209 protein-coding genes, 3 pseudogenes and 1 other annotated feature (2 of these 213 only partly in view) are annotated in these 230,686 nt (G+C 47.3%); of the genes and pseudogenes, 157 read left to right on the plus strand and 55 right to left on the minus strand.

What is annotated here, in order from left to right; genetic code table 11:
* From H8B09_RS09385 to H8B09_RS09395, 3 genes are all read left to right on the plus strand, one after another.
* Nucleotides 1-390, plus strand: the 3' portion of a protein-coding gene (locus tag H8B09_RS09385; RefSeq protein WP_191203241.1) for an ABC-F family ATP-binding cassette domain-containing protein. It extends 1,164 nt beyond the left edge of the window; the window shows 390 of its 1,554 coding nt (coding positions 1,165-1,554); the start codon falls outside the window, past its left edge; it ends in the stop codon at nucleotides 388-390.
* Nucleotides 391-728: 338 nt separating this feature from the next.
* Nucleotides 729-1,427: a response regulator transcription factor gene (locus tag H8B09_RS09390; RefSeq protein ID WP_191203242.1), complete on the plus strand. Its 699-nt coding sequence runs from the start codon at nucleotides 729-731 to the stop codon at nucleotides 1,425-1,427.
* On the plus strand, nucleotides 1,424-2,782 hold the full coding sequence (locus H8B09_RS09395) for a HAMP domain-containing sensor histidine kinase (protein ID WP_191203243.1): 1,359 nt from the start codon (nucleotides 1,424-1,426) through the stop codon (nucleotides 2,780-2,782). The genes H8B09_RS09390 and H8B09_RS09395 overlap by 4 nt, the downstream gene beginning before the upstream one ends.
* 235 nt (nucleotides 2,783-3,017) lie before the next feature.
* Here the strand turns inward: H8B09_RS09395 and H8B09_RS09400 are convergent, their stop codons facing one another.
* A complete protein-coding gene (locus H8B09_RS09400; RefSeq protein WP_191203244.1) occupies nucleotides 3,018-3,506 on the minus strand; it encodes a C40 family peptidase in 489 nt (162 codons plus the stop codon).
* Between the two features lie 187 nt (nucleotides 3,507-3,693).
* On the opposite strand from H8B09_RS09400, the gene H8B09_RS09405 reads away from it, so the two are divergent.
* The 3 genes from H8B09_RS09405 to H8B09_RS09415 all read left to right on the plus strand — a co-directional run bounded on the left by H8B09_RS09405 (nucleotide 3,694) and on the right by H8B09_RS09415 (nucleotide 5,878).
* Nucleotides 3,694-4,470, plus strand: a complete 777-nt coding sequence (locus H8B09_RS09405; RefSeq protein ID WP_191203245.1) for an MBL fold metallo-hydrolase — start codon at nucleotides 3,694-3,696, stop codon at nucleotides 4,468-4,470.
* Nucleotides 4,471-4,622: 152 nt separating this feature from the next.
* The gene (locus H8B09_RS09410; protein ID WP_191203782.1) at nucleotides 4,623-5,396 is read left to right on the plus strand and encodes a trimeric intracellular cation channel family protein; all 774 of its coding nucleotides are present in this window, start codon (nucleotides 4,623-4,625) and stop codon (nucleotides 5,394-5,396) included.
* Nucleotides 5,393-5,878, plus strand: a complete 486-nt coding sequence (locus H8B09_RS09415) for a low molecular weight protein-tyrosine-phosphatase (RefSeq protein ID WP_191203246.1) — start codon at nucleotides 5,393-5,395, stop codon at nucleotides 5,876-5,878. Before H8B09_RS09410 ends, H8B09_RS09415 begins: the two co-directional genes overlap by 4 nt.
* A 411-nt stretch (nucleotides 5,879-6,289) precedes the next feature.
* Here the strand turns inward: H8B09_RS09415 and H8B09_RS09420 are convergent, their stop codons facing one another.
* Nucleotides 6,290-7,024: an alpha/beta hydrolase gene (locus H8B09_RS09420; RefSeq protein ID WP_191203247.1), complete on the minus strand. Its 735-nt coding sequence runs from the start codon at nucleotides 7,022-7,024 to the stop codon at nucleotides 6,290-6,292.
* 294 nt (nucleotides 7,025-7,318) lie between these two features.
* Between H8B09_RS09420 and pdhA the strand changes: the two genes are divergently transcribed.
* The 11 genes from pdhA to H8B09_RS09475 all read left to right on the plus strand — a co-directional run bounded on the left by pdhA (nucleotide 7,319) and on the right by H8B09_RS09475 (nucleotide 20,488).
* Entirely contained in the window at nucleotides 7,319-8,389 is a 1,071-nt protein-coding gene (gene pdhA, locus H8B09_RS09425) for a pyruvate dehydrogenase (acetyl-transferring) E1 component subunit alpha (RefSeq protein WP_397376063.1), read from the plus strand.
* 37 nt (nucleotides 8,390-8,426) lie between these two features.
* The gene (locus H8B09_RS09430) at nucleotides 8,427-9,404 is read left to right on the plus strand and encodes an alpha-ketoacid dehydrogenase subunit beta (protein WP_191203249.1); all 978 of its coding nucleotides are present in this window, start codon (nucleotides 8,427-8,429) and stop codon (nucleotides 9,402-9,404) included.
* A gap of 70 nt (nucleotides 9,405-9,474) precedes the next feature.
* Complete coding sequence (locus H8B09_RS09435; protein WP_191203250.1) at nucleotides 9,475-10,776, plus strand: dihydrolipoamide acetyltransferase family protein; 1,302 nt, start codon at nucleotides 9,475-9,477, stop codon at nucleotides 10,774-10,776.
* A gap of 6 nt (nucleotides 10,777-10,782) precedes the next feature.
* Complete coding sequence (gene lpdA, locus H8B09_RS09440; protein WP_191203251.1) at nucleotides 10,783-12,198, plus strand: dihydrolipoyl dehydrogenase; 1,416 nt, start codon at nucleotides 10,783-10,785, stop codon at nucleotides 12,196-12,198.
* Nucleotides 12,199-12,351: 153 nt separating this feature from the next.
* Nucleotides 12,352-12,873 (plus strand): acyl-CoA thioesterase, encoded by a 522-nt coding sequence (locus H8B09_RS09445; protein ID WP_191203252.1) that lies wholly within the window; start codon nucleotides 12,352-12,354, stop codon nucleotides 12,871-12,873.
* A 108-nt stretch (nucleotides 12,874-12,981) separates the two neighbouring features.
* Nucleotides 12,982-13,938 carry a thymidylate synthase gene (locus H8B09_RS09450; protein WP_191203253.1) on the plus strand — a complete coding sequence of 319 codons (957 nt, stop codon included), beginning with the start codon at nucleotides 12,982-12,984 and terminating at the stop codon, nucleotides 13,936-13,938.
* Between the two features lie 34 nt (nucleotides 13,939-13,972).
* Nucleotides 13,973-14,464, plus strand: a complete 492-nt coding sequence (locus tag H8B09_RS09455) for a dihydrofolate reductase (protein ID WP_191203254.1) — start codon at nucleotides 13,973-13,975, stop codon at nucleotides 14,462-14,464.
* A gap of 220 nt (nucleotides 14,465-14,684) precedes the next feature.
* On the plus strand, nucleotides 14,685-16,172 hold the full coding sequence (locus H8B09_RS09460; protein ID WP_191203255.1) for a glutamate synthase subunit beta: 1,488 nt from the start codon (nucleotides 14,685-14,687) through the stop codon (nucleotides 16,170-16,172).
* Between the two features lie 213 nt (nucleotides 16,173-16,385).
* On the plus strand, nucleotides 16,386-16,739 hold the full coding sequence (locus H8B09_RS09465; protein WP_224753428.1) for a hypothetical protein: 354 nt from the start codon (nucleotides 16,386-16,388) through the stop codon (nucleotides 16,737-16,739).
* 81 nt (nucleotides 16,740-16,820) lie between these two features.
* Entirely contained in the window at nucleotides 16,821-17,987 is a 1,167-nt protein-coding gene (locus tag H8B09_RS09470) for a glucosaminidase domain-containing protein (RefSeq protein WP_191203256.1), read from the plus strand.
* Between the two features lie 170 nt (nucleotides 17,988-18,157).
* A complete protein-coding gene (locus H8B09_RS09475; RefSeq protein WP_191203257.1) occupies nucleotides 18,158-20,488 on the plus strand; it encodes a DNA topoisomerase 3 in 2,331 nt (776 codons plus the stop codon).
* Nucleotides 20,489-20,623: 135 nt separating this feature from the next.
* On the opposite strand, the gene H8B09_RS09480 is transcribed toward H8B09_RS09475, so the two are convergent.
* A complete protein-coding gene (locus tag H8B09_RS09480) occupies nucleotides 20,624-21,364 on the minus strand; it encodes an HAD family hydrolase (protein ID WP_191203258.1) in 741 nt (246 codons plus the stop codon).
* A 199-nt stretch (nucleotides 21,365-21,563) separates the two neighbouring features.
* Here H8B09_RS09480 and H8B09_RS09485 point away from each other — a divergent pair, with 199 nt between their 5' ends.
* Nucleotides 21,564-21,701 (plus strand): hypothetical protein, encoded by a 138-nt coding sequence (locus H8B09_RS09485; RefSeq protein WP_224753553.1) that lies wholly within the window; start codon nucleotides 21,564-21,566, stop codon nucleotides 21,699-21,701.
* A gap of 176 nt (nucleotides 21,702-21,877) precedes the next feature.
* On the opposite strand, the gene H8B09_RS09490 is transcribed toward H8B09_RS09485, so the two are convergent.
* Entirely contained in the window at nucleotides 21,878-22,099 is a 222-nt protein-coding gene (locus H8B09_RS09490) for a hypothetical protein (protein ID WP_110044945.1), read from the minus strand.
* A gap of 161 nt (nucleotides 22,100-22,260) precedes the next feature.
* Between H8B09_RS09490 and H8B09_RS09495 the strand changes: the two genes are divergently transcribed.
* The 8 genes from H8B09_RS09495 (at nucleotide 22,261) to H8B09_RS09530 (ending at nucleotide 30,050) form a co-directional block, all read left to right on the plus strand.
* Nucleotides 22,261-22,986 (plus strand): phosphonate ABC transporter ATP-binding protein, encoded by a 726-nt coding sequence (locus H8B09_RS09495; protein ID WP_191203259.1) that lies wholly within the window; start codon nucleotides 22,261-22,263, stop codon nucleotides 22,984-22,986.
* 77 nt (nucleotides 22,987-23,063) lie between these two features.
* The gene (locus tag H8B09_RS09500) at nucleotides 23,064-23,675 is read left to right on the plus strand and encodes a DUF3298 and DUF4163 domain-containing protein (RefSeq protein WP_191203260.1); all 612 of its coding nucleotides are present in this window, start codon (nucleotides 23,064-23,066) and stop codon (nucleotides 23,673-23,675) included.
* 34 nt (nucleotides 23,676-23,709) lie between these two features.
* Complete coding sequence (locus H8B09_RS09505; protein WP_191203261.1) at nucleotides 23,710-24,300, plus strand: response regulator; 591 nt, start codon at nucleotides 23,710-23,712, stop codon at nucleotides 24,298-24,300.
* A 139-nt stretch (nucleotides 24,301-24,439) separates the two neighbouring features.
* Entirely contained in the window at nucleotides 24,440-26,104 is a 1,665-nt protein-coding gene (locus tag H8B09_RS09510; protein WP_191203262.1) for an amino acid permease, read from the plus strand.
* A 365-nt stretch (nucleotides 26,105-26,469) separates the two neighbouring features.
* Nucleotides 26,470-27,123, plus strand: coding sequence for an MOSC domain-containing protein (locus tag H8B09_RS09515; RefSeq protein WP_191203263.1), 654 nt, complete (start codon nucleotides 26,470-26,472; stop codon nucleotides 27,121-27,123).
* A 57-nt stretch (nucleotides 27,124-27,180) separates the two neighbouring features.
* Nucleotides 27,181-28,200: a phosphotransferase gene (locus H8B09_RS09520; RefSeq protein WP_318152569.1), complete on the plus strand. Its 1,020-nt coding sequence runs from the start codon at nucleotides 27,181-27,183 to the stop codon at nucleotides 28,198-28,200.
* A gap of 61 nt (nucleotides 28,201-28,261) precedes the next feature.
* The gene (locus H8B09_RS09525) at nucleotides 28,262-29,170 is read left to right on the plus strand and encodes a polysaccharide deacetylase family protein (protein ID WP_191203265.1); all 909 of its coding nucleotides are present in this window, start codon (nucleotides 28,262-28,264) and stop codon (nucleotides 29,168-29,170) included.
* Between the two features lie 178 nt (nucleotides 29,171-29,348).
* Nucleotides 29,349-30,050 carry a class I SAM-dependent methyltransferase gene (locus H8B09_RS09530; protein ID WP_191203266.1) on the plus strand — a complete coding sequence of 234 codons (702 nt, stop codon included), beginning with the start codon at nucleotides 29,349-29,351 and terminating at the stop codon, nucleotides 30,048-30,050.
* A 92-nt stretch (nucleotides 30,051-30,142) separates the two neighbouring features.
* Here the strand turns inward: H8B09_RS09530 and H8B09_RS09535 are convergent, their stop codons facing one another.
* Nucleotides 30,143-31,159: a YpdA family putative bacillithiol disulfide reductase gene (locus H8B09_RS09535; protein ID WP_224753429.1), complete on the minus strand. Its 1,017-nt coding sequence runs from the start codon at nucleotides 31,157-31,159 to the stop codon at nucleotides 30,143-30,145.
* 168 nt (nucleotides 31,160-31,327) lie between these two features.
* On the opposite strand from H8B09_RS09535, the gene H8B09_RS09540 reads away from it, so the two are divergent.
* The 9 genes from H8B09_RS09540 to H8B09_RS09580 all read left to right on the plus strand — a co-directional run bounded on the left by H8B09_RS09540 (nucleotide 31,328) and on the right by H8B09_RS09580 (nucleotide 40,689).
* Nucleotides 31,328-31,861, plus strand: coding sequence for an ADP-heptose synthase (locus H8B09_RS09540; RefSeq protein WP_191203267.1), 534 nt, complete (start codon nucleotides 31,328-31,330; stop codon nucleotides 31,859-31,861).
* Nucleotides 31,862-31,974: 113 nt separating this feature from the next.
* Complete coding sequence (locus H8B09_RS09545; RefSeq protein WP_191203268.1) at nucleotides 31,975-32,130, plus strand: hypothetical protein; 156 nt, start codon at nucleotides 31,975-31,977, stop codon at nucleotides 32,128-32,130.
* Nucleotides 32,131-32,262: 132 nt separating this feature from the next.
* Nucleotides 32,263-34,080: an ABC transporter ATP-binding protein gene (locus tag H8B09_RS09550; protein ID WP_191203269.1), complete on the plus strand. Its 1,818-nt coding sequence runs from the start codon at nucleotides 32,263-32,265 to the stop codon at nucleotides 34,078-34,080.
* Between the two features lie 98 nt (nucleotides 34,081-34,178).
* Nucleotides 34,179-36,008: an ABC transporter ATP-binding protein gene (locus H8B09_RS09555; RefSeq protein ID WP_191203270.1), complete on the plus strand. Its 1,830-nt coding sequence runs from the start codon at nucleotides 34,179-34,181 to the stop codon at nucleotides 36,006-36,008.
* A gap of 146 nt (nucleotides 36,009-36,154) precedes the next feature.
* Nucleotides 36,155-37,543, plus strand: a complete 1,389-nt coding sequence (locus H8B09_RS09560) for a PQQ-binding-like beta-propeller repeat protein (RefSeq protein ID WP_191203271.1) — start codon at nucleotides 36,155-36,157, stop codon at nucleotides 37,541-37,543.
* Between the two features lie 218 nt (nucleotides 37,544-37,761).
* Complete coding sequence (locus tag H8B09_RS09565; RefSeq protein ID WP_191203272.1) at nucleotides 37,762-38,070, plus strand: hypothetical protein; 309 nt, start codon at nucleotides 37,762-37,764, stop codon at nucleotides 38,068-38,070.
* Between the two features lie 25 nt (nucleotides 38,071-38,095).
* Nucleotides 38,096-38,950 (plus strand): SDR family oxidoreductase, encoded by an 855-nt coding sequence (locus H8B09_RS09570; RefSeq protein WP_191203273.1) that lies wholly within the window; start codon nucleotides 38,096-38,098, stop codon nucleotides 38,948-38,950.
* Between the two features lie 355 nt (nucleotides 38,951-39,305).
* Nucleotides 39,306-39,881 (plus strand): RNA polymerase sigma factor, encoded by a 576-nt coding sequence (locus H8B09_RS09575; protein WP_191203274.1) that lies wholly within the window; start codon nucleotides 39,306-39,308, stop codon nucleotides 39,879-39,881.
* A complete protein-coding gene (locus tag H8B09_RS09580) occupies nucleotides 39,868-40,689 on the plus strand; it encodes a DUF4367 domain-containing protein (protein ID WP_191203275.1) in 822 nt (273 codons plus the stop codon). Before H8B09_RS09575 ends, H8B09_RS09580 begins: the two co-directional genes overlap by 14 nt.
* 63 nt (nucleotides 40,690-40,752) lie before the next feature.
* Here the strand turns inward: H8B09_RS09580 and H8B09_RS09585 are convergent, their stop codons facing one another.
* Nucleotides 40,753-41,226 carry a hypothetical protein gene (locus H8B09_RS09585; RefSeq protein WP_191203276.1) on the minus strand — a complete coding sequence of 158 codons (474 nt, stop codon included), beginning with the start codon at nucleotides 41,224-41,226 and terminating at the stop codon, nucleotides 40,753-40,755.
* A gap of 309 nt (nucleotides 41,227-41,535) precedes the next feature.
* Here H8B09_RS09585 and H8B09_RS09590 point away from each other — a divergent pair, with 309 nt between their 5' ends.
* The 13 genes from H8B09_RS09590 to H8B09_RS09650 all read left to right on the plus strand — a co-directional run bounded on the left by H8B09_RS09590 (nucleotide 41,536) and on the right by H8B09_RS09650 (nucleotide 52,258).
* Nucleotides 41,536-41,931 (plus strand): hypothetical protein, encoded by a 396-nt coding sequence (locus H8B09_RS09590; protein ID WP_191203277.1) that lies wholly within the window; start codon nucleotides 41,536-41,538, stop codon nucleotides 41,929-41,931.
* Nucleotides 41,932-42,089: 158 nt separating this feature from the next.
* Entirely contained in the window at nucleotides 42,090-43,148 is a 1,059-nt protein-coding gene (locus H8B09_RS09595; RefSeq protein ID WP_191203278.1) for a beta-glucanase/beta-glucan synthetase, read from the plus strand.
* 14 nt (nucleotides 43,149-43,162) lie between these two features.
* Entirely contained in the window at nucleotides 43,163-44,416 is a 1,254-nt protein-coding gene (locus H8B09_RS09600; RefSeq protein WP_191203279.1) for a transcriptional regulator, read from the plus strand.
* 21 nt (nucleotides 44,417-44,437) lie between these two features.
* Entirely contained in the window at nucleotides 44,438-45,310 is an 873-nt protein-coding gene (locus tag H8B09_RS09605; protein WP_191203280.1) for an ABC transporter ATP-binding protein, read from the plus strand.
* Nucleotides 45,304-46,527 (plus strand): ABC transporter permease, encoded by a 1,224-nt coding sequence (locus H8B09_RS09610; protein WP_191203281.1) that lies wholly within the window; start codon nucleotides 45,304-45,306, stop codon nucleotides 46,525-46,527. Before H8B09_RS09605 ends, H8B09_RS09610 begins: the two co-directional genes overlap by 7 nt.
* A complete protein-coding gene (locus H8B09_RS09615; RefSeq protein WP_318152571.1) occupies nucleotides 46,508-48,550 on the plus strand; it encodes a DUF5050 domain-containing protein in 2,043 nt (680 codons plus the stop codon). The genes H8B09_RS09610 and H8B09_RS09615 overlap by 20 nt, the downstream gene beginning before the upstream one ends.
* A gap of 97 nt (nucleotides 48,551-48,647) precedes the next feature.
* A complete protein-coding gene (locus H8B09_RS31200; protein ID WP_441343347.1) occupies nucleotides 48,648-48,806 on the plus strand; it encodes an N-acetylmuramoyl-L-alanine amidase family protein in 159 nt (52 codons plus the stop codon).
* Between the two features lie 304 nt (nucleotides 48,807-49,110).
* Nucleotides 49,111-49,392, plus strand: a complete 282-nt coding sequence (locus H8B09_RS09625; protein WP_191203283.1) for a hypothetical protein — start codon at nucleotides 49,111-49,113, stop codon at nucleotides 49,390-49,392.
* Between the two features lie 14 nt (nucleotides 49,393-49,406).
* A complete protein-coding gene (locus H8B09_RS09630) occupies nucleotides 49,407-49,970 on the plus strand; it encodes a DUF3221 domain-containing protein (protein ID WP_191203284.1) in 564 nt (187 codons plus the stop codon).
* 75 nt (nucleotides 49,971-50,045) lie between these two features.
* Nucleotides 50,046-50,576, plus strand: a complete 531-nt coding sequence (locus H8B09_RS09635) for an HAD hydrolase family protein (RefSeq protein ID WP_397376064.1) — start codon at nucleotides 50,046-50,048, stop codon at nucleotides 50,574-50,576.
* An 8-nt stretch (nucleotides 50,577-50,584) separates the two neighbouring features.
* Nucleotides 50,585-50,842: a hypothetical protein gene (locus tag H8B09_RS09640; protein ID WP_191203286.1), complete on the plus strand. Its 258-nt coding sequence runs from the start codon at nucleotides 50,585-50,587 to the stop codon at nucleotides 50,840-50,842.
* Nucleotides 50,843-50,955: 113 nt separating this feature from the next.
* Nucleotides 50,956-51,414 (plus strand): NUDIX domain-containing protein, encoded by a 459-nt coding sequence (locus H8B09_RS09645; RefSeq protein ID WP_224753517.1) that lies wholly within the window; start codon nucleotides 50,956-50,958, stop codon nucleotides 51,412-51,414.
* Nucleotides 51,415-51,448: 34 nt separating this feature from the next.
* On the plus strand, nucleotides 51,449-52,258 hold the full coding sequence (locus H8B09_RS09650; protein ID WP_191203288.1) for a phosphotransferase family protein: 810 nt from the start codon (nucleotides 51,449-51,451) through the stop codon (nucleotides 52,256-52,258).
* Between the two features lie 79 nt (nucleotides 52,259-52,337).
* Here H8B09_RS09650 and H8B09_RS09655 read toward each other — a convergent pair whose 3' ends face one another.
* A complete protein-coding gene (locus H8B09_RS09655) occupies nucleotides 52,338-53,222 on the minus strand; it encodes a LysR family transcriptional regulator (RefSeq protein WP_191203289.1) in 885 nt (294 codons plus the stop codon).
* A 135-nt stretch (nucleotides 53,223-53,357) separates the two neighbouring features.
* Here H8B09_RS09655 and H8B09_RS09660 point away from each other — a divergent pair, with 135 nt between their 5' ends.
* The 7 genes from H8B09_RS09660 (at nucleotide 53,358) to H8B09_RS09690 (ending at nucleotide 58,704) form a co-directional block, all read left to right on the plus strand.
* Entirely contained in the window at nucleotides 53,358-54,755 is a 1,398-nt protein-coding gene (locus H8B09_RS09660; protein ID WP_191203290.1) for an MFS transporter, read from the plus strand.
* 116 nt (nucleotides 54,756-54,871) lie between these two features.
* On the plus strand, nucleotides 54,872-55,315 hold the full coding sequence (locus H8B09_RS09665; protein WP_191203291.1) for a cell wall hydrolase: 444 nt from the start codon (nucleotides 54,872-54,874) through the stop codon (nucleotides 55,313-55,315).
* A 352-nt stretch (nucleotides 55,316-55,667) separates the two neighbouring features.
* Nucleotides 55,668-56,348 (plus strand): SGNH/GDSL hydrolase family protein, encoded by a 681-nt coding sequence (locus H8B09_RS09670; protein WP_191203292.1) that lies wholly within the window; start codon nucleotides 55,668-55,670, stop codon nucleotides 56,346-56,348.
* A gap of 93 nt (nucleotides 56,349-56,441) precedes the next feature.
* On the plus strand, nucleotides 56,442-56,795 hold the full coding sequence (locus H8B09_RS09675; protein WP_191203293.1) for a VOC family protein: 354 nt from the start codon (nucleotides 56,442-56,444) through the stop codon (nucleotides 56,793-56,795).
* A 251-nt stretch (nucleotides 56,796-57,046) separates the two neighbouring features.
* Nucleotides 57,047-57,508, plus strand: a complete 462-nt coding sequence (locus H8B09_RS09680) for a hypothetical protein (protein ID WP_191203835.1) — start codon at nucleotides 57,047-57,049, stop codon at nucleotides 57,506-57,508.
* A gap of 137 nt (nucleotides 57,509-57,645) precedes the next feature.
* Nucleotides 57,646-57,957, plus strand: a complete 312-nt coding sequence (locus tag H8B09_RS09685) for a hypothetical protein (RefSeq protein ID WP_191203294.1) — start codon at nucleotides 57,646-57,648, stop codon at nucleotides 57,955-57,957.
* A 222-nt stretch (nucleotides 57,958-58,179) separates the two neighbouring features.
* Nucleotides 58,180-58,704, plus strand: a complete 525-nt coding sequence (locus tag H8B09_RS09690) for a DUF3231 family protein (RefSeq protein WP_191203295.1) — start codon at nucleotides 58,180-58,182, stop codon at nucleotides 58,702-58,704.
* An 82-nt stretch (nucleotides 58,705-58,786) separates the two neighbouring features.
* On the opposite strand, the gene H8B09_RS09695 is transcribed toward H8B09_RS09690, so the two are convergent.
* Nucleotides 58,787-59,296: a DUF3231 family protein gene (locus H8B09_RS09695; protein ID WP_191203296.1), complete on the minus strand. Its 510-nt coding sequence runs from the start codon at nucleotides 59,294-59,296 to the stop codon at nucleotides 58,787-58,789.
* A 214-nt stretch (nucleotides 59,297-59,510) separates the two neighbouring features.
* On the opposite strand from H8B09_RS09695, the gene H8B09_RS09700 reads away from it, so the two are divergent.
* Nucleotides 59,511-59,843 (plus strand): winged helix-turn-helix transcriptional regulator, encoded by a 333-nt coding sequence (locus H8B09_RS09700; protein ID WP_191203297.1) that lies wholly within the window; start codon nucleotides 59,511-59,513, stop codon nucleotides 59,841-59,843.
* 109 nt (nucleotides 59,844-59,952) lie between these two features.
* On the opposite strand, the gene H8B09_RS09705 is transcribed toward H8B09_RS09700, so the two are convergent.
* Nucleotides 59,953-60,216, minus strand: coding sequence for a hypothetical protein (locus H8B09_RS09705; RefSeq protein WP_191203298.1), 264 nt, complete (start codon nucleotides 60,214-60,216; stop codon nucleotides 59,953-59,955).
* Between the two features lie 369 nt (nucleotides 60,217-60,585).
* Between H8B09_RS09705 and H8B09_RS09710 the strand changes: the two genes are divergently transcribed.
* The 8 genes from H8B09_RS09710 (at nucleotide 60,586) to H8B09_RS09745 (ending at nucleotide 69,510) form a co-directional block, all read left to right on the plus strand.
* Nucleotides 60,586-61,317 (plus strand): NAD(P)-dependent oxidoreductase, encoded by a 732-nt coding sequence (locus H8B09_RS09710; protein WP_191203299.1) that lies wholly within the window; start codon nucleotides 60,586-60,588, stop codon nucleotides 61,315-61,317.
* A complete protein-coding gene (locus tag H8B09_RS09715; RefSeq protein WP_191203786.1) occupies nucleotides 61,313-61,771 on the plus strand; it encodes a DUF2269 family protein in 459 nt (152 codons plus the stop codon). Before H8B09_RS09710 ends, H8B09_RS09715 begins: the two co-directional genes overlap by 5 nt.
* A 241-nt stretch (nucleotides 61,772-62,012) precedes the next feature.
* Nucleotides 62,013-62,657: a L,D-transpeptidase family protein gene (locus H8B09_RS09720; RefSeq protein ID WP_224753519.1), complete on the plus strand. Its 645-nt coding sequence runs from the start codon at nucleotides 62,013-62,015 to the stop codon at nucleotides 62,655-62,657.
* A 166-nt stretch (nucleotides 62,658-62,823) separates the two neighbouring features.
* Nucleotides 62,824-65,202, plus strand: a complete 2,379-nt coding sequence (locus H8B09_RS09725) for a GH36-type glycosyl hydrolase domain-containing protein (protein ID WP_191203301.1) — start codon at nucleotides 62,824-62,826, stop codon at nucleotides 65,200-65,202.
* 199 nt (nucleotides 65,203-65,401) lie between these two features.
* Entirely contained in the window at nucleotides 65,402-65,809 is a 408-nt protein-coding gene (locus tag H8B09_RS09730; protein WP_191203302.1) for a VOC family protein, read from the plus strand.
* Nucleotides 65,810-65,992: 183 nt separating this feature from the next.
* A complete protein-coding gene (locus H8B09_RS09735; RefSeq protein WP_191203303.1) occupies nucleotides 65,993-66,343 on the plus strand; it encodes an EthD family reductase in 351 nt (116 codons plus the stop codon).
* A 313-nt stretch (nucleotides 66,344-66,656) separates the two neighbouring features.
* Nucleotides 66,657-68,741: a catalase gene (locus H8B09_RS09740; RefSeq protein WP_191203304.1), complete on the plus strand. Its 2,085-nt coding sequence runs from the start codon at nucleotides 66,657-66,659 to the stop codon at nucleotides 68,739-68,741.
* 58 nt (nucleotides 68,742-68,799) lie between these two features.
* On the plus strand, nucleotides 68,800-69,510 hold the full coding sequence (locus H8B09_RS09745) for a DUF421 domain-containing protein (RefSeq protein ID WP_191203305.1): 711 nt from the start codon (nucleotides 68,800-68,802) through the stop codon (nucleotides 69,508-69,510).
* A 115-nt stretch (nucleotides 69,511-69,625) separates the two neighbouring features.
* Here the strand turns inward: H8B09_RS09745 and H8B09_RS09750 are convergent, their stop codons facing one another.
* Both H8B09_RS09750 and H8B09_RS09755 read right to left on the minus strand, forming a co-directional pair.
* Entirely contained in the window at nucleotides 69,626-70,888 is a 1,263-nt protein-coding gene (locus tag H8B09_RS09750; protein ID WP_191203306.1) for a sensor histidine kinase, read from the minus strand.
* The gene (locus H8B09_RS09755; RefSeq protein WP_191203307.1) at nucleotides 70,875-71,561 is read right to left on the minus strand and encodes a response regulator transcription factor; all 687 of its coding nucleotides are present in this window, start codon (nucleotides 71,559-71,561) and stop codon (nucleotides 70,875-70,877) included. The genes H8B09_RS09750 and H8B09_RS09755 overlap by 14 nt, the downstream gene beginning before the upstream one ends.
* Before the next feature lie 183 nt (nucleotides 71,562-71,744).
* Here H8B09_RS09755 and H8B09_RS09760 point away from each other — a divergent pair, with 183 nt between their 5' ends.
* The 3 genes from H8B09_RS09760 to H8B09_RS09770 all read left to right on the plus strand — a co-directional run bounded on the left by H8B09_RS09760 (nucleotide 71,745) and on the right by H8B09_RS09770 (nucleotide 73,520).
* Nucleotides 71,745-72,212: a DUF2231 domain-containing protein gene (locus H8B09_RS09760; RefSeq protein ID WP_191203308.1), complete on the plus strand. Its 468-nt coding sequence runs from the start codon at nucleotides 71,745-71,747 to the stop codon at nucleotides 72,210-72,212.
* Nucleotides 72,213-72,368: 156 nt separating this feature from the next.
* Complete coding sequence (locus tag H8B09_RS09765) at nucleotides 72,369-73,073, plus strand: VIT1/CCC1 transporter family protein (protein ID WP_224753430.1); 705 nt, start codon at nucleotides 72,369-72,371, stop codon at nucleotides 73,071-73,073.
* A 63-nt stretch (nucleotides 73,074-73,136) separates the two neighbouring features.
* Complete coding sequence (locus H8B09_RS09770; RefSeq protein ID WP_191203309.1) at nucleotides 73,137-73,520, plus strand: DUF302 domain-containing protein; 384 nt, start codon at nucleotides 73,137-73,139, stop codon at nucleotides 73,518-73,520.
* Between the two features lie 72 nt (nucleotides 73,521-73,592).
* On the opposite strand, the gene H8B09_RS09775 is transcribed toward H8B09_RS09770, so the two are convergent.
* The 3 genes from H8B09_RS09775 to H8B09_RS09785 all read right to left on the minus strand — a co-directional run bounded on the left by H8B09_RS09775 (nucleotide 73,593) and on the right by H8B09_RS09785 (nucleotide 76,132).
* The gene (locus H8B09_RS09775) at nucleotides 73,593-74,363 is read right to left on the minus strand and encodes a YheC/YheD family protein (protein WP_191203310.1); all 771 of its coding nucleotides are present in this window, start codon (nucleotides 74,361-74,363) and stop codon (nucleotides 73,593-73,595) included.
* 10 nt (nucleotides 74,364-74,373) lie between these two features.
* The gene (locus H8B09_RS09780; protein WP_191203311.1) at nucleotides 74,374-75,468 is read right to left on the minus strand and encodes a glycosyltransferase family 4 protein; all 1,095 of its coding nucleotides are present in this window, start codon (nucleotides 75,466-75,468) and stop codon (nucleotides 74,374-74,376) included.
* Nucleotides 75,469-75,739: 271 nt separating this feature from the next.
* Nucleotides 75,740-76,132, minus strand: coding sequence for a cupredoxin domain-containing protein (locus H8B09_RS09785; RefSeq protein WP_191203312.1), 393 nt, complete (start codon nucleotides 76,130-76,132; stop codon nucleotides 75,740-75,742).
* A gap of 149 nt (nucleotides 76,133-76,281) precedes the next feature.
* Here H8B09_RS09785 and H8B09_RS09790 point away from each other — a divergent pair, with 149 nt between their 5' ends.
* The 3 genes from H8B09_RS09790 to H8B09_RS09800 all read left to right on the plus strand — a co-directional run bounded on the left by H8B09_RS09790 (nucleotide 76,282) and on the right by H8B09_RS09800 (nucleotide 79,662).
* Nucleotides 76,282-76,530, plus strand: coding sequence for a hypothetical protein (locus H8B09_RS09790; RefSeq protein WP_191203313.1), 249 nt, complete (start codon nucleotides 76,282-76,284; stop codon nucleotides 76,528-76,530).
* A gap of 212 nt (nucleotides 76,531-76,742) precedes the next feature.
* Complete coding sequence (locus tag H8B09_RS09795) at nucleotides 76,743-78,470, plus strand: pyrroloquinoline quinone-dependent dehydrogenase (RefSeq protein ID WP_191203314.1); 1,728 nt, start codon at nucleotides 76,743-76,745, stop codon at nucleotides 78,468-78,470.
* A gap of 79 nt (nucleotides 78,471-78,549) precedes the next feature.
* Nucleotides 78,550-79,662: a carboxypeptidase-like regulatory domain-containing protein gene (locus tag H8B09_RS09800; RefSeq protein ID WP_191203315.1), complete on the plus strand. Its 1,113-nt coding sequence runs from the start codon at nucleotides 78,550-78,552 to the stop codon at nucleotides 79,660-79,662.
* Here H8B09_RS09800 and pqqE read toward each other — a convergent pair.
* From pqqE to H8B09_RS09825, 6 genes are all read right to left on the minus strand, one after another.
* Entirely contained in the window at nucleotides 79,647-80,720 is a 1,074-nt protein-coding gene (pqqE, locus tag H8B09_RS09805) for a pyrroloquinoline quinone biosynthesis protein PqqE (protein WP_191203316.1), read from the minus strand. The genes H8B09_RS09800 and pqqE overlap by 16 nt on opposite strands.
* Nucleotides 80,711-80,989, minus strand: a complete 279-nt coding sequence (gene pqqD / locus H8B09_RS09810; protein WP_191203317.1) for a pyrroloquinoline quinone biosynthesis peptide chaperone PqqD — start codon at nucleotides 80,987-80,989, stop codon at nucleotides 80,711-80,713. Before pqqD ends, pqqE begins: the two co-directional genes overlap by 10 nt.
* Nucleotides 80,986-81,699, minus strand: a complete 714-nt coding sequence (gene pqqC / locus H8B09_RS09815) for a pyrroloquinoline-quinone synthase PqqC (protein WP_191203318.1) — start codon at nucleotides 81,697-81,699, stop codon at nucleotides 80,986-80,988. Before pqqC ends, pqqD begins: the two co-directional genes overlap by 4 nt.
* Nucleotides 81,700-82,620, minus strand: coding sequence for a pyrroloquinoline quinone biosynthesis protein PqqB (gene pqqB, locus H8B09_RS09820; protein ID WP_191203319.1), 921 nt, complete (start codon nucleotides 82,618-82,620; stop codon nucleotides 81,700-81,702).
* A 50-nt stretch (nucleotides 82,621-82,670) separates the two neighbouring features.
* Complete coding sequence (locus tag H8B09_RS31420) at nucleotides 82,671-82,742, minus strand: pyrroloquinoline quinone precursor peptide PqqA (protein WP_502572611.1); 72 nt, start codon at nucleotides 82,740-82,742, stop codon at nucleotides 82,671-82,673.
* A 147-nt stretch (nucleotides 82,743-82,889) separates the two neighbouring features.
* Nucleotides 82,890-83,354 (minus strand): WGxxGxxG family protein, encoded by a 465-nt coding sequence (locus tag H8B09_RS09825; protein ID WP_191203320.1) that lies wholly within the window; start codon nucleotides 83,352-83,354, stop codon nucleotides 82,890-82,892.
* 138 nt (nucleotides 83,355-83,492) lie between these two features.
* Between H8B09_RS09825 and H8B09_RS09830 the strand changes: the two genes are divergently transcribed.
* From H8B09_RS09830 to trhO, 6 genes are all read left to right on the plus strand, one after another.
* Nucleotides 83,493-84,059 (plus strand): manganese efflux pump MntP, encoded by a 567-nt coding sequence (locus tag H8B09_RS09830; protein ID WP_191203321.1) that lies wholly within the window; start codon nucleotides 83,493-83,495, stop codon nucleotides 84,057-84,059.
* A gap of 753 nt (nucleotides 84,060-84,812) precedes the next feature.
* Nucleotides 84,813-84,986, plus strand: a complete 174-nt coding sequence (gene comX / locus H8B09_RS09835; protein WP_191203322.1) for a competence pheromone ComX — start codon at nucleotides 84,813-84,815, stop codon at nucleotides 84,984-84,986.
* A gap of 64 nt (nucleotides 84,987-85,050) precedes the next feature.
* On the plus strand, nucleotides 85,051-87,459 hold the full coding sequence (locus H8B09_RS09840; protein ID WP_191203323.1) for an ATP-binding protein: 2,409 nt from the start codon (nucleotides 85,051-85,053) through the stop codon (nucleotides 87,457-87,459).
* A 175-nt stretch (nucleotides 87,460-87,634) separates the two neighbouring features.
* Nucleotides 87,635-89,068: a PAS domain S-box protein gene (locus H8B09_RS09845; RefSeq protein WP_224753432.1), complete on the plus strand. Its 1,434-nt coding sequence runs from the start codon at nucleotides 87,635-87,637 to the stop codon at nucleotides 89,066-89,068.
* Nucleotides 89,069-89,134: 66 nt separating this feature from the next.
* The gene (locus tag H8B09_RS09850; protein ID WP_191203325.1) at nucleotides 89,135-89,317 is read left to right on the plus strand and encodes a YjfB family protein; all 183 of its coding nucleotides are present in this window, start codon (nucleotides 89,135-89,137) and stop codon (nucleotides 89,315-89,317) included.
* Nucleotides 89,318-89,500: 183 nt separating this feature from the next.
* Nucleotides 89,501-90,385, plus strand: a complete 885-nt coding sequence (trhO, locus tag H8B09_RS09855; RefSeq protein WP_191203326.1) for an oxygen-dependent tRNA uridine(34) hydroxylase TrhO — start codon at nucleotides 89,501-89,503, stop codon at nucleotides 90,383-90,385.
* A 266-nt stretch (nucleotides 90,386-90,651) separates the two neighbouring features.
* On the opposite strand, the gene H8B09_RS09860 is transcribed toward trhO, so the two are convergent.
* Together H8B09_RS09860 and H8B09_RS09865 are read right to left on the minus strand one after the other, a co-directional pair.
* Complete coding sequence (locus tag H8B09_RS09860) at nucleotides 90,652-90,978, minus strand: hypothetical protein (RefSeq protein WP_191203327.1); 327 nt, start codon at nucleotides 90,976-90,978, stop codon at nucleotides 90,652-90,654.
* A gap of 32 nt (nucleotides 90,979-91,010) precedes the next feature.
* The gene (locus tag H8B09_RS09865; protein ID WP_191203328.1) at nucleotides 91,011-91,235 is read right to left on the minus strand and encodes a hypothetical protein; all 225 of its coding nucleotides are present in this window, start codon (nucleotides 91,233-91,235) and stop codon (nucleotides 91,011-91,013) included.
* Between the two features lie 373 nt (nucleotides 91,236-91,608).
* Between H8B09_RS09865 and H8B09_RS09870 the strand changes: the two genes are divergently transcribed.
* The 10 genes from H8B09_RS09870 (at nucleotide 91,609) to H8B09_RS09915 (ending at nucleotide 103,048) form a co-directional block, all read left to right on the plus strand.
* The gene (locus H8B09_RS09870; RefSeq protein WP_191203329.1) at nucleotides 91,609-92,007 is read left to right on the plus strand and encodes an RDD family protein; all 399 of its coding nucleotides are present in this window, start codon (nucleotides 91,609-91,611) and stop codon (nucleotides 92,005-92,007) included.
* Between the two features lie 763 nt (nucleotides 92,008-92,770).
* Nucleotides 92,771-94,723, plus strand: a complete 1,953-nt coding sequence (locus H8B09_RS09875; protein WP_191203330.1) for a PQQ-binding-like beta-propeller repeat protein — start codon at nucleotides 92,771-92,773, stop codon at nucleotides 94,721-94,723.
* Nucleotides 94,656-96,221, plus strand: coding sequence for a peptide ABC transporter substrate-binding protein (locus H8B09_RS09880; protein ID WP_191203331.1), 1,566 nt, complete (start codon nucleotides 94,656-94,658; stop codon nucleotides 96,219-96,221). The genes H8B09_RS09875 and H8B09_RS09880 overlap by 68 nt, the downstream gene beginning before the upstream one ends.
* Nucleotides 96,222-96,237: 16 nt before the next feature.
* A complete protein-coding gene (locus H8B09_RS09885; RefSeq protein ID WP_191203332.1) occupies nucleotides 96,238-96,702 on the plus strand; it encodes a GNAT family N-acetyltransferase in 465 nt (154 codons plus the stop codon).
* 60 nt (nucleotides 96,703-96,762) lie between these two features.
* Entirely contained in the window at nucleotides 96,763-98,022 is a 1,260-nt protein-coding gene (locus H8B09_RS09890) for an MFS transporter (protein WP_191203333.1), read from the plus strand.
* Nucleotides 98,023-98,058: 36 nt separating this feature from the next.
* Nucleotides 98,059-98,649, plus strand: coding sequence for an NADPH-dependent FMN reductase (locus tag H8B09_RS09895; protein ID WP_191203334.1), 591 nt, complete (start codon nucleotides 98,059-98,061; stop codon nucleotides 98,647-98,649).
* 21 nt (nucleotides 98,650-98,670) lie between these two features.
* Nucleotides 98,671-98,997, plus strand: a complete 327-nt coding sequence (locus H8B09_RS09900) for a cupin domain-containing protein (protein ID WP_191203335.1) — start codon at nucleotides 98,671-98,673, stop codon at nucleotides 98,995-98,997.
* A gap of 89 nt (nucleotides 98,998-99,086) precedes the next feature.
* Nucleotides 99,087-100,094: a formylglycine-generating enzyme family protein gene (locus tag H8B09_RS09905; RefSeq protein WP_191203336.1), complete on the plus strand. Its 1,008-nt coding sequence runs from the start codon at nucleotides 99,087-99,089 to the stop codon at nucleotides 100,092-100,094.
* Between the two features lie 88 nt (nucleotides 100,095-100,182).
* Nucleotides 100,183-102,018, plus strand: a complete 1,836-nt coding sequence (locus H8B09_RS09910; protein WP_191203337.1) for a WD40 repeat domain-containing protein — start codon at nucleotides 100,183-100,185, stop codon at nucleotides 102,016-102,018.
* A 55-nt stretch (nucleotides 102,019-102,073) separates the two neighbouring features.
* Nucleotides 102,074-103,048, plus strand: coding sequence for a PLP-dependent cysteine synthase family protein (locus H8B09_RS09915; RefSeq protein ID WP_191203338.1), 975 nt, complete (start codon nucleotides 102,074-102,076; stop codon nucleotides 103,046-103,048).
* On the opposite strand, the gene H8B09_RS31205 is transcribed toward H8B09_RS09915, so the two are convergent.
* Nucleotides 102,981-103,550 (minus strand): amino acid permease, encoded by a 570-nt coding sequence (locus H8B09_RS31205; RefSeq protein WP_397376054.1) that lies wholly within the window; start codon nucleotides 103,548-103,550, stop codon nucleotides 102,981-102,983. The genes H8B09_RS09915 and H8B09_RS31205 overlap by 68 nt on opposite strands.
* Entirely contained in the window at nucleotides 103,486-103,731 is a 246-nt protein-coding gene (locus tag H8B09_RS09925; protein WP_191203340.1) for a hypothetical protein, read from the minus strand. The genes H8B09_RS31205 and H8B09_RS09925 overlap by 65 nt, the downstream gene beginning before the upstream one ends.
* A gap of 69 nt (nucleotides 103,732-103,800) precedes the next feature.
* On the opposite strand from H8B09_RS09925, the gene H8B09_RS09930 reads away from it, so the two are divergent.
* The 6 genes from H8B09_RS09930 (at nucleotide 103,801) to H8B09_RS09955 (ending at nucleotide 110,840) form a co-directional block, all read left to right on the plus strand.
* Nucleotides 103,801-104,046, plus strand: a complete 246-nt coding sequence (locus H8B09_RS09930) for an Lrp/AsnC ligand binding domain-containing protein (RefSeq protein WP_191203788.1) — start codon at nucleotides 103,801-103,803, stop codon at nucleotides 104,044-104,046.
* A gap of 403 nt (nucleotides 104,047-104,449) precedes the next feature.
* Nucleotides 104,450-104,704: a hypothetical protein gene (locus H8B09_RS09935; protein WP_191203341.1), complete on the plus strand. Its 255-nt coding sequence runs from the start codon at nucleotides 104,450-104,452 to the stop codon at nucleotides 104,702-104,704.
* Nucleotides 104,705-104,845: 141 nt separating this feature from the next.
* Nucleotides 104,846-106,591: a M12 family metallopeptidase gene (locus H8B09_RS09940; RefSeq protein WP_224753433.1), complete on the plus strand. Its 1,746-nt coding sequence runs from the start codon at nucleotides 104,846-104,848 to the stop codon at nucleotides 106,589-106,591.
* Nucleotides 106,592-106,945: 354 nt separating this feature from the next.
* On the plus strand, nucleotides 106,946-109,183 hold the full coding sequence (locus tag H8B09_RS09945) for a cellulase family glycosylhydrolase (RefSeq protein ID WP_224753434.1): 2,238 nt from the start codon (nucleotides 106,946-106,948) through the stop codon (nucleotides 109,181-109,183).
* A gap of 106 nt (nucleotides 109,184-109,289) precedes the next feature.
* Nucleotides 109,290-110,285: a Gfo/Idh/MocA family protein gene (locus H8B09_RS09950; RefSeq protein ID WP_191203343.1), complete on the plus strand. Its 996-nt coding sequence runs from the start codon at nucleotides 109,290-109,292 to the stop codon at nucleotides 110,283-110,285.
* A 201-nt stretch (nucleotides 110,286-110,486) separates the two neighbouring features.
* On the plus strand, nucleotides 110,487-110,840 hold the full coding sequence (locus H8B09_RS09955; protein WP_191203344.1) for a PH domain-containing protein: 354 nt from the start codon (nucleotides 110,487-110,489) through the stop codon (nucleotides 110,838-110,840).
* Between the two features lie 56 nt (nucleotides 110,841-110,896).
* On the opposite strand, the gene H8B09_RS09960 is transcribed toward H8B09_RS09955, so the two are convergent.
* On the minus strand, nucleotides 110,897-111,607 hold the full coding sequence (locus H8B09_RS09960; protein ID WP_191203345.1) for a class I SAM-dependent methyltransferase: 711 nt from the start codon (nucleotides 111,605-111,607) through the stop codon (nucleotides 110,897-110,899).
* A gap of 182 nt (nucleotides 111,608-111,789) precedes the next feature.
* On the opposite strand from H8B09_RS09960, the gene H8B09_RS09965 reads away from it, so the two are divergent.
* The 4 genes from H8B09_RS09965 (at nucleotide 111,790) to H8B09_RS09980 (ending at nucleotide 113,873) form a co-directional block, all read left to right on the plus strand.
* Nucleotides 111,790-112,128 (plus strand): LSm family protein, encoded by a 339-nt coding sequence (locus H8B09_RS09965; protein ID WP_191203836.1) that lies wholly within the window; start codon nucleotides 111,790-111,792, stop codon nucleotides 112,126-112,128.
* Nucleotides 112,129-112,170: 42 nt separating this feature from the next.
* Nucleotides 112,171-112,674 (plus strand): hypothetical protein, encoded by a 504-nt coding sequence (locus tag H8B09_RS09970; protein ID WP_191203346.1) that lies wholly within the window; start codon nucleotides 112,171-112,173, stop codon nucleotides 112,672-112,674.
* A gap of 214 nt (nucleotides 112,675-112,888) precedes the next feature.
* Complete coding sequence (locus tag H8B09_RS09975; RefSeq protein ID WP_191203347.1) at nucleotides 112,889-113,380, plus strand: hypothetical protein; 492 nt, start codon at nucleotides 112,889-112,891, stop codon at nucleotides 113,378-113,380.
* A gap of 28 nt (nucleotides 113,381-113,408) precedes the next feature.
* A complete protein-coding gene (locus H8B09_RS09980) occupies nucleotides 113,409-113,873 on the plus strand; it encodes a GNAT family N-acetyltransferase (RefSeq protein WP_191203348.1) in 465 nt (154 codons plus the stop codon).
* 108 nt (nucleotides 113,874-113,981) lie between these two features.
* On the opposite strand, the gene H8B09_RS09985 is transcribed toward H8B09_RS09980, so the two are convergent.
* Nucleotides 113,982-116,165 (minus strand): heavy metal translocating P-type ATPase, encoded by a 2,184-nt coding sequence (locus tag H8B09_RS09985; RefSeq protein ID WP_191203349.1) that lies wholly within the window; start codon nucleotides 116,163-116,165, stop codon nucleotides 113,982-113,984.
* A 314-nt stretch (nucleotides 116,166-116,479) separates the two neighbouring features.
* Here H8B09_RS09985 and H8B09_RS09990 point away from each other — a divergent pair, with 314 nt between their 5' ends.
* The 3 genes from H8B09_RS09990 (at nucleotide 116,480) to H8B09_RS10000 (ending at nucleotide 118,390) form a co-directional block, all read left to right on the plus strand.
* Entirely contained in the window at nucleotides 116,480-116,728 is a 249-nt protein-coding gene (locus tag H8B09_RS09990) for a glycine zipper domain-containing protein (RefSeq protein ID WP_224753435.1), read from the plus strand.
* 258 nt (nucleotides 116,729-116,986) lie between these two features.
* The gene (locus H8B09_RS09995) at nucleotides 116,987-117,685 is read left to right on the plus strand and encodes a zinc metalloprotease (RefSeq protein WP_191203350.1); all 699 of its coding nucleotides are present in this window, start codon (nucleotides 116,987-116,989) and stop codon (nucleotides 117,683-117,685) included.
* Nucleotides 117,686-117,721: 36 nt separating this feature from the next.
* Nucleotides 117,722-118,390 (plus strand): hypothetical protein, encoded by a 669-nt coding sequence (locus H8B09_RS10000; protein ID WP_191203351.1) that lies wholly within the window; start codon nucleotides 117,722-117,724, stop codon nucleotides 118,388-118,390.
* Nucleotides 118,391-118,772: 382 nt separating this feature from the next.
* Here the strand turns inward: H8B09_RS10000 and H8B09_RS10005 are convergent, their stop codons facing one another.
* Nucleotides 118,773-119,036, minus strand: a complete 264-nt coding sequence (locus H8B09_RS10005) for a hypothetical protein (RefSeq protein ID WP_191203352.1) — start codon at nucleotides 119,034-119,036, stop codon at nucleotides 118,773-118,775.
* A 186-nt stretch (nucleotides 119,037-119,222) separates the two neighbouring features.
* Between H8B09_RS10005 and H8B09_RS10010 the strand changes: the two genes are divergently transcribed.
* The 4 genes from H8B09_RS10010 to H8B09_RS10025 all read left to right on the plus strand — a co-directional run bounded on the left by H8B09_RS10010 (nucleotide 119,223) and on the right by H8B09_RS10025 (nucleotide 124,237).
* On the plus strand, nucleotides 119,223-120,635 hold the full coding sequence (locus H8B09_RS10010; protein ID WP_224753436.1) for an MFS transporter: 1,413 nt from the start codon (nucleotides 119,223-119,225) through the stop codon (nucleotides 120,633-120,635).
* Nucleotides 120,636-121,264: 629 nt separating this feature from the next.
* Nucleotides 121,265-121,792, plus strand: a complete 528-nt coding sequence (locus H8B09_RS10015) for a MauE/DoxX family redox-associated membrane protein (RefSeq protein WP_224753437.1) — start codon at nucleotides 121,265-121,267, stop codon at nucleotides 121,790-121,792.
* 5 nt (nucleotides 121,793-121,797) lie between these two features.
* Nucleotides 121,798-122,349, plus strand: a complete 552-nt coding sequence (locus H8B09_RS10020; RefSeq protein ID WP_224753438.1) for a thioredoxin domain-containing protein — start codon at nucleotides 121,798-121,800, stop codon at nucleotides 122,347-122,349.
* 7 nt (nucleotides 122,350-122,356) lie between these two features.
* Nucleotides 122,357-124,237, plus strand: coding sequence for an ABC transporter ATP-binding protein (locus H8B09_RS10025; protein ID WP_191203355.1), 1,881 nt, complete (start codon nucleotides 122,357-122,359; stop codon nucleotides 124,235-124,237).
* 187 nt (nucleotides 124,238-124,424) lie between these two features.
* On the opposite strand, the gene H8B09_RS10030 is transcribed toward H8B09_RS10025, so the two are convergent.
* Nucleotides 124,425-125,345, minus strand: coding sequence for an AraC family transcriptional regulator (locus H8B09_RS10030; RefSeq protein WP_191203356.1), 921 nt, complete (start codon nucleotides 125,343-125,345; stop codon nucleotides 124,425-124,427).
* 163 nt (nucleotides 125,346-125,508) lie between these two features.
* Here H8B09_RS10030 and H8B09_RS10035 point away from each other — a divergent pair, with 163 nt between their 5' ends.
* From H8B09_RS10035 to H8B09_RS10105, 15 genes are all read left to right on the plus strand, one after another.
* The gene (locus tag H8B09_RS10035) at nucleotides 125,509-126,012 is read left to right on the plus strand and encodes a DinB family protein (RefSeq protein WP_224753439.1); all 504 of its coding nucleotides are present in this window, start codon (nucleotides 125,509-125,511) and stop codon (nucleotides 126,010-126,012) included.
* A 27-nt stretch (nucleotides 126,013-126,039) separates the two neighbouring features.
* Entirely contained in the window at nucleotides 126,040-126,315 is a 276-nt protein-coding gene (locus tag H8B09_RS10040) for a VOC family protein (RefSeq protein WP_224753440.1), read from the plus strand.
* 56 nt (nucleotides 126,316-126,371) lie between these two features.
* Nucleotides 126,372-126,764 carry a VOC family protein gene (locus H8B09_RS10045; protein ID WP_191203358.1) on the plus strand — a complete coding sequence of 131 codons (393 nt, stop codon included), beginning with the start codon at nucleotides 126,372-126,374 and terminating at the stop codon, nucleotides 126,762-126,764.
* 363 nt (nucleotides 126,765-127,127) lie between these two features.
* Nucleotides 127,128-127,460, plus strand: a complete 333-nt coding sequence (locus H8B09_RS10050; protein WP_191203359.1) for a hypothetical protein — start codon at nucleotides 127,128-127,130, stop codon at nucleotides 127,458-127,460.
* 315 nt (nucleotides 127,461-127,775) lie between these two features.
* Nucleotides 127,776-128,201 carry a MerR family transcriptional regulator gene (locus H8B09_RS10055; RefSeq protein WP_191203360.1) on the plus strand — a complete coding sequence of 142 codons (426 nt, stop codon included), beginning with the start codon at nucleotides 127,776-127,778 and terminating at the stop codon, nucleotides 128,199-128,201.
* Nucleotides 128,194-128,529, plus strand: coding sequence for a glutaredoxin (locus tag H8B09_RS10060; protein WP_191203361.1), 336 nt, complete (start codon nucleotides 128,194-128,196; stop codon nucleotides 128,527-128,529). Before H8B09_RS10055 ends, H8B09_RS10060 begins: the two co-directional genes overlap by 8 nt.
* Nucleotides 128,530-128,576: 47 nt before the next feature.
* Nucleotides 128,577-128,906 carry a metal-sensitive transcriptional regulator gene (locus H8B09_RS10065; protein WP_191203362.1) on the plus strand — a complete coding sequence of 110 codons (330 nt, stop codon included), beginning with the start codon at nucleotides 128,577-128,579 and terminating at the stop codon, nucleotides 128,904-128,906.
* A gap of 27 nt (nucleotides 128,907-128,933) precedes the next feature.
* Nucleotides 128,934-129,137 (plus strand): copper chaperone CopZ, encoded by a 204-nt coding sequence (gene copZ / locus H8B09_RS10070; RefSeq protein WP_191203363.1) that lies wholly within the window; start codon nucleotides 128,934-128,936, stop codon nucleotides 129,135-129,137.
* Between the two features lie 92 nt (nucleotides 129,138-129,229).
* Nucleotides 129,230-131,656, plus strand: a complete 2,427-nt coding sequence (locus H8B09_RS10075) for a heavy metal translocating P-type ATPase (protein ID WP_191203364.1) — start codon at nucleotides 129,230-129,232, stop codon at nucleotides 131,654-131,656.
* Nucleotides 131,657-131,679: 23 nt separating this feature from the next.
* A complete protein-coding gene (locus H8B09_RS10080) occupies nucleotides 131,680-132,300 on the plus strand; it encodes a nitrite reductase (RefSeq protein WP_191203365.1) in 621 nt (206 codons plus the stop codon).
* Nucleotides 132,301-132,323: 23 nt separating this feature from the next.
* Nucleotides 132,324-133,019, plus strand: a complete 696-nt coding sequence (locus H8B09_RS10085; RefSeq protein ID WP_191203366.1) for a response regulator transcription factor — start codon at nucleotides 132,324-132,326, stop codon at nucleotides 133,017-133,019.
* Complete coding sequence (locus tag H8B09_RS10090) at nucleotides 133,016-134,095, plus strand: HAMP domain-containing sensor histidine kinase (protein ID WP_191203367.1); 1,080 nt, start codon at nucleotides 133,016-133,018, stop codon at nucleotides 134,093-134,095. Before H8B09_RS10085 ends, H8B09_RS10090 begins: the two co-directional genes overlap by 4 nt.
* A gap of 79 nt (nucleotides 134,096-134,174) precedes the next feature.
* Nucleotides 134,175-134,741 (plus strand): DUF1541 domain-containing protein, encoded by a 567-nt coding sequence (locus H8B09_RS10095; RefSeq protein ID WP_191203368.1) that lies wholly within the window; start codon nucleotides 134,175-134,177, stop codon nucleotides 134,739-134,741.
* A gap of 90 nt (nucleotides 134,742-134,831) precedes the next feature.
* Nucleotides 134,832-135,569, plus strand: a complete 738-nt coding sequence (locus H8B09_RS10100; RefSeq protein ID WP_191203369.1) for a glycosyltransferase family 2 protein — start codon at nucleotides 134,832-134,834, stop codon at nucleotides 135,567-135,569.
* A gap of 166 nt (nucleotides 135,570-135,735) precedes the next feature.
* A complete protein-coding gene (locus H8B09_RS10105; protein ID WP_191203370.1) occupies nucleotides 135,736-136,482 on the plus strand; it encodes an AAC(3) family N-acetyltransferase in 747 nt (248 codons plus the stop codon).
* A gap of 87 nt (nucleotides 136,483-136,569) precedes the next feature.
* On the opposite strand, the gene H8B09_RS10110 is transcribed toward H8B09_RS10105, so the two are convergent.
* Nucleotides 136,570-137,112: an NAD(P)H-dependent oxidoreductase gene (locus tag H8B09_RS10110; RefSeq protein ID WP_191203371.1), complete on the minus strand. Its 543-nt coding sequence runs from the start codon at nucleotides 137,110-137,112 to the stop codon at nucleotides 136,570-136,572.
* 245 nt (nucleotides 137,113-137,357) lie between these two features.
* Here H8B09_RS10110 and H8B09_RS10115 point away from each other — a divergent pair, with 245 nt between their 5' ends.
* The 3 genes from H8B09_RS10115 (at nucleotide 137,358) to H8B09_RS10125 (ending at nucleotide 138,706) form a co-directional block, all read left to right on the plus strand.
* Nucleotides 137,358-137,732, plus strand: coding sequence for a winged helix-turn-helix transcriptional regulator (locus H8B09_RS10115; RefSeq protein ID WP_191203372.1), 375 nt, complete (start codon nucleotides 137,358-137,360; stop codon nucleotides 137,730-137,732).
* Nucleotides 137,733-137,815: 83 nt separating this feature from the next.
* Nucleotides 137,816-138,217: a DoxX family protein gene (locus H8B09_RS10120; RefSeq protein ID WP_191203373.1), complete on the plus strand. Its 402-nt coding sequence runs from the start codon at nucleotides 137,816-137,818 to the stop codon at nucleotides 138,215-138,217.
* Between the two features lie 72 nt (nucleotides 138,218-138,289).
* A complete protein-coding gene (locus tag H8B09_RS10125) occupies nucleotides 138,290-138,706 on the plus strand; it encodes a VOC family protein (protein ID WP_191203374.1) in 417 nt (138 codons plus the stop codon).
* 259 nt (nucleotides 138,707-138,965) lie between these two features.
* Here the strand turns inward: H8B09_RS10125 and H8B09_RS10130 are convergent, their stop codons facing one another.
* Nucleotides 138,966-140,507 (minus strand): multicopper oxidase family protein, encoded by a 1,542-nt coding sequence (locus H8B09_RS10130; RefSeq protein WP_191203375.1) that lies wholly within the window; start codon nucleotides 140,505-140,507, stop codon nucleotides 138,966-138,968.
* A gap of 362 nt (nucleotides 140,508-140,869) precedes the next feature.
* Here H8B09_RS10130 and H8B09_RS10135 point away from each other — a divergent pair, with 362 nt between their 5' ends.
* The 3 genes from H8B09_RS10135 to H8B09_RS10145 all read left to right on the plus strand — a co-directional run bounded on the left by H8B09_RS10135 (nucleotide 140,870) and on the right by H8B09_RS10145 (nucleotide 144,240).
* On the plus strand, nucleotides 140,870-141,493 hold the full coding sequence (locus tag H8B09_RS10135) for a TVP38/TMEM64 family protein (protein ID WP_318152572.1): 624 nt from the start codon (nucleotides 140,870-140,872) through the stop codon (nucleotides 141,491-141,493).
* A gap of 507 nt (nucleotides 141,494-142,000) precedes the next feature.
* Nucleotides 142,001-143,599, plus strand: a complete 1,599-nt coding sequence (locus H8B09_RS10140) for a cellulase family glycosylhydrolase (protein WP_224753441.1) — start codon at nucleotides 142,001-142,003, stop codon at nucleotides 143,597-143,599.
* A gap of 176 nt (nucleotides 143,600-143,775) precedes the next feature.
* Nucleotides 143,776-144,240, plus strand: coding sequence for a hypothetical protein (locus H8B09_RS10145; RefSeq protein ID WP_191203378.1), 465 nt, complete (start codon nucleotides 143,776-143,778; stop codon nucleotides 144,238-144,240).
* A gap of 103 nt (nucleotides 144,241-144,343) precedes the next feature.
* Here H8B09_RS10145 and H8B09_RS10150 read toward each other — a convergent pair whose 3' ends face one another.
* Entirely contained in the window at nucleotides 144,344-144,715 is a 372-nt protein-coding gene (locus H8B09_RS10150; protein WP_191203379.1) for a hypothetical protein, read from the minus strand.
* A 216-nt stretch (nucleotides 144,716-144,931) separates the two neighbouring features.
* Nucleotides 144,932-145,175 (plus strand) — a binding site (T-box leader).
* Between the two features lie 241 nt (nucleotides 145,176-145,416).
* Here H8B09_RS10150 and H8B09_RS10155 point away from each other — a divergent pair.
* The 5 genes from H8B09_RS10155 (at nucleotide 145,417) to H8B09_RS10175 (ending at nucleotide 152,752) form a co-directional block, all read left to right on the plus strand.
* Nucleotides 145,417-146,184 (plus strand): nucleotidyltransferase domain-containing protein, encoded by a 768-nt coding sequence (locus H8B09_RS10155; protein ID WP_191203380.1) that lies wholly within the window; start codon nucleotides 145,417-145,419, stop codon nucleotides 146,182-146,184.
* Between the two features lie 309 nt (nucleotides 146,185-146,493).
* A complete protein-coding gene (locus H8B09_RS10160) occupies nucleotides 146,494-146,970 on the plus strand; it encodes a hypothetical protein (RefSeq protein WP_191203381.1) in 477 nt (158 codons plus the stop codon).
* A 325-nt stretch (nucleotides 146,971-147,295) separates the two neighbouring features.
* On the plus strand, nucleotides 147,296-149,779 hold the full coding sequence (locus H8B09_RS10165) for a glycoside hydrolase family 9 protein (RefSeq protein WP_191203382.1): 2,484 nt from the start codon (nucleotides 147,296-147,298) through the stop codon (nucleotides 149,777-149,779).
* A gap of 559 nt (nucleotides 149,780-150,338) precedes the next feature.
* Nucleotides 150,339-151,337 (plus strand): collagen-like domain-containing protein, encoded by a 999-nt coding sequence (locus tag H8B09_RS10170; RefSeq protein ID WP_224753442.1) that lies wholly within the window; start codon nucleotides 150,339-150,341, stop codon nucleotides 151,335-151,337.
* A gap of 467 nt (nucleotides 151,338-151,804) precedes the next feature.
* The gene (locus H8B09_RS10175) at nucleotides 151,805-152,752 is read left to right on the plus strand and encodes a metallophosphoesterase family protein (RefSeq protein ID WP_191203384.1); all 948 of its coding nucleotides are present in this window, start codon (nucleotides 151,805-151,807) and stop codon (nucleotides 152,750-152,752) included.
* A 287-nt stretch (nucleotides 152,753-153,039) separates the two neighbouring features.
* Here the strand turns inward: H8B09_RS10175 and arsC are convergent, their stop codons facing one another.
* The 6 genes from arsC to H8B09_RS10205 form a co-directional block, all read right to left on the minus strand.
* Nucleotides 153,040-153,465, minus strand: a complete 426-nt coding sequence (gene arsC, locus H8B09_RS10180) for an arsenate reductase (thioredoxin) (protein WP_191203385.1) — start codon at nucleotides 153,463-153,465, stop codon at nucleotides 153,040-153,042.
* A 39-nt stretch (nucleotides 153,466-153,504) separates the two neighbouring features.
* A complete protein-coding gene (locus tag H8B09_RS10185; RefSeq protein ID WP_191203386.1) occupies nucleotides 153,505-154,797 on the minus strand; it encodes an arsenic transporter in 1,293 nt (430 codons plus the stop codon).
* A 14-nt stretch (nucleotides 154,798-154,811) separates the two neighbouring features.
* A complete protein-coding gene (locus tag H8B09_RS10190; RefSeq protein WP_191203387.1) occupies nucleotides 154,812-155,126 on the minus strand; it encodes an ArsR/SmtB family transcription factor in 315 nt (104 codons plus the stop codon).
* A 361-nt stretch (nucleotides 155,127-155,487) separates the two neighbouring features.
* Nucleotides 155,488-156,144: a histidine phosphatase family protein gene (locus tag H8B09_RS10195; protein WP_191203388.1), complete on the minus strand. Its 657-nt coding sequence runs from the start codon at nucleotides 156,142-156,144 to the stop codon at nucleotides 155,488-155,490.
* Between the two features lie 234 nt (nucleotides 156,145-156,378).
* On the minus strand, nucleotides 156,379-157,572 hold the full coding sequence (locus H8B09_RS10200; RefSeq protein WP_191203389.1) for a chromate transporter: 1,194 nt from the start codon (nucleotides 157,570-157,572) through the stop codon (nucleotides 156,379-156,381).
* Between the two features lie 557 nt (nucleotides 157,573-158,129).
* A complete protein-coding gene (locus H8B09_RS10205) occupies nucleotides 158,130-158,753 on the minus strand; it encodes a YdeI/OmpD-associated family protein (protein ID WP_191203390.1) in 624 nt (207 codons plus the stop codon).
* Nucleotides 158,754-159,446: 693 nt separating this feature from the next.
* Between H8B09_RS10205 and H8B09_RS10210 the strand changes: the two genes are divergently transcribed.
* From H8B09_RS10210 to arsM, 3 genes and pseudogenes are all read left to right on the plus strand, one after another.
* The gene (locus H8B09_RS10210) at nucleotides 159,447-159,860 is read left to right on the plus strand and encodes a DUF4267 domain-containing protein (protein WP_191203391.1); all 414 of its coding nucleotides are present in this window, start codon (nucleotides 159,447-159,449) and stop codon (nucleotides 159,858-159,860) included.
* Nucleotides 159,861-159,870: 10 nt separating this feature from the next.
* Nucleotides 159,871-160,314 (plus strand): DUF2269 family protein, encoded by a 444-nt coding sequence (locus H8B09_RS10215; RefSeq protein WP_191203392.1) that lies wholly within the window; start codon nucleotides 159,871-159,873, stop codon nucleotides 160,312-160,314.
* Between the two features lie 49 nt (nucleotides 160,315-160,363).
* A pseudogene (gene arsM / locus H8B09_RS31210) lies at nucleotides 160,364-160,459 on the plus strand (arsenite methyltransferase); the annotation flags it as partial.
* Here arsM and H8B09_RS31215 read toward each other — a convergent pair.
* A pseudogene (locus tag H8B09_RS31215) lies at nucleotides 160,445-160,620 on the minus strand (IS110 family transposase); the annotation flags it as partial. The pseudogenes arsM and H8B09_RS31215 sit on opposite strands and share 15 nt — an antisense overlap.
* A 115-nt stretch (nucleotides 160,621-160,735) precedes the next feature.
* Between H8B09_RS31215 and H8B09_RS10220 the strand changes: the two are divergent.
* From H8B09_RS10220 to H8B09_RS10305, 17 genes are all read left to right on the plus strand, one after another.
* A complete protein-coding gene (locus H8B09_RS10220; RefSeq protein WP_191203393.1) occupies nucleotides 160,736-161,734 on the plus strand; it encodes a helix-turn-helix transcriptional regulator in 999 nt (332 codons plus the stop codon).
* Nucleotides 161,731-162,033: a putative quinol monooxygenase gene (locus H8B09_RS10225; RefSeq protein ID WP_191203394.1), complete on the plus strand. Its 303-nt coding sequence runs from the start codon at nucleotides 161,731-161,733 to the stop codon at nucleotides 162,031-162,033. Before H8B09_RS10220 ends, H8B09_RS10225 begins: the two co-directional genes overlap by 4 nt.
* A gap of 44 nt (nucleotides 162,034-162,077) precedes the next feature.
* Nucleotides 162,078-162,503 (plus strand): DUF6157 family protein, encoded by a 426-nt coding sequence (locus H8B09_RS10230; protein ID WP_191203395.1) that lies wholly within the window; start codon nucleotides 162,078-162,080, stop codon nucleotides 162,501-162,503.
* A gap of 32 nt (nucleotides 162,504-162,535) precedes the next feature.
* On the plus strand, nucleotides 162,536-162,907 hold the full coding sequence (locus tag H8B09_RS10235) for an ester cyclase (RefSeq protein ID WP_224753443.1): 372 nt from the start codon (nucleotides 162,536-162,538) through the stop codon (nucleotides 162,905-162,907).
* A gap of 422 nt (nucleotides 162,908-163,329) precedes the next feature.
* Nucleotides 163,330-163,749, plus strand: coding sequence for a hypothetical protein (locus H8B09_RS30425; protein WP_224753444.1), 420 nt, complete (start codon nucleotides 163,330-163,332; stop codon nucleotides 163,747-163,749).
* 895 nt (nucleotides 163,750-164,644) lie between these two features.
* Nucleotides 164,645-164,977 carry a hypothetical protein gene (locus tag H8B09_RS10250; protein WP_191203399.1) on the plus strand — a complete coding sequence of 111 codons (333 nt, stop codon included), beginning with the start codon at nucleotides 164,645-164,647 and terminating at the stop codon, nucleotides 164,975-164,977.
* A gap of 47 nt (nucleotides 164,978-165,024) precedes the next feature.
* Nucleotides 165,025-165,681: an ATP-binding cassette domain-containing protein gene (locus tag H8B09_RS10255; protein ID WP_191203400.1), complete on the plus strand. Its 657-nt coding sequence runs from the start codon at nucleotides 165,025-165,027 to the stop codon at nucleotides 165,679-165,681.
* 68 nt (nucleotides 165,682-165,749) lie between these two features.
* Nucleotides 165,750-174,734 (plus strand): non-ribosomal peptide synthetase, encoded by an 8,985-nt coding sequence (locus H8B09_RS10260; RefSeq protein WP_191203401.1) that lies wholly within the window; start codon nucleotides 165,750-165,752, stop codon nucleotides 174,732-174,734.
* A complete protein-coding gene (locus H8B09_RS10265) occupies nucleotides 174,731-175,936 on the plus strand; it encodes an ACP S-malonyltransferase (RefSeq protein ID WP_191203402.1) in 1,206 nt (401 codons plus the stop codon). Before H8B09_RS10260 ends, H8B09_RS10265 begins: the two co-directional genes overlap by 4 nt.
* A gap of 48 nt (nucleotides 175,937-175,984) precedes the next feature.
* Nucleotides 175,985-177,601, plus strand: coding sequence for a type II CAAX endopeptidase family protein (locus tag H8B09_RS10270; RefSeq protein ID WP_191203403.1), 1,617 nt, complete (start codon nucleotides 175,985-175,987; stop codon nucleotides 177,599-177,601).
* Between the two features lie 40 nt (nucleotides 177,602-177,641).
* Nucleotides 177,642-187,904 carry a non-ribosomal peptide synthetase gene (locus H8B09_RS10275; RefSeq protein WP_191203404.1) on the plus strand — a complete coding sequence of 3,421 codons (10,263 nt, stop codon included), beginning with the start codon at nucleotides 177,642-177,644 and terminating at the stop codon, nucleotides 187,902-187,904.
* Between the two features lie 20 nt (nucleotides 187,905-187,924).
* Nucleotides 187,925-197,500, plus strand: coding sequence for a non-ribosomal peptide synthetase (locus H8B09_RS10280; RefSeq protein WP_224753445.1), 9,576 nt, complete (start codon nucleotides 187,925-187,927; stop codon nucleotides 197,498-197,500).
* Nucleotides 197,493-201,320, plus strand: coding sequence for a type I polyketide synthase (locus H8B09_RS10285; protein ID WP_191203406.1), 3,828 nt, complete (start codon nucleotides 197,493-197,495; stop codon nucleotides 201,318-201,320). The genes H8B09_RS10280 and H8B09_RS10285 overlap by 8 nt, the downstream gene beginning before the upstream one ends.
* Nucleotides 201,321-201,361: 41 nt before the next feature.
* Nucleotides 201,362-202,402, plus strand: coding sequence for a cysteine peptidase family C39 domain-containing protein (locus H8B09_RS10290; RefSeq protein ID WP_191203407.1), 1,041 nt, complete (start codon nucleotides 201,362-201,364; stop codon nucleotides 202,400-202,402).
* 36 nt (nucleotides 202,403-202,438) lie between these two features.
* A complete protein-coding gene (gene fabD / locus H8B09_RS10295) occupies nucleotides 202,439-203,701 on the plus strand; it encodes an ACP S-malonyltransferase (RefSeq protein WP_191203408.1) in 1,263 nt (420 codons plus the stop codon).
* A gap of 70 nt (nucleotides 203,702-203,771) precedes the next feature.
* Nucleotides 203,772-204,533, plus strand: a complete 762-nt coding sequence (locus tag H8B09_RS10300; protein ID WP_191203409.1) for a thioesterase II family protein — start codon at nucleotides 203,772-203,774, stop codon at nucleotides 204,531-204,533.
* Between the two features lie 1,090 nt (nucleotides 204,534-205,623).
* Nucleotides 205,624-206,229, plus strand: coding sequence for a P-loop nucleotide/nucleoside kinase family protein (locus H8B09_RS10305; RefSeq protein WP_191203410.1), 606 nt, complete (start codon nucleotides 205,624-205,626; stop codon nucleotides 206,227-206,229).
* A gap of 61 nt (nucleotides 206,230-206,290) precedes the next feature.
* Here H8B09_RS10305 and H8B09_RS10310 read toward each other — a convergent pair whose 3' ends face one another.
* The gene (locus H8B09_RS10310; RefSeq protein ID WP_191203411.1) at nucleotides 206,291-206,944 is read right to left on the minus strand and encodes a peroxiredoxin-like family protein; all 654 of its coding nucleotides are present in this window, start codon (nucleotides 206,942-206,944) and stop codon (nucleotides 206,291-206,293) included.
* A 129-nt stretch (nucleotides 206,945-207,073) separates the two neighbouring features.
* Here H8B09_RS10310 and H8B09_RS10315 point away from each other — a divergent pair, with 129 nt between their 5' ends.
* The gene (locus H8B09_RS10315) at nucleotides 207,074-207,667 is read left to right on the plus strand and encodes a TetR/AcrR family transcriptional regulator (RefSeq protein WP_318152574.1); all 594 of its coding nucleotides are present in this window, start codon (nucleotides 207,074-207,076) and stop codon (nucleotides 207,665-207,667) included.
* A 73-nt stretch (nucleotides 207,668-207,740) separates the two neighbouring features.
* On the opposite strand, the gene H8B09_RS10320 is transcribed toward H8B09_RS10315, so the two are convergent.
* The 5 genes from H8B09_RS10320 to H8B09_RS10340 form a co-directional block, all read right to left on the minus strand.
* Nucleotides 207,741-209,111, minus strand: a complete 1,371-nt coding sequence (locus H8B09_RS10320; RefSeq protein WP_191203413.1) for a GerAB/ArcD/ProY family transporter — start codon at nucleotides 209,109-209,111, stop codon at nucleotides 207,741-207,743.
* Between the two features lies 1 nt (nucleotide 209,112).
* Entirely contained in the window at nucleotides 209,113-209,373 is a 261-nt protein-coding gene (locus H8B09_RS10325; protein WP_191203414.1) for a hypothetical protein, read from the minus strand.
* 22 nt (nucleotides 209,374-209,395) lie between these two features.
* Entirely contained in the window at nucleotides 209,396-210,595 is a 1,200-nt protein-coding gene (locus tag H8B09_RS10330) for a Ger(x)C family spore germination protein (RefSeq protein WP_224753447.1), read from the minus strand.
* A gap of 19 nt (nucleotides 210,596-210,614) precedes the next feature.
* Nucleotides 210,615-212,195: a spore germination protein gene (locus tag H8B09_RS10335; RefSeq protein WP_224753448.1), complete on the minus strand. Its 1,581-nt coding sequence runs from the start codon at nucleotides 212,193-212,195 to the stop codon at nucleotides 210,615-210,617.
* 166 nt (nucleotides 212,196-212,361) lie between these two features.
* Nucleotides 212,362-212,643, minus strand: a complete 282-nt coding sequence (locus H8B09_RS10340; protein ID WP_191203416.1) for a hypothetical protein — start codon at nucleotides 212,641-212,643, stop codon at nucleotides 212,362-212,364.
* Nucleotides 212,644-212,655: 12 nt separating this feature from the next.
* On the opposite strand from H8B09_RS10340, the gene H8B09_RS10345 reads away from it, so the two are divergent.
* Together H8B09_RS10345 and H8B09_RS10350 are read left to right on the plus strand one after the other, a co-directional pair.
* Nucleotides 212,656-212,940, plus strand: coding sequence for a TetR-like C-terminal domain-containing protein (locus H8B09_RS10345; RefSeq protein WP_263576132.1), 285 nt, complete (start codon nucleotides 212,656-212,658; stop codon nucleotides 212,938-212,940).
* Nucleotides 212,941-213,179: 239 nt separating this feature from the next.
* Nucleotides 213,180-213,470, plus strand: coding sequence for a hypothetical protein (locus tag H8B09_RS10350; RefSeq protein ID WP_191203417.1), 291 nt, complete (start codon nucleotides 213,180-213,182; stop codon nucleotides 213,468-213,470).
* Between the two features lie 145 nt (nucleotides 213,471-213,615).
* Here the strand turns inward: H8B09_RS10350 and H8B09_RS10355 are convergent, their stop codons facing one another.
* The 4 genes from H8B09_RS10355 to H8B09_RS10370 form a co-directional block, all read right to left on the minus strand.
* Nucleotides 213,616-214,944: a DUF4129 domain-containing protein gene (locus H8B09_RS10355; protein WP_191203418.1), complete on the minus strand. Its 1,329-nt coding sequence runs from the start codon at nucleotides 214,942-214,944 to the stop codon at nucleotides 213,616-213,618.
* Nucleotides 214,941-216,044, minus strand: a complete 1,104-nt coding sequence (locus H8B09_RS10360) for a DUF58 domain-containing protein (RefSeq protein ID WP_191203419.1) — start codon at nucleotides 216,042-216,044, stop codon at nucleotides 214,941-214,943. The genes H8B09_RS10355 and H8B09_RS10360 overlap by 4 nt, the downstream gene beginning before the upstream one ends.
* Before the next feature lie 11 nt (nucleotides 216,045-216,055).
* The gene (locus tag H8B09_RS10365) at nucleotides 216,056-217,018 is read right to left on the minus strand and encodes an AAA family ATPase (RefSeq protein WP_191203420.1); all 963 of its coding nucleotides are present in this window, start codon (nucleotides 217,016-217,018) and stop codon (nucleotides 216,056-216,058) included.
* A gap of 64 nt (nucleotides 217,019-217,082) precedes the next feature.
* A complete protein-coding gene (locus H8B09_RS10370) occupies nucleotides 217,083-221,699 on the minus strand; it encodes a DEAD/DEAH box helicase (protein WP_191203421.1) in 4,617 nt (1,538 codons plus the stop codon).
* 184 nt (nucleotides 221,700-221,883) lie between these two features.
* On the opposite strand from H8B09_RS10370, the gene xerS reads away from it, so the two are divergent.
* Together xerS and H8B09_RS10380 are read left to right on the plus strand one after the other, a co-directional pair.
* A complete protein-coding gene (gene xerS, locus H8B09_RS10375; RefSeq protein WP_191203422.1) occupies nucleotides 221,884-222,960 on the plus strand; it encodes a tyrosine recombinase XerS in 1,077 nt (358 codons plus the stop codon).
* 22 nt (nucleotides 222,961-222,982) lie between these two features.
* A complete protein-coding gene (locus H8B09_RS10380; RefSeq protein WP_191203423.1) occupies nucleotides 222,983-223,987 on the plus strand; it encodes an LLM class flavin-dependent oxidoreductase in 1,005 nt (334 codons plus the stop codon).
* Between the two features lie 89 nt (nucleotides 223,988-224,076).
* On the opposite strand, the gene H8B09_RS10385 is transcribed toward H8B09_RS10380, so the two are convergent.
* The 5 genes and pseudogenes from H8B09_RS10385 to H8B09_RS10405 all read right to left on the minus strand — a co-directional run bounded on the left by H8B09_RS10385 (nucleotide 224,077) and on the right by H8B09_RS10405 (nucleotide 226,495).
* The gene (locus H8B09_RS10385; RefSeq protein WP_224753449.1) at nucleotides 224,077-224,436 is read right to left on the minus strand and encodes a hypothetical protein; all 360 of its coding nucleotides are present in this window, start codon (nucleotides 224,434-224,436) and stop codon (nucleotides 224,077-224,079) included.
* Nucleotides 224,437-224,462: 26 nt separating this feature from the next.
* Nucleotides 224,463-224,827, minus strand: a pseudogene (locus H8B09_RS10390) (DUF1572 family protein).
* Between the two features lie 63 nt (nucleotides 224,828-224,890).
* On the minus strand, nucleotides 224,891-225,148 hold the full coding sequence (locus tag H8B09_RS10395) for an HAD family hydrolase (protein ID WP_191203425.1): 258 nt from the start codon (nucleotides 225,146-225,148) through the stop codon (nucleotides 224,891-224,893).
* Between the two features lie 125 nt (nucleotides 225,149-225,273).
* Nucleotides 225,274-225,621, minus strand: a complete 348-nt coding sequence (locus H8B09_RS10400) for a VOC family protein (RefSeq protein WP_191203426.1) — start codon at nucleotides 225,619-225,621, stop codon at nucleotides 225,274-225,276.
* 37 nt (nucleotides 225,622-225,658) lie between these two features.
* Entirely contained in the window at nucleotides 225,659-226,495 is an 837-nt protein-coding gene (locus H8B09_RS10405; protein ID WP_191203427.1) for an alpha/beta hydrolase, read from the minus strand.
* A 176-nt stretch (nucleotides 226,496-226,671) separates the two neighbouring features.
* Between H8B09_RS10405 and H8B09_RS10410 the strand changes: the two genes are divergently transcribed.
* Complete coding sequence (locus H8B09_RS10410) at nucleotides 226,672-226,908, plus strand: H-type small acid-soluble spore protein (RefSeq protein ID WP_191203428.1); 237 nt, start codon at nucleotides 226,672-226,674, stop codon at nucleotides 226,906-226,908.
* 58 nt (nucleotides 226,909-226,966) lie between these two features.
* Here the strand turns inward: H8B09_RS10410 and paiA are convergent, their stop codons facing one another.
* A complete protein-coding gene (gene paiA, locus H8B09_RS10415) occupies nucleotides 226,967-227,485 on the minus strand; it encodes a spermidine/spermine N(1)-acetyltransferase (protein ID WP_191203429.1) in 519 nt (172 codons plus the stop codon).
* A 403-nt stretch (nucleotides 227,486-227,888) separates the two neighbouring features.
* Between paiA and H8B09_RS10420 the strand changes: the two genes are divergently transcribed.
* The gene (locus H8B09_RS10420; protein ID WP_191203430.1) at nucleotides 227,889-228,284 is read left to right on the plus strand and encodes a MerR family transcriptional regulator; all 396 of its coding nucleotides are present in this window, start codon (nucleotides 227,889-227,891) and stop codon (nucleotides 228,282-228,284) included.
* Nucleotides 228,285-228,402: 118 nt separating this feature from the next.
* Here H8B09_RS10420 and H8B09_RS10425 read toward each other — a convergent pair whose 3' ends face one another.
* A complete protein-coding gene (locus H8B09_RS10425) occupies nucleotides 228,403-230,313 on the minus strand; it encodes a transglycosylase domain-containing protein (protein WP_224753451.1) in 1,911 nt (636 codons plus the stop codon).
* Between the two features lie 326 nt (nucleotides 230,314-230,639).
* On the opposite strand from H8B09_RS10425, the gene H8B09_RS10430 reads away from it, so the two are divergent.
* On the plus strand, nucleotides 230,640-230,686 hold the start of the coding sequence (locus tag H8B09_RS10430) for a DUF421 domain-containing protein (RefSeq protein ID WP_191203432.1). 541 nt of this gene lie beyond the right edge of the window; only the first 47 of its 588 coding nucleotides appear in the window; it begins with the start codon at nucleotides 230,640-230,642; the stop codon falls past the right edge of the window.

Below are 230,686 nucleotides of genomic sequence, written 5' to 3' on the forward strand. Positions count from 1 at the left end.
CCGGCTTATTTTGCCCAAGAAGCGAAAGCACCAGGCATTACGCCGCTTGATGATGTCTGGAACGAGTTCTCGAGCTTGAACCAGCACGAAGTACGTGCTGCACTGGCGCGCTGCGGACTGAAGAACGAGCATATTACACGTTCGCTCAATCAGCTTAGCGGTGGCGAGCAGGCGAAGGTTCGCCTGTGCAAGCTGATGATGCGCGAGAGCAACTGGATTCTGTTCGACGAACCTACTAACCACTTGGACGTTGTGGCGAAGGAAGAACTGAAGCGTGCATTGAAGGAATTCAAAGGCACCGTCATCCTCGTTTCCCACGAACCTGACTTCTACGAAGATTGGGTTACGAAAACTTGGGATGTCGAATCGTGGTCGCTTCAGCCACATTAAGTGAGAGTTCAAAAAGTCGGGTTTTCAGCACCGAGAAGATTGCGAGAACCTGAAGGAGGAGAAACGGAGTGTAGGCAATACCTACATGAGTACCGGACTTCGAAGGTGAACGCAAGCTTCGACGCCGAATAGGCTTCCTGATTCACTTCGTGATCAAAAGACGACTTTTTGAACAACCTCATTAAGGCATACTAGCTGTATATTGCGCGATAAACCTCAGAGACAAGGTGAAACGGCTGTCGCCGTTATTTAGACGGCACAGTACGTTTCATTCCAGAGCGTGAGTATATGTTCTAAACTTTATACTCATCTTGGATGAGAGGGCAGGTGAAGCTTACTTGAATGAACGAATTCTAGTGATTGAAGATGAGGAAGGCATATCACGTGTCCTTCAGCTGGAGCTGGAGCATGAGAGCTACACGGTTGGCGTAGCTGCTGATGGCCGTACCGGACTCGAAATGGCGCAAACCGGCAATTGGGATTTGGTGCTGCTCGACGTGATGCTTCCCGGATTGAATGGGATTGAGGTGCTCCGGCGTCTGAGGCAGGGGGGGAACACGGTTCCCGTCATCCTGCTGACGGCAAGGGATACCGTTCCCGATAAGGTAAGCGGCTTCGAGCACGGCGCAAGTGACTATGTCACGAAACCGTTCGCGATGGAGGAGTTGCTTGCACGCGTCCGGAATATCCTTCGCATATTCGCACAACACTCGAAGGAGGTCGAAGGGTCCGATCTTATTAAGGTCGGCGACCTGACCATTGAGCTCCGTACCCGGAAGGTGTTCCGCAAGGAGCTGGCTGTCGACCTGACGCCGCGTGAATTCGAGTTGCTCGTTTACTTGGCGGAGCATAAGAATGAAGAAAAGTCGCGCGAAGATATTTTGTCCGAAGTATGGGGCTATGATTTCATTGGCGAGACTAACCTGGTGGACGTGTACATCCGATACTTGCGGCAGAAGATCGATAAAGGCTTCCGCTATAAGCTCATCCATACCGTTCGCGGTGTAGGCTATATGCTGAAGGAGCCGAATGGATGACGCTTCGCAAACGATATACGTTATTCACGATTTTCTGGATTATCTTCATCCTGCTGCTGTTCAACATCTTCGTGTATTTGTTCGTTATTAACATTACGACGCGGAGCGAGGAGCAGTCGCTGACCGACAAGGTGAAACTACTGCTGGAGAATACCCATCCGCAGCAGTTGGCGACCTATAAGAACCCCGGACTGCTGAACGATTTCTATAACGTGAACGAGCTTATCCGCATCGTTTCTCCAACGGGCGAGATTTGGAGTGAAGAAGGCTCGGACAAGGAATTGCTGAATCAGCCGGCGGTTTACTACCGCTCACATGATTCGGGTCTAATGACGCTTGGCGGCAAAAGAGTGCTGTACATGCGCGTTCCGCTATACGAGGGGCCGATTCAGGTTGCGAGTCTAGAAATCATGCGCAAGATGAATACGCTCGATACGTACTTGCAAATTCTCGTCGTTGCGCTCGCGGTCACAAGTGCTGGCGCTATATTGTTCGCGATATTCGGTACCTATTGGTTCACCTCGCGGCTCACCTCTCCGATCCAGCAGATGGTATCGACGATGCGTGAGATTGACCGAAGCGGTAAGCTTCGCAAAATCGAATCGAAACCCGAAGACGATTCGGCCGAGATGCAGCAGTTGGTGCGCGCCTTCAACCAGATGATTGAGCGGCTCGACAGGACTTTCGCCCGCCAGAAGCAGTTCGTAGCAGACGCTTCGCATGAGCTGAAGACACCGCTCACGGTTATCGGAAGCTATGCAGGAATGCTGAAGCGCTGGGGCAGGGATGATGCTGCAGTCCGTGATGAAGCGATTGAATCGATTGCGCGTGAAGTAGAGCGGCTGCAGAACTTGACGAAGTCGATGCTGACGCTTGCCGATGCAGAGCAGGAAGATTGGCTGAACATGGAGTCATTCGACCTTGTGCCCATTGTGGACGAGCTGTCCGAGATGATGCATGTGACCTTCAGCCGAACGGTAAGGGTGAACGCAGCAAGCGGCAGTGTGTACTTGAAGGGCGATCGGGATAAGATTCGTCAGTTGTTCGTCATTCTGATCGATAATGCGATCAAATATAGTAAAGACACGATTGACGTTACCGTTAGCTCGGTGAAGCAGACGGTCCGTGTATACGTGACGGATAAAGGGATTGGCATTCCAGAGAATGAGATTCCTTATTTATTCGAGCGGTTCTACCGCGTTGATGGTGCACGAAGCCGTGCGACAGGTGGCGTGGGCCTTGGCTTGTCGATTGCGAAACGCATTGTCGATCTGCACGAAGGGCAGATTGATGTGATGAGTAAGCCAGGACACGGGACAACGATCATGCTGCAATTCCCGCAGCGCAAAGGGTAAATCCGTTAATGTGTTGGTGGGATGGAGGCTCTGCTTGCCTATTCGGATGTGACGGAATGGGCGGGCAGAGTCTTTTTGTATGTGAATGTTATACCAAAGGTTAGGGTTATGTTGCGAAGCAGGGATCATTCGATAGGTGCGTTGAATGGGCGGATATACAAAAACAGCAAACCACCGACCTGCATGTTATTGCATGGAGCGTGTTTGCTGTTCCTGCTGTGTGGGGAGCGCGTTATTACTTAATAACGCGGCGCGCTGTGATATAGTTTTTCGACCAATAGGTCGAATCGATGTTTGAGATCGTAACACCGGAGCTTGTAGCGGCGTGCAAAATTTTGTTGTTGCCGGCGTAGATTGCTACGTGTGCCACAGTCGAGCTGCTGTCGGAGCTGAAGAAGACGAGATCGCCCATGCTTAGATAGCTCTTCGCTACCTTCGTACCAAGTGTTGACTGTTCCTTCGACGTACGAGGAAGCTCGATACCGTTCTCCTTGAATATGTACTGTGTAAATGAGGAGCAGTCGAATGCAGATGTGACATTGCTTGGAGCGCCGAAACGGTATGGGATGCCGAGATACGATTTGCCGGTTGTTAATACTTCTTCTGCTTTAGGCGTTGCCGCTGATGCTTGACCTGTGAATCCTAAGCCGAGCGAGGCTAAGCCGATGGTTGCACCCAGCATGACGCTGACGATAGTCTTCATCCATGGTTTCTTGATGTTCATGTTGTCCCTCCATCGTTAGACTAAGCTTTTGCTGGATTTACTATAACACAGCTGTGATCTCCTAACGTTTTCCACGGAGCGTGGGAAGCGGGGCGGTACAACGGTTTTCGTCGTTTTATGAAAGTTCAGTGAGAAAATTCTCATGTTCATATGAGCATAATGAGAGCCAATGAGAGGAGATTCGCGCATGACAAGGTTGACTTTTCGCGGAACAGGTGATTCCATGGGCGTCCCTCGTGTTTACTGCGATTGTAAGGTTTGCGAGGAGGCCCGTATCACCGGCGAGAATCGGAGATTACGCTCAGCTCTTCAGATCGAAGATGATGAACTGGGCCAAATGTGGATCGACTGCGGACCGGATTGGGGACGGCAGATGGAAGCTGCAGGCGTCCGTGCGCCAGAGCGGATGCTAATAACGCATGCGCATTTTGATCACATCGGCGGATTGGTTGAATGGGCGGATGCATGCCGTTGGCTGGAGCGGAGGGGAGAAGCCTATTCACCGGAAGAGGTTATTCTAGAGATCAACAGTCGGTTCCCGTGGCTGAACCGACAGATCCATTTTGCAAAGGCTGATGATGATTTAACGTTTGGGGGTTGGAAGGTTCGTGCGTGGAAGGTATGTCATGGTAAGAATGGTTACTCCTATGCTTATCGATTCGACCACGACGAGACAGGCCGGGCATGGGCCTATTGCTCGGATGCGATTGCTCTGAAGGATGTTGAGCTTCAACCGCTTTATGGTTTGGATCTGTTGATTCTCGGAACAAGCTTCTATGAAGAGCCCTATCCGTTCGATACTCGATCGGTATATGATGTGAAGGAAGCGCTCGAATTGCTCAAGGAGCTAAGGCCGAAGCGTACCGTGTTTACGCATATGTCGCATGATCTGGATCTCCGACGTGATTATGGTTTGCCTGATGATGTACAGTTCGCGCGAACGGGTATGAGTATTGATATTTAATGCCTTAAATTAATAACGTGAAATATTCGTTAGAGTTAACGGAAATTGTCGTCTTGCGCTGTCGCAATGACGCGTTTACAATGAACTTTGGACGACACCGGCTAGTGGACGCCGGTCGAACAGAATCGGAGGCAATGAGAGCGGAAGTGGACATGGACATTTTTGGCGTGTTCAGTATTATTGGTACGATTGCGTTTGCGGTCAGCGGCGCCATCGTCGCGATGGAGGAAGAGTACGATATTCTCGGCGTGTTCGTGCTTGGTCTCGTAACGGCATTTGGCGGTGGTGTTGTACGTAACGTACTGATTGGCATCCCTGTATCAACCTTATGGAGTCAAGGAGAGCTGTTCAAGATCGCATTGATATCGATGACGATCGCATTCATCCTGCCAGTCAATTGGCTAAATCGTTGGCGAAGAAGCGAAGCGTTCTTCGATGCGATTGGTTTATCCGCATTTGCTATTCAAGGCGCATTGTATGCAACGAAGATCGGTCACCCGGTCAGTGCGGTGCTGGTTGCGGCAATGCTGACGGGTATTGGCGGCGGCATTATCCGGGACGTGCTTGCCGGGCGCAAGCCGCTCGTCCTTCGCGACGAGATTTACGCGGTATGGGCAATGCTTGCAGGGCTATGTATTTATTACAAATGGTTTGAATCGACGATTGAGCTATTAACGTTATTCGCTATCGTAATTGTCCTTCGTATGCTTTCCGTGAACTTCCGCTGGCGCCTGCCGCGCCGCTCGCTCAAGCACGCATTCGCGCAATCCGTTTATGACCGTCCGGAGCAGCCCGTAGCACAAGAGACGAAAGAGAAGCAGGCTGTCGCTCAGGGGGCTGTTGAGCTTGAGAGGACTAAGACGATTAAGCATGCTATAGGCAATCCGTTTGGCGCTCTCGTTAGAAAAGGATGGTGGAACCGTTGAAGCACGTATTATTCGTTTGTCTGGGCAATATTTGCCGTTCTCCGATGGCAGAGGCGGTATTCAGACGTAAAGTAGAAGAAGCAGGATTAAGCAGTGAGATTGGCATCGATTCGGCAGGCACAGGTGATTGGCATATCGGTAAGCCGCCGCATGAGGGCACACGTAAGCTGCTCGATTCCAGAGGCATCTCATACGAAGGTATGCGCGCTAGACAAGTGAATGGCCGCGATTTCTCCGACTTCGATTATATAGTGTGCATGGACAACAGCAATGAGCGCAACGTTAATGCGATTCGCCAAGAATTGAGCGCGAGTGAGCATGGCGAAGCGAAGCTGTTCAAGCTGCTCGATCTTGTTCCCGAAGCTGGTACGACGGATGTACCGGATCCTTACTACACGGGAAACTTCGAAGAGGTGTATGAGCTCGTCTCCACCGGCTGCGACCGCCTGTTAGCGCAGATTAAGCAGGACATAGCAGGTTAAACAGTGTGAAACCCCCGACTAAGTGGATGTCGGGGGTTTCTTTGTATAGGTTGTGCGAAGTCTTGATTAGTTGGAAGTGATCGAACGTAACGGTTGTAACAATGGTTAATAACGCGAAATTCGTACGTTCGGTGTGCTAACGGTTGCGAGCGAGGTTAATGGGTGGGCGAGGGCAAATTTTATGTCCAACATGATCAATTAGCCACAATAACCCTCGTATTTTAGGGATTTTCTCACGAATGCTCACTCATTCGCAGGATTTAGTGGTGAAAATGTCGCTGCTTTAACCATATAAGCACGATGCCAACCGTTAAAGCATCAGCCTCTAAATAAATAAACGCTGGACCGTGTTGGTCCAGCGTTTTCAATAACCCTTCGGTGGGACGACCGTAAGGAGATACTTTTCACGATCTATCGATCCAAGAAATGCGCCAATCCCGCCGGCAGATCCTTCTGCCAGAAGCCCCACGTATGCTTGCCGTCACGCTCTAGATACGACACCTTCGCACCACGTTCCTCGAGCAGTACACGCGCATCGCGATTCAGGTCAATGAAATTGTGCACACCGCGATCCAACGTTTCGTACGCATCCTCTTGCAATCCAACGGTCATGTAGATGTCGAGCCACGACAGATCGGATTCCTGCTCAATCAGATCAAGCGAGCAATCGAAGAACGCGCCGGACAGCGACAACACTTGTGTAAACAGGGTGCGATTATTCAGAGCGATATGAAGGGAAGAGGTTCCGCCGAGCGAATCGCCAGCAAGCAGGCGCGAAGCTGAGTCACGGCGTACCGGATATTTGCTTTCAATAAAAGGGATAAGCTCCTCAGCGAAAAAGCGTACATAGTCCGCATGGAGCGATCCGTCAGGCGAATACTCCTCCGTACGCACTTTCTTGTCCACCTCAACGCCAACTACGATGAACGGTTCAATGCCTTCATCTAATATAAGCTGATTGGAGATGGTGGCAACGCGTCCGAAGTTGAAGAAGTCTTCGCCATCCTGGCAGTATACAACGGGGTAACTAAGCACTTCATTATAACCAGGCGGCAGAAACACGCGAAGTTTGCGTTCGCCATCAGGCAAATAGCGACTTGCCACGACTTCTTTATTCACCGTTCGTTTCAAATATTTGTCATCCATATTGACATGCTCCTCTCACCCTGCATGAGAACTTCATCTCGTGGGTAAACAATAGATAGGAAGTCCGCGCATTTCTAGGCTTCAATTGTGACATTGTATTACACTGTAACACTATAGAATTGTTGCTGTTACATATACAATTTCGATGAAAAGTTGTCTAAAACTTAGAAAACCGTGGTTATATCGTGTTTTTACTTTGACCATTTTCTCGAAACAGGTATATAATTATTCTATAACAGAGGTATGTGATATTCAAATTTTATTACGAGGTGAGCGTTTGCGATGAGCAAAGTGGTGACTAAACAACCGTCTTACGAAGTTCAGTCCGAGCCAGTTACACCGTTGTCCATTTTGTCGCCTGAAGGCGAAGTCGTAGCCCCGGACCTGGTTCCGAGCCTGTCCGATGAACAACTAAAAGAAATTATGTACCGTATGGTATTCACGCGTGCTTGGGATGAGCGCGCAGTAAACCTGGGCCGCCAAGGCCGTCTCGGCTTCTATGCTCCGGTATCCGGTCAAGAAGCATCGATGGTTTGCAGTGAGTACGCTTTGAATAAAGAAGATTTCGTAGCTCCTGGCTACCGCGACATGCCGCAGCTCGTATGGCATGGTCTTCCGCTGTACCAAGCATTCCTGTACTCCCGTGGTCATCAACACGGCGGTCAAATTCCTGAAGGCGTCAACGTTCTGATGCCACAGATCATCATCGGCGCACAAGTGCTTCATGCAATGGGCGTAGCGATGGCATTCAAGAAAAAAGGCGAAAAACGCGTTGCGATTACGTACACAGGTGACGGCGGTTCGTCCGAAGGCGACTTCTACGAAGCACTGAACTACGCTGGCGTATTCAAGCTTCCAGTTATTTTCGTCGTTCAAAATAATGGTTATGCAATCACGACGCCATATGCGAAGCAAACGGCTGCGCTGTCCGTAGCGCACAAAGCAGTTGCTGCTGGCATCAAAGGCATTCAAGTTGACGGCATGGATCCGCTTGCTGTCTATAAAGCAGTATCCGAAGCAGCAGAGCGCGGCCGCAACGGCGAAGGCGCTACGCTGATCGAGCTCATCACATATCGTTACCGTCCACACTCGATGGCGGACGACACGACCAAATACCGCACGAAGGACGAAGAGAACGATTGGGCAACACGCGATCCGCTCGTACGTTTCGGCAAGTATCTGGAAGCGAAAGGTCTCTGGACGGAAGAAGACACGAATCGTGTTAAAGAAGAGTCCAAAGCGACTGTGAACGAGCACATCAAGAAAGCAGAACAAACAGAGAAGATGACGGTAGCGGGTCTGATCGACTCGATGTTCGAGAAAACGCCTCAGCATCTGGAAGAGCAAAAGGCAGACTTTCAATAATATTCGACTAAATCGCTGAAGGAGGATTCCATCGATCATGGCTCAAATGAATATGCTTGAAGCACTGCGCGATGCAATGCGCGTGGAATTGAAACAGGATCCTAACGTTCTTATTTTCGGTGAGGACGTAGGTAAAGTCGGCGGCGTATTCCGTGTAACGGAAGGCCTGCAAGAAGAATTCGGCGAGGAGCGCGTATTCGATACGCCTCTCGCCGAGTCCGCAATCGCTGGTATGGCAGTTGGTATGGGTACGCAAGGCTTCCGTCCAGTCGCGGAAATCCAGTTCGTAGGCTTCATCTATGAAGCACTCGACCAAATGTTTGTACAAGCTGCTCGTATGCGTTACCGCTCCGGCGGCCGTTACAACTCGCCAATCGTATTCCGTACGCCTTTCGGCGGCGGCGTTAAAGCGGCTGAGCTGCACACGGACTCGCTCGAAGGCTTGGCTATCCAAACACCGGGTATCAAGGTTATCGTACCTTCGAACCCGTACGATGCTAAAGGTCTTATGATCTCTGCAATCCGTGATAACGACCCTGTCTTCTTCATGGAGCACTTGAATCTGTACCGTGCATTCCGTGACGAAGTGCCCGAAGGCGAGTACACGATCGAGATCGGCAAAGCAAACGTTGTTCGCGAAGGTAAAGACGTTACGATCATCGCTTACGGCATGATGGTTCACACGGCGAAGAAAGCGGCTGAAGAGCTTGCTAAAGAAGGCATCGAAGCTGAAGTTATCGACCTTCGTACGTTGGTTCCGCTTGATATCGATACGCTCGTTAAGTCGATTCAGAAGACGAACCGCGTCATCGTCGTTCAAGAAGCTCAGAAAACGTCCGGTGCAGCAGCTGAAGTTATTGCACAAATCAATGAAAAAGCAATCCTGCACCTTGAAGCGCCAGTGCTCCGCGTAGCGGGTCCTGACACGGTATATCCGTTCGCACAAATCGAAGATGCATGGCTGCCATCGCCTGAGCGTGTAGTTAAAGCGGCGAAGCAAGTACTGAACTTTTAATTCATAATCGATCCTGCAGCGCTGTTAAGGCGAAGGTCGGTCACGTATACAGAACGAGGGAGGCATTCGGATGGCAAAATTCGAATATCGATTCCCGGAGCTGGGCGAAGGTCTGCATGAAGGCGAAATCGTCAAAATGCACATCAAGCCAGGCGACGCGGTTAATGATGAGAGCATCATTATGGAAGTTCAGAACGACAAGGCAATCGTTGAAGTACCTTGTCCAGTAGAAGGCAAAGTTGTTGAAGTGTTCGCGAAAGACGGCCAAGTGATGCATGTTGGCGAAGTGGTAGCTGTTATCGATGTTGAAGGCGAACTGCCTGAAGGCGCAACAGTTGCAGCGGACAGCGCTCCAGCAGCTGAAGCTCCAGCAGCAGCACCGGCGGCACCAGCAGCACAAGCGGCAGCGCCTGCTCCACAAGCAAGCGGCGCACTTGTATTGGCTACGCCTAGCGTACGCAAATACGCTCGCGAGAATGGCATTGACATCACGACTGTAACGGGATCCGGCAAGAACGGCAAAGTTACGCGCGAAGATATCGATGCATTCGTATCCGGCGGCGCTGCACCTGCAGCAGCAGCTCCAGAAGCGGCGGCTCCAGCGGCAGCAGAAGCACCTGCAGCAGCGGCATCGAAGCCGGCAGCACCGGTTGCAGCGGGCGACGCTTACCGTCCAGAAGAGCGCGTACCATTCAAAGGTATCCGCAAAGCGATCGCGAATGCGATGGTTAAATCGGTGTATACAGCTCCACACGTTACGCTGATGGACGAAGTTGACGTTACTGAACTTGTTGCACTCCGTGCAAAATATAAGCCTTTCGCAGAGAAGAAAGGCGTTAAGCTGACGTACCTGCCGTTCATCGTGAAGGCACTCGTAGCAGCATGCCGCGAATTCCCGATCATGAATGCGACGCTGGACGAAGCAGCGCAAGAAATCGTTCTGCGCAAATACTACAATATCGGTATTGCTACGGATACGGAGAACGGCCTGATCGTTCCTGTTATCGAAGATGCAGATCGCAAGAACATTTACTCCGTTGCAAGCAAAATCAGCGATTTGGCTGCTCGCGGCCGCGATGGCAAGCTTGCACCTAACGAGCTCAGAGGCAGCACGATCTCCATCACGAACATCGGTTCCGCAGGCGGCATGTTCTTCACGCCGGTTATCAACTTCCCAGAAGTTGCAATCCTCGGTACGGGTCGTATCTCGGAGAAAGCTGTTGTTAAGAACGGCGAGATCGTAGCAGCACCAGTCATGGCTCTGTCGCTCAGCTTCGACCACCGTCTCATCGATGGCGCAACGGCTCAAAACTTCTTGAATTTCATCAAAAAACTGCTGGCTCAGCCAGAACTGTTCATCATGGAGGTGTAACGAAACATGGTAGTAGGAGACGCTTCACTCGATATTGATACATTAGTCATTGGCGCAGGCCCTGGCGGTTACGTTGCAGCAATCCGTGCAGCGCAACTCGGACATAAAGTACTTTGCGTAGATAAAGCAACGGTAGGCGGCGTTTGCCTTAACGTTGGTTGTATCCCTTCCAAAGCACTCATCTCGGCAGCTCACCAATACGAAGCAGCTTCCCACGGCGAAGCATTCGGCATTACGGTTGGCGACGTGAAAGTGGATTGGAGCAAAGTGCAAGAGTTCAAGAACGGCGTTACAAAGAAGCTGACGGGCGGCGTTGCATCGCTGCTTAAAGCGAACAAAGTTGAATACTTCAACGGCGAAGTCATGTTCATCAACGAGAACGAAGCTCGCGTATTCAACGACCAAGAAGCACCGCGTTATCGCTTCAAGAACTGCATTATCGCGACGGGCTCCCGTCCGATCGAACTCAAAGCATTCCCTTACGGCGGCCGCATTCTGTCCTCGACAGAAGCGCTCTCGCTGCCTGAGATTCCGAAGAGCCTCGTTGTTATCGGCGGCGGCTACATCGGTATCGAGCTTGGCCAAATGTACAGCAAATTCGGTACGAAAGTGACGATTATCGAAGGCTCCGACGCGATTATGCCTGGCTTCGATAAAGACATGTCCAACCTTGTAGCGAAGAAGCTTAAAGCAAAAGACGTTACGATCGTAACGGGCGCACAAGCGAAGTCCGCTACGCAAACAGCCGACAACGTAACGGTAACTTACGCAGTAGGCGACAAAGAAGAGTCGGTTACAGCGGATTACCTGCTCGTAACGGTTGGCCGTCGTCCTAACACGGATGGCGAGCTGGGTCTTGACCTGATCAATGTCGAAATGACAGACCGCGGTCTGATCAAAGTCGACCACCAAGGCCGTACGAATATCCCGCACATCTTCGCAATCGGCGATATCGTACCAGGTGCAGCACTCGCTCACAAAGCAATGTACGAAGGCCGCGTAGCAGCAGAAGCAATCTCGGGTCTGCCAAGCGTAGTTGACTACAAATGCATTCCAGCTGTTGCTTTCTCTGATCCAGAATGCGCAAGCGTTGGTTACTCGGAGAAAGAAGCGAAGGAAAAAGGCCATAACGTTAAAGCTGGCAAATTCCCATTCGCAGCAAACGGCCGCGCACTGTCGCTTAACGGCGCTGAAGGCTTCGTGAAGATCGTTTCCGACGCTGACAACGGTCTCGTACTCGGCGCGCAGATCGTCGGTATCGAAGCTTCCAACATGATCGCAGAGATCGGTCTGGCTATCGAGATGGGCGCAACGCTCGAAGATATCGCCCTGACGATCCATGCTCACCCAACGCTTGGTGAAATCGTGCTCGACGCTGCAGAAGTAGCGCTTGGTCACCCGATCCACACGTTTGTAAAATAATATGATGGTGCAGACTCTAACCTATAGTGGTTTAAGTCTGCGGCTCTAGAGGTCAGCGACTTAAGAACGTCGCTGGCCTCTTTTTGTTGGGCGGCTCATACATTACCTTACAAGACGGTACGGTTCGTCAACAGATCGAAGGAGGCAGTAGGCATGGCAGATCAACATGAACAACAAGCTTCGCAGCAATTGACTGCAAAACCCGCATCAGATTCTCGAACGGTGCTAACGGATATTGTTTTCCCATCGGATACGAACCATCTGCAGACGCTGTTCGGCGGGGTTGTGATGGAATATATGGATAAGGTTGCTGCAATCTCAGCAATGAGGCATTCCCGAACGTCTGTTGTCACTGTGTCCACTGATAGCATCGACTTCGTAGCGCCGATTCGTGTCGGCGAAGTTATTATTGTCGAATCGTTCGTGTCTTGGACACATCGGACGTCGATTGAAGTGTACGTAAAGGCGGATACGGAAAATTTGAAGACAGGCGAACGGATGACGGCGGTTACAGCTTTCTTCGTATTCGTAGCGCTTGGCGAAGGCGGGAAACCTACCGCTGTTCCTGGTGTTGTGCCAGGGACTGACGAGGAGCGATCCCTATTCGCGACGGGCGAGGAGCGATATCGGCAGCGCCGCAAAAGAATGGAAGATCGCAAGAACAAGGGAAGCTAAGGTCGAATTTGGACTGTGACATCACCTTCTCAGTCTGCCTGCGTTGTCGTATTTTATGTTACAATACAGCTAGTAGAATGACAGGCAGATGGATGGGAGAATGATGAGATGAGTCGGAACGAAAATCAATATTTACAGTTGCTGAAGCATGTACTAGAGCATGGAACACGTAAGGAAGACCGTACAGGCACGGGGACGATTTCGGTGTTCGGCTATCAAATGCGGTTCGACCTGCAGGAAGGCTTCCCGCTGCTCACAACGAAACGTGTCGGATTCAAAACGATGGCAAGCGAGCTGTTATGGTTTATGAAAGGCGACACGAACATTCGTTATTTGCTTCAGCATAAGAATAATATTTGGAACGAGTGGGCGTTTAAGCGTTGGGTTGAGAGCGACGCCTACGACGGTCCTGACATGACGAATTTCGGGCTTCGGTCACAGACGGATGAATCGTTTGCCCTTCAATATAAAGAACAAATGGACCGCTTTAAACAGTTAGTATTGACGGATGATGCGTTCGCTGCGCAGTACGGCGAGCTGGGGGACGTCTACGGCAAGCAATGGCGTGCATGGCGAACAACGCAAGGGGAAACAATCGATCAGCTTCAGGATGTCATTGAGACGATTAAACGCAATCCCGATTCCCGTCGATTAATCGTATCGGCATGGAATCCAGAGGACGTACCGACAATGGCGCTGCCACCTTGCCACACACTGTTTCAGTTCTATGTGGCCGACGGCAAGCTAAGCTGTCAATTATATCAGCGGAGCGCGGATATATTCCTTGGCATTCCGTTCAATATTGCAAGTTACGCGCTTCTTACTCATCTAATCGCACATGAGTGCGGACTGGAAGTAGGCGAATTCGTGCATACGCTCGGAGACGCACACATTTATGTGAATCACCTTGAACAGATTGAAGAACAGCTTAGCCGTGAACCGAAGGCGCTTCCGAAGCTGAAACTATCGGGAGATTGGACTTCGGTGTTCGATGCTGATGTGGCGAACATTACGCTCGAAGGTTATGAACCACATCCAGCCATCAAAGCACCAGTAGCTGTATAATGAGGGCGCACCAGCGAACAGGAGAGTGGGTACAATGAGTCAGATCTCGATGATATGGGCAATGGACACCAATCGGGGCATCGGGATCCAGAACCGGATTCCGTGGCGTCTGCCGGCGGACATGGCATTCTTTAAATCTTATACAACGGGTAAAACTGTAGTCATGGGACGCAAAACATTCGAGTCCTTTCCTAAGGCGCTGCCGAACCGGCGCAACGTTGTGCTATCTCGCAATGCTGATCTGGCACTGGAAGGTGCCGAGGTCGTAACGTCCGTTGAGGAAGTACTAGAGCGCTATGGCAGCGAAGAAGAGCTTGTTGTCATCGGCGGAGCTGAAATATATAATCTGTTCATGCCTATCGCCAATAAATTGTTCGTTACCGAAATAGACGAATCGTTCGCAGGTACAGATGCCTTCATGCCTGCGTATGATGAAAGTCAGTGGGTTTTGACGGACAGTAAACTTGGCGAACAGAATGAGAAAAATCCGTACGTTTATCGCTTCTTGACCTATGAACGGTCGTGATTCTGACTAATGTAAGCGAGTGGTAATTGACTCCCAAATGTATAACGGTGCAAATGATTGTACGGATAATCCATTTATCTAGTGCGCGATATGATGCTAATATGAACCCAATTCAACTATTAAACTAGCGTTATCATGCAAAGACTATGATTAAAGTTGCTGATCAATTCCCGAAGTATTCTTCGGGAATCGAGAATATATTGATGGGGGAGTTGCGATCATGTCTACACCAACGGGATTTATGGAGTTTAAGCGCGAACTGCCGGCAGATCGCGATCCGGTAGAGCGGATTAAAGATTGGGAAGAGTTCCATCTCCATATGGATGAGGAACATCTGCGCACGCAAGGCGCACGCTGCATGGATTGCGGAACGCCTTACTGTCACACAGGAATGGAACTGGCCGGCAACGCTTCTGGCTGCCCGGTCAATAACCTTATACCAGAGTGGAACAATCTGATCTACCGTGGACTGTGGCGCGAAGCGCTCGATCGTCTGCACAAAACAAACAATTTCCCTGAATTCACAGGCCGTGTGTGCCCTGCGCCATGCGAAGGCTCCTGTACGGTTGGCCTTATCGGACAGCCTGTTACGATCAAGACGATTGAGCAGGCGATTATCGACCGCGGCTTCGAGGAAGGCTGGGTCGTTCCACAGCCTCCGAAGGAACGGACAGGCAAACGTGTTGCTGTCGTTGGCTCCGGTCCTGCAGGGCTCGCTGCAGCTGCGCAGCTGAACAAGGCGGGTCACCTCGTAACGGTGTACGAGCGTGCGGATCGCATTGGCGGACTTCTCACGTATGGCATTCCTACGATGAAACTGGATAAAGGCGTTGTGCAGCGCCGCGTTGATCTGCTGGAAGCAGAAGGCGTGACGTTCATTACGAACACGGAGATCGGCAAAGACATCTCTGCACAACAGCTTGTTGACGATTTCGACGCAGTCGTATTGTGCGGCGGCGCAACGAAATCCCGCGACGTATCGATGGAAGGCCGTGAATTGAAGGGCATCTATCAAGCGATGGATTACCTGAACGGTACGATCAAGAGCTATCTGGATTCGAATCTGGAAGACGGCAACTATATCTCGGCCAAAGACAAGGACGTTATCGTCATTGGCGGCGGCGACACGGGTACGGACTGCGTGGCAACAGCGCTTCGCCATGGCTGCCGTTCGATTACTCAATTCGGCACGCATGCGAAGGCTCCGCTTGAGCGCGATACCGTGAATAATCCTTGGCCGCAATTCCCTAACGTTTACACGCTGGACTATGCTCACGAAGAGGCGAAAGCACTCTATGGCGAAGATCCACGCGCTTTCTCGGTACTGACGAAGAAATTCGTTGGTGACGAGAATGGCAACCTGAAGGAACTGCACACGGTGCAAATCGAGCGTACTGTCGATGAGACGGGCCGCAAAGTATATACGGAGATTCCAGGCACGGAGAAGGTGTGGAAAGCAGACATCGTCCTCGTCGCAGTTGGCTTCGAAGGTCCAGAGAGCACAATCATTAACGAGCTTGGCCTTGAGCAAGATCGCCGTTCGAACGTGAAAGCGAAGTACGGCCAATACGTAACGAACGTGGATAAAGTGTTCGCTGCAGGCGACATGCGCCGCGGCCAAAGCTTGGTCGTATGGGCAATCAACGAAGGCCGCGAAGCGGCTCGCGAAGTTGATAAGTTCCTGATGGGATCGTCGATGCTGCCATAAAGATAAGACGATTAGTTAAATGTAAGAATGAGAAGCACGATCGCGCTACTTTAGCGGATCGTGCTTTTTTAGATACATAAGAAAGATTATGTTCACTAAAGAGTCTTCTACGAGGGTTTCTCATTTTCGACAGCATCGTCGTTATGATAAGCTATCTATATATGGATATGGGCAGCAGCGATATTCGTTGTGTCTGAATGAGTTTATAAAAAGATGAAGAGCGGGAAAGTGGAGGTTGCATCGTATATGATTCAATACGGATCGGATATTATTACAGAGCTTAAATTCGTCGGCTTCGATCCAACGATTGAGCGCCGTGACAACCAATGGGTTGATATTGAGCTTGTTCCAGAACTGTGGAAGGGAACGCCTGTCCCGGACGGCATTCATGACTTAACGATCTATGTCATTTGTACAACAGGTGGTCAAATCGCGCAAATGGTGCCATATGATGAAGGCTGCGACTGCGAATTTCAGTTTACGGTGTCGGAGAAAGAACAAATTACGGCGTACATTTTGTCGGAAGATATTCAGGCGCGCATCCGCAATCTAACCTCCCCAATCTGAGGAAAGATATGCTAAAATCGGGATATACAAAAAGCTAGATTCATAGTTTCCTAGCATCCGATTGCAGCGGAGGTAGGTCCCATGCCCACCGATAACGCCAACATATTGACGTCGGCAGAATTGCGCAATATAAGAGCGTATGTGCAGTACAAGTTCGCCGATTTGCCGCAGGACAAGCATGCTGATATTGTTGCGGACGCCGTACGTAAGATTGTGTACAGGAGACTGCCTGCCTTCACAGATGAGGTGCGCAGCGACCTAACGACGCGGCTTATTCGGACTGCGCTCCTCGAGCGGTCAGGCCCGGTAAGCGTCGATGATATCGTGGAAGTATGCTTGCCACTGTCAATGGATGATTCAGCATTATTCGAACCATTCCATGCGTGGGTCGAGCAGCAGCTGCAGGCAATGATTCAACCAGAAATCTTAAGAGATGCGTTAGCTAATTTGTCATCTGAAGGCGGCAATCGTGACAAACCTATGTGGCAGACGATGGCGGATTATCTCACACCCTATGCACAGCCGTTAGAGCCCGTACGAGAGGGTTCAGCCGTTATTCTGCCATTCGTAATGAATGCAGGTGCAGCAGCTATTCTGGCGGTTAGTGAAGCAGCGGAGGCGGGGGTATCGGCATCTGATCCTAGACGAGGGATGCAACGCCCGTTGCTGTATGGGGCGATGAGTATCGTGATAGCTGCAAGCATGCTTCTGTACGGCTGGTATTCGCAACGACCTGATTCGAATAAGAACGCCGCGTCGGATATTTCTTCTGTAGCTGAATCCGCGCCGACACCTGTTGCAGCTGCGAAGAATGAGCTGCCAGCTAGCCTGCAATACCGCGAGATTGACTTGGAAAGACTTGCGGAGTATTTGAATTCGAAGAACTCATTGTTAGCTGAGAAGAAGTATATGGAACCGATCATTGCAGCGGCAGATGAATTCGGTATTGATCCGCTGCTGTTGTTCGCCATCACAGGCCAGGAGCAGGCTTTCGTTCCGAGGGATCATGATAGAGCTATGGAGATTGTGAATAACCCGTTTAACGTCTTCCACAGCTGGAAGGAATATAATACGACGATTAAGCAGTCTGCGCGAATTGCAGCACGTACTATCGTCAGCGCGAGCAAGAACAGACCGGAAGAGATCGATCCATTCACTTGGATTAATATCAAATACGCAGAAGATGAGAAATGGGCAAAAGGTGTACGTTCCATCTGGTCATCGATGAGTAAACGGATAGCCGATTAGACCGATGACAGGTTAACGTGATTAATGATAGAATAAGACAGACTCATACAAGCACCCTGAGATGTCGGATCAGGAAGCACCTCTTTCGACCAAGCTTAAATACTCTAATGCGGGCTGCCTCAGCGCAGCCTATTTTGCATGACAGGAATGGCAAAGGAGAGATCTCTTTCTTGAAGACACTCATCATTGCGGAGAAGCCAGATATGGGGCGTAACATCGCAGCCGCAATCGATCCGAAAGCGAAGAATCACCGGACTTACCTAGAAGGGGAGCAGTACATCATCACCTGGGCGATTGGCCATTTGATCGGGCTTGCGGAGCCGGATGCATACGATGACAAGTACAAGAAATGGAACATTAACGACCTTCCGATTATTCCGGACGCGTTCAAGCTCGTTCCAAATCGGAAAACAATTGATCAGCTTAAATTAATTGGCGAGCTCGCCAAGCGTAGTGACATGCTCATTAACTCATGCGACGCCGGGCGCGAGGGCCAGCATATCTTCTCCCTCATTCAACGGCATCTGAAGCTTAAGCAGCCGGTGAAGCGGCTGTGGATATCCGACCTGACGCCAGAGACGATTCGGAAAGGATTCGCCGAGCTCAGAGAAGGTGTCGAATTCGAGAACTTAACCAAGGCTGCTAGGGCGAGAAGCGAAGCCGATTGGCTCGTCGGGATGAACGGTTCTCGTGCGTTTACGACGAAGCATAATGTGCTGTTGTCCGTCGGACGCGTACAGACACCGGTACTTGCGCTTATCTATGACCGGCAGAAGCAGATCGAGGCGTTCGCGTCGCTGAAGTATTTTGAGCTGGAAGGGCACTTCAATCAACAGAATGTCACTTACAAAGGAATGTGGCAAGGCGAGCGGATGACGGACAAGGCGAAGGCGGACGCACTCGCTGCCAAAGTTAAAAGCAAGCCTGCACGGATCGCGTCATACGAGGTAAAGGACACGAAAGAGTATCCGAACAAGCTGTATGACCTGACGCTGCTCCAGCGGGAAGCGAACGGGCGGTACAGCTTCTCTGCGAAGAAGACGCTTGATATCGCGCAATCGTTGTATGAGAAACATAAGGTTATCTCATATCCGCGGACCAACTCGAACTATGTGACGGAGCAGAATATTCCGGAGATGCACAAAGCGCTGTCAGCGCTGCAAGGAACCGATTATGACGCACTCGTTAAAGGGGCCAATCGCAATCTTGTTCATGCAGGCAACAAAGCGATTTGCAACCCGTCCAAGGTTGAGGATCACCACGCCATTCTGCCGACGCATCGCAAGGCAAACGGGTTGAATCCCGATGAGAAGAAGCTGTACGATCTCATCGTTCGCCGCTTCTTGTCGCAGTTCTATCCAGCGGCGGAGTATAAGATGCATACTGTGCTGACTGAGGTTGAAGGCGAGACGTTCAAGACAACGGTGAAGCAGCTTCTCAGCATCGGCTGGAAGATGATCTATGCCGATCAGCAGAAGGAGAAGAAAAGCACAAACCGCAGCAATGCGAAGGAAGAGGAAGAAGACGAGGAGATTGTAGTGGACGAGCCCTTCTCCATCGAACCGAATGTTCCTGTCACTTGCGCTGACGCGATTGTGAAGGAGAAGGATACACAACCTCCGAAGCACTTTACCGAGGGCACTTTGCTCAAGGCGATGGAAAGTGCAGGCAAGCAGATCGAAGACGAAGAACTGCGCGACGCAATGAAGCAGTCTGGACTAGGCACACCGGCTACACGTGCTGCAACGATCGAGCGTCTGAAGCAGGTCGGCTATGTTGAGATGCAAGGCAAGAAAATTGTAATTACGCTCAAAGGCCGTACGGCGATTGAACTCATTCGCGGAGCTGGCGTCGAGCTTCTCACCTCGCCAGAGATGACGGGTCAGTGGGAGCGCCGCCTGAATGAGATTGCACGCGGTACGGCTTCGGACGAGCAATTCATGAACAAGGTGAAGCAGTTCGCTGCGAAGATTGTTGATCAGGTACGCCTGCAGTCACGCGCGGCGAAGACATCGTTCGAGAGTGACGAGCAGCCTCGCAGTGCCGAGGGCAAAGGCCGCAAGGGAGTGTCACGCACGAAAGGAGCTTCCGCTAGTTCTAGCGGAGGTGGCAGAGCCGTGAAGTCATCTGAGACTGGATCAGGGGATGGCGGTTCTGCTGGAACGAAGAAGACAACAACGCGAACACGTACAGCTGTTGCAGAACCAGCATCTCCTAATGACGGCCCTAAGATCATTGCCGCATGTCCGCGATTCGGCTGCGGAGGCAGCTTGTTCATGGGACGCAAAGGGTACGGCTGTTCGAATTATCGGGAAGGCTGCAAGTTCGTCATCTGGAAGATGAGCTTTGGACGTTCACTCACAGACGGACAAGTCAAGGCGCTTGTGGAGAAAGGGAAGACGGCAAAGCTTAAGTTGGCTCTACCGGACGGAACACCCACAGAAGGTCGAATTGTTCTCCGTAATCTCGATACTGGCGAACTGGATGTAGAAGTGGATTAAGACCATGAAGTAAAGAATAAGGCTAGCTGTCACAACGTTCATGGGAACGTAGTCAGCTAGCCTTATTGTCATGTTTGGCCGTCCTAACAGCTTGTACACAGCACATTCTCTCGTTCGAATGGAAGCGCACTGTGCCTAATGGCGATCCTGTACATACCGTTGTATAGCCGGCGGTACGTCAGGCAATTGGTGTAGGGTGAAGAAAGCGCCTTGTGGCTGTACAGCAATCTCAACATTGTTATATACCCACTCGGTATCTACCTTCATATGAATGGCGTTAATGCCTGCTGTTAATGCAGGAACAACATCTGTACGGATCGAGTTGCCGATCATCCAAGTCGATGCGCGATCGAAATCGCCTTCGTGAAGGATCGACTCCAGCGCTTCATTGTTCTTGTGGCGACGAATATAGATGCGCGATCCAAAATAGCGCTCAAGGTTCAATTGATCGATCTTGCGGCGTTGAATAAGCAATTCGCCGCCCGTATAAAGATGCAGCTGATGGCCGTATTCCGCCAGATCGTTCAGCGTAGATTCCATGAATGGATAAGGTTCAACTTGGTGCTCGTACACGCTGCGTCCAAGCTTCCACAGGAAGTCTTCTTCTACTGGGGAGCGTCTGCGTCCCGTCATGTCGGAGAAGTACACATACGTATCGATGAACGATTGTGGGAAGTGATCGCTCTTGAAACCAAGTACATGCACGCCAGCAATATCGATCTCTGTCTGCTTATTCTTGATGATGTCAGCCGTAATCTCGGGGTATCCGGCAAACCAGGTAAGCATAGAGTCGCTGAATTGTTCGATGACCAGGTAGAAGTATTTGTTACAGTAAACGAGCGTATCGTCTAGGTCAAACAGTATGGTTTGTTTCATCTTGGGCACGACTCCTTTATCTAAGAAGATAAACGACGGTATCATCCGTTCGATCATCCATGAAGCCGGTAAGCGCTGTCTCGGCAGTGCATAGGCTTAGCAATATCCCCCTGACATCAATCTACCGTAAGGAGCATCCTTAGTCAAACAGAATAATGGCAACCCGATGCGCGAATGCTATGCGATGGAGGTGAGTGATGTGCCATTCAATAAGAGCGAGAAAATCAACAACCAGCGCAATGAAGCCAGCTTCAAGGAACCAGAGCGCACACCAAAGGCGAAGAAACAAGGCGAAGTGCCGCCAAGCCTTAATGGCATAAACAAGGAAACGGTGTAGCTCAGTCTATAAGAGGTCGTTCACAAAGTATTCGGTGCTGAAAATCGAACTTTGTGAACACACACTATAATGTATGTTTCATGTACCACATATGTAAACGGCATTCTTCCCATACGAACGAGGCATGCGATCGATTGGAGTCGATGCATGCCTCGGATCGTTCACGTCATTAAGCTTTAAGCATATTTCAACCGCTTGGCAGTCAGGTCGTTCTTAATAAAATCAATACGTCTGCGGACATAAAAGTCGAAGCTGTCTCCACGTAATTCCTTCGGCGCGATCGAAGCGCCTGACTCGTTATCGATAATCGTTAATTTGCCGTCGCTATAAAATTTGAACGTTAAATCCCGGAATGGGCGATTCTTCTCTACATAACGATAGTTCTCGCAGCGCTTCATGTTGATCGGCCTCCTTCAAATCCAAGTATTGGATTGGCTAATGGAATATAGAACATTTGTTCTTGTTTTTATTATACCAAACATTTGTTCGGATGGAAACTATTTTTTGTTTCTCGTAAGATAGAATGATAGAGAGGATTACGCTTAAAGGAGACTAGGCAATGATTCGTGTATCGCACCTAACGAGGCAGATCCCAGGAGGCCCTAAAGTACTGGACGATATTAGCTTCGAGATTGAGCCAGGCGAATTCATCGCGTTGAAGGGCGGCAGCGGCAGCGGCAAGACGACACTGCTTCGTTGTCTCGCACTCCGTGAGGCATGGACGAAAGGTACATATGAGTTTGACGGCAAAGACGTATTGTCCAATCCGTTGACAGGCAAATTCAAAGTAAGACGCGAGGCAGCGTATCTCGAGGAATCACCCATTCTGTATAAGACCAAGTCTGCGCTTCGTAATGTTATAATCGGTTCTATAAACCAGACGCCATTCTGGCGCCGCTGGACAGGCGCGGTTCGCAGCGACGATTATATGGGGGCGATGGATACGATCGAGAAGCTTGGGTTGCTCGACAAAGCGCGTCTGAAGGCGGACAAGCTGAGCGGCGGCGAGAAGCAGCGTATCGCAATCGCACGAGCGCTGGTCCACGGTGCGAAAGTGATTTTGGCCGATGAACCGATTACGGGGCTTGATCCACATTCCGCTGACCAAGTATTGAGTGATTTGAAGAAGCTGTGCAAGGAGCAGGGACTCATCGTTATCGCTTCCCTGCATCAAGGCGATTACGCAGAACGTTTTGCCGATCGAACGTTCGGACTTAGCGGCGGCAAGCTGCTGTTCGATGTAAAAGGCAGAAGACTGACGGAGCATGAGAAACGTCAGCTGTAGCTAATTACAATAGGAATGGCTGCAAATATCGGGCGCATATAATGGACCATCTGATCGTATAGAAAGGTGGCTCCTACATGGCTGTCCAACAACCGCTTGTGATTCATTCGCACAAGGTGACACATCCGAAGACTGAACTGCATATTCCCGTCGTTTCTGGCGCTCCGAATCCAGCTGCCGAACAGGCAATTAATACAGAAATTCGCAAAAGTGTGCAGCAGCTTATTTCCGAGCAAGGCTCACTTGAAGATCCACGTTCGGAGATGATCGGCTGGTTCGAGACGAAGACGAACGAGAAAAATGTATTCAGTATTTCGTTGTTCAACTATGCGTATACGGGCGGTGCGCATGGGATGACGCTTCAGAAGTCGCTGACATTCAATACGGAGTCGGGACACTCCTATACCTTAGCGCAGCTGTTCAAACCGGGTGCCGATTATGTGAAACGGTTGTCTGATCTAGTTGCGCAGCAAATTGCCGAGCGAGATATTCAGACGCTGGAGCCTTTCAAATCCATTCGTCCCGATCAAGACTTCTATATCGCAGATCGAGCGCTTGTCGTTTATTTTCAACTATACGAGTTGACCGCCTATGTATACGGGTTCGGATACTTCCCGATTTCCGTCTACGATTTGCAGGATATTATAGACGAGAATGGCCCGCTTGGCCTTATGGCTGCAAATAACTAATTATCCGAACTGATTAATGTTGTAGGAGAGAAGTATGCTGACGACCATAATCGCTATTACTGCAATAGCAGTCATCGCTGGAATTGCCCTGCTTGTCAGAGCGAGACAGCACCGAAGGATTCCGTCTGAGAACGCTTCAGAATCGGACAATCTTATAGCTACGAATGAAGCTCATAAGGAAGAGGAGCCTCATCCGACTGGTGTTACACCGATTGTTCCTGCGCATCTAGATAAACCATCTGTCCTGCTAGTGGATGACCACCCTCTAATGCGTCAGTTGATGACGGAAGTGTTAACGCAGACGGGCATCGGCGTAGTGAGCGCTGGCAGCAGTCAGGAGGCACTAGAGCTGCTCTTGCAGTATCGGGTCGATCTCGTTCTTACCGATGTTCAGATGCCCGGTATGGATGGCATTGAGCTGCTCAGGCGGCTTCGTTCCATGAAGGGCAGTCCTAATGCTTCCATTCCTTGCGTGTTCGTTACTGGCAGCATGGATGATTCGAAACGCCGAGAGGCAGAGCGGTTAGGCGCACTTGCATTCTTCACGAAGCCATTCGACATACAAGCGATTGGTCAATTCATTGCCAAGCATCTGGAGCAGGACCAGCTCTTCGTTTCACCTTGATCGATAGACCGTACGATGCAGACAAGCGTCGTACGGTCTTTTTGTTAGGCATGTTGCAGGCATTAAGCCGTTCGGTGCTGATTGAAATCATATGCTCATACAATGAACCATCGAACAAGAGTGACGGAGGTGATAGGCGTTGATCATTGGATTCGCAGCACTGGCTGTTTTCGCGATCATCTGCTTGCTGGCCATCGGATTGGCATATGCAGCAGGATCGAGCATTCGAGCATCACGGCATCAATCCTATGGCGGTTCGACGTATGCACAATTGGTGCATGACAAGGACGACTTGAACCGGTTAGGTTTTCCGCAGCTGCTGCTTCGCAATTACCGAAGCTCAGCATCGTTCGGTTTATCCTTCCAGCAGCTTGGGCTTATTGCAGGGGCTATTACCGTATACGGACTCGCGATTGAACATGGCGGATGGACCATTATCGGCTGGGGCTGGCTTATAATCGGGTTGTTCGGCATTGCGGCGGGAGCTTCGACGGCGGAACTTAGCTCTGCTATGCCAACGGCGGGCGGACCCTATCATTGGGCGCTGGCTCTGGGGGGCATTAGATGGAGTTGGGCTTCAGGCGGGCTGCATTGGGTGGGCAATATCGCGTTATTGGCGCTGACGAATTACTGCGGGGCACAACTATTGAATACGTTCGCATCATCAAGCTTTGGCTATACAGCGGGAAGCGGGACTACGCTGGCGTGGATGGTCGTGTTCTATGTGCTGCAGTGGCGATTGAACCTAATCGCTGCTCGTCAGATGAGACGTACGATTGGGATCGGCACTTTACTTGCTATCGGTTTATCTGTCGTCACGATTGGCGGGTTGGTATGGCTGATCTACCCAGGATCGGCGCCTGTTGCTTCGTTATTCGATTCCAGTTTCTTATTGGGCAATACTGGCCTTGCAGATCCAGGCATATCTTCCGTATCGGGATGGCTAGTTGGTCTGCTTCTGCTTCAGCGTATGTTTATCGGCAGCGAGGGAGGGGCAGCAGGTGCGGAAGAAACAGCCGATCCGCGCATTCGAACAGCATGGGCAGTCTTCTTGTCTCCCGTGTACATGTTTGTTATTGGATTCGTGCTGCTATCCACCGTTACAATTAGCCTTCCATTCGTTACGAATAATAGCTATCTCGCTTATGGCGAGTGGATCTCCGTGATTATGCAGCCTTGGGTCAAGTGGGATATCGTTGTAATCATCCTATTAGTAATAGCAGTGCTGTTATCCGGCGTGCAAAATATGAACGTCCTGTCACGCACTTTGTTCGCCGCATCACGAGATGGCGTACTGCCTGAACGTTTACGTATCGGGCGAGTGTCTGCACGTACCGGCAAGCCCTCTGCCGCCATTACAGTATCGGCTGTGCTGGCTGGAAGCTTAGGGTTACTCTATGTTGGTCTGATGGGTGGGGGAGAGTCGTCCCTCATGACGCTGATCGGCTTCGCTATCCTTGCTGTTCAGTCAGCATGTGCGATTCCAATAGGACTCCGTCTGTTCGTTAATAAGGAGAAAGTGCGCAGCAAGCTGCAATCCGCACCTTGGAGACTTGGCCGAGTCAGCGTATTGGTTAATTGGTTGGCTTGGATTGGGATGCTGGCAGGTTCAGTAGGCAGTATCATACTGCTATCGCCTACAGCCGGAGCAGCCGCCGCAGTATTCGTTCTGCTCGCATGGCTGGCTTCGCTCATTCGTGGCAATGCGTTTAAGCTGAGGCTGCAGACAGCAGCGCGGCGGTCACGTACGGAACTTCAGCGAATTGAAAGAAAATTCGGACCGTTATTTCTAGATGGGAAATGATCAGAAAATTTGAATAAATATTTCCCAGGGAAGCGCATAAATATACAACTTCGTTAATTTTTCGACAATAATTAGAAATTTGGTTGCGACAATCTGTGTCGAACTTACGGATAAGACGATATGTATTTGCCAACGTTTGGCGTTTGCCGTTATAATGGGCGCAATGATTGAGGGAAATGAAGCAGCTAAAGGCGGAAATGCTGATCTGGAGTGTCGTTCTATTCTTCTAATTGTTGGTAGTTACTAGTATTATACAATATATAGGAGCTACTACGTCAAGATAAACTATCTATAGATTTTGCACCCATTCATCGAATGGGAAATAAGGTTGCCTGTTTTATCGTCAAAAAGGAGGAGTACGGGAAATGAATCGCGGCAATACGATCGTCGTATCGATCAACGTTGGGATGCCGAATGCCCTTAAACATGGCAATAAAGAGGTACAGTCAGGCATTCGCAAGGCACCAGTAGCGGGGAGCATACAACTTACAACGAATGGACTTCCTGGCGATGGTCAGGCCGATCTGAAAAATCATGGCGGCAGCGACAAAGCGATTTGTGTGTACAGCGCGGATCATTTCCCATACTGGGAGCAGCGGCTCGGCGTACAATTGAGTGCAGGTGCATTCGGCGAAAATTTCACCTTGACCGGCTCGTCAGAGTTGGAATGGTGCATCGGCGATCAAGTTCGAGTAGGCACTGCGCTTCTGCAGGTCACGCAGCCGAGACAACCATGCTATAAGCTTGGAGCGCGGCATGAGAAACCGGAATTGTCCGCATGGGTGACAGAAACAGGTTACACAGGTTTCTATCTACGCGTACTTGAAGATGGCGAAGCCGCTGCTGGCGATCCAGTGGTCGTTGTGGAACGAGATCTTGCTGGCATCACCATAGCTGAAGCAAACCGTGTCATGCATCATGACAAAACAGATGCAACCGGCATTCAGCGTCTGCTGGCTGTACCAGCGCTCTCCGACAGCTGGCGAGAGACGCTGACAGAGCGGTTGGGTCGGATTTAATGCATGTAATATTAAGTTATTAATATCGTTAACTGAAGCAAGGGGATTCCATTCATCGTGACAACATCCATCGATCAATTATTAATAGATATAATGAAACAGTATCCTATCGCAGGCGAATGGCAGGCGATTGATCGGGAATCAGGCATGAACAACACGACCCGGCTCATTGAGACGGATACGAGTCGATTCGCTATTCGAATCTATGATAATCATCAGGACCGCAGCATCGTCAAGTTGGAGCACGAGGTGCTTCGCTATCTGTCGGATTCCGATTTTACACTGCAAGTGCCTGTGCCTGTCCTCAACAATGCGAGAGAGACTGTCACAGCCGCTTCAACCGGCAAGCTTGCCTCTTTATTCCGATACATAGATGGAAGTCGCCCTTCCTCGTCGAATGCGGAGCATATTCATTCACTTGGTTATGCTGCGGGATTGCTTAGCCGCGGGCTTGCCAACTTCGAGACGACAAGCGAGCCCCAGTATAAACCGTATTATGAGCTAATGAAGTCGTACGAAGGCTGGACGGATGAGAAGGTATTGGATACTGCTGCCCGATGTTCATATGATTCGATAGTGTTGGATGCGATTGAACGCGTACTCGCTATGAGAAGCCGCTTGGCACCATTGTTAATGGAGTTAAATAAGTTGCCGCACCAATGGATACATGGCGACTTGAATTTCTCGAATGCAGTAGCAGTCGATAATGAAGTCGTTGGTATTTTGGATTTTGAATTTTGCACGATAGATCTAAGAGCGATGGAACCTTCGGTCGTCATGGTAGATTTCATCCATGCTAGCCGTACGAATGAACAGCGTTTGAAGGCGTTCGATACGTTTGCTGCTGGTTTCGGCGAGGCGCTCCGACTGACTCGCAGTGAGGCAGAAGCGATTCCGTCGCTAATGAAGCTGCGAATGCTCGATGTGTTTCTCCATTTTGCAATCCGATGCGCCGACGGGCTTGATGCTCCAGAAGTGTGGAAAGGCCAGATTCAGCATGCAGATGCGGTCTGCCAATGGATTGATGAACGGCATGACGAGCTAGTGATGCTGCTGCGCAACAGGCTAGGCGAATGATTGTACAACCCTCCGCCATATACTGAGTATGAACGGCACAACGAACGGAGGGTGAGCAGCTATGAGCACGGCACGTTCACTAGGCTATAGCGATCAGGATCGTCTCGTGATCTTGAACGCTGATGATTTTGGACTATGTCACTCCACCAATGAAACGATTACGAAGCTGCTGAAGGATGGTGCGGTGTCTTCAGCTACCCTCATGATGCCCTGCGGGTGGGCGCGCGAAGCTGCATTATGGAGTGCTAGAAATGCTGAGCTTGATGTTGGTGTTCACTGGACATTGACGAGCGAATGGGATGCGTACAAGTGGGGACCGGTGTGCCGAACAGGGCTAACGGACTCCTTAGTTACCGATGAGGGGTATTTTCCGAAGGATACCAAGACGTTCGAACGGCAGGCGGATCCGTCTCAGGTGAAGGCAGAGTTGATTGCGCAGGTGGAGATGGCATTAAAGCTTGGCGTAAAGCCAACCCATGCCGATAATCATATGGGAAGTCTGTATGGACTTGCGACCGGTAGGGATTTTCTGACGCCCGTATTCGAAGTATGCGCAGCTTATGGTCTACCGTTTCGACTTCCGCGTCATCTGTTGACGGAGACTGGGCAGATGGCCCCGCCAGAGCTGGCTAGCATCGCGAAGCAGCGCGCGGAAGAAGCGGAGAGTTACGGCGTTATCGTGCTTGATTATTTGCTTGGTCTGCCATTCGCGATGCAGCCTGAGGAGACGTATGAGTCGTATCGGGATCAGTTTGTTCATATGCTCATTAATCTGAAGCCCGGCGTATCCGAAATTGTTCTTCATCCGATGGAACTGACCGAAGAGCTGGATGCCTTCCATACGCAATCGGTTAAGCGCGGCTGGGAACTGCAGCTGCTGCACGATCCGCTGGTGCTGAAGACGATTGAGGAGCAGAAACTTATCCGCATCGGATGGCGGGAGCTGCAGCAGCTGCAGCTAGCGCTGTGACCCCTATGTACTACCTGCATGGCCACTTTCACAAGAAGCTCTGTCGATCCCGATTCGGCAGAGCTTTTGTTCATATGCCTCCCATCCTACGTAGTCATGCAAGGCAAGGTTGTTCCATAAATTAGTAATATTCGTTCATTATACAACAAAGGATGGCTAGGAGGGGGAAGTCAGTCATATGACCTCCGTAGATGTAGATCATCAGTTGGACGCCAGATTTATCGTTGATTCCGACCATCGTGAGGATACCTTCATCGTACCGCTGCCGACGACTTGGTGGAGCCGACCGTACGAGTATGCTTGGTGTTCCCAGTTCGCGGGTGAACAGGATGTTGTACTCGATGCGGCTTGCGGCATCTCTCACCCTTTTAAGTTTTATCTCGCTTCTTGTTCCGTGCGCGAGGTACATGCATGCGACCTAGATGTGCGCATTCTATCCAGAGAAGAGATTTACGCGGATGCTGTACGTGACTTCGGAGAGCATGCGGCTAATCGGTTGAGGCAGCATACCGATTGGTCTCGGCTGCATCTGGCCTACGCAAGTATCACATCGATGCCTTATGCGGATAACTACTTCGATACGATATTCTGTATATCGGTACTTGAGCATCTGAGCGAGCTTGATCAACGTCTTGCGCTTAAGGAGTTCCACCGACTGCTGAAGCCAGGCGGCAAGTTGGTGTTAACCTTTGATTATCCGACCGTTAATCTAGAACAACTAACTGCGCAAGTACAGCAAGCTGGACTGGTATTTCCCGCTTCGTTTAACATGAACCTGCCGCCTGATGCCATTTCTTCGGAGTTGTGGGGGACGTTGTATTGTTTTCGAGCATTGCTGTATAAAATAAGCGTTCCAATGGAGCATATTCTTGGATCATAATGAACAATCAGCGTATGGCTACAAAAAGAAGCCTCCAATACCATCACCTTTCAGGTGCGGTCTAAAGGCTTCTTCCTTGTCAAACGGTTAGATTAGACATGATTGCTGTGCGATGCTGCAATGTGAGCTGCGATTCGATCCCCGTGGAACCGTCCGGATTCGATGAATATTTCGTTCGCTTGTTTGCGCGATGCGACTACGCCGGCAAGATATACGCCTGGAACATTCGTCTCCATCGTATCGTCATTGAAGGTTGGACTGCCGTCCTCCTCGATCGTTACGCCGATTCCCGAGAGGAAGGCGCGATCCGGATGAAATCCGGTGAGGGCGAGGACGAAGTCATTCGGGAGCTGCTCGCGCTGCTCGGGGCCTTCAATGGTGACAGTTCCTTTATCGATCTCAACTACGCGTGATTGGAACCGCATGTTGATGGTTCCTTTGGCAACTAGAGCTTCGAAGATCGGGAGCACCCACGGCTTAATGCCGCGAGCATAGTTCTCGCCTCGATAGACAACCGTCACTTCAGCGCCAACGCGCTCCAGTTCAAGCGCAGCATCGATAGCCGAGTTGCTGCCGCCAATAATGGCAACCTTCATTCGCGTATAAGGATGCGCTTCGCGGAAGAAGTGGCTGACCTTATCCAGCTCTTCGCCTGGAATGCCTAGCTTATTCGGGTGATCGAAGTACCCTGTCGCTATGACAACACGCTCCGTGCGGTACAGCTTCTCTTCGCCGAACCGATTGATGGAACGAACAAGGAATGTCTGCTCCTCTTTCACAACGTCGGTCACCGTCTCGAAAGCATTCACACGAATGTTCTTGCGAAGCGTTACGGTGCGGTAATAAGCAAGCGCCTCTTGGCGCGTTGGCTTCTCGCCGTTGGTCGTGAACGGAATATCGCCAATCTCAAGTCGCTCCGGCGTGCTGAAGAAGCGCATATAGGTTGGGTATTGAGAGATGGAATGTACGATATTCCGGCTCTCGATAATGAGCGGATTTAGACCAAGCTCGTTCAGTGCAATCGCTGCGGCAAGTCCGCACGGTCCTGCACCAATAATAATGACTTGCTCTGTGCTGTCGGTGCTCTGTTCGAACGATCCGAGCATCATTGTAATCAGCCTCCTGTCGGATGGTTCATATCATTAATATTGTAACTGCTAGCGGCTGCCTCGTGCAAACCAGTTGGCTGGACTTGGCATAAATCAGCGTTTGGTGCTGTGTACGAGCTTTCGAATCATGTATAATAGGGTTGACTTGCACGACTGGGAGGAAGCTAGATGCGACGGCGTTTTGTTATTGAAGCGGTGATGGTGGCAACTTATGGGCACTTGCTGGTGCCAAGTCGTCCGGTGGAGTATATCGTTCCTTATTCGACTATTGCGGAGCTATACGATATGAAGGACGGCGCAGACCCCGTCATGGAAGATCCATCTGATGACAAGCATGTAAAGGAGAAGATCGGAGAGTTGATTGCATTCTTCGAGGATCCTTTGAACCGTAAAAAAATCGAAAAGGCTCTGCAAGTGCCATGGCGCCAAAGCTCGCCGCTGCTGCTGAACGAGAACATCCAGTTCACAATCGTTCATGCGCTCGACAACGCGCAGTATGGCGAAATGTTTGATCCTATTGAGACGGAAGTACTGCTCGCAGGCATGAAGCTCGAAGTACCGATTCTATCGGATCAAATCGAGTTCCAGGAACGTCTGATCGAAGCAGAGATTCCAGTCCAGATCTATGACATCGATGACTTCGAATTTGCAGTAGAAGATGGCATCGAGCCAGAGGATCTATTCGAGCAAAGAGACTTGTAAAGCTTTTTATTTTCTAAAAAGGAAATAAAAAGGTTGCGCCCCTTAAGATGGGATGCTAATATTTCCATGAACTCACTTAAATAAAACGACACTTACGAAGGGAGGGACCGAATATGCCAAACGTTAAACAAGTTCTGAACGCTGTTGTTGGTCAATTTCAACAAATGAAAGCTGTTGTTAGTCAACAAATGTTTTTTGCGAGCCAACCGTTTGTTGCTGCCTACAACTGGAAGAACAGCTTTGCTGTATTCGGCCCTGCCTTTTCGTAACCGCGCATATACCGAAGTCTCTGTTGTGTGACTTCGTATATCGTGTCGTCTGCGGGAAGACCCGAGCCTATGCGGCTTGGGTCTTCTTTTGTTGTTGCCGATTAGGGGAAAGTCGAGAGAGGAGAGAGAAGATTGGCAACGTTACTTCGATTACTGAAATACGTAAGACCGAGCGCGATGCTGGCTGTCGTGACGCTGGCGCTCATGTTCATCGCGACGCTGATCGATTTGCTTGCGCCTTGGGTGCTGCGCAAAGTGTTCGATGATGGCATTAGCAAGAATGACATGCACATGGTTTTACTGCTGGTACTTGCACTTCTAGGATTACAAGTAGGCAAAAGTTTAGGCAACTTCGTACAAGGGTACACGCAAGAATTGATTGGACAGAACGTCGTATTTACGCTTCGCAAGCAAATGTACGCACATCTGCAGCGTCTGCCGTTCAAGTATTACGATAAGGCACAGACTGGCCAGCTGATGTCCCGGATGACGGGCGATATTGAAGCGGTGAAGAACTTCGTCGGCTTCGGCGGGATGATGCTTGTGGCAGGTATGGCGACGTTCGTAGGCACGCTGATCTTCATGTGTTCCATGCAGTGGCAGGTGACCCTGCTCAGTCTTAGCCCGATTCCGGTACTGCTGCTCGTCATGTGGATGTTCAGCAATAAGGTAGGTCCGGCTTGGGGGCGAATTCGTGAGCAGATGGGCCGATTGACGACGACGCTGCAAGAGAATATCTCAGGTATTCGCGTCGTTAAAGCTTTCGCAAGCGAAGGCAAGGAGAAGAGCAAGTTCGCTGGCCGCAACGAGCAGAACTTCGAAACGAACATGCATCGCGCGCGGCTGGAAGCAAACGCTTTCCCGCTGATGGGTTTCTTGGGCGGCTTGACGTTCCTCATCATGATCTGGGTCGGTGCGGTCTATGTTGCGAACGACAAAATGTCGCTCGGAACGTTCATGGCGTTCCAATGGTACACGTGGGGAATTATTTGGCCGCTTAATATGTTAGGCTGGCAGATCAACATCTTCCAACAAGCGCTGAAAGCAGCGCCTCGCGTGTTCGAAGTGATCGACACGAAGGTAGATATCGAATCACCAGAAGATGGCGGTATTGATACGGCCAACATTCGCGGAGTTGTGAAATTCCAGAATGTCACCTTCGCCTTCGACAAGAAGGATGATGAGCAGCCTGAAGATGCAAGTAAGAAGGAGGCGGCAGCAGCTTCTGAGCTTGAACTAACGCAACAAGAAACGAGCGCTGTGCTGCATAATATTCAGCTCGATATTAAACAAGGTGAAGTAGTTGCTGTACTAGGAGCGACGGGTTCCGGCAAGAGCAGTCTTATCGCCCTCCTGTCCCGCTTCTACGATGTGTCGGATGGCTCGGTCCAAATCGACGGCATTGACGTTAGAGATTACGAGCTTGAAGGACTGCGCCGCAGCATCGGCATCGTACCGCAGGAAACATTCCTGTTCTCCGCTTCGATTCGCGATAACATCGCGTTCGGTCGTCCAGATGCGACGCAGGAGCAAATCGAGAATGCAGCGAAGAAAGCGCAAATCCATGAGTTCATCGTCAACATGCCATATGGCTACGACACGCTGATCGGCGAACGCGGCGTCGGCCTGTCAGGCGGTCAACGCCAGCGTGTTGCGCTTGCCCGTGCCATTCTGATGGATCCGCCGATTCTTGTACTCGATGAAGCGACTGCGAGCGTTGACACAGCAACGGAATCGGCAATCCATGAAGGACTGCTTGAAGTCATGAAAGGACGTACAACGTTCATTATCGCGCAGCGTCTATCATCGATTCGACGCGCGGATCGCATTATCGTGCTGGACAACGGCAGGATCGTTCAGCAAGGCACGCACCGCGAGTTAAACGAGCAGGACGGCTTCTTCCGCAGGCTGCTGGAGCGTCAAGAAATGGCATCGGCATCGGGTCATTAATATCATTAATAATTGGAGAATGCGCGTAGTTGCAGCAATTATCGTTATTTTACGAGACTAATAATTAATACAATTAACTATACAGAGGGGGAGTGCCAGTGAGTCAAGTCGAATGGGATTCGGAAGACGAACTGGAGGAAAAGCCGTTTCAACTCGCATACGTGCGCAGGCTCTTCCGCTACGTACTGCCGTATCGGCGAACGCTCGGCATTGTCATATTCATCGTACTGCTTAACATGGGGCTTAGCTTAGCTGAGCCGCTTATGCTTGGTTATTTGATTGATGATGGTATCGTGAAGAACAACATGGAGCTCATTACCTGGATCGGGGTATCGCTGCTTGCGTTCCGTTTCCTTGGCTGGTTGTTCGGCTACATCCATACGAAGTTGATTAACTTCACTGGCCAACGCGTCCTGTTCGATCTAAGGCAGCAGTTGTTCAATCACTTGCAGTCGCTGTCCTTCCGTTTCTTCGATGGACGCCCTGCAGGTAAGATCATGTCGCGGATTACGAATGATACGAACGCGATCGGCGAGTTGGTGAACGGCGGTCTGATCACGACGGTTATGGAAGTAACGCATCTGGTTGGTATCGTTGCGATTCTATTCTGGATGGATTGGCAGCTTGCGCTGCTCTCGTTCATTACAATGCCGATGCTGTACTTGATCGTCAGCAAGCTTCGTCCGAAGATTGAAGGCTCTTGGTCGAAGTCGAGACGCACCATGTCTGCGATTAACGGCAACGTGAACGAGACGATTCAAGGGATGCGCGTCGTTCAGGCGTTCTCGCGTCAGAAGGCGAATGACAACAAATTTAATGAGATTAATACGAACAACAAATCAGCTTTCATGCGTGCGATCCGGATGGAATCGATGGTCTGGCCGCTCGTTGAGCTGATTGGTATGATCGGCACGTGTATCGTCGTTTGGTTCGGGGCGAAGCGGGTTATCGACGGCGCGTTGTCCATCGGTTTCGTCATGGCGTTCATCAACTACTTATGGCGATTCTGGGGACCGCTTAGCTCCTTGTCGAAGGTGTACAGCCAGCTGTTGTCGGCGATGGCTTCCGCGGAGCGGCTGTTCGAAATTCTCGATACCGAGCCTGAGGTGAAAAATGCTGCGAGCGCGAAGGAGCTGCCGACGATTCGCGGCGAAGTGGAGTTCAAGAATGTGGCGTTCCAGTATGGTCCGGATAAGCCGGAGGTGCTTCACGGCATTAACTTGAAGGTGAAACCAGGTCAGCGGATCGCCATTGTCGGTCCGACAGGCGCCGGCAAGAGTACGATCGTCAACCTGCTCATGCGCTTCTATGATGCGACCGGCGGTCAAGTCATGATCGATGGTCACGATGTGAAAGATGTGACGCTCGAATCGCTGCGAAGCCAGATGGGAATCGTGCTGCAGGACTCCTTTATTTTCTCCGGGACGATTGAAGAGAACCTCCTTTACGGCAATGAAGATGCTACGGAAGAGAAGGTGATGGAAGCGGCGAAGAGCGTGCGCATCGATCAATTCGTAAGCAAGTTCCCAGATGGCTATGAGACGCAAGTTGAGGAACGAGGCAGTAAGTTGTCCGTTGGTCAACGCCAGCTTCTCGCATTCGGACGGGTGCTGCTGAGCGATCCTCGCATCCTCATTCTCGATGAAGCAACTTCGAGCGTCGATACGGAGACCGAGCAGCATATCCAAGAGGCATTGGCTCGGGTCTTGGAAGGCCGTACAGCGTTCATTATCGCGCACCGTCTGTCGACGATCCGAGACGCGGATCTGATCGTTGTCGTTCGGGACGGCAGCATTACGGAACAGGGCACGCATGACGAGCTTATGAAGACGAGCGGTTTGTATGCGAATCTCGTTCAGTCGCAGCTGCTTATGCAGCAGTCATTCAATGACGTTCTGAATGAGAAGTCGGAACAGCAAGTTGGATAAGTAAGGATGTGAAGCAGATTGCGGACTTTTTCCGTAATCTGCTTTTTTATATTTTGCAACCATTTGAAATCGTAGTACGTCTGTAGGGGTGTGAATGAGACTTAATCAAGATTGTATTCTTTACATACGGGGAGCTGAGATTTCGGATGAAGCAGAAGTTGAACAAGGTGATGCCGCTATGGTCCAAATTGTTAGTTGGTGCAGGTGCAACCGCCCTTCTGTTATTCGGTATAATGCCGGAATCTAAGACGCAGCTCGTATTGGCAGATCAGCCCGCCGTATCCGTGAACTGGGAAACGTACGAGGTGCATGCACCATTCTTAACGCCGCTATGGTCGGTGCCAGTCAGTAACTGGAACGACTCTTATAGCGGTATGGAGACGAAGGCTGCGCTTGCTGAAGATGGCCGAGTCATCGCAATAGACAGCAAAGGTCAGTTATTCGCCCTAGATGCTGCTACAGGCAAACAGCTGTGGATCAAGGGAACGGGTTGGCAGCCGCTGCTTACTTATAATGAAGGAACCGTGTATGGTGCGCATAGTGATGGCCGCATATCCGCGATATCGGCGGACGGGAAGACGAATTGGATATCCGCTGTGAAGGTGGACAAGGCACAATCAATTGAACCAAACGGCGATACGGTCTATGTAACGGCGAATATGAAGCTTTTTGCATTTAACGCATCGACAGGAGCATTACGCTGGAAGATCGAAGAGAAGGGGCCGGAATACTCCGCTGGTTATGGTGAACTGCATATAGTTGATGGCGTGGTTATCCGGTCATATCTCGTACAAGGCGCGTTATCCTCAACTCAGATCAATGCATACGATGCAAAGACAGGCAAGCAACTGTGGACGCGATTCAGGTCGCAGGATCCCATTGCTATACGCGATGGATTGCTCTATTCCATTCAGGATACCTATAACATGGGTAATTACGATATGACAGACGATGGCCAGATTCGTGATTCGATCATTATGAATGCAATTAATGCACATACTGGCGCTGTGAAAGGGACGCGGGTTTACAGCTGGACGAGGAAGTTTAATCCGACACAATCGGCTCAAGATGGCGTTTCCGGCATGCCTATGCTGGATGGAGATAATCTGTATATTTTCCAAGGGGAGAAGCTCGCGCAGTACGACTTTAAGCAGTATAAAGCGAATGCGGCGCCTGTTAAGACTTGGGGACAGTATATGCAGGATGTGTATCCATTCGGTAAGGTTTATGGAGAGCGGATGTTGTATCGCAACTATAAGACAGGTGTTATTAGTGCGATGAAGCTAGCGAATGGTCAGGTGATTGGCTGGCAGACGGACAATCCGGCTGTGCAGACCGATATTTATGACAATGGGCTATTTGTTGGCCAATCGGACGGCATATTCCACGCCTATAATTATTCGACGACGAAGCCAGTGTTCTCGGTCAAGGCGAACTCGCGTTATTTTGGACAGACGCTCCGGACGAATGGGATGATCATTATTCAGAGCAAAGGCATGCTGCAAGCGGTGAAGCTGCCGGCGGCTTTGAAGTAAGTTGGATATAAGCTTGAAGAGAGACAGTGCCTTGGGGCGCTGTCTTTTTGGTTGTTAGCGATGTTAAATTCTAATGATGATATATGTCCCAAAGTAACCCGCCTTGTAAAAAGGCGGGTTACTCGATAATCCCCACTTAAGACAACTGGGAAAACAAGTCATCTTTCTTGTGTTATGGCATAGGTTTAAGTGTACTTGCTGTGTAAGGAGGGCTTGGCGTGAGGCTGCTCATTCTCGTAGTTGGTGTACTCTTGCTTGTACTGATGTGGACAAACCCTAATCGTTCTGATTTCGAGAAGTGGGTGCTTAAGAAAGAAGTCAGCAATTTTCAGAGAACCACTCCATTAGAGCCAGTAAATTATCGAAGTAAAAACTATCTGTTGTTCTCCATACATGATCTTTCCGTTCTAAGGGAGCAGACTGATTCGATGACTAAGTACGACTCCTACGGCGGTGTAGGCATACTCGGCATGATATTTCCAACTGGAGCTCCCGGTGTTAATGGTAAACAGTCTCCGGCCTTCTAAACCGTTGTCAGAGGAGAATGGACGAATGGGACCGTTCGCGAAGGATTTGCTAAAGGATAAAGTAGTTCTCATTACAGGTGGCGCGACTGGACTCGGTCGTGCTATGGGGGAAACGTTCCTCCAACTAGGTGCTCATCTTGCGATCGCGAGCCGACGCGAAGACGTACTGAAGAAGGCAGCTGAGGAGATGGGCGGGGAAGCGCATAATGTGTTCTATCAACGATGTGACGTCCGGGACCCTGCCCAAATACAAGAACTTGCAGATGCAGTGGAGCAGCATTACGGACACATCGATGTGCTCGTCAACAATGCGGCTGGAAACTTCATCAGCCCGACTGAACGCCTCTCTCCGCGTGCTGTTGATGCGGTGCTTAACATCGTGCTGCATGGCACATTTTATTCGACGCTGGAAGTCGGCAAAAGGTGGATCGCCCAAGGGCGCGGCGGCACCATGCTCAACATCGTGACGTCCTATGCGTCCACTGGCTCGGCGTTTGTCGTGCCTTCAGCGGCGGCCAAGGCTGGCGTATTGGCGTTGACCCGCTCGCTTGCGGTGGAATGGGCTCGTCACGGCATCCGTCAGGTCGCTATCGCACCAGGACCATTCCCCACGGAAGGTGCTTGGTCAAGGCTTTCTCCTACCCCCGAGTTAGAGGAGAAGATGATCAACCGCATTCCGCTTCGACGGGTGGGCAATAAGGAAGAACTTGCCCATCTAGCCGCCTATCTGATCTCCGATTACGCCGCGTACATGAACGGGGAAGTCGTCACGATTGACGGAGGAGAGTGGCTGCAGGGAGCGGGTCAGTTCAATGACTTGCTCATGGTGACGGAACAGCAGTGGGATCAGTTGGCCGCGATGACTCGCAAGGGGAAGTGATATGGGGAGATATAGTAGAGAAGGATGACACGGCAGCCGACTAGATGGTCGGCTGTTTTTTTGTTAAGTGACAGGAAGGGAATTATATCCATTGCGCGAAAGTTTAATGTGTTGAATTATTTGAGAAAATCGTAGGAGTAGTAATCACATGACAGTGCGAAGAGAAAGGGAGAGAATAAACTTGAAACTCAGTAATGATTATCAAATTGAAGTTGAAATAAAACATGGCATTAATTAGAGAAATATTATGCGTGAATTAATAGTCGAACAATTTTTATTAGATTAGGTGTCTACTATTTAATCGACTAGAATCCGACTTTCTGAAATAAATAGATCTACTGAGGAGGGAGCCATTATGGATGAACGCATACTAGGTCTATTTCGTAGTAATGTTCGAGAGCTAGATGTGTTGACTCAACGTAATTTGTTTCTAGCATATAGGGAGCTTGTATTTCGATACATTTACCTTATACTCCGTGACCACGCATTAACAGAAGATGTAATACAGGAAGGTTTTATAAAAGCTATGGAGTCCGGCCCCAAAACAAAGGTTGATTCCAATATAAATGCATGGCTTATGCAAGTCACACGCAGAACTGCCATAGACTTTATTAGAAAAAATAAAAAGTACCATCTGGTTTTTGATCTTGAATCCGTTATTACATATGAGGGCAACGGGCAAATTAATTCAACACACGAGTTAGTTGAAAAAACAGTACAGAATGAGCTGCTTCTCGAATCTCTCAACGAGCTTACACTCAATCAACGTATTATTTTAGTTATGCGATACATGGAGAATATGTCCTACAAAGAAATTGCTAAGGAACTAGACATTAATGAACATGCGTTAGGTAAACGTATAGAGAGAGCTAAAAAGACATTAGCTAGTCTGTTCAAAGGAAAGTGGGGTGAGAACCATGAAATTCAATAATCAAAAGGACGATAAAAACAATCAGTTAGCGTCGGCAATTTCTGATTTGTATTCTTCAATTGACATTCCGAATGGAGAAGCTGCTTGGAGACGAATGCAGACTAGACTAATTCAGCAGCAAAAACGATCCCACCGCAAAAGAGCTTTTAAAATTGGAATAGCAATAGCAGGAGTCTCACTTATTCTTGGAACGTTTGCCACCTCTCCGAAAGAAAGCTATGCCTCCATGAGAAGCTTTTTTACAATGGTGAAAGACGCTAAACAGGGAGTAGTAGATATCCTTTTTGGAGAAAAGGAGCGGACGAATACTAACGGGGCTATTACAGCGCCTCCTCCAGATGCTTTAGGTAGCAAGGTCGGACAAGAAAACAGTTCAACTTCATCCACTATGTCAGGAGGAATAGTCGTGGAAGAAGTAACAACCCTTGAAACAGCACGCAACAAATTAGATTACAAAATGCGTTTAGCAGATTATGTACCTAATAATTTCTCTTTGAACCGTGTGAGATTATTTTTAGATACAGACAAAATATATCACTCCATACGAATTGAATACAAAAACGAAGCCGGAGAGTTTTTCTTTATTACTGAAAGGCAGCTTAACACTGATGGAACAGGATGGAAAAGCTCTATAAATGAATCATCTGGGAAAATTGAAGATGTTAGTATAAACGGTCTTAATGGGGTGTTGGTTCTTTATACAGAAGGCGGAATGCGACTCGCGTGGTTATGGGATGATGTTCTTGTAGAAATTCAAGGGAAGCTCAGTGAGGAACAGGTACTTAAAATTGCTCGATCAATGAAATAGAAAGAAGAGAGTTTAAAAGAAACCAAGCGCTACAGCCCGAAACCGGCTTGAAGCGCTTGGTTTTTAGTTTACTAAGAGGCTTGACGTAAAACGTTCCCCTTGCTCGCGTACACTATTTTGAATTGTCCAATGTAAGGAGCGGATTCGATAATAATAGCCTGTTGGCACAGTTAATTGTCTGGACGTAATAATATAGTTATCATTTGATACTGACAAGTCTTGACCAACATTGTAATCCTCCCAAACCGAACCTGTCCATCTTTGCAAAGTGGTTCTTACGCCAATCGTGCTAACATATTGAGTCGCTGTGGATTCTCCTTCCAACATGATTTTACCACTAGAGCTTACAATAGAAAGATTGGCCATTCCGTTTTCAAGATATTTGAATGTCGAATCAAAAGCAGAATATGGAACAATCTCAATGGGAGGAGGTGTTGTAAGGGCTTGTACTGCCGTTTCTGATGCGAATACTTGATAAGGCAAAATACCTACTAATAACAAAGATAATAATGCTGCTAAATGTACTTTGATTTTCATTCCCCATAATCTCCTTGTTGTTTATTATTTTTATTCTATGCCTCTTTATTGTATTTCTTTGAAATAGTATATCCCCCTTCACTTCATTTACCGACATCTATATAACGTAACAACACTTCAAAATCTGACAGCCAATAAACAAATACTGAAATTATTTTTCGATTATTGTCAGATATTATCAGGAAGCCTCGTTTATTAAGTAGCAACCCAATAATGAAAGCACGAACGAGACTAGAGAGGAGCGTAGAGATATACAGGTCAATGCTATTTATTATTGAAATGCTAAATTATATATGAGGAGGATTTATCATGAAATTGGCAAAAAAATATACTGTTGGAGTTATTGCTTCTGTTGCTTGCTTGGCGTTCGCCGTAACTGCGTTTGCCAATACTTCTACCACTTCAACAACAGGTTATGGAACACTAAAAGGTTCATTAACAATCGCAGGTACAGATGCCGTTATTCATACAACTGTTAGTTACAATAATGATAATGCTTATCTTACAGATGCTGGGTCGATACAGGACATTAACGGAGCAACAGTCGCGACAAAAGCTCAAGTTAACAGTTCAAGAGGCGAAACGTCTTGGCCTCTGTATTATGGGCCCTTGCCATCAAACACGTATGTTGTATATGGGACGCATGGTGTGCAAGGTGGTAATACGTATGGAGCTTCTGCAGTATACACCTATACCCATATTTAAAGTAAATAACCTTTGATTCATAGGTAAACGTTTATACTGTGCAGATAGACATAGAGAGGTTTTTGTATTATCTGCACAGTATAAACGGTTTGTTTTTTCTCATATTTACTAGTGTGAACTTAACTTTAGAAAAGAAAATGATAAAGAAGGGGGATAATATGGTGAAAAATCTATTAGGATATAGACTCATAGTTTTCCATATCATGATTGTACTTATAATCTTTACCGGAGGATGCTCCGTCAAGACTATTGAGGAAGCTGAAAATTCTGAAGATTCAAATCAAAATCCATTTGGAAAAAATGAATCGGAATCCGTCGTTCTTGGTAGTATCAGTCATGGTTTCATCAATCCACAGCTCGATAAAAGTGGAAGGGCACTTCCTTTAGAATATAATGGTGGCGAATTAAAAATTGATTACTCAGTACGTGCTTCCGGTAAAGCAAAAAATGTTGGATTTTTTATTTTCGTAGGTGGAGAGCCTCAACCTTACAAATTAAACGAGAGTGACTCTCACTATCAGTATATGCATCTCCTTGAATTGAAAGGGGATGACCAAGATACGCCGTTCACTTTTGAGTTTACTCCGGTTACAGGACAACAAGGGGATAATTTGCATGTCAGTATCGCCAGCATATACAATCCAGGTTTTATGCCCGATATGAAAAAAACAAGTTCCTATGGAGGCTATCAAACGACTTTGGAGGTAGGCAGATCGTTAATTTACAATCAAAATGCTGAATCTGTAGATTTTTTTCCTAATACACGCAAAGAGATTTTAAATCATGTTCAACTGTCAACGGAGCCAGTGACACAAGACCTATTTGATAAGCATAGTATTATGGAAAAAGTAGATATGGCGGCATTAGATAAAAATGTGTATAGCGATTTATATATTGATGGTGAAATACGACAAGATAATCTTAAGGTACAGAAAAGTGGAAATCTCCATGTGACCTTCAACCTGTTTGGTCACTCCGGTATGCGATACCGTAACACGTTTTACCTCAATCATCAAGCGTTGGCGAGCAAGGACGGAGTATCCTTTGAAACTGAGTTGACCAAGGGCAATATAGCCGTTATTGATGCCGATATTGAACTAGAAAATCTAGAGGATTTTAGCACTTTTTATGTTGTTTCTGTTCCTATTAATGCAAACGATTTTCCTGATGATGTAGTTGTATTAATGAAGACCCCTTCCTTACTACTTTATAGGTGAGCGGAGAGGAATTTATGATGCGAATGAAGGTAGTGGTTGTGACCATTTTAATCTCCGGACTTATCGCAGGATGCACACATGCACGATTAAATCATACACCTGCATCTGATACTGCTGAAGCTACTCTCCCGATTAATAATAACTCATCATTAAATCAGGTAGACGATATACGTGATAAACCATCTGCCAATTCTTCTGAACCTTCCACTCCTTTGGAATTACACTTGGAAGGGATACAAGGTCATATAAAAAACATTTATTATGCGGATGAAAACCATGTATTGATATCGGCTAACAAACTATATCTGTATAACTTAGAAACGGGTCGCACTACGGCTGAGACCTCAGATGAAGGATTCGATCAGGAATGGGTACAAAGTGTAGAGGATGGATATGTGGTTGTTGGAGTTGCTGTCGATCCTGGAACCCAAAGCAGTGGGCTGATAACAACGGGTGTCGTAATTAGCTACAGTGCTATCTTCTACGATCCACATCTAGTTAAACAATCAGAATTCCATTTCGATTCTTTATTACAAGAGAAAGAACAGATTTTGTCCTTAAAATCTATAGCATTCACGACAGATGGTAAATTAGTAGCTTATGCGACGACTAACGGACTATATCTGTACGATTTTAAAACTGCTCAACAAACAACAATTACAAATTTAAAGTCCATGGATCTTGAAGATCTTCAGGCGCGTTCGGGACTTGTTACATTTGAACAGATTGGATTTACGAATTGGGATAAGAGTTTGGCTTTTAAGGCACAAAGCCTCGATATTCCCCTTGTCCCTGATAGACCGTCTTTTGATACTTGCGGCACAGTTAATATAGATCGCAACAACTTATTATCAAATCAAAGGTTTGAGAATTATTCGTGTAAAGAGCTGACGGCCTACAATGAGCATGTGCTTTTCGCTGAGGATTTTACTAAACCTTCGAGAAAGCTGTTGGTTATGAATATGACTAACGGAAAAACAAAATTTCTTTCCATGATAGAAGAAGGAGAAAGTCAATTCGTTTCGGGCTCAGATAGGGGGAGTTATTTCGCGACGACTCTCGCAGAACATACCAGTTGGAAGGTACGGATATATGATGTGAGTACTGGCAAACTTGAAGATGAGCAACAAATCCCAAGCGATGGAGATATGCGTTATATGGATCAAGATCCAATCGTTAGAATAATCGATGAGAGACGGGTTTATATCGTGTTAGTAGGCGCAAAAAATATTGAGGTGAAAACAAAAGTTGTGGTCGGTCAGTTTTAAAAAAGGGAGAGTCGGTCGCAAATGAAAGTAGCTTTTAAAGAAATTTCCAAACAATATAAAGGTAAATATGCACTACATAATTTTTCTGCAGAATTGGAAAGGGGGGTTTATGGGCTCCTGGGAACAAACGGAGCTGGTAAAACAACGCTAATTAATATCTTAGTTGGTATTTTGAAAAGTGATAAAGGGCAAGTGCTTATCAATGATATAGATGCAAGAAAATCAGGCGTCCAATTCTTATCCCATATTGGTTACTTACCGCAGTTTCCTCAATTTTATAAAAATTTTGAAGTCATGGACTTTTTGAAATATATGTGCCTATTAAAGGAAATTCCACTCCAACAAGGAGAGAAAAGAGCAAAGGAGCTATTGGAGGTTGTCAATTTAAGCAGCGCTGCGAGAAAAAAAATTGGTGCTTTATCCGGTGGGATGCGCCAGCGAGTCGGAATTGCGCAAGCTATGCTGGGTGATCCTGATATTTTGATATTAGATGAACCGACAGCAGGACTTGATCCTCAGGAACGAATTCGTTTCCGTAATCTAATTACTAAGTTTTCAGAGAATCGGATCGTATTGCTTGCTACCCATATTGTTTCTGATATCGAATTCATCGCAAACCAGGTTATTTTGCTAAAAGATGGACAACTGCTGAAACAAGATACTCCTCAAGCACTTATGGAAAGTTTAAACGGAAAAGTATGGCATGTAATAGCAACAGATAAAACATTGGATGAGAAGCTTAAAAGGCTGAAAATCAGCAATATGCAGCGGGATCAGGACAATATCCTTTTGCGGGTTATTGATGACGAGAAACCAGATGAACATGCAGCGAGCGTACAGGCCAATTTGGAAGATGTATTTCTGTACTATTTTGGAGAGGGCGAACAGTGGTAAGGCTGGTCTGTTTTGAATGGCGCAAACATTTTCTGAAGAGATCCATCATTATAGCAATGCTACTTTTTTCTGTCCTAAATATTGCAAAAGTATATAGCATACACGAGGAAAGCTCATTACTTGCAAATCCTGGGTGGAAGGATTTGTATTGGAAGGAATGGGCCGATTTTGGTGGTGCTATTACGAATAAGAGGATAGAGAAACTCATGAATATTTATTTGCCGCTTGAACAACTGACAGCCGATCACACAGCAAGTACAAAATATCGAACTCCAGATACCTACTTGTCCAATGTCTACGAAGACTGGAACTTCTTTCGATTAAATTATGTCGATCCAATGAAGTACGCATACGATTACAAAGCGTACGCCCAAGGTGTGGTTAGCGCGGCAAAGGAAAATATAGCGTTCTATGAATCGGTCGATAACTCGTATGAGCGCAATAAGAATGCAGTTATAGCGAAATTATTCGAGGGCCGTTCGATCACAAGTTTTGCCTATACGGAAATGTACCAATATTATGTTCAATATGATTTTTCAGGGCTGCTAGTACTGCTGATTTGTTTGTACGGATTAATGAGCGTTTTTCTACATGAGAAGGTAACCGAAATGGATATTCTACTCCTTACTTCCAAAGCAGGAGGAAAGGCGACAATTTGGGCAAAACTTATCGCCTCAGCCTTGTTTGTATCTAGTGTATCATTTTGGTTTTGGGTTGTAGATTTTGTTTCATTTTCTATAATATTCGACTCATGGGACGCAGCTTCTTCCCCTTTGTTCATGCTTGTAGATTTTATCCATGCTGCACTAAATGTGAGTCTATGGCAATACGCAATACTATCAGCACTTATTAAAACGGCGGGGATACTTGTGTTTGCCTTGGCGTTCTTGTTCATGTCGATCTTGTTTCGTAATGCACTCATTCCTTTCATTATTAGTTTATTTATTTCATTTATAAGTATTTACTTTGAAGAAGTCACTATGGGCTCGGGGCGTATTTGGATAAAAGTCATTAACCCATTCGTGTTACTATTTAATCGGGAATTGTTCCGCAAAATAGAGTTTGTATCTCTAGTGGGTTTTCCTCTGCCCAGTTATATAGCTGCCTTACTATTAGCAACAGCATGGGGGGCGCTGCTTCTTGGCGGTATCTTAATTGTCGTCCGGAAGAATACGTTGTGGAAGGGAGGAGGGAACCGTGTCCATCTGGAAGTATGAAATAAAAAAAATGCTTCTCCTTCATAAGGGTTTATTATTTATTTGTTTGTATTTCTTCTTGAGTATTGGGACGATGGTGATTTTGGATGAACCCGCCAACCCTGAAGTTGAGATGAATCGTATGCAGTATCGGTTCTACCTCAATCAGGTACAGGGTCCCTACACAGAGGAAACCGAGCACTTTTTTACCAGCGAGGCGAACAAGATTTCGGATGCGAAAGTTGCTTTGCAAAGAGTAACTGACAATTTTTATGATGGTTATATAGGAGAACAAGAGTTCCTTACAAGTTCCGATTCGTTAGCGATTATTCTGAAAAACGAAGTAGGTTTTCAACTGGTTTATAATCAGTACGTCTATGTGCGAGAAAATCCAGACAATCGTAAATTTCTTAATACTAATGGCTGGGATGGACTACTCTCCAATGATAGTCTTGACTTTCTATTTATTTTGTTAGTTTTGCTTTTAGTTACACCTATCTTTTGTTATGAGTTTGAGAGTAAGATGGATGCGCTCCTTCTCACCGTCAAAAAAGGTGCAAAAACTCACACGTTATGTAAAATCGGTCTAGTGTTTGTGATAGTTAGTCTTCTCTGCCTTGTGACTGCTGGTCTGCGATATGGCTTCTATTCTTTCAAATATGGCTTAGAAAATGGTGATTATCCCCTACAAAGTTTGTCCTACTTCGGCACGTCAATCAAAGATGTAACGCTGCTTCAATCCTTTTTATGGATAACGATAGGTAAACTGCTTGGAAACCTATGTTTTGCTACACTAATTTTGTTTGCATCGGTTTGTTTTAAGAAATATGCCATTACTCTGTTTTCTTGTACGACGGTCGTTTTGCTTCCCTATTATGGGCTGAAACTGGAATCATCCAAATTTTTATGGCCAGGGCCTCTTGGGTTTATGGTGTCGACTGGCTTTTTTCGCGGGAACGAATTCAAGCGAAACCTGGTCAAAGATCAGATGGAACTGATTTTTCGAGAGGTTTCTTTTACTTCATGGATTATAGTTTTTACAATTACGTTTAGTCTTTGCGTAGTCATGCTCATTGTGATCTTACATAAGAGGACGAATGTGTGGATTGTACAACATCGAAAACGAAGACGGAGGTTGCCACTGCTGATACTCGTTCTTGGGATAGCGGTATCAATGCTTGTTGGTTGTAATTCTTTCAATGGTGTGATGATAGAGGGCACTTATAACTATTCATCCAAGGGCTCTTTTGAGAATGATAAGTATCGATTTTACATGGAACAAACGGAATTTGGAAATAATCAAATTGTCTTTGAGGATAAAACAAGCGGAGAAAAACATAATCTCGTTCGTAATCCTATGACATCATTAACTCAAATAGGGGCACCTATATATGGGGATGGTACATATATTTACTACATGAAAATAGATTTTGAAAAAATAGGGTTTCAAGAAAGCGCTACTAGGTTTTCCGTTATCGGTGTCGATATAACGAGGTTTAATGAAAAAATTATATTCGAAAAGAAGCTAAGTACCGATAAGGGTACCGTGCTGGGGCTCGTGAAAGGGAATACATATGTAGCAAGTTTTTACCTTACCGTGAGTGCCTTCTTTCTGGATGAGTCTAGTCTTTACCTCATAGGGCAAAGTAATGGACAAACTGAAATTCGAAAAATTAACCGAACAACAGGAGCTATGAGTGTTCTCTTCCGAATTCCTGTATTAAGAAGCTTCGCATTTGACGGCCGGACGATCTATTTTGTCGATGAGAAATCCCAGATCGTTAAGTATGATACCAAGACGGACATCATGACATCAATCATCGATCTAGTCACGAGAGATTTTATTTTGACGGACACTGAGCTTTTATTTTTAAACCGCAAAGATCAACAAAAAATATACGCTATGAATTTACATGATTCGACTATCCGTAAGTTAACGGAGGTACCAGTATTAAGTTTTCGTTATAATAATCCTTATATTACGTATATAGGTAAAATAGACATGAAAGAGTATCAGTTATTTATTGATTCCAGTTCTAATTAATAATCAAGAATTAAGAATTAGATAAAGCCACTGTCTTTTGAATACAGAAACCACAAAGACGTGCTTTAAAGACAGAGGCATTAAAAAATCAAATTTTTTGGTTACAAGACAGACTACAATGCCTGCAGTATTGCTAGAAATTGGATTCCTATCTAATCCACAGGAAGAAATAACGATGTGGAACGAGAAATTTCAATTGCATGTAGCAAAATCTATTGCTGAGGGAATAGAAGACTTCCTTCAGGTATCCCAATAAGGAAGTGTGTAATGCGTATTTTGAATTCTATCACAACCGTATTCCGCAATGACGAGGGTGTGTATTGGAATAAGGATGATGCGGCAGCCGACTAGATAGTCGGCTGCTGTTTTCGTTAATTGATGATGGATCTATTGAGCCTTGCCATTATTCGTTGGAAGCCTGCATTGCTTAGACCTTCAATGAATTCGGCGACTTGGACGTGCCTGCTGATATAGGGTTACCGGCAGATTAGCGCAACATTAAGAAGAATGTATCGTCTAATTATTACAAACCATTTTCTGGGAGACCAAGGAGGGGCGACATGTCGCAGAAAAAAGTCTATATGCTTGTAATGATGGTATGGCTTACCATTCTAACGGTATGGGCAGTCAATAAAGTAGTGAATAAGAATGACGCGTTTGTAACCGTTAATGGAATCCCCGTTCAGCCATCGCCGCAAACGTTCTCCACCGTTCAAGTTGATAAAGATACGGTGTGGATCATTAATAACACAAGTGACATGATCCAAATTATTAAACATGATGCGAATGGGTACCATTTGACGCAAGAAAAAATGTCTATTCAAGATAATTATTCAAATTAGGAGTTGGACTGAACGTGAACGTGGCTGGTTACGTAGTGAAAAGGTCCATTACAGGATTATCGATCCTATGTATTATCGCGTTAATGATCACAAGTTGCGGTGTGCGAAAGGAATCAAACGGCAGCGTAGAAAGTGAAGTAAATCCTGCACTTGTTGGTTACGTGACGAAAATGGATGATCGAAGGGCCTTAGTCGTTACTCCCATAAGCAGAACAATAAATGCAACAGGAAAAGAGTTCTATGATGCCATATGGGTTTCGAATATGCCATCAAATATTGAGATCGGACAATATGTGCAAGTTTGGTTTCAAGGTGGCATTGAGACTTCTTATCCGGGTGGGGGAGTGGCATCGAAGGTTACAATTTCAGATACGAACAAACCTGCTGCTGCAAAACTTACGCAAGAAGAAGTTATTCGTAAAGCTCTATTGGATAAGGACATTGCGAATGTAAACATTCTCGTGATCAGTGAAGTGACTTACGATGAACAAACAGCGATGTGGACGCTTCGGTACAAAAGCGCAGCTATTACGGATGGTGAACTAGAAGAGTATAAGATTCAAATACCAGATAAATAACTTTGGTGGTATATAATGCGGCCTACATACCGGTGATCCATCCAAAGTGAGCGGCACTTCTGTATTCCAATAGAGATCAGTCAACAGATTACTCAATTCATTGAATTGCATGCACCTCAGTCGGTCCTCTCTTACGAGGTTAATGATTCATGCTATACGTCCAATCCCGTTCCCGACTCCCGCTGTGCACAATTAGGTATCCGTCCGAATGACCCGAAACCTCAGGTTGTTGACCCAGATTATATTCGTTCGCTTTCTCCGACCAAAATATTGGTTCTTGGCTGCAGTACATGGCAAGATATAAACGAACATTTCGGTGATCATGTGAATGTGATCGCGACCGACGAAGGGACTTTGGTCCAGATCATGCATGCAACAGCCTCCAAAGAGCAAGCTGTGGAATGGGTGTTAAGCCAAATCGGAGTGAAAGCCGAACAGGTAATGGTATTCGGGGATGACTTTAACGACCTGGGTTTGTTCCAAATGTCCGGGTTTCCGGTAGCAATGGATAATGCGATTATCGAACTTAAAAATTGTGCTGCTCACGTTACCGCGTCTAATGATAACGATGGCGTTGCTGCTGCAATTGAGCGATTTGTGGTGTGAAATAGAGTTTGACAGAGCGTCTTCGGGAAGCGCTTCGCTTGTCCGTAGACTGGGATCGGATTGTGAAGACGATCTACTTGGGTACAAATGAGCGAGCTTACTCGGTGCTGTCGCCTTCGCTATTCGGATATGATGCCAGTCTGAAAGATAAATGGGAGAAGTCGGATACAGTCAAATGTGAGCTTGTTGAGCATACTCAGCAGGCTTTTTGTTATCGTATCGCAAAGTGCGCAATATATGCTTCTCAAGACGAGCTTGACTGTTAAGCTCCTTCTAATCGACTAATGTTTCTATTGACGATTTCTAAGAAGGGGAGTATTATTTTACCATTTAAATACCTTTTCTAATAACTAGGGGGGATTGAGAAGACGTGGCGATCATGACAGATGAGAAGGGGAATATCTTCTTAGCGTTCACCGAAATGGAAGAGAATCAGCTTGATGTCACTGAGCTAGATGCCCCATTGACGCATGCGCTAATTGTAGTGAAATGCCAGGGTAAGTACCTATTCATGCATAACAAATGGAGAAACAGTTGGGAACTGCCCGGAGGTATTATCGAAGATGGAGAAACCGCTAGGGAATGTGTAGTCAGAGAACTATTAGAGGAAACCAATCAACAATTACAAGCATTAACCTTCAAAGGCTTAATGAAATTCAGACTTCAACCAAGTTTTCATGGTCCAGAGAGGACTGAATATGGCGCTTTGTTCTCTGGCCAACTAGATCAGCTTCATGATTTTGTTGAGAATGATGAAGCTAGTGCCATTATTCTGTGGGACGGATCATCGGATATTGGACACATTGCAGAGATCGATAAGAAATTGATTGAGTTCTGAAACAATGAAACTGATAGTACTAGGAGATGAAGTCTTGAGAAAAATCAGCGAGGGCCGAACAGCTGAAGTATTCGCCCATGATCAAGATAAGATATTAAAGCTTTATAGAGACGGCTTTCCAGCGGATGCGGTGAACTATGAGTTCGAAGTCAATCGGATTGCAGCCATCCTCGGAATTCCTGCCCCAAGAGCTTTCGAATTGGTTGAATTGGAACATAAGAAAGGGATTGTGTTCGAACGAGTGGAAGGCTCTACACTGCTGCATAGGAGTGTTCAGTACCCTAACGAACTCATTCGATTGGCCCGTGAGTTTGCGGATCTGCATTATTGCATTCATAAGCATGAAATAGATGTGGAGCGGGTTGAAGGATCATCCATCCTCAATCAGAAAGAGGTTCTGGCTCGTAACATTCGGAACGCTTCGGAACTATCTAACGAAATGAAGGTAGAAATTATCGATTATTTGAGAAGCCTACCTGACGGAAACCGTCTATGTCATGGTGATTTCCACCCGGACAATGTCATGATTGGAGATCGGAACTGGGTAATCGATTGGATGACGGGGATGATCGGCAATCCGGCCGGAGATGTCGCTCGCACATTGCTGTTATTCCGATATGGCACGCTGCCTGATGAGGCTCCAAGCATCGTTAAAGATGCACTTGAATGGATGAGGGAAAAGATAAATAAAGAATACTTAGAACAATATCTAACTCATTCTGGCCTGCAGCTCCGTGACATTGATGATTGGATGTTACCGATAGCTGCGGCTAGACTTACAGAGTGGATACCTAATGAAGAGAAGACGCTGCTGTTAAACTTAATCGCAGAGCGCTTGAAGTAGGATGGCGGGACTAATTTTATATCGATAAATGCGAAACCGGATCGATACTCCAATGGAGAACGATCCGGTTTGTTCAATTTCATATTAGCTCATGTTGATTATAGGACGCCAAGAATTCCAAGTACTGCCCTGATGCACGGGACATGTAACGTTTGTCGTTCCAGGCAATGGAGAATTCGCGTTTACAGATCGGCGATTGAATGTTCAGCAGCTTAACACTAGGATCTTCATTCGTATTGCGCGGCACAAAAGCAATGCCCAGCCCCGCTTGGACAAGGCTCCATAGCGCCGAAGGTTCATCTACCTCGCATATAATATTTCGGGATATACCTGCCTCTACGCAATAGGCTTCGTTAATTTGACGGAATGGATGCCCCGCATGATATTCGATATAATCCTCATTCTCTGTTTCGACCAAGGTAATCGTATCTCTGCCTGCAAGTGGGTGAGTGATTGGTACGGCAAGACAGACTTCTGTCTTGAATACGATTTTTTCTTTGATCCAAGATTGATTCAGTGGAGCAGCAATGAAGCAAAGGTCTACGTCACCGCGCTCCAGCAGTCCGATCATATCGCCCGACGAAGCGGGAGGAATCTGGGTCACGCGAAATACAATCTCCGGATTGGCCTTGCGGAATTCGCTTATGGTGGAGGAGAGACGATTAAGCGTTGGAGTAGCGAGTCTTATGGTTCCTTGCTCTTTACCTAACATATCTGCCAATTCGCGCCGTCCTTCATCCAACGCTCCTAGCGCAATTTCAACCTGCTGCAGAAATGCTCTTCCGTAGCGATTTAACCGGATTTGCCGGTTATTGCGATCAAATAGGGGGACGCCAACGTCCTCTTCGAGACGTGATATGGTCTTACTTAGCGCAGGCTGTGCAATTCGAAGCACTTCAGCGGCTTTGGTCATATGCTCATATTTCGCAACCGTGCGAAAATAATGAAGCTGCAGCAGTTCCATAAAGCTATCCTCCCAGTCCTAATCTGCCATTTCCATATACTTGAGTGTATCATAACATACATTAATATATATTATCATTTATCGATCATGAGGGGTATATTGGTAAATATAAAGAGAAACAGGAGGGAATCTACAATGTCAGCAGAACAACCTGATGTCACACAACCAGCTATAGGAAACGTGCTCATTAAGCTTCTTGCGTTCACCTTAATTATATCTTCCATGAGCGCAACGATGTTTAATATTGTTCTTCCCGAGCTTCGACAAGACTTTGATCTCTCCGTCGCTCAAGTCAGTTGGGTGTCGACTGCTTATTTACTGATCTATGCTGTTGGTTCCGTTATTTACGGAAAGCTGCTTGATCGATATCAGGCCCGAAATCTAATTACGTTTGGACTGCTCGTATTTGCTTCAGGGTCATTGTTAGGACTGTTAGCAGGATCATTCCCATTCGTACTGATGGCGAGGATTCTGCAAGCGGTTGGCGCATCCGTTATTCCGGCATTAGCGATGTTAATTCCAGTTCGCTATTTCCCGCCGGAACGAAGGGGGCATGCACTAGGAATTTCGGCTACCGGTTTAGCGATCGGTAATGCGATCGGCCCCATTGTTTCATCACTTCTAGTGTCATTGGTCCATTGGAGATGGTTGTTTGCGATTCCTATGCTTATTCTGCTAACCATGCCATTCTACCGTAAGCATTTGAGCGCAGATATTAAAGAAGGCGGGCATATTGATTGGCTTGGAGGAGGACTTCTTACGGGGACAGTAACCCTATTACTGCTTGCCATAACGCAAGGTAATTTGTGGCTTGGCGCCGGAAGTGCATTGCTGGTTATCGGTTTCATATGGCGGATTCGTACAGCGGATGACCCGTTTATCTCCAGGACACTTATGCGTGATCGCATCTATTTAATGGGATTAATGATTGCAGCAGTCGTGATGAGTGTCAGTTATGCACTGCCGTTTCTAACGCCTCAATTGCTATCGGATATCAATCGGCTCACGCCAGGCGTCATTGGTTTTGTCATGGTGCCTGGAGCATGCTTGTCCGCTTATCTGGGTCGTAAAACAGGGAAATTGGCAGACTCCAAAGGCAATTCCTTCGTCTATCACACGGCGTCATTGTTATTATTCAGCTGTTTTCTTCTGCTATCCTTATTTGTTGGAAGTCCGGCCGTTCTGATTGGGTTGATTTTCACCCTCGGCTATGTCGGTCAAATGTTTATGCAAATCGTACTTTCCAATACCATCTCGCGCAGTATTCCTAAGGATCAGATTGGGGTTGGAATGGGAATGTTGACGCTTTGCAATTTCCTTTCCGGTGCAGTCGCAACGGGGATTTACGGCAAAGTGATGGATCATGGTGCAAGATTGAGCTGGATACCGTGGCATTCCAATGAGGCTGCCTTTGCATTCAGCAATCTCTATCTCGTACTGGCTCTTATTCATATTGGCTTGCTTCTTCTATATCGCCGTGTATATGTCAACAGAACAAAGACGAATACGGCTAGGCAAATGTTAAGTAATTAGCGATAGGGAGTAGATGGATTGATCTCTTGTGAGATCGGTCCGTTTTTCATTTTATGGAGTCACACTTCCGCTTCGCCTACAATATGATGAGTCTAGAAATCTAAAGAGGTGAGCCAATGGCAGTTGTAAAAGCCAGGCAGCAGGACATCGACATGTTGGCACGGTTGCTTAGGGCTGAGGCTGAGACCGAAGGCGAAATGGGCATGCTCCTTGTCGGCAATGTTGGCATTAATCGAATTAGAGCGAATTGCTCCGACTTCAAAGGACTTCGGACCATTCCTCAAATGATTAACCAGCCGCATGCGTTCGAAGCGCTGCAACACGGTATGTTCTATCAAAGCGCTAGAGATCGGGAACGCCGTCTCGCGCAACGGGCAGTGAATGGAGAGCGGAATTGGCCAGCCAAATTCTCCTTGTGGTATTTCCGTCCAGGGAGCTTCGAGAATCCCGGACCATGTCCGCCAACTTGGTATAATCAGCCGCTCGTCGGACGTTGGAAGAAACATTGCTTCTATGAGCCTACCGGTGAAGAATGTGAAAATGTATATAACACGCTTTAATGGATCGTTCAAAAAGTTGGTGCGAAAAACCGAACTTTTGAACACGTCCTATCAATCTCAAGAGTCGCGCACATAGCGCGGCTTTTTTTTTTGATAAACACAATGCAAGTTGTCTTTCCTGTGCTATTTCCCACAAGAGACTTCGTTTTAGAGTTAAACGATTATTCTGTATTTGCCAGTATTATTTATGAGATGGCAGGACAATAATTTGTAATTTTTGTGTCGGAAGCGGTTCCACAATTAGACAAAAATAGTAGTATGTCATATAATTGCAATACTAAATTATGTATCCAAAGTTTGTCATTGTGTTGCTGATGCACGTATGGCAGAAGGGTGAGAGGTTGGCGAAATCATGGATTATTTGGCGTTAGGCGATTCAATTACGTTCGGACATGATCTGAAGACTAAGCTTTCACCGTTTCCGTCTCACATTCAAGCTATGCTGGAGGAATTCGACGAGGTAGCGATGCAAATGCATGCGAAACCAGGATGGACATCGGATAAGCTGCTTCAGTCGCTATCAAGAAGTCGGGACCGCTTGAGTGAAGAGAATCGATTAGTGACGCTTGTCATTGGCGGGAACGATGTGATCAGGTACACGTTACCGCTGCTAACCGGCAACACCTCTGGTTTAACCCGGGCAGCAGAGCATTTGTCCAACAACATAAGAAGCATTATCGATCTTGTATCCCATCCGAATACAACTATACTTATTGGAACTTTGTATAACCCTTTTCCCAACTGGTGGGTAATGGAGAAAACAACGCAGATCATTAATCAGCACATTCGTCGGTTGATCGAATGGTATAATGTCCACCTGCTGGATTTGGAACACCTATTCAAAGGCAACGAGCAGTACTGGATCGATGGCTATAGAAAAGGACGGTTTCTCGATCTGCGACCGATCGGCAATCCGATCCACCCGAATGTGGAAGGCCATCAAGCAATAGCAGAAGAAGTCGTACGTGTGTATAGACAATTAAACCAAACAAGGAACGATTATCCCCAGAAAGAGGGTGTACTAGCGTACTAGGCAAGGAAGAGCTCGACTAGAAGAAGATATTGCGATTCTTATTATTTCCAATTAAGGCAGCCGATCTGAAGAAAATTCATCAGGAGGTAAGTAATGAAGGTCAAACGAATTGTCGCCAATATTCATACGAACGATATAACGGCAGCTAAACGTTTCTATCAGGATGTGCTTGGCCTTGATTTAATGATGGATCATGGTTGGATTAGAACTTACGGATTAAACGAAGAGACTAGCATTCAAATTAGTTTCGCTTCACAAGGGGGCTCAGAAACACTTACGCCAGATCTATCGATTGAAGTCGATGATGTCGACGCTGCATTAGAAGGCATGAAGAGAGCTGGATTCCCGATCGTGTATGGGCCTGTTGATGAGCCTTGGGGCGTTCGCCGATTTTATGTTCGCGACCCGTTCGGTAAGCTTATCAATATTCTAGCTCATGAACATTGACATCCATTTCTTGAATGATAACGAACGAATGCCGCATAGTTGCGGCATTTTTTTTGTGTAAATCCGTGTATGAGCAATTATTGCCAGCATCCGGGAGGAATTATAAATAAATGAATGAATATTCTGACTATTAATCGATTTATCAAGAATTACGGCCCTTCAAACGGATATATGTAGGTTGAGCTGATTAACGATCTACTCTAAACTGGTAAATACCAGGCACAGGAAAGAATCCTAAAGGAGGTAATAAGATGAAGATTCAATCTACTACGACGTCTGTAATCAAGTTGCCCTTTTCTGCGATTCAGAATGTGATGATGTTTCAAGGATTCAGCAAGATTAGTTTTAGACAACGAGTGGTCTATCGTGCCAGATTTGACGACACATCTACAAGAAGGTCATACCGTTTAATGATTCCGGTTCAAGTCCACGATAATCTCACTTGCTCCATCAACGTTGACGATGCATTCTTTGAAGATACACAATCGATTCCTCCCGAAATTATTGGAGCAGCAGAATGCAAATTAAATGAGGTCAACGCTTATCTAAACGATGAGTGGGAAAAACAAACGCAAGATCGATTTCAGCCACGTCAAACTGGCGGCATGGCTCCCAATATGGAGGAAATGATTAAGCTAGGTAAACAGATGGCAGCTTCCAAAACAAATCAAGAGCTGCGCGAAGCTAATCAAATTCCCGACCCTATTCAGTAAACACGTATTGTAGATAAGTGCCTGGTAAGCGTCAACGGACAGTTACCCATATATGTTAAACGTACCCCTTTAATAAGACTCAATAAATAGAAACATCGAATCCTGAATGCAAATAATTGCCTAAGGTGGTGTTTTACATGGAATTGATTCTTATTCTGTCGGTCATTGTTCTGGTGGGTATTGGGTTGATAGTGCGAAGCAAGAGGTGGAAAACGCTGCTGACAGCCGCAGGCCCTAACGCTGAGCTGCTACAGGTCAAATATGAGCATCTGAAGACGAACAATGTGAAATGTAAGCTGGTCAATGAATCAAGTGTTGTAGAAGCTGGCATTGTGCAATCCGCCGATGTATTTCCTAACGGGCCGGGAACGGTGATCAAGCTGAAGGTGCATGAGAAGGATATGGAACAAGCCATAGAGCTGTTAGAGGATTTCCCGGAAGCCATATAGTTGATTCAATCTCCGATTATCTTCCGGCATTTACCGAAATGTAGGTGCATAAGAAGCAGACGGCCAACGGTCATACGACCGAGCTGTCGGAGCGCCCAAATGTAATTACAGAAGACATGGCAAGATCCTGTGCAGGATAATCGCGTTCCCCCTGGATATATTAAACGTGTTCTCGGCTGCGATCCGGGCACGACATTATACCTTAGAAGGAGCGATCTCAGCATGGGCGTTTTAAGCGGAAACCCAAAAGATGAACCCTTGCATTATGGCGAGATTTTCGCAATATGGCAGGCATCGACTACGGCAAAGGGCTGCGTCTCCTCTTACAACGCGCTCAAATTCCACACGGGGGATAAGGATCTTCGCGCAATCGTCGAAGATGTTATTCGACAAGCCCAATTGGAGATTAGCGAGTTGGACGAGATACTGATCGCCAACGGCATTGCGCCGGCTCCGAAGCCATCGGAACGCCCAGAAGCGAATCTAGAGGAAATACCGGTAGGAGCAAGATTCGCTGATCAGGAGATTGCGCCAATGGTAGCAGCTGATCTGTCAGCCGGCCTTGTTGCTGCCAGCACGGTTATGGGGATGTCGATCCGCGAGGATGTTGGCGCCTTATTCGGCAAATACCATACGACCAAAGCCGCTCTCGGCGTACAGATTTTGCGTCTAAGCAAAGAGAAAGGCTGGCTCATACCGCCGCCGCTTCAAATCAAGCGTCCGGAAGCTGTAGGAGCAGGCGTATAAGCAACGAAGTACAAACACAGAAAGCAGTCCGTGTAGTTGCGGGCTGCTCTTTCTATTTATCGTTATTCACATTGCAAAGTAGTTAATGCTCCGGTCGGTGTATCTGAAGCGGTGGCGGAACAAGCCATCCCTTCTCTTTGCTCAATGACAGCACGGTAGCATTCGATGCAAGAATTAAGGCATAGTACTTCGAGAACAATAAACCGACGTCAATGCGAATCGAGCTCCCGGTATTTTGACTGCAAATTACTAAGCCGGCAGCTAGAGCCGCGCCAATCGCGACTGCGATTTCAACATCCGAGAAACGGGCCCCGTCGGGAATATCCTCAAGCCTAACAAGTGGGCGCTCCGGCAGGGAAGGCGGGGGCATTATGCCGTTATGGACGAGCAGCTCGTCGCATTCCGCTGCAGCTTGTCGCGCTTGTTTAATAAGATTGTTCAATAACCGCTTTAACTCATTATCGCCTGCGTGCGACAAGTAGAGCTGGTAAGTGGAAATGGACGATTTCTCTTTTGCCGAATAGACCCATATATTATAGATCTCTCCATAATGCAAAGGCTCGTCTTTCGGATTTCCAGTCAGAACTCCCATATAATTGCTCCTTTATTTTGGCTTATGATAGCCCATTATAGCCGTATGCGGCTGTTTCTAGACTACATAAGAATGGACACTGTTATTGCACCTCGTCTTATTAGAGAAACATGCGTAGCATTCACCGATTGACTTGATTGTATGGCTATTGTAAGATTTTGTTATATGCATTAAAGGCGAGTAATTTCGTCCAAAGCAAGGGGAGGACTCATCGATGATTCATCAACGTGAATGTCCAATTGAGACACTCATTCATGTTCTAGGTGGCAAATGGAAGCCCATGATTTTGTGGCATTTGATTGGATCCCCGAAACGATACAACGAACTGGAGAAGCTAATACCTGAGGTATCACAAAAAATGCTTTCACAACATCTCCGAGAATTGGAACAAGAAGGCATAGTTGATCGAACGATCTACCCTACCGTCCCGCCTAAAGTGGAATATTCCCTTAGTGATTACGGAAGAACATTGATTCCTGTAGCAGAAGTCATGTGTGCTTGGGGAGACAATCATAATAAGCGGAAGTATGAAGAGTCAGCTTCATAGTGCTGGTTCAATGAACTTGTACACTAAACAATAAGGCACGCCTCTGCAAGAACTGTTGTCTTGAGAGGCGTGCCTTATTATTTATAACATTCGTATGCTAACTATTCTATTATGGCTTGTACACAGTTCCTGCAAATTTGCAATAATACTGCAGACCGTTGTTATTGCCGACCGGACTCCAGCCACCGCCGTCGTACAGATATACAGTCCCGCTGTAACCCTCCGCATCCGAATAATAAGTGCTGTACCCACATGTAGTTCTCCAAATTCCAATATCCACATATTTCGAATCTTGTGCGAATGCAGATACAGGAAAGCTTAGCGCCATTGCCAATACTCCTGATACAAGCAAGGACTTTCTGAATGTTCTCATAAGTTTCACCCCCTTTCATTACAGGATGATTCTTACATCATATGGTTATGATAACAATTTCGATCAATAAATGTCAATTTAATTAACCGCTAACCATTCTTCCGCTAGGGGCGGCAGCGCTCCACTCAGCGATGCATATCAAGATGAGATACTAATCGTCATCAAAGTTAGAACGATACAGCCAGCGACTGGGAAACCGGAGCTGGCTACTTTGCGGTACATCTTATACAATCCCTCGGGAAACTTAAACATAAATTAGAGCTTACTTTTAAGTAAGCACCCTACTTTAAAGTGGGTTCTTAACAACAATTGGAAGCGATGCTAAGCTTGAGTTAACCAATTAGGGACCTTATAGAGGAGGAAAGAATAATGAAAATTATCGTTTTCGGAGCGACGGGGAACACGGGGAAGAGAGTACTGGCACAAGGGATAACAATGGGGCATGAAATGACTGCTTTTGTACGAAACTCCGAGAAACTTTATGATCAACTAGGTGAGCATTCCGCACAGCATGTGAAGGTGATCATGGACAATATGATGGACCCGATAAGCGTCGGTAACGCGCTTGCACATCAAGACGCTGCTATTATTGCAGCCGGCCACGCGGGCCAGGGAGAAGAATTCGTTCGTATCGTCGATAACATTATAAGCCAATGTGAATCTCAACCTAGTTTCACTGGGCGGGTGTGGATAATGGGAGGAGCCGGCCTGCTGGATATTCCATACACGGATCTTATCGGAAACAATTTACCTGGTTTCCCGCCTGAGTATCGAAATCATAACCGGAATTACGAAAGACTACAGCAAACTAAACTCGATTGGTCCATTATGTGTCCAGGAACAATGATTGAATCGGAAGAGCTTCCGGATTCGGTTTATCTACATGTAACAACAGAATCCTTGCCCATTCCGATTCCAGAGACGATCAAGGAATATTCCGAGGCAGACATCGCCGGTTACTTGTTCAGTCGGTTTCAAGAGCTGAATGTCGCTTATGACGACGTCGCAAATTGTATGCTTAACCATATCAAGCTCGGAGGAGCTTTTTATAGAAAGAGGGTCGGTTTAGCTTATCAAAGCGAGGAGAAAGGGGATCATTAATTTGTTTGGACTACTGCTCGTTATGCATATATTAGCTTCGATCGCAATCATTGGCCCCGCTTTCGTGATGCCCCTCATTCGAAGATTAGCTAGAACTGTCGGCCAGCTTCAGTTTACTTTTGGAATAACGACTAAACTTGCCATCATACCCAAAATTGGTGGATTCGTGCTTATTATAACCGGGGTTTGGCTTATGTTCATAACCAAGATGGGTTTATCCCAGATATGGCTCAATGTATCCATCCTATTATCGCTGCTCATGATCGTCCTGATCGACGGATGGATCGAACCGCGTATGAGAAAAATCATAAAGGGCATATCTGAAAGTCAAGACCAGGGTAAAGAAATACCCGCAGAGTTCGGATTGTTGATCCGAAAGATCGTACCCATCGAGACTGCAGCACAGCTGCTGATGCTTGCCATATTGGTGCTTATGGTCGTTAAGCCATTCTAAAGAGTCAGGGCTCTATTCCGATAAGGATAGAGCCTTATTTTTTACAATAAAACAAATTCATGCGACCGAATAAGAAGAGAAGATTGGAATAGAGTCCCTATACATAAAGTACAGCGGTTTTAAGTATCTTATATCCGTGTTAATCAATCTCGGAGCATCGTTAGATCCAACAAAAAAAGTTTATGGGTGGATGGCAATGAGTCGATACCGATTTCAGGTTTGTGGCACACTGATCATATTCATGATCCTCCAAACAATCATGCCGATACATATCCATGCGAGCCCCGCGCTTCCGATCGTCAAAGATAATGGGCTCATTACAATTGATGTGTTCCCGCAGCGACATCTTCTTATCGTTTATTTGGATCACATTCCTTACAAAAGCTTTCAGGTAGCGGTCGGGAATCCTTCTACGCCAACTCCCGTCGGAGAATATGTTGTCATCTATAAGGGCAAGAATTGGGGTCCATCTTTCGGTTCTCGATGGATCGGATTAAATGTGCCCTGGGGGACATATGGAATCCACGGCACCAACAAGCCTTATTCCATCGGCCAACATGCCAGCCACGGCTGCATCCGAATGAGAAATCGGGATGTCGAGGAGTTATATGAAATTATCCCTGTCGGAACGAAAGTAACGATATTCGGCCATGTGCTTGGGGAAGGCAATCAAGAACCGAGAATGATTAGCCAGGGAGACGTCGGTGCTGATGTACAGCTTGTTCAGAACAGATTGCAAAGCGCAGGATTTTATCACGGTGAATGTGATGGAAAGTTCAGATCTTCAACCACGATAGCGCTCAAAAAGTTCCAACGCGAGAACGGTCTCATTCCGAACGGCGTCGTTTCTCTGAAAGAGTACGAAAAACTCGGTCTATTCGAATGAATGATCGATATGGAGTGTGAGCCTTCCAAGCTTCACATTCCTGACATTCCAGATAAGTCAACTGTACATATGGATAAACCAAAATGCTGTATAGTTCTTACTTGCTAGGTTTGATACAATGAACACTCGTTAATAAACTTCTTAATAAGTCTATGGAGGCAAACAAATGATTGGAGCATCTGAAGACAACGAATATTACGTTCTTACAAGTCCTACGGTTCTGCCGAAGGCTTCAGGTTTTCTATGGAACGAAAAGATGATGATTCAGTTGAGCTGCCGCGGATACGCGACATCCCAGTTCATGCAGCCGGAGCCGGCGAAATATTCGCATGCGCCGAATTTAGAAGCAAAATCGTTCATGCAGCCGGAACAGCCGTACTACGCTCATCATCCGGGTCGGTTCGTATATGTAAAAGACGAAACAAACGGTCAAATTTTCTCGGCGCCTTATGAACCGGTGCGTGCGCAATATGATCGTTATACGTTTGCGGTCGGCAAACATCGGATCGTGTGGAACACGGAAAGCAATGGAGTGGCTGTCGAGATGAGCTTGAGCCTGCCCACGGAAGATGCGATAGAGATGTGGCGGATCAAGGTAAAGAACGTCTCGACGAGCAAGCGGAACATTAGCGTCTATCCGTATTTTACCGTCGGCTATATGTCATGGATGAATCAATCTGCCGAGTATAACGAGGATTTGCAGGCATTGGTTTGCTCTTCCATTACGCCTTACCAGAAGTATAAAGAATACGACAAGATCAAATTGTTGAAAGACAAAACGTATCTCCTCGCAGATCGGAAGCCATATGCATGGGAAGCGAGTCAGGAAGCATTTGAAGGAGAAGGCGGGCTTACTCATCCGAGTGCAATCGAGAATGAAGCGCTTAGCAATGGGGACTCACGGTATGAAATGCCGCTTGCGGTGCTGCAATACCGGATGGAATTAGAACCTGGAAAAGAGAGCGAATATCGTTTCTTATTTGGACCAGCTAAGGACGAAGAAGAGATCGCACAGATCCGCGAGACCTATTTCACGAAAACTTACGCCGATTTCGAAAACGGTTTCGAAAAAGCAGAGCGAGAATATTCCGAATATGTGAGCGAAGGTCAAGGATGCCTCGAGATCCGCACGCCGGATGCCGATTTCGACAATCTCATTAATCACTGGCTGCCGCGACAAATGTATTATCATGGTAAGACGAACCGACTCACGACGGATCCGCAGACGCGAAACTATCTGCAAGACCATATGGGCATGAGCTATATCAAGCCTCGGATCGCTAGGGCGTCTTTCCTTACGGCAATAAGTCAGCAAAATGCGGACGGAGGCATGCCGGATGGCATTCTTCTGCACGAGGAAGCCGAACTAAAGTACATCAATCAAGTGCCGCATTCGGATCATAATGTATGGCTGCCTATTTGCATAAGCGCTTATTTGGATGAGACTAACGATTATTCGCTGCTGGACGAGAAGGTGCCTTTTGCCGACAGCGAGGAGTTAGTGACTGTATCGGAGCATATCGACCGTGCAATGCACTATCTGATGAAAGACCGCGATGAGCGCGGACTTAACTATATTCATCAAGGCGACTGGTGCGACCCTATGAATATGGTAGGTGTCCGAGGAAAAGGCGTATCCGGCTGGCTGACGATCGCGACTGCCTATACGTTCAACGTATGGGCGGATATTTGCGAGGCTGGCGGCCGCATCGAGGCAAGCCAATCGTTCCGACGGGCAGCAGAGGAGACGAACGCGGTTGTCAATCGCTATCTGTGGGATGGCGATTGGTATGTGCGAGGCATTACGGATGACAATGTGGCATTCGGGGTTAAGGAAGACAAGGAAGGCCGCATCTTCATCAATCCGCAAGGTTGGGCGCTGTTAAGCGGCGCTGCGGATGATGATAAGAAAGCGAAGCTTATGCGATCCGTAGAGGAACAATTGGAAACCCCGTACGGCGTGGAGAAGTTAGCTCCTTCTTACACCGCTATGCGCGAGGATGTGGGACGGGTTACACAGAAGCATCCGGGTTCGGCGGAGAACGGGGCGGTATATAACCATGCGGCAGCATTCTATATATTCGGACTTTATGCTGCGGGTGAACAGGACAACGCTTATCGACTGCTCCGCAAGATGATTCCAGGACCGAATCATGAGGATATCATTCGAAGGGGCCAATTGCCTGTATATATCCCGAATTATTATCGCGGGGCTTATCATCAATTCCCACGCACAGCCGGGCGTTCCAGCCATTTGTTCAATACAGGGACTGTGGCTTGGGTATACCGCTGCTTGATCGATGGTCTATTCGGCTTGCAGGGAACCCCATCCGGATTGCAAATCAAACCACAGCTTCCTACGCATTGGGAAGAAGCTACCGTGAAGCGCCAGTTCAGAGGGGCTCATCTCAACATCGAGATGAAACGCGATGCAAGTGTGCAGGCGACGGAAGTATACGTAAATGGTGAGCTTGTCGAATCGGGCGTTCTTGAGCGTCTGCAACAAGGCGCTGAATACGAGGTTCTGATCAAATTGCCTCAGTGATAGCGGGGGATGAATATTTGTATCAGAACTAGCCCATCAATCATATGAAATATGCAAATGCAAGAAGTAGACCGACAGGATTCCTGTCGGTCTTTTCGTTAGGATGCCGCCGGGCTCATGTCCGTAAGCCATTGTTACGATTTAGTTGCATCCAGTTATGGTAAAATGGGGATATACTGATATAAGGGGGTTATATAATATGGCAGAAACGATGTTAAACAGTGTCTCATTTCTACAAGTTCCAGTTAAACATCTTGAGGAATCTATGGATTGGTACATAAATAAACTAGGATTCGAGCTGCACTTTAAACGACCTGACAATAAGATGGCAATAGTTGCTCTCCCTTCGGGCCCATCGATCTTTCTGTGTGAAAAGGAATTGCACCAGGGAACGATGTCGGTAGTTATCGGTTTTGAAGCAACTGATATCGTAAGACTACTCTCCGACCTACAGAGTAATGGGGTGCAGATAGGCGAGGTAAGAAAAGAAAGAGGGGCTATTCGGACTGAATCCGGTAAAACAGAGATCCTAGGAATGGATTTCGATTTTTATGACCCTAGCGGAAATATGTTAGTGGCTCATGGTAAAACTAATTTCGTAGAGTAGACAAGACCAATGATCGGATGAATGCCGCATAGTTGCGGCATTTTTTGTTTTTACGATAAGCCGTTTTCCCGGCCACTAATCGGCATCTAGGTCAAGCACCATTTGCCGCAAGAAGTTCACAGTTGACTATAACACTAATGTCATACTTTATAGTGTCATTATAATCCCATAGGAGTTGATGACATGATCGTATTGACTTTCTGCTATAAACGAGAGATCCCATTTGATGAAACCTATTATTTCAATTCGCATCTTCCTTTACTGTCTAAGAAAACTGTTCTTGAGATGGGCGCCACCAAGTATGAGGTTAAAAAGGTCTTATCTTCGGCACATGGCGCTCCCGCTCCTTATTCATTTATTTTCAACTTGTATTTTGAATCCCAAGCAGCTTTAGATGCTTTTATCCGTGACCCTAGAATCAAGGCTTTGCAGGATGACGTATCTAACTATTACATCGGCGAACAAGATATCTATATCGAAGAAGTCGTTGCATCGTTCACAGCAAGCCATACAAAGAAGCGGCATACGGAATGAACATCTTGCGCCATCGAAGATTTCGACTTTTTGTGAATGCATAAATTAAGGAAATCATAAAGGCATCTATCGCACCGAATATGAGCACAGCACATTGCGCGGTAATCTGGGATTGCAAATACGGCAAACCGTACAATAGAACCATTCATCGATCTTGGAAAGCCAGATGACAACCACGTCATCTGGCTTTCTTATGGTTTATCCTCAACGGCATCTAACAAGATCAACAGAAAAGACCAACATTCATAACTGAATATATTGGAAAGATAAAGAAGATAATACGTCTGATCTTGAAGCAGGAGGAAGTCCTATTATGAACGATAAAGAAAACTTAAAGCACGAGCAGTTGGATGCCTATCGCGTTATGGACAAAGGCGAGGCTCTAACAACGAATCAGGGATTGCGGGTAGAGGACGACGAGCACTCTCTTAAAGTTAGTCCGCGCGGACCGACCATTATGGAGGACTTTCACTTTCGAGAGAAAATGACTCATTTCGATCATGAGCGTATACCTGAACGCGTCGTACACGCTAGAGGCTTCGGCGCCCATGGCGAATTTGAGCTGTATGAATCGCTCGCTGCGTACACGAAAGCGAAGTTTTTAACCGATACATCGATTCGGACCCCGTTGTTTGTTCGATTCTCCACCGTGGCGGGATCAAGAGGCTCAAGCGATACCGTACGAGATGTACGCGGTTTTGCGGTTAAGTTCTATACAGAGGAAGGAAACTACGATCTCGTCGGAAACAATATGCCCGTGTTCTTTATCCAGGATGCGGTTAAGTTTCCCGACTTCATTCATGCTGTTAAGCCTGAACCGCCTAACGAGATCCCGCAAGCATCGTCGGCCCATGATACGTTTTGGGATTTCGTCAGCATGAACACCGAAACCGCTCATATGATCATGTGGGTCATGTCAGGACGGGCGCTTCCTCGCAGCTTCCGTATGATGGAAGGATTCGGCGTTCATACGTTCCGGCTCATAAATGAGGAGGGCAAGTCGCATTTTGTTAAATTCCATTGGAAGCCGAAGTTGGGCGTACACTCGCTAGTATGGGATGAGACGCAGAAGATAGCCGGGAAAGATCCTGACTTCAATCGCCGCGATCTGTGGAATGCGATCGAGCAGGGGAACTACCCTGAATTCGAGCTCGGCGTACAAATCTTGAACGAGGAAGATGAATTCAACTTCGACTTCGACATATTGGATGCGACGAAATTATGGCCGGAAGAGATTGTACCTGTGCGAATTGTCGGTAAAATGACGCTGAATCGGAACACGGATAATTTCTTCGCAGAGACCGAACAGGTCGCCTTCCATGTCGGCCATCTTGTGCCGGGCATCGATTTCACGAACGATCCTTTGCTGCAAGGAAGACTTTTCTCTTATACCGACACGCAATTGCTTCGCCTCGGCGGTCCGAATTTCCCGGAGATTCCGATTAATCGCCCGATCGCGCCCGTACATAACAATCAACGCGACGGCATGCACCGGATGACGATCAACCAGGGGCAGACCAGCTATCATAAAAACAGCCTGGCGAACAATCATCCTACGCCTGTACCAGCGACTGAAGGCGGTTATCGCCATTACGAGGAGAAGGTGGACGGTCGGAAGATCAAGGCTAGAAGCAATAGCTTTGACGATCATTTCAGTCAAGCCTCGATGTTCTGGCATAGCATGTCTCCAATCGAACAAAGTCAGATCGTAGACGCATTCCGGTTCGAGCTAGGAAAAGTAATGTCTAAAGAAATCAGGCAGCGTGTCGTGGATGTGTTCAGCCAAGTGGCAGAGGATCTTGCAGTGCGGATAGCCGAGGGCATCGGGGCAACGCCTGCTAGAGGCGTCGCTGCGGCACCGACCGTCATATCTCCAGCGCTCAGCATGATGACTAGTGCGAAGACAGCTGCTACGCGAAAAGTGGCGGTGATGCTCGGTACAGGCTTTCATACGGCAAAGGTGCAAGAATTGCTTAAAGAATTGACCGCATCGAAAATAACGGCGGAGATTGTGAGTAACACAATTGCTCCGGTCAAAGGTGTCGACGGTACACTTATAGAACCACAGCAATCGCTGCTAACGGCTGCATCCGTATTGTATGACGCTGTCTATGTTATAGGTGGTGCCCAAGGTGTGAACGAGCTGCTTAGCGACGTTGCATCAACGGGATTTGTTCGTGAAGCGTTTCAGCATTATAAAACGATTGCCGCTGTTGGCGACGGCGTTCGTTTACTTATTTCCGCAGGCGTCGTACAGAATGCTCAAGACAAAAATGCTCTGTTGCATGGTGTATTGATCGCAGAAGAACAAAACGCGGACAAAATATTCAACCAGTCTTTCATTCATGCAATTGCCCAGCATCGGCATTGGGATCGAATGCTTCAGCCACAGATTTAATCCAAGAAGCCCACACCTTATACGTATAGGTGTGGGCTTAAACCAGGAGGTTTTTGTCATGATGGACCATCTCGTCATCTTGATCAGAAGTATTTCAGCATTCTTTATCCTTATGGTGATTGCAAGAATATTAGGGAAGCAAACCCTTTCTAATATGAATTTTCACGAATTCGTAACGGCGGTCATACTAGGAGCTATGGCAGCGAACTTTGCATTTAACGAAAAAATAGCAGTTGTCCACCTCATAATAGCATTGTCAGTCTTTACAATTACCTCCTATGTATTATCCAAACTTTTTATGAAATTCAGAAAATTTAAGATGTGGACAGAAGGAACACCTACTGTTCTCATGGAAGGCGGGCGTATTCTTGAAGATAATTTGAGAAAAAACAATATGACACTTGACTCTTTGAATCAACAGCTTCGCCAGAAAGAGATTTTTGACATAGAAGAGGTGGAGTACGCCCTTCTTGAGGTTAACGGAAAACTATCCGTCCAGAAGAAGAAGGAACTGCAAGCCGTGACATTAAAGGACTTACATTTGAATGCAGGCAATATCTTGCAGTTCCCGATTGAGCTCGTAATCGACGGTCAGCTTTTGAATGATAATTTGAAATCCAACCATATTCCAGAATCGTGGATATTGTCTCAATTAGAGGCGCGCAATAAAAAGCTAGAGGACGTCTTCTACGCCGTAAAAAGCAGTAACGGCCAACTTTATCTGGATGATTATAAGGATAATATTCAGCATCCGATCGATATCGAATAGCAATGCTCTATAAAGAACGAATGAGGCTAATAGTGGATAAGGATTTCAATGATAACAATCCATAAATCCGATGAAACCATTGTTATCCACGTTCAACACTGGTCAGTCTTGGATTTTACAAGCTTGCCTTGTTTTTGCGAGGAAGCTGGATTTCGAAGCGCGTGCCCGTGTCAGGCTTGGACTCGACACGAATCGTTCCTCCATGAGCATCGACGATCCATTTGGCAATGGAGAGACCAAGACCGGTTCCGCCGTCGATTCGAGACCGCGACTTATCTCCTCTATAAAAACTATCGAACAAATAGGGGAGTTCATCCTTAGCTATGCCTATACCGGTATCCGACACAGAAACGGATACGTGATGCAAGGAAGCTCTGACGGCTACTTCAATTATTCCGTTAGACGGAGTATATTTCAAAGCGTTATCCAGAAGGATGACGAAGAGTTGCCGGATTCGGCTTTCGTCTCCCAACAGCCACATCGTCTCCTGTATCGTAACATGAATTTCTATTTCTTTGATGACGGCGAGCAGCTGGAATTGCTTCGTCAAATCCAATAGCATGGCATCCAGAGAGAAAAGCGAGCAGTGCAGCTCTAACTGATTGGAATCGGACCGGGCTAGCGTCAACAAGTCTTCTAGCAATTTGCCCATGTGTCTGCTTTCTTTTAATATAACAGCAATATTGTCGCTTTCCCTTTCAATGGAATGATTAGGATGACGGAGCAGGAGCTCGGTTTGTGCGCGAATGATCGAAACCGGCGTTCGGAGTTCATGCGATGCGTCCGCCACGAATTGCTGCTGCTTGTCCCAGGCATTACGAATCGGCAGCCATGCTCGACCCGCAAGGAAAAAACCCGCGATGATCGAGATGAGAAGACCGGAACTAACTCCCGTTATAATGTCAAACAGTAAGGAATGAAGCGTGCTGTCGTCATCCTCGAGACTTGTGAGAACAGTGACCGACTCGATCTCGTCCCACGGCGCTTGAGGAACAGGTGCAAGAAAAGCACGGTAACGGTTTTCTCCAATATGGATTGTTTCGTATGAGGATATACCTTGATGATAGATGATTCGATCGATCTGAGCTTCGGAGAATGCGTTGGCCGGGGACTGCGCTTTGATGCGTCCCTCGGCATCCCGGAAAATGTACGTCAATCGATCATCCTGTTCCAGAGCAGGTTGATCTTGTCTCATGATTGATTGCTCGTCTAAGTGAGATGCAACTAGCTCGGCCGCCGTCCGCAGCACTTCGTCCGTTTCTGTATATAATCGGTACCGCATATGCACAAAGAGGGCGGAACCAAGTACTGCCAGAATGAGGAAGAGCACTGCTGCATTCAGAACAACTAATCGAATCCTAACGTTATTGAACTTCATAATCTTCTTTCAACATGAAACCGACTCCCCGTACCGTTCGTACAGCTTGTTCTGATCCAGCTGCAGCAAGCTTTTTACGCAAATAATGGATGTAGACGTCAACCGCCGATAAGCCTGCTCCCGAATCGAATCCCCATACCCGGTCAAAAATTTGCTCGCGCGTAAGAATTCGGTCTTTATTGCATACCATAAATTCCATCAACTCATATTCGGTCGATGAAAGGTGAAGCTGCGTTTGTCCGATAAAAGCCTCACGCGAAGCAGGAGAGAGACGGAATCGGCCATAAACCAGATCTCCCTCTGCGCCGATCATTCCGCGTCTTCGCAGGAGCGCTCTAGCGCGAGCAAGCAACTCGAGAGCAGCGAAAGGTTTAGTGATATAGTCGTCTGCTCCGGCGTCCAATCCAGCCACGCGATCTTTGATCGCATCTTTGGCCGTAAGCAGGATAATCGGTACCTTATGACCTGCGTTGCGGAGCTTACGAACGATTTCGACGCCGCTCATGCTTGGCAGCATGATGTCGAGCACGATCAGGTCATGAATAGACTGCCGTGCCATGAAATAGCCGTCGTCGCCCGTTTCAGCCGTTTCGGTATGAAACGATTCGCTTTCGAAAATGCCGCGGATCGCCGCGAGCAGGGATGGATCGTCTTCGACTACAAGAACTCGCATGCTATTGTTATCTCCCTTTGTTTTGTTATTCTGCAGTCTAAGCGACGTTTTCTAAAAAATATTTAAGCTTGTATCTTTATAATAAGACCTGCATTGATCAATGTGAAGTTAAGACCTCTTGTTCGAAAAGCAGGCCTTCCTATGGCCATCGCAAGTCCATAAATAAAGGAGGAAGTCCATTAGATGAATGAAATCCTGGATCATATCCACCCGATTCTTGTCCACTTTCCGATTGTGCTGATAACCATCGGTTTGCTGTACGATCTGTTCGTATCTATCCGACGGCGGGAACTGCCCCTCAAACAAGGAATTTGGATTTGGCTTGCTGCGGCTTTATCCGCATGGTTGTCTGTGGCGACGGGGCCCGAAGATGATGCACGCGGCAATACTTTGTTCTTGGAGACCCATAGTACTTTAGCGGATATTACAGCGTGGGTTGTCACCATTCTGGTCGTGGTTAGGCTATTCCTGATTATTCGCGGCAAACAGTCCTTCGTCAAACTCACTCTTGTCGTTTATTTAGTGTTTGCCGTTGCTTCATGCGCGTTAGTTTTAGGTACGGGTTATTATGGCGGCAAAATGGTTTACGAGGAAGGAATCGGCGTGAAGATGAATGGCGCTTCGGTTAACCCTCCGAAAGGACACGATTGATACCAACCGATAATAGAAATTTCAAAACGAAAGGGCGGAATTCTCAATTCCTCCTTTTCGTGCAGTAATGGTAAATCCTCCGAGTGGGAATCATAATAAATGACCATTAACCTTAACATGTCAGGTTCATTGGACATGTGCAAAGGAGGCATTCGATTGAATCAGCCGAAGAACAACAAGCATATCGAGAAACACTTTACAGCAACGGATCTGATAAGAGACATCGTAATTGGCATGTCGGATGGATTGACCGTTCCTTTTGCTCTTGCTGCTGGTCTTTCCGGTTCCGTGACGGGTACGAACATTGTTGTTATAGCCGGACTAGCGGAGATAGCAGCGGGATCGATCGCAATGGGGTTGGGAGGGTATCTAGCAGCGCGAACGGAGCAGGAGCATTATGAGAATGAACTAGCGAGAGAGCGGCGGGAAATCATCGAGCTGCCTGAGTATGAAAAAGAAGAGGTAGCCGATGTGCTCCGAGAATGGGGGCTGCAAGAAGATATCATTGAACCGGCGGTCAAACAAATTAGCAGCGATCCGAACCGTTGGATTTCCTTCATGATGAAGCATGAACTAGGACTTGAAGAGCCTGAACCTAAACGAGCACGCAACAGTTCGATAACGATCGGATTATCCTATATCGTGGGCGGTTTCATTCCTTTATTTCCATATATGATTATTCATCGCGACGTCTCGGCGCTCCTCGTTTCCGTTGCCGCGACGCTTACCGCGTTATTTGTTTTCGGATACGTGAAAGGGAAATTTACGGGATCAAAACCGTTAAAAAGCGCCGTTCAAACCACGCTCGTCGGCGGCATGGCTGCAGCCACTGCGTTTACGGTAGCTAAAATCATTTCCTGACATCTTTCCAATCTGTGTCCAAATCATGTTCGTGCAGAAATGATATTAAGGGAGGTTAATTTAATGTTCCATTATACGGTTGAAACAACCAAAACGCCTGAGCAAGCGGTCGAGGCACTGACAGAAAATCTAAAGGTTGAGAAATTCGGTGTTTTGTGGAAGCTTGATATGGAGGAAAAGTTGCAAGAGAAAGGCGTAGAACTTGATATGACTTATCAGATCCTGGAAGTATGCAATCCGGTCGAAGCCAAGCGAGTGCTGTCTGAGAATGCATTGATCGGTTATTTTCTTCCCTGCAAATTAGCCGTATATGTAGAGAACGAAACGACCAAGATTGGCATGCCCAAACCGACGGCGTTGATTGGGTTGGTCGAGAATGAGGCCTTGATGAACATTGCTTCCGATATCGAGAAGCGATTAATCGCTTGCGTTGATAAGAGTGTCTAACATCAGTTCTAAGAATAACGAACGACAATGGGCCGGAATCCTTGATACAATGGATTCCGGCCCATTTGAATATTATTGAACAAGGGGATCTTGAACTGAACGGCTTGAAGATTTTTTATGATGCGCTCGTTCATAACGCTGGATTTTACGGAATATACTGCGATCCGGATGCTTGAGAAAAATATAAGGGTCCGGACTCGTATTGACTTCAAGAATCCAGGGTTTAAAATCTTTTTCCAGTGCAATATCCAGTCCGATCTTATATACACGCGGGAATGACTTATTCATCGTACGCCCTGTTCGAACGCCTAGCTTAGCAAGAGATTGCAACTTGCTTCTCACAAGCTTCGTATGTGGTGCAAGCAGTCGTTCTGCTGTCACAATCTCTCCGCCGCTGTGATAGTTCGTAACAATCTTCCGCTTATTCGCCAGCCTCCCAATGATGCCTGTCGTCTCCCACTGCTTGCTGGGCGACAACTGGACCATCACCCGAAGGTCAAATCGCCTTCCTTTAAACTTCAGAAGATTAATGCCTCTCTGCACAAGGTAACGTTTTCCCTTCGTATCCTTATGGATCGAGGCATACATTGCGGGGAAGGAAGCAAAGGTATTGATTTTCTTATCTAGTTGGTACCGATAGCCCGACATAAGTCTATCAACCCGCATGACGCCATTGCCATAAGTTCCGTGTTCAGGTTTAATATATACCATTCCATATTTGTGTAACAGGCTGTTTAAACTTGCCTTATTCATACGGGTCGTCTCTGGAATGTACTGGACAACATGCTTATCTTTCTTGAGGGCATTGGTTTTCCTCCACTTACTGCCAACGTGTGCAGACATACGTTATTCTCTACCTCCTTAACTGTTCTTCATAAATCTGTATGAGTTTGTCTGCAGTTTGACCCCAACCAAAGCGATGGACTGCATCTATTCTCGCTTGTTTGGCAAGTCTTCTCGTCAATCCAGGATCTTTGGCAAGTCTAATAATCTGAGATGCGAATGCTCCCGGTTTAGCGTATGCACCGATAAGAAAGCCGTTATGGCCGTGTTGAACTATTTCTGGAATTCCGCCGTTTCTGGAGGCAATGACAGGTAAACCAGAAGCCATCGCTTCTACGTTCACCAGTCCAAATGCTTCGTGTTTCTGAGAAGGACATACAAAGCAGTTGCCGCTGCGGTAGAAAGCCGGCATTCGGCTGCGCGAAAGGTTCCCCTTGAATGATACCGGTATTCCAAGACCTCTTGCTGTTCGTCTTAGGTAGCCTTTATAGGTTGGATTCCCGGTTCCTCCCGCTATGGAGAGTCGAATGGAAGGATCGCTTTTGCGTGCAATCTTGATGGCTTTCATTAGCACTGGGACGCCTTTGCGGGGAATGAGTCTGCCGGCATAGAGGACGTGGAAAGGCTTGTGACCTTTACTATGGGAAGGATGAAATTTGTTCAGGTCGACACCTAGATGCACAAATTTGATTTTATGTTTATGTTCAGGGAATTTGCTGCTGAGCGTACGTTTCAGCGACTGGCTGTTGCCTATAATCAGGCTTGCTCCTTTCAAATCGGAAGCTGCCTTACGCGTTGTAGTCATCGGTCTGGAGACAAACGTCATCGAGTGCATAAACAGAGAAATTGGTGTAGTGGGGAAGGCCTTTTTTACTGTATGAATGAAGCTTGGGCGATTATCGACTTGAATGAGGTCATATCGATTGGCTTTGACACGCTGCATGGCATTGCGTAAATAAGTTGATCTGGATCCTCCGTCCACTCGAATAATCGTCGTGTGTCCTATCTTGGTCGTTCGAGGTAGGCTCTTACGGTGCAGACTTACAATTGTGACCTCGTGATTGCCTTTAATCTGCCTGGCTATTTGATAAATACAATTTTCCACCGACCCTCCATACGGAGGAGGAACAGGAATTTGCTCCGGTGCAACGATTAGTAGTTTCAAGTTCTTCGAATCTCCTTTTCGCATATGACCGCTTGGATATGGTATTCAACGATAAGGAGTTAGTTGTTAGACGGGTATACATAGGGTTCATCTATCCATCTCAATATTGCGCAGCTGATGGAGGGCGAGTTCAACGTGTCCGAATCGGAGTCGGGTTTGGTTTCCGAAACAAAAAACACACGGAAGTATCAGCCGTGTGTTTTTTGTTCTTATAACAGGATAGTCTCACTTCGTTCCAGCGAGAGTCCATTGCCGGACATATTGCCTGCAACTATTCGACTATAATCTGTCCGACCATATTGTCATGGCCTTGACCGCATTGAATGCTGCAGTGAAACTCGTATGTTCCGGCTTTGTCCAATTTGATCGTGGCGGTTTCGCCGTTCTTAAGATTCACGCCAAGATCTTCAATCTGCAGTCCGTGAACCCCCGTTTGGTTGTTCAAGGTGAGTTTAAGCGTATCGCCAACATTAGCTTTGATCTCGGGTTCGCTGAACGACCAGTTTACGGCATTTTCCGTGATTTCTTTTGTTGCCCCGCCCCCCTCCGGCGCTGAAGGAGATGGCGTATTCGATTCATTGTTGTTCGATTTGCCGCATGCGCTAAGTGCGAAGAGGGTGAGCAGCGCGAGAACCATATATAACTTGGTGTAGTTTTGTTTCATGTCGCGTAGATTCCTCCTAAAATTAATCACTGTTATTATACCCGTTGCTTGCTGAACTAATCCTAGGGAAAGCATCCTTTTTCACGGCATAATCGCTCTTGTCCCCAACATACAATCGGTGTAGGGAACTTGCAAACGGAGGTGCGCGAATGGCTAAATTAGTTTTGAAATCGTCGACGAAAGGCGTGTTGATGGGAATCTCGATGACCGGCGGTTGGCTCCTGGCCGATCTGTTGCTTCCGGAGCCTTGGGGAGATGTTATCTTATACGGGGCGATGGCTGTGGTGAATGTCGGAATCGGCTGGAAACTCGGGAGGCTCTACGACATACAGAATGACAAGGAGACGACCAGCGCCATCGATACCATGAATGCAACTAATTACGATATTCGATCTTAACAAGCCTAAATAACAGAAATGCATGAAATGCATGAAATGCATGCTCCAGAGCCCTTCGCTTCCTAATAGGAAGTCCGAGGGCTCTTTTTGACTTTCAACCATTTACATAATTTAAGCCAATTAGGAAATACCTTAATTAACGAAGATTTCGTGAAGCTGGTCTTTCTATGAATCACGAAGCCTCACACTTATCCACCTTGGAGGTTTAAACCGTGAAAAAAACGCATGCAAAATTCGGAGCGGCGGTTGCTGCATTGTTGGTGCTTAGTGCTTGTTCCGGAAACAATAACAAAAACAATGTTACACCTTCTCCAACGCCAGGACAAACGACGGAAACGCCATCCAAAACCGGTGTCACCGGCACCTCCTTTCAAAATTGGGGCTCCTATGGTTATTCTCTGGCCAATAATCGCCACGTCCCCTTCAAAGAGATCACCGCCGATAACGTCAAAGATCTAGGCGTCATCTGGTCCACGGACTTGAAGTCGCTCGACGCAGATGTCAAAAACGGAAATCAGTCGTATCCAGTTGTCATCGACGGGGTCATCTACATAACGACGGCTGGGAATCAGGTGTTCGCGCTTGACGCCGTGACCGGGAATACAATTTGGCATTGGAAGCCGGATGCCGAGCAAGCTGCCAGCTTCTCGAAAGCGGGGATTATCGCGAATCGCGGCGTAGCGGTAGGCGAAGGGAAAGTGTTTATGTTGGCTGTCGACAACTCGCTGATTTCCTTGGATCAGAAGACCGGCAAGCTGGTGAAAATGGTCAAGCTTGGCGACCATATAGACGGGGTTACACTCGAGAACGGGTACTATGAGACGACTGCTCCCCAATACTACAAGGGCAACGTCTATATCGGAAGCAGCGGCAGCGACAACGGCGTCCGAGGCTTCGTAGCGGCGTTCAAGGCAAGCGATTTGACGCCGGCTTGGGATTCGCCGTTCTGGACTGTGCCGCCTAAAGGCCAAGATTGGCTGGCGAACAGCAAGTTCCAAGGGGGAGGAACGGTGTGGAATCCTGTTGCAATCGACGAAGAGACCGACATCATGTACTTCGCGACGGGCAATCCGGCTCCGGATTTCTACGGTGCCAACCGTCCCGGAGACAATCCGAACACCGACTCGGTCGTAGCAGTCAACGCGATGACCGGTAAGATTGTATGGGCTAAGCAGGAAGTAAGCCATGACTTGTGGGATTATGACGCAGCCGCATCACCGATGATTCTCAATGCGACAGTAAAAGGACAGAAGAAAAAGATTGTCGTACAGGGGGGCAAGTCCGGATTATGGTTCGCCTGGGATGCCGCTACGGGGGATGTCGTCTGGGACGGTATTCCTTTCGCCAAGATCGATAAAAAGAAACCGACGCCCGAAGGCACGGTCAGCTATCCGGGCGTGCTCGGCGGGGAGAACTATGCGCCTGAATCGTACGATCCGGCGACGAATTACGTCTTGATTCCCGGCATCGAGTCGCCTACCCTTTACAAATCGGCGAAAACCGAAGCGGAAGCAGCTACCCCGGATTTTCCCGGAGCGGCAGCTTTCGGCACGGCGATGGAAGAGGTCCCCAATGTTAAAGGTTACGGTACGGTTACCGCGATCAACGTGGATACCGGCAAGCAAGCTTACCAGATCAAGACGACGGATGCGCAGCGCGGCGGCTTGACGAGCACGGATTCGGGACTGGCTTTCTTCGGCGAGCTGGACGGCAAAATTAATGCGCTCGATATCAAGGCGGGTAAGGTGATTTGGACGTTCCAGACGTCCGGGGATAACGTACAGGCAGCCCCATCGATCTTTACGGTCGACGATAAGGAGTATATCGTCTTCACCACGGGAGGAACGAAACCGAAGGTGCATGTGTTCGGCCTAGGTGGCAACAAGACGCAAGGTAAGGCAGGCACAGCCGAGACAGGCGGAGCGCATTCCGCGCAATAACTCAGTTTCGACCCCGGCGGCCAAGGCAGGACGCGTATCGTCTTGTCTTGGCTGTAATATTTTAAAGGAGACCTATTACTTGATAACCAAAGCGAGATTATTCGTACTCTTTGCCGCTGCAGCCGTGTTATGGTTATGGACAGCCTCTCATCCGGAGGCGAACGCACATGCGGAAGTCCCTCGAGGCAGAATCGAGCTTGACCAAACGTCATTTGTCGCCAAGTCGTGGCAGAGCGACGGCACTCACCTAACTGTCATCAAGGGTAAACTGACTTACGGCGAACAACCGGTCGCTAATGCGCTTCTGCAAGTTAGACCGCAAGGAAGAAACATCGTGACGCGGGAGGATGGCTCTTTCGAGTTGCTCGTCGACCGTAGTCTCATTGCCTACAAACCCGTGAGCGTAGTGTCGGTCCAAGACGCCATGATCGCCGGCAAACCGATAGAGAGCGAAATGGCCGATTCCATTCTATCGGCGTCCTCAATGATAAGCGTCTACCATCCGATAGAGGTAACCAAGGTAGCGACTTCGGAGACAGACGCGAGCCGAGTCAAAGTATATGCTCGGTTCATAATCGAGAAGAACGACAAGATTTCCTTTTTCCAAGTAGATAAATATCGGATATCGGGCAAAGTGGAGGATGCCAATGGCAGCCCGGTGAAGGACGCAATCGTATGGATTGACCGGGAAATCGGGGAAGGCTTCGCCAAGTCAACCCCGACTGATCGAAATGGGAGATACGAGATGTATTACTGGCCGGAGGAAGAGGAGACGAACCTTACGGTAATCGTCGGCACGCACCGATACACGCTGCCGGACGGCAAAGTCTTTATTCTTCCCCGAGATACGAGCGTAGACATTCAGATCCGCCTGCCCAAAGAAGGCTTAATAATTGACGACAAATCTCCTAATCTAGTATGCACGACCTCGGCGGGAGCGAAGTACAACGGCCTGTTGGCCGGACTCGATGTCCCGCCTGGAACGCCTTATTCTGTGACGATTCCCGACCGTCAAGGCCGGTTCGTTCTGACGGTGCCGAAGGCCACATGGGAGAAACATCCTCTTTTTTTCGAAACCATACTAACGAAGTTCATCGCGCAGGACAAGGTGCTAAGAGCCGGGGACGAGCTGCCTATAGGTTTGGTTAAGCCAGGGGACCAGGATCCAAGACTTGGTCACCTGCCGCGGTAGGTATAGATAGGCGCATGATCATCGATTGAGCCGATCCGATCCGTGATTGCGAATCGATGGGGGGACCACTTGCATACGGGATCCGCCGCTCGTGCGTCGCCGGTCAACAGGAAAGCTTGACAGCGGCATCCTCCATAATCTACCTCGCGGCGCTCACAGCTATGGCAAGGCTCCGGCATCCAATCGTAGCCTCGAAAAGCGTTAAAAGAAGGGGAATGATTCCATATCCATGCTAGATCGCGTTCTTTCACATTCTCGAATGACAAGCTCCGAATTTCAGATGAAGCCGTGCATGGCAATACTCGTCCGTCAGGCGCTACCGTAAGCGAAAGCTTACCCCAGCCGTTCATGCAGGGTTTCGGAAAATCTTCATAATAATCAGGTAAGATCCATAGAAGTTCGATTTGATTGCCGAAGCGCTCAAGCGCCCGAGAGTAGGCGGCTTCGGCTTCTTGAAGCTGCTCCCTTCGTGGCAGCAACTGCTGGACATTGCGCAATGCCCAGCCGTAGTACTGGGCATTGGCCAACTCAAGACGCTGTGCTCCCCATTCCAAACAGAGCTCGATCATTTCTTCGACCTGGTGTAGATTGGCCCGGTGGAGTACGACGTTCATATGCAAAGGGAGTCCACTCGAGCGAATCCGCTGTGCGGCTTGACGTTTCAATTCATGCGCTTGGAAACCTGCGATTGAATCGGCAAGATTCGCGGATGCGGCCTGTACGCTGAGCTGAATGCTGTCGAGCCCAGCATCCGAGAGCTGCCGGATGCGCTCTTCCGTCAGCCCTATGCCGCTAGTGATGAGATTAACGTAGAGTTCCGCTTCCCTGGCGCAGCGTACGAGCAGCTCCAGATCCTGGCGCAGCAGCGGTTCTCCGCCCGTGAAATGAACTTGCGCGACCCCGAGATCGGCAGCTTGCTTCAGCACGCTCAGCCACTCATTCGTCGACAGTTCATTCTCTCTGCGATGAAGCTCGATCGGATTGGAACAGTAGGGGCAGTGAAGCGGACAACGATGCGTAACTTCCGCGGTCAAGGCATACGGCAAAACTAGCTGCATAGCTCCAACCAACCCCTCTCCGCAGCCGAAGCAATGAATTCGACGATATCGTCCCCCAGGCCCGTCTGAACATATTTCGCCTCGAGTTCCTCGATCATTTGCGCGATCGTTCGCTGACCGTCGCACAGCCGGAGAATGACTCCCGCCGCCTCGTTAAGCTCGACGACCCGCTCCGGCAGCAGCAGCAATTCCAACTGCCGGGCTTTGTCGTACTTCATTCGACCCGGACTGCGCAGCCTCGGCCGATCCGACAACGCCATGGCGCTCATCGGTCGTGATCTCCGACGGGGAATGCCAAGCTTAACGCGTCAAGCAGGGCCCAGAGGACATTACACTTGAACTGCAAAGCAGCGATCGCCTGTTCCTGTTCTCTGCGATCCCTGCATTCGCGCAAAACAAGGCTCAATCCATGATCAGCATCGCGCGGAGCTTGGGTCAGCCGGGATTGAAAGTAGGCGAGCCCTTCAGGACGAATCCATGGATACAACTGCTCGAAAACACCGATTCGCTTAGAGACAAGCGTAGGTGCGAATAGCTCGGTCAGGGAGGAGGCGACGGCGATAGGCCAGGGCTCCAACCGGCAAAAGTTGACGTATGCGTCAACGGCAAACCGGACGGCCGGAAGGACGTGGCGTTCATCGAGCATTTCGTCTCTCGGAATGCCTGCTGCTTCGCCCAATCGAATCCATGCTTCGATCCCGCCATCGCTGCCATCCCGGCCGTCGTGGTCGATGATCCGCTGAATCCATTCTCGGCGATCTTCGCGGGAGGGCAGCTTGGACAGGATTAGAGCGTCTTTGACCGGGATATTCTTTTGATAATAGAACCGGTTGGCGATCCAAGCCCGCAGTTGAACAGGGGTAAGCTTGCCTTCGTGCATGGCTATATGATAGGGATGCTTGTCGTGATAACGTTCCTCTCCCACCTGGCGCAAGCGGGATGTGAATTGTTCGTTCGAGAGCAAATACGATTCCAACATCTAAACCTCCATCTCCATACCGTCGAACCCGATTTCGATGCCGAGGTCGGTAAGCGTACGCCGTTCCTGCGAATCTTCAAGCAGCATCGGGTTCGTATTATTGATGTGAACATACACCTTGCGGCGAGCCGGCAAACGCGCGAACAGCTCGGCGCTACCTCCGGGTCCGGCGACGGGAAGGTGGCCCATATCGGAAGCGCGCAGCTCCGATATGCCAAGTTCGCGCAGCTCTTCGCTGAGCCAGAACGTTCCATCCAGGAAAATGCAATCAGCGCTTTCCAGATGTCGCTCCAACGTCTGCGACCACGCCTCGATCCCCGGAGCGTAGACAGCGATTCCGCCGGTTCTCAAGTCCGTTATGCGATAGCCGATGCTCCAAGGCTCCTGCTGCGCAGTAACTTCCCGAAGCGGACCCGCGCTGATATACCGAGGGGGCTTATTTCCCAAATCGAACGGACATACCAACAATTGTCCCCCAAATAGTGGGAAAGATTCCTCAGGCTTCGTCTCGTGCCACAGAAAATTTGCGAACGGTTCAACGATCCGTCTGACCGGAAAGCTATCCGCAAGCGCACCGAGAACAGGCTGCGTCGCATAGACATCGATGGACGAGCCTTGCCGGAGCCCAAGGAGTCCGGTTGTATGGTCTAATTCCGCATCGGTAAGCAGGATGGCTTGGATAGGGGAGCCGCGAAAAGAAGGGCCCGGATGGAGACAGACGTTCTCTTCCGTCTGAAGACAGACATCCGGGCTTGCGTTCAACAGAATCCACCGGCAGCCGTCCGGGCTTATGGCAAGCGAATCATTCCTCCGGGGGCGCGCGGACGGGTCGCCGGATCTCGCGCGTCTGCAATTAGGACAAGCGCAATTCCATTGCGGAAATCCGCCTCCCGCGGCCGATCCTAACAACTTAATAATCATCGATACTCCCCTTTATAGAAGAGAATGCCACATATCTACGGAATGCACGGTCATTTGCGATAAGCATAAGCTGACACTTCTGCGCAAATCTCGACGATCTTGAAAGCAGGCTTAACCCACATGACCACACCTCCTTCCTTGAAACGAGATGCATAACCTGTTTCATTCTATGTCGGCATAAGAATGTCCAAGAAGTAAAAAAAACGATGCAAAGCCCCATCCGATCCCCGGAGAGTGACCTGCATCGTTATTCATAGGCATGTACCTTCTTAGCGATCGCGTTGCGGATTACGTTTAAAAATCCCGAAAAGCCCGATCAATCCGAGCCAACCCCATCCCTTGCCTCTTGAGGAGTTCGTCTCCAGCGCGCGATATCCGTCGTTCGTGTACGATTGCGCATGGTACCCTAGATTGCGCTCCGTCGTGACGGAAGCGCTCGCGTTCGAGTTTACGTTAAAGAACTGACTGCCCGTTCCTGTACCGTATATGCTGACTTCGTGGTTGTGCGTACCTCTCGTGCTTGCCGTTCCATTGTAGGACTGGACGTGCATCCCCGTTCCAAATTGATTCGCGGAGATTCCTTCATGACTGCCATGCGTACTTGTTCCCATTCCGTTGCCAAGCCCGCCGTTTCCTCCGTTTGTCGTCGTTTCTGAATAGGCAAAAGCCGGAACCGATAGCATCATTAGACATACAGCTGCGACCCATAGTCCGCATAAGACTTTGCTTCTCATGAACCTAACCTGCCTTTGAGGATGATTTATTTCCTCCGTTATGGTTTCACGATTGCGGCGATCCTATACTACGCTTGTACTATGGATATATCCTATTGAATATATTGGCAATTAAGGACGGTAGGAAGGGGTATAGCCTTGGAAACATTGTTCGCCTGGATCTTAACCCTGTCACTCGGTTTCGATACGTTAGTCGTCTCTGCTTCGTTGGGATTAAGAAAAGAGACGAAGTACAAGTTAAAAACCGCGCTTGTGTTCGCTTCAGCCGAATCCCTCATGCCGATTGCCGGCATGATCATCGGGGGAGCGCTCGGTCATTATTTCAAAGGCGCGATATCCGTGATAGGCGCTCTGTTGTTGTTGGTAGTGGCGATCTATTTTATTTTTTTCGAACGGGAAGAGGATGATAATACGGCGTTTGAGCAGTCGATGGACGTGTGGCCATTAATAGCGGTAGCGATCGGAATCAGCCTGGACGAGCTCGCGGTAGGTTTTACAGCCGGATTGATGCAAGCACCGATCGTGCTCACTATCATACTAATAGCTACCCAATCGTTCGCATTCACTATGATCGGCGTCACTTTCGGCGCCAAATTCAAGCCTTACCTAGGCGAATGGGCAGAGAAAGCGTCAGGCATCGCGCTTGGACTTATGGGCGTCTGGATGTTACTCGAGAACATTGCCTTACTGTATAACCCAAGCTGAATGTGGAAGGGGACGTTCAGACAGGAGTGGGTTTCATTAAGAAGGTAGATATAAGGCGAAAGTTTATCGTTTCTTCGATCTCGAAAATCGTGCAACATGAAAAAAACGAATTAATTGCGACAAGCGCATTCTGACTCAGCCGATCGGTCCGAGTTCCGATGTATTGATCGATGGCGCGCACGGTGCGCTTAGAGGCATCACTGATATTCCTGGCATTCTGGTCGGGCACTAGTCACCTTCTCGGCAATGATGCTGTAACCGCGGTAGGAACGGTGGCTGCAGTGGTTTTGGAGCAGGCTATTATTCGTGGTGTTAAAGCCGCCCAATAGCACACGCGGGAAATATGGCATCCCTTATTATTCACTAACAATTACCTATAGTTTAGCAAAAGCAGGCTGTCGGAAATTGTCCGGCAGCCTGTTCAATTAATGCTTTATTCATAGTTTTGAATGTGTAATTTTTGTCAATCGAATAGGCAGATGGAAGTAGGATAATAAGAAGCAGGCATTGTACGCAGTCCTAGTGGTGGAAGTGTGCGGGACAATTGCGGATATTCATGTAAACGCTTACCTATAGACATAGACTCAAATACAATCTTATCCTATTATGTTGTGTAGATTAGGTATTTAGCTCCAACCCGCAATAGACATTGCGGAACACCGCAATCCGTATTGCGATGCAGCAGCATGATTCCAGTGTTATACTTGGGACAAGCAAAAGAATATACATTTTATATAAAAGGTGGTAATGACGGTGCTTAAAGAAGCGATTGCTCAATTGAAGCAGAACTCCGGAATGATGACTCAATTTGTACAAGGCGATGTAGCATTGGCGGGTATTAATAGTAAACAACAGCAGGCGATGCTGGACATCTTCAAAGGCCAGGAGACTGCAAAAGAGCAAGTTCGTGCTTTCTACTGGCTCTAATAATAAAGAAAGATTAAACCGGCACACTAAAATTGTAGCCGGTTTTTTAAGGAGTTTAGGACCATTGATTAACACGAAATATAGAAATTGGGTATTTCTATTGATCACGCTTATTATTACAGGCTGGCTGACCATGCTATATTTTAGCATCCCATACATTGCTGTTCAATTAGACGAATCCAATGGCAAGTGGGTTGTATCCGCTTTGGACAGCAAAGCATGGGCCGCTCAGCAAGGAATTCAGCTAGGAGATATTGTAACGAATGTTGATCATCAACCGATTGAAGAAAAGAACCTAAAGGATCATTACGAAATTAATACTGCGACTAACATTACCGTCATGAGATCTGGTAGTCTGTTAGAATTCGATTTCTCAGATATGTCCAAGAGTCCGATTCTGTGGAACCAATCCATTATTCCAATGGCTTTATTCGTATTGATGCTATCTTTCTCTTCGTTTATTGCCTACAAGAAGCCATATGACGACTCAGCTTCATTATTAATATTTTTTCTAATGTCAATATCCCTTGGATATTTGGCAGCATACGGAAATACAGTCGGGGATTTATTCTCGGCTATCGTTTTTGAGCTCACACTGACATTATCTCCCATATTGTTTATTCATTTTGTAAGTAGTTACTTTAGCAATATGGGAATTGTTATCATTAATAAACGAATTGTTACGATTGGATATGGGACGATTGGGATGTGGAATATCTTTTATTTATTCTACATTCTCGTTCACACTGGAAATCGAATTGCACCGTTATTTATTAAATATCAAGGGCTTATTATATTTATCACTGGGACTCTACTCGCAATGCTTATTCAATTCCGGATGTATGTCAGGTATCGTAAGTCATCCCAACAAGCTTTAATGAAGTATATGATGATCGGCAATATCGCTTCATTTTTCCCATTCATTGCTTTAACACTTTTGCCCATATTGTTAATGGGAACGCCTTTTGTGAACGGCGGCATAGCGGTATTGTCTTTTTTATTTTTGCCATTAACTTACTTATATCTTGTTGTCTCTAATCAATTATTCGATATCGAGTTTATCATAAGTAGGCTGCGGTATTATTTGATCCTTGCCATCTTGCCGACCCTACTATTCATGGGTGGGGTGAGTCTTGCCTTCATCGGTACATCGATTAGCCCCGTTGCGTGGGGACGGATGTTTCTAGTCATTTACGTTTCAAGTATTCTTTTCTTGTATGCTATAGAAGCATTAGATCGCAAGTTTCGTAACATAGTCATTAAAGGTGCACACAGATTCGAGCAGAGTTTGGAAAGCTTCTCAGATCGAATATCTGAAGTGAAGAAGGTAAGCGAACTAGAAGAATGTGTACTGAAGGAACTGCTTGAATTGCTGCCGATTGATTCGGTTGGATTTATTGAATGCCGCAATGAAGATCAAGAGATAACGTTAAAACGAGCGTACGGAAACGTCCCATTCAAGGAGTTATATTTGCAGCTGCATCGTAATTGGTCGAGTGCAAGAGTCGGGCAAGAGCTGAAGCTAACGAAAGGGATCTGTTATAAGATCGGGCAGGGCAGCGGAACGCAGCATCTGATATGGATCAGCGACAAAGTCAATCATACGGAATTTAATCATGACGAGAAGATGTGGCTGCGCACGCTTATCACCCATGTCGGATTCGTGTACCAGAACCTTCAGCTCATCGAGGGACTTGTACAAGATCTTGATCTAAAGAGAGAAGAGGCCCCACCGTGGGTCCTTCGCCTGCTGTTCCGATTATCGGAGCAAGAAAGACGTAAGCTTGCCAGCGACCTTCATGACTCTGCTCTTCAGGATCAATTGGTATGGTATCGCAAGCTGGAGATGATCGTGAGCGACGAAGCGGAGCTGCCGGAGAATATCCGTTCGCAATTGAATGAGATAAGTGAAGGATTACTCGATGTCATCCACCAAATCCGAGAAACTTGCAATGAGCTTCGGCCTCCGTTCTTGAAGGAGATGGGGGTAATCCAAGCCATAGAGAATTTATGTACTTATGCGCAGTTGAATGCGAACTTCACGATTACGTTCGACCATCAAGATCTTCGCGTGGAGCTGGGCGACGAATATGTGCTGGCGATCTATCGAATTACGCAAGAACTGCTGCGTAACGGGATGAAGCATTCGAAGGCGACACATGTCCATTTGCAACTCTACTACGAAGGGCAGAACATCCGTTATTGTTACAAAGATAATGGAATCGGTATCGAGATGGATCGATTGCAGTTGTCCTTTGACCATATGGGTTTGGCTGGAATTCGGGAGAGGGTGTCCGGACTAGAAGGTGAGACGGTCCTGCGTACGGCGCCAGGCAAAGGATTAGAAATCGATATTCAATTGCCGCTGCCGCTTGAAGACAAGGATCAGGATATTGAAAAGGACAATGTGAGGAGGATGAATGATAATCGTACACAGCCGGTAATGATATTCCCTCATTCCGCAGATTTATAGTACTATGGGGATTGCAAATCAGTTTCTCAAAACACGCAACGAGCCTTAGAAGCGATTCTAAAGGCTCTTATTTTTTTATATAAACTTATCATTGTAAAAATAGCTATATTAATCCCAAAATGCTGTTATAATTCCTAATTGAGACTAATCAATACTGCTTTTCATGGAGGTTCAAATGTTATCTCAATTCAATGACCATAGTCTTTTTACACGTACATTTGAGAAGTCTCCAATCGGAATGGCTTTGTTATCTAGTAATGGAAGCATCTTAAAGGCTAATCCATCTTTATGCACAATGTTAGGATATACGGAAAGTGAATTAATAGACCTTGGTGTTTCACCTAATCCCCATCCTGAAGATTTAGAAGCAGATCTGAAGTTATGGAACAAATTGGTGCACGGTGAAATGGACGGTTATCAAATAGAACAAAGGTATGTTCATAAATCCGGGGCTATTCTATGGGGTCTTCTGAATGTGACAGCGGTCAGGAATCTTCAGGAGGCGAATGGGGAAGATCTGTTTATTTCCCAAGTTGTAGATATAACCGAACGGAAACATAAGGAAGAAGAGTTCAAGAAGATTGAAGAGCTGCACAACCTTATTGCTGAACATTCACTGGACGCTATTATTCGTTTAACACCTGACGGAATAGTCACCTATGTCTCGCCAGCGATCCGGAATCTAATCGGATATGAGCCGGATGAACTTATCGGGCAATATGTCTATGATTATTGGCATCCAGAGGAATTGAACAGTCGTTGGTTACAGAAAGATAATACGGATCAGTCGGATAGCAGAATAATTATTAATCGTCTGCGGCATAAAAACGGTCATTATATATGGCATGAAGCACACTCCAAAAAAATAAGAAATGCATCAGGGGAAATCCAACACGTTATCAGTATGGGCCGTGATATAACAGAACGAATGCAATCCGAAGAATTAATCCGCAGATCAGAGAAGCTTTCATTAGTTGGTGAACTTGCAGCCGGAATCGCCCATGAAATTAGAAATCCATTAACTAGCTTACGAGGATTCATGCAATTGTACATGAAAGAGGATATAGATGGCTCAAGGAAATTACGTAATGACGTCATGATATCCGAAATCGATCGAATCAATGAAATTGTCAGTGAGCTTCTAGTGCTAGCTAAACCTTCGAATGAGGTTTATGAGTTACGTGACGTCGTACAAATTCTAAATCACGTTACAAGATTACTTGAAGGACAAGCAAACCTTTATAATGTTCAAATAATTAAAGAGTTCGATGTCAATTTACCCTGTATTCATTGTCAAATCAGTATCAATCAGGTATTTATCAATATACTAAAGAATGCCATTGAATCCATGCCTAACGGCGGAGATGTAATCATACAAGCCAGACAAATGAATGATAAACTATACATTCGAATTAAAGACGCAGGGTTCGGAATTCCACATGAGGAAATGATCAAGATCGGAACCCCCTTTTATACGACAAAAGAAACAGGTACAGGATTAGGATTAATGGTTTCAATGAGGGTCATTCAAAATCATAAGGGGACTATGCGAGTTGAAAGTGAGGTTGGAAAGGGGACTATGGTGGAAGTTATTTTGCCAGTCCTGTGAATTTCACTGCCTATCTGTCCGATAATATAGAATGTCTATTAATCGGAAACGAGAGGAGTCTAGAAGATGGATATTGCTTCAATCTCAATGGCAATGAGCCAATTTTCGGTAGCGCAATCGGCAAGCTTACAGGTATTGTCAATGTCGAAGGACATGGCAGAGCAGCAAGGACAGCAATTGGCGGAAATGTTAAGGTCGGTTCCCGCTCCTCATCCCAATCTAGGTGCCAGACTGGATATATCGGTCTAGAAGATTAATAAAGGCATAATAAACTGAATACGTCAAATGGATTTTATTGCTAGAGCTCATCCTAATGGATGAGCTTTATTTTTGCTTTATTCTTTTGCATTTTATATTATTATGTATTAATGATGTTCAATTGAACCTATGCTTTACGTTTCAACATTACCAACCTACAAGGGGTGCTACCACATGGAAGACCAGAAACCGTTCCGAATTTTACTCTATTATAAATATGTCGCAATTGATGATTATGAAGCTTTTGCGGCTGAACACCTTGAGTTCTGCAAGGAACTTGGGGTGAAAGGCAGAATAATAATTGCAGCAGAAGGGATCAACGGGACGATCTCAGGAACCTGGGAGCAAACGGAAGCCTATATGACTTATATGCATAAGCTTCCATTGTTCACAGACCTTCTCTTCAAGATCGACGAGTCAGAAAAACACGCATTCACAAAGCTATTCGTCAGACCTAAGAAGGAACTCGTCACTTTAAGATACGACACACCTTTGGATCCGAATACGATGAGTGGTAAACGTCTGTCGCCTAAGGAGTTCTACGAGCAGCTTCAACGTGAAGACATTATCATTCTTGACGGCAGGAATGGGTATGAGTATGATATGGGGCATTTCCGCAATGCAATACGCCCGGATATTGAGTCGTTCCGGGAATTCCCAGAATGGATTCGTAATAATCTGTCAGATGCTAAGGATAAGAAGGTTATTACCTATTGCACTGGGGGGATTAGATGCGAGACATTAACCGGTGTACTTCTGAATGAAGGATTTACCGATGTCGCCCAGCTTGATGGGGGTATTGTTACGTATGGGAAGGACCCAGATGTTCAAGGTCGATTATTTGATGGCAAATTGTATGTATTCGATGAACGTATTGGCGTACGTGTCAATCAAACGGATGAAGAAGTTACTATTGCCAAGTGTCAGCACTGTGGGAATCCTACAGATAACATGATCAATTGTACAGATGATTTATGTCATTCCAAGCATTTCTGCTGCGAAGATTGTCTGGATGTACATGAGGGATATTGCTCAGATTCTTGTAAACCAAAGGCTTAAAATAAAGGGTATGGAAGAATAAACTGACCCTGCCGGTTTCTGGATTCAATTTGATCCACTGGTTCTTGGTACGATTAAAGTCTGAGTGCCACTGACCATTACTGCGGCGCAAAGTCATCAAACCCATCTCACTGCTTTTCATAAGTGAGAAGGGTTTGGTGTTTGAGAAATGGAGTAGTCTTTTTATGGTATTTCCAGCGGGTGTGCCTTTAAGTATTTTTATTCTCGTGCTCTATCGGGAATAGAAAACAAGGGGGCAGTCTTTATTATTGTTCAGTCTCTGAACCCATTTGTAAGTTCATTGAAGAAATATGTTGTTTCGTTTGGTCAGTACCCAATTGATAAACGGTATTATATATTTGTTTTAACAAATAATCGTACATGTCATTTTCGCTGTCATGGTGATATGGAATTACCGGGATATGCGCACGAAAAAAGGTTTTTTCATCTGCCGCTTCCCATTCGTTGAACAACAGAGTTAATTTATCAACCTCTTCTCTCGTCGCATCAATCTCCAATTCATAAGCAGCATCCCCTTGATTAAGCATGATATTTCTGGATTGTATAGAAACATAATATCTTCTTTTCTCCATGATCTTCACCCTCTTTTCATAAATTTCAACCCTCATGACTGTGTCAGGTAAATCAAGACCATTGCAATAACAATCGCTAGCACGGGAGCGATTACATAGTAAATGAAGATCGGATTCGCTGAGACAGGATGTTTGACTGTCTTTAAGCTCAATTTTTTATCAAGAACGTGAGCTTTCTGTTTACGAACAATGATGGTTGAACTGACCGCTCCATAAACACAAGCTGCTATCCCTAATATTGCTAACAAAGTATACAAGTATTACCCTCCTTTCATAAAAATGAGCTACCCTTATCTTGTTTACGTATTTGTTTTTTATTCATTCCTAGAATCGATTAGACAAATGCTCGATGGATCTGCATGAGTGGAAGATCCCAGAACTGAAATAAAAGGCAATTCCGCAAGAGATTTCATACTTGTGCTAGTCCAGGATATCGTGGCAGGAGCGAGTACGTAAGGAGTGCTATTTGACACTAATACGTTAAGGGTAGGAATCCCTCAGCCATCTGAAGGGCGGCTAGAGAATATAATAGTTCCAGTGATGGCAGTTGCAACTTTTCCAAATTTTGAAACGTATTAGGTTAAGTGGTCTTGTCTATTGTCAGCACACCTTAAGGGGAGGGATGTTGTTGTGAATACGAATGACCCTGCTGGTTTCTGGATTCGATTCGGTGCACTGGTTCTTGACGCGATCATTGTCGGGGTGCCACTGGCCATTATTGCACATGCTCTGGGTGTCAAATATGTTACGGATATCATATCGTTCTTGTATACCTTACTTACTCCGGTTTTGTGGAATGGGTACACGATTGGTAAACGGATATGTGGTATTCGAATCGTAAAGATAAGCGACGGACTACCGCCGAGTCTGGGAACGATGCTGCTTCGACATATAGTTGCCGGCCTAATTTACGGGTTTACGCTTGGCATTGCTCTTATTGTAAGTGCAACCATGGTAGCAGCCCGTGAGGATAAACGGTCAATACATGATTTTATCGCAGGCACCGAAGTCGTCCATGAACGGCTCTAAATAGTGAACGAACAGAGTCGCTTCTTTTACAAGGATCAAGCCCCTCTCACTTATGTGCAAGCAGTGAGAGGGGTTTTGTCGTTGATCTTCGAGCTTATTATCATGAGAAAGTAGAGCATATCGAGTTATTCCCTCCGCAGTAGACAAAAGATGTGATGGATTTGATGCTGTCTTAATCCTCAGGACTTTTTTATCATTTTTTGGCGAAACTGTAAGAAGTATAATAAAAACAGGTCGATCCCCCTCGAATACATCCGTAAGAAAAGTCCCGAAGACGAAACCTCTCCAAACGCCGCCCTCCCTGAATGCATATAAGCGTTCTACTACGCAGTAGGTCTTTTGATAGCGCTTCACACCATGTATATGTTCCTGATTATGATGAATGATGAAGGAATTGAAATTGAGATAAATTCAGCTTGCCAACGAGATCTAGTTAGAAACAGGTAGATTAAAAGTACTGCATATGTCGATTTTTGGTCAATTTATCAAAATATGTACATTGAGGCAAGGTTCGATTATGATTCGATGTGGGAAAGGAATGATGCATTCGTTATCCCGTCGATAACATTCCTGCAGGAGGTGACTACTCATGAAAAAAAGCCAATTCAAAAAACCGGTTCGCGGAATTATTGAACCACTCATCTAGTTGATCGAACAATATCCAGCGCTGCATCCAGCATGCGCTGGATATTGTTCTGCTATTACGGATTGCAAAACCTATTAACAGGCTGCGTAACAACCTATTTCTGAAGGGAGTCACGTTATGAATGTACAAGACCGCATGATGCGGATGATCTATGTACCCTGCAAGAATGCTATTCTCGCATCGGATGTGAAAGGACGGATCCATCTGCTGGATCTCGATCTGAACCTGCTTCGTTCCTCTCCTACTACTTCGTATAATGAGCCCAAGAATGGTCTATTCGCTACCGACCGCTTCGTATTCACCAAAGACCGCAGAGGTTCGATTGCCAAATGGGATCTCGACACACTGCAGCCGCTCGATATTTATGATGATATGTACCTGCGAGACGACGTGGGATTAATGGAAGGCGAGGAGCCTTCGCCAGCGTCTAATCGCGGGTTAGCTGTCGTGAATGGCAAAGTGTATGGCAATAACGGATACAGCCAATTCGCCGTTATAGACGCCAATTCTTTCGAGTTACTAGAAATTCGCAAGCCGTTCAGCGCTAACTCGTTCGTCGATTGCATTAACGTCGAATGCGCAGATACGCACGCTGTCTCCGAGACGTCGGGTTTGCTTCATCTGGGCAATCTCGAGACGGGACATTTCCCCATCACGTTGAAGGTAGACAACAATAACGTCCATTGGGTACGTTACGACCGCCGTCATGATCGATTCTGGGCTACGCAGGATGCGGGGATTAACGAACATGAGAACATTCGTAATGGCGTCATTACGGTGGAAAAGGATGGCACCGGTCTGCAGTTGTACAATTTCACAGACGATGATATCGAGTTCTTGGAGTTCGACCATGAGTCCCGTTACGTCTATACCGGCGGTTTCGATGGGCATATCTATGTGTTCGACAACACGAACAAGGAGCTTCGGCTGAACCGTATAATCGGACCGTTCCCATACAGCATCATTAATATGCTCTATGTAAGCGACGATGAGCTGTACGTCCTCATGCAGAACGGCGAACTCGTTCGTTCGGATCGACATGGCAACATTACGGCCAGATCGAATTATGCAGGCCGATGCGTCTGGCAGATGGAGCCGCATCCAGTGGATGAAAGCTTGCTATATTGCGCGTTGGATGACGGCGTACAGGTCATTCGCTACCGCAATGGCATCTATAACTCCATACAGATCGACCGTATCGCCCAGCATCAACATGCTTTCGGCATTATCCGTCGTGTATATCCATTCCCTGATGGCTCGTATGCTGCCATCGGCAGGAAGAACGTTGTATTCCGCGCCGCTGAAGACGGTACGCTGCTCTGGTACCGCAAAGTGCTAGGCCTGCCGCGCAGCCTGTCGTTAAGTCATGGCTTCGATAAGTTGATGGTGTCGACAGACGACGGTTATGTAACGGAGTTTAATGCGGAGGACGGAACGAAGCTGGATGAATTCTCGACAGAGGGCATTCCAGTGTGGGCTTGTACATACAGCATGGACGGAAGACGGATGTTCTTTACCCGGAATGCGAATCTATATGTGTACGCTGCAGACAGTAAGGATCTGCTGCATCACGACAACTCGCTTAAGCTGTTTCCGAAGCGATTCCTGCCAACGCGAGAAGGTAAAATGTACATCGTTGGCGCTTTCGGTTACGTTGAGTTCGATCTAGATACGTACGAGGTGAAGAAAGAATTTATCGAATTATTAGTCAATACGAAGGAGAACGGCAAAATTCTAGACGGCTATGCGCACGTCATTAGCTATGGCTATCAGCTAGGCTCGTATCAAGAGGAAGATGGCGAGATGGTCGGCTTGATCGAGCAAATTCAAGATTTTCCGAAGGCGATGGCTGGCAGGATTGGCGACGACGGTGTTCCGATACTGCTCGTCGGCGGCAGAGGCAACTTCGTGAACGTATATCGAGTCATCGAAGGGGTGCCGGAGAAAGTTCGCGAGTTTTATTTTGCCTCGACGAGAACGTCTGCGGATGGAGGGAGAAGCGGTGCAGAAGGAGAGAGCGGAAGGACAACGACTCCAATTATTAATGACGAACCGGCTGTCTACGCTTGATTCGACACAAGCTCACGATCTCTATTCCTTCATGATCCTCGGTCAAACGTTCGAAGGCTTAACGCGCATCGATAAGCAGGGGAACGTTGTTCCAGGATCGGCTCGCGCTTGGTCGATCGATTCGGGCCGCATGACGTACACCTTCCATCTTCGCGAGAATGCCAGGTGGTCCGACGGATCACCTGTGCGCGCCGACGATTATTATTTTGCTTGGCGACGTACTGTGGAATTAAGCAATGGCGCCGCATACGCACGGCTGCTCGAGTTAATTGAAGGTGTAAGCAGCTACTATCTCGGTGAAGCCGATTTAGAACAAATGGCCGTCGAGGCGGTGGATTCACTTACGTTACGCGTAAAGCTGGTTCGTCCATCGGTCCATTTCCTGGAGATGCTCGCTATGCCGACCTTCTACCCGCAGCAGCGGGCATTCGTGCAGCAAGCAGGTTCTAATTATGGCACGACGGCGGGGCATACGGTGTTCAACGGTCCGTTCCGACTTGTGAAGTGGGATGCGGAAGGGTTAGAGTTGGAGCGCAACGATCACTATTGGAATCAAGCCAGTATTCAACTGGAGACGGTTCATTATCGCATTCTATTCGATAGTGAAGAAGCACAGCGGTTATACGAGACGGGCGGCTTGGATCGTATCCCGCTTGTCCGTTCGCAGATCCCCAAATATGAGCGCCATCCCGATTTCCGCTCGCGCTTCGAGGTTTCAACGGGTCTCGTGTTGTTCAATACGGATATTCCGCTGCTTAGCCACAAGGAAGTCCGCCGAGCGATGACGCTGGCAATCGACGGGCATGAGTTCGCACATCTCATCTATCAGAACGGATCGAAGGGAGCGACGGGATTTATCCCGCCCGGCATTCAATACGATCAGAACTTATCGTTCCGTGAGCACTTTGGTAACCTCATAGTACGTCATCTCGATGAGGAAGCGACAGCGTTCCGCGAGCTGGTTCGCTCTCTCGGCTTTGATTCAATGCCTAAACTTACGCTTCTATTCGAGGATGGCTATCTAGGCAAGGAACTCGGACCTATCTTGATCGAGCAGTGGAAGCGACGGTTGGGACTTGATGTAGCACTCGAAACAGTGCCCTATTTGGAGAAGAATGAGCGAATGGCGGACCGGAGGTACGAGTTAACGTTGTCTGTATGGGGCGCCGATTATAACGATCCGCTTAATTTCCTCGATATTTGCCAGCAGGATCACCCCTTCAATATGACTGGCTACGCGAACCCGGAGTACGACGCGCTTCTGCGGCAGGCTAGACAGGAAGCGGAGCTTGCGAAGTATATGGATTACTGCTTCAGAGCGGAACGGCTGCTGATGGAAGATATGCCAATCGGCCCGTTGTTCTTCCGTGCCGGCTGCTATTTGATCCACGATTATGTGAGCGGCTGGCATCAACGGTCGTACGGCGTTTCGCATGACTTGAGCTATACTTCGATCGACATGGAAGCGAAGAAGGCCATGTTCATGCCAGCTAACTGACGGGAGGCTTCCGTAGGTGCATATTATTCAATCCGAAAGTATAACGGTGAGAGCGGCGCAAGAGGCAGACCGTGCTTCTACCACCGAACTGATTAAAGCTTACATCGATCAATACGGTATTCCTTATCCTGACGAGGATCAATTACAGGCTATGCTATCGGAACTGTTCGAAGATCCTTCCCGCGGCATTCACCTCATTGTCCGATACGACGGGGTCGATGCGGGATTCGTCTCCTTATACAGCGCATGGAACACGATCCGGGCGCAGCCTTTTTTGTATCTAAGCAATTTGTTCATCGATGAGACTTATCGCCGTAAGGGGCTAGGCAGGGCGCTGCTTCAAGGAAGCAGGCAGTACATGGAGGAGAATGGTTATGCCTTTCTCGAATGGTCGGTCAACGGCGATAACGAAGCAGCGCTCCGATTGTATGAAGACGAGGGTGCGCTTATCGTTCCTCGCATCTTATACCGAATGGTATAGCGGGTCGGTGCCGACAAACAGATCGTAATTAATGGCACGCTGCGAAAGGGTGGCAACAAGGTGTCGGTAACAACGGAACAGACATCGACTTATCGTGCAGTAATGCGAAATAGCAACTTTATGAAACTATTATCCGGCCAGACGGTATCGCAGCTAGGCGATGCGCTAAGCTTCGTCATCATCCCGCTTCTTATCTATCAGATGACGCATTCATCAACGAATCTTGTGCTTGGCTTCATCATTGAGAGCTTGCCGTGGATCGTGCTTGGTCCGCTCGCGGGCGTGTTCATCGATCGGCTTAACAAACGGATGCTGCTTGTCTCCATCGATCTTATACGTTGCTTCCTCATTGCAGGCATTTTCTTCACGGATAAGGTGTGGGCGATCTACTTGCTCATCTTTCTATCCCATTCGCTGGCGGCTGTCTTCGCGCCCGTCCGTTCGCTGGTCATTCCCTTGTTATGCGAACGAACGCAATATGTGAAGAGCATCGGACTGCTGGTCAGCTCGTTCAAAATCGCGAATATTAGCGGCTCTTTCGTCGCCGCGCTCGTCATAAGCGCGGTAGGCAGCCTTCGTACGGCATTATGGATCGATGCGGCAACGTTCTTCGTATCGTTCCTGCTGTCGGCTTCCATTCGAATGCCTGCAGAGCAGCCGAAAGACCATACATCGGCTAAAGCGTCCTTCCGCGAGCAGTTCATTCAGGGGGCGCGTTATCTGTCCTCGCATGCGAAGCTGAAATTCGTCGCCAGCTCGTTCCTGCTGGATACGTTCGTACTTGCAGGCGTAGCGGTCGGGGCGCTGCTGTATACGCAGTCGAGCCTCGGGCTTGCAGAGTCGAACCAGAGCGGAATGTATGCTTCCTTGATCGGCGCAATGGCCGCCGGCACAGCGATTGGCGCTTGGCTGATCGGTCTATTGGAGAAGCGGTTTCGAAGACAGACTTTCATCCTTGTCTCGCTGGTGATGCAGAGCATTATTTTTGCCATTATCGGTTGGAGTACTAGTGCTGTAGCCGCTGTGGCATTGTTCTTCCTCCTGGGGTTGTTCGCGAGCGGAACGAAAAGTCCGGTATCCGGATATATGGCCGAGATGACACCGGTGGACCTGCGGGGCCGCATTTATTCCATTATAAATTCGCTTCAAAGAGTCACCGCTATAACGAGCTACGCGCTTGTTGGTTATATCGGCGGGCTTGGACATGCATCGGTTGCTTTTCTGCTGGTGAGCTTGCTCATCATAGCATGTACAGGACCGATTGTATGGGGGCTTCGAGATCGCAGTACTTCGACAACTGCCGAAGCACAAGCATCGTAGCATTGACTATATGTGTAGGTAACGGAGGATAAGGCATTGTCAGAACACATCTTGCTTGTATGCGGCAGCCTTAAGGAGGAATCATTGACGAGATTCGCTTTACAAACGGTAGAGCGCTTCCTATTGGACAAGGAATATACGACCTCGATCCTGAATGTCGGGGATCTGAACTTGCCGATCTTTGATCCCGATCAAGTGAAGCTGCCAGTGGGCGCGCAGTCGTGGATCGAGCAGATCGAGCTGGCGTCTGGATTGGTCATCGGCACGCCGGAGTATCACGGCGGCTTCAGCGGCGCTATTAAGAATGCGATTGATTACACCAAGACAGAGTTATGGAAGGACAAGCCGATCGCTCTGATCGCAGCTGCGGGCGGTTATAGAACTGGCATTAATTCGCTTAACGGGTTGCGGCTCATCTTCCGCAATGTGTATGCCAGAACGATTAATGAGCAGGCGGTATGTTCGAAGTACGATCTCGAGGAAGATGAAGACGGTGATGTCGACTTCAATGAAGTGATGCTTGGACAGCTCTACCGGGTTGCCGAAGGGCTGCTCCGAGAAATGCAGTTTGCCCGGCAGCTTGGACTAATCAGAAGCGATTTCTCTCTAGCCAACCGGGAAAGGTAAGCAGATCGGAGGCTGAAGCGAATGGCATTGAGCTTGGACCTACTGCTCGATACGATGCGTCACGGCAGCATCGACTATTGCGAATTTCTACGTATTCCTTCCATGAGTGCAGGGGTGTACCGGCTTCCTGCGGGAGCTGTTGATACCCAATCGCCGCATACGGAAGATGAGCTCTATTATATCGTGAGCGGTCGCGCCTCTATAACTGTGGGAGCTAACGAGCATGAAGTCCGGACGGGAAGCATCGTGCTTGTCGAAGCGAATGTTCCACACCGCTTCCATTCGATTACGGAAGAGTTGGTCATCCTTGTGTTGTTTGCGCCTGCAGAATACAGTAATCGCGGGTAATGCAGCTTGCAATGCGGCTATGCAGAACGAATGCGCGAGTCGAACTGGATGAGTACGATACGATTATGTAAAAAAGGGGGTTCGTCGTTATGCGTGTACAGCTGAACTCGCTAGAAGACTGTCGCGGACAACTGAACGAGTTATCCGACCGGCAGGCAATGGGCCTTCCCGACGGTTATGTTGTGCTGCGGCATGAGCAGCTGTTCGACTCGTTCCGATCGATCCTGTCGCTAACGCCTGCGGCGTTGAGCGCGTTGTGCGAGGATGAGAGCAGGCCGTTAGAGGAAAGGCTGGCTGCAGGAACCTTGCTGTCGTTGATAGGCGATCCGCGCATTAACCCGTTCGCGCCAAGTATGATACCCATTCCAGGTGGAGTGGCGACGCTTGGCACAGCTCCAGAGGAAGTCGACGACATCGTCGAGCGCTATAAGGAAACAGGCATTATTGCAGAATGGATCCGCAAAGAGTCTCCGATGTTCGAGGTTCGGCTATCGCCATACGCTATCGGCCAATATCCGGTTACGAACCTGGAATATTGGCATTTTGTGCGCGACAATCCGTCAGCCGAACTGCCGACGTCATGGGTATTCGGCCGCTACCCGGCCGAGAAGGCGAACCATCCCGTTCATACGGTGACGGAAGGAGCGGCGGAAGCCTACTGCAGGTGGTTGGCGGATAAGACTGGCCGAGCGTTCCGTCTGCCGACCGAATTCGAGTGGGAGTTTGCGGCTTCGGGTTCGGAGCGAAGGGAGTTCCCGTGGGGCGATACGTTTCTGGAGGATCACGCCAACACAGTGGAGACAGGGCTGCTTGCGAGCACGCCTGTCGGCATTTTTCCACATGGCCGTTCTCCGTTCGGGGTCTTCGATATGGCAGGCAACGTTGAAGAATATGTTGCTTGCGATTACCGACCATATCCGAACGGCGAGGATATCCAAGATGATCTTGTTCATTCGCTAGGCACCTACCGGATAGCGCGAGGCGGAAGCTTCACACGACTTCGCGACCTTGCGCGCTGCAGGCGCCGCCACGGTCGATACCCCCGCGACATCTATGTCATGGGATTCCGATTGGCGGAGGATGTAATAGATGACTGAAGTGAATGCGCAAACATCCGAGTAAAAGAGACGAAGCTTGAGCATTGCCTTTTACCAAATAAAATATGATCACAAGGAGCGATATTCCATGTCCGTTCAATTACTGTCAGAAATCCAAATCGAGCAGTTCGTTAAGCACCGCGGTCCGGTGACGGCAATTCGGCAGGTCGGCAATACAGCATGGGCAGTAACGTCCGCCTATGACGGCGCGGTGGCCAAGTTCAATCTCGACACCGGAGAGGTCCGACTGCTTGGCTACCATCAGCATCTCGTCAACTCGATTGTCGTAAGCCGGGAAGGAGGCAAAGCAGCCTCCGTTTCCTCGGATTACTCCATCGGCATCTGGAATATGGAAACCGATAAGCAGGAACGCATTCTATATGGCCATTATGACGACGTGGAGAGCTTCGTATTCGCCAGCGAAACAGTCGGCATCTCGGCTTCTCGCGACCATCGTATCCTTATATGGGATCTGACGACAGGCGCCATCACCCGAGTATTGGAAGGCCATGAGAAGGACGTGCTTTCGTTGGCTTACCATCAAGGCTATATCTATTCCTCCGGCGACGACAAAACGCTACGCGTATGGAGCTTGGATACGGGAGCGCTGCTCAATACGTGGGGGCCTTTCGATGTTGAGACGGACACATGCGTCATCGATTTGTTGAACGAACGTGTCATTCTCGGATGCGACGACGGCCATATTCGTGTATTCAGCGTGAACAGCGGCGAGCTTATCCAAGATATCGCTGCCCATGCATCAGGCATTAAAAAGGTCGATGTATCGCCTGCGACCGGCGACATTCTGTCCGCCGCTTACGACCAGCGCATTCTGATCTGGGATGCTCACAGCTTCGAGCTGAAGCGTGAGCTGGAGAACAATCCGATCAAATGGGAACGTTCGCTTACTTTCACGACGGACGGCAGCAAGCTGCTTGCCGGCACTTTCGACGGAACGGTACTTGTCTGGGACACCGAAACAGGCGCTCTCTTGAAAGAAGTCAGCGGCGCTTCAGATATACAGGGCAATGCGTGCTTTAATGATATCGGCGTGCTAGACGGCCATCAGATCACGACGGTCAGCGATGACGGCTATGTAAGGCTGATCGATCTGCAGAACAATCAGGCGTGCAAATTCGAACCGGCCTCCGGCCGTTTTCTGATGAACGGGCTTGCAGCGAGCGGCCAATACGGGTTGGTTGCGGGAGGAGCGCACAATCACCGTCTGCATTTGTTCGGATACAGCGACGGGGTGCTCATCCATGAACGCGAGCTGGCACTTGGCGAAGGCCCGATCAATACGATTCGCATTGCGAACCATCCCGGCTATGAACAAGAGTGCTTCGTCGGCTGCTATAGCGGCACAATCGTTCGAGTCGGTCGCGACGGCGAGCGCAAAGGGACAATTGAAGTGCATGACGGCGCAGTCAAAGCGCTAAGGCTCCATCCGACCCGCGCACTTGGTGCAAGCTGCTCGGCAGCGGGCGAGCTCGTTACTTGGACGTTCGAAGGCGAGCTTTATCGCTCTTACCTCGGACACACGGCGATTATCAATGATGTTGACATTAGCCCGTCCGGTGAGCTGCTTGCGAGCGTGTCGCGCGATTTTACACTGAAGGTATATGATGTGGAACGCGGCGATTTGGTGCATTCCATCTCGCTAGGACGCCGCTCATTGAAATCAGTATGCTTCGTCGATGACAACACGATCGTAGTCGGGGATTATTGGGGCCATATGATGTGCGTTGACTTAGCAAGCGGCGCCGTGAAACGCAGCAAAATAGCAGCGAATGGAATCAGCACAGTAGCGCGTTATGGCCAACACGTGCTGGCTGCGTCCTATGACGGCGCTCTATATGTGGTCGCGCCGATGAAGCTGGAGGTCGTTCATGTATACCGCGAAATGCAGCAACGCGTAGAGTAGTCCCATTACCTACATGATGAGCGGAGATATACTCAAGAAAAGGAGGACGCATCGTATGCACGTTCAATTGAAGGGACCTTGGGATCGTCTTCAGGCATTCGCATCGCAGGTCGGGAACACGCCATTGATCGAGATTGCAACGCCACAAGGTGCCGCCCGCATCTTCGCGAAGTGCGAGTGGGACAACCCGACGGGATCGATCAAAGATAGAGCCGCATATGCCATGTTGGTCGAGCTGCTCCAGCGAACGCCGGCCCAAGATTGGCATAAGCTTCACATTCTCGAATACAGCGGCGGCAACCTTGGCCTGTCGCTTGCGGCGATGTGCCGCGATCTGCAGATCCGACTCACGCTTGTGCTAAGTTCCGGCGTCTCGAAACGTATTGTGAACAAGCTGGAGGAGCTTGGCGCAGAAGTCATTCTGGTTGATAAAGAGCGCGGATTCTGGGGCGTGATGGAGCATGCCATGGAACTAAGCGAGCGCAATTCTGCCTATTCGTTCTTATACCAGCATACGAATGAGGCTAATATCACGGCGCATCGTTTGCATACGGGATCGGAGATCGTGCACCAGCTGCCGGTGGATCGGATCGACGCTTGGGTAGCTTCAGTCGGCACGGGCGGCACGTTGATGGGCGTATACGATACGCTCGTCGAATCGTTCCCGCATGCGCAGCTTCATCTCGTCATCCCAGCTGAGCTGCCATATGGAAGTCCCAACCCGCCTAACGGTCTGCGCAAATATAACGGTTCAGGCGGACTAGGCAATGGCCGTAAGCAGCTATTCGTACAGAGGGAAGAGGAGAAGCTCAGCCGCCAATGGCCGATCAGCTTCCCAGAGACGCTTCGTGAGATGAAGCGTTTATATGAAGAGACAGGTATCCGCATCGGTACGTCTGCCGCTGCCAACCTGCTAGTAGCCCGCCAAGTCGCGGACGAGCTGGGCCCACATGCGACGGTCGTCACCGTTTTCCCTGATGCCGGAACACCGGAGGAATGGGAGGACGTGTATCGCGACAGTCAGCGCTAGCATGATGATAGATATGACAAAACAGCGGGGATTGTCCCAAAGGTCTATTATGACCAATTGGGGCAGCCCCGCTGTCGCGTTCGTAGTCCAATACGTTTGCTGACCCTGATGGAAACACAAGGATTTCGGGGGCTGATCGGCATGCGATCACCGATGTCGCTGCGCCCGCGCCAACCCCGATCGCCTTGCCTATTAATAGCGCCAGCGGAGCCGTAGTCACTTCTTTCCCGTAAGTCTCCGTCCCAACCGTAACAAGCGACAATAGCGCGTAAACAACTCCGATGATCGCGACGCTGACCCACATGCTTCGCATCACGTCGCGTTTCGGATTCTTCAATTCGGGAACCAGATGCGTGATGTTCTCCCATCCGAAGAAGGCCCAAAAGTTCAAAACGCATCCTGACCGATCCCGGAGGTGCCGTGCGGAGCAAATGGAATCAGATGCGCATACTTGATGGAAGGTAACGTAACTGCAATGTTCCCAGCAGCAGCAGGAGAACAATACCGCTTAGGATCAAAGATACAGTCCCGCTGATGCGAAGTCCGAACAGGTTGCTAAGCAGCGCGACGATTAGAAATACATGCGCCAGTGCGTAGGCCGTCCCCTCCTCGACAGATGGAATGCTTCTTGAATGTAAGCGGCTCCCGCGAGTCCCGCCACCGATTGTCCGGTTGCAGCCCATGCAAACGTGAACCACCCGACAAGAGCGCTCCGGGTCTCGCAATACGCAGTCGGCAGGCCCGTTCTAGCTATGATTCAGATGGGTGATATGAAAGTGCAATGCCGCAAAGTTGAAGAGGTCCTGCTCTCTGATCCGGACATTTACGAATTTTACAGAATTACCGGTTCGGCAAGTTACTTCATTAAAGCGGCAGTCGCTTCGGTAGATGAACTAACTGCGCTTGTGGATCGACTTGTGCCTTACGGTTCCGTGAACACATCCATCGTGTTGTCATCTTCCGGATTCTTTAAGCCCATGCTACCGCCACAATCATAATTGTCATGGCAAGATAACGGTGAAGTTGATGTGGGTACTACAAATAATTAGTACTATTCCGATATTTCTTTATTTCCTATTATGTAGAAGAAACAACCACACATGTAGGAGATGATATGGTATGGAGAACGATCCAAATCGCAAGGACTATGAGTATAGCGACGGTGTTCCAATACTCTGGGCTTTTGTTGGGCTGATTATATATATTCTGGTACTATTGTTCATATCAGATATACCGTCTGGGTGGTTTTCTTTGACTTACATGTAATAGCCATACTGGCGAAGATAGTGGAAATCTTGACTATGCATAAATAAATTCTTACATTCCGCAAACATTGTCTGAATATGTCGTTAATATTGGACTTCTATAATGTAAAAAACAGTTAAGGGAGCCGTAATAACGATGATTACACCGAAGCAACAGGAACCAACAAGAATGCCTGCATTCCGAATCAGCGACAGCGAAACGATGCAGAACAAGCTGATGTACCAGATTCGTATGGGGAATGTGAACGAAGGGGCAATGAACCGTATTCAAGAGCAATGCAAGGAAGAGCTTCAGCAATTGCGCTCAGAGCTTGATGTAATGCTGCAAGAGCTGCGCGAAATCGCAGACCGGTTAAACGGCCGTACAATACAGGAAAGCATCGCTGCCTAAGAAAAGGTAGAGATGCTTTTTTTCATAGTTTCCACAGGGTCACAAGAACATATCTATGACATGGTAATTTATGTATATAAAATTTTGTAGATACGATATACTGATCTCAGCTTTATATCCTAATAAGTGGGGGCGTAAGCAATGTGCGATTCATCCGATGATTCATTCATTTGCTACATCAAAGAACTACCTCCCGAATTACAAGCAGAAGCAGCTGCAAGAGCGATCGAGATCAACCCCGAGAACGCCCCAAAATCCCATCATCTATTGAATCTATCCACACAGGAGCAATCCAACAATCTCAAATTGACTCAACTGTACGCAAAACGGTGGTCTAGAAAAGGGGTGAACCTGACCGTCGGATTTTTCGGAAATCCTCCCGCAGAATTGAGAGCGCGCATCATGAGCCATATGAACGCATGGAATGTGTCCGCTAACATCTTGTTTACGGAAACGGAATTAGCCAACAATCCTCAGGTCCGAATCAGCTTCGATAATTCCGGATATTGGTCTGTAATCGGAACGGATATCCTATCGGTACCTCAAGACAAGGCCACGATGAATCTAGGCGGACTCCAAGTGGATACGCCGGATCGTGAGTTCAGGCGTGTTGTGCGTCATGAAACGGGGCATACGCTTGGCTTTATGCATGAGCATCAACGTCCCGAGATCACTGCTCACATTGATTCCGACAAGGCCATCGCTCATTATAAAGCCATTTACAACTGGTCACCAGAAGTGACAAGAGCGACCATACTTTCGCCCATAAATCCAGATTATACGAACCAAACAATACTGGCAGACCCGAACTCCGTTATGAGTTATCCTTTGCCGGCATCCATCATGAAGGATGGCATTGCAATTGAAGCAGGCAGAGACATTAGCGCGTCAGATATGGCGTTCGCTGCCATATTGTACGCTAAGCCTAATACAACTGGGCGACTCATGCATACGGTACGCAACGCAGACGGAAGCTGGCAACCAATGGTGGACCTGAAAGCGGCATTGAACATTATGGGCCCAATCATGTCGATTGCGGGAGCTAGCAACGACAACGGTGATACGCACTTTGTATTCGTCACGCTCTGGGCGGATTCCGGCATACCTGGGGAACTATGGCACCTGATTCGCCACTCCGATGGCAGCTGGTCGCAGCCGGAAAGCCTCTCTCGGGTATTCAATATTACCATTGGCGTATCAGCAGTCGCAGCGGCAGCCGGGGCGAATGGTTCTGTTCATTATGCTTTTACAACCAGCGATGGACTTCTGAAGTACACGGTCCGTGAATCATCCGGGAGATGGCAGCCGATGATTGATCTGCATACCGAGCTTAAGGTGAAAGGGATGGTCGTAGCGCTTGGAGGAACGAACGGCGCCAACGGTGCTGTACAATTCGCATTCACGACATCGGACGGAAAGCTATGGCATGCCATCCGAAATTCCGACGGGAACTGGCGGCCACTACTGAAACTATCAACAGAGCTTTCACCCGTGTGGACAGGGGACGTCGTCACGATTGCAGGTGCTGCAGGTCCATACATCGGAGACACTGTCTTTGTGTTTGCTACACGCCGCGCACGTCTATGGCATTCCGTTCGTCATCGTAACGGTGGGAAGTGGACCGGATTAAACGATTTAGGCAAAGGATTGAACATGGAGAAACGTGTCGTTGCTGTCGGCGGCTGTGCTGGGGCTGAAGGACAAACACATTTCGTCCTTGCTACAGAGGATGGGAAGGTGTGGCATACGATACGTTATTTCGAGGGCGGCTGGCAACCACCGGTTCCACTGGACTGGGTGCTGCCGATTGAAGGCGCTGTGTCGATATTAGCGGCTGTGCATGGCGGCAACGGAGAGACTCTCTATGTCATGTCCACCTACCAATAGTAATGCTTAACAGCCGCGTAACTGCGGCTTTTTTTGTTTTATCGATACATTCATATATCGCTTTCCGATTGGTCACTAGAACTTATATCGATTAGCGTGACTGGCAGCTAGATTCATCTCGTCCTCGTTCTCGGATTTTTGAATTGGATGATTGAATTTTTCCAGATGTTGGCTGTATGATTAATAGGACTGACTGTGGACGTGGTGGTATTAATGCTTCTGATACCCTCTACCTTCCATACTCAATCAGGCGCATTCAATAGTTCGAAGATGAAAGGGGGCGATGAATAGAGTCGGGAGACTCGTTGAATTGGTTTCATTCAAATTACAAAGAAGAAGCGGAGGTTACATGTTATGGCATTTAAAATGAAGTTTCTCAGGACTTATTTGTCAGCCGCGGTTTTAGCGATTGCGACCGCTATTTCCGGCTGGAGCTCGACAGCATCGGCCGCGCTCACGAACGATTTCGATCAATTGAACGCTTCGCAGATCGTAGCTCAAATGGGTGCTGGCTGGAATCTCGGAAACCAACTCGAAGCGAGCAACAACGGTACGCCAAGCGAAACAGCGTGGGGCAATCCGGTTATAACGCAGGCACTCATCCAAAAGGTAAAAGCAGCGGGATTCAAAACGATCCGTATTCCGGTTTCGTATTTGAATCTGATCGGAAGCGCACCGAATTATACGATCAACTCAACTTGGATGAACAGAATAAAGACGGTGGTCGACTATGCCTACAACGAGGGTTTGACTGTCATCATCAACATTCATGGAGACGGTTACAATTCCGTCGTCGGCTCTTGGCTATTAGTTAATTCAGGCGATCAAACGACGATTAAGGCCAAATACCAAAAGGTGTGGCAGCAGATCGCGAATACGTTCGTTAACTATGACGAGCGTTTAATTTTCGAATCGATGAACGAGGAATTCGACGGTACTTACGGTACGCCCAACACCGCTTACTATGCCAACCTAAATGCATATAATCAGATCTTCGTCGATACCGTGAGACAAACCGGAGGCAACAACAGTGCAAGGTGGCTTCTCATTCCAGGCTGGAATACGAATATCGATTATACGGTCGGCAATTACGGATTCGTGATGCCAACGGATCAATATCGTTCTACTGCGATTCCAAGTACAGAGAAGAGAATCATGCTCTCGGTTCATTATTATTCGCCGTGGGACTTCGCCGGAGAGGAGTCAGGAAACATTACGCAGTGGGGTGCTACAGCAGCTAACGCATCGAAGAAGTCAACCTGGGGACAGGAAGATTATTTGGAATCGCAAATGAAGTCCGTTTACGACAAGTTCGTCTCGCAAGGGTATCCTGCCGTCATCGGCGAATTCGGCTCCATCGATAAAACCGCCTATGATTCGACGAATAATACGTACCGCGCTGCATTCGCCAAAGCAATAGCCGCAACAGCTAAGAAATACAGCTCCGTACCCGTTTATTGGGATAACGGATATAACGGACAGCATGGCTTCGGATTGTTCAACCGGTCTACCTATGCGGTCACTCAGCAAGGCATTATCGATGCGATCATGAGCGGGATCGGTAATACGACAGCGAACAACTCGACGATTACGCCTTCGATCGCTTCGTTCGACAAGAAGACGGCTAACCAAGCCGACATCGCTGTTACAATGACACTAAATGGCAACACGCTTAGCGGCATTAAGAATGGCTCTGCCACACTCGTATCCGGAACGGACTACGCGATATCGGGCAACACGGTCACGATTAAGAAAAGCTACCTCGCCGCGCAGGCTGTTGGCACGACGAACCTGACGTTCGACTTCAGCGCAGGCTCCGATCCGATTCTGGCGATATCGATCGTTGACACCTCGGTCACGGTCGCCCTGCCAGGCGCCTTTACGGCTTCCGGCACGTCCGGCAATGCAAGCGCGACACTGACGTGGACGGCTTCTTCGGGAGCAGCTTCGTACAAAGTTGAACGCGCAACAGGAAGTGGCGCCTATACGACGATCGCATCGAATCTGACCAGCTTAACGTACACGGATACGACGGCTGTGAACGGAACGCTATACAACTACCGTGTCGTCGCATCCAATACAGCAGGCTCGACGAACTCCAACGTCGTCACGCTGACTCCGGCGGGAACAACGACTACGGGCAGCTTCAAAATTCAAATGTACAGCGGTAATACGACCGCATCCAGCAACACGATCGCTCCGCGCGTTAAGATCGTAAACACAGGTACGACGTCGCTGAACCTCTCAACGGTCAAGCTGCGCTACTACTACACAATTGATGCGAACATTACACAAGCGTTCTGGTACGACTGGGCGAGCGTCGGCAGCAGCAATGTAACCGGATCATTCGTTACGATGGCGACGCCGAAATCGGGGGCTGATACGTACTTCGAAATTGGCTTCGCAAGCGCCGCAGGCTCACTGGCGCCAGGCGCGGCAGCCGAGATCCAGATCCGCATCTCCCGCACGGATTGGAGCAATTATACCCAGTCAGGCGACTATTCGTTCAGCCCGACCGGCACTAGCTACGTCGATTGGACGAAGATGACTGGTTATGTGAACGGAGCACTGCAATGGGGCATCGAACCGTAAAGCTGGAATTCTATTGAATTGGTCTAATTCGTTTGACCGAAATGCTTTGCAATCTCCTTCGAATCAGTTAAGGTAGAGTTATCTGATAGGTAAAGGAGAGTTATTCATGACGGAACAACGCATCGTGAAATGGGGCATCATGGGACCGGGAGGCATCTCGGACAACTTCGCTACGGAGCTGCCGCACGCGCCGGGTGCAGAGCTCGTCGCCGTCGCGGGACGATCGCTCGACAAGGCGCAAGCATTCGCCGAGAAATTCGGCATCCCGCGCGCATATGGCAGCTGTGAAGAGCTCGCAGCCGATCCGGACGTCGAGATCGTCTATATTGGCACGCTGCACCCGATCCACAAAGAGAACGCGCTGACGCTGCTGCGCGGCGGCAAGTCTGTGCTCTGTGAGAAGCCGTTCACGATCAACGCTGCCGAGGCTAGGGAGATTGCGGACCTTGCTCGTCAGAAGGGCCTATTCCTGATGGAAGCGATGTGGACGCGGTACCTGCCAGCAATCGTTAAGGTGAGGGAGTGGCTGGACAGCGGCGCGATCGGCGACGTGCGCATACTGAAGGCCGAGTTCGGCTTCGACGCGGGCTGGAATCCTGAAGGCCGGTTGCTGAACAAGGAAAAGGGCGGCGGCACGCTGCTCGACGCCGGAATCTACCCGGTATCTTTCGCGTCGATGGTGTATGGCGGTGAGCAGCCGTCTAAGATCGCGAGCTCTGTCCTGATCGGCGAGACAGGCGTGGATGAGCAATTCTCGCTGCTGTTCGAATATGGCGGCGGCCGCACCGCCGCCTTGCACAGCTCGGTACGACTTTCTATGACCAACGATGCCGTCATCTACGGTACGAAGGGGCGGATCGAAATTCCAGGATTCCTGTTCGCCAAGACCGCGACGCTGCATGTGAACGGGGAGGAACCAATCGTCTTCAAGCACGAGCTCGAGCCTTCCGGCCACTTCTACCAGGCGATTGAGGCTATGGAGTGCCTGCGCGAAGGTCGCAAGGAGAGCCAAGTCTTGACCGTCGACGAGACGGTTCGCATCATGGAGACGCTAGATCGGATCCGGGAGCCATGGGGACTTAAGTATCCAAGCGAAGCGTGATCGGTCGAGTCGACAAATGTAGGATGACAAGAACTTATATCGAATGAATGCCGCAGCCTTGCGGCATTTTTTTATTTTAAGGATGCCTGACTGAATCAGACAAGAGGCAGTTACGCGTGGGTTCCGCGAGGCATAAGTGCTGAAACCGGTCATACAGTTTGATTAACAGCAAGGAGAGAAGAGAAATGGTGAGGTGCTAATATGGATGAACAAATTTTATGGTCAGGCAAGCCATTTAATTACGGGCTCCCGTCATTTACCAAGTACACAATTTCTAACACTAGAATTATTATTGAGTCGGGGATCGTGACCAAGCGAAGAAAAGAGATTAGACTGTATAGAATTCGTGATGGTTCTACTAAAAGAAACTTGTGGGAGCGTATATTGGGCATTGGTGACATTACCGTAATTTCTACTGATGCCGATTTGCCAGTGTTTGCGCTCAGAAATATTAGAAAGCCTGTTGCTGTAGCAGACATACTGCTTAATGCAGCAGATATATCAAGAAAAACGAATCGCGCTTATGAAATGACCGAAGTTCACACGGATCAATAAACACGTATTGTTGTCCGATGGACGAAGCGACAGAAATAGGCACACGGCATCTTCATTCAAACTTTCCATGCCGTAATTACAATACTGCCCATTACATTAGAGAAGGTGCTCATCAGGCGTTCATTTTGCTTCATCATCGCAACTACATCTGGTTTCGTGAATAGTTCGTGATCCATTACCCGCAGAGGATCGTTATCGTTGGTCGGTTGTTTAATCTGTACAAAATGAGAGGCGGAGTAATGATGAAAACCTGATTTGCCAATCAGGTTCAGCCACTCCGGCACAGTTCGCATATGATGAAGTCCGTAGAATGACTGGAGTTTTTTCTTTTGCACCGCGGTTAATTTTCTAGCAAAAGCCAACTCACGATCGTAAAGCACGCCTTGTGGTTTCAGCACTCGCAAATATTCCCGCATAGCCGTGCTTCCTTGGGTAAAAGCCGTAACCGACTCCGTAAAAACGACATCAAACGTCTCATCCGGAAAAGGCAAGGAACTGACATCCGCATGGACGATGCGGACGGGAAATCCGCTTATCTTCGCACGGTGGATTGCTTTCAGAAGCATATCCTTGTTCCGATCTATAGCTGTCACGTCGCAGCCCAAACCGGCTAAATAACAGGCAGTCCGACCTGTTCCGCAACCTGCCTCCAGCACTTTTGTACCGCGCGCAAATCCGATTTGTCCGATTAATTCTTTAGTCGCTTGGAAACCGCCTGGATGCGCGCTTCCTTCGCCGAGCCGGGCTAATAATGTAGGGTAATCCATCGCGTAATCACCTCTTCCTCTTCCGATATCCTATGCAAAACTACCGCCATGACTACACCCATTCATCACTAGTAACAGAGCACATCTCGTTTTTTTCCAAATAGAAGACAATCGTACAGTCCTTATAGCAGATTCTCTCATAATCTAGGATAAACAAGCTGCAGGTTAGGAGGAATAAAGATATGCAGGAAGTTTATCCAATTGCCCATAATACGGTCTATCCTTACATCGGACGGAGAGTCAGTGCGGTTACGAATGACGGAAGACATTTTATCGGAACGATAAAAGGAGTAGCCGACGGTAAGTTAATGCTGGAGGATTGTACGCTTGACAGCAAACCTTTATCTATGTCATCCGCTCATTCCAAGAAACAAATGCGCTCCATGCATCAAGCTAGACTGTCCAGTTATTATGATGGTTATGGCGGGGGTTATGGCGGTTGCGGCGGAGGCTGCGGTGACTTCTTTTTTCCGTTTGCAATTCTTGCTTCGCTTTTCATTTTGCCTTTCTTCTGTATTTGATTCCGGTGGACACGACTTCTAATGATGAAGAGAGGTAACACGATGGCAACCAGGAAAGCTCCTAGAAGAAGAGAACCTGTAGGTAGAGCTCTTGCGGTCAAACAAGCTTATCGTTGTGTCGGGCAGCCCGTTTGCGTGTTGTTAAATGACGGTAATTGTTATGTCGGAACGGTTCAAGCCATTCATAACCATCAGCTAATCCTTTCCGAAACGAGAAGTTGTGGGAGAGTGAAACTTTCGGATCGTTCCAAGACGCCGGAGGTGCAAGTATCGGGACTGCTGGATTCCTTGATAGGGGGAATCGGTGCGCTCAATTCTATTAGTTCAATGGCAACAGGCTTATTGAAGCCGAAGCCATCCTTCCCGTCGGGTTCTTCAGGAGTGGGAGTTCAAAAACAAGTAGAATCGGAAGGCCCATCAGTGCCTGCAGGCGGAGGTCAGCAGAGCGGTTTTCTCGGGTCTTTTAAACAAATGATGCCGACTATCCAAGTTGGACTTAATGTGGTGAAGCAGATAATGCCTTTAATGGGTATGTTCAAAATTTAATGCTTAACACAACAAACAAGAGCAAGATTCTCGCGGATCTTGCTCTTTGTTCTACATAAGAGAAGAATCATTGGCTTCGAAGAACCATAACTCCTTTTATAGGCTTATGCATATATTGTGATCTGAGAGATTGGATAATGCCGAAACAATGTGAAGGAGGAAGTCGTCTAAATTAGGGCAATCCGTATTCGTTATGACAAAGGGAGAAGATCGATTGAAAAACATACTGGTAATCAGTTCGCTGATTGTATTAACACTGTTGGCCGCTTGCTCTTCCGTAACAGACAAACAAGCCACAAGCGATGACGGGAAATCTGTAACCACAAGCAGTTCCACAACTACTAATAAGCAACCTACTACGAAAGCACACGCAGAGCTCCTGGATGAAAGGGCATATCAGGGGGATGAGCTTGCGGCCATAAAGGTAATCAATCAACGGGTATCGGCCTTTAATGAACGGAATGTTGACAACTACGCGGCAGCCTACACTTCGGATGCAGCGTCAGGCATCGATCAAAACATCTTTCAAGAAATGAAGACGACCATCACAAAATTGACTACTCCTAAATTCATAGTGGTTACGAAAGATGGGATCTCTGTCTTTGTCCACGAGAGTTATCAAGATTCGTCATTTGGTCCGGAAGGGGATACATTATATACGCTGATGAAGGTGGACGGAAAGTGGAAGATCAGCGGAACCGATTAATTTTATTCACAAGAGAGGAGAATGCTTATTGCTGCAGAGATACAATACATCAGACCAGAATCAATTGGAGAAGTTTATGGAGACGATGTATCTTTCCAGAGGATATGTCTTTGATCCTGAAGGGTCGCATTCAGATATTAGAAGTATTGAGTTGCTATATTTCCACACAGGAGGAGGGTTCTGGTTATTGAAGGAAGGACAGAGCGTTATTGGGACTATTTGTTTAAAGGGTATTGATTCTAAGAACAGAATTGGTGAAATAAAGAGATTCTTTGTCTTACCTGAATATCAAAATAAGGGTTACGGCAAAAGCATGATGTGCCAAATAATAGAGTTTGCAAAACAAGCTGGGTTTAAAATGCTGCGGTTGGACACGGAGAAACAATCTTATAAAGCGATCTCAGTGTTTCGAAGTTTTGGCTTCTATGAGATACCGAAATACAATGATAATGATTTTGCCGAAATATTTATGGAATTATCCATTGTGTCATAACGAATCTAATATTTGTCTTTGGGACGCCCAATACTTCTCAGTTATGATGAGTGTCTAATCGATAAACAAAACAGGCAGAGAGTAACATCTCCGCCTGTTTTATTTTCATTAATGTTTTCTATTGTTAATAAGAACAGTCAGACTTACAAGCGTCACAAAGATAGTAGCTCCCATATCGGAAAGGATAGCGAACCATAACGTTAACCAGCCTGGAATCGTAAGAAGCAGGGCGATGATCTTCAGGCCCAAGGCGAAAGTAATGTTAAATCGAACAATCCTGTTCACTTTCTTGGCAACTGAAATGGCTTCAGGTAGTTTCCCCAGATGATCTTGCATGAGAACTATATCTGCGGTTTCGATCGCACTATCCGTCCCTTTGCCCATCGCGATCCCGAGCTGAGCTGTCGCTAAGGCAGGCGCATCATTGATGCCATCACCAATCATCGCTACAGGCCCTTGCTGGCTAAGCTCCTGAATTTTACTTACCTTATCTTCGGGAAGGAGATTGCCGTAGAAGCTGCTTACACCTATTATTGATGCGACTTTCTCAGCTGTCTTCTGATGATCTCCCGTGAGCATTACCGTACGACGAATACCTGCACGATGTAATTGTTTAATGACCAATTGGCTTTCTTCACGAATTTCGTCCGCGATACCGAACATGCCAAGAATTCGTTCATGATCAGCCAATAGTACAAGTGTGAGACCCTTTTCTTTAAGAGCTTCGATCTGACCCTGTACTTGTGAGGGGATAATCAAATGACTCATACTCTTCTCATTGCCTAACCAGTACTGTTTGCCTAGAATCCAAGCAACAATCCCTTGACCTGACATGGTTTGAATCTCATCAAGGGAGACGAGTTGAATTTGTTCCGCTTCGACCTTTTTCATAATCGCTTTAGCCAAAGGGTGGGAAGACGACTTCTCGATTGAACCAGCAACCATGAGGAAGCGTTGCTCATCATAAACGACAGTCTCCTCAACATGTGGCTCTCCCTTTGTTAGCGTGCCCGTCTTATCAAAGGCAAGTGTATCGATTTTACCCAACTGCTCCAGGAAGACACCGCCTTTGACTAGTATGCCATTACGGGCATTGCGGGTAATTCCGGCAACAATCGCGATAGGGGAGGAGAGTATGAGCGCGCACGGGCAACCGACAATAAGTACAGCTAAGCCTTGATACAGCCACTTACTCCAGTCCCCACCCATAAGAAGAGGAGGTATAAGGATTACAAGCGCTGAAATGATCATGATAATTGGCGTGTAATAACGTGCGAATTTGTTAATAAACAGTTCAGTTGGTGTTTTCGTTTCCTGCGCTTCTTCTACCAGGTGAAGAATTGTGGCGAGAGAAGAATCTTTATACGCCTTTTCAATCCGAATGTTCAGAAGACCCTCATTGTTGATGCTTCCGCCAAATACAAGTTCACCAACTGCCTTCTCAACCGGCAGCGATTCTCCCGTAATAGCAGCTTCGTTCACCGAGCTCCGACCATCTTCGACCAAGCCATCGGAAGGGATTTTTTCACCTGGCTTTACTACAACAAGATCTCCCACGCGTAGCGAAGCGATTGGAACGACAGTCTCAACACCTTCTTCTAAGCGAATAGCTTCCTTAGGGGCTACTTGCAGAAGCGTCTCCATGGAGCGTCGTGCCTTCTCCATGCCAAGACCTTCCAACAGCTCATTAATACCGAATAGCAAAGCTACAAGCGTTGCTTCTTTCCATTCACCGATTGCAACAGCCCCAGTCAATGCGATCGTCATCAGCGTATCAATATTGAACCTAAGCGCTGCTAAATTCTTTAGCCCTCTTATAAAAGTGGAATAACCGCTCAAGATAATTGCGACTACATACATACTGATTTGAAAGATCTCATTCACTTGATCGCCAGCCAGTACGGCAGCACCGTAAAAGACTGCTGCAACAATAAGAAGTTTAATGATTCTGGAATTCCCATGTTCGTGGTTGTGATCGTGAGCATGGTCATGTGAATGGGAATGCGTATGGTTACCGGCGCTATGATTATGACCGCTATGGTCATGATCGCTGTGAGCATGCTCGAGTGGGGGAGGAGGCGTTTGTGATTGTGCCTGGCTCCAATCAATATACGCATTATCCGTCTTTAAAATCTGTTCGACTCGATCCATCGGCACCCGCGGATCAAGCTTTAATTTGCCTGAATTATAACTTAATGTGGCTGTTTCACCATGTTCGAGTTTCTTGATCTGATGTTCCAACCCAAGCGTACAATTTCCACATGAGAGACCTTTAACCCGGTATTCGTTCATAATCAACCTTCTCCTCGACATATGAATACTTATTCATATGATAATGCCGTAAAAATCGGATGTCAAACCCATTTTTCGATAGGAAATAGCTCTGAACCTAACCTTTAACCCGATAAGTTATTCAGACGAGATGACTAAGGTAACTACTGCTAATGCGACAAACTCGTTACATCCTCCGGCCGGCTTGTCACACTACCACAGAGATGACGACACGTAAGGCAGTTGTTTCTAAAAAGAAAATGGGCAATATATGTTTTGGGACTAACGCAGGAAAAGTGCCGTGCTTCCCTATATCAAACAAGGGAGTGATACAGTTGACGGAGAAAAACGAGCGTAAACATAATGAAGAACACAACAACACTGCTGATGTGCTCTCAGGTGAAGCTGTGGGAACCATCGGCGTTGCTGCTGCAGGGGCTGCACTGGGTTCTTTTTTGGGACCACTCGGCATGATTGCAGGTGCCGTCGTTGGTGGCGCGTTAGGTAATAAGATTGGAGAAGGCGCCGAGGATGTCGATAGTGATAACGTCGACAACGCGAACCAGACTGAATCGAAGGAGTAGTGCTGTACCAACTATTAGGAAGTTATTAAAGCCCGCGAATATTCGCGGGCTGCTTGTGTTTATCATAATAATACACAAAGCTATATTTATTACAGTTTTAATTAAATTTTGTTTAGTCAAGTAGTCGAATTGTTTCGTTAAACTATATTTGTAAACTCTTTAAAATTCGACCGATAGTAGGTGAAAATGACAAAACGTGTTGTATGTTGCATGAATCATTCAAGGCATAAAAAATTTAGGGAGGATGGATTTACCATTATGCAGAAAAAATTAGTTTCTTTGCTCTTCATTTTGACCATGGTATTCTCGTTTGCGCTTAACGTATATGCGAGCGATCACGAAATGTATTACAAAGTAAACAGTTCGGGAAGTGTTAGCACTGTTCCTTTGCGATGGATTAACAAAAATTCATCGACCGGGCGTCTTAAGGTCATAATTGATCCTGTCTATTTAAGTGGAAATTGGTCAACCAACTATGATACGGCCCGTTCGGCGTGGCATTCTTCGGCTGCTCCAGTCGAATTCACCACATCTTCGAGTTTAACCGCTCCGAATGTACGTCTAGCCACTACAACCGAGTCGTACTGGACGAATCGTTTTGGCCCTCCTAGCTTGACTTATGAAGTTATAGGGGTTACGGATGTAGTTGACACAAACGGTAGTGTCATTACTACCTATGATTCCGCCGCCGCTTCCAGCAAACAAATCAAACTTGCTTCAATCTATTTCAATCCCAAACCTGTCTATATGTCGATGTCGAAGCATGATTATATCGTAACAATGACTCATGAATTCGGGCATGTATTGTGTCTCGGACATTCTCACGATCCTAAGTATAATCCAGCAGATCCAACTACGGATCCCTCGATCATGAGCTATACATACATGTGGATGGAGAAAAACTATGCACCGCAAAATCATGAAATAGGTGAGGTCAAACGGTTTTATGGCTATTAATTTTCAATGAAGCTATTTGAAGATGGAGGGTTAATGATGAGAAAACATATCTTTCTTTCAGGTGTATTAGCGGTAGTTCTTCTAGGGGCTGGCTTTGCTGCATACGGCAAACTAAACAATAGTCCTGCCAAACAGACTCTTGAAGAGGGATGGACGGAACCGGAATTTGCAGGTGCCGGCAACGCATCTGTAAGTGTCAGATATCCGAAAAACTTGCAAGCAATTGTAGATTCCGCCGACACCATAATATCCGGGGAGATCGTTTCAATCAATGACACATCGAATACGTTCACGATGGAGGAAGGCACACCTGAAAGAGCGATAGCGGATAAGTCCGGAGCAGACCCATCTTATACGGTGAAAGGGAGGGATATCGTCATTTCCGTCTCGGACACACTCAAGGGGAAAATTGATGGCGACGAAGCCACGCTCAACATTTACAATGCTGACGTAAACTTGGATCCGGAAGTACAAGTAGGTGATAACTACATCTTATTTTTAAATCGGGATGAGAAGACAGGCAAATATCATTCCGCTCATTTCTCGGCAGGCTATTTCAAAATGGACAAAACTGATATAACAGACAAAAAGGACAAAAGTAAAGAAAAGATTCACCCGCTATATTCGAAAGCTCCGGAATTCGCTGAATTAGATAACCAAACGTACGAGAATGTAAAACAGAAAATAAAGGAGAAAGTAAAATAACGATTCAAACGTTGAGCTTATCTTTTAATTGCAATCCGAGGGGCTGGGGGAGGTGGTACTCAGTTGGCTTTACGTCGTACTACAGCAACCAACGATATAGAAGTTCTTCTCCGGCTGTCGAAGCTCAGCTTCACCATGTGGACGAACTGTGCCGCAGCTATGAATGTTTGGATCAATTAACCCTGCTAGCTGAGGAACCGACTCAATTGCTGGCTTATCGTCCACATTCAGCGAATAGTAAATCCAATTGGCTATATTTATTCTCTTTTGGGCCGTCGCGCAATAAGCCTAACCAGTTCCAACAATAATATCGGTTCGACGTGTTTGCTACCCATGCATAACGGAGTGTTTCCCAGAAACTGATGGGGATTTGAAAATGACGTCAAAGCACAAAGTCATAAACGCTAACAGTAGCAACCGCGGCCAGTGAAGTTCCAACTAATAAAAGCACTGTCAACGGATTCATATGGTGAAGCGTGTGGAGGGTACCTGTCCATTTTATTTTTTGGAATTCGTTCTTACCTTCCCAGTAAATAAACGCAATAACAGCAGCTGGGATCAAGATCTGAAGGAGCTTGTAACGATGAAGTGTATTGAAAAATTGGCTGATAGTTCTGCGATGAAGGACTTCTTGCAGACGTTTCATTTCGTAGTCAGAACTCCTTTGTAGGATATACAATACGCCTAAGTGTCACTTAAGTTAGTATTCCCATAATTAAGCTCTACCTGTCAAAATGGCATAGAGGCTAGCGGTACTTTTTTTTCATCCAATGTCGAAATCGCCCCTGCTCAACCGACTTATATTGGAGTACGCATTAAAGGGGGCGTTATTTTGGAAAAAGGGAATAGCACAACAAGGAGCGGCTGGGTCCTGCTCCTCAGTTCAATCGCAGCATTTATGGTCGTACTGGATACGTCGGTCGTATCCACGTCACTGAGTACCATGCAGCGGGAGCTTGACGCTTCGCTGGAGACGCTAGAATGGATCGTCAACGCTTATATCCTCTGCTTTGCCGTGCTCTTAATGACCGCCTCGGCTCTTGGTGACCGGTTCGGAAGACGTCTTGTTTTTGCTGTGGGCATTGGTGTGTTTACGACTGCATCTGCTGCTTGCGCCATGGCTGGCAGTCTAGAGTGGCTGATCGCATTCAGGGCCACTCAAGGTGTCGGGGCTGCGTTAATCATGCCATTGTCAGTCTCTCTCCTAAGCGCTGCATTCCCACCCGAGCAACGGGCGAAGGCAATGGGTCAATTCAGCGGAATCATCGGGCTGGCCGTTCTCGCAGGACCCGTTATAGGCAGCGCCGTCACCGAAGGGATTGCATGGCCATGGATATTCTGGCTGAATGTACCGATCGGACTCTTTTTGCTAGCGACATTATGGAGTCGCGTCAGTGAGAGTCATGGGCCGAATATTGCGCTGGATATCAGAGGTCTTCTATTGTTGACCTGCGGTGTTCTTGGACTCGTATGGGGGTTGATTCGAATCGGGGGCGAGACCTGGTACAGCTATGAAGTCTTGCTGCCGATAACAATGGGCCTTCTCTGCATACTGCTGTTCGTCGGCTGGGAACTCCGCGCTCTTCATCCCATGCTGCCAATGCGAATGTTTCGTTCTCGTACCTTCTCTATGGGCAACGCAGCGAACTTTCTGCTATATACATCGTTGATTAGCGCTTTGTTCTTCATAGCTCAATATTTGCAGGTCGGGCAGGGCTACAGCCCGTTAGGCACAGGCCTTAGAATGCTGCCATGGACCGCAATCGCATTTGTAATCGCGCCGGTCGTCGGTAATCTGGTCAACCGACTAGGGGAGAAGCGGCTAGTTGTCTGCGGGCTCTTCATGCATACGGTCGGCATGTTATGGATGGGGATTATTGCAGCGCCAGACACCTCTTATGGAGCCTTCATCGCGCCGATGATCATCAGCGGTTGTGGTTTGTCGATGGCGCAGACGTCAACGATGAGTGTTGTGATCGGATCTGTCGCTTCGAACGAAATCGGCAAAGCGTCCGGCGTATTCAATATGCTTCGTCAGCTTGGGAGCGTGTTCGGTATTGCGGTTCTAGCCATCGTATTCGCTGCGAACGGCGATTACACTTCCGCTCAAATGTTCACCAATGGATTTGCCCCGGCGATCCTTGTATCCGGTGTTCTATCGCTGGCAGGGCTATTAGTAGGAATGGCACTGCCTGAGCGGAAGCGTAAACTTACAACGAACCCGCCTGCAGCCTACGAATCGTAGGTTGCGCGTTCTCTCGCGGGTGCGGCCGTACTCGTCGTCCGATCCTTTGGCGCACGGCGCGTGGAGCAGTAATGGGCAGATCGTCAAAAAGGAAATACTTCACAAGAGAACAAACGTCCCCAGTAATAAGAAGGAAACACACCTAAAATTAGGGTGAAACCTGGTAGATATTGGCGACTTTTGTAGAAGGCGAGATTTGAATGCCTCTGTCATCGCATAGCGCGGGGACAGAGGCATTTTATTGACCAACGCCAGCGGGACGACTATTAGCAAGGAGTGTTAAAAAACATAGCAATAACTGGATAGAAGCTCCCTGAATCCCGGGTATATATTATATTCGTAAGCAATTAAGCGCTTACACTCAATATACGTTGGGAGGAGAATCATATGTATCCAGGTTGCGGAGCTGGCAATTATTGTACAACTGATCCTTGCTACAATAATAGTAATGGTTATACCCATTGGTGGGTTGACCAGTGGGGAAACAAATGCTACTCGAATTGCACTTGCTAACGTAAGCTCCTGCCGGTACAACCGGAAAGGGATGCGATCCAGCGTCCCTTTTCTTTGCCAATATACAAGCATGTGATGGGGTCAACCTATTTTTATTATGGTAGTTGGGGTGAGGTATGAACGAGTTCTACGTTTTGCTGCAGATATTTTTGGCAACGGTTTTCCTCTTCTCCGGAGCGGCCAAGCTGACTTCCCGTTTCTCCTTCTATGAAACGCTGTCCTCGATCGGTTTCAAGGACGCTTCCGCAAGAAGGTTATCCTGGATATTCCCTTTTGTTGAAATTGTCGCTGCCGCGCTTCTGCTCATTGAGCCGCTAAGACTGCCGGGGGAGGCGCTTCTGCTGTGCATGCTGGCGGGTTTCATCGTCGTCTCGATCCGTGCGATCCGGGCCAAGGAGCAGAAAGTGGACTGCCAATGCTTCGGCAACCTGGTGGAAGAGCCGCTCGGAACGGCAACGTTGGTTCGTTCGCTGGTTCTTGCGGCTTGCCTAATTCCCTTGCTTCTGCATAGCGAAGGGACGGGATTGTATCAGATGGCGGCCACGGACACCGTATCTGCCGTCTTCTGCTCCCTCGGCATCCTTATGATCTATGCCATTGCCGCGGCATTCCGGTCTCGATACCGTTTGGCGAAAGGAAAGTGAATCCATTGAATATGGCGTCTATCTCCAATATTGTGCTGTGGCTCCTGGTCTTGTCGTTAACGATGTTAACCCTAACCATCGCCAAAAAGCCGACACGGATGCTTGGGGCAAGCGCATCGGGTTTGCCGGTGGGAACGCTATTTCCCAAGTTTAATATCCAATCCGTCGTCGAGCACATCCCATTCAGCGTCTCTTATCCTGACAAGCAGGGTACACTTCTGCTATTCTCGGCAAGCACTTGTCCGGTCTGCAGCACCGTCTATCCGCTCTTTCCGTATGCGGAGAAGAAATATGACCTGAAAACGCAAGTGATTATGGACGGGGCGGAAGATCACGACGGTAGAATTGTATTGAAATTGAGAGAAGCCGGCATTTCTGCCCCTATCTATGGGCTAACGCCATCCATTAAAGCGGAAGTCAAGCTGGAAGGGTTTCCGTTCGCCTATTATCTGTCTGCGGACGGCAGAGTGCTGTCCAAGGGCATGATTAACACGGCAGAGTGCATTGATTTACTTGTCAGGCAGGGACGCCGCTCAAGCATGAAACTCGCGGGTTGAGTGGACCATGAACAGCACACTGCACCCTAGCCAGCCGGAAGACCGCTCGAAGCGAGCATCGGCGCTGCTCGTAATAACCCTTCTTAAGATGTACCGCTTGCTATGGACGGTGTCTCCGTTTAGTTTAATGGGCACCGTAGCTTGCCGACTTCTGCTTGCCTTTCAATCGGTCGTTCAACTCTATTTCGTTAGTCTGCTGGTCAACGCCGTTACCCAAGTCATTACGGCGGGCCACCCTTTGCGAGAAGCAGGAGAGATTATCCTGTATCAGTTAGGGATAACCCTAGCGGCTGCGGGCATAAAGTCACTGGACAGCATCATCATGACGTCCCTTAAGATGAAAACGAAGTTCTATTTGGATGACCGCATGGCGCAGCAATCGTCGCGACTTCCGCTCGTTTATTACGATCGACCGGATTATTATGACTCATTTCACCGCGCGACCGCCAGCCAAAGCAGCATGATTCTAGTGGATGGTACGTTTGCGGTTTTGCAAGGTATATTTACCTTCACCGGCTATTTCCTTGTAATCGCCAGCTTTCATTGGCTGCTCGCCGTAGGATTATTCGTGTTCGCCGCCCCTTCCTTTATCGTCAACACGCTTCTTGGACGGCGGCGGTTTGTGCTGATGATTTTTCAAACGCCGACTGCCCGCAAAACGCAGTATCTGTTCTCGCTGCTGGTCGGGCGGGAGGCTGCCAAAGAAATAAGGTTGTTTGGGCTAGCTCCCTATTTGATGGAACGATGGAGAAGCTTGTACGGGGAAAATGCCCAAAAGGAAGTTCGGTTGGAGAGGCAAGGGATTCTGATCAATGGAGGCGTGGAATCGTTCAATGGCCTTCTGGGAGGAGCTTTCATGCTGGGGCTGGCCTGGTTGGGAACGCAAGGAAGGTTGACGATTGGGCAGTATGTAGCGTTATCCCAAGCGTTTATTTCGGCTAAAGACCAGCTCCTTTCCATTTCTTCGAGTCTTGCGCTGATTTATCAGAATATGCTCTTTGCCCGGGAGTTGTTTGCTTTTCTGGAGCTGCCGGTGGAGGAGGAGTCCTCCGCTCCGCTGTCCTTGCAAGTTCGAAGTGTGAAGGGAATTGAAGCGGACAACCTCGCCTTCCGCTATCCTGGCCAATCCGTACCTGTTCTCAGAGATATCAGCTTTCATATTCTACCCGGGCAGAAGATTGCGATCGTCGGCGATAACGGTGCCGGCAAATCGACACTGGTCAAATGCCTGTTAGGACTTTATACGGCTTCAGAAGGGGCCATCCGATTCGATGGGATCGATATAAGGGCCTTGAACCCAACGGAACTGCGGAAGCGGATAACGGCGGTATTTCAAGACTATGTACGCTATCAGCTGACGGTGCGTGAGAATATCGGTTTCGGGTCCGTCGAACGGATGACGGATGACGGAGGGCTCGAGTTGGCTGCGGCCAAGTCGGGAGCCCATGCGTTCATCGAAGATCTGAAAGACGGCTTTGATTCATCGCTCGGCCCTATGTTTGACGGAGGACGCGAGCTGTCGCAAGGCCAATGGCAGAAGATTGCCATCAGCCGGGCGTACTTCCGTCAAGCGGACGTTGTTGTGCTGGATGAGCCGACAGCCTCGATGGATCCGCTGACGGAAGCTGCCGTGTACGAGAATTTTCTGCGTATGGCCGATGGCAAGACTACCCTGCTCATTTCCCATCGGCTCGGGATCTGCAAAGCCGTGGACTATATTCTGGTGATGAAGAATGGGCGGATTGTCGAGCGGGGTACCCATGAGGAGCTGCTGGGGCTGGGCGGCGAATACGAACGCATGTACAACGTACAGTCACAATGGTACGAGAATTCGGAAAGCAGTCAAAGGGAGTCTCAGCAGCTTCGGAATGTTATTCATGCAGGATAACGAAGGGAGGTGAATTGTAATGTGTGGTACAACTACAATGTGCACAACTCATGCTTGTGGTTATTATAACAGCATGCATGTATTGTTTCTGCTAGACGAAAACGGCCAACCATGTAATGGTTACTGCGGTTGCCAATAATGAGGAGAAAGGGACGCGAATCCGCGTCCCTTTTGATTTGTGCGGAGATTACTTGTTATCATTCAGCTTGACGGGAATACAAAAGGCAAGCCGCACCATATCCCCAGGATCGGATAGTTCGGTGCTTTGAAAAATCGCCATCTCATGCCGGCTTTCATCCCATTGAAAGTTGCTTTGCGGAAGCCAACGGATCTTTACTAAATGAATAAGTTCACGCAGCACATGGAATGGTTCAGCGAGCGGTATAACTGCATATGTCCCTCCATAAAGGGTAATGGACTGAACTTCCAAAGAAGAAGAAACATTCTTCGAGGTGGTGAAACTTACCGCATATCGCTGCATCGATTGCGCCGTAAGACAAGGATCGTCGAAGATGAGTCCGATTGCCTGGCTGTCACTTTCCAGCAGGTCATGGGTCTGCATCCATGTTGCGAGTTTGCTAAATGCCATTAATACCGTCATATCGTACATCTCCTGGATGAGCGATCCTTTGCGATGGATGCATGCGGCCTGTCGAGCAGGGAGCAGACGAATCGTTATCTTAAGATTGGAATACTTCTGCTCAATCTCCTGCAGTTGAGCGGCTTCATTCGCGGCCGCTCGCTCCTGTTCGAACTGCTCTTTCGTACGTTCAAGATTATATTTCTTCCGATATTCAGACGCGCTCAAACCAGTGTGCCGGCGGAATGTTCGTGACAAGTGGGCAGACGATTGAAGACCGCACTCAAGCGCGACATCAGTCAAGCTTCGATCGGGATCAAATACGATGACCTTGCTGATTTTCTCTACTCTCAGCCGATTGATAAATTGAAATACATTCTCGTTCATGACGTGTTTGAACACTCGGTGGAAATGATGGGGCGAAAAAGCGGAAATACCGGCCAGTTCCTCAAGGGTAAAGGAAGAGGCCAGGTTATGTTCGATATATCGGACCACCTGATTGATACGAGCTATATATTCCTTATTCATGTGTATAAATTATTTTCCCCCTGTCATTATGAATTTTCTTCATTATAAGGTTATTTGAGGAGGAAATACTTTACAAGGGAACAGGCGTTCCCTATAATAAGAAGGAAACATACCCAAAATTAGGGTGATCTTCTTCACCAAATTGAAAGTGAGGTTTTTGGAAATGTTGCTAGAGTCAGATAGGGTTCTTTTGAACCAATATAGAGATCAACCTAAACATCTTATAGATGCAATAACAGGTCTGACCACAGAACAATTGGATTTGTGCCGAGCACCAGGAAAGTGGTCAATTCGTCAACTTGCTCATCACATTGTTGATTGTGAACTTAACTATTTTCAAAAACATCGCGTTGCGTTCTCCAATACGGGTCACAGGTTCATTTTTGACGACGGCTTTAATCCAGATATCTGGGCTGACGCTATGAAATATTCCGAGCGACCGATTCATATCGAACTTAAACTATTTGAACTAATAAGAGAATATATTGTGTATCTTTATGAGACATTATCTGTCCCGTTAGACAGGGTGGTAACTATAGGAAATGAACAAGTTATCATTCGCGATGAATTGAGTTGGGATCTATCGCACGCCAATCATCACATTAGCCAAATTTTTGAGACACGAAGTGTACATAACTTAATTATTCCCGGATCAGCTTTCACCTAAATATCATTACAATAAACCAATTTGACGATGAGCGACAACCTGCAGGTCATGTTGCTCGCCAAAGAACTTTTAAAGTCGCTCACGCAGAAGGAAACCGTTGACACAACAAAGTATGCTCAAATGACGATCGCATTGGCCTTCGAGAGCCGAGAGAAGGTGGAGGAAATCGTGAATACTGCTGTCTCCTTGGGCGGGAAATCATATGAAGAGCCTGAGGATTATGGATTCATGTATCATTGGGCCTTCGAGGACTTGGACGGCCATATGTGGGCAATTAACTATATGAACACGGATGCAGCTTAGGGACAAGAACTTAAGAAGAAATTCCACATCCATATACTTGAGAGAGGTGCTTCACAATGGAAGCTCTAGGGTTCAAGAGCATTAATGTCATTACATTGTTTGTCGAGGATCTGCAAGCTGCGAAATCTTTTTACCAACAAGTCTTTGGTATCTCTTCCGTGTGGGAAGATGACAACTCTGCAGTATTTAATTTTGCTAACATGAGCATTAATTTACTAAGTGTTTCTGCCGCGCGCGGCCTCGTCGATCCTGAGGAGGTTGCTAACCCACAGGCGGGGTCACGGTTCGTACTCACCATTCGAATAGACGACGTGGATGCTGTCTGTACCGAATTAATTGAACGGGGTGTCGTTCTTCTCAACAGTCCTATGAACCGACCGTGGGGAGTGCGTACTGCAAGTTTCGCCGATCCTGGCGGGCATATTTGGGAGATAGCACAACAACTATAAGAGAAAACGTTGGTAAGCTTTTTTCGGCGTTGCCTAGGCTGGGCGTAGTTCGAATCTGTCAGATTACAAGAAAAACATCAATTATATGCCGCATAGGTGCGGCATTTTTTATCGGCTAGTCGGAGCAGTGAAAGGTCGAAAGCATGATTTGAAGCACAAAGAAGTCAATTGTCGGGTGACAAGGGCTTAGTGATATTCCCAACCAAATTGAGTTTCAGGCTCCAGCAGTAAGCGGCCAATTTGAAACTGCCAGTTCAGGACGTGGATGCATTCATCGCTTGGTTCAATGATAAACATGTATAATTGTATAAATTAAACCTTTGTAACACATATTAGACTATAAAAAGGAGAGTGGCCGTATTAATGCTTCCGCCAGATGATACTTTCTACCGGGCCGACGAGACGGAGGGACAAGCTGCTGCTTTGTTATCCTCGGTATTAAACGAAACACTCATGGAACGTTTCAAACGTTTTTACGAATTCTACCGACTGAATTCGGGAGTGGATGATGGCTTTAGTCTAGCCAAAGACGCATTAGTGTTCGCCATATTGAAAGATATTAGCACTTATGCCGATGAGGACGATCTAATATCGATACGCCGAGTGATGGGCGAATGGGATGAAATTCAATTTATGATTCAAGCCAGCAATGACTCGCTTAAGGAGAGTTTTGAGCAGGAACTGCTTAAGCATTAGGGAGGATTTGAGCAGATTCTTTAGGAAGACGGCGCATAACGTCATACACACATCGAATTGAATCTGTCCCATGAATGCTAGCACACATCAATCAATAAATGTGACAATGGTTTTTATAGAAAAGATTCAACTGTCGGGTGACAAGAACATAGTCCCATTAGGAGCCGCATAAATCGCGGCTTTTTTTGATTTATGTCATCAAGTTCATATCAAAGCGCAGTGACAAGAACTTAGGTACATTCCCGACGAAGCAGAAGCCCTATTGACCCTGTACCTAAGTCAGGGGTTTATAATAACAATAGGGGGAGGTGAATTATGGAAGGATTAACAGTTAACCAAGTAGCTAAAGCAGCTGGTGTCAATGTCGAAACCATTCGTTATTACGAAAAGCGAGAATTGATACCTCAGCCTTCTAGAAACTCATCGGGATACAGGATTTTCTCATCAATAACTGTGCAAGATATTCGATTAATCAAGAGAGCTCAGGATTTAGGATTTACCCTGGAAGAAATCAAAAGGCTATTATCAATTTTCAGAAGTGACGATTACTTTCCAATTGAGGAAATGCATCTATTTGCTAAAGACAAGATCTGTAAGATTGAAGAGAAAGTTAACCAACTAAATAGGCTTAAATCCATGTTGGAAACGGTCGTTAATCAACCCAATAACGCTATGGTGCAGTCAAAAAATGATTGTATTGTTATTCAGAATCTAAAGAATGGAGGACTGGAGAATGGCTAAAATCGAAGTGTTTACAGCAGGAACCTTTTTGTGTGAGGAAATGGTCATCGAAGTACAAGAGTTAGCTTGCTCCAAATGTGACGTTACAGTCTATAACTTAAATAAAAGGCATGCTTCTAGCGAAAATATCGTAAAAGCAAAGTTGTATGGCGTTCAGATGATTCCTTCAGTCGCGATTAATGGAAAGGTCATTGACATTGAGAAGGTGAAAAATGCGAGACTTCATGGACTAAAACAAAATGAATTTGGGATTGATAAAACTGAATCGATCGTAGCGGCAGAACCCAAAGAAGCGACAAATTCCCAAAATGTGCATTTACCCACTTGATATACCCCTATGGGGTATGTTAATCTTTGTTCAGGGAAGGTGATTCTATGGAGCAATTTGAACAAGAGCAGGTTGAAAGCTGCCACAACAACAGAAATGAACGTAAGAGTCATCATTCGGATCAAGTAAAAAGCAATTTGACTTCACGATTAAATCGAATTGAAGGGCAGATTCGAGGATTAAAGAACATGATAGAGAAAGATACCTATTGCGATGATGTTCTTAATCAGATAGCCGCAGTTCAGTCAGCATTGAATAGCGTTGGTAAGCTCTTGTTGGAACACCATATGAATAGCTGTGTTATCGAACGCATCCAAGAAGGTGATCATGAAGTCATTAAAGAGCTCATGATTACCATGAATAAATTAATAAAATAATTTAATCTATCAAAGGGAGAGATGACAATGCAATCCGTGACACTTAAAGTTCAAGGCATGTCCTGCAATCACTGTGTGAATTCTATTGAAGGCGCGGTTAAGCAGCTCGGGGCGAACGCTAAAGTGGATTTATCCGCTGGTACAGTTACTGTGGAATTCAATGAATCCAACATTACTTTGGATTCAATTAAAGAGGCAATCGAAGAACAAGGTTATGATGTTATTAACTAACAGAGGGGGCTGCTTAGCAGCTCTTTCTAAACACATATTTTTTTTGATAATAATATACCCCCTAGGGGTACATTACAATGAGAGGTGAGCTTATGGAAAAACAAATAGAGCAAGAACAAACAACGCTTCAAATTGCAGGTATGACTTGTGCTGCTTGTGCTAATCGGATTGAAAAAGGGCTCAAAAAAATGGAAGGGGTTGACGATGCTAACGTCAATTTTGCGCTAGAAAAAGCTTCTGTTACCTTTAATCCATCCAAAGTAGAGGTTTCGGCAATGGAGCAGAAAATTACTGATCTCGGTTACAGCACTGTTAAAGATGAAGTCGACTTTAAGTTGGTCGGCATGACCTGTGCGGCCTGCGCGGCTCGCATTGAGAAAGGCTTAAGCAGAATACCCGGCGTGAGCAAGGCCACCGTCAATTTTGCGCTCGAAACCGCTCATGTCGAGTACAGTGCAGCGCAAGTATCTGTAGCCGATATGACGCAAAAAGTTGAACAACTCGGCTACAAAGCCTTTCGTAAAGAAGAGGAAGAAGCAAAGGGCGACCATAAGGAGAAAGAAATTCGCCACAAAAAGCTGCAGCTATTGCTATCCGCAGTGTTATCTGTACCACTTTTGTGGGCGATGGTGAGCCATTTCTCGTTTACGTCGTGGATATACTTACCCGAATTTCTGATGAACCCTTGGGTTCAGCTCGCTCTGGCAACTCCTGTACAATTCGTTATCGGCAGCCAGTTTTATGTGGGAGCCTATAAGGCGCTCCGGAACAGAAGCGCCAATATGGATGTGCTCGTTTCGCTTGGGACATCCGCCGCATATTTCTATAGTTTGTATTTAACGCTTAAGTGGGCGATTACCGCAGACGCTCATCATCATGCACCGGATATGTATTATGAAACCAGTGCGATCTTGATTACGCTTATTATTCTAGGCAAACTGTTCGAAGTTCTTGCCAAGGGGCGTACATCGGAAGCCATCAAGAAACTAATGGGATTACAAGCAAAAACGGCACTCGTTATTCGCGATGGCCAAGAAATGATCATCTCGGTTGAAGAAGTCATCATCGGTGACATCGTCCTAGTAAGACCTGGCGATAAGATCCCAGTGGACGGCGAAGTGGTAGAGGGGACATCCGCTGTCGACGAGTCCATGCTGACCGGTGAAAGCATCCCGGTAGAGAAAAAAGCCGGTGATGCCGTTATCGGAGCAACGGTAAACAAAAACGGCAGCCTAAAAATCAAAGCCACTCGAGTCGGCAAAGAAACGGCCCTTGCTCAAATTATTAAAGTCGTGGAAGAAGCTCAAGGTTCGAAGGCGCCGATTCAGCGCATAGCCGACGTGATCTCCGGCATTTTTGTACCGATAGTAGTAGGTATCGCGGTTATATCGTTCCTAGTCTGGTATATATGGATAACTCCAGGCGAATTCGCTGCTGCCCTGGAAAAGGCGATTGCCGTTCTCGTTATCGCTTGTCCATGTGCATTAGGTCTTGCCACGCCGACATCGATTATGGCCGGATCGGGCCGCGCAGCGGAATTTGGCATCCTGTTTAAAGGCGGCGAGCATCTGGAATCGATGCAGAAAGTAGGGACGATCGTACTCGATAAAACGGGGACAGTAACAAAAGGCAAGCCAGAGCTAACGGATGTTCGTATTGAGGGCCTTGACGAAACAGAAGCACTTCGCTTAATTGGCTCCGCCGAGAAACAATCCGAGCACCCGCTTGCGGAAGCAATCGTCAACGGCATTATTGCCAAAGGTATTACGCTGACAGAGACGGAGCAGTTTGAAGCGATTCCTGGCTATGGCATCCGGGCGATGGTAGAAGGAAAAGAAGTGCTGGTCGGCACGCGTAAGCTGCTGCAGCATGAAAATATCTCATTTGGAGAGGCAACAGCAGCGATGGAACGGCTGGAGTCCGAAGGCAAAACGGCTATGTTGATCGCGATCGATAAGCGGTATGCCGGAGTTGTAGCCGTCGCTGATACGATCAAAGAAACATCGAATGAAGCGATCGCCAAGCTGAAACAGATGGGCCTTGAAGTCATCATGATTACAGGCGATAACAAGCGGACGGCTCAAGCGATCGCAAATGAGGTTGGGATCGATCACGTTCTCGCCGAAGTGCTGCCGGAAGGTAAGGCGGAGGAAGTCAAAAAACTGCAAGCTCAAGGCAAAAAGGTAGCGATGGTAGGGGACGGGATTAACGATGCACCGGCTCTAGCAACCGCAGATGTAGGCATTGCTATCGGAACGGGAACGGATATCGCTATCGAAGCTGCGGACGTGACGCTTATACGCGGTGAGCTTACCAGTATTGCCGACGCCATTTTCATGAGCCGCAGGACAATGGCAAATATCAAGCAAAACTTGTTCTGGGCTCTTGGTTACAATACGCTTGGCATTCCAATCGCAGCTATTGGGCTTCTCGCGCCATGGGTAGCAGGAGCCGCGATGGCACTAAGCTCGGTATCTGTTGTGTTAAACGCGCTTCGCTTGCAGCGAATTAAACTGTAGATTCCTTGAGGGGAGAGGATTACATGGGGATGATGAAATTCGCGGTCACACCAGGATTCGAAGTCGGAGGGACCATTTTAAAACCGGAACAACTTGCACTCCTTGGTTCTATTATTGGGGAAAATGCAAAAATCGAGCTAACAAACTTCAAGCAATTGTATGTTGAACTGGAAGAGGAACGAATAGAAGAAGTAAAGAGGGAGCTTGCGGCAATAGAGCTAGAAATATACCCTGCAGGATTTGTTACAAAAAGCCTTATAACCTGTAACTTTTGTCGTGGTGCTGAAGATGCCGGGCTTGCGATTGCAGAAAAGTTAAACGACATGATTGCAGGAATACCAACACCTTCGCCAGTAAAAATCGGTTATGCTGGTTGTGCTCTTGGGACGAGCGAACCGTTACTCAAAGATATCGGGGTCGTTAAGATGCGAGATACATTCGATATCTATGTCGGCGGAGAGCCTAAATCATTAAAACCTACCTTTGCGGAACTGTTCATTACGGGGGTAAATGCGGAACAAATGATGATTACGGTGGATAAGCTCATTACGTATTTTCAAATGAATGGGAAGAATAAAGAGAAGTTCCCGAAATTCATCAAACGGATCTCGATGGATAAGCTCCGCGAGGCTCTTGCAAATTGATTTGATTGTAAACGGGGGTTCCTATGAAGACCATATTGATTGTAGATGATGAAGAAAAAATCCGTGAGGTCGTTGTCTCCTATTTACAAAAGGATGGATTCAGAACAATAGAAGCGGATACTGGAATCACAGCACTTGAGCTGGTCCGAAGTGGAAACATTGATCTTGTTATTCTAGATCTCATGCTCCCAGACTTGTCTGGCGTAGAGGTATGCAAATCGATTCGGCAGATTTCCACGATGCCGATTATTATGTTAACAGCTAAGGTTACAGAAGATGATCGTATCCTAGGATTATCTCTAGGTGCAGACGACTACGTATTGAAACCATTTAGCACGCGCGAATTGATCGCCAGAGTGAAGGCAAATTTACGACGAGCACAAGACGATATCCTTCTTGCTGAGACCATATCGTATAAGGATGGGGATCTAATCCTCCATCCTTCCAAGCATGAAGTTCATAAATGCGGCAGCCGCGTAACTCTTACCCCTAATGAATATCGATTACTGCAAACTTTTGCAAGACATCCAGGCAGAACCTTTTCACGGGAAGAACTAATTGAGAAGGTGCTTGGATTTGATTTCGAAGGCAATGTTCGAGCAATTGATCAGCATGTTAAAAATTTAAGACAAAAGATTGAGTCCGACCCTAAAAAGCCTGAGTACGTCGTAACCGTCTTTGCTGTAGGTTATCGGTTTATTGGAGGCGAATCTGCATGAAAAGGTTATATGCGCGAATCGCAATAGCGTGCATTGGCATTGCTTCTGGTGTTCTCATTATTGCGACGATTACGTTTCTGCTTGAAACTCACTATCATCTAACGATGTATCGTCATCAATCACAAGATCTCAATATGACTTCCTCATCAGCGTTTGATATGCATTTTGAGCAGGCGCTTATTCAATCCGTTCTATGGACTGCAATACTCGGTATTGTACTTGCAATTGTAATTAGCCTCTTTGTAGCAAAACGAATAACGGCACCGCTTATCCATATGAAAAGTGTTGCTGAACGAATGGCCAAAGGCGAGCTTACTTCCCGTGCATTAGTAAACGGAAAAGACGAATTGGCTGACCTTGGTCATTCACTTAATCATTTAGCCGAGCAACTGCTGCTTCAACAGCAGCTGCGTAAAACCATGACGGCCGATGTAGCCCACGAATTAAGAACGCCTCTTGCAACGCTAAAAAGCCATATGGAAGCCATGATCGACGGTGTGTGGGAACCAACACCTAAGCGGTTGGAGTCATGTTTTGAAGAGATCGAGCGTCTCCGATTCTTGGTTGGCGATCTGGAGCAATTGACTGAAGTGGAATCACCGAACTTCAAACTGAGTTTCAATGAGGAGAACATTCATTCAATAGTTCGCCATCATATAATAGCAAACCAAGCTGCCTTTGAAAAAAAGGGAGTGAAGCTATTATTCCAAGATCAAGGGCAGGTCCAAGCCTCTATAGATAAAATGCGTTTTGGTCAAATTATGGTTAACCTGCTCAGCAATGCCTTGAAATTTACTCCCACAGGCGGAAGAGTTACTGTTGCGGTAACGGAGAAGGACCACATGGTTAGTATTTCAGTCTCAGATACCGGTATCGGAATTGATCACAAAGAACTGGCGTTTGTTTTTGAGCGTTTTTATCGTGCTGACAAGTCTCGAGACCGAAAATCTGGAGGAAGCGGAGTTGGATTAACGATTGTTAAAAAGTTAGTCGAGGCGCATGGAGGTATTATCGAAATCCAAAGCCAACCAGGCAGAGGAACCGAAGTAGAGTTTCAAATTCCTAATTCTCAGTGATATTCCTCACAAGATCTACACAACTGTTTATTAGAATGAGAAGAGATTGAATCATCACCTTTGAAAGGGGTTAATGATAATGAAAAAAAAGATAGCTTTACTTGGTGCCACTTTGGTCTTGGCTGTTGCTTTAAGCGCTTGTGGCAATAGTTCGGATCAAGGGCAGGCTGCTAACAACAGTGGGCAAGGTATGAATATGGGCCATTCTGGCATGGACATGGAACATTCATCTTCGGACAAACTTCCTGCAGGGCTTAAAGAGGCTAATAATCCCAAATTTAAAGTTGGGAGTCAAGCAGTCATACTCGATGACCATATGCCTGGCATGAAAGGCGCGACTGCAACCATCTCTGGGGCATTTGACACTACGGTTTATACCGTTTCATATGTTCCGACAACAGGTGGGGAAAAGGTTACAAATCATAAATGGGTTATTCAAGAGGAGATTATGAATGCAGGCGAAAAACCATTTGATAAAGGCGAAGAGGTAACTCTAATGGCTGACCATATGGAGGGCATGAATGGAGCTAAGGCAACGATTGATACTGCCGAGCAAACAACCGTATATATGGTTGATTATACGCCAACTACTGGTGGAGAACCGGTTAAAAACCATAAATGGGTAACAGAGAGCGAGCTCAGCTAAATAGGAGGCTAAGCTTTGCGACACTAGCACAATCATCGCTAATTAAGATCACATACAATTTACAGAAGCTAAGTTTTTTAAATATTCTGTATGATTAGCGGGGAGGGAGATTGTATCTATAGCAAGAAACCCATCGGTGGAGTTTCTATCGTCACATCAACGAATAGACCGCATTTTTTTAATCGAATTCTTGAAAATTACAATGCACAACTATATAAAACGAAACAATTAATCATTATTTTGAATAAAGACAATATGAATTTGAGTAAATACCGGAAAATTGCGCACAAATATAAAAATGTCCAGGTATATCAACTCCCTGAGAGAGTGTCGTTAGGCAAGTGTTTAAACTTTGCGATTAATAAGTCGACCTACCCTTACATTACTAAATTCGACGACGACGATTATTATTCGCCTTATTATTTGAAAGAACAAATCAAGGCCATACGACGAACGGGAGCAGATTTAGTAGGGAAAAAAGCAATCTTGAATTTTCTAGAGTCAAGCAGCAAACTAATAATTCGTTTTCCAAACCAACAAAACAAATATACAGGTCTGGTTGCTGGAGGTACGATTTTATTTAAACGCCAAGTCTTTCGTAATGTTCGCTTCGCAAATGTTTCGATTGGAGAAGACGTCAATTTCTTGCGAAGATGCCGAACTCGCGGCTACCGGATTTACGCTACCTCCCCGAAAAATTACGTTTATATTCGAAGAAAAGATAAAATGAGCCACACATGGAAAGTTAGTGAAAGGTATATCCTTCACAAAAGCCTTTTAGTGGCTAGAACCAAAAGATTTCATCGATATGCGATTCAGCGCTATTAATGCCCGCTTACCCGCGAATAATCGCGGGTTTTCTTTTGCTTCGGAAAGCGTTTATCGAACGTAACTCTTATTAAACTATCGGGCAGCAGTTATAATAAAACCTACAATGATTTAGTATTACTCTAGACGATACTTATATTAAATAAGAAATAAACGGAGGTACATTATGTTTACGAAGACTGGTTTGATCGAGCATCTTCATAATATCGGCGTTGACCCGCTCGGGACGTTGAAAATCCATATTTCGTACAAAGCAATCGGCGAGGTCGAGGGTGGTGCGGAGACTGTGCTTGATGCGCTGAGTGACTACATGAAGGACGGGTTGCTCGTGCTGGGGGCGCATACGTGGCGCAATGTCGGGACTGACAATCCGGTCTGCGACAACTTGTATACGCCAACATGCATCGGGGCGCTGACGGAGCTTTTTCGCAAGCGTCCAGGAGTCGTGCGTTCTCTGCACCCGACCCACTCAGTGGCAGCCTTGGGTAAAGATGCCGAGTCCTTTATCGCGGGCGAGGAACATCTGCAAACCCCGTGCGGAGCAGGCGGCACCTATCACAAACTTTGGCAGCGGGATGCCCAGATCCTGCTGATCGGCGTTAATTTTAGTCGTAACACCTTCATTCATGGGGTCGAGGAATGGGATGGGGCAGTCGGAACGATTTCCACCGAGAAAACTGACTTATACACGATCGGGCCCAAAGGTGACCGCCACTACACGCCACAGTTTCGCCACTGCGCACGGGTCGGATCCGACACATTCACGAAACTCGAACCTGAAGCACTTAATACCGGCGTCATGACCCTCGGGAAATTCGGCAACGCAACGACCAGATTAATGAGCGCGAAGCAGCTCCGGACTATGGTTGCCAAACATCTGAAGCAGGACCTGAACTATCTGACCGACTATTAATATTCTTAGCAATATATCTAAATTAAGTCGCGTAGTTGCGGCTTTTTTTGTTTGAATGATATAAGTTCTTGTCCAAGAAGACATAGATTAATGGATGAGCAAGCTTGAATAAGTTTGGATATATTCAATATATCTTTTAGCTTCTTGAGAGAGATAGACATCGTTATCTTGAGAAGTAGCACCGTAGGTTACAAAAGCAGGAAGATAAGTTCCATTACATTTGGTAATCGTTCTTTGAATAGGTTTTAAAAATTCACTGATCGTGAACCAATTGTCTCCGCCTGCCCGATAGCAATTTTTTGTACCTCCTGTTGTTGTTGCAACAATAAATTCTTTATCCTTTAAATAATCACCTCCCGGTCCATAAGCCCAACCATACGTAAATACATCTTCGAACCATTTTTTTAATAGGGGCGGACAGCCGTACCAGTAAAACGGAAATTGTAAAACAATCCGATCATGAGATAAGAGTAACTGCTGTTCCTTTTCCACATCAATCTTCCAATTCGGATACTCCTGATAAAGGTTTCGAACATCGAATTTTGCGTGTCTGCTGAGTTCAAGCTTGAATGCTCGATTTGCACGGGATGTCTCTAAATTAGGATGGGCAATGATTACCATAATGTTCATTTCAAAACCTCCTGGATTTTACAAGTAAGTATGACTACAATCCCAATTATTGAGTCGAACGAATCTTTTGAAAAGTACGCTCATTTTTCATACTAAGTTAGGAAGAACGTACGGTTATGTGTTCATTATGGAATAGTACGTTAAACCATACTAAGTACGTAAAAAAATAGCACTTATGAGATGCGGTATAATTTGGTAAAGTAGGGGTACGAGATTCGTAATTTGCGTAATAAGGAGTTGAACTCTTGGATTCGGATAGAAATCAATCGTATCGGACACAGGGAATAGTGACCACATTGCAAGTTATAGGTGGAAAATGGAAGCCGTTGATACTATTTATTTTGATGAAGGAGGGAACCAAACGTTTCGGTGAATTGAGACGCAAGCTTCCTGAGATTACACAAGGCATGCTTACCAATCAGCTCCGTGAAATGGAGAAAGACGAGCTCATCGTTCGGCAAGTGTTCCAGACGGTCCCTCTAAAAGTCGAATATTCATTGTCCGATCATGGAAGAACACTAAGTTCTATTTTGACCGACATGTGCGGTTGGGGGTTTTTCCATATCGAATTTATGAACGATACTAATGACGTTCACGAAATTAAACGGCAAACTGAATAAGAACGTGCTAATTGTGATCGTTAGAAAAGGAGAACCTTGTCATCTTTGGGGAGTTCAATGGTAATGAAAGGAGTGTTTGACTAATGAAATGGATAGTACGCATTTTGCAGGGTTTAGTTGCGTTAGACTTTCTGTTTGCAGGAGCATCGAAGATATTCGCGAGCAGCGACCAAATTAGGGAGTTATTCACCGACAAACTGGGTACGCCAGCCGCGTTGATCTACATCGTCGGCGTTCTCGAAGCGCTGGCAGGGCTGGCTCTTATCGCTGGCTATCGAAGCCGTAAGGCAGCAGTAGCATCGATCATTGTCATGATCGCCATCTTGATCGGTGCGACCGTGACGAACCTCGCCGCAGGCCTTGTGGCAGATGCCATGGTCCCATTCGCGATCTTGATCGTAGTGCTCTTCCTCTTATTCCTGAAGCGTGATGCGCTCAAGGGTATTCGTAGAATGGCAGGAGCAAATAGTTCGGTCTCCAAGTAATTTAGTATAGGGATTGAGCGCTTGGAAAAAACTCTAAGCGGATTATACATAAAATAGGATGAGGTGGCCAATATGGCGTATAAATCAACTCACACGTTCGTAAACCTGCCAGTGAAAGACTTGAACCGGACAAAGGAATTTTTCAGCAGTATCGGCTTTGAGTTCAACCCCCAGTTCTCTGATGAAAATTCGGCATGCCTAGTGATCAATGACAACACGTGTGTTCAACTGCTGACTGAGTCGTACTTCCAGACATTCGTCAACAAACCAATAGCTGATGCTGTCGGCGCCGCTACTGGGATTATCGCGCTCTCCGCTAACAGCAGAGCCCAAGCGGACGAACTGGCGGACAAGGCGCTAGCTGCGGGGGGCAAACAGTCCAAGGAACCGGCGGACCATGGCTTTATGTACGTGAGAAGCATCGAGGATTTGGACGGACATCTGTGGGAAATTGCCTATATGGACATGAGCGCTTTCTCTCAAAAGTAATGGAGATTTGATGATGACCCAAACATTTCCTCAGAGGAATGGAGCTCCCAGAACGGGAAACGATAGTTCAATCAGAACAGGGAGCAGGCCAACGCGGCGCTGCTCCCTGTTTCATTGAGAGTAAAGGCAGTTTAATAAAATCGTGACCGGTCGCAAGCAGGAAGGTAGGGGCACGACCATAACTTTTCGAACCAATGATATCGAAGTTCTTCTCCGATTCTCGAAGCTGCTTCACCATTGTTCGTTGAACTGCCAACAACTACTCTGGCATGTTGCCTGCGTTAGGATCTGCAACAAAGGTAGTTTTATATTTTTGATATAATAATTCTGTAACCATACCAGCAGAGGCATGATGAAGATCATGACAGTGGAACATCCAGTTTCCTTCATTATTTGCTTCGAAGGCGACAACGTATTCTTCTCCCGGCTTCAAATTCAACGTATCCTTGATGATTGGAGACCCTTCAAGGGGCTCCCCGTTCTTACTTAGCACTTGAAAGAAGTGACCGTGCAGGTGCATCGGATGATCGTCGGATTTAGAGTTATTAACGAGGTGAACCTTGATGGTATCTCCATTTGTTACGTTTATCGGATCTGTTTCAGGAAACGTTTTTCCATTTATAGTGTAGACCATTTCACCATTTTTCATTTCGGTGTTTAAATTCATCGTATATTCCAACGTATACTTCTGACTTAAAGTAAAATTGGATTCACTTTTTTGGCCATAACGGCTCATATCGACTTTTGTTAGATTTTCCGTTTCATTCGACTTGTCTGAGCCTGAAGGAGCCCCTTCATAAACGATCAGTGCTTTCATGCCTTTTACAGCAGCATTGTTGCCATGATCCTCAATCAACCATTGTCCCGGATTGTTAGCAACAAACTCAATATCGTAACGCTCACCTGGAGCAATGCTTACAACATTATCTTTAAGGATACCTGGATTGTTTATAGGTTGCCCATCGGTAGAAGTGACTTTGAACTCATGTCCGTGCAAATGAATTTGATGACTCAAATAGCCCGCATTGATCAGTCGAATTCGTACATTATCTCCTTTCTTAACAGGGAACTGATCCACCAAAGAACCGGATTTCCCATTTATGGTATACAGATCGTACATACTCATGTCATGGCCCGTATTCATCGCACTATGATCCATTCCTGACATATTATCACCAGACATATCCATGCTGGACATGTCCCCGGAGCTCATCCATTCATCGAGGACAAGCGTATAATCACGGTCAACGCCAGTGCCTTCTTTGGGCTCGACGATAAAGGATCCGTACAATCCTCGATCCAATTGATTTACGCTATCCTGATGTGAGTGGTACCAGTAGGTACCAGGGACATCTGCTTTAAACTCATACGTAAACGACTGACCTGGTTGGACAGCGTTTTGCGTTACACCTGGAATGCCGTCCATTTCATTTGGAACAGGAACACCATGCCAATGAATTGTAACTGGCTCGGGCAACTGATTCTTTAAGTTAACTTTTATCATTTCACCTTGTTTGACCCGAATTTGTGGTCCAGGAACAGAATTGTTGAATGTCCATACTGGCAATGTTTTGCCTGGAGCAATTTCCTGATTGCTACTGCTGGCAGTCAAACTAAATTCTCTGCCCGTTAGAACAGTAGGCTTTACCGTTTGAGCATCTGTCGACTTCCGAGAGTCTTTTATCCCTTCCATATTCATTCTCGAGTGATCCATTCCGTTCATTGATCCTGTACATCCAGCCAAAATAAAGGATAACCCCCCGGCTATAACCATACTTTTGAACTTCCAATCACTCTTCATTCCATTCATTCCTTTCTGTGTTAATACATCCGATGGAACCATCATATCTGGTACATATGTAGAACTATTGAGGAATGAGCTAGGTTGAAAAATAAGACTTCTTCAGACATAGTAGTCGTAGAGAAGAACATCTTAAAATGAAGGATTTCTAAAAATAGACATTTGCCCACTTGATATACCTCTGCGGGGTATGTTAGTCTCTGGTTACGCTGGTTGTGCTCTTGGGACCGACCTCTCGAATTTTTTCTTCATCAACTACAATCAATATGGTTTTCATAAGAAGCCCCGTTTGCGATTGTATGACTGCAACCATCGTTGGGGCATTTGACACTACGGTTTATACCGTTTCAAAGGAGTCATGCGTGAAAAAGTGGTTACTGAGCATTAGTTATACGTTAACCGTTCTTTTTTTACTTCTGAATAAAGAACATCTTCTAGAATGGATTCAGCAGAAAGAGTCCGCTAATATTTTTTTGATTCAGATCATAGCAATTCTGTTAGCTTTGATTCCTATTGCACCCTTTGGACTAATCGCTGGGGTAATCGGAGCTAAATTAGGCTTCGTAGTGGGTGGAGTAATTAATATAGTAGCCTCAACAAGCGCAGCACTTATTATGTTTGTTGTTGTTCGCTACACGTTCTCCAGTTCGGTACGAAGTATCATATCGAGATATAAGAGTATCGATCATCTTACGAAACTGTTCGAGACCAATCCGTTTCTGACTGTGTTTTTCGCGCGAGTCATCCCAATTATTCCTGCTCCGTTAGTGAATATGTATTCAGCGATTACTCGTATCCCATTCTTTACATTTTTCTTAGCGACCGTAGTAGGTAAACTCCCAATAATGATCACATTCGCTTTACTCGGCGAACAATTGTTCACGAATACAAAAAATGCGATCATTACCATTGCTCTTTATTCAGCATTTCTGCTTCTGATTTATCTATCTTTTCGGATCTGGAGCAAAAAAAAGGGCATGAGATGACTTTTCATTTGAAAATCAGGTTTCCGAACCTTCTGGAAGCCTTTTTTTGCATTGGTTTGATCACATGAATCTAGACTTCAGAGTCGCGGAACATCACTATGGCATAATCAGCCTCCAAGAGTAGGTTGTCTTTATTGTGCTATTCTGTTGACTTGATAATGAAGGATGCCTTTTATTATTTCCTGTATAATCCAGAATGGAAGTCCGATACAAGTTATCATCTCAGTTTTAGGGGAGGGATATAGGGTAGCTTGAGATCCATGGAAGCGATTAACGAAAACGCTTTCTTTCATCTCGATTCATAGCAATTCGAGAGATAGAACAATATGAAACTGACAGGAGGAATTTCTAATGATAGGATCACACAGAACAAAATTCATGAAAAGAGTGACGGCATTTGTGATGATCGTATGTTTGATGGTTGCATTTGGGTTTGACAGTTCGAAGCTCGCATCGGCAGCAGCGGTATCTCCGTCGCAGGCCTATGTCGAAGCAATGGGCAAAGGCTTGAACGTATTTAATACCTTTGATAGCTTCAACTCAAACGACTTCTCGTTATCCGATGAGACTTCCTGGGGGCAGCCGAAGGTCACGCAAGAGTTGATTGTGGCAGCCAAGGCCAAAGGCTTCAATAGCATTCGCATCCCCATGACCGCCTATACCAGATATACAATGGGTGCCGACGGACACTATGTCATCGATTCCGCATGGCTAGCCAGATATAAAGAAGTAGTGGACTGGGCCGTTTCCGCAGGATTTTATGTCATGCTCAACCTGCATCACGATTCCTGGATCTGGCTTAAAGACTGGGATGGAAATACGGCATCCGAGGAATATAAGCGATATGTGGATTTGTGGACACAGCTTGCGGATTATTTCAAGGACGAACCCAATACCGTATCCTTCGAGACCATAAATGAGCCGCAATTCGCAAGCGATACCGGAACCGTCACAAAGCAGGATAAATTGAATAGGATTAACCAGGCTGCCTATCAAGTGATTCGTCATTCGGGTGGCAATAATGCAACTAGAATGGTTATTATTCCGACTTATGAAACAAACAGTGCCGAGGATAAAACTCTTGCAACCTACAATTTTATCACCGGCCTGAATGATCCAAACATAATTGCCACCGTTCATTATTACAGCGACTGGGTGTATAGCGGCAACCTGGGTATTACAGGTTTTGACGAACAGCTTTACAAAGACTCCGCTCAAACGCCGAGATCCAATACGGATCTGTTCTTCAACACCTTGAATAACACTTTTATTTCAAAAGGCATCGGGGTTGTCATCGGCGAATATGGCTGGTTATCTTCCGATGAAGGCGCTGCAGCCAATCAGTCAGGCGAGAAGCTGAAATATCTTGAATATTTGAATTACATGGCCTCGAAATACAGAGTCAGTACGATGATCTGGCCGCCTGCATTCGATCGGGTTGCGCCATATGACTGGAATTATTTGATCGGGTCAACGATTAAAGCATCCGTTCAGGGACAACGTTCCTCCTATTCGACAGGGTTAAATGAAATCTATATCAAAGAAAAGGCTGCAAGGGATATTCAGATTCCGCTTACGCTGAACAGGAATACCTTTAAAGGCATCGCAGGATTGAAGAAAAGCGATTATTCCTATAATGCCAAAACCGCAACCCTTACGCTTTCAAAAAAATTTGTAAACGAGAAATTCACAAAGGGTTCATACGGCCTCATTGCGGATTTGGAGTTGCAATTCTCTGCAGGTGCAGCATGGCATCAATATATAATCAAATATGCAGCGCCGGTATTTCAAACCGCTACAGGCACGACAACATCCGGAATTACGATTCCGGCAACCTTTAACGGTTCCAAGGTAAAACGTGCTTCAGCCTATGATGCATCCGGCAACAGAATCGGTCCGAATTCCTGGTTCCCGTATATGCAGTTTGGCTCTGAATTTAATGACAACTATTCCGAAGGTACGTTCAGTATCCAAAACAACTTCTTTAACAATTCCGTATTGGATGGAACCATCAAGATCACGATCGAATTCTACGATGGGCAGGTCATAAACTATGCCATCCAAAAGAGTGGATCGAATGTGACCGGGATCGGGGTAGTTTCCTGATCAAGGTTACTGCAGATTCTGCGACGAGTATATGTCAACAGCAAAACAACATAGAAGTAGAGATCCCCGATCCTTACCGGTATCGGGGATTTTTATTCTGTGCCAGATGCAAATGGATGAAACGAAGTGCGTCAATAATCGTTATACAGAATAAAGTAAGATACGGAGGTGTTCTGATGGATTTGTTGAAAGGCATGGGAAAGATGGCGGGCGAATTCACAGGCAGAGTGCTTGGAGGTACTGTGCGTGTAGCCGGTGAACTTGTTCATAGCGATTACATTAAAGAGATCGGCAACGATGTGGAAAGAGTGACGGCAAAAACAGGCGAGCTGGCAGGCCAAGCAGCGAGCGGTGTATGGGATGTTGGCGCCGGTTTAATAACGGCGGATAAGCAGCAGGCTAAGTCCGGATTCGATGATCTTGGAGATGCGGTCACGATTACAGTCAGAGGTGCTGGCCAAGGAATCGAATACGTCGTTGAAAGCGGTAAAGATGTTGTGACAGGCATTAAGGAAAATGATAAGCAGCTGATTAAAGATGGCGCCAAGAAACTGGGTAAAGCTGCTGCAGTATCCATAATTGCTGTCGGTGTAATCGATATAGTCGATGGTCCGGACGGAATGGATACATCAGAGACCTAATAAAGACCTCAATATGGACTATAGACCGGCAGCGACGGTTGCCGGATTTTTATTTTATCCTCGAATGCATAGGGACGGTTTCTCCTGATGAAATTAGTATTGCTCAAACTTCGTCAGTACTCTCACTATCGGAATCAGCATCACGACGTACTCTATAAAAAGCCATAATGATTCCCTCAGAGGTCTTTGACCTCCTTAAATATACATTGTAGTTCTTGGCATCCTCCAGCAGGCGAAGGCAGTTTAACATATCTAAGCTCGTTCTAGCGTGTTGTACAATCGCATCGAAATCAATTTGGCTAAACTCGCTTATTTTAACATCAATCTCATGAGAATCCTCGGTAAGTATCCATATCGAGTCTTTTGACACGGTAAAACAGTTTATCTGCTGATTCTTTATCGTTACGCCATTGACATAGCAATCAAAGTAACAATTCTGCGATTCAAGTTTATCTAACAGAGTTACGATAGGCATTGGAACAATCTCCTTTACAAATTAATTTGTAGAAGCACATACAATCAATCATATTTAATTGGTTAAAGACTATTCCAACTTTCTACACTACAAATAACTCGGTTACTTTGCACACTATTACAAAAGAGGTGTCATATCATAGAAACAGATTTATACAATAGTGGAATTAAATTGACGTAGAAAGTTGAGTGTGATAGCATTGGTTTAACTTAAAACGAAAAGGCTATGATGAGAAATAGTAGGTATTAGGGATCTCACAGAGAGAAGATGGTTGGTGCGAATCTTCATTGATCTAATACTGAAGCAGTCTCGGAGCTGTGAACCGAACAGAGGAATCTTAGTAGGCTTCAACGGAGTTCCACCGTTATTCAGGAAACAATATCGGAGATATCCCGTATTGATAGAGTGCAGAGAAATCTGAAATTAGGTGGTAACACGGACATAATAGTTCGCCCTAAGTTGACAAGAAAATATGTCAGCTTAGGGCTTTTTCTGTTTTATTTCTTCTCGTGTGAAAATTTGTAATTTTCCAAAAATAATTAATAATTGATGGGGGAGTTCTTTTGAAAATTGAATTTCTGCGAGGGCGTAAAATGATTCTTGAAGTCTGACGCCCCTTTCCCTACGGTCACATAAGCCTATCGGTCTCGTGAATACCAGAACGTTAGCCGAAAGAAGTTCTTAATTTAGGAGGAGTCTAGATGATATTAGAAAAAGTTATAAATAGAATTGTAATACAAAGTGAATATAAGGATTTTGTTGATAAGTATATAGATAATATACTTACTGAATTTAAAGGCAAGATTCATAGCATTTATATGTGTGGTTCGATTCCAAAAGGAACTGCTACACCTTTTAAGTCAGATGCAGATTTTACCATTGTATGTGTAAATCCCAAAGATATTGATTACGAAAGATTGTCAAATATTAAAGACAGGCTTTTAGAAGAATATCCAGTATTAACTAAGATTGATACGATAATTTGCTCGATTGACGATGTATTAAGTAAACCAAATGAGTGGGGTTTTTGGGTTAAAATAATTTGTGTTTGCGTATATGGTCATGACGCTGGTGAAAAAGTACCACCCATTATTATTTCTCCAGCGTTCATTTTAGACTTAAATACAGAGACCAAGGAGGAAGTAGATCGTATACATAGTTTACTTTCTAATGCTAGTGATAACACAATGAAAACTAGATATATTAAAGGATACTCTAAGAGATTAATTCGGGCATTATACTCTTTGATTTTAGAAGATACAGGTGTATGGCAAGATGACATTATTGAGATGAAGAATGCCATATTAAACTATTGTGAGATTGACTCCGCTTTAGTTGATTATCTGTATGCTTGTTACTTAGATAGTAATGTACTTGTTGAAGAGTTTCTGGGAATTGCAGATGAAGTATATAGCTATTTTGAGAACGCCTTAAATGCAATGGCTGCTTCCAGAACTTCCTTCGACTAAACCATATTGATCGACGGGCTTAGGGGGATGGATGTGCTCACTCGCTTCTCAGAGTGACCAGTAGCAGCCTCAATCATGGTCATGACAAGTAGGGGTGAACATTATAGCGCTCGCTCGGGATCAAGTCCCACGGGCAAGTACGTTCGACCCGACTACCCTAAACCTCGAGGCTAATGTAAAAAGGATCAACCAGAAAGAAATGGTTGATCTCATAATACGAAGGGCAGATTAGCTTAATATCAATTTCCATTTCTCTTGCAACATACCTCTAACCCCATACGTCAATAACTGTTGAATAGGGGGATAATTATGAAAAAAATTATCTTAACTTTAATAGCAATGTGCTTTATTACGACAGGATGCTTTGGAGCAGATAAAGCGTCTGAAGAAAGAAACCGGGTACCACAACAAGTAGTCATTTCATTAACTTTGGAAGACGTAACGGAAGCTATAAAGGCGGAAGGGCTTGAACTGATACCAGTGGCAACACTTAAAAACGATTGGATATTGAGTAACGTAGAACCGAATAGGTTCCGAGTAGGCAAACCTAATGAGAATACAGACCCTGCTAAATTAGACCAATTTTCTATTTATGTTTTCGAATCAGAGAACGAGCGTAAAAAAGGATTAGATGACTTTAATAAACAAAAAGAAGCATTTGATATGATTGTTCCACTCATCTATGAAGCCAAAAATGTAATGATGATTTATTGGTCTGATGCTTATAACCCGAACAAATTTGGACAACAATTTCAAGATACATTCGACCGACTTAGAAATAAGTAATCAAGGGCAGGATAGTTTAAATATGTGTTAATATGGAACTAAAAAATCGCAGCCGGCCCGAGCGGATCGGCTGCCCAAAAATATAGTATTTTGTAACCCTTTTGCCCCATTGGTAAAAGGGTTTTTGTTTATGCAAAAAGAATGTGTTTTAGTGTGACTATGAAAGGACGTTCATAATTTCTAGAAAACGCGAGGAATGATCCCATTCCCTATGTCCCCGACACGAAGCGCAATAGAACCTGGCTTTTCGTTTTCCCTGTAATTACCTATGCATTAGACCACGGCTATGATCAATATCAGGAACACAAAAAAAGGAGGCTGCATTATGGAAAAAGTAAGCGGTTCCACACCCTCTGCGAAACAGGCATTCAAGTTAAATCACGCATCCGGATATTTTCAAAGCCTAGGTGTGGATGTGATGGCCTTCGACGATATTTATCCGGAGGGGCATCAATCCGGTGTAAGTATCATTATGCACGGCAATCGAGTCGCTACAAATGGCGATATACGTTTAGAACAGACGCCCGGACAATGGCAGCCAGTGCCACAACAAGGTAAGCGCGAACTGGATGAAGCGGCGAATACGATCACCACTTCGCTGAGTTTTCCGGACTCCTCGAGGCACTTGAAAGGCTTTAATCCGATGATCTATCCGGATTTCGAGTTCAATTACAAGGTTATCGTCAAAGGTGAAGGCACGTCGGTCACCGTTACCGTTGATTTGGATCGACCGATACCGGACAAATTTGTCGGAAAAATATGCTTTAATCTGGAACTATTCCCCGGCGCGTTGTTCGGAAAGCCTTGGATAATGGACAACAGGTCGGGAATCTTTCCTGAACAGCCCAACGGCCCTGTTTTGTCGCTGCCGTCCAATTATTCGCATACCGGGAATTTTAGTGAACCCGATGCGAACGCTGATCTAAAACTTCTGTCCGGCGACAACAAGGGATACAATCCGATTATTGCCGATGACCTCATTGCCGAACCGTATGCTGTTGGCAGACGTTTTACAGTGCGGCCCGACGACCCTTACAACCGCTTTACCATTGAAAGCAAGGGAACGGAGCTTAAGTTATACGACGGGCGCATGAACCACAACAACGGTTGGTTTGTGATCAGCAGCGAAGTCCCTGCCGGAGCCACTCATAATGCGATTCAATGGGTCATCACACCTAATGTCGTAGAACACTGGATCTCTCCGGCAATTGTTCAGACATCGCAGGTAGGATACCATCCTAGCCAATCAAAAACGGCAATCATTGAACTTGACAAACGTGATAGCAAACGAGAAAAACCGGTTCTTTTCAAAATAACAGAGACAGGCGAAAAACAGGTTCTCTCAACTGAAGGACAGGAATGGGGACAATTCCTCCGCTATCACTACTTGAAATTCGATTTTACGGACATTAGGGAAGAAGGTCTGTACAAAGTTCGTTACGGTTCGTCGGAGTCGGCCATTTTCCGCATCGCCAGCGATGTTTACGACCGAGGCGTCTGGCAGCCGGTGCTGGAGTATTTCCTTCCCGTACAGATGTGTCATATGCGGGTAAGTGAAAAATACCGCGTATGGCATGGCCATTGTCATCATGACGACGCTCGGATGGCTCCGGTAAATCTCAATCACTTTGACGGATATGTACAAGGGCCTTCCACATTGACCAATTACAAACCGGGCGATATTGTTCCGAGGCTAAATACTGGCGGTTGGCACGATGCCGGCGATTTTGACCTTCGCGTAGAGTCACAGTCCGGTGAATTCTATACCCTGGCTCTGGCGTACGAAGCCTTTGATGTCTATTACGATGCAACCACCATTGACCAAGACCAACGAATCGTCGAAATCCATCAGCCTGACGGCAAAAATGACATCCTGCAGCAGATCGAGCACGGCGTCTTGTCCGTAGTGGGTGCCTATAATGCATTAGGACGGCTTTATCGGGGGATTATTGAAAGCGACCTTCGGCAATATGTACACCTTGGCGACAGCGCGAGCATGGCCCCGGATCGCTGGGTGTTTACTGAAGATAATCCGCCGCGCGAATTGCTAACCGCCGCTCATCTGGCAGCGGCTGCCCGCGCTTTGAAAGATTTCAACCCTACATTAAGTAACCAGACCTTACAGGCGGCCTGTGAGATTTTTAAGGTTACGGATGGGACCGGCCTTGCTAGAACGGCAAAAATTCATGCCGCCGCAGAATTATTCCTGACCACCGGCGAACAAGAATATAAAGACTTTTTACTGTCGGAAGCCGATTTTATCGTCGAGTCGATTGACAAGGTGGGTTGGTTTATCGCACGAGCCGAAAACGCGATGAATGACGCCGGTTTTACAACAAAGATTCGCGATGCTTTGCCGGCTTTGAAAGAACAGTTTGCGCGGCAGAGTGCTGAAACACCGTACGGGATACCGTATCGCCCGCATATCTGGGGAGCGGGTTGGGGCATCCAGAGACTGGGATACGAATACTATTTCCTACATAGGGCTTATCCCGATATTTTCGATTCCGAATTGATTTTCAATGCATTGAACTTTGTTCTGGGATGTCATCCGGGTTCCAATAATATGTCGTTTGCGTCGGGAGTGGGCGCCAATTCGGCAACGGTAGGGTATGGACTCAATCGAGCCGACTGGTCGTATATTCCCGGCGGCGTCATTTCGGGTACTGCACTGATCCGTCCCAACTTCCCGGAACTGCTAGTGTTCCCTTATTTGTGGCAACAGGTGGAATATGTAATGGGAGGCGGCTCTACGCATTTTATGTTTATCGCATTAGCGGCGCAACAACTTACAAACGGTAAAAAATAAACGAATACAAGGTTTACACGCAAAGCCCGCGATTATTAATCGCGGGCTTTGCGGTGAAGTAAACCACATAGTCGAGGAAATGCCTAAGGTTTCGTGCAATCTTGCCTACAGATTGGGAAGGGTTCCATAACAACGATTTTGATTCGGAAAGTGCTAGACTCTGCGATGTGATCTATTTTCCAAGGTCTGAAGAAGGTACGAAGAATTGGGCTGGGAATCAAGCATCCAAAGGTCCGGACGGCGATAACTTCAGTCTCGCAATCGAAACACTTGAAGGTGAACTGGTTGGCACTATTGGTGCTCACCAGTGTGGAATAGGCATTGTTTAGGATGACATCCAGCCTGCTGAACGACATGCTCGACCTGCTGGGAATCTGTTACATCGAGCGTTAAGAGGAGAACAGCGTCTTTGATTGCTGTGAAAATATGCCTCATCTGAGCGTTTGCATACAAACACTGATAAATTTGCATTGGCGCCTAACCTAATAATGGACGCACGTCCAAACCAATGATAGCTCTCAGTCATAGGGTATACGGACTTAGGAAGGAGGCGTTTAAAATGCAAGGCTGCCAAGACGAAGGGAATTGTCAGAAAAAAGTCGTGTTAGTTTGCCCTCCAGGAAAAAAAAGGGCCAAACGCAAACATCGCAGGCAAGCTGCAAAAACGATTACGTTGTCTTGTCCACCTCCCAAAATAGAATTTGTAGCGCCAACCATTTCCGGTCCTCCAGGGCCTGCCGGACCACAAGGGCCAATCGGGCCGCAAGGACCTGCCGGACCTGCCGGAGGACCGCAAGGACCTGTCGGACCGCAAGGACCACAAGGAAATGCAGGGCCTGCCGGACCGATGGGCGCGCAAGGGGAAGCAGGTCCGCAAGGGCCAATCGGTCCAGTGGGGCCACAAGGTCTTATCGGTCCTACTGGCCCGATGGGATTGCAAGGGCCTATGGGGCCACAAGGCGAAATGGGATTGCAGGGGCCAATTGGTCCACAAGGGTCGCAAGGTATACAAGGGGAACAAGGACCACAGGGCATTCAAGGGCCGACAGGTGCGCAGGGACCTCCAGGAACCACCACTTCGACAAAAGTCGTAGTATTTCAAGGGGCTAATGCGGGATTCCAATTGTTCGTTGGCTCGCCGGGCCCAGAATCGGGGACGATACCGTACGTCATCTCGGGAAACGGAAGCGTAGTTGGGGTTTCTGGTACTATTGACGTGAATAATCTGGGGATAGGATCTTACATCTACGAGGTATGTTTGAATGTAGTAAACACCGCGGCAACGCCGCTGCCTGCCAATGTAGTGGCAACCGTAACGTTGACGGTGACAGCTCCTATTACCGGAACAATCATCTTCTCATCCAGAGCGACCGATGTGGGCCCGCATCCAGTACTCGTCTCGAATGGAGCACCTTACGTGGTGACGTCCGCTACCGTCACCTGGACTAGTAATATACCGGGTACACCGATAACGAGAAATACTGCGCTTTCTTTATTTTTAAATACTAATGTTTCGAACAGCGCAACCTACTCCGTTTATGTTTCAACCGATATATAGAATAACCACGTTCGACAAGGTTGCCCGCTTTGACAATAACGGCAAGTTGAGGGCACCTTATTCTGGTGCCCTCCGCAACCTTTTATCACTGCCGCATATTAATCTCGAAGGCTTGGCGGCTTATTGTCTAACCGAATCATATGTTTGATCGTTGACCAGAATCAACATATAAGCATCACTCTCAGACATCGCATCCATACGTTGATAGGAAGGTCCGTTTCAGACAAGGACCGCAAGACTTTATTCATATGTACCCGTCACTTTTGATGCGGAGTACGTTTAGAAAATAATTGTAAGTGGACAAGATCATACTCGAATCGATAAGTTGACCCTTTCGGGGGTCTCTTTGGTTTATTCAAAATCTGCTGTTAATCCGCTCCTGCCTCAAACCTTGGAAGAGCCCATGTGCATTAACTAAATTATCAATTCGTAAAAAACTTTTAAGTTCCTTGGGAGAGGATGTTAACTTGAAACCAAGAGCGCAGAAAGTGAAACTAAAGAATACAACCTCGAATAAACAGAGCACGTTGTTTCTTACTTCCAAAGCCCAGTTATTGACGAATGTAAAGAAGTTGAAAGGAAACAATTACACTTTTATTGGTATGGGTGACAGTTGGGCAGGGGACGGGCAAACGAGCAATGCGATATTTGGTTCAGCCTTAACCGCTATTCGCAATTTGAAGAAAAAACCTTTATTTATTTTGCATAATGGAGATGCCGTATTCACGGGAAGCGATCAGGAATTCAAGACAGGGGGATCTTATTCCGGTGTTCCTGTAAAAAGCTTACTGCAACTAATTAAAGATCCGATTAAAGGCGTACCAGATATCCCCTTCTTCATCGTTCCCGGCAACCACGAAGGCACAGGTATAAACGGTCCGCTTACGAATTTCAGAAAATATATCGGTCCTACGCATTTTGGAATTCAACTTCCTAAAATTAAAACCACTATCATCGGTCTAAATAACTCGCAGCAGATCGGCACAAACACAAATGGGCAAACGATCTACGGTTTTGCGCCAGGGGAGCTAGCTTTTCTGAGAAATCAATTAAAAAAGGCCCGGAAAAATACTCTGGTGACCATGCATGTGCCCCCCAGAGTTGGGAAATGGGCAAATCCGCGATATTTTCAGGATCCAACATCAACCTTTGGTAATGCTAAAGGACAATTGAACCGATTCCTGTCTACTATTCGAGGCAAGGTTCCTCAAGTTCTCGCGGGACATGTGCATGCCTTGGATCATTTAACCTTTCAAGGTACGAGGTATACGATATCTGGGGGAGCCGGTGCGCCTCTTGTAAAAAAAGGCTTCCTTAAGGGCGCGCCGACACCTATCTTTCACATTATCGAATTTACTGTTAAAAATGGTGTTATCGTGAAACGTCGTGTTATTCCTATCGGTGAGACAGCATAAGTATGTCAGAGTCGGGTTAGGGCTTAGAAAATAAACCATAGTTCCACCATATAGGAGGATGGGACTGATGGCCCCGCTTCGGTACTCTTGAAATGTATTGTTTGTTTTATAATTGGAGGCTGCTGACGTGAGTGACCAGCAGCCTTTTTGACCAAAGAAAGGAGCACAAAATCGCTCTTTACAACATGGGGCTCCGATCCGAGAAACCATAATGGAGGGAGCAGATTTTGTACGCCATGACCAATAAATCAAAAGGCATCAAAGAGAACGTGCTGCAATTCGCCATGTTACTCGCCATCCTTCAAGAATTGCTCAATACGTGATTTAATAGCTTCTCGAACATTACGAAACTGCGCCATAATTTCATCTTCTGTACCCGTTGCTTTAGCCGGATCATCAAACCCCCAGTGCCACTTGACTACATTCGGGTTCGAGATGACAGGGCAGTGCTCATCCGCATGTCCACATAATGTAATGACATAAGTAGCGCGATTAAGGATATCAGCATTAATAACGTCAGAGCTGTTACCGCTTATGTCTACGCCAGCTTCATTCATGACTTGAACAGCGCGTGGATTCAATCCATGTGCCTCAAGACCAGCGCTTTTTACTTCGTACCGATCTCCACCAAGTGCGTTCATAAAGCCATCTGCAATTTGGCTGCGACAGGAATTGCCCGTGCAAAGAAAATAGATAAGTGGTTTGTTAGTCATTTGAATGACCCCTTTTCATTAAATTAGTAATCCAAAGTATTAGCCTACGACTTTAAGCCACAAATACAATCCAGAGAGTGTAATAAAGAGTACAGGAACGGTCAGAATAATTCCTGTCTTGAAGTAGGTGCCCCAAGAGATCTTGACGCCCTTACTAGATAAAACATGCAGCCACAGCAGCGTGGCTAAGGAACCGATCGGTGTTATTTTCGGACCTAAGTCTGAGCCAATAACATTCGCATAAATAAACGCTTCACGTATGATTCCTGTTGGATTCGTATCCTGAATAGCCAATGCATCAATCATAACCGTTGGCATGTTGTTCATGATCGAGGAGAGAATGGCGGCAACAAAACCAGTTCCTACCGTTGCTACGAATAGACCTTGATCACCAACCCAATCAAATACCTTACCAAGCTCATCCGTTAATCCTACGTTACGAAGACCATAAACAACCACGTACATACCGATGGAGAAGACTACAACAGCCCATGGAGCGCCTTTAACCAGCTTCCAAGTGTGAATCTCCTGGCTACGTCTAGCAAGAAGCAAGAAGATAATAGCGGCAATGCCGGCAATGATGGAAACTGGAACATCAATAAACTCACTGGTTAGATAAGCGATCAGTAGCACTGCAAGGATAAACCAGGAGGTCTTGAACAGACGCAAGTCCTTTATTGCATCTGCAGGCTTCTTCAACTGCTGCAGATCATACTGCCTCGGGATGCTCCGACGGAAGAACAAGAAGAGGACAAGCAAGCTTGCTGCGATCGAGAATAGGGTAGGGACGATCATGCGACTTGCGTACTCTGCAAATCCAACTCCGAAGAAATCCGAAGATACAATGTTGACCAAATTACTTACGACAAGCGGTAGTGAAGCCGTATCCGATATAAAACCGCTCGCCATAATAAATGGCAATATCATGCGTTCATCAAACTTGAGAGCTCGAACCATTGCCAGGACGATCGGCGTTAAGATGAGGGCAGCTCCGTCGTTTGCGAAGAACGCAGCCACCGCAGCCCCGAGTAATATGACGTAAACAAACATGAGTCGCCCATTACCTCGGGCAAAACGAGCCATATGCAGCGCAGACCATTCGAAGAATCCAATCTCATCGAGGATGAGAGAAATTAATATGACAGCTACAAAGGCTAGTGTGGCATTCCAAACAATCTGGGTTACGTCCCATACGTCTTGAAAGGTAACAACACCGAAGATTAATGCAATGATTGCGCCACCTAATGCGGACCAACCGATATTAAGTCCTTTTGGCTGCCAAATCACAAATACTAAAGTAACAAGAAAGATAATCGATGCTAGTGCTAACATAGTACCTCCTGTAGTTAATTACAGCCTTGGGACTTCAATGCATTGATTTGATCTCGCATTGAAGGAAGTTCATCGATTACTGGCTTTAAATAGGGCTTATCGTCAACATTCAGCGAATAGTAAATCCATTGACTTCGCCTTGTTTCGTTAATAAGTCCGCCAGTTCTCAGCTTCTTAAGATGTTGACTAACGTTAGGTTGGGTCGTGTTGAGTAAATCGACAATATCGCAAACACACATTTCACGCTCTCGCAATAAAGCAATAATGGTTAATCTGGTCTTATCAGAGAGTAGCTTAAGTGATTCCGACATTTCATCAATGGTCGGCATTGGAATTTCACTCCTTTCCATGAATACAACTTATCTTGGTCACTCCGTATTATACACGCTCAATAATATAAGTAAATATTTATATAATCATTTACTTATATTTAAACCAAAACAATCGCCTGCGGCCTACACCGTCGAAAGCGGAGCATTCTCTCGTGTACAGCCATACTCGGATGTTCTACCGAGGGATGATAACCAATCAGGTGATTATTTTGGGGATATCGCAATCTAAGTGAGAACGTAGAACCGAGCAAGAAGTGACTGTATACTTCCTGTAAGAATCATCAAAGAAGCCCGGCGATCTATGATCGTGCGGGCTTTGTTAATTGGCATCAGGATGATTCACGGACAGAGGGGAGTTTTATTTTGACCACCTTATTAATTCTTCGGACGTAATTCTCCCTACAACTTCATACCCTTTGCCGGATCCTTTTGGTTTTATGATTACAGCTCCTAGATTTGGAATATCACCAAGAGCTACATTAGGTGGGAAGGTGTGAGCAACTATGACTGTGTTTGTCCCGCGAGCAGGGGGAGTTTCGAAGATTTTGGTTAGATCCGATAATATTTGCTGCTTCTCTACAGCTGGAAGACCTTCCATTTTTAATTTTTCAATGGAGGCTAAACTAGGATTTACGGTAACGTTTTTTTTGCCAAAAATAATGTCCGCTGTATCCTTCGCTCGACAATAAGGATCAGATATGACCGGCAAGTGAATGGGAAAGGGATTCTGCTTAAAAACTTCTCCAATTGCCTGAGCTTGTTCTTTACCACGATCACTTAAATTTCTCTGCGTTCGGCAATCGTTAAGGTTAAGTTCAGGCTGATCTTGGCCAACCGTTGCCTCTCCATGTCTAAAATAAATAATGAACCCACCTGATCTTAATTTATCAAGTATTGTCATGTCATTGCTAATTTCAATATTACGAGCACCAACCTCAGTAGCAGCAAAAGGGAGCACTACCGAGTAAATAGCAAGTGAGACCATTACTTTTATAACTTTTAGGGTCACAGACACAGTTCACATTTTCCTTTCCGAGTTTATTTAGTTCTCATCTGGTAGTTTTTCAAAAACATATTGGAAATATACTCTGGATCAAAGACGCGGAGGTCTAAATGGCCATCCATAGGTATTACGAGAGCTCGAAAAAATTGCCGATTGCAACTCAAAAAACGAGCCCATAAATAAAAGAGTGGCTCGTTTATAAATTGGAACTGATATTTACTGAAATACATCCGTTGAAGTAATAAGCTAGAATAAAGCAATTAATGAACCACCTGCAGCACCAAAAACAACAATGATCCATGGCGGAATTTTCCAAAAAACAAGCAACAGAAACAATATGGAAACCAATGCAAAATCAACAGGGGCCAGAATCGCCGTTGTCCAAAGAGGATTATACAAAGCTGCCAACAGGATACCTACAACTGCTGCGTTAATCCCGATTAGTACGCCTTGAACATTTGGGTTCTTCCTTAATGAGCTCCAGAAAGGAAGCGCTCCTACGATTAATAGAAAAGCAGGAAGAAATATAGCGACAGTAGCAATTAATGCTCCAGTAACGCCGTTTATCATCGCCCCCAAGTATCCTGCAAAGGTGAATAATGGTCCAGGTACTGCTTGTGCTGCTCCATACCCCGCAAGAAAGTCAGCTTTGCTAATCCATCCTGTAGGTACAACTTCACGTTCGAGCAAAGGAAGTACCACATGCCCCCCGCCAAATACAAGTGAACCTGAACGGTAAAAGCTATCGAATAATGACAACCAATCCGCAACTATAATTTGCCTCATGAGTGGCAACAAAATCAAGAGTCCAAAGAAGCCGACTAAACAGAGGACCGCAACACTTCGTCTGATGGGTACGGTGAGATCCACTGATTCAGGAATCGTTGATTTTCTATATAGTATCATGCCAACAATTCCTGCAATAACAATCAGTATAACTTGGCTAAATGCGGTTTGCCACAAGAGAGTAATAGATGCAGCAATGATGGCAATTGTTGCCCTATTCCGATCGGGTGTCAATTTCTGTCCCATACCAAGGACGGCTTGAGCGACAATGGCAACGGCTACAATCTTAAGACCATGAATCCAACCAGCGCTGCTAATATCAAATCCTTGCATAAGGAAGGCAAACAAGACCAAAACAATGACTGAGGGAAGAGTAAACCCAATCCAGGCTGTCAGCCCACCTAAAAGTCCAGCTCGCAGAACACCGATTCCAATTCCGACCTGACTACTGGCAGGTCCAGGTAAAAATTGACACAATGCGACTAGATCTGCATAAGTTCGTTCATCCATCCATTTGCGGCGACGTATGTATTCATCATGAAAATAACCAAGATGAGCGATCGGCCCACCGAAGGAAGTAAGACCAAGTTTAGTTGAGACTGCTAATACTTCCAAAAGCGCTGCCAATTTGCTTTTATTTGTAGTGCTGTCCATATTAGAGGGTTTCTCCTTCTTAACAAGATAGATTATAATGTCCCATAATAATTACGGTACTCAGTGATGGTAACCGCCGAGAAACATTTTCTCTTTATGATATCCGATCGATTGAGGGAGTACAAAAGCGAAATATGCAATACCTGTACTTTTTACATAATCTTAAAAGAAGCTGACTCCGATGTGGGGAAGAGGGCGATTCTTCGTTATATGTTGCTTTCAAAACTATAATAAGGGTTGCCGTCGGTGAATCAGATTTCCCTTCAATACTAGGTCTTCTAGTAATTGGCCCAGCTAAAGGGATTGAGAATCCACCTGAGGGTTGAATGGATAAGCCATCCATTGTAACTTGACCACTCAACAACAATGCAGCTGAATAGGTTAGTCGAACTGCGCTCCCGCCGTTAGGTGGGGGCTATTTGACGCTTAAGCAAAAAAAAATACATCGCCGTTGTGTATAAGCCACATGGCAATGTATTCGTCATTTAAGTACTGCTATACGCTTTTTGGGCTATGATGAGGGATTCGAAACCCCGATCGCGAGGTTAGGCGCTCTTTTACTTATCGTATTTCCAGAATCGACCTTTGCCTTCGGCGATCCATTCCAGGGCTTCATCTATTCGCTGTTGTTTTGTGGCATCGGTCTTTGCACTTTCAAGCCATACGATGTAGTTCTTGCGGAATGACGGTGATTGGTTCTCAAAAACTTGTTGAGCAGTAGGATTTTTCGATAGTGCTTCCAGGAAATATGCCGGAGTTTCCACTGGGTTGCTGCCCGGCGCTGCTTTGGCTGTCTTGTCAAGTTTCACGCCTCGGTCATTTAAATCCATCGCTTCTTTGATAAAGCCTGCGAGTTCCTCATCTGATGGCAGCTCAGACATACTCGTGATTCTGCCCATAAATCGCTGGCCTGGCTTTACCTTCTTGCCACCAGCAAATCGGGGATCGCTCATGAACTCAGATTTTATAAACGTGAGCGAACAGTGGTTTTTAGATGAGGCTAATACGCACATGAAATCGTTTTTGTAATCAAAATGCGGGATGGCCCACTTAATTGATTCCACTACATTAGGGCAGTTTTTGTGGATCTGCTCTCTAAGATGATTGAGGATTGGTTTGGCAAAATCCTCAGAGTTTTCGATGTACTGTGTAACTTTTGGGTCAGTGCTCTCTAGTGACATTTAATATATTCTCCTTCCGGTACATTGTTTATGCCAGATCCTTGTTCACCTTGTCCATTTCAACCCAAAGCAGCAACAAAAGCGATGCCTTGCGGGGGAGTGGCTGAATAATAATCCATGAGCAAGCAAGAGAAGCCAAACGAAGTTCTTTATCACCGATTGTACCTAAGTATGCGGTTATTAAATAGTACTATTTTTTTTCGAACATAGTACGGTTGAACGCACTACCTATATAGAAAGCACAAAAAGGTTTTCTTACTCGTTGTCTATTCGTTCGCTCTTCAAGACTAAGTATGAATAAAAAGCGTACTTTTCAAAAACATAATCTGACTCAATAATTGGGGGGGATATAACTCCACTTTAAAAACAGGGAGGAATCAGTATAAGAATCTTGGTGATCTTGGCACATCCGGATCTGGACAAATCCTGTGCCAACCGGGCTTTACTGAATGCTGTGCGGGAGGAGACAATTGTTTTACGATCAGTGAATTTTTAAAACCGATCCAAAGAACGATTACCAAATGTAAGGGCCGTTTTCTTCCTTCTATTGTTGCTTACAGCGCGTCACAGGGGGACGATGCCTTTCTCTCTCAAGAAGCTAAAAGATATGTGGACCATATCCAATCTGTTCCGAGCTTGCTTGTTCATTAATATTGCAGAAAACCAAATTGAACAGAAAAAGGAGATCATCAAATGAGTAAATCTGATTGGGGACTTAAGTCAGTAACATTTTGGTTAGTGGGTGTTATTACACTGTTGATGCTGTTTTTAGGAGTAAAAGGCTTTATCCAGCCAGTAGCTGCGATTCGAGGATTTGGCATACCGCTGCATGACACTGCCGATAAAAATCTTGTGTATATAAAAGCGGACCGAGATCTGTTTATTGGCATCTTCCTATTAGTCTTGATGATCCTTCGTATGAGAAAAGCATTGCTTGTCGGTATGTTAACTTCAATTTTGATACCATTAATTGATGCAACTTTGGTATTAACGAATGCGGTGGACAAAACACCTTCTTGGATTCATATCGTTTCTGCCGTATATGGGCTTGTAATAGGCTGGATGTTGTATCGAGAAGAACGGCAAGCCACAACAACAACTAAATAGGGGGCAATACATGTACAATTACCTGTTGTTCATCCATATCCTCTCCGCGGTGACAGCCATTGCCGCAGTCATTTGCTATCCCATCATCATGAGCAGCGCCCGGACAGTGGGTCAAACCAAATTCGCGCTTTCGTTGCTGGAGAAGACGGCTATCCTGCCGAAACTCGGTGGCACGCTACTGCTTCTTACGGGTCTTGCGATTGGCTTTCAAGAAACCTATTTATTTCGAGAGCAGTGGTATGTGGCTTCGATTGTCGTCTTCTTTATCATTTTGGTCATCTTTGCTCGACTTCTTCCTGTCGGTAACAAGCAACAGCTAAAGTTGCTGCAGCAGACGCAGGGCGATGATCTACCTGAGGCGTACCGACTGAGTCGTAGACGCTCCGCCTTGCTAGAAGCGGTCGCTATTCTTGCCGTTTTCGTCTCGATTCTGCTAATGGTATTCAAACCGTGAGAAGGGACTCCCTCTCGAGGAGACCCTTTAATTATAATGGGTAAAGATGTTGACCACGGTTCCAGATGGTTCTAATCTCGGGCTTGGTTGCGGCAACCCACAAGCAATTGCATCTCTAAAGCCTCACCCCGAGCTGAAAGACATCAACGGCATCCGTCTTTACCCGTCTCAAATTGGTCTTTTTAGCTTCATGAGAGATTAACGGATTTATGACGATGGTTAAATACTGGTGCTCATCTTGAACAACGGGACTATGTTAGTGTCCTGTAGCCTCCATAACAACGAGGGGCGTATTCCTGCAGCGGACTCCACATCTTTTTTTAAAGACATTAAATTACTGACTGCATTTGTCAGTGATTTAGGGTTATACTCAAAACGAGTTTGGAATAGCTTGGTTATACTTGGAAAGAAGGATTAGTCGATGACGAAATCGGACAATATGTTATCGATTCTCTGGATGCTGCGCTCTGGAAAACGGATGACCGCTAAGCAGTTGGCGGAAGAGCTCGAGATTCACGTGCGGACCGTCTATCGCTGTATAGATTCTCTGTGCGTCAGCGGGGTTCCAATCATTGCGGATTCGGGCCCAAACGGCGGCTATAGCATCCTAAGCCGGTTTACCGATTCCCCGCTCTTCTTCGATATCGAGGAGCAGAAGGCGTTGATCCATGCCTCAATATTTGCTAAGGAGGCTGGGTACCCCTACTCAGATGATTTAACCCGAGCGATGGACAAGATGATGCGCTACGCGAACGAGAAACAACTGGATCATCTTAAGAGTCATAGTACTGCCTTATCCGTCATTTATCCACGAACGGACGGAGTGCTTCAACTCTATCTTCAAGTGCTGGAGGCGGCGGCAGGACAGGGTCGGACGGTGGAAATGCAATATGACCGGGGCAAGGGTGAGGCCCCTCTTCCACGACTGTTCAACCCTTATGGTATCGTCTATTGGAAAGGGAACTGGTATACGGTAGGGTATTGCGGTTATCGGAAGGAGTTGCGGAATTTTCGAGTGGACCGTATTCGCTCATTGCGGGAGACGGAGGGACGTTTCCAGCGTCCGGCGGGTTTCTCGGCTAAAGATCATCTGCTCGATCATCTGCTTCCTAATCCAACCGGATCAGCTAAGTTCGAGACCGTTCGAATTAAGGGTCAAGAACAGGTTCTGAACGAGTTGTGTCATCATTGGTTGTTCGGGCATGCACTCGTTGAGCGTATGCCCGAAGAGGCCGTGTTCCAGTTAGAACATTCGATGTTGCAGACGTATGTCCCTTATTTTTTGATGCCGTACGGTACAGCCTTGCAGATTGAGTCGGAGCTGCTTATCGGAAAGATGGTGGAGGCGAACTCCCGAATGATTGCGCATTACGAAGCCATGTTGGCAAATTCCACAAGAAGAGAGGAAAATGAACGATGAGCAAGTTCGCCATGTTCGGAAAATTAACGGCCCACGAGGGGAAACGGGAAGAGCTCGCGGAGATGATGCTGGCATCCAGCGCGACATTGAACGATATGGAGGGCTGCATCTATTATATCCTGCATGCGGCTGAAGACGATCCTAACGACCTTTGGATTACGGAGCTATGGGAGAGTCAGGAGTTTCATGCCGCATCTTTGAAAAACGAGAAGGTATTGGAGCTCATCGGGCGTTGCCGGCATTTAATCGCAGGGGGCAGTGCTGTAAAGGTTCGGCCGCTCGGAGGAAAAGGATTTTAATTAAATCGATGAGCGGTGCTATACCTGATTCAGGAGGAATGAGGATGGACTGGAATTACTATGATACGTTCATTACCGTTGCCGCGGATTGCCCCTCAGAGACCGGAATGAAGCCCTTGGACAAGAAAAACGGGAAAACAAAGCCGGGTATCGAGTTTGAGTTACTCGCGGATAAACCGTATGGCAATACTCAGGAGGAACTCTTGTACATCGTGCATATCCGACACAAAAACATTCCGGAGGAGGAGTTAGCTGAGAGAGGGGACCAGATTCGAGACGAGTTTTTTATGAAACCGAAACCATGCTTGAGAGCATCGATGCTCCCGAAAAAATACGGATGGGGTATTCACTTCGATGCGAAGGGGAAAATCGCGATCGTTCCGATGGAATCTCCAGAGTATAGGCGATTTGTGGAAGGAGCCTATGGAAATGTGAAGCTGCTCGCCGCTATGAGAAACAAGAAGAAGTGAGTGCAATCACAGGAGAAACGGAGAGAAATTCTTTGATTAGAGAGGAATCTGAACAAATCATTTATCGAATGTACGAAGCATTCAATAGCAGAGACATAAATTCGGTAGATGATATTTTTACAAATGGATTTTACAGCCATCCCTTACAAGCGGGGATTGAAGCGGTTAAAAAAGCATGGGCTTCAATGTTCGAACGGTTCCCGGATATCCGAGTGGTCGTCGAAGATCTGCTTGTTGATGGCGATAAAGCTGCGAGTCGCACAAGTATTCAGGGAATCAATATAGCGGATTCTGAAAAACAGCCGATGATTATTGAACTTATCCGCCTAGAAAACCAACGGATTGCCGAAGTATGGGGGCTTACGAATTTGGGGGAGTTTTTCGGGGAAAAGCGTAAGGGTTAACCTCCTAACGGGCAACGATAGCTCAACTATGACCCGTAAGATGGACACTTTGAAAAAAGTGACCATCTTACGGGTCATAGTTCATATATTAGGGCAGGCGTACCGAGCGTGTGGGATATTGCTTACGTATCAATGCGGCTAATGTCCGCTCGAACAGAGGATGCAAACCCATACGATCTGGCCTGATCTCCTAGAATGGATGTGACCCCAATATACACCTGAGCTATACTTATAGCTCAGTTCATACTCCGTTTCTGGGCTAAGTATGGTGCCATCAGTAGAATAAGTGGTTAAGGTGAATTTTACACCGTTAGGCTCAATGATATATGTCTACGAAAGCGTGCTGTTATCCTTTACCTTAAGCGATTGACCTGGCTCCACAGCCAGGATGTTATAGATGCTCTTTGCGGGAGTTAACGTCAATGTTGCTTGAAGTTTGGATACAGTTACCGCGAAATAACCGCTGTTGTTACTCATTGTACTTTCCCCAGTGCTTGAATATACCTCGTACGTTACAAGAACTCCCACTCGGATTATCGATAGCCACATCGATCCCTGTTCTCACACAATTCCTACACCACCAATACAACTATGAGCAATTTACACTTCCTATGTCTACAATTGTTGAAGCAACCAGAACCATGGATGAGGACGATGCAATAAAAATCATAAAACGAATGGGTGTGAATTATAAATTTAATTTTGATCTGGCAGCCCAGCTGCTGGAAGACCATTTGCAATCGAGAAATACGTTGAGAAATCAAGCCGAATATCTCGACAATGCCGTATTTGGAATGAATATTACGATCAGCTTGATGAATATATTGCGCACGAAAAAATAGACCCAATGGGCTTGAATCTTGTTTTACCTCTCAATATTCTGTGGGAACACAAGGTAGATCTCGATTTATTAATCAAATTTTTATATGAATGAGGGTTAATTACGAACGCAAATGAAGCGCTGCTATTAGCCGGCAGCCAGCTTCGTAGTGAAGCTCAAGCAGTTATGGACAAAACATTACAACACTTAAATCCCTTAATTCGATAAAAAAAGAAAGTAACCGGCAGCAGGCTTCGACATATTAAATATTTGCACAAGTATATAATTTCTCTAATTAGGAGCTCATTCGATATAAAAAGCTTGTTTTAGGAGGTGAAGTTGATTCAATCACCACAAATTTTTGCCACATATCTTCCGGTATTAAGCCATGAAACTGTGAAGCATTTAATGGCTTTCTTATCATCTGAGGAACAGGAACGAATCGGAAGGTCATCATGAGGACCGATACCGTTCACTTGCGGCGAATATGTTGGCTAGAACAGTAATATTCGACAATTTTACGATTAGTTTACGGGACTAGTCCGTTCATTCGACCGAGTTTGCTCCGCGTTATTACTATCGCACTTATCACATTGATCCGGAATATATGCGGTCGGTATGCTCAGAATCCGCACATTTACCAAATGAAGCCGTAATAATCACATGAGATGAGCTATGCAGGGAATTTTCGCATCTGCATTCCGTTACCGGTGATTAATCTAACCTTCCTGTGATCGGAAAGAAGGGATTCTTATTACATTAAAGAGTATTTTTAACACGTATTCATGGGAAATTTTGCTCAGCTTAGCGTTAATTAGTTTTTGCTTCTTGGTAAACTTGATTTATACGATCTGGCAAATACATAGGAAAGAGAGAGTTTATCAAGCTGCGCACAAGGAAGGGATCATACAATTTGGTTGATAACGGTCATTTGCGGGTTTGTTTATCTGGGCTTTATCAATCCTTTTGGCCTACTGATTTCTCTCCTTGTTGTTGGAATTGCAGCGGCAATATTTATGCTGATGGGCAGGTCGGCGAATGCGCTCTGGAAGCAAACACGGGATATGCAAAATCAATTTTTCAAGTTCATTGCCGATCTGCTCCAAGGGTTTAAAGAGCTTTCATTGAGCCGGCTCAAAAGCAAAGCGTTTCAGCAGGATATGGATCAGAATTGTCAGGATTATCGGGATAAACGGACAAAAGCAGATATCCGGATTGCCAACGTCATGATAAGCAGCGAGTTGCTATAGTACCTCTGAGAGAAGAACGGGGGAATTGCGAGGCATGCAGTATTCAGTTGGACAAGGTTGTTTATGAGTACAAAAACACGAAGGGTGATCTTTTTACAGTAGGCCCGATCAGCTATGAATTTGGAGCGGGAGAAATCATTTTTATCGTAGGTGGGAATGGGAGCGGCAAATCAACACTGGCCAAATTGCTCACGGGACTCTACGTACCGGACAGCGGCAGCATAAAGGTTAACGGGGTAGAGGTTGCCTCTGAACACCTAGGTCCGTGTTTTTCAGCTATTTTTAGCGATGTGTATTTGTTTAATAAATTATATGGAATTGATTACAGCGATAAAATGGGCGAGGTGGAATTTTACTTATCTGTTCTGGAATTAAAGGATAAAGTCCACATAAAAGAAAGCGGTTTCAGTACCATCAAGCTGTCAACAGGTCAGCGCAAAAGACTTGCATTACTTATCAGCTATTTAGAGGATAGACCTGTTTGCTTGTTCGATGAGTGGGCGGCGGATCAGGATCCGGATTATCGTAAATTCTTTTATGAAGTGCTGCTGCCTGAAATGAAGGAGCGTGGTAAATGCGTGATCGTGATTACACACGACGACCGTTATTTTGAGAAAGCGGACAAAATTCTGAGAATGGAAAGTGGGATTATTGCAACTGAGCTTGAGGAACAGTTGCCTAAACATAGCGCGATGAATCTGTAAGTTAGCAGAGAACACGCGTGTGAAGAGATAGCCCTTAGCTATACCATAATATGAAAAGGGGCCTACTGATGAAGTACGCAGATTTGTCGCAGGTGATACAGGATAAAAGAATGTCGGAGCATGGAATTACCTTTCTTGCCAAGCATGAGGAGGTTTACTTTTCTTATAAGGAGCTGCTGGATAAAGCACTCGGTGTGCTTTACATTCTGCAAGCAAAAGGGCTAGCTGCCGGAGATGAGCTGATATTTCAGCTTGAGGATAATTATGATTTCATTCGGTTTTTTTGGGCTTGCTTGCTCGGCGGCTTTATTCCCGTCCCCGTAACCGTCGGTAATAACAAGGAGTACAAGGCCAAGCTGCTTGGAATATTTGAGATTTTGGAACGGCCTTTTCTTGTCACAACAAGAGAAATTATGGACGGTATAGAGAGCTATTGCGTCGAGGAAAACAAGCAGAAGGCTTGGGAAAGCTTGCATTCGGCTGTTATTTTGGCGGAGGACGTGGATGACTCGTTAGGAATTGGTCGGATACATTCTGTTCAATCGCAGGATATTGCCATGATTCAGTTTTCCTCGGGGTCGACCGGCAACCCCAAAGGAGTCATACTCACGCACAGTAACATTATCCATAATGCTTACGCTATTTTGTCCGGCGGCCGGGTTACTCAGAAGGACTCAAGTCTCAGCTGGATGCCGCTGACACATGACATGGGGCTCATTGGTTCTCACCTGACCAGTCTGCTGGCTGATATTAACCTGTATCTGATGCCGCCTGCACTGTTCATTTTCGAACCGGGACTTTGGCTGCAGAAGACTAATGAGCATCGGATCACTTTGCTGTCCTCCCCCAATTTCGGATACAAGCATTTTCTTGAGCATTTTAAAAGGGTGAAAGCGGAGCAATGGAATCTATCTTCTGTCCGGCTTATCTTTAATGGCGCCGAGCCCGTTTCCGCATCTTGGAGCCGTCGCTTTATACAGGAATTAAAACCGTATGGACTAGGGGAGAATGTTATGTTCCCTGTATACGGAATGGCTGAAGCAAGCTTGGCCGTGACGTTCCCTCCGATAGGGGAGGCACTGATCCCCGTTCATTTGGACCGCAGGAGCATGCATGCCGGTATGGCCGTCAAGGAAGCGGATCCCTCGGAGATTGAGTGCATTACTTTTGTGGATGTAGGATCCCCGGTAGAGCATTGTGAGGTAAGAATTTGTAATGATGACGGCCTGGTTTTACCGGAGTGGAGAGTCGGCAATATTCAAATAAAGGGCAAAAATATAACAAAAGGCTATTATAACGAACCTAAGGCAACCAAGAAGCTGATAACGGATGACGGCTGGCTGCATACCGGGGATCTGGGCTTTATTCGTAACCAAAGACTGGTGGTCACCGGCAGGAAAAAGGATATTATTTTTGTCCGCGGCCAAAATTATTACCCGCATGATTTGGAAGAGGCGGCGCAAAGACTGGATGGTATCGAGCTTGGTAAAGTAGCTGTCTGCGGGGTGCCCAGCGGAGAAACAGGAATGGATGAAATTATCGTATTCGTCGTATTCCGAGGGAAAACGGAGAAGTTCGTCGATGTGGCGATGCGTTTGAAAAAATGGCTGAACAAGTCGCTGGGGCTCGATATTTTACATGTGCTTCCGGTAAAAAGCATTCCAAAAACGACAAGCGGCAAGCTGCAGCGTTTCAAACTAAGTCAAAGCTATGAAAATGGGGATTTTAAGAACGTAATAACGGAACTGGCCGCTCTCTTGGAGCAAAGTAAGCAGGTGCAGGCTGAAGTTTTACCTGAGACGCTCCTGGAACGGCAAATGGCCAGGCTGTGGTGTGAAGTGTTAGGACGGCAACATATAGGCGTCACTGAGGATTTCTTTGAACTGGGCGGGGATTCGCTCAAAGCTGCACTGCTGTTGAACCAACTACATAAAGAGTTCGATGTACACATTCCGGTTAAGCAGCTATTTTCATTGTCAACCATACAAAAGCTGGCAGTGTATATGCAGCATATTGAGGCACAACCGTTTGAACCGATTGGCAGGGCGGAGCCGAAGGAGGCTTATCCTGTTTCGCCATCCCAATTCAGGGTGTACGTGCAAGAACAATTTGCCGGAATAGGTACCAGCTATAATATCCCTTTTGTTATTCATATGAATGGAGTTCCGGATCCTTTAGTCATACGGCGTGCATTGGAAAAATTACTGCAGCGCCATACGATATTGCGTACTTCCTTTGTCGAAATTGAGGGAGAAGTTATGCAAAGGGTTCACGATCATGTAGAGCTGCCATTCGAAGTGATTCATTGTGAAGCAGCGGAGCTCCATTCATCTATAGAGCGTTTTATTCGTCCATTCGATCTGCATCAGCCGCCTTTATTCAGAACAGGCCTTTTCAGTTGTAATGTGGATGCTCATCATCTTGTAATAGATATACATCATACGATATCCGATGGAGTATCGATTCAAATCATAATGGAACAATTGATGAGTCTCATGCAAGGTATCGAAACTGAGCAACCGGAGCTGCAGTATGTCGATTATACGGTTTGGCAAAAGCGGCAATTGAGCTCGGAAACGATAACGCAGCATAGGGACTACTGGCGGAGTCAATTAAGCGGAGAGCTGCCTGTTCTTGAATTGCCAACGGATCACAAACGCGGGGAGCTTCGATCCTTCCGCGGACGTACGATCCCTTTTTCAATCAAACAGGATACGGTTCAAAGCCTGCAGCATTTGGCAAGACAGAATCAAGTCAGCTTAAATGCAGTGATGATCTCCTTATATGCATTCGTATTGAGCAAGTATACTCAGCAGGATGAGCTGATGGTAGGATCGCTTGTTTCAGGGAGAAATCATGCGGATTTGGCTTCTATGCTGGGAATGTTCATCAACTATATACCACTACGAATCCAAATCAAAACGCAAAATGAATTTACAAATTATTTACGTAATTGTGGACGGATCATTGAGGAAGCTTACGAGCATCAGGACTATCCTTATGAGAATATGATTGCCGATGCTTCCGCCAAAACGCTAAACGGAAGAAATCCGCTATTCGATACGATGCTGATTATGCATAATCAGATGGATATTGCTCAAAAGCGGAAGCTGGGTGACTTGGAGCTAACTTTTGAGGAGTGGAAAACAAATACGGCCAAATTGGATTTAAAGCTCGACATTTATGCTGCGCATTCCGAGGGTCTTCACTGTGTGCTGGAATACAATGCGGATCTATTTGAACACAGTACGATGGAAAGATTCGCTGCACACTTTTGCAATGTGGTAAACCAGATATCAGAAAATCAGCAAATCCATTTATATGACATATCGATTCTGTCGGAGCAGGAGAGGGCTCAGCTTTTACTGGAGTTCAACGATACGAGCTGTGATTTTCCTGAGGATGCCTTGCTGCATCACTGGATTGAGGAGCAAGCACGGTTGAATCCGAGTCGTACGGCAGTCTATTTCAAGGATATCCGATTAACCTATAGCGAGTTGAACACGAAAGCAAATCAGTTAGCTAGAATACTGAGGATGCGCGGGCTGGGTCCCAATCAAATCGCGGCGGTAATCATGGAGCGTTCCGTCGAAATGATGATTGGCCTGCTGGCTGTATTGAAAGCGGGAGGGGCCTATCTGCCGATCTCACCTAATTTCCCGTTAGAACGTATTCAGTACATGCTGGAGGATAGTGAAGTTTCCTTGCTGTTGAGCCAGCGCCGTTGGGAAGGCAGGTTGACTGCTGGAGATGCACCGGAGGCGGTGCTTTCTATGAGAGATTCGGCATGTATCTTTTATCTGGATGATGAAATGCTGTATTCGGCTCCTGCCGATAACGAGGTATCACCGGCTGCGCCGAAGGATCTGGCTTATGTAATCTATACATCCGGATCCACAGGCATGCCGAAAGGCGTCATGATTGCTCACTCAGCAGTTGTGAACCGGATTCACTGGATGCAGAAGCGGTATCCGCTTGGACCGGAGGATGTCATTCTTCAGAAAACGGCATTTACTTTCGACGTATCGGTTTGGGAGCTGTTCTGGTGGAGCTGGGCAGGGGCAGCGGTCAGTTTTTTGGAGCCGGATGGGGAAAAGGACCCGGAGATCATGATTCAAGCCATCAAACAGCATAAGGTGACTACGCTGCATTTTGTACCTTCCATGCTGCAATTGTTTTTAAGCCATTTCGAGCGGAGTGACGGAAGCTCCAACATTGATTTGAAGGGTTGCCTTAACAGTCTGCGCTATGTGTTTTCAAGCGGAGAGGCGCTCCCTGTGCCGTATGTGGAAAGGTTCTATCAATGGGCGGCATCTGCTCCCGGCTCTCAGGTAAAGTTGATTAATCTGTACGGACCAACGGAAGCAGCGATTGACGTGTCCTATTACGATTGTGTTACGGAGGTAGACGTAGACAGTGTTCCTATCGGCAGACCCATTGACAATATCCGCTTATATATCGTGGATAAGGAAAATCAATTGCTTCCGGTAGGAATACCTGGTGAATTATGTATCTCAGGTGTTGGACTGGCCAGGGGATACATGAATAGGAGGGAATTAACTGAGGAAAAGTTTGTGGAGAATCCGTTTATTCCGGGGACTCGCATGTATCGCACAGGGGATCTGGCAAGATGGCTTCCGGACGGCAGCATCGAATATCTGGGCAGATTGGACCACCAAATCAAGCTGCGCGGGTACCGGATCGAGCTGGGCGAGATCGAAGCCGTATTATTGCGCCAACCGGACATCGTCGAAGCCGTTGTATTGTTGAAAGAAGCGGTGGACGGGGATAAAGTGCTTTATGCATATCTGGTGTCCGAACGGGAGATTTCTGCGGCAGATATTCGTAAGAGCTTGTCGCAGGCACTTCCCGATTACATGATACCTGCCTTTTACGTGCAAGTGGAGTCTATGCCGCTCACGGCAAACGGAAAAGCGGACCGAAAGGCTTTAATGAAGCTGGAAGGACATATAAGCTCAAGAGGTGAATATACCGCTCCGCAAAACGAGGTGGAAGCCAGGCTTGCGGTCATTTGGCAGAAGGTTTTGAACCTGGAAAGCATTGGTTCGGAGGACAATTTCTTCGTGATTGGGGGGCATTCGTTAAGAGCAACGCAGATGCTTCATATGCTGCACAAAGAGTTTCAAACTAATCTTCAGTTACGGGATATATTCAGATTTCCATCAATCCGGCAGTTGGCGGCTGCGATCACGGAACAGATACCATCTTTCGTAGAACCGATACCGCCTGCCGCTGATCAGGAATATTACCCATTATCTTCGGCTCAATATCGTCTTTATATCGTTGAGCAATTGGAAGGCATTGGAACGTCTTATCATTTGCCTATCGCCTTGGCCTATGAAGGACCGGTAGATGTCTTAAGGCTTGAGCAAGCTCTGTATTCTCTGATGCAGCGGCATGAAATCCTGAGGACGTCATTTGTGTCGATCGAAGGAATCCCGATGCAAAAAATTCATTCGGATGCATCTGTAACCATCGAGCGAATGTCCGGAAAGGACAGGACAGCAGAAGAAATCATACAAGCCTTTATACGTCCGTTTGATTTAAGCTCTGCGCCTCTGATCCGAACAGGTATCGTTGAGTTAAGCGATGGGAAACAGCTGGTTTTGTTCGATATGCATCATTTGATTTCGGACGGGGTATCGATGGGGATTTTGGCGTATGAATTAACCCGGCTGTACGACCGGCATGAGCTGCAGCCCTTGCAAATCCAATACAAAGATTTCGCTGTATGGCAGAAGCAATTTCTTGCTTCCGTTGCGCTGAAAAAGCAGCAGCAGTATTGGCTGGAGCAGTTCCATGACGGGGTGCCTCTGCTGAACCTTCCTACGGATTTCAGACGTCCTCTGCTGAAGGACTATGAAGGAGACCGCGTTCCATTTAGGTTTAGTCCGCAAGAGACGGAAAAGCTGAAAGCATTGGCCGATGAAGCTCATGCGACGATGTACATGGTGCTTCTCGCCATTTTTACCATTGTGCTGTCACGCTATTCAGGCCAAGAAGACATTGCCGTCGGAACCCCCGTGTCAGCTAGGCCGCATGCGGATCTGAACGGCTCCATAGGAATGTTCGTGAATACGATTGTTTTGCGAAATGAACTTTCAGCAGGCTATACCTTCAAGGAGTATCTACAACAGGTAAGTAAACGCACACTGGAAGCATTGGAGCATCAGGATTATCCATTTGAAGAATTGGTGACACAGCTCAAGCTTCCGCGGGATGTAAGCAGGAATCCGCTCTTTGATGTGATGTTTGTGATGCAAAATATGGACATTCCCGAGCTTAGGATGGGTGAACGGACATTAACTCCATTCGCGTTCCACAATCCGACCGCCAAGCTGGATCTTACCTTGGAGGTGGCGGAAGCCGGAAAAGAGCTTGCATGTCATTTTGAGTACGGCACACGGCTTTTTAGAAAAGAGACCATTGACAGGCTGATCCGGTATTTTAAAGCGGTTATGGTAGAAGTCGCAGACAATCCGCAAATTTTGTTGGGCGAGATCGAGATGATTTCGCAGCAGGAGCGGCATCAGATTTTACACCAGTTCAATGATACGTCTTATGCGTATCCCCAGCAGCGGCTGCTTCACCAATGGATGGAAGAACAGGCCGGCATAAGACCTGATCAGCCTGCACTTATCTGCGGGAATACGCGGTTAAGCTACAGGGAATTAAACGAAAAAGCGAATCAGATGGCGCGTTATCTGCAGCAGGCAGGCTTGGGCCCGAACCGAATCGCGGCCATTGCTGCAAATCGTTCCGCCGAGATGATGATCGGTATCCTGGCCATATTAAAAGCCGGTGGAGCGTATCTGCCGATTGCCCCGGATTATCCGCTTGAACGGATCCATTACATACTAGAGGACAGCGGAGCCCTGCTTCTATTAACACAGATGTCTGCAGATGAGCTGTTCGCCGGCCACAACAGCTCAGATATCACCGCACTGCCGGTTGAAAAAATGATTGATCTGAGCAGTCCCGCATGCTATCAAGGCGAGAATACAAATTTGCCCCAAACGGCGGGAGCACAAGATTTGGCTTACGTTATTTACACATCGGGTTCGACGGGAAAACCGAAGGGTGTCATGATCGAGCATCATGCTGTAGCCAACCGCCTTCTCTGGATGCAGAAGCAATATCCACTTGGCTATGAGGATGTCATTTTGCAGAAAACCGCGTTCACTTTTGATGTGTCTGTGTGGGAGCTGTTTTGGTGGAGTTTGGCTGGAGCCGCCGTGTGCTTCCTGGAACCAGGCGGAGAGAAAAATCCTGAGACGATGATACGTACCATGGAAGAACATCATGTGTCCGTCATACACTTTGTGCCTTCGATGCTGCATTTGTTTCTCGATTATCTCGAACTGATAGAAAATCAACAAGCCCCACGCGATCCGTTATCAAGTTTGAGGTATGTGTTTGCCAGCGGTGAAGCATTGGCGATTCAGCATGTGGAGCGTTTCTGCGAGAGATTCGATTCATCATCCGGTCATACCAGATTAATCAATTTGTACGGCCCAACGGAAGCTGCGATTGACGTGTCGTTCTACCATTGTGAGGCGGATATGCAAGGGGGAAGCGTTCCGATTGGAAGTCCGATCGACAATATACAGCTGTATATTGTGGATGGGGCCGACCGATTGCAGCCGATTGGCCTTGCAGGGGAGCTATGTATTGCCGGAACCGGATTGGCACGAGGTTACATCAACCGTCCGGACTTGACTGCTGAGAAGTTTGTAGACAATCCGTTCGTGCCGCAGACCAGGATGTACCGAACGGGGGATTTGGCGAAATGGCTGCCTGACGGCCAGATCGAATACCTGGGCAGATTCGATTATCAAGTGAAATTACGCGGCTATCGGATCGAGCTTGGTGAGATTGAAGCAGCTCTGATGGAGATGGAGGACATTGCTGAGGCTGTAGTTCTGGTTAAAGAGTCTGGCAATGGGGACAAGCGTCTATGCGCCTACCTGACCGGAAAACGGGAGTTGGCCCCAGCGGAAATCCGAACACATTTGGCGGCCAAGCTGCCTGATTACATGATTCCGGCCTATTACACACACTTGGATGCCATTCCACTCACCGTTAATGGAAAGGCTGATCGCAAGGCGTTAAACCAATTTGCGGAAACGTACGAGTCGAACAGAGAGTACATCTCCCCACAGAGCGATATAGAGGTGATGCTTGCAGAGATTTGGGGTGAACTGCTGCATCAGGAACGAGTCGGGACGCAGGACAATTTCTTTGATATAGGAGGAAATTCCTTGCTGCTTCTGCAGATGCATGCCAAGCTGCAAGCCAGACTTTCACATCCTTTGAAAGTAACTGACTTATTTGCCTACCCAACGATTCAAGGATTGGCTGCTTTTCTCCATTCGGAAACAGTTGCTGCCAAGCAGGAAGTGTGGCTCCAGTATAGTGAGCTGCCTGGTGAATTTTTTGCCAAAAGAGGAGAACTGCAGGAAGGAGCTGTTTTGACTACACACTTGGATGTTCAGGTTTCGCGAATATTAGCCTCTATTGGCAAGAGAAGGCAATCCGATCTGTTTCCAGTCTTGTCATCCATTTATCTGTATTTGTTAGCACAGTTAAATAAAAAATCGGAGCAGGCGATTCAAATCATGCTGGAAGATGGCAGTGTCCATGTACTTTCTCTGGATTTGAAAGGTATACAGAATGTCTCCGAGCTTATTCGAGCAACTGTGTTGGAATTCCGGAAAATGGCAGACAGAGGTACTGTACATATTCTTCCAAGACGAAGTGCCGCTGAGCCAGGTAATGGGGCAGTCGTACTGTTTTATAAAAAAAATCCGCTCGTTCGCTCTAATGTGATGTCAGAAAACTTCGATCTTATTCTCTCCTACGAGGTTATGGAAGAACGAATCAGCTTAACCTTTGAATTTACCGGAAGGAGACTGCGCAAGGAGCCCCTCAAGCAATTCATACAAGCATATGGAAAACTGGCCAATTGGTTAGCCAACCAGTCGATCGAGCAGGATCAAACTGCGGCAGCACTCGAAGGAGGTACGCAATGACATATAAGGTGGGGTTGCTATTTCCGGGAACAGGTACACAGTACGGCGGGATGTTCAAAGGCTTTTACGACCGATATCCTGTTGTCCGTACAACATTGGAGGAGGCGGAGGATGTACTTGGCTTGAGTTTGGCCGCCCTCTTTTTGGAAGACGATCAAATGGAAGGAGAGGGAATTGCCGCCGTCCAAGCCTCTATCTTTGCCTGCAGCATAGCTGCATATAGGGTGTTCAAGCAGGAGACGGGAATCGAGCCTGCCTACATGGCCGGGCACAGCCTGGGAGAATTATCGGCATTAACCTGTGCAGGCGCATTTCGATACCAGGATGCCCTTCAGGCCGTTTGGCGCAGAGGGCAGTGGATGGAAGAGGCTGTACCGGAAGGCGGGGGGCTCATAGCAGCAGTCAAGCATCTGTCCCCCGAAATAATTAAAGAACTGTGCGATGAAGCTGAAACCGATGGTGACATAAGCGATATCGCTTGCTATAACGCTCCCAACCAGATTGTGATTGCCGGACATGGGCGAGCCGTGGAGAGGACAGCATCCAAACTGGAAGCCTTAGGGGGACAAGTCATTTTGCTGAAAGCGAAGGTGCCCTTCCACACCTCGCTGATGGCCCCTGCAGCCCAGAAGCTGCAAATGGAGTTCCGGCAGTATAAAATCTATCCGATGTGCTGTCCGGTGATTTCCAATGTGACCGCTTTGCCTCACGAAACCGATCCGTCAAGCATCATTCAAAATGTCGCATTGCAGCTGACACAACCGGTCCAATGGCAGAAAACCATTCGTTACCTGCAGCAAGAAGGAGTCTCCTATGCGGTGGAGCTGGGACCGAATACGGTTCTTAAAAAGCTCAATCGCAGGAACGCGCGTAACATTCGCACCTATTCGCTGGATGATAAGGATGACTTTTCTGCCATCCTGGCTATGAAAAAACTACAGCCGTCCTTTTTGGATAAGTGCCTGACATTAGCTGTAAGTACCCGCAATTTAAATCCGGATAAGGATACCTATCAAAAAGAGGTTGTGGAATCGTACCATAACATTCTGCAAATATGTCTGGAAGCCGAGCGTTCCGGTCAAGCGCCTACGCATGATGAAATGTCCGAGGCCCTATCGTGGCTGCGCCGGATTGTAACCTTCAAGCGCGCGGACACCGACCGTTTGGAGCACTTGGCGGGGGAACTGGAACGGAAGATGTGAAGTAGGTAAGATTTTAAAACCGAGGTTAGATGGAGAGGACGAAGAAAGATGAAAAAATATTTGACGATGACGGGCGAATTAATTCTTCTGCTGGGGACCTTCCTTATGGTCGCGACCATTCACAATGACTATATCGTTCCCAATTCTGGGGCATATGGAAATTTTATGTTTAACAATCTGCCGATTTGGATCAGCGTTATGTTCGCGGTAACATCCGTGCTGGTTCTGGTTATTTTTCAGATCAGGAGGCTTGTGCTCAAGGACCGATATGAAAGCATTGCAGCCATGAGCCGCTTCACCCGCTTACGCAAAGAAGATGTCCTGCTGACCAGCTTGATGGGGATTTTTACAGGACTCTTGTTCATTTGCATGATTAAAGTATCGTTTATCGCTAACCACTTTCCGGATTTCAATGAATATATCGACATGTTTATGAGATCTCAGTCCTTTATCATGATCATCATCGGGTTATGCATCATCGGCCCTTTATTCGAGGAAATTTTCTTTCGGGGCATTTTATTCAATCTCATGCTCAAAAAAATGCCTTTCATTGCCGCTTTACTGCTGCAAGCCGTCATTTACGGATACTGTCAGCCCAATCCAAGCATTCAAGTAATCGCCGTTTTTCTCGCAATCATTTATGGCATTCTCTACTACCGTCTTCAGTCCATCTGGTCAACTATTATCACCGCCGCCGTTATGAACACCATCATTTTCGTCTCGAAGAAAACGGGGCTTCTGGATGCATTAAGCAGCATTCCGGATCATGTTTTACTGCTTATCACCGGAATATGCTTACTTTTTATCATCGTCCTCCTGAAGGCCGTTTGGCATGAGGATACGAAAATTAACAATTTAAAGATGATCGGCAATTTGTTTTTATGGACATCGGTTTATTCGTTGGTTTATTATCCGTTTATTTTCGGCGTGTGGAATAACGGAGTTATGCGCATTAGTGCGATAAACCAATGGTTGGGGCACAATAACATATTCGGCTTCCTCCCTTACGATATTCTGGCCCTTGTCGTGTACTATTTTGTAATGAAAAAGGTCCACAAGCAGAATTTGATTAAGGTCAGCAATTTCACCCGCATTTCCGTTAAAAACGGGGTATTGATCGCAATCATGGGCACCATGATGGGGGTATGGGTGCAGTGCTTGTTCTTATTCCCTTATTTCTCACAAAACTTCCCGCAATTTGAACAATTGACGGTTTACTTGACGACAGCTATTTTGCCGGTATATATAGCATTTCTGGTCTACCATTCGATCTATAAGGAAATTTTTTTCCGGGCTTTGGTCTATAACGTGTTACGGTCTGCTCTGCCGATGTGGATTTCCGTATTGATGACCGGCATTATTTATGGGGGCTTGTTCTTCAACTGGGATCCCCTGCTGACGGTATACGCGTGTTTGGGTGCTCTTATTTTTAGCTTGTTGTTTGAGTGGTACAAATCCATTTGGGCTCCGATCATCAACGAGTTTTTCGTGTTTGCCGCTTATTACGTAGTGAGAAAGCTTGAGCTGGCTTATGGACGGGGCATTGTATGGACGTTTACGATTTGCACAATAGGTGTGCTGTGTTTCATGATTTATCTTTGGAAAAACAGGGATACAGAGCGCAAGCAGCCTGTTGCTGTCGAGCAAGTCAAGGTTAGTGCATGAATTCGCACAGAACAACATGGATAAAAGGGTGGGCGCATATATGCTGGATTTCAATGTAATTAAATGGGGTGAGCAGGGGGTCGGAGAAAGTCCGCCGGTTGAAGAGTTATCCATGCACGAGATTGCAATAATCGGCATTTCGGCCAAACTGCCCTTGGTGGACGATCTGGAACAATTCTGGAAGTACATTCAAAATGGAGTAGACTTTATTTCCGAATTTCCTGAAGCAAGACGCAGGGATATAGAGCCTTATGCTAAAAAAAGAATTCGCCACTCGGGAGAGCCTGAATATTTTCATGGAGCTTTCTTAGAGGAAATCGATACGTTCGACTATGCGTTTTTTAAGCTATCCCCCAAGGAAGCCAGCCTAACGACACCAAACCAGCGGTTGTTTCTGGAAACGGCATGGCACGCTTTCGAGGACGCCGGTTACAGCAGACAACAATTAGCCGGAAGCCGAACAGGGGTTTATGTCGGCTACAACTCCGACTCGTTATACGATTACAAAAGCATGGTGGCCGATACGGATCCTGATCTGATGTCCCTTGCGATTCCCGGCAATCTTAGCTCTATTATCGCGGGTAGAATCTCGTATTTGCTGGATCTGAAAGGGCCAAGCTTATGCATCGATACGGCGTGCTCGTCCTCTCTGGTGTCCGTGCATATGGCTTGTCAGGCACTTCGAAACCAGGAATGCGATATGGCGATTGCCGGAAGCGTGAAGGTTCATCTCATGCCCTTGGCAAATGAAGTAAAAATTGGCATTGAGGCATCGGATTGGCGGGCTAGAACCTTCGATGACAGCTCCGACGGGACCGGCGCGGGTGAAGGAGTCATTGCCTTTCTGCTAAAGCCGCTCGGCAAGGCCCTTCAAGATGGAGATTCCATCTATGCGGTCATTAAAGGAAGCGCGGTAAATCAGGATGGAAGCTCCATAGGTATGACAGCACCGAATGCAGCTTCGCAAGAGGCGGTTATTGTACAAGCATGGGAGAACGCCGGCGTGGATCCGGAGTCGATCTCTTATATAGAAGCTCACGGAACCGGTACAAAGCTGGGCGACCCGATTGAAGTGGATGGTATCCAAAGGGCATTCCGGCGGTTCACCGACCGCAAGCATTTTGTGGCGATTGGCTCGACGAAAACGAATCTTGGTCATCTGGATCACGCTGCCGGGATGGCAGGGATGTTAAAAGCGGTATTGGCCATGAAGCATAAGCAGATTCCTCCATTGCTGCATTTTAACAGACCCAATCAGACGATTAACTTTATCGAGTCCCCGGTTTATGTGGCCGACAGTTTGATGGAATGGGAATCGGAAGGGCAGCCGCGCCGTTGTGGTGTCAGCGCTTTTGGGATGAGCGGTACGAACTGCCATATTGTGCTGGAAGAGGCGCCTCCCGTTGAAGAAGGGAAGTCGTTCCCGGGCGAGTCGGATTCCTTTTTGTTAAGCCTTTCCGCCAAGAGCGACTCCGCATTAAGACGGCTTGTGATGGAATACAGCAAGCTTACCATTCAAGAGGATCGTTTGGCTGATATGTGCTTCACCGCAAGCCTGAAAAGAGACCATTATGAGCATAGATTAGCAATTGTATTTCACAATTCGCAGGAGCTTATCGGCAAATGCGAGCAGCTGCTCAGACAGGGTTTGGCTTCCAGGGAGGAGCAAGGAATCTTTTACGGGTACCAGAAGCCGGAGGGTGCGTTATCTAACGGCAACGAGCCGGCAGCGAATTCAGCACCAAGTCTGATGGAGCTTGCCAGATTGTATGCACAGGGTGCGTCGATTGCCTGGGAGCAGCTTTATAAAGGACAAAAACCAAGGAAAATGCGTCTTCCTGCGTATCCGTTTGAAGCAAGCCGCTGCTGGCTGGACATTGACAAGGCCGCAGCAAACCTGTATGTCCTGGAGTCCTCCATACGGGAAACGGCCGCCCTTGCTGTAGAGGAAGTTGAATTGGCTGGTAGAGCGTCCGGCATCTACACGGCTGTAGAGCGAGAAATTGCACAGATTTGGGGGGAGACCCTTGGGTTTCGGAAGCTTGATGTGGCGGACAATTTTCATGAATTAGGCGGGGATTCCATCCTGGCGCTTAAAATCGTGAACCGGATCCGGCTGGAGCTTTCGGTCCCTCTGGAGGTTTCTGATCTGTTTAATTATGTGACCGTCGCTGATTTGGCGGGCTTCCTTGAACAAAACGCTCTGCAGCAAAATCATCGTACGGATTATTATGCTGCTTTGAAGCCGGCTGCGAAACGAGAGCATTACCCGCTCACTTCCTCGCAGTATCGTGTCTTCATACAGGAGCAGTTCGGAGCGCAAGGAACGGAGAATAATACACCCTTTTGTATCATGTCGGACGGTATGCTCAATATGGAGCGTCTGGAAGGTGTTTTCCGGGAGCTGATTGCAAATCACGAAGCACTTAGGACCTCTTTTCAATTCAGGGATGGACAGGCGGTTCAACTGATCAGCGATTCGGTAGATTTTCAGATAAAACGCTTTCAAAGTTCAAAGAACGAACTTGATGCTGTAATCTCCAGCTTTGTTCAGCCCTTTGACTTGGCCACAGCGCCGCTGCTGCGTGTCGGCATTGTCATGTTTTCTTCAGGCCGTCATCTGATCATGATCGATATGCACCATATTATTTCTGATGGCGTATCCTCGAGCATTTTGATCAAACAATTTTGCGAGCTGTATAAAGGGCGGGCGGTGGAGGCTGCGGCGGTTCAATTCAAGGATTATGCCGTCTGGCAGCAGGAGGCGCTTCAAGCTGGTCTTTTGGACGATCACAAGAGGTTCTGGCTCGAACAGCTGTCGGGGGAGCTGCCTAAGCTTCAAATGCCTACCGACTTTGCTAGACCTGCGCAAAAAGGGGCAGCAGGACAGTCTTTGCGATATCCTGTACCGGCAGAAACCAGAAGCATGTTGGAGAGCTTTGCCAAGACTAGCGGCGTGACAATGAATTCTTTGCTGTTTTCCTTGTATACGGCATTTCTGCATCTAAATACCGGCCAAAACGATATGGTCGTAGGCACATTGGTGTCAGGAAGAAATCATCCGTATTTGGAAAACGTGTTCGGCATGTTCATTAACTTTTTGCCGATTCGTATCCGGATTCAGCCTGCCCAAACGTTAACGGAACACCTATTGCAGGTGAACCGAACGATTGGAGAAGCCTATACGCATGATTATCCTTTTGATCAAATGATCAGTGACCTGCAGTTGAAGACGGACCGTTCCCGAAATCCGCTATACGACACGATGCTGGTGTATCATAACGAATTTCAGATGAACCCTACGGCCCAGCTCAATATGGAAGAGGAAGGGCTGACGTTCTCGGAATATCCGCTGCATAACTCGGCTTCCCCGCTCGATTTTAAATTGGATGTTTGGAGTGATTTGGCAGGGGAAATGGTATGGGTTATGCAGTATGATACGGCCTTGTACACAGAAGCTTCAATGAGGCTCTTCTTGGACCGATTCCTGATGCTTGCTGACTATGCCGGTGAGCATGCCGATGTGCCTTTTGGGCAAATTCATCTGCGGAATGAAATGGAGCCGGCAGCTCAACAGGACCTGCCGGTCGATGAATCGGAGCATGCGAAGCAGGACGATCTCATTGACCTCGTCGTGAGCGCAACCTTCACATCGGAGCCCATCGAAGAGACGATCCGCTGGTGGTGCGGACAGTTTCAATTAGATACCAAGGTAACGTTTGCGCCCTATCATCAAGTATTCCAGCAGCTGCTTGATCCTGCCAGTCTGTTCGCCGCCAACAAGGGAGTCAATGTATTACTTGTTCGCTTTGAAGATTTTCTGCGTGACGATATATCCACAGAACAGGTCAAGAAGGCTAAATTAGAAAGCATTTATACGGATTTGGTGAAAAGTTTGGAGAAGCCGGCTGGAAAGGCGTTCTACTGGGTAGGAGTATTTCCGGTAGCCACTCACTTATCGTTGAGCAGCGAAATGCTGAACTATGTAGATGCCCTGAATCAACGATGGAAGCAGACGTTAAGCGGATTCGAGCACATTCATCTGATTGATTTCGGTGCTGCCGGTTCATCGCTGTTTCCAACCGAACCGCAAATATTTGACGCCATTAAGGATCAAGAGGGCCATCTGCCGTTCACCGACGAATTTTACGCAGCGATGGGCACTGTAATTGCAAGAAACCTGGTAGCTTGGAAAAAACAAAAGTTTAAAGCGATTATTCTCGATTGCGATAATACGATTTGGCAGGGAGTTAGCGGTGAAACCGGCCCTCTTGGGGTAGGGTTAGAGGCACCGTTTAGAGAATTGCAGCAGTTCATGCTGGATCGGTTTAATGAGGGCATGCTGTTGGCTTTGTGCAGCAAAAACAATGAGCAGGATGTATGGGATGTATTTGAGAAAAATCCACGGATGATTTTGAAAAGGGAGCATTTTGTAAGCAGCAGAATCAACTGGCAGGCCAAGTCGGCGAATCTTCGTCAGCTGGCTGACGAGCTGAATCTGGGTCTGGACAGCTTTATCTTTCTGGATGACAGCGCGCTGGAATGCTCCGAAGTTTTACAGCATTGTCCAGAGGTGCTTGCGCTGCAGCTTCCCGGGAATCCGCTGCAAATTTCTGCCTTTCTGCAGCATGTATGGGCCTTTGATAAATTCAGCGTCACGGAGGAAGACCGGAAAAGAACGAGTTACTACCTGGCAGAAGCTAAGCGCCGCAGCAGTCAGGACATCGAGTATGGAACGATCGACGGATTCCTGCAAAGCTTGGAGCTGCGCCTGACGATGCGCCGTCTGGAGCCGGAGCAAGCTGCCCGAGCGGCACAGCTTACGCAGCGGACGAATCAATTTAACATGAGCACGGTACGCAGAACGGAAGAAGAAATCCTTATGCTGCTCGCTTCGGATAAAACACAGTGCTGGGGAATTGAAGTGGAGGACCGCTTCGGAGAATACGGTTTTGTCGGCTTGGTAATCGGTTCCATGGAGCAGCAGACATTCGTCCTAGACACATTTTTGTTAAGCTGCCGAGTGCTTGGCCGTCAAGTGGAGTTAGCCATCCTCTGTGTTTTGAAGCAATTTGTCAAAGACTGCGGCGGTCTGGCGTTGGATGCTCCCTATGTGAAAAGCAAGAAAAACGAGCCCTTCAAACTGTTTCTGGATCAATCCGGATGGGAAGCCGTCGGGGAGGAAAATGGCAGTGTCCGTTACCGGCTGCCATTGGAACGGATTGCGGATGCAATGGATCACATTCAAATTAACACTGAGCGAGTCAAGCGCGACGAAGGCATGGAACCTGCGGCCGCAATAGAGTCGTTACGGCATGAGAAAAGCTTGTCTGTACAAGGTGAAGATAAAACCGAAATTATACCAAACCATTCCTTAAATCAGCAGTGGGACTGGACTGTGTCAGGGCTGGAAGATTCGAGCTTGCCTCATTACGCTTACCTGCTTCCGCTAAAGCATTGCACAGCGAATCAATTGCTGCAGCTATCCGAGACCGATGAGGGCCAGATACATAGGGGGGAAATTGTAGAAGAGCATGCTTCACAGTGGAGTAAGACGGAACGTGAGCTTTTCGCCATATGGATTGAAATTTTGCGGATGAATTTGATTGAATTGGATGATCACTTTTTTGATATCGGCGGGAATTCACTGCAGGCTGTGTCGCTTGCCTCGCGAATTCATCAACAATTCAACGTGCAATTGACCTTGCGTGAGCTGTTCACTGCGCCGACGATCCGCCAAATGGCTAGAACCATCGAACCCAGGGAGCAATCGGTCTTTACGGATATCATACCGGTGCCAGATCGGCCGGACTATCCTGTCACTTCGGCTCAGAAGAGACTGTTGGTGCTTCAGCAGCTGGATGAGCGCAATAATTCCTATAACCAGACATGTCTCTTTGAAGTCGAGGGGGAGCTGGATAAAAAACGCTTGCAAGGTGTTTGTAGGGAACTTGTCAACAGGCATGAAAGCCTAAGAACAAGCTTCCAGTGGCAAGATGGCGAATTCGTACAAAAGGTGATTCCTTCAGCTGATTTCCCGCTAGAAGAGTATGAAGCAGGGGAGTCAGGCATAGGGGAGGTTATCAGCCAATTTATTCGTCCTTTTGATCTCAAAGTGGCACCGCTGTTCAGAGCCGGTGTGATACCTGTCGCAGAACACAGGCATCTGCTGATGTTCGACATGCACCATGCTGTCGCGGATGGAGTGTCGATCTCGATTTTGATGGATGAATTCCTCACGCTGTATCAAGGTGACACTTTGCCGAAGCTTCGGGTGCAGTATCGCGATTTTGCCGTGTGGCAGCAAACGCAGCTTAGCCGAGAGTTGATGCACAGCCACGAGCGATATTGGCTGCAAACCTTTTCGGATGACATTCCGGTTCTGAATTTACCGACTGATTTTCCGCGGCCTACGGTCCAAACCTTTGAAGGGGGCAGGGTAGCTTTTGCCCTGGATTCCGGTTTGCAAGAAAGGGTCCAGCAGCTTGCTTCCAGCACCAACTCGACACCTTACATGGTTTATTTAGCTGCTTACAATATTTTGCTTTCAAAGTACTGCGGTCAAGAAGATATCGTCGTGGGCTCACCGTCAGCGGGAAGGCCGCATGCTGACCTGGAGGGTATGATCGGTATGTTCGTCAATACGCTGGTGCTGCGGAACAAGCCTGGGGGCGCTAAAACGTTCCGTCAGTTTTTGACGGAGGTGAAGAACAATACGCTGCAGGCCTTGGAGCATCAGGATTATCCCTTCGAGGATTTGGTGGAGAAACTAAACGTGCAGCGGGACCTGAGCCGGAACCCCTTGTTCGATACCATGTTCAGCTATCAAAATATGTCTTGGTCTTACAAGCGGATCACCGGATTGCAAATAAAGCCTTATGCAGGGGAAGATCATTACAGCAGGTTTGATATTACGCTGGAATTGGCAGAGCTCGAAGGGGGCCTGCAGCTTCGCATGGATTATGCGTCCAAGCTTTTTCAGCATCAAACCATGCAGCGGTTTGCGCGCCACTATGTTCAAATTCTTAAAGCAGTAACCATGTCGCCGGAGATGCTGATCTCGCAGATCGACATGATGGACAAGTTGGAAAAGGCGCAACTGATGTTCGGATTTAATGAAACCTATGCAGCGTATGATTCCAACAGGACCATTCACCAATGGCTCGAAGAGCGGGCAACCGGCATGCCGGACCAGACTGCCGTAGTGTTGGGAAGCGAACAAATGACATACGGCGAGCTAAACGGCAAAGCCAATCAACTGGCGAGAACGTTAAGAGCGAACGGTGTACAGCCGGATCACCCGGTAGCCATTATGATGGAGCGGTCCTTCGAGATGCTGATAGGAATTTTCGGCATATTAAAGGCTGGCGGGGCCTATGTTCCTATTGATCCTCACTTTCCTGAGGAAAGAATCCGCTACATTCTGGATGATACCGGAACCAAGCTTCTTTTATCACAGAGCTATTTGATGGAACGGCTGGCTTTCTCCGGATTGTGGCTGGATCTGAAGGATCCAGAGGTGTACCATCATGATTCCTCTAATTTGAAGCCGCTTGCCGGTCCAACGCATTTAGCTTATGTGATCTATACTTCCGGGTCTACAGGTAAGCCAAAAGGGGTCATGCTCGAGCATACGGCGGTGGTCAACCGGATTCATTGGATGCAGAAGCAATATCCTCTAGGACCCCAGGATGTCATTTTGCAAAAAACGGCGTTTACCTTTGATGTTTCGGTTTGGGAGCTTTTCTGGTGGAGCTATGCAGGATCGTCCGTATGTTTGTTGCAACCCCGTGAAGAGAAGGACCCGCAAAAAATCGTTGCTGCGATAGCCGAACATAACGTGACCACCATGCATTTTGTCCCTTCTATGCTTCACTTGTTCTTGGATTATGTAGAACGGCAGTCCGAGTCAGATAAGGCTGAAGGAACTTCAGATGGAAGGCTTTCCGACAGTTTGAAGAGTTTAAGACATGTATTTGCCAGCGGTGAGGCGCTCCCCGCTCGCCAAGTGGAACGCTTTTATCAATTCTTTTATCCGGACTTGGCGGCGAAACTGATTAATTTATACGGTCCTACGGAAGCGGCAATTGACGTTACTTGTTTCGAATGCCAACCGAGTGAGGTACTGGAAACGGTCCCGATCGGCAAACCGATCGATAATATCCAGCTGTATATTGTGGATGCGTTCATGAAGCTGCAGCCTGTCGGCGTTCCAGGCGAATTATGTATTGCCGGCGTCGGATTGGCCAGGGGATATATGAATCGTCCGGATCTAACTTCAGAGAAGTTTGTCGATAATCCGTTTCAGCCGGGTGAACGTATGTATCGAACCGGCGATTTAGCCAGATGGCTGCCGGACGGTTGTATTGAATATATGGGCCGGTTGGATCATCAGGTTAAGCTGCGCGGTTTTCGCATTGAATTGGGTGAAATCGAAACGGCACTCTTGAGTTGTGAGGATGTTGCCGAAGCTGTCGTACTGGTCAAAGGTTCGGCGGGTGAGGATCAACAGCTTTGTGCTTATCTCGTGACCAAACATGAGGTAAACGTCAATGACATTCGTATGCATCTGAAGAAGAAATTACCCGACTATATGATTCCTTCGTTTTACATTCAACTGGATAACATGCCGCTGACGTCGAACGGCAAAGTGGATCGTAAGGCATTGATGCAGCTTAAAGGCCATCTGCAGTCAAGCAACGACTATATGGCTCCGCAGAATCAACTGGAAGCGCAGTTGGTTGAAATTTGGAAACGGCTGTTGTCACTGGAACGGGTCGGCGTACAGGATAATTTCTTTGAGATTGGCGGCCATTCTCTCAAGGCAATAACTTTACTGGCCAAGGTCCAGCAGCATTTTCAGGTCAAGCTCGGATTGAAGGAAATATTCCAGGCGCCAACCATCGAACAGCTTGCCATAGCGATTCAAAATGCAGCTGCCTCAGCCCATGAAGAAATCCCCAAGGCGGAATCTGCGGCGAGCTATCCCTTGTCTTCCGCTCAAATGAAATTATTCGTTCTGCAGCAGCTTGATCTATCCGATACGACCTATCACCTGCCTGGTGCCTATATAATCGAGGGAGATCTGGATATTCCGCGGCTGGAGTGGACCTTCCAGGCACTGGTTCAACGCCATGAATCGCTGCGCACCTCCTTCGATATGTCGGCAGGGGAGTTTATACAAATCATTCATCCGGAAGCTGATTTTCGATTACACACGATGGATCTCACGGATGATCAATGGGAAGAGATGATTCCGTCCCTTCTGAAGCCATTTGATCTGCGGGTTCCACCTTTAATGAGAGCCGTATTGATAAGGCTCCCAGAGCGTAATGTGCTGTATATCGATATGCACCATATTATCTCGGACGGGGTATCCCTGGGGATAATCGTGAAGGATCTGCTTAGCTTGTATGCCGGACGTGAGCTTTCCGAGCTGCGGCTTCAGTATAAGGATTATGCCGTTTGGCAGCAGAAATCCTTAGCACAAGGAGCGCTTCAGCAGCAGGAAGCCTATTGGCAGAATAGATTTTCGGGCACGATTCCGACGCTTCGGCTTCCTCTGGATTTCTCGAGACCGGCTGTTCAAAGCTTTGAAGGATCGCGGATTCGTCTGACATTGGACCGGCAGATGACGACAAGCCTGAATGCACTTGCCGCTGCGAACAATGCCACATTGTATATGGTTGTATTGTCGGCCTTCCACATTCTTTTGTCCAAATATAGCGGCTCCGAGGACATTGTCGTTGGTACGCCGGCTGCAGGGAGGACACATGCGGATTTGCAGGGAATCGTCGGCATGCTTGTTAATACACTTGCGATTCGCAGTCAGCCCGAGAGTCATATGACGTTTCAGGATTATTTGCAGGAGATGAAACAAATTACCCTGGACGCATTTGAAAATCAGGATTATCCCTTCGAGCAGCTCGTTGAAAAGCTTCAGCTGCCCAGGGATATCAGCCGCAACCCGTTATACGACGCCATGTTTGTTTTGCAAAATCAAGACGACGCGGAGCTTAATGCGGGCAATATGAAGGTGGTTCCCTACGAGTTCTTCCTCCCGGCAGCCAAGGTAGACATCAGCTTGGAAATTATGGAGAGGCAGGAGCAAATGAACCTCGCATTGGATTATGCAGTCAAGCTGTTTCGAAAAGAAACGGCTGAGCAGATGTTGACAGATTATGTCCGAATTTTGACAGCCGTAACGATGGATCCGAACACCAGGATCGCTGATATTCAGCTGCAAGGCCCTTATGCGACACGCAAGCCTGCACGGATACAGGATATTGAATTTAATTTCTAATTTGTGTAGGAGAGATGCAGATGAATCGTCCGTCTATTCAGGGCATGTCAATCAATCAGGTTGATATGGAATCGGCCAAGAAGTATTGGCTTCAGCAATTGCAGGGAAATCCATTTCCTGCCACATTCCCATATGATAAAACGGTTTCCCGCTCCCAATCACGCGTGATAAATGAGAGGAGCTATGAGCTTCCGTCCAACCTGGCATCCAGACTGCTTCAGATGAGCAATCACACGGATTTCGGATTATATCTCCTATTGTTATCCGGACTTTCTATTGTGCTGCATGAATATACCGCCTGCAGTGATATGCTGATAGGCATGCCATTGGTGCTGCCCGAGCTACCGCCAACGTCCCCAGATTCAGTTCTGCTCCCATTAAAAGTAACGATTGAGGAGGAGTCGTTGACTTTCCGTCAGCTGTTGACTGAAACGAAGCGGAGCTTTTTGGAGGCCAATGAGTATGGGTTTTATCCCATACCAAGCATATTGGAGCTGACTGCCTTGCGTACTGCATCTTCTGCAGCTCCGTTATGTAATACCGCGTGTTTGTTCGAAGGGATTCATCCTGCATCCGCCATCGAGGAAACGGAGACGGATACCTGCTTTGTGTTTCGTAAACAGGAAGACACCCTTGAAATGAAGATTAGTTTTGACGAGAGACTATACAGGGAGCAAACGATTGATGCCATTGCCAGACATTTGTTTCTCTATTTACAGGGCGCCTCGCAGTATCCCGATGTTCCTCTAGTATGGATTGATATGGCGGATCCTGCGGAAAAACAAAAATTAATTAGTGAATTTAATGATACCCAAGCACAATATGCTAGCGATCGGACGCTGCATTCCATATTTGAGGAGCAGGTGAGGAGCCATCCTGATCGGGTGGCGGTTACCTTCGAGCATGAGTATTTCACTTACGATGAACTGAACAAGAAAGCCAACCAACTGGCACGGGAGCTGCGGGATAAAGGAGTTAAGCCCGACGAAAGAGTGGGCCTGTTGACGGATCGGTCCCTCGATATGGTTGTCGGCCTGCTGGCCATTCTCAAAGCAGGCGGCGCTTATGTGCCGCTGGACCCGGCTTATCCTTCGGAGCGAGTTCAATACATGCTTTCAGACAGCAGCGTCCGTTATGTAGTAACACAAGCCCATTATACCGATTCCTCCCTGCTTGAGGGCTTCGAGACGATCGATATGCGGCAGCTTCCGATGCATTCGGATGAGAATTTGACTGGGATGAATCAGTCGAGCGATCTGGCCTACATTATCTATACCTCGGGTACGACGGGCAGGCCGAAAGGGGTCATGATCGAGCACCGCCATGTGGTGAGGCTGCTGCTCAATGACAGACAGCTCTTTGATTTTAGCGAAGCGGACGTCTGGACGATGTTTCACTCGTACTGCTTTGACTTTTCCGTGTGGGAAATGTATGGCGCCTTATTATTTGGGGGCAAGCTGGTCATCGTGTCCAAGGAGGCTGCCAAGGATACGCAGCAATTTTTAGAACTATTGGTTCGGGAAAGGGTGACGGTTTTAAATCAGACGCCATCCGCATTCTCTAACCTGATCCATATGGACAGCGCACTAAACCATGCCGGACTATCTTTGCGATATGTGATATTTGGCGGTGAAATGTTAAAGCCTGCGATGCTGAAGCCATGGAAGGCTAAGTATCCGCAAACCAAGCTAATCAATATGTATGGAATTACGGAAACAACGGTTCATGTTACCTACAAAGAAATCGGGGAAGCCGAAATAAACTCGAATACGAGCAACATAGGCAAGCCCATTCCCACATTAAGCTGCTACATTCTGGATCAGCATTCCCGTGTCGTGCCGCAAGGGATGGCCGGGGAGCTGTTTGTCGGCGGCGAGGGCGTGGCCAGAGGGTATATCAACAACGAGCGGCTAACCCGCGAACGATTTATCCAAAGTCCGTTTGATTCCACACAGAGGCTGTACCGGTCCGGGGATCTAGTCAGATGGAATGAAAACCGGGAGCTGGAATATCTGGGCAGGATCGATCATCAGGTAAAAGTCAGGGGCTACCGCATAGAGCTGGGCGAAATTGAAAGTAAGCTGATGCAGGTTGAAGCTGTGCGCGAATGCATTGTCATTGCCCGGCAGGATGAGGATAATGACACCGCTTTGATAGGTTATTTTGTGGCCGAACGGAAATTGGACGAAGCAAAGATCAGGCAACAGCTGCTTCAACAGCTGCCGGATTTTATGGTTCCCGCCTATTTGGTACAGATGGAGAGCATGCCACTGACAAGCAACGGGAAAATAGACCGTAAAGCACTGCCGGAGCCCCTTTTATCAGCTAGAGCTCAGAACAGCTATACGGCCCCGAGTACCGAGATGGAAATGAAAATTGCCGACATGTGGGCGGCCGTGCTGCGGCAGGATCAGGTAGGGATTCATGATAACTTTTTCGCTATCGGCGGGGACTCCATTAAAGTAATCCGTTTAATCAGCAGAATCAATGAAGACTTTCATATTTCCATGCTGGCAGCTGATTTTTATAAGCGCCCTACAATCGCCGAATTGGCTGCATGGCTGTCAAGCGAGCATTCCAAGCGGCAGGATAGCAGGGAAGAAGGGCTGGAGCTTCTTCAAGCTGTTCAACAACGCATCGGTCTCGAAGCCTTAGAGCAGCCATTGCCGGAGGATACGGAGGATTATTATCCGCTGAGCGGCATCCAGCAAAGCATGGTGTTTTACTCGAAGCTGAAGCCGTCAGAGCCTATTTATCACGACCAGTTTTATTACCTTTTGCAATTCTTGGAATTTGATTGGACCGTCTTCTGCAAGGCCTTGGCCCAGCTCTCGGAAAGACATCCGATCTTAAGAACAACCCTGCTGCTGGACCGCTACAGTGAACCGATTCAGGTCGTGCACCGCAATGTACTTCCGGCTCTTGAGCTTAAAGATGTATCCGGCTTGAGTCAAGCTGTGCAGGAACAATCCATACAAGATTACATGCAGATGGATTTGCAAACTAAATTTTTAGTTTCCGGGGAGCTTCTATGGCGGCTTGGTGTATTTCGTTTGTCGGATTGCGACGTGTGCATCATCTTGTCCTTCCATCACGCCATTCTAGATGGGTGGAGCGTAGCTACCTTCAATAAAGAGCTGGTAGAAATTTACGAAAGCTTGCTAAGCGGCAGGAATGAGCATCTCACACCGCTCAAAGCCAGCTATAAGGATTATGTCGCGCAGCAGCTGTTTCATAAATACTCCGACGGCTCGCGCTTATTTTGGCAGCAGTATCTGGACGGATATACACGCAGCAAGCTGCCTTTCAACCTGACAGGCAAACAAATCCGGCGCGAGCCAAGTGTGGTCATTTACCGGAAACAGCTTGAGTCCGGCCTTCTGCGATCCCTCGAAAAGACAGTGAGCGAAACGGGGTACAGCATTAAGGAGCTATGCTTCTCCGCTTACTTGTATATGATGCATATTGTGACGACGGAAAAGGATCTGGTTACAGGAATCGTGACCCATAATCGTCCGTCTATCGAGGATGGGGACGCGATGCTGGGCTGCTTCTTAAATACGCTGCCGTTTCGTATTGCACTGGATTACGATGTGACGGGAGAGCAGCTTTTGGAGAAGGTCCGTTCGCACCTTCAGGCGATTTTTACGAATGAAATGCAGCTGGTCGATATTTCGCAACAAATCGGAGAAGGGAATCATTATTCCATTAATCCACTGTTTGACACCCTGTATAATTATACGGAATTTCATGTTTTGGAAGCCGTAGATTCACAAAGCACGATTCGCGGCTCTGATCGGAAGATCAAGCTCGAATCCAGTGAAATGACGAACACCTTATTCGACCTGGAGGTTTCCCGGACACGGCAGCATGTAAATATTCAGATCAAGTATTCCACGCATTATATCTATGAAGAAGAAATTGCCACCGCTTATGAGCTGTATGTCCGTATCCTTGAACACATTGTCTGTGATCCAACACGAATGCTGAAAGAGGTTCCACTGCTGAATGAAGCGGAGCATAAACGGATTGTGTACGATTTTAATGCAACTCAAGCGAAATATTCCCATACGCAAACCTTGCACCAACTGTTTGAAGACCAAGCGCGTAAGCAAAAGGATCAAACGGCTATCATCGTTGACGACGCAGAAATGTCGTATGGCGCGTTAAATGCCAAGGCGAATCAAGTTGCCCGAATGCTTGTCGCTCATGGGGTTAAATCCGGGGATCACGTCGCATTGATCGCCGATCGCGGGTTTCAAATGATTATCGGGATGCTGGGCATTCTCAAAGCCGGAGCGGCCTACATTCCGATTGACCCGGAATATCCGCTGAACCGCAAAGCGTATATCGCGCAACATGCGGAGATTACTGCTGTCTTGGCGGACGGCGATTATGGGTTGGATGTCGCGAATTGTCTGTCCCTGGATCCGGAGAAGTATGCCTGCTATCCGGAGGAGAATCTGAATATCGTCAAAGACGCAACGGATCTGGCTTATATTATCTATACCTCAGGCTCCACAGGAGTGCCTAAAGGGGTAATGATTGAACATCATTCGGCGGTCAATTTAATTCAGTGGGTGAATAAGCGCTTTGCTGTAGGCACGCAAGACACGCTACTGTTTATAACATCCATGTGCTTTGATTTGTCGGTGTACGATGTGTTCGGAATGCTGGCTTGCGGCGGTAAAATTGTGATTGCCCGCAAAGAGCAAGTCTTGAACCATACCGAATTGATTCGCTTGCTGCAGACGAAGAATATAACCTTTTGGGATTCCGTGCCGTTGACGATGAACCACTTGGTGAATATGCTCGGCGAAGAGTCGCCTGCTTATAAGCAGCTTGATCTACGATTGGTGTTTCTAAGCGGAGACTGGATTCCGGTTACGCTGCCGGACAAAATCAAGTTTTATTTCCCTCGTGCGGAAGTCATCAGTTTAGGCGGGGCTACGGAAGCCACCGTATGGTCGAATTATTATCCGATCACCGAAGTTCAGGCGATGCAGAGCAGTATTCCCTACGGAAAACCGCTTGATAATAATTATTTTTACATTCTTGATCAGCATTTGAATCCTGTTCCTTGCGGTGTTGCCGGGGAATTGTATATTGGCGGAGTTGGGGTCGCGAGCGGGTATATGAACGATGCGGATAAAACAGCGAAAGCCTTTGTTAAGAATGTGTTTCTGGAAGATCCACGTGAAAGAATGTATAAAACCGGTGATCTGGGGCGTTTGCTGCCGACGGGCCAAATGGAATTTCTCGGAAGAATCGATCACCAAGTCAAAATTCGCGGCTTCCGGGTGGAGCTTGGGGAAATTGAAAGCCAATTATTTAAGATGGAACAAATTCGTGAAGCGGTCGTTGTCGACAAAAAGGATGCCGACGGGTCCCTCTATCTATGTGGTTACGTGGTTTTCCATCAACCGATGTCCACGCTTGAAATAAGAGAAGCGTTATCCGACAAATTGCCCGGCTATATGGTTCCGAGCGTATTTATGGTTTTGGACAGACTCCCTCTAAACGCCAACGGCAAAATTGATCGCAAGGCGTTGCCGGAGCCGGACAAAGATTTTGCCATGGAAGACAGTTATGTGGCGCCAAGTCATCCGATTGAGGAGCAGTTGGTTCAGATTTGGCAATCCGTTTTGGAAAAAGAACGGATTGGCATTCACGATCACTTCTTTGAATTAGGCGGACATTCCCTGAAAGCCATGGTCCTTATTTCGCGGATCCATAAGGAATTTGGAATTGAGATACCGGTTCAGGAAGTTTTCCAGCAACCGACAATCGAAGCCCTCGCCCGTTATATTCAAGAAGCGGCAGGAAACCACTACGAAGCTATTCCTGTAGCGGAGTTCCGGGAAGCGTATCCGTTATCCGCCGCTCAGCGGCGCATGTTCATCTTAAATCAAATGGGAGAGAACGGGCTGCACTACAATTCGCCGGCAGCCTTTGTCGTGGAAGGAAACCTCGATGCCGACCGGTTGGAAGAAAGCCTCCAATACCTGGTGAACCGCCACGAAATTTTGCGTACCTCGTTCCACTTGAAAGATGGCCGGCCTGTGCAGCATATCCAGGAATCGGTTGCCTGTAAGGTAGAGCATTACGCATTCGATGAGCAGCAAGAGCTTTCAGCAGATGATGCACTGGAATCTGTCATCCGCCAATTTATCCGGCCGTTTGATTTGCATAACGCGCCCCTGCTTCGTGTTGGCTTGGCGACAGGGACGCAGGGCAGGCAGGTCTTGTTGTTTGATATGCATCATATTATCTCTGACGGGACAACCATGGGCATTCTGACCCGGGAATTTATCGACTGTTATGAAGGAGAGGCCTTGCCTGAACTGCGCATCCAGTACAAGGATTACGCGGTTTGGCAGCAGGAATTCTTCCAATCGGAAGCGCTGAAACAGCAGGAAACCTATTGGCTGCAAGCGTTGGGCGACATTCCGGTGCTGAACATGCCGACCGATTATCCGCGTCCGGCGATGCAGAGCTTTGAAGGAGATCGCATCCACTTCATGGCGGACTCTCAGCTAACGGAGGGACTGCAGCGGATTGCCGCGCAAACCGGCAGTACCCTGTATATGGTGTTATTGGCGGCTTATCATGTGCTGCTGATGAAATATACCGGGCAACAGGAGATCGTAGTCGGTTCCCCGATTGCGGGACGAGCGCATGCGGATTTGGAAAATATGTTGGGCGTGTTTATTAACACGCTGGCGCTTCGGCATGTTTCCGATCCTGAACAAACGTTCACCGAGTTTGTAGGACAAGTGAAAGAGAATGCGCTGCAGGCATATGCCAATCAGGAATACCCGTTTGAGTGGTTGGTAGATAAATTAGCTTTGCGTAAAGATACCAGCCGCAACCCGTTGTTCGACACGATGTTTGTTTTGCAAAATACAAATCAGGTTCAGAAGGGAATTAAAGGCTTAACCTTTACGCCGTATGAGTACGACCATAAGGCAGCCAAACTGGATCTGTCCTTGGAAGCGATGGAGGAAGCGGACGGCATTCGCTTCAACCTGGAATATGCCACCAAGCTGTTTAAGCAAGAAAGTATGGCACGGTTTGCCGGACACTGGATACAGGTGCTTCAAAGCATCGTGGCCGACCCGACGGTTCGGTTGGGTGAAATCGAGATAATCACGGAGCAAGAGAAGGATCAGATTGTCTCCGACTTTAACCGGACTCAAACGGATTATCCACAGCATAAGACCATACACCGCATGTTCGAAGAACAAGTCGAGAAAACGCCTGATGGGATCGCCGTTGTTTTCGGGGACAGCCAGCTGACGTACCGGGAATTAAATCAACGAGCCAATCAGCTCGCCCGCCGGTTACAAGGGAGAGGCGTTACGACAGATACGGTAGTCGGTGTGATGACGGAACGCTCGCTGGAGATGATCGTCAGCCTGCTCGCCGTGCTGAAAGCAGGCGGGGCGTATGTACCAATTGACCCGAGTTATCCGCAAGAACGCATATCCTACATGCTCGAGGACTGCGGGGCGGCTGTGGTAATTACCTATCCGGCCGCGGCTTTCAAGGTAAGTTCATCATACCGCGGCCAACTGTGGGCCTATCGAGAGGACGACCTGCAGGGCTATTCGGCGGACAACCTGGAGCCTTCCGTGCAGGATCATCACCTGGCGTATGTTATCTACACATCCGGCACGACCGGACAGCCGAAGGGCGTCATGGTGGAGCATGGGGGCATCGCCAACACGATCAATTGGCATAAGGATGAGTACGCACTGGATGAAAGCGACCGGGTTCTGCAGCTGTTCTCGTTTGCTTTTGACGGGTTCGTGGCCAGCTTCTTTATGTCGATTGTCTCGGGATCGCAGGTGATCCTGCTGAAGGAAGCGGAATCCAGGGACCCATATGCTATCCGGCAGGCGATTGTAGAGCAAGGCGTGACCTACTTCTTCACTGTGCCGTCGCTATACGGAGCGCTGTTGGAAAACCTTTCAGCAGAGGATATGCAAAGCCTGCGGAAGGTCACGTTAGGTGGGGAGGCCATCCCGGAATCGCTGATCCGCCGCAGCAAGCGGCTGAAAGCTGATCTGGAGCTAATCAACGAATACGGACCGACGGAAAACAGCGTGGTGGCGACGTTCATCCGGAATCTGGAAGAAGGCGGGAAGGTCACGATTGGCCGACCGATCGCCAATGTGCAGGCGTACATTGTAAACGGGAAACTGGGCCTGCAGCCGATTGGGGTACCGGGCGAGCTATGCGTAAGCGGCACGGGGCTGGCGAGAGGATACCTGAATCGACCGGAACTGACGGCAGAGAAGTTTGTGGACAATCCGTTTGCTACGGGAAGCAGGATGTACCGGACCGGTGACCTGGCGAGATGGCTTTCAGACGGAACTATCGAGTATATGGGCCGGATCGACCACCAAGTGAAGATTCGGGGGTACCGGATTGAACTGGGAGAGATCGAATATGCGTTAAGGCAAAACCCTCAAATCGAAGAAGCCGTCGTTCTGGCGAAAGAAGAGCGGGGACTATCTTATTTATGCGCCTATATTGCAGGCAGCGAGTCGATTACGGTCACCCAACTGAGACAGGAATTGCAGGCCAAACTTCCTAAGTATATGATTCCGTCTCATTTTGTCCTGCTTGACAGGATGCCGGTTACTTCTAACGGTAAAATCGACAGATTTGAATTGCTGCAGCATGAAAGTGTAATGGATATGGGCGTTAGTTATACGGCTCCGGAGAGCGAATTGGAAAACTTATTAACGGATATTTGGTCTGAAGTATTGCAGGTATCCAAGGAAAACATCGGCGTCCATTACAACTTTTTCGATTTGGGAGGCAATTCGTTGCTATTGATTCAGGCACATGCCCGCTTGCAAAAACACTATGCTATTCCGATCACGGATTTATTCACGTATTCTACCATTCGAAGTTTAGCTGAATTTATATCTGGGCAACACGCTCAAACCGGGCTGCAAGTTCAATTGGAAACGGTAAACTTCCCCCGCAGCTATTTTAGCGGATCCAAACCGGCTTCTGCTCAGACTGTGCTTAATTACGAATGCAAAGGGGACTTGCTGGCGCTCTTAACGGAAACGGCTCAGAAAGCAGCGTTACAAGAGGACGTGATCCTGTTGGCCGCTTATGTATATTTGCTGGCCGATGTTTCCAGGCAGTCCCATATTCATCTTCAATATGTGCATGCTGAGGCCAACCGACTGCAGCAATTGTCGGTTCCAATGGCGGGAGTGGACAACATGGATTCACTGATTCAAACGATCCTTGCCGGGCTTGATGAAATGAAAGCGGCCGATCAATTGTACCCGGTTTCTCACATGTTGAGTTTGAAAAAATCGGAGCTGGATGCAGCCCCTATGTTCGGTGTCGGAGAGTATGCGGCTATTTCGACAGATGTCATCAATGCCAGCGATATGATGATCGTGATTTCCCCTGGCCGGGATTCCTATTCCTTTACTCTCCAATTTAATGCGAAGCGGTTTGCTTACGATAAAATGAAAGAATTATTTGAACGATATGTTAAATTAGTTCGGCTTATTCTGAAGGATATGGAGAAATCGCTCAAAGGGGGGAGAGCCGATGTTTAAATCGTTTTTGGAAGATGAGTCCGTCGAAAGTAATGAAGAAAACATAACGATTGCGGAAGTCTCGTATGATGAAATTGCCATTATCGGTATGTCGGGAAAGTTTCCAATGGCAGACGATCTAACGCAGTTCTGGGAAAATACGCTAAACGGAATGGATGGAATTGGACATTTTCCGCAGCAAAGAAAAAAAGATATCGATCAGTACTTGAACTATATCAACCAAAACTCGGATCGAGCACGTTATCATGAGATGGGTTTTTTAGAGGAAGTAGATAAATTTGATTATCATTATTTCCGGCTTTCCCCCAAGGAAGCCGGAGTCATCGATCCTCACCAACGCCTGTTTCTGGAGATCGCCTGTTCCGCCTTGGAAGACGCGGGGTATGGAGGAGAGCAGCTAAACGGAAGCAGAACGGGTGTCTATGTGGGGCACACGGCACCTGTTTCCGATCCTCATACCTATCTGAGAATGGTAAGCGAACTGGATCAGGCATCATTAACCGTGGCGCTTCCCGGCAATATGCCGTCTCTTATTGCAACGCGGCTATCGTATCTATTAAATCTCAGAGGCCCCAGCATGGTCATCGATACGACTTGTTCCTCTTCTTTGGTCGCTTTGCATATGGCTTGCGAGGCGCTTCGAAATGGCAAATGCGATCAAGCTGTTGTCGGCAGTGTGAAGCTGAATCTGGTTCCGTTGAAGGTGAACGAGGGGCCTGCCTTAGGGGTTGAATCTTCTACAAGCCGGGCAAAAACATTTGATAATAGCTCCGATGGTACTGGAAGCGGGGAAGGCGTGGGAGCGGTAATGATTAAACCGCTCCACAAAGCGGTGGCGGATGGAGATCATATTTATGCGGTAATTAAAGGAAGTGACATCAACCAAGATGGCCGTTCCATTGGGATTACCGCTCCCAACGCAGCAGCCCAGGAAGACGTCATTGTACGGGCCTGGCAGGATGCCAAGGTTGATCCGGAATCGATTACGTATATAGAAGCGCATGGAACAGGCACCAAATTGGGCGATCCGATTGAAATCGACGGATTGACGAGAGCATTCAGCAAATTTACGCAGCGCAAACAGTTTTGTGCGCTTGGTGCATTGAAATCGAATATCGGTCATCTCGATCATGCGGCAGGCTTGGCCGGTTTATTCAAAGCAGTCATGGCCCTAAAGCATCAAACGCTGCCTCCAAATCTGCATTACAGTAGGCCAAACAGGAAAATACCGTTCGAGAATTCTCCTGTATACGTACTGGATCGGCCAGTCCCCTGGCAGCCCGACTTATTACCGCGAAGATGCGGCGTCAGTGCCTTTGGGTTAAGCGGCACAAACTGTCATGTTGTTTTGGAGGAAGCGCCCGTTGATCAATATAACCGTCTTCCGTCAAATGAACTGCAAATCTTTACGCTGTCAGCAAAAAGCGAGGCATCGTTACAAGAGTTGGTACAGCAATATAAAAAATTCGTTTGCTTGCATCCGATCCTTAATATGGATGATGTTTGCTATACAGCCAATATAGGCAGAGGGCATCACCAGTATCGCTTATCATTTGCCGTAACCGATGGCAACCACTTTCGCGAAATCATCGAAAGCCTGCATTTTCCGGATTATGCTTCAGATAAGGGAGACGTGTTTTATCAAGCCAGAGGTGCGCAAACCAAGGATAATCAGGCACTCTCTGAGGAAGTTCAATCGGTGGTTCAGCAATGGCAGGACAGCAGAGCAGACCGTTCGCCGTTCGTTGCGAGACTATGCCAGCTTTATTCCATGGGAGCAGATATTCCGTGGAAGGAGTTATATAAGAATAGCGGCAGGAAAAGAATGAGCCTGCCCACGTATCCGTTTGAAAGAAACCGTTGCTGGGTGCAGCCGGTTTATATTGCTCCGCAAATTAAATCGCCGTCTTATTATCTATACGGCATGCAATGGCGTAAATTTACACCGGACTTCAACAAGAAAAGTCCCACCCTCGGTTGTATGCTCGTCTTTACCGACGCTGCCGGCAGGGGCAAAGAGCTTGTAACCAAATTGAAAATGAAGGGCAAAGAAGTCGTTGAAGTGGAACTAGGCGGCGAATTTAGAAAACAAGGACAATTTAAATACACTTTGGATGGCAGCATCGAAGGCTATCAGCGGTTGTTTGACGAGCTGAAGCAGAAAAAAATCGCGCAGATCATTCATTTACCGTCTTTGCATCGAGACGGAGAAGCAGCCGGTATTTCAGATCTGAACCAGCGCTTGCATCGGGGCGTCAACAGCTTATATTACCTAGCACATGCATGGATCAACAGTCGAGGCCGTGTGCCGGTTGATTTGACGGTATTTACTCAATTCGCATACGAAGTAACCGGAACGGAACAGCAGCTGTTTCCGGAAAACGCCAGCCTATTAGGTTTTATTCAGGTGATTGGCAGGGAAAACAATTGGATTACATGCAGAGGCATAGATGTGGATGAAACCGCCACTGCATCCGATTTGCTAAAGTTTATCGAGAATGATTGGAAAAAAATGATCACTTCATGGCGCGACGCTCAATCCTATGAGCAAATCATGGAGAAGCTTCCTTCGCTGGATCCGTCCAAACAGCCGTTAACCTACAAATCCGAAGGTGTGTACATCATTACGGGGGGGCTAGGATACATCGGCTTGGAGGTCGCCAAACATGTAGCGGCCAAACAGCGCGTGAATCTAGCGTTGCTTCAACGAACACCGTTTCCTCTACGGGAGCAATGGGATGAAATCATAAATGAAAACACCAATGCGCAGACAGTATCAAGAATTAATAGCATCCGTGAAATAGAAAAGAATGGTTCTCTGGTGCAATGCTTCAGCGTTGATGTGACGGATGAAGCATCACTAGGAGAAAGGCTGTCTGCCTTACGAGCGGAATTTGGTCAAATCAATGGTATTATTCACGGTGCAGGGCATGGAGTCGGCAAAGAAAGCAGCAAGATATCCGATCCGATCGAAGAGTCCGAGTTTGTTCAAACAATAGATTCCAAGATGCACGGTGCCTGGCTGCTGCACCATTTGACCAAAGTGGACAATCTCGATTTTGTCCTCTTATTCTCCTCCGCGATGACCTTGGTAGGTGGCAGCGGAGCTGGGGCGTATACGGCAGGCAATGCCTATTTGGATACATTCTCCGCTTATGCAAGCAGGAATGGACAACGGACGCTGACTGTAAATTGGCCGACATGGGAGAATAGCTTTCAACAGACAGCGACAGAGCATCATTTTTCGGAAACCGATAGGAAAGATTATGAGAAATATCAACTCTTCCGCATCTTGTCAGCCCCTGATGCCATGGAAGCTTTTGCAAACCTGAATGCTGTGGAAGCATCACGAGTTATTGTCGGCCAATTAAATTATGAGAACGATTTTCTCGGGTATGAGGATCACTTTTGCTTCACGTTATCGGAGTCATTGCAACAAGAACGGCAAAACTACCACAATACTGATTCCGGCAGCTCTGCCGCTTCTCCCCAAACCCAAGGCAATGCGGGTGTTCCTATCACACAAGTCTACCAAGAATATATGATGACGCAGCACCTTATCAAGATTACGGGCAAGCCTGAAGGAGATTCCTATACCGAAATGGAGAACCAATTGGCACAGCTTTTGGGAAATGTCCTTGGTTTTCCGGAGATTAACGTGGATGATGATTTTTTTGAATTAGGCGGACATTCCATCATGGCAATCAGAATCGAGATGGAAATCGAAAAAACAACAGGGGTATCCGTAAAAGGGATTTTATTCAAATATCCGACCATTCGTCTGTTGGTTTCTCATTTGGAAAGCCTGCTGGGAACATAGTCATTGCTTCGTCTATCTATTATGTAAAAGGGAGAATTCAGATGAGAAAAACAGAGTTGCCCGTGCAAATTCCACCGATTACAGGGTACCTGCACCACGGACTTATATTAAGCATAGCCATGGCTTATGAAGAACTTATGCCTTGGTTTCACAGCAATTATATTCAATTGCGGTGTTTTCGCTATCCGGACGATTCGAGAGGTACCGATTTTTTAAACTTTTTTACGATGAGATCTGCTTTTCATCATTTCCCCTGTTTGCCCTATTTGGAATTTCAAGAATTTAAAACCAGTTTGCTGAAGCAACACAACATCAATCTGCACCAATATGTAATGGACTCGATTGACGAAGGTCAATATATCATCATGTATGTGGATTTATTCTATATACCCGACACCATCTATTATCAAAAAAAGCATCACACATCGGAAACGTTGATTTATGGCTACGATGAAGAAAAGCAAGTCTATTTGAATATGGATTTTAACGCGGAACATATTTTCACGTATAAACAGATTCCGTATGCTGATCTTGAAAACAGTTATGAAAAGACGGAATTCGAGTTTTTTTGGCAGAAATATACGTTCGCGATCGAATTTACCGGATTTCCTCCCTATGAGTTAAACCTGGATTTTATCATTGAATCCTTGGAAGATTACCTCAACTCTTACAACTCGTCGCTGCGATTTACGATGGTCCGCATGCCGTGGACCTCGGAAGAATGCGCGTATGGTATGGAAATTTATGAGCTTATGGAACAATACCTACAGTTCGTTAAACTGCAACAAGCACCGCCCGATATCCGGTTCTTTCATATCCTATGGGAACACAAGAAATGCATGATGCTGCGCGCCAGCTACTTGGAGGAAGTAGGGGTTCTGGATAAAGCGCTGTCTTTTACTGAAAAGTTCAGTGATATTAATGACAAGGCTTTACATATGCGAAATTTACTATTAAGGTACCAGATGACATCCGAAGCGGATCTAATAGATTCTGCCCTGGAATTGTCCGTGCAATTGAAAGAGTCGGAGAAAGAAGCCATGGAACTTCTGCTCGCCGAATTAAAAGCGAAGCATGTGTAACGATTATCTTGTTTGAAAGGGGGATATAAAACGGATATGAAAAAAACAGCGATTTTATTTCCCGGTCAAGGGTCGCAGTATGTCGGCATGGGAAAACAGATATATGACAATTTCGAGATTGCCAGACACACATTCGAAGAAGCGAACGAGGTACTGCAATTTGATTTACAGTCGCTTTGTTTTGGCGGCGATCTGGCAGAGTTGACGAAAACGGAAATCACACAACCGGCTATTTTAACATGCAGTGTTACCGCTTTTCGCGTGTATATGCAAGAAATCGGTTTAGCGCCTTCCTGTTTGGCGGGACATAGCTTGGGGGAAATTTCCGCACTCACTTGCGCAGGTGGGATTGCATTTGAGGATGCGGTGCAATTGGTTCATTACCGCGGCAAATGTATGCAGGATTCCGTAAAGGAAAGCATCGGCTGCATGTCCGCTGTAAGTGGAGTCAGCGCTGAAGTCATCGAAGACTATTGTCAACAGGTATCCGAGCCAGGCTCAGTAGTCAAGATATCAAATTTTAATGCAGCGGACCAGGTAGTCATATCAGGTCATATCGACGCAGTAGCTAAAGTCGAAAACATGCTGAAAGGCTTGGGCGCCATTGCGATTCGTTTAAAAGTGAGCGGCGCCTTCCACAACCCTCTGATGAAGGAAGCTTCCTTATTGTTTAACCAAGCGCTCGGCAAATATGATTATTCTCCCTTGCGTTATCCCGTGATCAGCAATGTAACCGCGAGGCCATATGAAACTGAACGGTTGATTCCGCATTATTTAACGATGCAGATCACGGAACCGGTACGATGGCAAGCGTCCATGCATTATTTGCAGCAATTAGGGGTAGAGGTCGCTATCGAAATGACCCCGAAAGCAGTGCTCACGAGATTGATGGCAACAAACGCTCCATCTATTGCTACCTATGCTTTCGATAATGAAAACGTGGAAAACGTAAAGGGCATCGTCACGCGTAAACAACCTAAAACGAACGCCATCAGCCAGTGTTTAGCTATCGCTGTAAGTACCAGGAATCAAAATTGGGATCAGGCAGAATATCGGGCAGGCGTGATTGAACCTTACCAAAAAGTACAGTCGATTCAGGATGAGCTGGACCAGACGGTCCAAGCCCCGTCAACCGAGCAAATGGCAGAGGCTTTGGATATGCTGATGTCTGTATTTAGAACAAAAAGAGTTTCTGAAGCAGAACAACATATGCGGATTCAACAACTGCTGGATCAGACGGATGCGGCGCATCCCTTTTTCGCTTTATTGACGAACCAATTAGGTGCGATTCCGCTTTAACCAGGTTTTCCAAATTTCGAAACAGACGTATGTGAATCCTACGAAAATAAGCGTAGCAGGAAGTGAAACAATGATGAATTCCCATTGGGATACCAGGAAGCGAGTCAAATTATTCTGTTTGCCTTATGCAGGCGGATCGGCAACGGCCTATAGCACCTGGAAAAAAATGTTCCATTCTACGATTCAAGTCATACCGGTCGAACTGGCCGGTAGAGGGTCAAGATGGGATGTTCCATTCTATCCCCATATCGTGAATGAAGGCATAGATGATTTGTTTGAAATGATGAAACATGATTTGGACGGAGGTCCCTTTGCCCTATTCGGTCATAGCATGGGTACAGTGTTGGCCTACGAGCTGGGTCACCGCATCAAAATGGAAACCAAACAAAGCCCTATCCATATGTTTTTTTCCGGAAGGGGAGCCCCGCATCATAAGAAACAGGAGCCTGATATTCATCTTTTGCCTGATGCGGAATTTCAAAGCGCAGTTTTAAAATTAGGCGGCACTTCTCCAGAAGTATTTGAACACAAATCACTAGCAGATATGTTTATGCCTATTCTTAAAAATGATTATCGTTTGATTGAAACCTATGTGTATCAAGCAAAAGACTCCAAATTGTCGTGCAATATTACGATTTTATTAGGTAAAGAAGACAGCTATGACTACAAGGATGGAGAAGAGTGGGGCGAATACACGGACGGGAAGTTTTCTATCCACATGTTCAAGGGAGATCATTTCTTCATCAATTCCAATAAGCAGCAGGTTATCCAGTTGATTCAGCATACCTTACTACCGGCTTCACTTTACCTTGACCAAAGGAGTTTTCAATGAAGACCGATGCCAAGCCGAAACGATAACCACGATGCAGTTAAATACGCTATCGATAATCTACCAACAGAGATCGGGGCACCATTACCAATATTGATTGATTGCCAACAGTACTGTCGGATTTTAAATTTCCGTTTCCCGCTAGAAGAAAACCTGCAGAGATGAGACGACAGATCGTAAATCTAATGCTCGAAAAAGCAGAGAAGTCGGCGGTGTCGGGTTGGGAAAAGCGAAAGCGAGTGCCGTCAAAAACCATCATTCGATTGAATGATGGTTTTTTGTTTGATCCAATGAAGGAACGAAATAAACATTAGCATTTAGACATATGTATAAAATACGGGTTTTGTGTAAAAGTATATACGGATAAACCAGGCAGTCATTGGATTATCCGGTTTTGTTAATTCCCACGTTGATTTTCATTCTGATTCGATTATCATGTTTTAACTCAATCATTTACTCAATCATTTGTGTTATTGTGTTTACTTAGCTTAAGTTTCTTCGTTCAGTTAGCTTTCGCTACGTGAACATTCGCGTATCATGATTTGATTAGTCGTTTTTACACGCTGCAGTCGGTTTACACGCACACACAACTTGTATCCGAATTCGCTATTTACACAATCAATTCTTTACATAACTCGGCCAACTCACTAATCAATTCACGCAACACACTAATTGTTTAAACCATACACTTGGACGTTATCAGTTCTGGACTATTTATGCGTATTTTATACTTTGAAATATGAAAACGCTTGCAATCATTCTTTCTGTTTACTTATTCAACTTAATAACTCCCTCCACGCTGGTTCTTGTTTTCTAGGATACATAATTTAAAATATGTAATCGCAACTAGTTATACGTTGTATTTGAACAAAAGCAACTGATGAGAATCCCGAACACAAATGCCATATACACCAAGATGCCTGCGCCATCGTTCTTCCATATTATCCCTCCCTCATCTAACTTTACATGAGCATATATCAATGTGGCAAACACACATAATCATATTTATGTAAACTAATGGACATGCTATTCAGTTCTTTTGCAATCAATGCTATAATAATGCAATCTATCAACTGATGTGGAGGCTATTACTTTGCAAAAGCTTATTTTCTTCGTAGGCGTGGCCGGAACGGGTAAAACAACGGTTGCACGCAAACTATCGACTCGTATTCCTGCTGCTTTCCTCGATCGCGATACGGTTGGCGGACGTTTCGTTGAACACATGCTCGTTCAGAACGGTCTGGATCCGAATGATCGCGACTCTGATTTCTATAAGAAGAACCTGCGTGACCTCGAATACGATACGACCAAAGATATCTGCATCGAGAACCTTGCAGCCGGTCAGAACGTGTTCATGATCAGCCCATTTACAGCTGAACTGAAGAACAAACAATGGATCGAGGACGTTATTAGCGCTGCTGGTCTGTCCCGCTCCGACGTCGATGTGAAAGTTGTCGTCGTTACGCTGTCTGATATGGAAACGCAGAGAACGCGGATTATCGACCGTCAGACGGTGCGTGATCAGTGGAAACTCGATAACTGGGATTCGTTCGCAACGCGCGTGCAATTCGTTCCTGAGATTAACTGGGACATTCCGCAAGAGTCGATTATCGTATTCGATAACAGCGGTGTGCTGACGGACGAGAAAGTTGAAACGTTGTTCCAATTTGCTGAAGGCAAACAAACGGTTGCTCGCTAAGCAGCCGAATCAATCAATAAGAGCCGATGGTGGATGTATCCGCCATCGGCTTCTTCTTTGTCTACAGATGTTCAATACGTTGCAATTGCTCTATAACCTGCTGCGGTTCCGTACGCTGCATGAAATCAGGGTTAATCGATGCGTACCGAATAATGCCGTCTTGATCGATCACGTATGTTGCAGGAACGGGCAGAATCCAACGGTCCGTCGCATTAAACACCGTAAGATCCCGCTTCAAGATCGTTGTGAATGTATGCTGAAGAACATCCGGCAATTCGAACAACAACCGATAGCTTGCCGCTACCTGCCCGTCGGAATCACTTAGCACATGAAAAGACAATTGCTCTTTCTCTCTCTGAGTCAGCGTATGGTCCGGACTTTGCGGAGATATAGCAATGAGCTGAGTTCCAAGCTGTCGAATGTCAGACATACGTTGTTCGAATGCACGAAGCTGAATATTGCAATACGGACACCAGCTGCCGCGGTAAAAAATAAGCACAACAGGTCCCCTTACCAACTCCTCATACAGCGTAACAGTATCTCCTATTGGATTGCTAAGTGTAAAATCAGGCGCACGTTCACCTTCCTGCAAACCGAACAACTGCCCCGATTGCAGTTGCTCCTTAATGTGGCCCAGAATAGCGTTCTGAGCCTCTTCAGGCACCCTTGCTATAAAGCTAGCTTTCGCTTGCTCCAGCTCTTCTCTCATTGTCATGATACTCCACTCCCCATGGACTTTTCTTCCAACCCAAGTTCTGATACAATAAAAGATACCGATCGGTATTTTCTATTGTATCAAATATCCAGCAATTGGCAACCCCTAAATATCTATTCTTTCGGAGGCATGATGAGAAAAGGTGATCGAGCACGTGAGCATATCGTCATAAAATCAGCAGAATTGTTCAATCAACTCGGCTATGCAGGCGCATCGCTTAACGATATTATCGAAGCGACAGGCATTAAGAAAGGCGGTATATACCGCTATTTCAACAGTAAAGATGAGATCGCACTTGAAGCCTATGAACATGCTGTTGGCGTTGTTGGTTCCAAATTCGCAGAAGCGCAGAACGAGGCCAATACCGCATCTGGCCGTTTGCTTGCATTCTTCCATGTGTATGCCGATGTCGTCCATAATCCTCCGTTCATTGGTGGATGTCCGCTGCAGAATACGGCGGTTGAGAGCGACGACTCCCACCCGCTCCTTCGAGAGAGAGCGCAGCTAAGTCTATCTAATACACTTGCCACAATGAAAGCTATCATTCTAGAAGGAATCGAGCAAGGTGAGTTCAAGCGAGATCTAGATGCAGATGCGATGGCTACATTTGCCTTATCCCTATTGGAGGGCGGCATTATGTTAAGCAAGCTTGAAGGCAGCAATCGGCATATGGAGATGAACACGGCAAGTTTCTCCGCTTATTTGCAGCAGCACAAGCTGTAATTTGTAAATTCGCTTAACAGGGTTATGTACTAATACAAATAGACGCAGCATCTGTTTCAGACACTGCGTCCCTTTATTGTAAAGGCTGCGTTGTTGGCGGTGGCATATGATCATTGTTTGAGCCGTTTATGTTCAATTGCTCTTGATCTGCGGCTTTGTCCTGACCCGCATCTGGCGTACTTGCTTGTCCCTGATTATCAGTCTGTTGATCCTGCTCACCAGCTTGTCCCTGATCATCCGTCAGCAGATCTTGTATCTGCCGATCCTGTGTCTGATCACCATTCTGATCTTGATCATTTGTCTGCTGAGCTTGTTCAGCCGGTTGCTGCTCCTGCGATTTTCCCGCTGTTTTCGGCTGTCCACCAGGTTTACTCCCGAAGCGAAGCCGATCGATAACAATAAGAAGCATCGGCAGCACAATAACGAAACAAATGCAGAACAACGACCAGATCGCCGGCGTGAAATTGAGAAACTCCACGATATTCTGATACACAATGATCGAGAGCCACATTACCAGCATACCGAGCGGCAGGATCAGAACCCGGTAGCGGCGTATACCCAGTGTTTCTGCCAACGCTACGGATGCGCCATAGTAACTAATCGCCGCTTTGAAGAACAGTGCAATCAACCAGATAATCGCCATGAACGCATCTACGCGCAGAAACTGCGCGACTGATATTTTCTTCGCTAACGAATAGCTCGCGAATATGTTCCGTTCCGTCAATTCTGTACCAAGTACCATTAGGCAGAACGTAGTTGTAAGGGTAAGCGCAATTCCGCCAACCATGATACCTTTCAACATCGCCAATCTCGTCTTCTCCGGTTTGCTGACATTCGGATACAGCATGAGGAAGACAGCCACTTCCTGCAGCGTGAACAGATAGAATGCACTAAGCATGATCGGCTTCGGTCCCCGCTCCAGTATGGGAAGCAGATTGGTTGGCTTACTTTCTGGCAGCAGAAACAGTACCAATAGCGCGAGCAGGATAAGCACCGGGAAGAATAACATCTCCGATGCTCTTGCAATCGTCTCTATCCCATAACCAACCGCAGCAACGATAACGGCAAGCAGAATGATGGATACGGCTTCGATTGGCGTCTCCGGCAAAATCTGAGTCGCAATGAAATTGCCCGCTACCCGAACAAGGAATGCCGTCAGCAGAAACAAATAAGCGAACAGCAACAGCGAGATCAGTTTACCGATCCATTTGCCAACGATAACTTCGATAATCCCCGTAAACGTCAGTTTCGGGTAACGCCTCGCTAGTGCATCGTACAGGAAGACAGAAACAGCCACGATCAGAATACCTAGCATACATGCGATCCAGCCGTCCTGCTTCGCAACAAACGCTAGGTTGGAAGGTGCAATGAGGATTGATGTGCCAAGCATGAAATGAATGACAAGAATCGTAAGCTGTCGTACACCAATTCGTTCCTCAATCACGTTACTTCCCCACCATTCCCCACTGCGCAATCGCCTCGGCAGCCGGACCGAACATCATCCGCAATACATTTAACGGAGAAACCATCAGCCAGTCTTTGAATAAAGCAATATTGAGCCCAACGCCAAGTACCAGCAGTGTGTAAAATGCGATTTTCTCTCCTGTCGAACCTTTGTTCGCATTTGGTTTGTTGAACAACATTCCCCGTTGAATGCCGATCACGATGCCGGCTATGATAATAATCCAAACGATCGATAACGGCATACCCGACATCCCTCCTGCAAGTTTACTGTGTATCCTCTGGTTCTATAACGTTCGTGACGGTACCGAGCAGACGTATCTTCACATCGATATTCAACTTCACTTGAGCTTCTGCGAAATGCATGTCCCAGTCGTTCGAAACCTTCTTCCAATACTTCGGATAATGGCGATGCACTTGTTCACCGAAACCGAAAATATCGGATTTCATCTCATGCTGTACACGTTCCAGAGTCTTTTCAATAATCCTTCTTAGCGTTGCTTCGGCACGCTTCTCTAGTTCCCGTATCGTCTCGTCCTTGGTCATCGGCATCGAACAGGCTACCTCTTCCACGTTCGCTTCGATTTTCAGATCAATGGACAGATCAACTTTATCGCCACGAAGCTTACTCCCCAGCTTAGATGATGATTCTTGCACCTCTAGCGCGACCTTATCACCATCATCGCATCCCACATTGCCAGTACCTCTATAAGCCTTGCCCATCGCAATATTAAAGCCACGGCTTTCCTCCTCCGTCATCCATCCAATGAGACGGTCTTTGCGGAATACGGACAATCCCGTAAATTTGAGACGATTTTTCGGAGAGGTCGTTTGAATATTCGATCGGTTGCTTCCCGCTTCCGCATTTCCGATCATGACAACCCCTGTCACGACGGGCTGTCGTCCCTTGGCGATGAGACCTTGAATCAGCTCGTCAAAATGAATCGCAATCGTCGGCGCCCAATGCTTCTCCGAATTCTGAAGTGCCCGCATCATCTGAATGGCAGGAATTGATTCGATCGGCGTCAGCAGCTTCAATGTTGAATTAGCCATATCGTTCTTAGCGATCACGACTGGAAAATCCGTTCGGAATTGACGATCACGAGACACATAGTCAAGCACTTCTCTTACCCCATGCCGCGCAAGCTTCTCTCCGATGATGAGTATTCGCAGATGAGAGTTGTAGATCGTGCGTGGACTCGATGCCGTCATTCGCTGCATCGCCTCTGCGATTGTTTTCCCTTTGGACGAATAGATTACAACAGGTGAACGGCCTAAGCTGCCTTTCGTAGCCGATGCTTCTCCGGCATCAACCACCTGAATGGAGACAATATAACTGTTGTCATCAGCCAGATCCAACCCAAGTCCCATCGTTATCGCCATATCGTTAAGCTCCAATCGGCCCCAACAGCCGGCAAGCGGGATAAGCAGCGAGATAACGAAGACCATTTTTAACAATAGGAACAAATGTTTGAGTATCCTGTTTTTACTTATGCTCCTCATTCGGATTCACCTGCGGCTCTGGGTGTGGTCTCGGCGTTCGATTGCGGGTATTAGGTTCAACAGAAAGCTGATGCGGCCTTTTATTGGCTGCCCAATGCGGCAGACGAATGAGCGTATCACCCACATCCTCACCATTGAATGGAGCAAGCGGACTCATATAAGGGACGCCGAACGATCGTAAGCTGCACAGATGGAGCGTTAGCAGAATAATACCGGCCATCATGCCATACAAACCAAATGTCCCGCTAAGGATCATTAACGGATAACGAAGCAGACGCAGCGACATCGACATGCTGGTCTCGGGAATGACAAGACTAGAGATTGCCGTGAATGCCACCACGATTAACATGGCAGGCGACACGATTCCCGCTTCTACAGCGGACTGCCCAATGATTAGCGTGCCGACGAAGGAAACGGTAGGCCCGAACATTTTCGGCATGCGAACGCCCGCTTCCCGCAGGATATCGAACGTAATCTCCATCAGCATCGCCTCGACAAACGCAGGGAACGGGACCCCTTCACGCTGTGAAATTAGTCGTACGATCAGCTGGGTAGGCAGCATTTCCTGATGAAAGGTGGTCAGCGCAATATAGAAAGACGGGCCGAGCAATGTAAAGAATACGCCGATAAAACGGAGCAGACGGATGAAACTCGCCACATCAGCACGCTGGTAATAGTCCTCTGACGAATGGAAGAACGATACGAATAAAGCTGGAACTATGAGGACGTACGGCGTTCCATCGACCATAATAGCAATCTTGCCTTCAAGCAGCTCTGCTGCAATAACATCCGGTCGCTCCGAATGATAAACCGTTGGGAAGGTTGATCTCGCATTATCCTGAATCATCACTTCCACATAGCCGCTCTCAAGCACGGCATCAATATCAATACGTTTCAATCGGCTGCGAACTTCGTCCACAATGCTGTGACGAGCAATACCTTTTATATATAGAATCGAGATATTCGTCATCGTGACTCGCCCGACTTTATGTCCTTCAATACGAAGATCCGGATGCTTGATTCGTCTGCGAACGAGCGCTGTATTCGTTCGAATATTCTCTGTGAAGCTATCCCTAGGTCCACGAACGACAGTCTCTGCCTCGGACGGCGTAATCGCACGATCAGGATAATGCTTCACATCGATCGCGAACGCACGATCAAATCCATCCACGAGCAGAATCGCAAGTCCAGACAACAAGGCATCTAATGTCTCGTCTAGACGAGAGTGTTCTTCAATGCTCCCCGCCTTCAGAATAGACTGCCTGAGCAGCTCATGGAATGGTAATTCTTTGAGCGTATTTGGCACTTGGTTCATGAAATCATAAGTAGGATCAAGCGTTAATGAATCAACAACGAATTGCTGCAACTGTTGTGGATCCGTCAGGCCATCGGTCGAAACGATAACAGCCCGTCCGCCATTCACCAGCATGAGGTCGCGATAAACAATATCACAGCTTCCCCCGGTAGCCAATCGAATGGTGTGTACATTCGCATCCAGCTGAGGAACGAGGAGATCATTGAGTGAGAACGATTGCTGCTGAGCTTGCTGCATGATCGATGTCATAATTCCGCTCCCACCTCTCCACGGCATGGTGTATATATCCAGTATTGCCTTCGACAAAACATGCTAAACGAATCAAAGCCAACGAGCCCCCTCAGAACTTAATCTGAAGGGGCTCTCCTGTTAAAGAATATGTTAGCTATGCATACTTATTGTGGGCTTGATTCACTTACAGCGGCCTTGCTTTTTTTTTGAAAGCGGAAACGATCACAAGCACTAACCCGATCGCTGCAATCCAAGCCAGTACGGAAAGACTTGTTGAAGCTGCATCCACTTCATTGAAGTACATCGAATTACGCATACCAGACGCTGCGAACCGGAACGACGTCCAAGTATACAGCCAATCATGTGTCGTTTGCGGTAGAAACTCTGGCGCCAGGTTTACAACCGGCAGCGAGAAGAGCATGAGCCTTACCCGAATCTCGTACGCCTGCTTACGGAATTCGCGCATAATGTTGATTTCCTGAAGGTGATGCTTGGCCCCAAGGGCGATCCCTCATTCGCCCAGCGTATCATGACCGAATTCACAACACGAATCAGCAGCCGCCTCGCACTCTGGCAGCCTAGCGATGAGAACATGCTCATTCCTCGCGATTACTTAATCGCGTATGTATCCTCCGCCAACTTCGGTGTTGTGAAACACTGGCTGGAGATGGATGCTAAGCTGCCACCTGAAGAACTGACCCTTATTCTAATGCGTGTATCGAATCTTGGCCCGATGACAATGACAGGGTTGACAACGACGTGATGAACCTGATGGAACGTAAAAAGCAGCGACGCACTAGTACCGGATTCGATTCGGCACTGGTAGTCACTGCTTTTTTTCTTTCATTTGTTGACTCATCGTTCGAAATGCGCCATCTCGAATACCAACTTCAACTCTCTGCTAATTCTTGTTCGGCTGACGGGATAGCTTAATCACTTGGCGAATAAGAATATACGATTCACTTGTTTTATTGAATGCGATAAAGAATGGAGGCTATTGAGGTGAAAGCAATTAATAAACTTGTATTACTGATACTAGCAGTTTCTCTTATCGTTATGATCACAGGTTATGTGCGGCTCAACAATTCAGTTTTGTGGGGGAGCCAGAAATTAATTAACTATATAAGGGTGGAAACGGGTGGTGGTATGGACGCTAATCAAGCCAATATATTTTTGCAAAACTATATAGAACAATATAAGTGGAGTGGCAGCATACTGTTAACTCTTGGTGGGATTACATGTATTAGTTGTATCTTTGCTTTATTGTATAATAATCGTTCAAGATTACGCTGACGGGAAGATAGCTCAATGATACGCCTTTTCACCAACACGGTTTCCTACGGTCAATTTATCAACATTAGAATTTAACATAGCCTAAAAAAGGAGTATCAGCCATAGGGCATAATACTCCTTCGAAGTTTACCTAACTTATTCGCTCTTATCTCTTCTTCCCTTGCTGCTGCTCCATTTCGCGTGCTTGCTCCGCCTCCCGGGTGTCGATTGCCGAGCTGCTGTAACGTGCGCGCTCATACAAATCAACAAGCGGCTGCGGCAGTGAAGGAGCGTGACCTTGGTTATGCTGAAGCTCCACAGCCGTCTCTCGTGGCGTTAGCTGCGGCTTAGCCGAATAACCGTGACGTTCCCGACGAAGCAGCGCAGTGCGATACAGATCACGAATGCGCGCCGCATTGTCCGGCAGCTTGTCCCACATATCTTCTGTACGGCCTTTGAACATCGATGCAGACCATCTGCGCAGACGGGAGCTTCCACGTTCATGCTCGACTTGTTCGATTTCGTCCTCATAGCCGACATCCGTCGCTGTCATTCGTTCCTTCCGAGATAGTCGCTGCAACCATTGTTCAACCAGTCTTGCAATGAACGGCACCTTGCGCAGCAGCGTATACACCAGCCAAATGACAAGGAGGACTGAGAGTATGCCTCCTACGAACATGAATATCTTCTCCAGCAACTCCATGAACCAGCTTGGATCTGATGGCGGCTCCACCACAAGATTATTGGGTGGATCTTGTTCAGGCGGCGTGGCTCGCTGCGGATCTTCGGACGACGTCGCGAACAAACGGCGCAGCAGCGCAGTAAGCGAATCAAACAAACGGCTTACCATGTCACCGATCCAGGAGATCGAGGTAACGAGCAGCGCAATGATCGCGACAATCGTGACGAGCACACGGTTTTGTCTAACGATAGAGCGGGAAATAGGTGCTCCGCTGCTGCTATCTGAATACGATTCTTTATTCATATTGCTGTTATTGAATATGAACAAACACAAGACGAGGGTCAACATCCCTCCAATGTTCATGAGCCATACATAACTTTCGTGCTCTGTATCGCTCCGGTACCAGAAGGTGATAATCAAGTACGCGAAAAATGACGATATGAAGTAAAATTGATGAAACGACAGCATCTGACCGTTCGCAGGACGAATCGTTCCTTGTATCATGAATAACCCGTACAGGACTGCAGTCAATATTCCTTCGCCTGTTAATCCGAATCGATAATAAACATACGCTAATACGAATACAACGATGAGCGTCTCTGGAATCCATCTTCGCCATTTGGACAAGAGCCTGCTTATCGCATCGCCTGCCAGATGGACGAGCGGCAGAAGAGCAATCCACAGCACACGTTCTTCAGATGGAATGGCATAGAGTGCAAGTGCGACAATGGCAGGCAGCAGCAGCAAGGTCAGGAAGCATGCCCGAGCAAGCATACGCAGTCCAATGCTCCACCTTGCATTCCGGTTCATCATGAAGCATTCGCCTCGCTCTCCGGAAGCAGATTCCTTACAACGATGCGGTGACCTTCGATAGATAGCCGATCGATTGCTTCAATGACACGATCATCCGTATACGTTGTAAGCAGCAGTAGATCAGTTGGACGATCCAGTCGCTCTGCCAACAACTTCAGATAATCATGGAACGGCAGCTGTCGCTCGACAAGAAGCATCGACATCGTTTCTAGCAACGCGTATAGATGCGGTTCTCCGCCAGAAGGCGGTACGTAGACCTCGGACTGAAGATCGTCCACCAGAATACCATTACTGGCGAATCCCGCTTCCATGCCGTTACGGATCAAATGACTCGCAGTACCTGCTGCGATACGAATACCCTGTTCGATCGTCTCCACATCGTTAATGGTCCTCCATACTTCTGCATGATCTTCGACATTCAGGACGATCAGTACGTTGTAATCCGCCGTTGTGTCGAGCTGATGCACCTGCAAATCGCCTGTACGCGCAGTTGCGCTCCAGTTCACCTGACGAAGTGAGTCGCCTGCACGGTAGGGACGTACGCCGATTCGGCGGAATGGATCTTCTACAACCCAACGTTTCACCGACATATCGCCCTGCCAGCTTCGCGGAGGAAGGGCAAGATCATCCGGAAGCACTAGCTGCGGATAGACAATTAACTGTTCAGAGAAGGTCATCGTGTTAGAATCTGCACTGAGCCCGAACAGATCGCCTGCAGACAAAGTCACTGTCGAGAGCTTATAACAGCCACGCCGAATAGCGGTTACACGGTGCGTTCGCCGAATCCGCCGCCAAGGCATTAAACTGAAGAAGCTCCGATGGTTTTGTAGAAACTGTCCCGAACTAATATCCAAGTTCGTCGAGTGATCGTGACCGAACCGGAGCGATGAGCTGAGCAGTGATTCAACGCGCAGCCAAGGGAGCGGGAATCGTTTCTCGTTCGTGATCGTCTCAACAAGCGCCACTTCATCGCCTTCAAAGCAAGTTCGACGGTCGAATTGCCGAGAGTACCGTACGCGGTGCAAACTCATTATTTTGAATACCCGATTCTGAATGATTACGATGAAGACACTTATAATAAGAAACCAATACGCCGTCATCTTCCGCTCTCCTAAGAGCGAAGCTGTTCGGCAGGAACTAGGGCGCCGTCCAGCACACGCTCGATAATGCGTTCTGCTGCCAATCGATCGCCGCGCACTCGCGCCGAACTCTTCAGAACAAGGCGATGCGCCAGCGCCGGTACAGCAAGTTTCTTCACATCGTCTGGTGTAACAAAATCCCGCCCGCTCAGCGCTGCCTGCGCCTGAGATGCTCCCATTAACGCTTGCATCGCACGAGGGCTAACGCCCGTTGCCACTTCCTCAAGCTCACGTGTTTTCTCGCCAATTACAACGATGTAGCGAAGCACATCCTCGTTAACCTCGATCTGTGATACAGCACGCTGCGCTTCAACAATCGCATCAGCCGATGCGACGGGCTGCAAGCTCTCCAGCGGCTTCGTTCCTTTGAAGCGGCTTAGAATGCGTACACTTTCCTCCGTCGTTGGGTATCCCATATGAAGCTTGAACAAGAAGCGGTCAAGTTGTGCCTCTGGAAGCGGGAAAGTACCTTGCTGTTCGATCGGATTCTGTGTAGCGATAACCATGAAAGGCGGCTGCAGCCGATGCGTCTCGCCGTCAATACTAATCTGCCTCTCTTCCATACATTCAAGCAGAGACGATTGCGTACGCGGTGTTGCACGGTTAATCTCGTCGGCAAGCAGCAGGTTCGCAAATAAAGGTCCTGGCCGGAATTCAAATTCTCCAAGCTTCTGATTATAGAAGTTAATGCCGCTTAGATCAGAAGGCAGCAAGTCAGGTGTGAACTGAACGCGCTTGAAACTGCCGCTGATTGATAACGCTAGCGACTTCGCGAGCAGCGTCTTGCCCGTACCTGGTACATCCTCCAGGAGTACATGCCCGGAGGTGAGCAAGGCGATAAGAAGCTTGTCTATCATGGCCTCCTTGCCTACGATGACTTGTCCAACATTCGTACGGATTTGATCGGCTAATGCTTGAACGGAATGGATGCTCATAATCAGTTATCTCCTCTAATGGTTATCTATTTAACTGCATTAACGAACGTTTAATCCCTTACCTTTAGCGAAGCGCACTTGGCCATAACACAAGCCGTTGACCGTCTCGTTCTGCGCCGATTCCCCGCAGCTCGCTGCTGACCGCACAATCCAACACTGGTTGGCCGTTCCACAGCTCAATTACGATCTTGGACAATCGCTGGCGTCTCATGATCGCTGCCAATGCGGCCCGTAGATCATTCAACGCAGCTTCATTCGTCATAACCTTACCACTTGCACCCTCGTTCGAACCTTCATCAGATAATGGTGACAATGAACGGTCTGCCGAAGTGTCCATCATGTGTATGCGTCTGCCGTTATTTTCGATCCAGAACAACCACTGGTCGCCGCGAAGCACGAGGAAGTGTCCCGCTTTACGAGCGAATGCGCAAGCCGCATCGGTCGGCCAATCCGCGATAATGCCATAAGGATTCGCAGGATCTACGGATGCGAGCACGGTCACCGTGCTGTCAGCCGATAACGGCACAGCCGCTTTCACCGATTCCGCAATCTCAGACGTCGTGAACTGCATCGACGCTTCGCCATCCACGAACGTCCCGCGCGTGATGGTGCCCCACTCTTCCAGCTGCTTCAATACAGGAAGCATTCGATCCCAAGGCAGCGGCGATACGGCAGCAACCAGCTCTTTGGTTACAATGCCATAATTATCGAGCAAATGACGAACCCAATGCATGGCCGATGATTGAGCTTCACTTCCCGCTTCTTGATGAGCAGGCGTTCGAGAGTTGTTATCACGCTCAGCAGCTAACCCACCAGTCCAATACCAACGGCCAAGACCAGAGCCGGAGCGTGCCCAGTCCGCCTGCTTCTTGCCTGCATGAAGCCTGAGCGGGGCGAACTGGTCGTTGGACGCTTGGCCCTCCCATACGAGCCCTAGCAAATTCGTCAGCATGTCGGTTGGCGATTGGCCTGCATCGCGAGCCAGCTTCGTCAAGAAGCTGGCTCCGCCATCTTGCAGCTGTCGAAGCAATTCAGACTGAGACGAAGCTTGCGTATCTAGTTCAGCAAGGTAAGGCGCATACAACGGTTTACTCTCTGCAAGGAAGAAGGCAACCCTGCCTTCCTTCTCGCCATTCGTCCTCCTGCCCAGCCAAATGACATCACCTGTTGCGCACAACAGATCCAATTGCTCTGGCCGATAATCCAACAATCGCGATGGGAAGATAATCGTCTCCCAGTGCGACAGCGGCAGAAACAGTCCTTGCAGCTTGCTGATAACCGCCCGTAGACCTTCTTCGCCACGCTGCTGCGTGCCGCTAAGCGCGTATTGACGCATCGCCATCTGTACGAACCAACGATTCGGATGCGCAGGCTGCGACCGTTTGCGCGCTTCACCGATCGACAGTCGGATAAGACGCTGCGCTGTACGCCGTCCTGTCCACAGCCGTTCATCCGGCCCATCAGCGAAAGGCGCTTGCTCCACCTTGCCTTGTTCAATCAGCGTATCGACCGCTTGATGCGCTTCCTGAAGCGTAAGCGTTGGATAACGATCACATAGTGAAGGTTCCGTGAACGATAGCTCATGCTCAGCATAACGACCAATAATAAACTGAACAGATGACGCCTCCGCCGGAAAATGAGCATAAACCTCAAGCTCATCCCGGCATATCCAGCGCCGTACACCATCTGCTCCATCGGTATCGCCAAGCGTTACCTGCACGATGGCACCACGCTCGATCAGCTCCGCGATCAAAGGGAGCACCGCTTCACCGCCAGCTTTCACAAGCTCATCGGTCCCCATGTCGCCGCGCTGCTTCAGCAAGGAGAGCACATCGTCCGGGGCCGTAAGCTGCCCGGCAAGTTCGGCCATTCTACGGCGCTCGGCTTCCAGGAGTTCCGCGGTTACTGCGCCTCGAACAGCCTCTTCGCCGAACAAACTGCCCGCTAGCTCGCGGCTGACGTTCAACAGCTGCATTCGCAGGTTGTCGTCCAACCCGTCGCCTTCGTAGATCCGCATACTGACATAGTCCGCGATGAACTGCGTCGCCATCGGTGATGGATACTGAGTCTCGCGGATTTCGAAGGCGATTTCGCCCGTACCGATCGCTTGCAGTACCTTGTGCAATCCATTCACATCGAGGAAACGGTTCAAGCATTCTCGCATTGCTTCATCCAAGAACGGAAACTGCGATGCATACGGCATCGCTTCGGTAAGCAGCTCCTCGCTGCGAAGCCGTTTTTGCCAGAGCGGTGTCCTCGTGAAGCTTCGAGACAGCAGCAGCGAGGTTTCCGCTAGGTGGCGGAATGCGATGGACAGCAGCGGCGAGCCTGTGATGGCCTCCATAATGAGCGGCTCCACATTGCTCGGCGTGACATGCCAGATGGATTGCAGCCAGGATGGATCCCACTCCGATAACACGAACTCAATCCCATTGTCCTTCGCATTGCCATACAGCCGATACGGCAGCAACTGCTCGAACTGCCGCTCGATAGCGAGCAGCCATGTTCGATTCAACCTTCTGCCCAGCCAGTTGTGAATAATGACATGCGTCTTATTCGAAACGTCTTGATAGTACTCGACGATAATCCGTCGATCGGTCGGCAAACCAACGAAAGCATGCTGTGCATTCACATATTCAACCAGGCTGTTAGCCGATGTACCATCCATGCCGTATGATGTCATCAGCCAATCGGCCGTTTCATTCTCAGCAACCGTTCGAAAATGGGGCTGATCATCCATTACAGATGGTTGATCAGCAGTGGAAGCCGAATCTGATTCGATATCTGTACGGCCGATAAAGGAATCACGCCGGGAGCCGTCTCCCATTGATAGCCGATCTTCCATCTCCCGTATAAAAGCGCCAATCTTCAGCCCTAGCTCCGACGTACGGCCTTGGGCTTCGTTATTCCAGAACGGAATCTCGCTGAAGTTGTTGCCCGCTTCCGTCACATAGACACGCTCGCGGTCAATACGGCGAATCATCCAGCTATTCGTGCCAAGCTGGAACACATCACCAACGTTGCTCTCGTGTACATATTCCTCATCGAGCTCCCCTAGATGAACGCGGCTCTCCAGATGGTGGACTGGATAAGCCGAACTACTTGGAATCGTTCCCGCTCCGGTCAGCGCTGCGATACCACTGCTCCGTCGTCCTGACAGCACATCTGTATCTCGATTCCAGTCGAGCAGCGGACGAGCGAATGGATAGAAGCCGCTCAGCACCTGCAGCATAGCAAGCAATCTCGAATATGGGATTAACCGGAACGAATCGCTGCGTGAGACAAGGTGATAAAGTGCGGTTGTCGTCCATTCTCCGCCAGCTACCATCGACACCGTGTGCTGGGACAGCACATCAAGCGGATGACGCGGAATCTGGATCGGTTCAATCTCTCGTTCCGCGACGAGCTTCGCTAGTACGGCCGATTCGGCCAGCGTCCCTCGCTGCCGTACAACAATGGCGCCCCGGCTCACATCGCCTACGGAGTGACCGGCGCGGCCGATCCGCTGAATGCCGGAAGCAGCGTCAAACGGCGGGTCGATCTGTATGACGAGATCGACATGCCCGACATCGATGCCAAGCTCAAGCGATGACGTTGCGACGATGCAGCGCAGCTCGCCGGACTTCAGCATTCGCTCGGCTTCAAGCCGCCGCTCCTTCGCCAGACTGCCATGATGCGCGCGGCTCAGCTCGAAGCCAGCGGCATCATTAAGCCGCAGACAGACGCGCTCGCACAGTCGTCGGCTGTTGACGAAGATGAGCACGGTTCGGCAGCCCTCCATGAGGGCGAACAGCCTCTCCAGCAGCGGCTGCCATACCGCTTCGCGCGTCGTCATCGGCTTGGACAGATCGGGCATCGTCACGAGCACCTGCATGGCCTTCGTCATTGCGCTCTCGACTATAGCGACTTGTCTTGGCGCGTAACCGAGCGGGTGCGGCATCCGCTCATCTTCATCCGCATCGGACGGCAATTCAATCGAAGCCGTATCGATTAATGAATCATTCACTGCTGGTTGCCAGCCACCTAAGAAGCGCGCAACACGCCACATCGGCTTCTGCGTAGCTGATACGCCAATCCGCTGAAATGGTTGATCGCATAGATCAGCAAGCCGTTCCAGCGACAGCGAAAGATGCGCTCCCCGCTTGTCCGATGCAAGATCATGAATCTCGTCCACCACAACGTATTGGACGGTGCGGAGCATCGCTCGGCCCTGCTCGGATGTAAGCAGAATATAGAGTGATTCCGGCGTCGTAAGCAATACATCCGGCGGCCGCTTCGCCATCGACGCTCGCTGGGATGATGGCGTATCGCCCGTTCGAACCGCGCAGCGGATACCGGGCCAATTCGGTTCCCGGTCCGCCGCGCTGCGGTCAATCGCTTCTATGAAAGAGACGAGATTATAGTGCACGTCGTTATTAAGCGCTTTCAGCGGTGAAAGGTACAGTACCCGAACGCCGGCGCGCGGCTTGGACGATTGTATTTTGCCAAGAACAACGTTATTAAGACATGGCAGCAGAGCGGCCAGCGTCTTGCCTGAACCGGTAGGTGCTGCAATCAACGTATGCTGACCGTCTTGAATGGACGCCCAAGCGCGTATCTGTACATCGGTCGGCTGACCGAAAGCATCGCTGAACCAATCGGCTATGACGGGGTGAAAGGTTTGTAGCGGTGAGTTGTTCAACGCGTGATCAGCTCCTGCTTAATCTTCTTATCTCCTTGATTATACCAGCTGCAGGCGGTTCAATCTATGACATGCAGCTACAATTATCGAATACTTGTTCTCCCTCGCGAAGCAGGCGTATAATGGTAAAGATTACGAACGGGCCGCAGCCGCCCATTCCCGAAGCAAGGAGCTGACCGCCGACATGAACGTCATTAAGATTAGAGACCGCCAAGAGCTGGACCGGAAAGTGCCGCTCATGCCTTGGTATGTCGACAAATTCATTCAGTTCAAGCTGCCTGACCTGTCGCCTTCTTCGCTGCTGGAGTACGTGCGCGATTATGATACCTTCTTCTCCTACCTGCTGGCGGAAGGACTTGCAGAAGGCCCTTCTATTAAGGACATTAAGCTTGAAGAGCTGGAACGCCTCCATATGGACAGCATCGATTCGTTCCGTATGTTTCTGATGACGAGAGTTGAGCATAACAATAAGCGGGTATCGGTTACACGCAAACTGTCCTCGCTTCGCTCGTTGTTTCATTATTTGAGCCAGATTGCCGAGGATGAGGATTTCTACCCTCTGCTCAAGCGCAATGTTATGGCCAAAGTGTCGATCAAACGCACACATAAGCCGAAGGACACCGCTGCCAAGCTCGAAGGTAAATTGCTGCAGGAAGAAGAGATTACAGCTTTCCTCGCCTACGTCAGTCATGATTACGAGCATGATGTCGCGACGAACAAGCAGGCGCTGTACAGCTATCAGCTGAATCGTATCCGCGATACGTGCATTATCAGTCTCATTCTGCATTCCGGCCTGCGTGTCTCGGAGGTCGTGAATCTGAACGTGGACGATATCGATTTGAAGAAGAAGCTGACTTATGTGTTCCGAAAAGGTAAAAATGACGATACGTTCAAGACGCCCGTATACTTCCGTCAGGATGCCGTCGACGAGTTGACCAGCTACCTGCAAATTCGCGACACTTCATATAACGCACCGAAGCGGGAGAAAGCCCTATTCCTCGCCATTGCCAATGGCAAGAAGGAAGGTTCGCGGATGACGAAGCGGGCCATTCAAGAGATGGTCATCAAATATGCGAAGCGATTCGGCAAGCCTTACTTATCGGTTCATAAGCTTCGGCACTCTTTTGCAACGGACTATTATTTGCGCAATGATATATACAAGACACAGGAACAGCTAGGCCATGCCTCGCCTGAGACGACGCAGATCTATGCCCATCTGACCGACCGGACGATGGCTGAAGCGATTGACCATAATTCATAAGCAGAGATGAGGAGAATACACCATGAAGCTAAGCGTACTCGACCAATCCCATATTGCAGAAGGCCGCACGGCTAAGGATGCTTTAATGGAGACAACACGGCTGGCACAGGAGGCCGATCGTCTCGGCTTCCATCGCTACTGGATATCGGAACATCATGCGACAAGAGCGCTCGCGCATTCCAGTCCGGAAGTATTCCTCGCCCATCTGGCGGCACACACGAAGCGTATTCGACTCGGTTCGGGCGGCGTCATGCTGCCGCATTACAGCGCTTATAAAGTAGCGGAGAACTTCCGCTTGCTTGAGGCGCTTCACCCTGGCCGGATCGATATCGGCCTTGGCCGTGCACCAGGCGGCATGCCGCTCTCTACGCGCGCCCTGCAAGAAGGCAAATTCACGACCATCGATCGCTATCCGCAGCAAGTGGCCGATCTGATCACTTACTTGCGTGACGAGACAGGTCCAACGCATGCGTACCCAGGTTTATTGGCCGCCCCAGTCATCGAGACGATGCCCGAGCTGTGGCTGCTTGGCTCCAGCTTCGAGAGCGCGCGGATCGCAGCTAGACTCGGCCTGGGCTTCGGCTTCGCACAATTCTTCGGCGTGCCAGGCGGCGAGGAAGCGATTCGGGGATATCGAGCGAACTTCCAGCCATCTTCGTTCAACGACAAGCCGAACGCACTTGCGGCCGTTGCAGTCTTCTGCGCGGATACGGAAGAAGAAGCTGAGCGTATCGCCAAGAGTACTTCTCTCTTCTTCCTGATGCTACATCGTGGTGGCAGACTCGACTACTTCCCTTCTGTTGAGACGGCTGAAGCGTATCCGTATGACGAGATCGATATCGAGTTTCTCAACGGTCGCCGCAGCAATATGATTGTCGGGACCCCTGATATCGTCAAGCAGAAACTCGAAGCTGTCCGAGAACGGATGGACGCCGATGAGCTCATGATCGTTACGAACACGCACAGCTTCGAAGCGCGTATTCGCTCGTTCCAGCTTGTTGCAGAAGTGTTCGGCATGGAGGGTTAACTAGTTAGTTTCATAAAATGTGAAAGCGGCCTGCACAGTAGGTGATCCCTCACCGTGTGCAGGCCGTTTTTTTGTAATGTCCTCAACAACTACAAAGTGTTCAACAGTTCTTTTGTTTCTTTTATAGAGATATTTATGTATGCCATGATTCGCTCTAAACTATAGAGTTCCAATGATTCAGGTTTGTCTAGTAGGTGCTCTTCCTCTATTAAATCGTTATTAAGTTGATTTGCTATTTCAGGAATGCATCCAGCATATAGTCCTGGAATAGTTACCATTCCTATTTCAGATAGGTTGAGGAGTGGAGTTAATTTATAATGCTGTGATAGAATCTTGTTCAACTTTTTGAAATCTCTATACCCTTGTTCAACAGCAACTTGTCTTTCGTTCTCTGGAAGGGGCCTAATGAACGTGAACATAAAATGTAATCTACATAGAATGGATTTCACCCCGGGATTTCTCCGGATGGTTATTATTAAAAAGTCTTCTTATAAATTGAAGTCGTTGTATACGACGATCCTAAACATATCTTTGCTAAGTAAAGAATTTGACCAAGGTGTTCAGAATAGTGGCTTGCACACTGTTGTAACACTTCATAAACGGATTACTAAATTCATTTTCTCTAGATCTCACGTCCTCATAACCGTGGAGACCTGTGCCAATCCTTTGATGAATATTCCCTTCTATATGAACGACTAGATTTGCAATAGTATTACTTTCATCATTGGGTCGATAACTTAATTGGTCATTTTCTAATTGATCTATCCCTTTCTTGAGGGTATCTCTGATCTCTTCAAACTTGCTTACTAACTGAGCAAATATTAAACTATATATCTCCATGGATTCACTCCTATCGCATTTCACTAAAATTTCGTTAATTGGATTAAATATCCTGCGTACTAATTAAACGACAATAGCCTGCTTGGCTGTTTTCGATCTGCAAGTAACCAAAGCGCCGTTGTAATACACGATGTAGTCTGCTAAAGGAAACGCCTTCAAAAAATGATTAGCTGCTCTCGGCGGCCGCGCCGTAGCAATAATAATAGGAATGCCGGAATCATAACATCTCTTGACCGCCTCATAATTCCTAGGAGAAATTGATTTATCACTACTGAGCAAAGTTCCGTCCAAGTCCAGTACAATAGCCTGTATATTAGTCATCTACTATCCTCCCGTAAAGAATTTAAATTGGTAAGATAATACTCTTCTATTCAGGTGTCGTCAACACCAAAAAAGCCGATATCCATGGATACCGACCTTTAGCTTGATCTCGTTAGGATTACGCTTCATTTCTCCCAAAGCTCGATTAGTCGACCTTCAGGATCTTTGATCCACACAAACGTACCATAATCAGTTACCTCTTTATCCTTTGCTAGAGGGACACCGATCTGTTCTAGATGCTTGATCGTTTCGTTTACATTATGCACTTGGAAATTTAGCATCACTTGCTGGTCTGGTGGAAAATAACTATCGTCCTCCGTAAAGAATGAAAAGATAGTCTCGCTTCCTGAATCGGATTTGATCACAGTTCCATTCCAGTTATCGATTTCAATCTGCAGCACTTCACTGTACCATTTCTTAATAAGTTCAAGGTTTTGGGTCCTCCAGAAGATCCCTCCGAAGCCTTTAATCATCTCTTCATCTCCTTTCTTTGATTCAGTACGTTGTACTTTATGGTTGCATCAGCCAACGGTAAGCCTCTGGGAACAACAGGCTCCACGTTGATTCTTGATGAGTTCCGCCCTTTACGTAATCGAATCGAATGCGGTTATCTGGAACCCCTGTTGCAATAAGCGTCTGATGGACCAGTACCACATGCTCGTGGGCAGCTTTATTAAATTCGGGATTGTCGGACTCCAGTTCGCCGATGCTCAGATAGAGGAGCAGTTCAGAAGAAAGAACCGACTGCTGGATCAATTCGATGATAGCACCATTATCGTGCCACATTACGAATGAGATCCCGCCTACTCGCGCGAATTGATCCGGATAGCGTAATGCGATGTACAGAGAGACATAAGCGCCGAACGAGCTTCCGATTAACATCGTATGCTCGGGTTCGCGAAGCGTCCGGTACTGGCTGTCGATATAGGGTTTGAGCGTCTCTGCTATGAACTCGGCATAAGCCTTACCTTTGCCGCCGAAGCCATATTCTGCGTTTATCGTAAAGTTATATTCATTATTGCGCTCCTTGCCTCCGTGATCGATAGCGACTACGATGGCTTCAAGCGCCGGATCTTCTAACGCCATGCGCTCCAACGTTTCATCAACGCCCCATTCGTTTCCCCATGACGTCGCTTGATTGAATACATTCTGGCCATCATGCATATACACAACCGGGTAGCTCCGATCCCCATGGTGATAACTCCCAGGCAAATAAATCCAGACTCTCCGCTCGATCTGCAGCTGTGGTATCGGGAAAGCTTCGATAATCCGGACATCACCGGTAATCGTGTGATTGAGTTCGTCTGTAAGTACTTCTCTCCAAGGCATAGCAGCGTTAATCGTCATGAATGGCACTCCTAGTAAGTGTTTTACTAGAATCGTAACCTGCGGCCCATCCGGATGCAATGGATGCAGAATAAAAAAGCCGCGGCATCGCGACTTAGGAACAAAGAGGTTGTTGTTTCCTATAGATGGATAATCGTTAAGGTATATGTAAATACTTAACAAGAGGTGATGACATCGTGGATACATACAGAGCGAAGGAGATTGCTGATTCTCCGGATATCGTAATCGTGTCGTACTTAGGCGTTCCTGTATTTATCGAACAAGTGAACATTGGCGCTGGCACAGCGAGAATTCATCCGTTAGCCAATCCAGACGAGGAGCAAACCGTGCCCGTCGATGTGCTAATGGAACAATCCAATGATGATGATGATGAGTTTAATACCCCGGACGAATTTGACACAACGCTAGTATGAGGAACTGAAACCTATAATATTAGGAGGAAGGGACAAGGCTCTTGTCCCTTTTTTGCAGTTATTGGAGCGATCTGGTCATCAGCCAATCGATTTGTTCTTCATCTCCCATAAAGAAAGAATGCGTCCCGAATTGAACAAACCCCATTTTCTTGTAAAAGGCGATTGCATTCTCATTGTTCTCCCACACGCCTAACCAAATTTTCTCCTTATTCAGCTCAATGGCAACTTCTACTGCTTTATTCAGCAGAACTTTGCCTAATCCGTGTTTCTGATAGCTGCTTCTAACATAGATTCGCTCAATCTCAAGGGATTCATCCCCCATGTCTTCAGATTGAGCGCGGTTGGTGTTGATTTTCATATATCCAGCGACTTCATCGTTCATATAAACGAATAGGAATTGGCAATCGCTATTGAGTAATTCCTGTTCCAATTGTTCCTTATTAAACGCTCTACTCAGATAAGCATGGAGCTGCTCAGGTGAATTCTGATCTTTGAATGTGTCGTGAAAGGTTTCAATGCTAACCTCTCGTAGGAGACTTGCGTCTTCAAAGGTACACTTGCGGATTTGTATCGTCATTGCTTCATATCACTCCTTTAAATCCACTCGCTTCCGTATATAACTTAACGTAATTTTGTTGCATTTGCAACATGATGGATTTCATTTGCTAGAGCAGGAATGACAATTACATCCGGTTGTCTTGCAAATAGCTCCGCGTTTATGGCTTCTTCGATAAACAACAGCTCCAGCTCCTATTACTAGAATAATGGATAGAACGCCAACGCTTAGCGGGTTCAGAAAGAACGATGATAATCCAAGAACGGCAGCACCTCCAATGAGCGGCAACGTGCAGCATAAAGCACAAGCAGCGATTATTCCTAAACCAGCGAACCATTCTCTCTTCTTCATTTACATCACCTTCCATAGAAGTTATACTCGGATCATAAAACTTAAAGCTAACTTTAAGTCAAGAGGTGTTGTTATGGCTGAATTAGGTATTGGGCAGCTTGCTGCTTTAGCTGGATTGAATGCATCTGCGCTCCGATATTACGAATCGGTTGGACTTCTTCCCGCTCCAGTACGCAAGAGCGGTCAACGACGTTATGATGATCGGCTTCTTGAACGCATTAACTTTATCAAGATTGCGCAGCAAACCGGTTGTACGATTCAGGAGATATCCGTATTGTTAGAAGGGTTTGAATCGGATGGCTCGATCTCGGATCGATGGGAGCAATTAGCGATGAAGAAACGTTCGGAGCTTGAACAACGGAAGCAACAGCTTAATTCGATGATCCAGATACTCGATAGCGGATTAACGTGCAAATGCCTCTCTTGGTCGGAATGTATAGACAAGATCGAAACGAATGGAACTTGCTGATTTTATAATAAAATAATTCATTTGCTCGTAATAAAAAGGCCAGTTTCAATGAACTTGAAACCGGCCTTGGAGCTTAACGTTCTCGTAACAACCTTGTTTTTTTTGTGCAGAAATTGTATCAGTCATCCTTTTTCTTCTCTGATCCTTTGCCGTGTTTCTTCTCCTCATGCTTCTTTTTCTTTTCTTCTTTTTTCTTGTTTTTTTCTTCCTTCTTTTTATCGTCTTTTTTCTCGTTATCATCGTTTTTCTTTTGCTTTTCATCTTTGATTTTTGATTTTGTCGCAATAGCTGGCACTTTAGGGAAGCTCATTACTGGTTGATCCACAAGAGCTTCGCTCATCAGCTTCTGGAATACGGCAGCGGCAGCCTTAGAGGTTGTCGTCAAGTAATGAGTGGCGTCCGTATGATCATATCCGAGCCATACCGCTCCTACGAGCTGTGGCGTGTATCCGACAAACCAATTGTCTTTCATCCCTTGACCATCCGTCCCTGGCATCTCGGTTGTACCCGTCTTGCCGGCAATCTGTCGGCCTGTTATCGCTGCTGCGACTCCCGTTCCTTCGGTCACGACACCTTCGAGCACGGCAGTCATTGTTCTGGCTACTGCTGGATCGGTTACGGTTATTCTTTCATTCGAATCGGCCTCTGCCACTGTCTCTCCACTAGCTGCTTCAATACGGATAATTGTATGGGTAGGGATTCGTGTCCCATCATTAGCAAATACACTGAAGGCTTCAGCCATCTCCAGTGGAGATACCCCCTCCTGCAGACCGCCAAGCGCAAGTCCCAGGTTCCGGTCCCCATCGGTAAGCTCTAATCCGAATCGCTTGGCTGATTCCATCCCTGTATCAATCCCTAGCTCATTCAGCAGCTTTACAGCGGGCACGTTATAGGAATGAATAATGGACTCGTAGATCGATACTTCGCCATGATAACTGCCCCCTGCGTTACGCGGTTGGTAGCCATTAAAGTTTACAGGTTCATCAATCACCGTATCCTCTGGAGAGTAACCTTGCTCGAATGCCGGCGTGTACACCGATATAGGCTTCATCGTAGAGCCAGGTTGTCGCTTCAGCTGAACAGCACGGTTAAATGAACGGAAAGACTGTTTGCCTCTGCCGCCAACCAGTGCTTTAATTCCTCCATCTCGGGGGTCAACTAAGACGGCGCCGCTCTGAATAAGCTGGTCGGAGCTGCTTGCAGGGAAATTATCATCCTGCGCATAGACATCTTCGACGGCTTCTTGCATATGGGAATCGAGCGTCGTATAAAAGCGAAGCCCTCCATAAAGAACCTCATTCTGGGTGAGTCCATATTTCTCTCCAGCTTCGCGAATCATCTGGTCAATGTAATAGGGGTACTTGAGCCCATCACTGTTGACCGGTTTAGAGCTGAGGATATGCAGCGGTTCGGCTATAGAAGCAGCATATGTAGCTTGATCGATCTTTCCTTGATCCTTCATAAGCTGCAGGACAACGTTTCTGCGGGCTTTGGCTTCTTCTGGATGTCTGTATGGCGACAGAGCAGACGGCGCTTTAATAATTCCAGCAAGCAGCGCTGATTCCGATAGGGTTAACTTGTCGACTGGAATACCGAAATAGATATCTGCAGCCTTCTTGATTCCCCAAGCGCCCTCGCCAAAATAAATTTGATTCAGATAATAGGTGATAATCTCCTGCTTGCTGTAATTTTTCTCGATCTTCTGTGCAAGCAGGAGCTCCTTCCATTTTCTCGTCCAGGTACGCTCTTGTGTTAGAAACACGTTTTTGGCTAGCTGCTGCGTTATCGTACTCGCCCCTTGTACCGTTCGGCCGCTCGTCAGATTGGTCAGCATTGCCCGACTGATGCCTTGAAGGTCTGTACCGCTATGTTCGAAGAAACGCTTATCCTCCACAGCTACAACAGCTTCAATTAACCGATCAGGCAAGCTGTCGTAGTTAACAGGCTCAGACTTACTTGGCGAGAGACGGAGCACTTCTTCCTTGTTCTGATCATATACGATGGTTGACGCAGGTAATGGCTGCTCCAACAGCGATACATCCTGTCGGGCTACCAACAGGTTGAAGATGACAATACATATGATGACCAACAATAATGCACCAATGACAAAGGCAATTAGGGTCTTTTTCCATACTGCCTTTGGTTTTGTATTACTCTGAATGAAAGATTTCATGCAATTCCTCCAAGTTCAAGCCTCGTTCTTTTGTCTTGGATAATGTTTCGTATAAGATATCGATTTTCGGTACGTCTTTGTACGATTCGTTGCTATAGAGTTCCTTCCGTTCTGGGACTTTTCTCATTGTTTCCCGTTATTCGGGGATACTTAAAGCATAGAGGAAATCAGGAGGAATGACGATGTGGACGATATTCTGGAGCACCATTCTATTGGCTTGTGTGGGTAC

This window comes from Paenibacillus terricola, assembly GCF_014779765.1.
GTDB lineage: Bacteria > Bacillota > Bacilli > Paenibacillales > Paenibacillaceae > Paenibacillus_T > Paenibacillus_T terricola.

What these genes read in the sequence shown, in the direction of transcription:
- H8B09_RS09460 (WP_191203255.1), top strand. Translation starts at nt 14,685, where the DNA reads ATGTCTACACCAACGGGATTTATGGAGTTTAAGCGCGAACTGCCGGCA.
- H8B09_RS09965 (WP_191203836.1), top strand. Translation starts at nt 111,790, where the DNA reads ATGCAGGAAGTTTATCCAATTGCCCATAATACGGTCTATCCTTACATC.
- H8B09_RS09790 (WP_191203313.1), top strand. Translation starts at nt 76,282, where the DNA reads ATGGCTAAATTAGTTTTGAAATCGTCGACGAAAGGCGTGTTGATGGGA.
- H8B09_RS10325 (WP_191203414.1), bottom strand. Translation starts at nt 209,373, where the DNA reads ATGCCGTTATCGATCGTTTGGATTATTATCATAGCCGGCATCGTGATC.
- H8B09_RS10065 (WP_191203362.1), top strand. Translation starts at nt 128,577, where the DNA reads ATGGAGCAATTTGAACAAGAGCAGGTTGAAAGCTGCCACAACAACAGA.
- H8B09_RS10215 (WP_191203392.1), top strand. Translation starts at nt 159,871, where the DNA reads ATGTACAATTACCTGTTGTTCATCCATATCCTCTCCGCGGTGACAGCC.
- H8B09_RS10050 (WP_191203359.1), top strand. Translation starts at nt 127,128, where the DNA reads ATGCTTCCGCCAGATGATACTTTCTACCGGGCCGACGAGACGGAGGGA.
- pqqE (WP_191203316.1), bottom strand. Translation starts at nt 80,720, where the DNA reads ATGCAGCTAGTTTTGCCGTATGCCTTGACCGCGGAAGTTACGCATCGT.
- H8B09_RS09940 (WP_224753433.1), top strand. Translation starts at nt 104,846, where the DNA reads ATGTGCGATTCATCCGATGATTCATTCATTTGCTACATCAAAGAACTA.
- H8B09_RS10380 (WP_191203423.1), top strand. Translation starts at nt 222,983, where the DNA reads ATGAAGCTAAGCGTACTCGACCAATCCCATATTGCAGAAGGCCGCACG.
- H8B09_RS09900 (WP_191203335.1), top strand. Translation starts at nt 98,671, where the DNA reads ATGGCATTGAGCTTGGACCTACTGCTCGATACGATGCGTCACGGCAGC.
- H8B09_RS09760 (WP_191203308.1), top strand. Translation starts at nt 71,745, where the DNA reads ATGAATGAAATCCTGGATCATATCCACCCGATTCTTGTCCACTTTCCG.
- H8B09_RS09480 (WP_191203258.1), bottom strand. Translation starts at nt 21,364, where the DNA reads ATGAAACAAACCATACTGTTTGACCTAGACGATACGCTCGTTTACTGT.
- arsC (WP_191203385.1), bottom strand. Translation starts at nt 153,465, where the DNA reads ATGACTAACAAACCACTTATCTATTTTCTTTGCACGGGCAATTCCTGT.
- H8B09_RS09695 (WP_191203296.1), bottom strand. Translation starts at nt 59,296, where the DNA reads ATGGGAGTTCTGACTGGAAATCCGAAAGACGAGCCTTTGCATTATGGA.
- H8B09_RS09660 (WP_191203290.1), top strand. Translation starts at nt 53,358, where the DNA reads ATGTCAGCAGAACAACCTGATGTCACACAACCAGCTATAGGAAACGTG.
- H8B09_RS09600 (WP_191203279.1), top strand. Translation starts at nt 43,163, where the DNA reads ATGATGCGAATGAAGGTAGTGGTTGTGACCATTTTAATCTCCGGACTT.
- H8B09_RS09785 (WP_191203312.1), bottom strand. Translation starts at nt 76,132, where the DNA reads ATGAAACAAAACTACACCAAGTTATATATGGTTCTCGCGCTGCTCACC.
- H8B09_RS09860 (WP_191203327.1), bottom strand. Translation starts at nt 90,978, where the DNA reads ATGGAGAAAAGAAGATATTATGTTTCTATACAATCCAGAAATATCATG.
- H8B09_RS10000 (WP_191203351.1), top strand. Translation starts at nt 117,722, where the DNA reads ATGAGAAAACATATCTTTCTTTCAGGTGTATTAGCGGTAGTTCTTCTA.
- H8B09_RS10170 (WP_224753442.1), top strand. Translation starts at nt 150,339, where the DNA reads ATGCAAGGCTGCCAAGACGAAGGGAATTGTCAGAAAAAAGTCGTGTTA.
- H8B09_RS10340 (WP_191203416.1), bottom strand. Translation starts at nt 212,643, where the DNA reads ATGCGCGAATTCCGTAAGCAGGCGTACGAGATTCGGGTAAGGCTCATG.
- H8B09_RS10040 (WP_224753440.1), top strand. Translation starts at nt 126,040, where the DNA reads ATGAGCGACAACCTGCAGGTCATGTTGCTCGCCAAAGAACTTTTAAAG.
- H8B09_RS10130 (WP_191203375.1), bottom strand. Translation starts at nt 140,507, where the DNA reads ATGAAGAGTGATTGGAAGTTCAAAAGTATGGTTATAGCCGGGGGGTTA.
- H8B09_RS10025 (WP_191203355.1), top strand. Translation starts at nt 122,357, where the DNA reads ATGAACAGCACACTGCACCCTAGCCAGCCGGAAGACCGCTCGAAGCGA.
- H8B09_RS10200 (WP_191203389.1), bottom strand. Translation starts at nt 157,572, where the DNA reads ATGGACAGCACTACAAATAAAAGCAAATTGGCAGCGCTTTTGGAAGTA.
- H8B09_RS09595 (WP_191203278.1), top strand. Translation starts at nt 42,090, where the DNA reads ATGGTGAAAAATCTATTAGGATATAGACTCATAGTTTTCCATATCATG.
- H8B09_RS09590 (WP_191203277.1), top strand. Translation starts at nt 41,536, where the DNA reads ATGAAATTGGCAAAAAAATATACTGTTGGAGTTATTGCTTCTGTTGCT.
- trhO (WP_191203326.1), top strand. Translation starts at nt 89,501, where the DNA reads ATGGAAGACCAGAAACCGTTCCGAATTTTACTCTATTATAAATATGTC.
- H8B09_RS09410 (WP_191203782.1), top strand. Translation starts at nt 4,623, where the DNA reads ATGGACATTTTTGGCGTGTTCAGTATTATTGGTACGATTGCGTTTGCG.
- H8B09_RS10400 (WP_191203426.1), bottom strand. Translation starts at nt 225,621, where the DNA reads ATGATTAAAGGCTTCGGAGGGATCTTCTGGAGGACCCAAAACCTTGAA.
- H8B09_RS09655 (WP_191203289.1), bottom strand. Translation starts at nt 53,222, where the DNA reads ATGGAACTGCTGCAGCTTCATTATTTTCGCACGGTTGCGAAATATGAG.
- H8B09_RS09735 (WP_191203303.1), top strand. Translation starts at nt 65,993, where the DNA reads ATGATCGTATTGACTTTCTGCTATAAACGAGAGATCCCATTTGATGAA.
- H8B09_RS09450 (WP_191203253.1), top strand. Translation starts at nt 12,982, where the DNA reads ATGAGTCGGAACGAAAATCAATATTTACAGTTGCTGAAGCATGTACTA.
- H8B09_RS09400 (WP_191203244.1), bottom strand. Translation starts at nt 3,506, where the DNA reads ATGAACATCAAGAAACCATGGATGAAGACTATCGTCAGCGTCATGCTG.
- H8B09_RS09915 (WP_191203338.1), top strand. Translation starts at nt 102,074, where the DNA reads ATGCACGTTCAATTGAAGGGACCTTGGGATCGTCTTCAGGCATTCGCA.
- H8B09_RS09845 (WP_224753432.1), top strand. Translation starts at nt 87,635, where the DNA reads ATGTTATCTCAATTCAATGACCATAGTCTTTTTACACGTACATTTGAG.
- H8B09_RS10260 (WP_191203401.1), top strand. Translation starts at nt 165,750, where the DNA reads ATGAAGTACGCAGATTTGTCGCAGGTGATACAGGATAAAAGAATGTCG.
- H8B09_RS10075 (WP_191203364.1), top strand. Translation starts at nt 129,230, where the DNA reads ATGGAAAAACAAATAGAGCAAGAACAAACAACGCTTCAAATTGCAGGT.
- H8B09_RS09745 (WP_191203305.1), top strand. Translation starts at nt 68,800, where the DNA reads ATGATGGACCATCTCGTCATCTTGATCAGAAGTATTTCAGCATTCTTT.
- H8B09_RS30425 (WP_224753444.1), top strand. Translation starts at nt 163,330, where the DNA reads ATGTTGCTTGAAGTTTGGATACAGTTACCGCGAAATAACCGCTGTTGT.
- H8B09_RS09540 (WP_191203267.1), top strand. Translation starts at nt 31,328, where the DNA reads ATGCGACGGCGTTTTGTTATTGAAGCGGTGATGGTGGCAACTTATGGG.
- H8B09_RS09445 (WP_191203252.1), top strand. Translation starts at nt 12,352, where the DNA reads ATGGCAGATCAACATGAACAACAAGCTTCGCAGCAATTGACTGCAAAA.
- H8B09_RS10015 (WP_224753437.1), top strand. Translation starts at nt 121,265, where the DNA reads ATGAACGAGTTCTACGTTTTGCTGCAGATATTTTTGGCAACGGTTTTC.
- H8B09_RS09705 (WP_191203298.1), bottom strand. Translation starts at nt 60,216, where the DNA reads ATGAGAACATTCAGAAAGTCCTTGCTTGTATCAGGAGTATTGGCAATG.
- H8B09_RS09955 (WP_191203344.1), top strand. Translation starts at nt 110,487, where the DNA reads ATGGATGAACAAATTTTATGGTCAGGCAAGCCATTTAATTACGGGCTC.
- H8B09_RS10035 (WP_224753439.1), top strand. Translation starts at nt 125,509, where the DNA reads ATGTTGCTAGAGTCAGATAGGGTTCTTTTGAACCAATATAGAGATCAA.
- H8B09_RS09500 (WP_191203260.1), top strand. Translation starts at nt 23,064, where the DNA reads ATGGCTGTCCAACAACCGCTTGTGATTCATTCGCACAAGGTGACACAT.
- H8B09_RS09960 (WP_191203345.1), bottom strand. Translation starts at nt 111,607, where the DNA reads ATGGATTACCCTACATTATTAGCCCGGCTCGGCGAAGGAAGCGCGCAT.
- H8B09_RS10110 (WP_191203371.1), bottom strand. Translation starts at nt 137,112, where the DNA reads ATGAACATTATGGTAATCATTGCCCATCCTAATTTAGAGACATCCCGT.
- H8B09_RS10165 (WP_191203382.1), top strand. Translation starts at nt 147,296, where the DNA reads ATGGAAAAAGTAAGCGGTTCCACACCCTCTGCGAAACAGGCATTCAAG.
- H8B09_RS09535 (WP_224753429.1), bottom strand. Translation starts at nt 31,159, where the DNA reads ATGATGCTCGGATCGTTCGAACAGAGCACCGACAGCACAGAGCAAGTC.
- pqqC (WP_191203318.1), bottom strand. Translation starts at nt 81,699, where the DNA reads ATGTTGGAATCGTATTTGCTCTCGAACGAACAATTCACATCCCGCTTG.
- H8B09_RS09825 (WP_191203320.1), bottom strand. Translation starts at nt 83,354, where the DNA reads ATGAGAAGCAAAGTCTTATGCGGACTATGGGTCGCAGCTGTATGTCTA.
- H8B09_RS10310 (WP_191203411.1), bottom strand. Translation starts at nt 206,944, where the DNA reads ATGACAATGAGAGAAGAGCTGGAGCAAGCGAAAGCTAGCTTTATAGCA.
- H8B09_RS10315 (WP_318152574.1), top strand. Translation starts at nt 207,074, where the DNA reads ATGATGAGAAAAGGTGATCGAGCACGTGAGCATATCGTCATAAAATCA.
- H8B09_RS09685 (WP_191203294.1), top strand. Translation starts at nt 57,646, where the DNA reads ATGGAATTGATTCTTATTCTGTCGGTCATTGTTCTGGTGGGTATTGGG.
- H8B09_RS10225 (WP_191203394.1), top strand. Translation starts at nt 161,731, where the DNA reads ATGAGCAAGTTCGCCATGTTCGGAAAATTAACGGCCCACGAGGGGAAA.
- H8B09_RS09950 (WP_191203343.1), top strand. Translation starts at nt 109,290, where the DNA reads ATGACGGAACAACGCATCGTGAAATGGGGCATCATGGGACCGGGAGGC.
- H8B09_RS10335 (WP_224753448.1), bottom strand. Translation starts at nt 212,195, where the DNA reads ATGACATCGATCATGCAGCAAGCTCAGCAGCAATCGTTCTCACTCAAT.
- H8B09_RS09970 (WP_191203346.1), top strand. Translation starts at nt 112,171, where the DNA reads ATGGCAACCAGGAAAGCTCCTAGAAGAAGAGAACCTGTAGGTAGAGCT.
- H8B09_RS09405 (WP_191203245.1), top strand. Translation starts at nt 3,694, where the DNA reads ATGACAAGGTTGACTTTTCGCGGAACAGGTGATTCCATGGGCGTCCCT.
- H8B09_RS10030 (WP_191203356.1), bottom strand. Translation starts at nt 125,345, where the DNA reads ATGAATAAGGAATATATAGCTCGTATCAATCAGGTGGTCCGATATATC.
- H8B09_RS09675 (WP_191203293.1), top strand. Translation starts at nt 56,442, where the DNA reads ATGAAGGTCAAACGAATTGTCGCCAATATTCATACGAACGATATAACG.
- H8B09_RS09730 (WP_191203302.1), top strand. Translation starts at nt 65,402, where the DNA reads ATGGCAGAAACGATGTTAAACAGTGTCTCATTTCTACAAGTTCCAGTT.
- H8B09_RS10105 (WP_191203370.1), top strand. Translation starts at nt 135,736, where the DNA reads ATGTTTACGAAGACTGGTTTGATCGAGCATCTTCATAATATCGGCGTT.
- H8B09_RS10355 (WP_191203418.1), bottom strand. Translation starts at nt 214,944, where the DNA reads ATGATGAACCGGAATGCAAGGTGGAGCATTGGACTGCGTATGCTTGCT.
- H8B09_RS09925 (WP_191203340.1), bottom strand. Translation starts at nt 103,731, where the DNA reads ATGGGCTGCAACCGGACAATCGGTGGCGGGACTCGCGGGAGCCGCTTA.
- H8B09_RS10265 (WP_191203402.1), top strand. Translation starts at nt 174,731, where the DNA reads ATGACATATAAGGTGGGGTTGCTATTTCCGGGAACAGGTACACAGTAC.
- H8B09_RS09700 (WP_191203297.1), top strand. Translation starts at nt 59,511, where the DNA reads ATGATTCATCAACGTGAATGTCCAATTGAGACACTCATTCATGTTCTA.
- H8B09_RS09545 (WP_191203268.1), top strand. Translation starts at nt 31,975, where the DNA reads ATGCCAAACGTTAAACAAGTTCTGAACGCTGTTGTTGGTCAATTTCAA.
- H8B09_RS09605 (WP_191203280.1), top strand. Translation starts at nt 44,438, where the DNA reads ATGAAAGTAGCTTTTAAAGAAATTTCCAAACAATATAAAGGTAAATAT.
- H8B09_RS09935 (WP_191203341.1), top strand. Translation starts at nt 104,450, where the DNA reads ATGATTACACCGAAGCAACAGGAACCAACAAGAATGCCTGCATTCCGA.
- lpdA (WP_191203251.1), top strand. Translation starts at nt 10,783, where the DNA reads ATGGTAGTAGGAGACGCTTCACTCGATATTGATACATTAGTCATTGGC.
- H8B09_RS09710 (WP_191203299.1), top strand. Translation starts at nt 60,586, where the DNA reads ATGAAAATTATCGTTTTCGGAGCGACGGGGAACACGGGGAAGAGAGTA.
- H8B09_RS09530 (WP_191203266.1), top strand. Translation starts at nt 29,349, where the DNA reads ATGACCTCCGTAGATGTAGATCATCAGTTGGACGCCAGATTTATCGTT.
- H8B09_RS10275 (WP_191203404.1), top strand. Translation starts at nt 177,642, where the DNA reads ATGCTGGATTTCAATGTAATTAAATGGGGTGAGCAGGGGGTCGGAGAA.
- H8B09_RS09725 (WP_191203301.1), top strand. Translation starts at nt 62,824, where the DNA reads ATGATTGGAGCATCTGAAGACAACGAATATTACGTTCTTACAAGTCCT.
- H8B09_RS10300 (WP_191203409.1), top strand. Translation starts at nt 203,772, where the DNA reads ATGATGAATTCCCATTGGGATACCAGGAAGCGAGTCAAATTATTCTGT.
- H8B09_RS10060 (WP_191203361.1), top strand. Translation starts at nt 128,194, where the DNA reads ATGGCTAAAATCGAAGTGTTTACAGCAGGAACCTTTTTGTGTGAGGAA.
- H8B09_RS10360 (WP_191203419.1), bottom strand. Translation starts at nt 216,044, where the DNA reads ATGACGGCGTATTGGTTTCTTATTATAAGTGTCTTCATCGTAATCATT.
- H8B09_RS09740 (WP_191203304.1), top strand. Translation starts at nt 66,657, where the DNA reads ATGAACGATAAAGAAAACTTAAAGCACGAGCAGTTGGATGCCTATCGC.
- H8B09_RS09515 (WP_191203263.1), top strand. Translation starts at nt 26,470, where the DNA reads ATGAATCGCGGCAATACGATCGTCGTATCGATCAACGTTGGGATGCCG.
- H8B09_RS09775 (WP_191203310.1), bottom strand. Translation starts at nt 74,363, where the DNA reads ATGTCTGCACACGTTGGCAGTAAGTGGAGGAAAACCAATGCCCTCAAG.
- H8B09_RS09645 (WP_224753517.1), top strand. Translation starts at nt 50,956, where the DNA reads ATGACAGATGAGAAGGGGAATATCTTCTTAGCGTTCACCGAAATGGAA.
- H8B09_RS09755 (WP_191203307.1), bottom strand. Translation starts at nt 71,561, where the DNA reads ATGCGAGTTCTTGTAGTCGAAGACGATCCATCCCTGCTCGCGGCGATC.
- H8B09_RS09770 (WP_191203309.1), top strand. Translation starts at nt 73,137, where the DNA reads ATGTTCCATTATACGGTTGAAACAACCAAAACGCCTGAGCAAGCGGTC.
- H8B09_RS10005 (WP_191203352.1), bottom strand. Translation starts at nt 119,036, where the DNA reads ATGAAACGTCTGCAAGAAGTCCTTCATCGCAGAACTATCAGCCAATTT.
- pqqD (WP_191203317.1), bottom strand. Translation starts at nt 80,989, where the DNA reads ATGAGCGCCATGGCGTTGTCGGATCGGCCGAGGCTGCGCAGTCCGGGT.
- paiA (WP_191203429.1), bottom strand. Translation starts at nt 227,485, where the DNA reads ATGACGATACAAATCCGCAAGTGTACCTTTGAAGACGCAAGTCTCCTA.
- H8B09_RS10080 (WP_191203365.1), top strand. Translation starts at nt 131,680, where the DNA reads ATGGGGATGATGAAATTCGCGGTCACACCAGGATTCGAAGTCGGAGGG.
- H8B09_RS09495 (WP_191203259.1), top strand. Translation starts at nt 22,261, where the DNA reads ATGATTCGTGTATCGCACCTAACGAGGCAGATCCCAGGAGGCCCTAAA.
- H8B09_RS10210 (WP_191203391.1), top strand. Translation starts at nt 159,447, where the DNA reads ATGAGTAAATCTGATTGGGGACTTAAGTCAGTAACATTTTGGTTAGTG.
- H8B09_RS10085 (WP_191203366.1), top strand. Translation starts at nt 132,324, where the DNA reads ATGAAGACCATATTGATTGTAGATGATGAAGAAAAAATCCGTGAGGTC.
- copZ (WP_191203363.1), top strand. Translation starts at nt 128,934, where the DNA reads ATGCAATCCGTGACACTTAAAGTTCAAGGCATGTCCTGCAATCACTGT.
- H8B09_RS09875 (WP_191203330.1), top strand. Translation starts at nt 92,771, where the DNA reads ATGAATGTACAAGACCGCATGATGCGGATGATCTATGTACCCTGCAAG.
- H8B09_RS10120 (WP_191203373.1), top strand. Translation starts at nt 137,816, where the DNA reads ATGAAATGGATAGTACGCATTTTGCAGGGTTTAGTTGCGTTAGACTTT.
- H8B09_RS10290 (WP_191203407.1), top strand. Translation starts at nt 201,362, where the DNA reads ATGAGAAAAACAGAGTTGCCCGTGCAAATTCCACCGATTACAGGGTAC.
- H8B09_RS09580 (WP_191203275.1), top strand. Translation starts at nt 39,868, where the DNA reads ATGAAATTCAATAATCAAAAGGACGATAAAAACAATCAGTTAGCGTCG.
- H8B09_RS09945 (WP_224753434.1), top strand. Translation starts at nt 106,946, where the DNA reads ATGGCATTTAAAATGAAGTTTCTCAGGACTTATTTGTCAGCCGCGGTT.
- H8B09_RS10365 (WP_191203420.1), bottom strand. Translation starts at nt 217,018, where the DNA reads ATGAGCATCCATTCCGTTCAAGCATTAGCCGATCAAATCCGTACGAAT.
- H8B09_RS10205 (WP_191203390.1), bottom strand. Translation starts at nt 158,753, where the DNA reads ATGTCACTAGAGAGCACTGACCCAAAAGTTACACAGTACATCGAAAAC.
- H8B09_RS10055 (WP_191203360.1), top strand. Translation starts at nt 127,776, where the DNA reads ATGGAAGGATTAACAGTTAACCAAGTAGCTAAAGCAGCTGGTGTCAAT.
- H8B09_RS10270 (WP_191203403.1), top strand. Translation starts at nt 175,985, where the DNA reads ATGAAAAAATATTTGACGATGACGGGCGAATTAATTCTTCTGCTGGGG.
- H8B09_RS10420 (WP_191203430.1), top strand. Translation starts at nt 227,889, where the DNA reads ATGGCTGAATTAGGTATTGGGCAGCTTGCTGCTTTAGCTGGATTGAAT.
- H8B09_RS10090 (WP_191203367.1), top strand. Translation starts at nt 133,016, where the DNA reads ATGAAAAGGTTATATGCGCGAATCGCAATAGCGTGCATTGGCATTGCT.
- H8B09_RS09570 (WP_191203273.1), top strand. Translation starts at nt 38,096, where the DNA reads ATGGGACCGTTCGCGAAGGATTTGCTAAAGGATAAAGTAGTTCTCATT.
- H8B09_RS10185 (WP_191203386.1), bottom strand. Translation starts at nt 154,797, where the DNA reads ATGTTAGCACTAGCATCGATTATCTTTCTTGTTACTTTAGTATTTGTG.
- H8B09_RS09560 (WP_191203271.1), top strand. Translation starts at nt 36,155, where the DNA reads ATGAAGCAGAAGTTGAACAAGGTGATGCCGCTATGGTCCAAATTGTTA.
- H8B09_RS10280 (WP_224753445.1), top strand. Translation starts at nt 187,925, where the DNA reads ATGAATCGTCCGTCTATTCAGGGCATGTCAATCAATCAGGTTGATATG.
- H8B09_RS10230 (WP_191203395.1), top strand. Translation starts at nt 162,078, where the DNA reads ATGGACTGGAATTACTATGATACGTTCATTACCGTTGCCGCGGATTGC.
- H8B09_RS09455 (WP_191203254.1), top strand. Translation starts at nt 13,973, where the DNA reads ATGAGTCAGATCTCGATGATATGGGCAATGGACACCAATCGGGGCATC.
- H8B09_RS09505 (WP_191203261.1), top strand. Translation starts at nt 23,710, where the DNA reads ATGCTGACGACCATAATCGCTATTACTGCAATAGCAGTCATCGCTGGA.
- H8B09_RS09435 (WP_191203250.1), top strand. Translation starts at nt 9,475, where the DNA reads ATGGCAAAATTCGAATATCGATTCCCGGAGCTGGGCGAAGGTCTGCAT.
- H8B09_RS09680 (WP_191203835.1), top strand. Translation starts at nt 57,047, where the DNA reads ATGAAGATTCAATCTACTACGACGTCTGTAATCAAGTTGCCCTTTTCT.
- H8B09_RS10100 (WP_191203369.1), top strand. Translation starts at nt 134,832, where the DNA reads ATGATTAGCGGGGAGGGAGATTGTATCTATAGCAAGAAACCCATCGGT.
- H8B09_RS09690 (WP_191203295.1), top strand. Translation starts at nt 58,180, where the DNA reads ATGGGCGTTTTAAGCGGAAACCCAAAAGATGAACCCTTGCATTATGGC.
- H8B09_RS10405 (WP_191203427.1), bottom strand. Translation starts at nt 226,495, where the DNA reads ATGACGATTAACGCTGCTATGCCTTGGAGAGAAGTACTTACAGACGAA.
- H8B09_RS09470 (WP_191203256.1), top strand. Translation starts at nt 16,821, where the DNA reads ATGCCCACCGATAACGCCAACATATTGACGTCGGCAGAATTGCGCAAT.
- H8B09_RS10285 (WP_191203406.1), top strand. Translation starts at nt 197,493, where the DNA reads ATGTTTAAATCGTTTTTGGAAGATGAGTCCGTCGAAAGTAATGAAGAA.
- H8B09_RS09585 (WP_191203276.1), bottom strand. Translation starts at nt 41,226, where the DNA reads ATGAAAATCAAAGTACATTTAGCAGCATTATTATCTTTGTTATTAGTA.
- H8B09_RS09995 (WP_191203350.1), top strand. Translation starts at nt 116,987, where the DNA reads ATGCAGAAAAAATTAGTTTCTTTGCTCTTCATTTTGACCATGGTATTC.
- H8B09_RS09910 (WP_191203337.1), top strand. Translation starts at nt 100,183, where the DNA reads ATGTCCGTTCAATTACTGTCAGAAATCCAAATCGAGCAGTTCGTTAAG.
- H8B09_RS10155 (WP_191203380.1), top strand. Translation starts at nt 145,417, where the DNA reads ATGATATTAGAAAAAGTTATAAATAGAATTGTAATACAAAGTGAATAT.
- H8B09_RS09465 (WP_224753428.1), top strand. Translation starts at nt 16,386, where the DNA reads ATGAAGAGCGGGAAAGTGGAGGTTGCATCGTATATGATTCAATACGGA.
- H8B09_RS09420 (WP_191203247.1), bottom strand. Translation starts at nt 7,024, where the DNA reads ATGGATGACAAATATTTGAAACGAACGGTGAATAAAGAAGTCGTGGCA.
- H8B09_RS09850 (WP_191203325.1), top strand. Translation starts at nt 89,135, where the DNA reads ATGGATATTGCTTCAATCTCAATGGCAATGAGCCAATTTTCGGTAGCG.
- H8B09_RS09720 (WP_224753519.1), top strand. Translation starts at nt 62,013, where the DNA reads ATGATCCTCCAAACAATCATGCCGATACATATCCATGCGAGCCCCGCG.
- H8B09_RS09750 (WP_191203306.1), bottom strand. Translation starts at nt 70,888, where the DNA reads ATGAAGTTCAATAACGTTAGGATTCGATTAGTTGTTCTGAATGCAGCA.
- H8B09_RS09670 (WP_191203292.1), top strand. Translation starts at nt 55,668, where the DNA reads ATGGATTATTTGGCGTTAGGCGATTCAATTACGTTCGGACATGATCTG.
- xerS (WP_191203422.1), top strand. Translation starts at nt 221,884, where the DNA reads ATGAACGTCATTAAGATTAGAGACCGCCAAGAGCTGGACCGGAAAGTG.
- H8B09_RS09625 (WP_191203283.1), top strand. Translation starts at nt 49,111, where the DNA reads ATGTCGCAGAAAAAAGTCTATATGCTTGTAATGATGGTATGGCTTACC.
- H8B09_RS10125 (WP_191203374.1), top strand. Translation starts at nt 138,290, where the DNA reads ATGGCGTATAAATCAACTCACACGTTCGTAAACCTGCCAGTGAAAGAC.
- H8B09_RS09930 (WP_191203788.1), top strand. Translation starts at nt 103,801, where the DNA reads ATGATTCAGATGGGTGATATGAAAGTGCAATGCCGCAAAGTTGAAGAG.
- H8B09_RS09985 (WP_191203349.1), bottom strand. Translation starts at nt 116,165, where the DNA reads ATGAACGAATACCGGGTTAAAGGTCTCTCATGTGGAAATTGTACGCTT.
- H8B09_RS10150 (WP_191203379.1), bottom strand. Translation starts at nt 144,715, where the DNA reads ATGCCTATCGTAACTCTGTTAGATAAACTTGAATCGCAGAATTGTTAC.
- H8B09_RS09575 (WP_191203274.1), top strand. Translation starts at nt 39,306, where the DNA reads ATGGATGAACGCATACTAGGTCTATTTCGTAGTAATGTTCGAGAGCTA.
- H8B09_RS10190 (WP_191203387.1), bottom strand. Translation starts at nt 155,126, where the DNA reads ATGCCGACCATTGATGAAATGTCGGAATCACTTAAGCTACTCTCTGAT.
- pqqB (WP_191203319.1), bottom strand. Translation starts at nt 82,620, where the DNA reads ATGATTATTAAGTTGTTAGGATCGGCCGCGGGAGGCGGATTTCCGCAA.
- H8B09_RS09525 (WP_191203265.1), top strand. Translation starts at nt 28,262, where the DNA reads ATGAGCACGGCACGTTCACTAGGCTATAGCGATCAGGATCGTCTCGTG.
- H8B09_RS09665 (WP_191203291.1), top strand. Translation starts at nt 54,872, where the DNA reads ATGGCAGTTGTAAAAGCCAGGCAGCAGGACATCGACATGTTGGCACGG.
- H8B09_RS10220 (WP_191203393.1), top strand. Translation starts at nt 160,736, where the DNA reads ATGACGAAATCGGACAATATGTTATCGATTCTCTGGATGCTGCGCTCT.
- fabD (WP_191203408.1), top strand. Translation starts at nt 202,439, where the DNA reads ATGAAAAAAACAGCGATTTTATTTCCCGGTCAAGGGTCGCAGTATGTC.
- H8B09_RS10145 (WP_191203378.1), top strand. Translation starts at nt 143,776, where the DNA reads ATGGATTTGTTGAAAGGCATGGGAAAGATGGCGGGCGAATTCACAGGC.
- H8B09_RS10160 (WP_191203381.1), top strand. Translation starts at nt 146,494, where the DNA reads ATGAAAAAAATTATCTTAACTTTAATAGCAATGTGCTTTATTACGACA.
- H8B09_RS09430 (WP_191203249.1), top strand. Translation starts at nt 8,427, where the DNA reads ATGGCTCAAATGAATATGCTTGAAGCACTGCGCGATGCAATGCGCGTG.
- H8B09_RS09395 (WP_191203243.1), top strand. Translation starts at nt 1,424, where the DNA reads ATGACGCTTCGCAAACGATATACGTTATTCACGATTTTCTGGATTATC.
- H8B09_RS10045 (WP_191203358.1), top strand. Translation starts at nt 126,372, where the DNA reads ATGGAAGCTCTAGGGTTCAAGAGCATTAATGTCATTACATTGTTTGTC.
- H8B09_RS10395 (WP_191203425.1), bottom strand. Translation starts at nt 225,148, where the DNA reads ATGACTAATATACAGGCTATTGTACTGGACTTGGACGGAACTTTGCTC.
- H8B09_RS09490 (WP_110044945.1), bottom strand. Translation starts at nt 22,099, where the DNA reads ATGAAGCGCTGCGAGAACTATCGTTATGTAGAGAAGAATCGCCCATTC.
- H8B09_RS09905 (WP_191203336.1), top strand. Translation starts at nt 99,087, where the DNA reads ATGCGTGTACAGCTGAACTCGCTAGAAGACTGTCGCGGACAACTGAAC.
- H8B09_RS10095 (WP_191203368.1), top strand. Translation starts at nt 134,175, where the DNA reads ATGAAAAAAAAGATAGCTTTACTTGGTGCCACTTTGGTCTTGGCTGTT.